The 165509-nt window shown below is 65.8% G+C and carries 178 protein-coding genes, 5 tRNA genes and 2 pseudogenes; 95 read left to right on the top strand and 90 right to left on the bottom strand.

The window, feature by feature from the left end:
- The first annotated feature begins 156 nt into the window (after positions 1-156).
- The 10 genes and pseudogenes from GR702_RS13460 to GR702_RS13415 form a co-directional block, all read left to right on the top strand.
- Complete coding sequence (locus GR702_RS13460; protein WP_160986399.1) at positions 157-528, top strand: hypothetical protein; 372 nt, start codon at positions 157-159, stop codon at positions 526-528.
- 166 nt (positions 529-694) lie between these two features.
- On the top strand, positions 695-2146 hold the full coding sequence (leuC, locus tag GR702_RS13455) for a 3-isopropylmalate dehydratase large subunit (RefSeq protein ID WP_160986398.1): 1452 nt from the start codon (positions 695-697) through the stop codon (positions 2144-2146).
- 11 nt (positions 2147-2157) lie between these two features.
- Positions 2158-2340 (top strand): hypothetical protein, encoded by a 183-nt coding sequence (locus GR702_RS13450; protein WP_160986397.1) that lies wholly within the window; start codon positions 2158-2160, stop codon positions 2338-2340.
- A complete protein-coding gene (leuD, locus tag GR702_RS13445; protein WP_160986396.1) occupies positions 2340-2942 on the top strand; it encodes a 3-isopropylmalate dehydratase small subunit in 603 nt (200 codons plus the stop codon). The genes GR702_RS13450 and leuD overlap by 1 nt, the downstream gene beginning before the upstream one ends.
- A 47-nt stretch (positions 2943-2989) precedes the next feature.
- A complete protein-coding gene (locus tag GR702_RS13440; protein WP_160986395.1) occupies positions 2990-3319 on the top strand; it encodes a DMT family transporter in 330 nt (109 codons plus the stop codon).
- A gap of 111 nt (positions 3320-3430) precedes the next feature.
- The gene (locus GR702_RS13435; protein WP_160986394.1) at positions 3431-3748 is read left to right on the top strand and encodes a DUF1476 domain-containing protein; all 318 of its coding nucleotides are present in this window, start codon (positions 3431-3433) and stop codon (positions 3746-3748) included.
- Between the two features lie 12 nt (positions 3749-3760).
- Positions 3761-3994, top strand: coding sequence for a BolA family protein (locus GR702_RS13430; protein ID WP_160986393.1), 234 nt, complete (start codon positions 3761-3763; stop codon positions 3992-3994).
- 30 nt (positions 3995-4024) lie between these two features.
- Positions 4025-4354 (top strand): Grx4 family monothiol glutaredoxin, encoded by a 330-nt coding sequence (grxD, locus tag GR702_RS13425; protein ID WP_160986392.1) that lies wholly within the window; start codon positions 4025-4027, stop codon positions 4352-4354.
- Between the two features lie 393 nt (positions 4355-4747).
- A complete protein-coding gene (locus tag GR702_RS13420; RefSeq protein ID WP_160986391.1) occupies positions 4748-5542 on the top strand; it encodes an NUDIX hydrolase in 795 nt (264 codons plus the stop codon).
- Positions 5543-5712: 170 nt separating this feature from the next.
- Positions 5713-7011 (top strand): annotated as a pseudogene (locus GR702_RS13415) (MFS transporter); the annotation flags it as partial.
- Between the two features lie 77 nt (positions 7012-7088).
- On the opposite strand, the gene GR702_RS22335 reads toward GR702_RS13415, so the two are convergent.
- The 3 genes from GR702_RS22335 to GR702_RS13405 are packed head-to-tail and all read right to left on the bottom strand — an operon-like array spanning position 7089 to position 11838.
- A complete protein-coding gene (locus GR702_RS22335) occupies positions 7089-8078 on the bottom strand; it encodes a phospholipase C/P1 nuclease family protein (protein ID WP_237449700.1) in 990 nt (329 codons plus the stop codon).
- A gap of 56 nt (positions 8079-8134) precedes the next feature.
- A complete protein-coding gene (locus GR702_RS13410) occupies positions 8135-9316 on the bottom strand; it encodes a YdcF family protein (protein ID WP_202408249.1) in 1182 nt (393 codons plus the stop codon).
- A 14-nt stretch (positions 9317-9330) separates the two neighbouring features.
- A complete protein-coding gene (locus GR702_RS13405) occupies positions 9331-11838 on the bottom strand; it encodes a TonB-dependent receptor (RefSeq protein ID WP_160986389.1) in 2508 nt (835 codons plus the stop codon).
- Between the two features lie 115 nt (positions 11839-11953).
- On the opposite strand from GR702_RS13405, the gene GR702_RS13400 reads away from it, so the two are divergent.
- A complete protein-coding gene (locus GR702_RS13400; protein ID WP_160986388.1) occupies positions 11954-13066 on the top strand; it encodes an ROK family transcriptional regulator in 1113 nt (370 codons plus the stop codon).
- Between the two features lie 111 nt (positions 13067-13177).
- Here GR702_RS13400 and GR702_RS13395 read toward each other — a convergent pair.
- A tRNA-Arg gene (locus tag GR702_RS13395) sits at positions 13178-13254 on the bottom strand.
- Between the two features lie 96 nt (positions 13255-13350).
- Between GR702_RS13395 and GR702_RS13390 the strand changes: the two genes are divergently transcribed.
- Positions 13351-14109, top strand: a complete 759-nt coding sequence (locus tag GR702_RS13390) for a queuosine precursor transporter (RefSeq protein ID WP_160986387.1) — start codon at positions 13351-13353, stop codon at positions 14107-14109.
- 31 nt (positions 14110-14140) lie between these two features.
- A complete protein-coding gene (gene recF / locus GR702_RS13385) occupies positions 14141-15226 on the top strand; it encodes a DNA replication/repair protein RecF (protein WP_160986386.1) in 1086 nt (361 codons plus the stop codon).
- Positions 15227-15232: 6 nt separating this feature from the next.
- Here recF and GR702_RS13380 read toward each other — a convergent pair whose 3' ends face one another.
- A complete protein-coding gene (locus GR702_RS13380; RefSeq protein WP_160986385.1) occupies positions 15233-15949 on the bottom strand; it encodes an arylesterase in 717 nt (238 codons plus the stop codon).
- A gap of 50 nt (positions 15950-15999) precedes the next feature.
- On the opposite strand from GR702_RS13380, the gene GR702_RS13375 reads away from it, so the two are divergent.
- Both GR702_RS13375 and GR702_RS13370 read left to right on the top strand, forming a co-directional pair.
- Positions 16000-16734 (top strand): ABC transporter ATP-binding protein, encoded by a 735-nt coding sequence (locus GR702_RS13375; protein WP_160986419.1) that lies wholly within the window; start codon positions 16000-16002, stop codon positions 16732-16734.
- Between the two features lie 45 nt (positions 16735-16779).
- Entirely contained in the window at positions 16780-19305 is a 2526-nt protein-coding gene (locus GR702_RS13370) for an ABC transporter permease (RefSeq protein ID WP_160986384.1), read from the top strand.
- An 85-nt stretch (positions 19306-19390) separates the two neighbouring features.
- On the opposite strand, the gene GR702_RS13365 is transcribed toward GR702_RS13370, so the two are convergent.
- Positions 19391-19855 (bottom strand): DUF805 domain-containing protein, encoded by a 465-nt coding sequence (locus GR702_RS13365; RefSeq protein WP_160986383.1) that lies wholly within the window; start codon positions 19853-19855, stop codon positions 19391-19393.
- A 301-nt stretch (positions 19856-20156) separates the two neighbouring features.
- Here GR702_RS13365 and typA point away from each other — a divergent pair, with 301 nt between their 5' ends.
- Positions 20157-21989: a translational GTPase TypA gene (gene typA, locus GR702_RS13360; RefSeq protein ID WP_160986382.1), complete on the top strand. Its 1833-nt coding sequence runs from the start codon at positions 20157-20159 to the stop codon at positions 21987-21989.
- 628 nt (positions 21990-22617) lie between these two features.
- On the opposite strand, the gene GR702_RS13355 is transcribed toward typA, so the two are convergent.
- The 5 genes from GR702_RS13355 to GR702_RS13335 form a co-directional block, all read right to left on the bottom strand.
- Positions 22618-23469: a TorF family putative porin gene (locus GR702_RS13355; protein WP_160986381.1), complete on the bottom strand. Its 852-nt coding sequence runs from the start codon at positions 23467-23469 to the stop codon at positions 22618-22620.
- 326 nt (positions 23470-23795) lie between these two features.
- A complete protein-coding gene (locus tag GR702_RS13350) occupies positions 23796-25337 on the bottom strand; it encodes a SulP family inorganic anion transporter (protein ID WP_160986380.1) in 1542 nt (513 codons plus the stop codon).
- A complete protein-coding gene (locus GR702_RS13345; protein WP_160986379.1) occupies positions 25334-26023 on the bottom strand; it encodes a carbonic anhydrase in 690 nt (229 codons plus the stop codon). Before GR702_RS13345 ends, GR702_RS13350 begins: the two co-directional genes overlap by 4 nt.
- 126 nt (positions 26024-26149) lie before the next feature.
- Positions 26150-27475, bottom strand: a complete 1326-nt coding sequence (locus GR702_RS13340; protein ID WP_160986378.1) for an ATP-binding protein — start codon at positions 27473-27475, stop codon at positions 26150-26152.
- Positions 27476-27494: 19 nt separating this feature from the next.
- Entirely contained in the window at positions 27495-28223 is a 729-nt protein-coding gene (locus GR702_RS13335) for a response regulator transcription factor (RefSeq protein WP_160986377.1), read from the bottom strand.
- A 515-nt stretch (positions 28224-28738) separates the two neighbouring features.
- Here GR702_RS13335 and GR702_RS22330 point away from each other — a divergent pair.
- Complete coding sequence (locus GR702_RS22330) at positions 28739-28948, top strand: hypothetical protein (RefSeq protein WP_237449699.1); 210 nt, start codon at positions 28739-28741, stop codon at positions 28946-28948.
- A 423-nt stretch (positions 28949-29371) separates the two neighbouring features.
- Complete coding sequence (locus GR702_RS13325; RefSeq protein WP_160986418.1) at positions 29372-30523, top strand: glycosyltransferase family 4 protein; 1152 nt, start codon at positions 29372-29374, stop codon at positions 30521-30523.
- 26 nt (positions 30524-30549) lie between these two features.
- Here the strand turns inward: GR702_RS13325 and GR702_RS13320 are convergent, their stop codons facing one another.
- Positions 30550-30990: a hypothetical protein gene (locus tag GR702_RS13320; RefSeq protein ID WP_237449698.1), complete on the bottom strand. Its 441-nt coding sequence runs from the start codon at positions 30988-30990 to the stop codon at positions 30550-30552.
- 99 nt (positions 30991-31089) lie between these two features.
- Between GR702_RS13320 and GR702_RS13315 the strand changes: the two genes are divergently transcribed.
- The 3 genes from GR702_RS13315 to GR702_RS13305 all read left to right on the top strand — a co-directional run bounded on the left by GR702_RS13315 (position 31090) and on the right by GR702_RS13305 (position 33588).
- On the top strand, positions 31090-32460 hold the full coding sequence (locus GR702_RS13315; RefSeq protein ID WP_160986375.1) for a replication-associated recombination protein A: 1371 nt from the start codon (positions 31090-31092) through the stop codon (positions 32458-32460).
- A gap of 45 nt (positions 32461-32505) precedes the next feature.
- Positions 32506-33390: a hypothetical protein gene (locus tag GR702_RS13310; RefSeq protein WP_160986374.1), complete on the top strand. Its 885-nt coding sequence runs from the start codon at positions 32506-32508 to the stop codon at positions 33388-33390.
- A gap of 141 nt (positions 33391-33531) precedes the next feature.
- Positions 33532-33588, top strand: a tRNA-Thr gene (locus GR702_RS13305).
- A gap of 19 nt (positions 33589-33607) precedes the next feature.
- Here GR702_RS13305 and GR702_RS13300 read toward each other — a convergent pair.
- From GR702_RS13300 to GR702_RS13255, 12 genes are all read right to left on the bottom strand, one after another.
- Entirely contained in the window at positions 33608-34651 is a 1044-nt protein-coding gene (locus tag GR702_RS13300) for a tyrosine-type recombinase/integrase (protein ID WP_160986373.1), read from the bottom strand.
- Complete coding sequence (locus GR702_RS22780; RefSeq protein WP_419880303.1) at positions 34534-34803, bottom strand: helix-turn-helix domain-containing protein; 270 nt, start codon at positions 34801-34803, stop codon at positions 34534-34536. The genes GR702_RS13300 and GR702_RS22780 overlap by 118 nt, the downstream gene beginning before the upstream one ends.
- Positions 34804-34941: 138 nt before the next feature.
- Complete coding sequence (locus GR702_RS13295) at positions 34942-35514, bottom strand: MT-A70 family methyltransferase (protein WP_160986372.1); 573 nt, start codon at positions 35512-35514, stop codon at positions 34942-34944.
- Complete coding sequence (locus GR702_RS13290) at positions 35511-35810, bottom strand: hypothetical protein (RefSeq protein ID WP_160986371.1); 300 nt, start codon at positions 35808-35810, stop codon at positions 35511-35513. The genes GR702_RS13295 and GR702_RS13290 overlap by 4 nt, the downstream gene beginning before the upstream one ends.
- Entirely contained in the window at positions 35807-37246 is a 1440-nt protein-coding gene (locus GR702_RS13285) for a ParB/RepB/Spo0J family partition protein (protein WP_160986370.1), read from the bottom strand. The genes GR702_RS13290 and GR702_RS13285 overlap by 4 nt, the downstream gene beginning before the upstream one ends.
- 3 nt (positions 37247-37249) lie before the next feature.
- Positions 37250-37429, bottom strand: a complete 180-nt coding sequence (locus GR702_RS13280; protein WP_160986369.1) for a hypothetical protein — start codon at positions 37427-37429, stop codon at positions 37250-37252.
- On the bottom strand, positions 37429-37749 hold the full coding sequence (locus GR702_RS13275; protein ID WP_160986368.1) for a hypothetical protein: 321 nt from the start codon (positions 37747-37749) through the stop codon (positions 37429-37431). Before GR702_RS13275 ends, GR702_RS13280 begins: the two co-directional genes overlap by 1 nt.
- 210 nt (positions 37750-37959) lie before the next feature.
- Positions 37960-38094, bottom strand: coding sequence for a hypothetical protein (locus GR702_RS22565; protein WP_272916677.1), 135 nt, complete (start codon positions 38092-38094; stop codon positions 37960-37962).
- On the bottom strand, positions 38091-38306 hold the full coding sequence (locus GR702_RS13270) for a hypothetical protein (protein ID WP_160986367.1): 216 nt from the start codon (positions 38304-38306) through the stop codon (positions 38091-38093). Before GR702_RS13270 ends, GR702_RS22565 begins: the two co-directional genes overlap by 4 nt.
- On the bottom strand, positions 38303-38773 hold the full coding sequence (locus GR702_RS13265) for a hypothetical protein (RefSeq protein WP_160986366.1): 471 nt from the start codon (positions 38771-38773) through the stop codon (positions 38303-38305). The genes GR702_RS13270 and GR702_RS13265 overlap by 4 nt, the downstream gene beginning before the upstream one ends.
- Positions 38766-39263: a hypothetical protein gene (locus GR702_RS13260; protein ID WP_160986365.1), complete on the bottom strand. Its 498-nt coding sequence runs from the start codon at positions 39261-39263 to the stop codon at positions 38766-38768. Before GR702_RS13260 ends, GR702_RS13265 begins: the two co-directional genes overlap by 8 nt.
- Positions 39260-39571, bottom strand: a complete 312-nt coding sequence (locus GR702_RS13255) for a hypothetical protein (RefSeq protein WP_160986364.1) — start codon at positions 39569-39571, stop codon at positions 39260-39262. Before GR702_RS13255 ends, GR702_RS13260 begins: the two co-directional genes overlap by 4 nt.
- A gap of 230 nt (positions 39572-39801) precedes the next feature.
- Here GR702_RS13255 and GR702_RS13250 point away from each other — a divergent pair, with 230 nt between their 5' ends.
- Positions 39802-39987 (top strand): hypothetical protein, encoded by a 186-nt coding sequence (locus GR702_RS13250; protein WP_160986363.1) that lies wholly within the window; start codon positions 39802-39804, stop codon positions 39985-39987.
- Here GR702_RS13250 and GR702_RS13245 read toward each other — a convergent pair.
- Positions 39971-40681 carry a LexA family protein gene (locus GR702_RS13245; RefSeq protein ID WP_237449697.1) on the bottom strand — a complete coding sequence of 237 codons (711 nt, stop codon included), beginning with the start codon at positions 40679-40681 and terminating at the stop codon, positions 39971-39973. The genes GR702_RS13250 and GR702_RS13245 overlap by 17 nt on opposite strands.
- On the opposite strand from GR702_RS13245, the gene GR702_RS22775 reads away from it, so the two are divergent.
- From GR702_RS22775 to GR702_RS13155, 20 genes are all read left to right on the top strand, one after another.
- Positions 40649-40933, top strand: a complete 285-nt coding sequence (locus tag GR702_RS22775) for a carph-isopro domain-containing protein (protein ID WP_419880302.1) — start codon at positions 40649-40651, stop codon at positions 40931-40933. The genes GR702_RS13245 and GR702_RS22775 overlap by 33 nt on opposite strands.
- The gene (locus GR702_RS13240; RefSeq protein ID WP_160986362.1) at positions 40930-41394 is read left to right on the top strand and encodes a phage regulatory CII family protein; all 465 of its coding nucleotides are present in this window, start codon (positions 40930-40932) and stop codon (positions 41392-41394) included. Before GR702_RS22775 ends, GR702_RS13240 begins: the two co-directional genes overlap by 4 nt.
- A gap of 2 nt (positions 41395-41396) precedes the next feature.
- A complete protein-coding gene (locus GR702_RS13235; RefSeq protein WP_160986361.1) occupies positions 41397-41924 on the top strand; it encodes a helix-turn-helix transcriptional regulator in 528 nt (175 codons plus the stop codon).
- Entirely contained in the window at positions 41924-42049 is a 126-nt protein-coding gene (locus GR702_RS22560; protein ID WP_272916676.1) for a hypothetical protein, read from the top strand. Before GR702_RS13235 ends, GR702_RS22560 begins: the two co-directional genes overlap by 1 nt.
- A gap of 48 nt (positions 42050-42097) precedes the next feature.
- Positions 42098-42457 (top strand): hypothetical protein, encoded by a 360-nt coding sequence (locus GR702_RS13230; RefSeq protein ID WP_160986360.1) that lies wholly within the window; start codon positions 42098-42100, stop codon positions 42455-42457.
- 158 nt (positions 42458-42615) lie between these two features.
- Positions 42616-43089, top strand: a complete 474-nt coding sequence (locus GR702_RS13225) for a hypothetical protein (RefSeq protein WP_160986359.1) — start codon at positions 42616-42618, stop codon at positions 43087-43089.
- A 220-nt stretch (positions 43090-43309) separates the two neighbouring features.
- The gene (locus GR702_RS13220) at positions 43310-43609 is read left to right on the top strand and encodes an HNH endonuclease signature motif containing protein (RefSeq protein ID WP_160986358.1); all 300 of its coding nucleotides are present in this window, start codon (positions 43310-43312) and stop codon (positions 43607-43609) included.
- Positions 43610-43734: 125 nt separating this feature from the next.
- Entirely contained in the window at positions 43735-44223 is a 489-nt protein-coding gene (locus tag GR702_RS13215; protein ID WP_160986357.1) for a hypothetical protein, read from the top strand.
- 151 nt (positions 44224-44374) lie between these two features.
- Positions 44375-45022, top strand: a complete 648-nt coding sequence (locus GR702_RS13210) for a terminase large subunit domain-containing protein (protein WP_237449696.1) — start codon at positions 44375-44377, stop codon at positions 45020-45022.
- Between the two features lie 8 nt (positions 45023-45030).
- Positions 45031-45600: a hypothetical protein gene (locus GR702_RS13205; protein ID WP_160986355.1), complete on the top strand. Its 570-nt coding sequence runs from the start codon at positions 45031-45033 to the stop codon at positions 45598-45600.
- A gap of 69 nt (positions 45601-45669) precedes the next feature.
- On the top strand, positions 45670-46056 hold the full coding sequence (locus GR702_RS13200) for a hypothetical protein (protein WP_160986354.1): 387 nt from the start codon (positions 45670-45672) through the stop codon (positions 46054-46056).
- Positions 46049-47713 (top strand): arabinofuranosidase catalytic domain-containing protein, encoded by a 1665-nt coding sequence (locus GR702_RS13195; RefSeq protein WP_160986353.1) that lies wholly within the window; start codon positions 46049-46051, stop codon positions 47711-47713. Before GR702_RS13200 ends, GR702_RS13195 begins: the two co-directional genes overlap by 8 nt.
- A gap of 718 nt (positions 47714-48431) precedes the next feature.
- On the top strand, positions 48432-48827 hold the full coding sequence (locus GR702_RS13190) for a hypothetical protein (protein WP_160986352.1): 396 nt from the start codon (positions 48432-48434) through the stop codon (positions 48825-48827).
- Between the two features lie 83 nt (positions 48828-48910).
- The gene (locus GR702_RS13185; RefSeq protein WP_202408248.1) at positions 48911-49510 is read left to right on the top strand and encodes a lysozyme; all 600 of its coding nucleotides are present in this window, start codon (positions 48911-48913) and stop codon (positions 49508-49510) included.
- Positions 49507-49803 (top strand): hypothetical protein, encoded by a 297-nt coding sequence (locus GR702_RS13180; protein ID WP_160986351.1) that lies wholly within the window; start codon positions 49507-49509, stop codon positions 49801-49803. The genes GR702_RS13185 and GR702_RS13180 overlap by 4 nt, the downstream gene beginning before the upstream one ends.
- Before the next feature lie 5 nt (positions 49804-49808).
- Positions 49809-50207 carry a hypothetical protein gene (locus GR702_RS13175; RefSeq protein WP_160986350.1) on the top strand — a complete coding sequence of 133 codons (399 nt, stop codon included), beginning with the start codon at positions 49809-49811 and terminating at the stop codon, positions 50205-50207.
- A gap of 185 nt (positions 50208-50392) precedes the next feature.
- A complete protein-coding gene (locus GR702_RS13170; protein ID WP_160986349.1) occupies positions 50393-50575 on the top strand; it encodes a hypothetical protein in 183 nt (60 codons plus the stop codon).
- A 244-nt stretch (positions 50576-50819) separates the two neighbouring features.
- Complete coding sequence (locus tag GR702_RS13165; protein ID WP_160986348.1) at positions 50820-51689, top strand: glycosyltransferase family 32 protein; 870 nt, start codon at positions 50820-50822, stop codon at positions 51687-51689.
- 105 nt (positions 51690-51794) lie between these two features.
- On the top strand, positions 51795-52619 hold the full coding sequence (locus GR702_RS13160; protein WP_160986347.1) for an acyltransferase family protein: 825 nt from the start codon (positions 51795-51797) through the stop codon (positions 52617-52619).
- Positions 52620-53333: 714 nt separating this feature from the next.
- Positions 53334-54128 carry a hypothetical protein gene (locus tag GR702_RS13155; RefSeq protein ID WP_160986346.1) on the top strand — a complete coding sequence of 265 codons (795 nt, stop codon included), beginning with the start codon at positions 53334-53336 and terminating at the stop codon, positions 54126-54128.
- A 352-nt stretch (positions 54129-54480) separates the two neighbouring features.
- Here the strand turns inward: GR702_RS13155 and GR702_RS13150 are convergent, their stop codons facing one another.
- The 3 genes from GR702_RS13150 to GR702_RS22325 all read right to left on the bottom strand — a co-directional run bounded on the left by GR702_RS13150 (position 54481) and on the right by GR702_RS22325 (position 57839).
- Complete coding sequence (locus GR702_RS13150) at positions 54481-55659, bottom strand: putative nucleotide-diphospho-sugar transferase (RefSeq protein WP_160986345.1); 1179 nt, start codon at positions 55657-55659, stop codon at positions 54481-54483.
- A gap of 81 nt (positions 55660-55740) precedes the next feature.
- Positions 55741-57087 (bottom strand): O-antigen ligase family protein, encoded by a 1347-nt coding sequence (locus tag GR702_RS13145; RefSeq protein WP_160986344.1) that lies wholly within the window; start codon positions 57085-57087, stop codon positions 55741-55743.
- Positions 57088-57248: 161 nt separating this feature from the next.
- The gene (locus GR702_RS22325; RefSeq protein ID WP_237449705.1) at positions 57249-57839 is read right to left on the bottom strand and encodes a hypothetical protein; all 591 of its coding nucleotides are present in this window, start codon (positions 57837-57839) and stop codon (positions 57249-57251) included.
- 389 nt (positions 57840-58228) lie between these two features.
- On the opposite strand from GR702_RS22325, the gene GR702_RS13135 reads away from it, so the two are divergent.
- A tRNA-Thr gene (locus tag GR702_RS13135) sits at positions 58229-58304 on the top strand.
- A 19-nt stretch (positions 58305-58323) separates the two neighbouring features.
- On the opposite strand, the gene GR702_RS13130 is transcribed toward GR702_RS13135, so the two are convergent.
- The 4 genes from GR702_RS13130 to GR702_RS13115 all read right to left on the bottom strand — a co-directional run bounded on the left by GR702_RS13130 (position 58324) and on the right by GR702_RS13115 (position 63308).
- On the bottom strand, positions 58324-58527 hold the full coding sequence (locus tag GR702_RS13130) for a hypothetical protein (RefSeq protein ID WP_160986343.1): 204 nt from the start codon (positions 58525-58527) through the stop codon (positions 58324-58326).
- 105 nt (positions 58528-58632) lie between these two features.
- Positions 58633-59844, bottom strand: coding sequence for a spinster family MFS transporter (locus tag GR702_RS13125; RefSeq protein WP_160986414.1), 1212 nt, complete (start codon positions 59842-59844; stop codon positions 58633-58635).
- A gap of 144 nt (positions 59845-59988) precedes the next feature.
- Complete coding sequence (locus tag GR702_RS13120; protein ID WP_160986342.1) at positions 59989-60858, bottom strand: alpha/beta fold hydrolase; 870 nt, start codon at positions 60856-60858, stop codon at positions 59989-59991.
- Positions 60859-60896: 38 nt separating this feature from the next.
- A complete protein-coding gene (locus GR702_RS13115) occupies positions 60897-63308 on the bottom strand; it encodes a TonB-dependent receptor (RefSeq protein ID WP_160986341.1) in 2412 nt (803 codons plus the stop codon).
- A gap of 128 nt (positions 63309-63436) precedes the next feature.
- On the opposite strand from GR702_RS13115, the gene GR702_RS13110 reads away from it, so the two are divergent.
- Positions 63437-64051 (top strand): TetR/AcrR family transcriptional regulator, encoded by a 615-nt coding sequence (locus GR702_RS13110; RefSeq protein ID WP_160986340.1) that lies wholly within the window; start codon positions 63437-63439, stop codon positions 64049-64051.
- Between the two features lie 133 nt (positions 64052-64184).
- On the top strand, positions 64185-64838 hold the full coding sequence (locus tag GR702_RS13105) for a L,D-transpeptidase family protein (RefSeq protein WP_160986339.1): 654 nt from the start codon (positions 64185-64187) through the stop codon (positions 64836-64838).
- Between the two features lie 3 nt (positions 64839-64841).
- Here GR702_RS13105 and tilS read toward each other — a convergent pair whose 3' ends face one another.
- The 5 genes from tilS to GR702_RS13080 all read right to left on the bottom strand — a co-directional run bounded on the left by tilS (position 64842) and on the right by GR702_RS13080 (position 70661).
- The gene (gene tilS / locus GR702_RS13100; protein WP_160986338.1) at positions 64842-65831 is read right to left on the bottom strand and encodes a tRNA lysidine(34) synthetase TilS; all 990 of its coding nucleotides are present in this window, start codon (positions 65829-65831) and stop codon (positions 64842-64844) included.
- Entirely contained in the window at positions 65812-66828 is a 1017-nt protein-coding gene (locus GR702_RS13095) for a tetratricopeptide repeat protein (protein ID WP_237449695.1), read from the bottom strand. The genes tilS and GR702_RS13095 overlap by 20 nt, the downstream gene beginning before the upstream one ends.
- 126 nt (positions 66829-66954) lie before the next feature.
- Positions 66955-67905: a helix-turn-helix domain-containing protein gene (locus tag GR702_RS13090; protein WP_160986337.1), complete on the bottom strand. Its 951-nt coding sequence runs from the start codon at positions 67903-67905 to the stop codon at positions 66955-66957.
- A 160-nt stretch (positions 67906-68065) separates the two neighbouring features.
- Positions 68066-70342: a phosphoenolpyruvate--protein phosphotransferase gene (gene ptsP, locus GR702_RS13085; protein WP_160986336.1), complete on the bottom strand. Its 2277-nt coding sequence runs from the start codon at positions 70340-70342 to the stop codon at positions 68066-68068.
- Between the two features lie 163 nt (positions 70343-70505).
- Positions 70506-70661, bottom strand: coding sequence for a YdcH family protein (locus tag GR702_RS13080; protein ID WP_160986335.1), 156 nt, complete (start codon positions 70659-70661; stop codon positions 70506-70508).
- Positions 70662-70914: 253 nt separating this feature from the next.
- Here GR702_RS13080 and GR702_RS13075 point away from each other — a divergent pair, with 253 nt between their 5' ends.
- From GR702_RS13075 to nadA, 5 genes are all read left to right on the top strand, one after another.
- Positions 70915-71112, top strand: a complete 198-nt coding sequence (locus GR702_RS13075) for a YdcH family protein (protein ID WP_160986334.1) — start codon at positions 70915-70917, stop codon at positions 71110-71112.
- Between the two features lie 187 nt (positions 71113-71299).
- Positions 71300-71764 (top strand): DUF1465 family protein, encoded by a 465-nt coding sequence (locus GR702_RS13070; RefSeq protein ID WP_160986333.1) that lies wholly within the window; start codon positions 71300-71302, stop codon positions 71762-71764.
- A 37-nt stretch (positions 71765-71801) separates the two neighbouring features.
- Positions 71802-72686 carry an MBL fold metallo-hydrolase gene (locus GR702_RS13065; protein ID WP_160986332.1) on the top strand — a complete coding sequence of 295 codons (885 nt, stop codon included), beginning with the start codon at positions 71802-71804 and terminating at the stop codon, positions 72684-72686.
- A gap of 79 nt (positions 72687-72765) precedes the next feature.
- Positions 72766-73479: a hypothetical protein gene (locus GR702_RS13060; RefSeq protein WP_160986331.1), complete on the top strand. Its 714-nt coding sequence runs from the start codon at positions 72766-72768 to the stop codon at positions 73477-73479.
- A gap of 87 nt (positions 73480-73566) precedes the next feature.
- Positions 73567-74553: a quinolinate synthase NadA gene (gene nadA / locus GR702_RS13055; protein WP_160986330.1), complete on the top strand. Its 987-nt coding sequence runs from the start codon at positions 73567-73569 to the stop codon at positions 74551-74553.
- A gap of 63 nt (positions 74554-74616) precedes the next feature.
- On the opposite strand, the gene trxC is transcribed toward nadA, so the two are convergent.
- The 5 genes from trxC to GR702_RS13030 form a co-directional block, all read right to left on the bottom strand.
- The gene (gene trxC, locus GR702_RS13050; RefSeq protein WP_160986329.1) at positions 74617-75063 is read right to left on the bottom strand and encodes a thioredoxin TrxC; all 447 of its coding nucleotides are present in this window, start codon (positions 75061-75063) and stop codon (positions 74617-74619) included.
- 51 nt (positions 75064-75114) lie between these two features.
- Positions 75115-75663 (bottom strand): pseudouridine synthase, encoded by a 549-nt coding sequence (locus GR702_RS13045; RefSeq protein WP_160986328.1) that lies wholly within the window; start codon positions 75661-75663, stop codon positions 75115-75117.
- Positions 75664-75666: 3 nt separating this feature from the next.
- Positions 75667-76584 carry a DMT family transporter gene (locus tag GR702_RS13040; protein ID WP_160986327.1) on the bottom strand — a complete coding sequence of 306 codons (918 nt, stop codon included), beginning with the start codon at positions 76582-76584 and terminating at the stop codon, positions 75667-75669.
- Between the two features lie 83 nt (positions 76585-76667).
- Complete coding sequence (locus GR702_RS13035; protein ID WP_160986326.1) at positions 76668-77663, bottom strand: TerC family protein; 996 nt, start codon at positions 77661-77663, stop codon at positions 76668-76670.
- Positions 77664-77738: 75 nt separating this feature from the next.
- Positions 77739-77933: a DUF465 domain-containing protein gene (locus tag GR702_RS13030; protein WP_160986325.1), complete on the bottom strand. Its 195-nt coding sequence runs from the start codon at positions 77931-77933 to the stop codon at positions 77739-77741.
- A gap of 264 nt (positions 77934-78197) precedes the next feature.
- Here GR702_RS13030 and GR702_RS22680 point away from each other — a divergent pair, with 264 nt between their 5' ends.
- The 3 genes from GR702_RS22680 to GR702_RS13010 all read left to right on the top strand — a co-directional run bounded on the left by GR702_RS22680 (position 78198) and on the right by GR702_RS13010 (position 81075).
- Complete coding sequence (locus tag GR702_RS22680) at positions 78198-78620, top strand: hypothetical protein (protein WP_337192605.1); 423 nt, start codon at positions 78198-78200, stop codon at positions 78618-78620.
- Positions 78621-78695: 75 nt separating this feature from the next.
- A complete protein-coding gene (locus GR702_RS13015) occupies positions 78696-79652 on the top strand; it encodes a right-handed parallel beta-helix repeat-containing protein (protein ID WP_160986324.1) in 957 nt (318 codons plus the stop codon).
- A 115-nt stretch (positions 79653-79767) separates the two neighbouring features.
- Positions 79768-81075, top strand: coding sequence for an Nramp family divalent metal transporter (locus GR702_RS13010; protein WP_337192604.1), 1308 nt, complete (start codon positions 79768-79770; stop codon positions 81073-81075).
- Between the two features lie 72 nt (positions 81076-81147).
- Here GR702_RS13010 and ribA read toward each other — a convergent pair whose 3' ends face one another.
- The 8 genes from ribA to GR702_RS12970 form a co-directional block, all read right to left on the bottom strand.
- On the bottom strand, positions 81148-82206 hold the full coding sequence (ribA, locus tag GR702_RS13005) for a GTP cyclohydrolase II (protein ID WP_337192603.1): 1059 nt from the start codon (positions 82204-82206) through the stop codon (positions 81148-81150).
- A gap of 23 nt (positions 82207-82229) precedes the next feature.
- Positions 82230-83018 carry an exodeoxyribonuclease III gene (gene xth / locus GR702_RS13000; RefSeq protein ID WP_160986323.1) on the bottom strand — a complete coding sequence of 263 codons (789 nt, stop codon included), beginning with the start codon at positions 83016-83018 and terminating at the stop codon, positions 82230-82232.
- Between the two features lie 410 nt (positions 83019-83428).
- Complete coding sequence (locus tag GR702_RS12995; protein ID WP_160986322.1) at positions 83429-84085, bottom strand: LolA family protein; 657 nt, start codon at positions 84083-84085, stop codon at positions 83429-83431.
- Between the two features lie 42 nt (positions 84086-84127).
- Positions 84128-84295 carry a 50S ribosomal protein L33 gene (rpmG, locus tag GR702_RS12990; RefSeq protein WP_160986321.1) on the bottom strand — a complete coding sequence of 56 codons (168 nt, stop codon included), beginning with the start codon at positions 84293-84295 and terminating at the stop codon, positions 84128-84130.
- A gap of 144 nt (positions 84296-84439) precedes the next feature.
- Positions 84440-85231 (bottom strand): polyphosphate kinase 2, encoded by a 792-nt coding sequence (ppk2, locus tag GR702_RS12985; protein ID WP_160986320.1) that lies wholly within the window; start codon positions 85229-85231, stop codon positions 84440-84442.
- Between the two features lie 3 nt (positions 85232-85234).
- Positions 85235-86050: an undecaprenyl-diphosphate phosphatase gene (locus GR702_RS12980; RefSeq protein ID WP_160986409.1), complete on the bottom strand. Its 816-nt coding sequence runs from the start codon at positions 86048-86050 to the stop codon at positions 85235-85237.
- Positions 86051-86164: 114 nt separating this feature from the next.
- Positions 86165-88315 (bottom strand): M13 family metallopeptidase, encoded by a 2151-nt coding sequence (locus tag GR702_RS12975; RefSeq protein WP_160986319.1) that lies wholly within the window; start codon positions 88313-88315, stop codon positions 86165-86167.
- Between the two features lie 177 nt (positions 88316-88492).
- Positions 88493-90361, bottom strand: a complete 1869-nt coding sequence (locus GR702_RS12970; protein ID WP_272916675.1) for an ABC transporter transmembrane domain-containing protein — start codon at positions 90359-90361, stop codon at positions 88493-88495.
- 206 nt (positions 90362-90567) lie between these two features.
- On the opposite strand from GR702_RS12970, the gene GR702_RS12965 reads away from it, so the two are divergent.
- From GR702_RS12965 to GR702_RS12945, 5 genes are all read left to right on the top strand, one after another.
- On the top strand, positions 90568-91812 hold the full coding sequence (locus GR702_RS12965; RefSeq protein WP_202408247.1) for a polyhydroxyalkanoate depolymerase: 1245 nt from the start codon (positions 90568-90570) through the stop codon (positions 91810-91812).
- Between the two features lie 258 nt (positions 91813-92070).
- A complete protein-coding gene (locus GR702_RS12960; RefSeq protein ID WP_419880301.1) occupies positions 92071-92784 on the top strand; it encodes a murein L,D-transpeptidase catalytic domain-containing protein in 714 nt (237 codons plus the stop codon).
- Positions 92785-92888: 104 nt separating this feature from the next.
- Complete coding sequence (locus GR702_RS12955; RefSeq protein WP_160986318.1) at positions 92889-93506, top strand: TetR/AcrR family transcriptional regulator; 618 nt, start codon at positions 92889-92891, stop codon at positions 93504-93506.
- Positions 93506-94552, top strand: coding sequence for an XdhC family protein (locus GR702_RS12950; protein ID WP_160986317.1), 1047 nt, complete (start codon positions 93506-93508; stop codon positions 94550-94552). Before GR702_RS12955 ends, GR702_RS12950 begins: the two co-directional genes overlap by 1 nt.
- A 10-nt stretch (positions 94553-94562) precedes the next feature.
- A complete protein-coding gene (locus tag GR702_RS12945) occupies positions 94563-95126 on the top strand; it encodes an NTP transferase domain-containing protein (RefSeq protein ID WP_160986316.1) in 564 nt (187 codons plus the stop codon).
- A gap of 530 nt (positions 95127-95656) precedes the next feature.
- On the opposite strand, the gene GR702_RS12940 is transcribed toward GR702_RS12945, so the two are convergent.
- The gene (locus GR702_RS12940; protein WP_160986315.1) at positions 95657-96217 is read right to left on the bottom strand and encodes a YqgE/AlgH family protein; all 561 of its coding nucleotides are present in this window, start codon (positions 96215-96217) and stop codon (positions 95657-95659) included.
- Positions 96218-96329: 112 nt separating this feature from the next.
- Between GR702_RS12940 and GR702_RS12935 the strand changes: the two genes are divergently transcribed.
- From GR702_RS12935 to GR702_RS12915, 5 genes are all read left to right on the top strand, one after another.
- Positions 96330-97025, top strand: coding sequence for a fumarylacetoacetate hydrolase family protein (locus GR702_RS12935; protein WP_160986314.1), 696 nt, complete (start codon positions 96330-96332; stop codon positions 97023-97025).
- Positions 97026-97083: 58 nt separating this feature from the next.
- A complete protein-coding gene (locus GR702_RS12930) occupies positions 97084-99123 on the top strand; it encodes a TonB-dependent receptor (protein ID WP_160986313.1) in 2040 nt (679 codons plus the stop codon).
- A gap of 46 nt (positions 99124-99169) precedes the next feature.
- Positions 99170-99736 carry a (2Fe-2S)-binding protein gene (locus GR702_RS12925; protein ID WP_160986312.1) on the top strand — a complete coding sequence of 189 codons (567 nt, stop codon included), beginning with the start codon at positions 99170-99172 and terminating at the stop codon, positions 99734-99736.
- The gene (arsC, locus tag GR702_RS12920; protein ID WP_160986311.1) at positions 99733-100077 is read left to right on the top strand and encodes an arsenate reductase (glutaredoxin); all 345 of its coding nucleotides are present in this window, start codon (positions 99733-99735) and stop codon (positions 100075-100077) included. The genes GR702_RS12925 and arsC overlap by 4 nt, the downstream gene beginning before the upstream one ends.
- A gap of 134 nt (positions 100078-100211) precedes the next feature.
- Positions 100212-100850 carry a class I SAM-dependent methyltransferase gene (locus GR702_RS12915; protein WP_160986310.1) on the top strand — a complete coding sequence of 213 codons (639 nt, stop codon included), beginning with the start codon at positions 100212-100214 and terminating at the stop codon, positions 100848-100850.
- 43 nt (positions 100851-100893) lie between these two features.
- Here the strand turns inward: GR702_RS12915 and GR702_RS12910 are convergent, their stop codons facing one another.
- Positions 100894-101742: a lipoyltransferase gene (locus GR702_RS12910; protein ID WP_160986309.1), complete on the bottom strand. Its 849-nt coding sequence runs from the start codon at positions 101740-101742 to the stop codon at positions 100894-100896.
- 110 nt (positions 101743-101852) lie between these two features.
- Between GR702_RS12910 and lipB the strand changes: the two genes are divergently transcribed.
- A complete protein-coding gene (gene lipB / locus GR702_RS12905) occupies positions 101853-102536 on the top strand; it encodes a lipoyl(octanoyl) transferase LipB (RefSeq protein ID WP_160986308.1) in 684 nt (227 codons plus the stop codon).
- Positions 102533-102850 (top strand): hypothetical protein, encoded by a 318-nt coding sequence (locus tag GR702_RS22080; protein ID WP_202408260.1) that lies wholly within the window; start codon positions 102533-102535, stop codon positions 102848-102850. The genes lipB and GR702_RS22080 overlap by 4 nt, the downstream gene beginning before the upstream one ends.
- A gap of 7 nt (positions 102851-102857) precedes the next feature.
- Here the strand turns inward: GR702_RS22080 and GR702_RS12900 are convergent, their stop codons facing one another.
- Positions 102858-104018 carry an N-acetyltransferase gene (locus GR702_RS12900; RefSeq protein ID WP_160986307.1) on the bottom strand — a complete coding sequence of 387 codons (1161 nt, stop codon included), beginning with the start codon at positions 104016-104018 and terminating at the stop codon, positions 102858-102860.
- Between the two features lie 165 nt (positions 104019-104183).
- On the opposite strand from GR702_RS12900, the gene GR702_RS12895 reads away from it, so the two are divergent.
- Entirely contained in the window at positions 104184-105284 is a 1101-nt protein-coding gene (locus GR702_RS12895) for a fatty acid desaturase family protein (RefSeq protein ID WP_160986405.1), read from the top strand.
- Between the two features lie 160 nt (positions 105285-105444).
- Here GR702_RS12895 and lptG read toward each other — a convergent pair whose 3' ends face one another.
- From lptG to GR702_RS12870, 5 genes are all read right to left on the bottom strand, one after another.
- On the bottom strand, positions 105445-106542 hold the full coding sequence (gene lptG / locus GR702_RS12890) for an LPS export ABC transporter permease LptG (protein WP_160986404.1): 1098 nt from the start codon (positions 106540-106542) through the stop codon (positions 105445-105447).
- A gap of 1 nt (position 106543) precedes the next feature.
- Positions 106544-107770: an LPS export ABC transporter permease LptF gene (gene lptF, locus GR702_RS12885; RefSeq protein WP_160986306.1), complete on the bottom strand. Its 1227-nt coding sequence runs from the start codon at positions 107768-107770 to the stop codon at positions 106544-106546.
- Between the two features lie 235 nt (positions 107771-108005).
- Positions 108006-108416 (bottom strand): ATP-dependent Clp protease adapter ClpS, encoded by a 411-nt coding sequence (gene clpS, locus GR702_RS12880; protein ID WP_202408245.1) that lies wholly within the window; start codon positions 108414-108416, stop codon positions 108006-108008.
- Between the two features lie 121 nt (positions 108417-108537).
- Complete coding sequence (locus tag GR702_RS12875) at positions 108538-109536, bottom strand: phasin family protein (protein WP_160986305.1); 999 nt, start codon at positions 109534-109536, stop codon at positions 108538-108540.
- Positions 109537-109824: 288 nt separating this feature from the next.
- Entirely contained in the window at positions 109825-111720 is a 1896-nt protein-coding gene (locus GR702_RS12870) for a PHA/PHB synthase family protein (protein ID WP_160986304.1), read from the bottom strand.
- Positions 111721-111915: 195 nt separating this feature from the next.
- Here GR702_RS12870 and GR702_RS12865 point away from each other — a divergent pair, with 195 nt between their 5' ends.
- Positions 111916-113115, top strand: coding sequence for an LL-diaminopimelate aminotransferase (locus tag GR702_RS12865; RefSeq protein WP_160986303.1), 1200 nt, complete (start codon positions 111916-111918; stop codon positions 113113-113115).
- Between the two features lie 160 nt (positions 113116-113275).
- Positions 113276-114010: a winged helix-turn-helix transcriptional regulator gene (locus GR702_RS12860; RefSeq protein ID WP_160986302.1), complete on the top strand. Its 735-nt coding sequence runs from the start codon at positions 113276-113278 to the stop codon at positions 114008-114010.
- Between the two features lie 40 nt (positions 114011-114050).
- On the opposite strand, the gene GR702_RS12855 is transcribed toward GR702_RS12860, so the two are convergent.
- Positions 114051-114581 (bottom strand): molybdenum cofactor guanylyltransferase, encoded by a 531-nt coding sequence (locus tag GR702_RS12855; RefSeq protein ID WP_160986301.1) that lies wholly within the window; start codon positions 114579-114581, stop codon positions 114051-114053.
- Positions 114582-114797: 216 nt separating this feature from the next.
- Between GR702_RS12855 and GR702_RS12850 the strand changes: the two genes are divergently transcribed.
- The 4 genes from GR702_RS12850 to GR702_RS12835 all read left to right on the top strand — a co-directional run bounded on the left by GR702_RS12850 (position 114798) and on the right by GR702_RS12835 (position 117953).
- Positions 114798-114871, top strand: a tRNA-Cys gene (locus tag GR702_RS12850).
- A gap of 166 nt (positions 114872-115037) precedes the next feature.
- A complete protein-coding gene (locus GR702_RS12845) occupies positions 115038-116285 on the top strand; it encodes a tyrosine-type recombinase/integrase (protein WP_237449694.1) in 1248 nt (415 codons plus the stop codon).
- Between the two features lie 505 nt (positions 116286-116790).
- Positions 116791-117672, top strand: coding sequence for an ArdC family protein (locus GR702_RS12840; RefSeq protein WP_160986299.1), 882 nt, complete (start codon positions 116791-116793; stop codon positions 117670-117672).
- The gene (locus GR702_RS12835) at positions 117669-117953 is read left to right on the top strand and encodes an RNA polymerase sigma factor (protein WP_160986298.1); all 285 of its coding nucleotides are present in this window, start codon (positions 117669-117671) and stop codon (positions 117951-117953) included. The genes GR702_RS12840 and GR702_RS12835 overlap by 4 nt, the downstream gene beginning before the upstream one ends.
- Positions 117954-117996: 43 nt before the next feature.
- Here GR702_RS12835 and GR702_RS12830 read toward each other — a convergent pair whose 3' ends face one another.
- Positions 117997-118206, bottom strand: coding sequence for a helix-turn-helix transcriptional regulator (locus tag GR702_RS12830; protein WP_160986297.1), 210 nt, complete (start codon positions 118204-118206; stop codon positions 117997-117999).
- Positions 118207-118494: 288 nt separating this feature from the next.
- Positions 118495-119064: a hypothetical protein gene (locus GR702_RS22075; protein WP_202408244.1), complete on the bottom strand. Its 570-nt coding sequence runs from the start codon at positions 119062-119064 to the stop codon at positions 118495-118497.
- Here GR702_RS22075 and GR702_RS22070 point away from each other — a divergent pair.
- Positions 119029-119529 carry a type I restriction enzyme endonuclease domain-containing protein gene (locus GR702_RS22070; RefSeq protein WP_202408243.1) on the top strand — a complete coding sequence of 167 codons (501 nt, stop codon included), beginning with the start codon at positions 119029-119031 and terminating at the stop codon, positions 119527-119529. The genes GR702_RS22075 and GR702_RS22070 overlap by 36 nt on opposite strands.
- A gap of 613 nt (positions 119530-120142) precedes the next feature.
- On the opposite strand, the gene GR702_RS12820 is transcribed toward GR702_RS22070, so the two are convergent.
- From GR702_RS12820 to GR702_RS12810, 3 genes are all read right to left on the bottom strand, one after another.
- Complete coding sequence (locus GR702_RS12820; RefSeq protein ID WP_160986295.1) at positions 120143-121984, bottom strand: DUF885 domain-containing protein; 1842 nt, start codon at positions 121982-121984, stop codon at positions 120143-120145.
- Between the two features lie 162 nt (positions 121985-122146).
- On the bottom strand, positions 122147-123457 hold the full coding sequence (locus tag GR702_RS12815; protein WP_419880300.1) for an MFS transporter: 1311 nt from the start codon (positions 123455-123457) through the stop codon (positions 122147-122149).
- A 51-nt stretch (positions 123458-123508) separates the two neighbouring features.
- The gene (locus tag GR702_RS12810; protein WP_160986293.1) at positions 123509-124306 is read right to left on the bottom strand and encodes a 2-keto-4-pentenoate hydratase; all 798 of its coding nucleotides are present in this window, start codon (positions 124304-124306) and stop codon (positions 123509-123511) included.
- Between the two features lie 292 nt (positions 124307-124598).
- Here GR702_RS12810 and GR702_RS12805 point away from each other — a divergent pair, with 292 nt between their 5' ends.
- The 5 genes from GR702_RS12805 to GR702_RS12785 all read left to right on the top strand — a co-directional run bounded on the left by GR702_RS12805 (position 124599) and on the right by GR702_RS12785 (position 130062).
- Positions 124599-125627 carry a LacI family DNA-binding transcriptional regulator gene (locus tag GR702_RS12805; protein WP_160986292.1) on the top strand — a complete coding sequence of 343 codons (1029 nt, stop codon included), beginning with the start codon at positions 124599-124601 and terminating at the stop codon, positions 125625-125627.
- Positions 125628-125697: 70 nt separating this feature from the next.
- Positions 125698-126534, top strand: a complete 837-nt coding sequence (kduI, locus tag GR702_RS12800; protein ID WP_160986291.1) for a 5-dehydro-4-deoxy-D-glucuronate isomerase — start codon at positions 125698-125700, stop codon at positions 126532-126534.
- 110 nt (positions 126535-126644) lie between these two features.
- Positions 126645-127415, top strand: a complete 771-nt coding sequence (kduD, locus tag GR702_RS12795; protein WP_160986290.1) for a 2-dehydro-3-deoxy-D-gluconate 5-dehydrogenase KduD — start codon at positions 126645-126647, stop codon at positions 127413-127415.
- Between the two features lie 20 nt (positions 127416-127435).
- Positions 127436-128446 carry a sugar kinase gene (locus GR702_RS12790; RefSeq protein WP_160986289.1) on the top strand — a complete coding sequence of 337 codons (1011 nt, stop codon included), beginning with the start codon at positions 127436-127438 and terminating at the stop codon, positions 128444-128446.
- A 62-nt stretch (positions 128447-128508) separates the two neighbouring features.
- Entirely contained in the window at positions 128509-130062 is a 1554-nt protein-coding gene (locus GR702_RS12785) for a carboxylesterase/lipase family protein (protein WP_160986288.1), read from the top strand.
- A gap of 51 nt (positions 130063-130113) precedes the next feature.
- Here the strand turns inward: GR702_RS12785 and GR702_RS12780 are convergent, their stop codons facing one another.
- Together GR702_RS12780 and GR702_RS12775 are read right to left on the bottom strand one after the other, a co-directional pair.
- Positions 130114-130479, bottom strand: coding sequence for a cupin domain-containing protein (locus GR702_RS12780; protein ID WP_160986402.1), 366 nt, complete (start codon positions 130477-130479; stop codon positions 130114-130116).
- 71 nt (positions 130480-130550) lie between these two features.
- Entirely contained in the window at positions 130551-131846 is a 1296-nt protein-coding gene (locus GR702_RS12775; RefSeq protein ID WP_202408242.1) for a pectate lyase family protein, read from the bottom strand.
- 292 nt (positions 131847-132138) lie between these two features.
- Here GR702_RS12775 and GR702_RS12770 point away from each other — a divergent pair, with 292 nt between their 5' ends.
- Together GR702_RS12770 and GR702_RS12765 are read left to right on the top strand one after the other, a co-directional pair.
- A complete protein-coding gene (locus GR702_RS12770) occupies positions 132139-135048 on the top strand; it encodes a TonB-dependent receptor (protein ID WP_160986286.1) in 2910 nt (969 codons plus the stop codon).
- A 73-nt stretch (positions 135049-135121) separates the two neighbouring features.
- On the top strand, positions 135122-136120 hold the full coding sequence (locus GR702_RS12765; RefSeq protein ID WP_160986285.1) for an alpha/beta hydrolase: 999 nt from the start codon (positions 135122-135124) through the stop codon (positions 136118-136120).
- Positions 136121-136178: 58 nt separating this feature from the next.
- On the opposite strand, the gene GR702_RS12760 is transcribed toward GR702_RS12765, so the two are convergent.
- Positions 136179-138146, bottom strand: a complete 1968-nt coding sequence (locus GR702_RS12760; protein WP_160986284.1) for an OPT family oligopeptide transporter — start codon at positions 138144-138146, stop codon at positions 136179-136181.
- A 122-nt stretch (positions 138147-138268) separates the two neighbouring features.
- Here GR702_RS12760 and GR702_RS12755 point away from each other — a divergent pair, with 122 nt between their 5' ends.
- Positions 138269-139171, top strand: coding sequence for a nucleotidyltransferase family protein (locus GR702_RS12755; RefSeq protein ID WP_160986283.1), 903 nt, complete (start codon positions 138269-138271; stop codon positions 139169-139171).
- Positions 139172-139280: 109 nt separating this feature from the next.
- Here GR702_RS12755 and GR702_RS12750 read toward each other — a convergent pair whose 3' ends face one another.
- Positions 139281-140645 carry an FAD/NAD(P)-binding protein gene (locus GR702_RS12750; RefSeq protein WP_160986282.1) on the bottom strand — a complete coding sequence of 455 codons (1365 nt, stop codon included), beginning with the start codon at positions 140643-140645 and terminating at the stop codon, positions 139281-139283.
- 176 nt (positions 140646-140821) lie between these two features.
- Positions 140822-140912: transfer RNA gene (locus GR702_RS12745), tRNA-Ser, on the bottom strand.
- A gap of 78 nt (positions 140913-140990) precedes the next feature.
- Here GR702_RS12745 and GR702_RS12740 point away from each other — a divergent pair.
- Both GR702_RS12740 and GR702_RS12735 read left to right on the top strand, forming a co-directional pair.
- On the top strand, positions 140991-142010 hold the full coding sequence (locus GR702_RS12740) for a peptidylprolyl isomerase (RefSeq protein WP_160986281.1): 1020 nt from the start codon (positions 140991-140993) through the stop codon (positions 142008-142010).
- Positions 142007-142336 (top strand): DUF1905 domain-containing protein, encoded by a 330-nt coding sequence (locus tag GR702_RS12735; protein WP_160986280.1) that lies wholly within the window; start codon positions 142007-142009, stop codon positions 142334-142336. The genes GR702_RS12740 and GR702_RS12735 overlap by 4 nt, the downstream gene beginning before the upstream one ends.
- Positions 142337-142522: 186 nt before the next feature.
- Here the strand turns inward: GR702_RS12735 and GR702_RS12730 are convergent, their stop codons facing one another.
- Together GR702_RS12730 and hemF are read right to left on the bottom strand one after the other, a co-directional pair.
- Positions 142523-143788: an MFS transporter gene (locus GR702_RS12730; protein WP_160986279.1), complete on the bottom strand. Its 1266-nt coding sequence runs from the start codon at positions 143786-143788 to the stop codon at positions 142523-142525.
- Positions 143789-143850: 62 nt separating this feature from the next.
- Entirely contained in the window at positions 143851-144714 is an 864-nt protein-coding gene (gene hemF, locus GR702_RS12725; RefSeq protein ID WP_160986278.1) for an oxygen-dependent coproporphyrinogen oxidase, read from the bottom strand.
- Between the two features lie 83 nt (positions 144715-144797).
- Between hemF and pdeM the strand changes: the two genes are divergently transcribed.
- Positions 144798-145523: a ligase-associated DNA damage response endonuclease PdeM gene (gene pdeM, locus GR702_RS12720; RefSeq protein ID WP_160986277.1), complete on the top strand. Its 726-nt coding sequence runs from the start codon at positions 144798-144800 to the stop codon at positions 145521-145523.
- Between the two features lie 226 nt (positions 145524-145749).
- The gene (infC, locus tag GR702_RS12715; RefSeq protein WP_160986276.1) at positions 145750-146271 is read left to right on the top strand and encodes a translation initiation factor IF-3; all 522 of its coding nucleotides are present in this window, start codon (positions 145750-145752) and stop codon (positions 146269-146271) included.
- 84 nt (positions 146272-146355) lie between these two features.
- On the opposite strand, the gene GR702_RS12710 is transcribed toward infC, so the two are convergent.
- Positions 146356-146715 (bottom strand): DUF4440 domain-containing protein, encoded by a 360-nt coding sequence (locus GR702_RS12710; RefSeq protein WP_160986275.1) that lies wholly within the window; start codon positions 146713-146715, stop codon positions 146356-146358.
- A 169-nt stretch (positions 146716-146884) separates the two neighbouring features.
- Here GR702_RS12710 and GR702_RS12705 point away from each other — a divergent pair, with 169 nt between their 5' ends.
- Positions 146885-147094 (top strand): hypervirulence associated TUDOR domain-containing protein, encoded by a 210-nt coding sequence (locus GR702_RS12705; protein WP_160986274.1) that lies wholly within the window; start codon positions 146885-146887, stop codon positions 147092-147094.
- Positions 147095-147144: 50 nt separating this feature from the next.
- Here GR702_RS12705 and GR702_RS12700 read toward each other — a convergent pair whose 3' ends face one another.
- The 16 genes from GR702_RS12700 to hisB form a co-directional block, all read right to left on the bottom strand.
- Complete coding sequence (locus GR702_RS12700; protein WP_160986273.1) at positions 147145-147678, bottom strand: J domain-containing protein; 534 nt, start codon at positions 147676-147678, stop codon at positions 147145-147147.
- Positions 147679-147820: 142 nt separating this feature from the next.
- Positions 147821-148363: a peptidoglycan-associated lipoprotein Pal gene (gene pal / locus GR702_RS12695; RefSeq protein WP_202408241.1), complete on the bottom strand. Its 543-nt coding sequence runs from the start codon at positions 148361-148363 to the stop codon at positions 147821-147823.
- A 136-nt stretch (positions 148364-148499) separates the two neighbouring features.
- Entirely contained in the window at positions 148500-149876 is a 1377-nt protein-coding gene (gene tolB / locus GR702_RS12690) for a Tol-Pal system beta propeller repeat protein TolB (RefSeq protein WP_202408240.1), read from the bottom strand.
- On the bottom strand, positions 149873-150946 hold the full coding sequence (locus GR702_RS12685) for a hypothetical protein (RefSeq protein WP_160986272.1): 1074 nt from the start codon (positions 150944-150946) through the stop codon (positions 149873-149875). The genes tolB and GR702_RS12685 overlap by 4 nt, the downstream gene beginning before the upstream one ends.
- Positions 150947-150970: 24 nt before the next feature.
- Positions 150971-151429 carry an ExbD/TolR family protein gene (locus tag GR702_RS12680; RefSeq protein ID WP_160986271.1) on the bottom strand — a complete coding sequence of 153 codons (459 nt, stop codon included), beginning with the start codon at positions 151427-151429 and terminating at the stop codon, positions 150971-150973.
- The gene (gene tolQ / locus GR702_RS12675; RefSeq protein WP_160986270.1) at positions 151429-152136 is read right to left on the bottom strand and encodes a protein TolQ; all 708 of its coding nucleotides are present in this window, start codon (positions 152134-152136) and stop codon (positions 151429-151431) included. Before tolQ ends, GR702_RS12680 begins: the two co-directional genes overlap by 1 nt.
- Positions 152133-152654, bottom strand: a complete 522-nt coding sequence (locus tag GR702_RS12670; RefSeq protein ID WP_237449693.1) for a YbgC/FadM family acyl-CoA thioesterase — start codon at positions 152652-152654, stop codon at positions 152133-152135. Before GR702_RS12670 ends, tolQ begins: the two co-directional genes overlap by 4 nt.
- A gap of 170 nt (positions 152655-152824) precedes the next feature.
- Positions 152825-153202, bottom strand: a complete 378-nt coding sequence (locus tag GR702_RS12665) for a histidine triad nucleotide-binding protein (protein WP_160986269.1) — start codon at positions 153200-153202, stop codon at positions 152825-152827.
- Positions 153203-153229: 27 nt separating this feature from the next.
- Complete coding sequence (locus tag GR702_RS12660) at positions 153230-153556, bottom strand: phosphoribosyl-ATP diphosphatase (RefSeq protein ID WP_160986268.1); 327 nt, start codon at positions 153554-153556, stop codon at positions 153230-153232.
- Between the two features lie 57 nt (positions 153557-153613).
- The gene (locus GR702_RS22320; RefSeq protein ID WP_160986267.1) at positions 153614-153787 is read right to left on the bottom strand and encodes a PEP-CTERM sorting domain-containing protein; all 174 of its coding nucleotides are present in this window, start codon (positions 153785-153787) and stop codon (positions 153614-153616) included.
- A 122-nt stretch (positions 153788-153909) separates the two neighbouring features.
- Positions 153910-154671, bottom strand: a complete 762-nt coding sequence (gene hisF / locus GR702_RS12650) for an imidazole glycerol phosphate synthase subunit HisF (RefSeq protein WP_160986266.1) — start codon at positions 154669-154671, stop codon at positions 153910-153912.
- Between the two features lie 4 nt (positions 154672-154675).
- The gene (locus GR702_RS12645) at positions 154676-154921 is read right to left on the bottom strand and encodes a hypothetical protein (RefSeq protein ID WP_160986265.1); all 246 of its coding nucleotides are present in this window, start codon (positions 154919-154921) and stop codon (positions 154676-154678) included.
- Positions 154918-155649, bottom strand: a complete 732-nt coding sequence (gene hisA, locus GR702_RS12640; RefSeq protein ID WP_160986264.1) for a 1-(5-phosphoribosyl)-5-[(5-phosphoribosylamino)methylideneamino]imidazole-4-carboxamide isomerase — start codon at positions 155647-155649, stop codon at positions 154918-154920. Before hisA ends, GR702_RS12645 begins: the two co-directional genes overlap by 4 nt.
- A gap of 4 nt (positions 155650-155653) precedes the next feature.
- Positions 155654-156277: an imidazole glycerol phosphate synthase subunit HisH gene (hisH, locus tag GR702_RS12635; RefSeq protein ID WP_160986263.1), complete on the bottom strand. Its 624-nt coding sequence runs from the start codon at positions 156275-156277 to the stop codon at positions 155654-155656.
- Complete coding sequence (locus tag GR702_RS12630; protein WP_160986262.1) at positions 156274-156567, bottom strand: YciI family protein; 294 nt, start codon at positions 156565-156567, stop codon at positions 156274-156276. Before GR702_RS12630 ends, hisH begins: the two co-directional genes overlap by 4 nt.
- Positions 156567-157169 carry an imidazoleglycerol-phosphate dehydratase HisB gene (hisB, locus tag GR702_RS12625; protein WP_160986261.1) on the bottom strand — a complete coding sequence of 201 codons (603 nt, stop codon included), beginning with the start codon at positions 157167-157169 and terminating at the stop codon, positions 156567-156569. The genes GR702_RS12630 and hisB overlap by 1 nt, the downstream gene beginning before the upstream one ends.
- A 170-nt stretch (positions 157170-157339) precedes the next feature.
- Here hisB and GR702_RS12620 point away from each other — a divergent pair, with 170 nt between their 5' ends.
- The 7 genes from GR702_RS12620 (at position 157340) to GR702_RS12590 (ending at position 162914) form a co-directional block, all read left to right on the top strand.
- Positions 157340-157846 carry an SspB family protein gene (locus tag GR702_RS12620; RefSeq protein WP_160986260.1) on the top strand — a complete coding sequence of 169 codons (507 nt, stop codon included), beginning with the start codon at positions 157340-157342 and terminating at the stop codon, positions 157844-157846.
- Positions 157847-157890: 44 nt separating this feature from the next.
- Complete coding sequence (locus tag GR702_RS12615; RefSeq protein WP_160986259.1) at positions 157891-158328, top strand: hypothetical protein; 438 nt, start codon at positions 157891-157893, stop codon at positions 158326-158328.
- 94 nt (positions 158329-158422) lie between these two features.
- Positions 158423-159088: a guanylate kinase gene (gene gmk, locus GR702_RS12610; RefSeq protein WP_160986258.1), complete on the top strand. Its 666-nt coding sequence runs from the start codon at positions 158423-158425 to the stop codon at positions 159086-159088.
- A gap of 131 nt (positions 159089-159219) precedes the next feature.
- On the top strand, positions 159220-160056 hold the full coding sequence (gene dapD / locus GR702_RS12605; RefSeq protein WP_160986257.1) for a 2,3,4,5-tetrahydropyridine-2,6-dicarboxylate N-succinyltransferase: 837 nt from the start codon (positions 159220-159222) through the stop codon (positions 160054-160056).
- Between the two features lie 97 nt (positions 160057-160153).
- Positions 160154-160372: a hypothetical protein gene (locus tag GR702_RS12600; protein ID WP_160986256.1), complete on the top strand. Its 219-nt coding sequence runs from the start codon at positions 160154-160156 to the stop codon at positions 160370-160372.
- Between the two features lie 63 nt (positions 160373-160435).
- A complete protein-coding gene (locus GR702_RS12595; RefSeq protein WP_160986255.1) occupies positions 160436-160909 on the top strand; it encodes a DUF1810 domain-containing protein in 474 nt (157 codons plus the stop codon).
- A gap of 418 nt (positions 160910-161327) precedes the next feature.
- Positions 161328-162914 carry a GMC family oxidoreductase gene (locus GR702_RS12590; protein ID WP_160986254.1) on the top strand — a complete coding sequence of 529 codons (1587 nt, stop codon included), beginning with the start codon at positions 161328-161330 and terminating at the stop codon, positions 162912-162914.
- 15 nt (positions 162915-162929) lie between these two features.
- Here GR702_RS12590 and GR702_RS12585 read toward each other — a convergent pair whose 3' ends face one another.
- Together GR702_RS12585 and GR702_RS22555 are read right to left on the bottom strand one after the other, a co-directional pair.
- Entirely contained in the window at positions 162930-163742 is an 813-nt protein-coding gene (locus GR702_RS12585) for a sugar phosphate isomerase/epimerase family protein (RefSeq protein WP_160986253.1), read from the bottom strand.
- Between the two features lie 287 nt (positions 163743-164029).
- Positions 164030-164152 (bottom strand): hypothetical protein, encoded by a 123-nt coding sequence (locus GR702_RS22555; RefSeq protein ID WP_272916674.1) that lies wholly within the window; start codon positions 164150-164152, stop codon positions 164030-164032.
- Between the two features lie 542 nt (positions 164153-164694).
- On the opposite strand from GR702_RS22555, the gene GR702_RS12580 reads away from it, so the two are divergent.
- Entirely contained in the window at positions 164695-165123 is a 429-nt protein-coding gene (locus GR702_RS12580) for an OsmC family protein (protein WP_160986252.1), read from the top strand.
- A gap of 78 nt (positions 165124-165201) precedes the next feature.
- Positions 165202-165393 (top strand): annotated as a pseudogene (locus GR702_RS12575) (PhnA domain-containing protein); the annotation flags it as partial.
- Positions 165394-165509 lie beyond the last annotated feature (116 nt).

Genomic DNA, 165509 nt, shown 5'->3' with positions numbered 1-165509 from the left:
GAAAACGCGCTGATCTTCGCCCTCGTCGGCCAAGTCGCAGCCGAAGCCGGCGTGCTGCTGATCATCATGTCTGCGGGGCCGGGCTGAGCGCCGTCCCGAAAAATCGACTTCGGCAGCGGGCTGCTAACTCACTGTTCGAGCAAAGGAGCATCATTCATGCGCAAGTTCACCAAGCTGCTCGCCCCGGCTCTCGTCGCCGCCCTCGGCCTGTCGGCAGTCGCACCGGCCATCGCGGAGGCGGCACCCCGCCACGAGGCCGCACGCTACACGCCCCACCGCAATTACGACATCCGCTCGGACATCAGGGGTCTTCGCAGCGACATCGATCGCGCCGCATCGCGCAGGACGATCTCGCAGCGCGAAGCCACCGGCCTGCGCCGCGACGCCTCGGAGATCCAGCGCCTGTATACGAGCTACGCGCGTGGCGGCCTGAGCTCGAACGAGATGCGCACGCTCTCCAACCGCGTCAACCGGGTCTACACGGCCTTGAGGATGGAACGGCACGACTACGACCGTCGTCGCGGCTGATCGGGTGCCTATCGAAGGAGGCGCTTTCCACGAAGCGCCTCCTTCCTACCACATGAAATTTTATGTCGTCGCCCGAGCATCATTCAATGCAAACGATCAAGCATGGTGCGCTCAGCGGCTCTTCGCCCTTGAATTGCGCTCGGTGCAGGCCTAATCGCGCCCCATCATGACAACCGCACCGCGCACTCTCTACCAGAAGATCTGGGACGCCCACGTCGTCGACGCACGCGACGACGGCACCTGCCTCATCTATATCGACCGGCACCTCGTTCATGAAGTGACGAGCCCGCAGGCTTTCGAAAGCCTTCGCGTGTCCGGCCGTCCGGTACGGCGCCCCGACCTCACGCTCGCGGTTCCCGATCACAATCTGCCTACCACCGCTCGCCTCGATGCGAATGGCAATCGCATTCCCATCGCCGACGCGCAGAGCGCGCAGCAGCTCGCCGCATTGCAGAAAAATGCGCCGGAGTTCGGCATCCGCTATATCGGTGACACCGACCGCGAGCAGGGCATCGTCCATGTTGTCGGCCCGGAACAGGGCTTCTCGCTGCCTGGCGCCACGATCGTGTGCGGCGACAGCCACACCGCCTGTCACGGCGGGATCGGCGCGCTCGCCTTCGGGATCGGCACCAGTGAGGTAGAGCACGTCCTCGCCACGCAGACGCTGCTGCTCAAGCGCTCGAAGACCTTCGAGGTACGTGTCGAGGGCAAGCTGGGCGCAGGCGTCACTCCCAAGGACGTGGTGCTCCACATCATCGGCATGGTCGGCACCGCCGGCGGCACCGGCCACGTGATCGAGTTCCGGGGCAACGTGTTCGAGGAGATGACCGTCGAAGGCCGCCTCACCGTCTGCAACATGGCGATCGAGGCGGGCGCGCGCGCGGGTCTGGTGGCGCCGGACGAAACGACCTTCGCCTACGTGAAGGGGCGTCCCTATGCTCCTGCGGGCGAGGACTGGGACAAGGCGGTCGCCTGGTGGAAGAGCCTGGCGACGGATCCGGGCGCGGCCTACGACAAGTCCATCCATATCCGCGCCGAGGATATCCAGCCCACCGTAACCTGGGGCACCAGCCCGGAAGATACCTCTAGCATCGGCGGCGTGGTCCCCGCGCCCGAGGACTTCGCCGACGCGTCCAAGCGGGACGCGGTGAAGGTCAGCCTCGAGTACATGGGCCTCACACCCGGCACCCGTCTCACCGACGTGGAAGTGCAGAACGTCTTCATCGGCAGTTGCACCAACAGCCGCATCGAGGACATTCGTGCAGCGGCCGAGGTGCTGAAGGGCCGCCACAAGGCCGACAACGTCAAGTGGGCGATCGTCGTGCCGGGCTCGGGCCTGGTAAAGCAGCAGGCCGAGGCCGAGGGGCTGGACCGGATCATCATCGACGCAGGGCTTGAATGGCGTGAGCCGGGCTGCTCGGCCTGCCTTGCGATGAACCCCGACAAGGTCCCGGCCGGAGAGCGCTGCGCCTCCACCAGCAACCGCAATTTCACGGGTCGCCAGGGTCCGGGCTCGCGCACGCACCTGATGAGCCCGGCAATGGCCGCCGCCGCCGCGGTTACCGGCAAGCTGACTGACGTGCGCGATCTCGTTCCTGAACTGACCAGCGCCAACTGAGAGGATCTCCCATGTCTGACAACACCGATACCTCGCTGGCCGGCAAGGCCGCTCTCGCAGCCGGTGCCGCCATCGGTTCGGCCGCCGTCGCCGCAGCCCTGCTCTTCGTGAAGCGTCGCAGCGATCGCAAGAAGGCCGAGGCTCAGCCACCGAAGACCGGAACCGCGCCTCACTTCCCCAGTGAAACCGACTGATGCAGCCGATCAATCATGTCGCCGGAAAGGCGATCCCCTTCGGTCGCAAGAACGTCGACACCGACGTCATCATCCCGGCGCACTGGCTCAAGACGATCACGCGCGAGGGTCTGGGCCAGGGTGCGTTCGAAGCGGTGAAGAAGGAGCCCGGCAACGTCTTCACGGACCCCGCCTACGCGGATGCGCCGATCATTATCGCGGGCGACAACTTCGGATGTGGATCTAGCCGCGAACATGCCGCCTGGGCGCTGCTCGACATGGGCGTGACCTGCGTGATCGCGCCGAGCTTCTCCGACATCTTCTCGGGCAATGCCTTCAAGAACGGCATCCTCACCGTCGCGCTGCCGCAGGAGGCGATCGACCGCCTCATGGAGGTGGCGCAGGAGCAGCCCATCGACATCGACCTCGACACCCAGACGGTCACCACGCCGTTCCAGGATCGGTTCCCGTTCGACATCGATCCTTTCCGCAAGCACTGCCTGCTGAACGGCCTTGACGAAGTGGGACTGACGATGGCCCAGGGCGACGCCATCGCCACTTATGAGGACAAGGCCCGTTCGACGCTTCCGTTCCTCGCGAAGACACCCGCAAGCGTGGATTGAGGGGGAGAGTGTTGCGCAAGGGCGCAGCGCCTCCTACCCCTTGCGCAATGAGCTACGTCCATCTCGCGATCGCGATTGCCAGCGAAGTCGTCGCGACCTCGTTCCTCGCAAAATCGGAAGGCTTCACCCGGCCCGTCCCGACGCTGGTCATGGCGGTCGGCTATCTCATCGCGTTCTACTTCCTCTCGCTGACCCTGCGCCACATGCCGACCGGTGTCGTCTATGCGATCTGGTCGGGCGCCGGGATAGTGCTCATCGCTGCGATTGCCTGGGCGTTCCAGGGCCAGAAACTTGACGGCGCGGCAATTGCCGGGATCGCGATGATCCTTGGCGGCGTGCTCGTCATCAACCTGTTCTCATCCACGGCCGGGCACTGATCGCGAAGGACGAGGTGTCGAATCGGGATTGAACCACGGGGTTCCTCAACGTATCGGCAGAGCGAGATCTGCGCGCCGTGCCTGCGGAGCGCCACCAGTCGAGGGTGCCTGATGACGAGTTTTGAAGATCGCGAGCACGCGGGAGGCCCCGGGTTCGCGCACGACGCGGACACGCTGTTTCGCATCCAGGCCCGTCGCAATCGTCTCGTGGGGGAATGGGCAGCGGAGCGGATGAAGCTTTCGCAGGCCGAGACCGACGCCTACGCCAAGGCCGTGGTGCAGGCCGACTTCGAGGAAGCCGGCGACGAGGACGTCATTCGCAAGCTGCTCGGCGACCTGACCGCGGCCGGCGTCGACACCAGCGAGAGCGAGATCCGCGCCGCGCTCGAAGCCAAGCAGGTCGAGGCGCGCCGCGCCTTCCTGGGCTAAGGAGATACCGAAATGGGCATGACCGCCTCCGAAATCGAAACCCTCATCCGCGCCGCCCTTCCGGACGCCGAAGTCACCATCACCGACCTTGCCGGCGACGGGGACCACTATTCCGCGCACGTCGTTTCCTCCGCATTCGCCGGGAAGCCCCGGGTTGCCCAGCACAAGCTGGTCTACGAAGCGCTCGGCGGACGGATGGGCGGCGTGCTCCACGCCTTGCAACTCACCACCGCCGTCCCCAACTGACGTCGCATACTATCTAAGGGTTCAACTGAAATGTCCGACGTCAACGCCCGTATCGGCGACATCGTAAACAGCAACGACATCGTCCTTTTCATGAAGGGCACGCCGCTGTTTCCTCAGTGTGGCTTTTCAAGCCGCGCCATTGCCATTCTCGACCACCTCGGCGCTCCTTACGAGACTGTCGACGTGCTGCAGGACATGGAGATCCGTCAGGGTATCAAGGCCTACTCGGAGTGGCCCACGATCCCGCAGCTCTACGTCAAGGGCGAGTTCGTCGGCGGCAGCGACATCATGATGGAGATGTACGAGGCGGGCGAACTGCACCAGCTCATCGCCGACAGCGGGATTGCCGTGCAGGGCTAACCCCTCCTCAAGGTACAAGATTGAAAAAGGCCCGGGGGGGAAACCTCCGGGCCTTTTCTGATTCGTGGCCCGCAGGAGCGGATCGGCGCCAGTCCTCATGCCGGAACATGCTGAGGCGTGCTCGGCCAAGATCAGAGGGTATTGGGAGTACCGGGGAGGCAGGGCCGGGAGACAATCCGGCCCCGCCTCTATCGAGACTGCTCTCGGGGTACAAATACGTATAAGCATGACCCGTGCCAGTTTCAGATAATTGCCGAAAATTGGGCACTCTGGCCGGTCTTGCAAAACCCTCGGGCCGGTACTTGTAAATTTGTCCGACACTTTAAGTTCTGATTTCGCCGGTGCGGCGGAGTTTCTCCTTGCCGCATCCGGCGAGTCCGGCATCATCCGCCAATGATAGCCACCGCTCCGTCCGACCAGCCCATGCCCATGACCGGGCCCAAGGTAATCCCCGCAGCCACGGTGGTGATCTTTCGGCATTCTGCATTCGGCGGCGCGCCTGAGGTGCTGATGGTCCAGCGCGCGAAGGAGATGCGCTTTGCAGGCGGTGCGGCGGTGTTCCCGGGGGGCCGGGTCGATCCGGCGGATCGCGAACTCGCACGCCGGTTGCTCCCGGACGAGCCGGAGGAAATCGCCGCGGCCCGTATCGCGGCCATTCGCGAGACGCTGGAGGAAACGGGCCTCCTGATCGCCGCGCGCCACCCCGTCGCTGCGCAGGAAGCGGCTGCCGCGCGGGCACTCCTCCTGCAGACGGGCAGGCTCGATACCGTGCTCGATCGCTTCGGATGGGAGCTTGATCCCAATGCCCTCACGTTCTTCGCACATTGGTGCCCCTTGTGGGACAAGGCCTTCGATACGCGCTTTTTCGTGACCGATCTCGGCACAGGCGCGGTTGATATCGCCGTGGACGAGACGGAGAATACCCGCCTGTTCTGGGCAACCGCCGGCGATGCGCTGGAGATGGCGGACCATGGGGAGATTTCGGTGATCTTCCCGACGCGCCGCAATCTCGAGCGGCTTGCACAATACGGCTGTCACGACGATGCGCTTGCCGACATCGCCGCCCACCCCGTTGCGCGCATCCATCCGAGCCTGGAGGAGCGGGACGACTGCCAGTGGCTCGTCATCGCCGAAGGGCATGGCTACCCCGTGCTCGGCCAGCCTAGAGAGACCGCCCAACGCGGCTGAGAACGCAAAAGGCGCGGCGGCTCCGCACGCAATCCTGTTAGAGTGCTTGCCGGGTTGCGGCGTTGCTTTCCCGCCGGATCGACGCATGAGCGTCGCAATCGTGAAACAATCGGTTCCTAGGCGCCCCATAGGGAACCGCTGTCCTTGGCGCTCCCGGGGACAAGCTGCCGATGACCGCGAACAGAACTGATGATGGCAGAGCGATCTCTGCGCTCGGTCGCGAAGGGCGATTTCTCGCCTACTCCTCCGGCAATTTCGGGAAGGCGCTGGTCTTTGCAGGAGCGGACCTGACCATCATGTTCCTGCTGACCGACCTCGTCGGCCTGTCGCCGGCGATGGCCGGTACGATGATGCTGCTCGCCATGGCCGGCGATCTCGTGTTCGATCTCGTGGCTGCCCGTCTCGTCATCAGGCTCCGCGCGGCGGGGCGCGGCTATCGCTGGCTGGTGGTTGCCGGTGCCCTGCCCTGCGCGATCGCGTTCGCGCTTCTCTATGCGATGCCCGCCAGCGGTCTTGGCAGCGGCTGGATGCTGGCGCTTGCCCTTCTCGTGTTCCGCGGGGCCTATGCCGTGATCGACGTGCCCCACAACGCGCTGATGGCCCAAATGACGGTCGACAGCCGCGCAAGAGGGCGTGTCTCGGGCTACAGGCTGCTTTTCAGTACGTTGAGTTCGCTGGCGGTCGCACTTGTCCTTGCCCCTATGGTGCAACACGCCGGACGCGCGCGCGCGTTTGATCTGCTGGCTGCCGCCGGTGCGCTGGCGGCGGCCCTTTTCGCCCTGACCATGATCGTGTGCGCCGCTGCATCGGGTGGCAGCGACGACCGCACCCCGGCAGCAAGCGCAGCGAGGGACGGCATCAGCGTGCCTTTGGGCAATAGGCTGGTGCTTGGCATGGGGCTGCTGGCTGTGGTCACCGGTTTCGCAGTGCCAACGTTCGGGCGAATGATCCTATACGTCTGCACATATGTCGTGGGGCAGGAGGATCTGGCCAGCACCCTGCTCCTCGCGGTGACGATCGGGCAGTTCGTGGGCGTGCTGGCGTGGACAGCGCTGACCGCGTCTGTCGACAAGAGCCGCCTTCTTGCGATGGGCCACATCGTCAGTGCCGTCGGCATGGCGCTTTTCGCGCTGTGCCTGGGCGTTCCCGCTGCGCTGCCCGCCTGCGCGGCGTTGGCAGGGTTCGGCTTCGCAAGCGTCTACATGCTTCCATGGGGCCTGCTGGCCGACACGGTCGACTTCGTCGCCTGGCGCCATGGACGAAGGTTGGAGACCGGACTTTTCGCCTTCTATCTTGTTGCGGTCAAGGCCAGTGGCGCCGCGTCGACCGTCACCATCGGATGGATGCTCGGCTGGCTCGGCTACATACCCGGTCAGGAACAGAGCGCGCAGGTGGAAAACGCTATGGTGGCGCTGGGACTTGGCGTCCCTGTCGCAGGATGCCTGGCCGCGGTGGCGCTTCTCCGCCGCTTCGACATCGGCCACAGGCGTCATGACCGCGTGCTCGCAGCGCTGGAGCGCCGGAACACGCGATCACGGCGACCCGATCAGTCCGGCGCGGAGCCGGTCTCGGGATTGAAGTTCGGATTGGTGAAGTCGATCGGAGAAGGCTCGACCCTGGCCGGTGCCACGGCACTTTCCGCCCAGGCCCGGCAGAGCATGTCGCGCAGCATCGCGGCCCCCGCAGCCGTGCGCTCGTAGACCATCTCACGCACGTCCTCGTCTGCAAAATCTGCAAAGCGAGCCCGCTTTTCCAGTTCGAAGACCCGCCCCACTTTGTCGCCGGATTCGTTAAGGTAGGCCAGCACGGCCTCGAACATGTCGCCCGAAGTCCGTCCCGGCTTGCCGATGCGGGGCGCGATGTCGGCCACGGTGAGCTTCATGCCGTCAACGAATGCGCTTTCGAAACGCCCATGGACGCTGCGGTCCGTGGTGTAGCCATGCGGGTTTGGCCCGCGCCAACCATCGCTGCTCACGGAATCGTGCATCGGGTTGGCTCCGTCGCCGATGTAGTGGCCAAGCCGGATGACATCGAACGCGCAATGCTGCTCATGCAAGGCGGCGTCGCGGCCTTCCGCCCGTGCCTTGCGGACCTGCCGCATGCACACCACGATCCTGTCGTACGCCTCGATCGCGGCATAGGGCAGCGTTCCGGTCCAACGCACGTTGGTGCGCGCCGCCGTTGCCGGGTCACTGTCCTTGATCGTCTCGTAGTGCTTGTAGAGAGCGATGACGAATTCGTAGCGCGAGCGGGGAATGGGCTTCAGGAACGTGAACTGTTCCCGAAACCACCCATGGTTGGGGTCCTCCTCGATCTTCGAGAAATTCTCCGAGTCACCGCGCCAGCTATCGGGCAGGAGCGAGGAGGCGCCGATATAATCCTCATACTTGCGCAGGAAGATCGGGCCATCCTCGGGGATCGCCTCGATAGCCGCGCGATCGATCACGGTGTGCGCGGTGCCTCCCCAGGCATGGGCCGTGCCCGGGATCGTCGCCATGGTCACGGCTGCAGCCGCTGCAAGAAGGAAAGTGCGCATGGAGGGCCTCCGGTTGGCAGGACTTGCGTACCTCTCGTCCGCCGTGGGCAAGAGCGTCATGGATCTAGCGGATCTCGCGGATCGATGCGGGCTGACAGGGCAGAGGGGCGAAATTCCAGTTCAGTGGGCGACATCCTGCGGCCGATCTTCCCCGGTTCGTAGCCCAGTTCCTTGAGGTTGCGCTGAACGAACTGCGGGCTTTCAATCGAGGCGCTCTGGCCAGGGTTGCACACGATGATCGCGTCACGCTCGAGCGGGGCGCCCATCGCGATCAGCAGCCGCGTCGCGTTGCGCAGGTTGGTGGTCGTGTGGCGGGCGTAAGGCTCGATCACGATGGCGTCTGCGGGAACGCCGTAGCGCTCGATCAGGGCCGCACGCATCTGTTCGGCCTCGGCGAACCGCGTGGCGCGAGGGTGGGCCCGGCCGCCGGTGACGATGATGAAAGGCACGTCGCCCGCGGCGAAGCGCTGGGCGGCAAGGCGCAGGTGGTACTTGCCGAAGGGGCTGAGCGCCATCCCATCCACTTCCGGGCCGACGCCGGTGACGATCATCGCGCTGTAGCGGAAGCGCGCCCAGTCGATCCCGCGCGCGCGTTTCATGGCCGGAGCGTTGAGGCCGCCCGGCAGCGGTTCGTAGCCGATCGCATCGGTCCGGTCGCTGCCGTCCAGCAGCGCGAGCGCGAATTCCACGCTTGGGTCGAGCGCCTGGACCGAGCCAGCACGAACCGTCTGCGAAAGCCACGAGGCCGCCTGCAGGCGCGAGCGGGTCTCTTGCGGGTCGATCGTGCCAGCACCATCGATTTCCGGATAGGGCGGAACCTGTCCCAGGCCAAAAGTACGCACGATCGCGTTCACGCCCGCGATTTCCCGCTGCGCCTGCGCCGCCGCACCGTCGTCCGCCTGTCCATCCGGAAGGGTTGCGGGCAGGGCCGCGGCGAGCACGTGCGTTTCGCCATCGGTCCACACCATGGCCTGCGCGACGCATCCAAGGTCTGCTCCGCACGCCTGCCGCCGGTCGTAGCGCGCCCGCAGCATGGCGCCCACCTCTTCCCGGGACTGCAGGGCGCTCATCGCCTGCGGATTGCGTCCCAGTGCGTCGAGCAGCGGAAACAGGCGTTTGGAAAGGCTCTCCGCCACGGTGTCCCTGGCAGGTCCGGCAGCGGCCCCGACGTTGATCGGGGCCGCCAGGGACAACGCTGCAGCAGCAATGGCGACCATGCGTGCCTGGCTGCTCCTCATCGCTCCCCCTTGCCTCACCAGGACTTGCCGACGACGAGGCGGAAGTTGCGTCCGAAGATCGGGCGGCCGTAGATCGCCTCGGCGCTGCCCTGACCGGCAAGGGAGTCCGTACGGGTATTGCCTTCGGTGAGGCCGTGGGCATTGAACAGGTTGTCGCCCACGACCTGCAGGTTCCACGAACCGTGGCGCAGCGTCACGCCCGCGCCCACCGTGCCGTAGGCGGGCAGCGCCGTGTTGTTGTAGAGATCGACGAAGCGCTTACCCATGTAGGTGTAGCGCCCGTAGATCGACACGTCGGTATCGCCGGTCGTGAAGTCGAAGCTGGGGCGGATGTTGCCGTAGACCTTGGGCTGGCGGACGATCTGGTTGCCCTCGGCCTGCTCCGGGTCGGCGCCGGTCGCGCTTTCGAAGTTCTTGTACTTGGGGTCGCTGATCGTCAGCGCACCGTTCAGGGTGAACCAGGGCGTGACGCTCCACGCGCCGTCGAACTCGATGCCCTTGACCTGCGCCTCGCCGATGAAGGGCACGTTCACGTCATTGCGGCCGGTAGTGGGATCGTAGGCGAGGAACGAGGCGTTGAGCGGATCGAAGTTGGTGTAGAAGCCGGTCACGTAGAGGTACGAGCGGCCCGACGCCAGCTTCAGGCCCACTTCGAACTGGTCGGCCACCGTGGTGATGATCGTGGGGTTGATGCTCATCACCGTCTGGACGTTCGGCGGTGTCTCGAGGTGCGAGGCACGTCCATAAAGTCCGACATTGTCCGAGAAGTCGTAGTTGGCGCCGATAGTCCAGTTCGTCACGTTCGGCTTCAGCTTCTGGTTCAGGATGACGCCGGTGAAGGCGCGCGTGGCATCGTCTGCCAGAGTGGTCGCATCGCCAAGGTTCGCCTGGGTGGTGAGTGCCGCCCATCCCTCGTAGTCGTAGCGCTCGTGGCGGATGCCGCCATCGATGCGCAGACCCGGGATGATCTCCCAGGTGTCGTTGGCGTAGAGCGCGAACATCTTCGCGTCGGAATCGCCCTGGTTTAGGGTGGCGGCATAGTTGAGCACGCCGTTGTCGGTGACGCGGCCGATCACGCCGCCAGCGGCGTTATAGGCCACTAGGTCAAGCGTTCGCGGCTGGCCGGCCACTTCGATCAGGTAGTTCTGATAAAGCGTGCGGCTGTCCTCGCCGTAGAAGCTGCCATAGGCGCCCACCTTGATGTCATGGCTGCCGAAGCCGGTCTCGAACTTGCGGGCGACCGAAAGGTTTGCCTGGGCCGAGTAGAACTTCGAGTGAATGTCGCGGTACTGGCCCTGCATGATGAGGCCGGAGGCTGCGTCCGGGTCATAGGGCGTGGTCGTTCCGGCAAGCACCAGGCCGAAGCTGTCGGCGGTACCGAAGGCGGCGTTGGCGCGGTTGCGGATCGAGGTGGCGCCGCCCGCATCGAGGAACGAGGCAAGCGTCGTAGGGTTCGTGGTCGAGTAGAAGGCCGAGAAGTCGAGCTTGCCCTGCGTGTACCCCGCCTTGGCCGAGACCAGCCAGCCATCGAAGTCGCCTTCGTACTGCGCGCCGAAATTCAGCATCTGCATGTGGCGCCCGTCGGACAGGTCGCCGTTGCGGCTCTGGATGACACCGTTGCCGTCGCGGTACTTGAGGTTGACGTTACGGAAGGCAGGCGAGTTCATCGTGCCTTCGAAGTAGTCGATGTACTGGTTGAGCGACTTGCTCGGGTCGCGCGGGTCGGCAGTCGGGATGGGCAGGTAGAAGGTATTGTGGTCGTTGACGTAGTTGACGTTCAGCTTGATGAAGCCGTTGTCCGTCTCATGCTTGATGTTCGCGCGGATCTGGCCGCCCTTGTCGTTGGGGAAGCCGTTGTCGCGGTAGCCGTCGTGATGGCGGATGAAGCCGCCCACGGCATAGTAGGTGTTGGAGGCAAGCTTGCCGGCCTGGTAGGCGTCGAGCCGGTAGAGACCGGTGTCGCCCAGGGTTACCTGTGCCTTGCCCCGCGTCTCTTCGCTGCCGGTCACGGTGATGGCGTTGATGATCGCCCCTGAATAGCTGGCATAGACCGGAGCCGGGCCGCCGCGCACCACTTCGACGCGCTCGGTCATGAGATCGGGCTTGAGGATCGCGTCGCCGCGGAAGAACACGCCGTCGTTCTCGTGGAACAGCGGCAGGCCGTCCTGCTGGAAGCTGACGAAGCCGCCATCGTTGGGCAGGCCGCGAATGCGATAGATGTTCTGCACCTCGCCGCCGGTGATCTCGGTCTGGAAGCCGGGAAGCTGGCCGATGAGATCCGCGAAGTTGACGGGCGCGATCTTCTCGAAGTCCTCCTGCGAGACTGTGTTGATCGCATAGGAAACATCGAAGCGGCGCTGCGCGCGCGTGGAGCCGGTGACGATGATGTCATCACCTTGCGCAGCTGCGTCTTCTGCTGTGGCAGCAGGCCCCGCATTTGCGGCTTGGGCCTGGGCAGGCGCGACGGAGACGGTGCAGATCGCGGCAAGCGCGGTTCCGGTGGCGAGAACGGTCTTCAGCATGGGGACCCTCATGAATTCGTAGGCCGCCGGTCCGGCGACGGGCCGCCATTGACCGCTCAATGTGACGTTTTTAATTATTGTTGTGAAAATAAATAAACCGGATATCCGTCCCTGGATGATGATTCCCGCCCTGGACAAGGAACAGCGCCGCATCGTTCACGAGTTGCGCAAGACGGGGCCGCTGTCACGCTCGGCGCTGGCGGTGCGCCTTGAGATGAGCGGGGCGGCGCTCACCCGTATCTCACGCGAATTGCTGACGCTCGGAGTGCTCGAGGAAGTGCCCGAAGGGGAGGCATCGGGCCGGGGGCGCCCTGCGATCCCGCTGCGACTGGCATCGCAGGGCGGCTATGCGGTGGGCGCCACCGCGCACAAGGGCATGCTCGATATCGCACTTGTCGACTTTGCCGGCACCACGGTCGCGACCCACCGCGAAGCGATACCACCGATAGATCCGCGCGAATTCGCCTGCATGGTGCGCCGCCTGACCCACGAGCTGGTAGACCGGCATCACCTGCTCGGCAGGCGAATGCTGGGGCTGGGTGTCGCTGTGCCCGGCCCCTCGCTTGGCCCGGACAACGAGCGGTGGTCGGTCGTTGACGAGATGCCGGGTTGGCGCGGTGCGCCCTTGCGTGAAATCCTGACCGCCGAACTCGGCTGGCCCCTGTGGATCGAGAACGACGCCAATGTCGCAGCGATAGCCGAGTTCTACCTCGGCGGCCTGATGCGCGAGTTCGGCACTGTCGTCGTCCTGCTGCTCGGCTATGGCATCGGCGCCGGCGTCATGGTCGACGGGCGGCTTGTGAGGGGCCAGTTCGGTGTGGCGGGCGAAATCGGATGCCTGTATCCGGGAGATCGCCCGCGCCCCAGCCCCCTCGACCTTCTTGCCTGCCTGCGCGCCAGAGGATGCCCGGTCTCCTCGGTGGGCGAGATCGATCCCAAGTCTGCCGAGCAGGCGCCCGTCATCGCGGACTGGATGGACCGCGCGGCGTGCCAGCTGGAAGTCGTCTGCAACACGGCTTTCACCTGGCTGGACCCGGGCGCCATCGTGATCGCGGGCACGCTTCCCGTTCCCATCCTGGAAGGGCTTGCCGACAGGCTCCATGCCGCTCCCCTTGTCTCGACCGTGAATGACAGGCGCCCGCCCGTGCAGGTTTCGGGACTGCGAGGCTCTCCCATCGTCCTTGGGGCTGCGCTTCTGCCCATCCACGCATTCGCCGCCGACAGGTAGCAGGATTGCATGCCTGCTCATGCCGTGCCGTGAGCCGATACGCGGGGCGTATGGCTCCGCATGCTGCTCTCCTCCAAGGAAGCATCAAAAGCAGGGAGACGGCAGAAACACTGGCGCGCCCGACAGGGTTCGAACCTGTGACCCCAAGCTTAGAAGGCTCGTGCTCTATCCAGCTGAGCTACGGGCGCGCGCTGGTTTCCCATAGCGTGGTTGCGCTGCTTGGCAAACCGGACATACGCAAACTTGTGCTTTGCGGCTCCGGATTGGCAGGTTACGCAACCGGCATGAACGGCAGCACCCACGCATCCTCTTCATCATCCCCGCGCCTCGCTCGTATCGATGGTGCGGAAGGCGGGCGACGGCACTTCCGGTACTTCGACTATGTGATGGTGGCCTTCGTCGCCATCCTGCTGCTTTCCAACCTCATTGGAGCTTCCAAGCTGGCATCGCTGGGGGGCGTGACGTTCGGCGCGGGCATCCTGTTCTTCCCGGTCAGCTACGTCATCGGCGACGTGCTGACCGAAGTCTATGGCTATGCCAACGCCCGGCGCTGCGTCTGGGCCGGTTTCTTCGCGCTGGTGTTCATGGCCTTCATGAGCTTCGTCGTCGTGGCTCTTCCTCCATCCCAAGGGTGGGGCGGGCAGGCGTCCTATGAAGCCGTGTTCGGCTCGACCTGGCGGATCGTGATCGCCTCAATCACGGCTTTCTGGGCGGGCGAGTTCGTCAACTCGTTCGTGCTGGCCAAGATGAAGCTGCTGACCGGCGGCAAGCACCTGTGGACGCGCACCATCGGATCGACGGTGTTCGGGCAGGCGATAGACAGCCTGCTGTTCTATCCCATCGCCTTCCTCGGCACCTGGACCACCGGGCAGGTGCTGACGGTAATGGTCACCAACTGGGCGATGAAAGTCGCTTGGGAGGTGATCCTTACGCCTGCAACCTATGCTGTCGTCGGCTGGCTCAAGCGCCGCGAAGGCGTGGAGGTGTTCGACGAGAAGACGAATTTCTCCCCCTTCGCCACGGCCCGGCCGCTCCGAGATTGAGCACCGGGCGCTGAGCGGCTAGGCCGCCCCGATGCTGGATCGCATCCTCCTGTCCCGTTTTCGCAACCACGCCGAGACCGTGGTCGAGGGAACGGCGCAGTTCAACCTGCTGGTCGGCGAGAACGGGGCGGGCAAGACCAACGTGCTTGAAGCCATAAGCCTGCTGGCGCCCGGCCGCGGCCTGCGCCGCGCGCAGCTTTCAGAGGTGCCATCGCATCAGGGTGATGGCGGCTTTGCGGTGAGCGCCGACCTCATGCTGGCCGATCCGGTCCGGCTCGGCACGGGCGTTTCGGCGGAGCGACCCGGCCGCCGGCTGGTGCAGGTGAACGGCGCTGCCGGCACGGCGATCGGCCTTGCCGAATGGCTGTCGATCGGATGGCTGACCCCTGCGATGGACCGTCTTTTCGTGGAGGGTGCGGGCGCGCGGCGGCGCTTCCTCGATCGCCTGGTGCTTGCGATCGACCCTGCACATGCAGGCAACGCAGCGCGCCTCGAGGCTTCGCTGCGCGAACGCAATCGCCTTCTCTCCGACGAGCGCGGGCCCGATCCGCGGTGGCTCGATGCCGTCGAAATGCAGGTCGCCGAAGCCGGCGCACTCGTCGCCGCCGCCCGCGCCAGTCTCGTAGCACGGCTGGAAAGTGCATTGGTCGCCCTTCCCGACGCGCCCTTTGCCCGCCCATCGCTTTCTTACTTGCCCGGCGGTCCGCTGGAGGCGGATGCTCTCGTCGCCGCTCTGCGCGAGGGACGCCCGCGCGAACGCGCCGCCCAGCGCACTCTCACCGGCCCCCACCGCGACGAACTCGCCGTGACCATGGCCGGCAAGGGCCAGCCCGCGTCCGAATGCTCAACCGGCGAACAGAAGGCGATGCTTATCTCCGTTACGCTCGCCCATTCGCAGCTTCTGGAAAACACCGGCGAAGCCCGGCCCCGTCTCCTGCTGCTGGACGAAGTCGCCGCCCATCTCGATCCGGTGCGGCGAGAAGCCCTTTTCGACAGACTGCGCGCGGGTTCCTCGCAAGTGTGGCTGACGGGCACCGAACTCGCTCCGTTCGAAGCCATCGCGGCCGAAGCCGCAGTCTGGGACGTGCGCGGCGGCACCGTGGCCAGAGTTAGCTAGGGTGAGCTAGCGGGCGCCCTGCCTCACAGGCTCTTTCGGCAGGGCATCCTCGACATCGTCCACGGTCGCGGCAACGATGGCGTCGATGCCGATCGCGGTCGGGTGGACGTGATCGTCCTGCATAAGGTCGGGCTTGTCGAACACCGGCTGGAGAAAGAACGGGACAAGCACGGCGTCGTACTTCTCGGCAAGCTGCGGATAGATGGGGTTAAAGCCCTGCGCATAATCCCGTCCAAGGTTTGGCGCGGCGAGCATGCCAAGCAGAACGACGCGGATGCCCTGCCCGTGCAGCTTCTTGAGGATCGCTTCCAGATTGTCCCGCGTCTGTGCAGGCGGGAGCGAGCGCAGCATGTCGTTCCCGCCAAGGCTGACGATCGCCAGCTCCGGCTTTTGCGACTGGCTCTCCAGCGTGTAGTTCAGTCGCTGGAGCCCGGCGGCCGTGGTATCGCCCGAAACGCCCGCGTTCGCGATCCGCGCGTTCACGCCGCGCGCGCGCAGCGCCTGCTCGAGCCGGTCGGGATAGCTCTCGCCATCTTCCAGTCCATACCCCGCAAGAAGCGAATCCCCGAAAGCCAAGATGCGCCGCTCCGGCCCCACAACCGGTATGCGCGGCGGCGCATCGAGAGCGCTTTCGCTCGATTCCGGGGGCGGCGGAGCGGAGCGGTCGCAGGCGGCAACGGCGAGCACGGAAGCGGCAAGGAGGACGAGGGAAACGCGGCGCAAGGCAAACTCCTTTCGGGTCCGACTTGTCGGACGGCGTGGTGCTAGCCCATATGGGAGCCGTGACAAGTCCTGCCCACCCGCCCGCCGCTGCCTCCACTCCCACCATCCTCGCCTCGAACCTGCGGCTCACGCTGGGTTCCGGGCCGAGTGCGGTTGAAATCCTGAAAGGCATCGACCTTGCCGTGCCGCAGGGTCAGACACTTGCCCTCCTGGGGCCGTCGGGCTCCGGCAAGTCCTCGCTCATGGCGGTGCTCTGCGGGCTGGAGCGAGCGACATCGGGAGAGCTGCGCGTCGCCGGCCACGACTTCGCGGGAATGAGCGAAGACGATCTCGCCCGCGCGCGGCGTGGACGGATCGGAGTAGTGCTGCAGGCATTCCATCTCCTGCCGACGATGACGGCGCTGGAGAACGTCGCCACGCCGATGGAACTGGCAGGCATGCCCGACGCGCGCGGCAGGGCGGAAGCTGAACTCGCCGCCGTGGGGCTCGGTCATCGCCTGTCGCACTATCCGGCCCAGCTTTCGGGCGGCGAGCAGCAGCGGGTCGCCATCGCGCGGGCACTGGCTCCGCGCCCTGCCCTGGTCTTCGCCGACGAGCCCACGGGCAACCTGGACGGCCGGACGGGAGCTGCCATCGTCGACCTCCTTTTCGCCCGCCGGGCCGAGGCCGGCGCGACACTGCTGATCATCACCCATGACGAGGCGCTTGCCCGGCAGTGCGAACGGGTGGTCACGCTGGCGGACGGGCGGATTGCGACCGACACGACAGGTGCGCAGCGTGGCTGAGAATCGGACCTTGCGAACTGCCCTCACCGGCATGAGATCTTGCCCATGACCGCGCTCCCCTGGCGGACTGCCTGGACGATCGCGCGGCGCGACTTGTCAGCGCGCTTCAAGGGCCTTCGACTGTTGCTGGTCTGCCTGTTCCTCGGCGTGGGCGCGATCGCGGCCATCGGAACACTGACGGGCTCCATCGAGAAGGAACTGGGCTCACGCGGGCGCGAGATCCTGGGCGGCGACATCGAGCTGCGGGTCTGGCAGCGCCGCTTGAGCGCCGAGGAGAACGCCGCGGTTCGCCGGTTCGGCACTGTTTCGCAAGGGCTCAGGCTGCAGGCCATCGCGACCCGCGGCGACCAGTCGGCGCCGGTAGCGCTGAAAGCGGTGGACCAGCGCTGGCCGCTATACGGCAGGCTTGCGCTCGCCGATGGCCGCCACGTCGCCGCCCCGCCGCCCGGCACCGCGTGGATCGCCAAGGGCACCGCCGCCCGCCTCGGCGTGCGCACAGGCAACTTCATCGACATCGGCGGGGTGCCCGTCAAGGTCGGCGGTATCATCGCTTCCGACCCCGAGCAGATGAGCGAGGGCTTTGCCCTTGGCGACAGCGTGATCGCCCCGCTCACACTTCCCGAAAGTGCCGGCCTCACCAGCCCCGGCGCCATGTACCGCAGCGTGGTGCGGGTACGCTTCTCCGATCCCGCACGCGCTCCCGACCCGGTCATCGATGCCCTGAAGGCGCGGTTCGGCGATACCGCTTTCGAGACGCGCACCCGCCTCGCCGCCTCGCCCTCGACCAAACGGTTCGTCACCCGCATGGGCGAGTTCCTGGTGCTGGTGGGACTGGCCGCGCTGGTGATCGCCGGCATCGGAATCGGCGGCGGCGTATCATCCTATCTCGAGGCGCGGCGCACATCGATCGCGACGCTCAAGGTGCTGGGCGCGGCAAGCGGCGACATCGCGCGGATCTATCTCCTGCAGGTGGGCGCCGCGGCGCTGGCGGGAAGCGTTGCGGGCCTTGCCGCAGGGGTGATGGTGACGCCCCTGCTCGCCGCAGCGCTCAAAAGCCTGCTTCCGGTCGAAACCGGCTTCATCGTATCTCCCGCCGCGTTGGCCACGGCTGCCGCCTATGGCCTCCTCGTCGCGCTCGTCTTCGCCGCGCCGCCGCTGGTCCGGGCGCGAGGATGGCCAGCAATGGCGCTGATGCGCTCGCGCGTGGTCCCGCTGGCCGCCGACCGTAGGGCGCTGGCATTGCCAGTGGGCCTTGGCCTTGCGGCTATCGCGGCGCTGGCTCTCGTCAATGCCGCGCAGCCGCTGGTGACGCTGGGCTTCCTGGGTGGCTCGGCAGCGATGCTGGCCGTCCTCGCGCTGATCGGCGTCGGGATTCGCAAGCTGGCGGCAAGCCTGCCGAGGCCGAAAAGCCCGATGCTGCGCGCCGGCCTTGCAAACCTTCATCGTCCCGGCGCCCAGACCGGCGCGCTGGTGACGGCGCTTGGCTTCGGGCTTTCGGCTTTCGTACTGATCGCGGCGGTGCAGACCAGCCTTGAAGCCAACATTCGCCGCACCGTTCCGGAGCGCGCGCCCGACTTCTTCGTCATCGACCTTCCGCGAGATGGCGCCGCGAATTTCCGCTCCACCGTTCAGCGGCTCGTCCCGGGCGCCAGGCTCAGGCTGGTCCCGAACCTGCGCGGGCGCATCATCGCCTATGGTCCCCGAGACCAGATGACCAAGGTCGCCTCACTCGGCAAGGATCTCCCCGAAGGCGCGTGGGCCTTGAGGGGCGAGCGGGGCGTGACCTACTCGGTCGGCATCCCGGAAGGCAGCACCGTAACTTCGGGCGAGTGGTGGCCGGAAATCCCGGCGGGCGAGCCGCTCGTCTCGGTCGACCAGGATCTTGCCAGGGCGATCGGCCTGAAGGTGGGAGACTATATCACGGTGGGCGTCCTTGGCGTGGAGCATACCGCCAGGGTCGCTGCACTGCGCCGGATCGACTGGGACTCGCTCGGCTTCAACTTCGTGCTGGTGTTCTCGCCGGGCGCTCTCGGCGACACGCCTCACAACCTCGCCGCCACGATCGAGGTTCCGCCCGGTGCCTCCACCACGCAGTTGCTGCCCTCGCTCGTACGGGCTTTCCCTTCAAGCTCGGTGGTGGAGACAGGCGGCGTGCTCCAGACCGCCCGTACCCTGCTCGACCAGATGTCGGCGGCCATCCTTGCCGCAGCCTCGGTCACGGTGCTGGCGGGCCTTGCCGTGCTGCTGGGAGCCATAGCCGCCGCGCGTGCAAGCAGGACCTACGACACTGTGATCCTGCGCGTCCTCGGCGCGAGCCGGCATCAGCTGCTGGCCTTGCAAATGACCGAATACGGACTGATCGTCGCGATCCTGGGAGCCGTCGCACTGATCGCGGGAAGCGCGCTGGCCTGGCTGGTCGTGGTCAAGCTGTTCCTGTTCAGCTGGATGCCCGACTGGCCTCGCGTGCTTGCCGCGCTTGGCGTCGGTCTCGTGCTGATCCTCGCCTTCGCTCTGGGTGGGTCCCTGCCGCTTCTGCGGGCAAAACCCGCCGCTGCCCTGCGCGACCTCTGACCCCGCCCGCCAGACCCGAATACGACGACGCCGCCCTCGCTTTCACGAGAGCGGCGCCCATGCCGTGGCGGCCTGTCGGTATGCCTTAGGCAAACACCTCGGCACCCGCCGGATCCTTGGGGTCTGCGCCGAACCGGTTATGCCCCGGCGTGCCCGGCAGGCACAGGATCACCAGGAAGGCGATGCTGGCGATCCATCCTACGAAGGGGACGATGCCCATCACCGCGAAGCCCAGGTACCACCAACCGCTCATATCACGGTCGTGCAGCCGACGGATCGCAACCGCGAGGCTGGGGATGAAGGATGCAAGGAAGTAGAGGCCGCCCACGCCCGTCAGAACCATCAACCCACCTCCCATCGCAGCGGAGGAGGCGTTGCCGCTTTCCAGTTCGGTCAGCGTGGTCAGCGAGAATCCCATCACCATGGCGAGGATCACGATCACGGCGTAGACAATCACGTTGAGCAGGGTGAAGGCCCAGTATTCCATCCGCCGCGAACGGCCGCTGAATTCGGCATAGCGGCGAAACGGCATCAGCATGTATTCGAGCATGATTTTCCCCTTGTTAGGCGCGAATATCCTTTCGCCCCCGGCGACACGCCATTTTTCTTGCCTTGCAGGCGTGGACTATAGGCACAAAGTTTCGGCGAGCAACGGCGGACTGGGAAGCCGGTTCCCGCAAGCCGCGCAGACAAGCCGGTATGCTCATGCGTTGCCCGCAGCCCCTGCCAGCCCCTGCCCCGAGCTATCGCAGCACCCTTGCCGAAATGGCTCTCATCCGCTAATGGCGCGCAAATTTTGCAGTGCAGCACGCATCTGCACGAAGCCGCCCTCTTTCGAAAGAAGACCCTGAATGTCCGCCCCGCTTCCCTTGCGCAACATCGCGATCATCGCGCACGTCGACCACGGCAAAACCACGCTTGTCGACCAGCTCTTCCGCCAGTCCGGCACCTTCCGTGACAACCAGCGCGTGGAAGAGCGCGCGATGGACTCGAACGACCTCGAGAAGGAGCGCGGGATCACGATTCTCGCCAAGCCCACCTCGATCGAGTGGAACGGCTACCGCATCAACATCGTCGATACGCCCGGCCACGCCGACTTCGGCGCCGAGGTTGAACGCATTCTCTCGATGGTCGACGGCGTGGTCCTGCTGGTGGACAGCTCGGAAGGCGCGATGCCGCAGACCAAGTTCGTCACCGGCAAGGCGCTCGGCCTTGGCCTCAAGCCGATCGTCGTCGTCAACAAGATCGACCGCCCCGACGGCCGCCACGCCGAAGTCCTCGACGAAGTGTTCGACCTCTTCGTCAGCCTCGACGCCAACGACGAGCAGCTCGATTTCCCGACCCTCTATGCATCGGGCCGCAACGGCTACGCCAGCTACGATCCGGATGCGCGTGAAGGCACGCTGACCCCGCTGTTCGAGAAGATCGTCGAGCACGTCCCCGCGCCTAACCTCGACGTGGACGCGCCCTTCACCTTCCTCGCCACCCTGCTCGACCGCGACAACTTCATGGGCCGTGTCCTTACCGGCCGCGTCCAGTCGGGCACGCTGAAGGTCAACGATCCGATCCGCGCCATCGACATGGACGGCAAGGTGATCGAAGTGGGCCGCGCCACCAAGGTCCTCTCGTTCCGTGGCCTTGAGCGCGTTCCCGTGGAAGAAGCCCGCGCCGGCGACATCATCGCCCTTGCCGGTCTTGAGAGGGCGACCGTCGCCAACACCATCGCCGACCCGCAGGTCAGCGTGCCGATCAAGGCGCAGCCAATCGACCCGCCGACGCTCGCGATGCGCTTCGCCGTGAACGACTCGCCGCTCGCCGGCCGCGAGGGTGACAAGGTGACGAGCCGCATGATCCGCGACCGCCTGATGCGCGAAGCGGAAACCAACGTCGCCATTCGCGTCACCGAATCGGCCGACAAGGACAGCTTCGAAGTCGCCGGTCGCGGCGAACTCCAGCTCGGCGTCGTCATCGAGACGATGCGCCGCGAAGGGTTCGAACTGGGCATCAGCCGCCCGCGCGTGCTCTTCGGCACTGACGAGAACGGCAACCGCACCGAGCCTTACGAAACCGTCGTGATCGACGTGGACGACGAGCACTCGGGCACGGTCGTCGAGAAGATGCAGCGCCGCAAGGCCGAGCTGACCGACATGCGTCCCTCGGGCTCGGGCAAGACCCGCATCACTTTCTCGGCGCCTTCGCGCGGCCTGATCGGCTACCACGGCGAGTTCCTCTCGGACACGCGCGGCACCGGCATCATGAACCGCCTGTTCGAGAAGTACGACCTCCACAAGGGTCCGATCGAGGGCCGTCAGAACGGCGTGCTTATCTCGAACTGCACCGGTGAAGCCGTGGGCTACGCGCTCAACAGCCTCGAGGATCGCGGCGTGCTGTTCATCAAGCCGCAGGAAAAGATCTACGAAGGCATGTTGATCGGCGAGAACGCGAAGACCGACGATCTCGAAGTGAACCCGATGAAGTCGAAGCAGCTGACGAACTTCCGTTCGACCGGCAAGGACGACGCCATCCGCCTCACTCCGCCGCGCGTCATGACGCTCGAGCAGGCGATCGCCTACATCGACGACGACGAGATGGTGGAGGTCACGCCGCAGTCGATCCGCCTGCGCAAGGCGATCCTCGACCCGAACGAGCGCAAGAAGCAGAGCCGCAAGAAGGAAAACGCCTGAGGCGTTTCCTTCCGGATCTGCCGGAGCAATGAAAAGGGGCGCAGCGGTCATGCCGCTGCGCCCCTTTCCTGTTCAGGGATTCGATTCCGGAAGAGCACCGCCGGCGCGGCAAGGTGCGCAGGCACAGACGTCCGTTATCCCTCCCGCGGTCCAGTGGGACGAGCCGTTGGCCCGTCAGATCCGCACGCCGTATTCGGCGCCCTTGGGATCTTGCGTGCAACCGGCAGCGGGCCTCCCGCGGGCCAGACCGCCACGAACCCCGGTGAGAGGGCATCGACGCCCCTCGCACGTAGTAGGCCGTCGCCGTCCCTCTCTAACCGCAACGTGTCGCCGTCGTGCCTGTTCTGGGCGGAGTAGCCTCGCAAAGCGACCATGTCGGGCGATCAAATGGCTCTCAACGCGAATGCTGCGCACTGGATGCAGGCGACATCTTCCTGAGCGGCGGGCATTGAACGCCTTGTGCTTGGATCAAGTGCGCGAGCATCAGGAAATTTGCGCCGCTGACGCACGACGATCGGGTCACAAGTACTTACGATTGCGCAGCATGGACGCCCCGGTCGATCGCCGAACCGGCCGAACGCTCCGCCCCGCCCGGTCCTGAAGAACCGGACGGGAACGGGCCGTTACGTCAGAACGCCGCCGAGAGCGAGAACACGACGGTCGATCCGGCGATCGACGATCCGTTCTTGGTGGAGGCGAAGTTGGGCGTCAGGTAGGCGGATTCCGACTTGGAGATGTCGGTATCGACATATGCGACGCCGAGCGTGACCGGTCCTACTGCAAGGTCAGCGCCGAGCATCCAGTCCAGGTAGCTGCCGGTGGGCGCGACGCTGGTGCCGTTGGGGCCGAGGCCCGAGTTGCCGTCGGAGTAGCCGAGGTGCGCCTTGAGCGACACGGGGGTATCCGGGATACCGCCGCTGACATCGCCCCAGACGTAGAAGTTGTCGGACTTCGCGCCGGGGTTGTCCGGGATGCCGGATGCATAGGCATCGGCATCGTTGTACCAGCGGCCAAGCGCCTGCTGCTTGGGGGCGTAGGCGACGCCCAAAAGCGCCTTGGCCGGACCGACAGTGGTCGAGAGCTTCACGTAAGGCTCGGCGAAATCGGTTTCGGATGCGCCGCCCGGATACATGTACCAGGTGAGGCCGACATCAAGCGTGACGCCGCTGGAGACTTCGGTCGCGAAGCCGCCCACAAGGTCGAGTTCCATGTTCGATCCGCCGAAGGTGCCCCATCCGGAGAGGTTCGACGCCCAGGTGCCGACATAGAAGCCACTGGCGTGGGTGGCGGTGATGCCGCCCTGGATCGCCATTTCCTTGTCGGTCTGCGAAACGCCGCGGAAGCGATAGTCGGTGACGAGACCGACGCTTCCCGTCACGGTGATTTCGCTGGGAGCTTCTTCCTGCGCTGTCGCGGGCGTTGCCGCCACGAGGAATGCGGCTGCTAGTCCGGCAACGCCGGCGAAAAGACGAGACTTCATACGGAACACCCTCATGTTCGAGATTATGACAGGTTCCGTCCTGCGTCCGGCGTGCGGGCCATGCTGCGTGGCTGGCCCGTTTCACTCCGGCCCTGCAGCAGTCGCGCAGCCCTGCGCCCCCGTCAATGGCAATTCGGGATCGGGCGTCGTGGAGATCGCATCTGCGCCGGGATCGTGCTCTGGACGCAACACGCGTCCGAGAGGGCGTCATGCAAGAAAACCGGGCGGATGCGCCTGTGCGCTCCGCCCGGGAGGTTCGGGGACCGAGTGTGAGGGTTTCCGGCCCGCCGGGTACCCGGCCGGATGACCGGCCGGGCACGTGTTCGTCAGCTGGCCAATGGCAGCGGGCGCAGGATCGCGGCCGGACCGGTCACACGATCGCGCTGGCCACCCTGGCGGCGGCGGCTGATCCACTCCGAGAGCGTCTCGGCAGTGGTGTGGTCCATCGCCCTGACATGGCCAAGGTCGAGATGGACCGGTCGATCGGCCGGTTGCTTTTCCAGCACCGCATTGAGGCGGGTCAATCCGACGAACGTGGCCGCGCCATTGAGCTCGACGCGTGTGGCTTCGCCCTCGTCATGCTCGTGCACCTTCAGGCGCAGGTGCTTGTAGTGGGGAAGAAGCTCGACGACCGAAAGCGCGAGCCCGACGAGCACCCCCGTCAGCAGGTCTGTGGTCACCACCAGAACGAAGGTGGCCGCCCAGATTGCGGCAGGCAGGGGACCATGCGCCTTGAACAGGTGAGTGACGTGCTTCAGGCTGACCAGCTTCCAGCCGGTCACCACCAGCACGCCGCCGAGCGCCGCCATCGGCACTTCGCGCAGCAGCCAGGGAAGCAGCGCCACGAAGCTGAGGATCCACACGCCGTGCAATACCGTCGAGAGCCGGGTGCGGGCACCCGCCTGCACGTTGGCGGAAGACCGCACGATCACGCCCGTCATCGGAAGGGCTCCGAAGACGCCGCAAAGGAAGTTGCCGATCCCCTGGGCACGCAGTTCCTTGTCGTAGTGCGTGCGCACGCCGTCATGCATGCGATCGACTGCAGCTGCGGAAAGCAGCGTCTCTGCACTGGCGATGAAGGCGATGGCCACGGCCGCCACGATTAGCGCCGGCTGTGCGAGCGGTGCGAACCATTCGGCATTGGTCGGCAGGCTGAAGGCCGCAGCAATCGAGGTGGGAACTTCGATGCGAGCAACGTCAAGGGCGAGCGTCCAAGCCACGAGCGTTGCCGCCATCACCCCCAGGAGAGCGCCGGGAACGAGCGTCATCGACTTGGGACGGAGCTTCTCCCACGCAACCATGACCGTGATCGTGAGCAGGCCCAGCAGGAGGGCCATCTCTGTCGCGGCGGCGTTCGAGAAGTCGAGCCCGAGCACGCGCGAAGGCATCGCCGCAAGGTTCTGCAGGCCACTCGACAGCGGCTTGGCGTCGAAGAGGATGTGGAACTGGCCGATGACGATCAGGGCACCGATGCCGGCAAGCATGCCGTGGACCACCGCAGGGCTGATCGCACGAAAAAGGCCGCCGAGCTTGAGCGCACCGGCGACCAACTGAAGAATGCCGGCCAGGAGCAGGACCGGACCGAGCGCCTCGAGCCCGTTCTCGCGAACGAACTCGAAGACGATCACCGCAAGGCCGGCGGCCGGGCCGCTGACCTGCAGTGGCGAGCCCGCCAGCAAGCCCACCACCACGCCGCCGATAATGCCTGTGACCAGACCCTTTTCAGGGGGTACGCCCGAGGCAATGGCGATGCCCATGCAGAGCGGCATGGCGACCAGGAACACGACGATGGACGCCGTGAAATCCCGGCCGAAGTGGGAGAAGAGGCCTTGGCGGCCATCTCCCACGCTGGCGGACGCGGCGGTCATTCTGCTGCTTCTGCGTATTCGGTGGCGAAGCGGCTGCGTGCCGCAAGCGCGACCGGAAGATCGGTGCCTTCACGCAGCGGCACGAACTCGCCCGTGTCGCCGTTGAGGCCCAGCACCTGGCCGGCGTGGATGTCCACCATCCAGCCGTGGAGCGTCATCTCGCCCTTGGCGATCGCGGCCGCCACCGAGGGATGGGTGCGCAGGTGGCTGATCTGGGCGATGATGTTCTCGAGCGTGATGGCACGGATGCGCGCCTTGGCATCGAGGTCCGAATGGCAGCTGCTGACGATGTTCTCGGCCGCCGCGCCGTGCTTCAGCCATGCGGCGACGTTCGGCATCTTCTCGAGACCGGTGGGGTCGGACAGCGCCTTCATCGCGCCGCAGTCCGAGTGACCGCACACGATGATGTCGCGCACGCCAAGAGCCATGACGGCGTATTCGACCGTCGAGGTTACGCCGCCGTTCTGCGTGGCGTAGGGCGGAACGATATTGCCGGCGTTGCGGCACACGAACAGGTCGCCAGGCTGGGCCTGCATGATCTGCTCGGGCACGATGCGCGAATCGGCGCAGGAGATCATGAGCGCCTTGGGCGACTGGCCATGCGTGGTGAGCTGGCCGAAAAGCTCGCTGGCAGCGGGGAAGAGGGTCTTTTCGAAGTCGAAGACGCGACCGATGAGCTCGTTCACTGGAACACCTTTCTGAGTATCCTGTTGCCGCCGACGCACAGCCGGCGACTTACCGTGAAGCTAGGTGAGGAGCTTGTCGGCGATTGTTCGGGAACGTAACGAAACCTTGCCGCGGTGCAGCAGGCCTCAGGCGGTTCTCAGAGGAAGGCGAACCGTTGCCCGCAGTCCTCCGCTGGCACGGTTCTCCAGATCCAGTGTCCCGTCTTCCATGCCAACCGCCTTGGCGACGATGGGCAGTCCCAGCCCCATTCCCGCGGTATCGCGCGCCCGTGCACTGTCGAGCCGGACAAAGGGCTGCAAGGCATCGCAGATGCGGTGTTCGGGAATTCCCGGCCCAGTATCCTCCACGACGACCACGGCGAAGTCGCCGTCGCGCTGCACCGTGACGCGGGCACTGCCGCCGTAGTGCACCGCGTTTTCTATGAGGTTCGAAAGCGCGCGCCGGATCGGAACCGGCCGGACGCGAACCTCGAGGCTGGGTACACCCGCGTAGGTCGCGTCGGCGCCGTGGTCGGCCGCGGTATCGACCAGCGTTTCGGCCATGACGGCAATGTCTATGAGTTCGACCGGGATCGTACGCCCGTCGCTGTCGACATAAGCCTGAAGCGAATCGAGCAGCATCCGCATTTCGTCGATGTCATGGGTCAGCCCTTCCCGCACTTCGGGATTCACGCTCTCGTCGTCGAGGCGCAGCCGCATGCGGGAGAGCGGCGTCTTCAGATCATGACCGATCGCCAGCATGGTCTGCGTACGATCCACCAGCGACTGGTGGATACGCTGCTGCATTTCGTTGAGCGCCCGGATCAGGTCCCGCAGCTCATCGGGCCCTTGCTCTGGAACTGGTCTTGGCTGCCCGGACCCAAGATGCCGGGTGGCCTCGATGAGATTACGCAGCGGGCGCAGCGTCGTGCGCAGGAGAACCCACGCCAGCGCGATCAGCAACAGCGTGGGAAGGACAAGGCTCGCGATCCGCCCGGCAGTCAGCTTCCATGCGGCATTGGCATGGGTGTGAAAGCGGACCACCGTCTGATCCGAGAGCCTGAACGAGCCGCCGATGTTGCCCTGACCGGGCAGTTCCTCCAGGTGCAGTTCAAGATCGGCAAGCGCCATTTCTGGCTCGATCCCGACCACCTGCGCACGCAGGTTGGAGAGCCCGAGGGAACCTCTCCTGCGTCCGTCCGGCGCGGTCCACACCAGCCTGAAGCGATCGGTGCTGAGAACCTGCGCCACGGCGCTCCGCTCCGCCGCGCTCGACCGCTCCATGGTCCGCCGCGCAAGCACCAGGTTCTCGGCGATACGCTCGGCATCGTCGCGGCGCAGTTCGAAGGAATTGACGCGGTCGAACAGGAAGCAGTTGGCGGCGAATTCGACAAGCAGCACGAGCACCAGGACCGCCAGCAGCCGCTCGGGCAGGCCCATCCGCCGGAACAGGGCCACGCATCTGCGCAGCATCAGACTGCCATGCCGAGCATCAGGCGCGGGTCACTTCGGCCTTGAACATGTAGCCCACGCCCCGGACGGTGACGATCGGGGACTCGCTTCCTTCGGCCTGAAGCTTGCGCCGCAGGCGGCTGACGAGCACGTCGATGCTGCGATCCGAGCTGTCGCCGATGCGCGAACGCGAGAGTTCCATCAGGCGCTCCCGGCCGAGGACGCGCTGGGGGTAGCCGAGGAATGTCGAGAGCAGATCGAACTCCGCCCCGGTCAGGTCGACGATCGCACCGCTGGGCGAGCGCAGTTCGCGCCTTGCCATCGAGACCTGCCAGCCATCGAAGTGGACGGTGTCCTGCGAGCGCGTGTCGGCGACCGGTTCGCTCGACGAATCTAGACCGCCGCCCCGCCGCAGCACCGCACTGACCCGCGCCGCCAGTTCGCGTGTGCTGAAAGGCTTGGCGAGATAGTCGTCCGCGCCGAGTTCAAGCCCGAGCACGCGGTCCTCCTCACTTCCGCGGGCGCTGACGAAGATGATCGGCACGTCGCTCTCACGGCGAAGGCGACGAAACAGATCGAAACCACTTGTCCCGGGAAGCATAATGTCCAGCACAACCAGACTGACCGTGGTTTCGCGCAAAGTTACCCACATCTCGGCGCCCGTAGCGGCGGTCAGGACATTGAAGCCGCTCTGCCGCAATGCCCGTGCAGTGAGGGTACGGAGTGCTCCGTCATCCTCTACCAGCAGGATCGTGGGTGGTGTCGTCATGGTTTCCTGGGGGAGCCTGTAGCGTGGAGCGACCGTCATGCGATGTGCTTTGCCCTGTTCTCAATAAGGGAACCGGCGCGGTGAGGGAAGCCGCGCCGGTCGGAAAATGTCCTGCTGCGCTCCGGCAGAAAAAAGTCTGCCGCAGGCGAGGAGCGGTTCAAGCTTGTGGAAGCAGCCTGCCTTCGACCCTGTCCTAACGAGGCGATGAAAAAGCGGGCAGGATCAACGATGTTCTCCGATGCGGCAACATGATGATGCCAGACTGGCTGCATGACATGTCGATTTTTGGGCCTTCGCGTGACGAAAGGTTGCCCGTTCGCATCAACTTCAGGCGCTTGCCGGTCGCGGTACGAGACCGTCCAGGACGAACTACGCACCGGGCCAGACGTTCCACCGCAAGCAGCGTGCGTCCGGCAGCGAAGTTCACTTGCCGTTCAGTGCAGGCAGGTCAGCGTTCAGGCACGTGCCCACCGCAACCGCCGTTACCCGGTTGGCCGGAAAGGGAGTCTGACGACATGCACATGACTTTGATAACCATCGGAAAGAAACTGGCGATCGGCGCCGCCTTGTCGGCATCCATCCTCGCCGCCGCTGCGCCCGCGCAGGCGCGGGACCGGTACTATGACCGCGGCGGGAACGATGCCGCCATAGCCATCGGAGCCGGCGTGCTGGGCCTGGCGCTCGGCGCCGCGCTCGCCGACCGGGACGACGGCCGGTACTTATGATCGCGGCTATTACTCATCGCGCCGCTATGTCACGGTCCGCGACCGGCCGGGGTACTATTACTATTATGCGGGTAATCCCAACCGGTACTACCGCGATCGCTACTACGATCGGTACTATGCGCCCTATTACCGGGACCGCTACAGCCGCAACGACCGCTGGGACCGGCGGGACCGGTGGGAGCGGAACCGGGATCGCAGGTGGGACCGGCGCTGGGATCGCCGCAGCGACAGGCGTGATCGCTGGCGCGACGATCGCCGCGAAAGGGACTGGCGCCGCCGCTGATCTGGCGGGCACCGGCCGTGCCCTGTCCTTGCGCACGGCCGGCACCCGTTACCCGCGAGCCGCACTTCGCAGCCGCTCCGCATGCGGTCCCCGAACGACCCTCGCCAAGCGCGGCGGGGGTCGCTATGGGCCAGCGCACCATGGAAACCGCAGACCTGCGCATCGCCCTGTTCTCGGGCAACTACAATTATGTTCGTGACGGCGCCAACCAGGCGCTGAACCGCCTCGTCGGCTACCTCCTGCGACAGGGCGCGCAGGTTCGCGTCTATGCCCCCACCGTCGCCGTCCCCGCGTTCGAACCCACGGGGGATCTCGTGAGCGTGCACTCGGTGGCCATTCCCGGCCGGCCCGAGTATCGCGTGCCTCTTTCCTTCAGGGGAAAGGCGGGGCGCGACCTTGCCGCATTCGCGCCAAACGTCGTGCACGTCTCATCGCCCGATCCGGTCGGCCATCAGGCGGTGGCCTGGGCCAGGCGTCGCAACCTTCCGGTGCTCGCATCGGTCCACACCCGCTTCGAGACTTATCTCCGCTATTACAACATGGCGTGGGGAGAGCCGTTGATGGAGGCGCTGCTGCGCCGCTTCTACCGCCGCTGCAGCGCGCTCGTGGCCCCGTCCGAAAGCATGGCGCAGCTCCTGCGCCAGCAGCGCATGAACTATGACGTCTCGATCTGGTCGCGAGGCGTGGATCACGAAGTGTTCAACCCGGGTCGCCGCGATCTGGCATGGCGCCGCAGCCACGGCATCGAAGACCATGAGGTGGCGGTAGGCTTCCTGGGCCGGCTCGTCATGGAGAAGGGTCTCGACGTCTTTTCCGATACGCTGGATGAACTGCGCCGGCGCGGCCTTGCCTACAAGGTGCTCGTCATCGGCGAAGGGCCTGCGCGGGAGTGGTTCGAAGATCGCCTTCCCGGCGCTGCCTTCGTCGGCTTTCAGCAGGGTTCCGACCTTGGCCGCGCGGTCGCGTCGATGGACGTGCTGTTCAATCCGTCCGTCACCGAGACTTTCGGCAACGTGACACTGGAGGCCATGGCCTGCGGGCTCCCCGTGGTCGCCGCCGCGGCCACCGGCAGCCAGAGCCTGGTCGACGACCGTGTCTCGGGCCGGCTCATCCCGCCCGGCGCCGTTCACCAGTTCGCCGAGGCGCTGAAGGGCTATATCGAGGATCCCGAGCTTCGCCGCGCACACGGAGAGGCGGGCATCGCGCGGGCGAGCGAGTTTAGCTGGGACCGCATCAACCAGGCCGTCGCCGACACTTACCTGCGCCTCATCCGCCAGAAGGCGCGGGGCTGAGCGTCGTCCCGCTGCAGGGCGCAGGATCAGCGCAGGACCCCGCCCCGCTTCCTCTGGATCGCATGCCATAGCAGACCGAGCACCAGCGCCCACACCGCCAGGTCAAAGGCGAGCACACGCGGGGAGGCCAGCCCGGGCGGCACGTCGTCGGCTCCAAACTGCAAGGCCTGCGTCAGCATCAGGCCGAGCAGCGATGCGGCGAAAGCCGGCACTGCCCTGCGCGAGCGGGCTAGCAGCAGCAGCGCGCCCGCAAGCCCGCTCCATGTGCAAAGAGCTGAGCTCAGGATCGACCATGTGGGCAAGCCGTCCAGCCAGTCCACGACCTCGGGCGACACCTGGGAGAGCCACGCGTCCTCGCGCGTGACAGTCAGGCCCCAGGCGAGGCACGCGAAGGTGCTCCACGCCAGCAGGAGCACGGCCATGAACCAGTATGCTCGCCCGGCCGCGCTTCGCCTTCGCTTATCCATCATCCCTCGCTTTCGAAGCGGGGCTACTCTTCCGCGCAGGCTCGTGCAATCCACCCGTCGGAGGATGACGTCCGGGGCTTTCGCGCCTAGATAGATCCCATGGCCGACCTTTTCGCCGACGACCTTCCGCCTGCACACCCGCCTGTAGACGAGCTGCGCGAGGATGCTCCCCTTGCCGACCGGCTTCGTCCGCGTACCCTTGCCGAGGTCGTGGGGCAGGAGCACCTGACCGGACCGGAAGGCGCCATCGGCCGGATGGTCGCCGCCGGGCGGCTTTCCTCGATGATCCTCTGGGGGCCGCCGGGCACCGGAAAGACAAGCACAGCAAGGCTTCTCGCCGATGCCGTCGGCATGCGCTTCCATGCCGTGTCCGCGGTATTCTCGGGCGTGGCAGACCTCAAGAAGGCCTTCGCCGAAGCAGACCTTGCGGCAAAGGCAGGCCAGCGAACGTTGCTTTTCGTGGACGAGATCCACCGTTTCAACCGGGCTCAACAGGACGGTTTCCTGCCGTTCGTGGAGCGCGGCACCGTCACGCTCGTGGGCGCGACCACGGAAAACCCCAGCTTCGCGCTCAATGCGGCGCTTCTCAGCCGGGCACAGGTGCTCATCCTGCATCGGCTGGATGCCGCGGCCCTGCGCGCCCTCCTCACAAAGGCCGAGGAGATCGAAGGGCCCCTGCCCCTGACGCCCGACGCCCGCGACGCGCTGATCGCCTCGGCCGATGGAGACGGGCGCTTCCTGCTGAACCAGGCCGAGACTCTCTATGGCGCCCGGATCGTCGAACCACTCGACCCGGCAGGGCTGGGCCAGTTCCTGCAACGCCGTGTCGCAGTGTACGACAAGGACCGTGACGGGCACTACAACCTCATCAGCGCCCTGCACAAATCGGTACGCGGATCGGACCCGCAGGCCGCGCTTTACTATCTCGCACGCATGCTGACCGCCGGCGAGGAACCGCTGTTCGTGCTGCGCCGGCTGGTTCGCATGGCCAGCGAGGACATCGGCCTCGCCGATCCGCAGGCGCTGGTGCAATGCCTGGCGGCAAAGGACGCCTATGAGTTCCTCGGCTCGCCGGAGGGGGAACTCGCGATCGTGCAGGCATGCCTCTACGTCGCCACCGCGCCCAAGTCGAACGCCGCCTACATGGCGTTCAAGTCCTCGTTCAAGACAGCGCGAGAGACCGGTTCGCTCAGCCCGCCCTCGAACATCCTCAATGCGCCTACCAAGCTGATGAAGGAGATCGGCTACGGCAAGGTCACCCGGGAAGTGGATGGCCGCACGGTGGAAGTGCCATACGGGTATGACCATGACATGCCGGAGGGCTTTTCCGGTCATGATTACTGGCCCGAGGAGATGGCGCCAGAGACGTTCTATGAGCCGGTGGAGCGGGGCTTCGAACGCGAGGTCAGGAAGCGGCTGGATTACTGGCAGCGCCTGCGCGAACAAAGGCGCGAAGAGCGCGGCTGGTAAGAGCCTGCAACTACGACTGGCATGCGCGAAGGAAACACAGGGCGAATGCGCTTCCGCAGCTTCATGGCAATCGACTGGTCCGGCGCGGTGGGAGAGCGGCAGAAAGGCATCGCGGTTGCCTTGTGCACGATCGGCGATGCGGCTCCGCGCCTTTTGCGGCCCACCGGCCATCGCCACTGGTCCCGGCAGGCGGTCCTTGAGCTGCTCCTTCATCACCTGCCCGCCGACACTCTCGTCGGCATCGACCTCGGTATCTCGTTGCCGTTCGAGGATGCGGGCGCATTCTTTCCGGCATGGCCGGCGAGCCCGCCTGACGCGCGAGGCCTCTGGGCTCTCATCGACGCGATTTGCGCGCACGATCCGCACCTTGCCGCCTCCAGCTTCGTCGACCACCCGGAACTGAGCGCCTATTTTCGTCGCCATGGCGGGCGCGAAGGTTCGCATTTCCATCTTTCCGGCGCCCTTCATCGCCGCGGCCGGATGCGCGTGACCGAAGCCGCGCAGGCGCGCATGGGCTGCAAGCCCTACTCCAACTTCAATCTCGTGGGCGCGGCGCAGGTTGGCAAGTCGAGCCTGACGGGCATGCGCCTGCTGCACCGGCTTGCAGGGCGGCTGCCGGTCTGGCCGATCGATCCGCTGCCGGACCGCGGCTCGGTGCTAGTGGAGATCTACACAGCTCTCGCCGCGATAGAAGCGGGCCGAACCGCAGGCAGGGCCAAGATGACCGACCATGCCGCGCTCGACGCCGCATTGTCGCAGCTGGGCTCGCAGGGGACGGGAGGCGAAGGTCCCATCGACGACCACAGCGCCGATGCAATCGTCACCGCCGCCTGGCTGCGCATCGCCGCCGGGCGCGAGGCGCTCTGGCATCCCACGGAACTGACGGCGGAACTTGCCCTCACGGAAGGCTGGACCTTCGGCGCGCTCTGACCGCGAGGACTTTTGGCCACGGGTCCCGGACGGAGCCCGCACGAACAGACGGCGGGTTCGTCCGACGGCGAGAGTTTGGACTTTACCGGCGCCCCCCGCTCGCGGTAAGGGCGCTCAACCGCCACGAAGGCGCGCCGGCTTAGCTCAGTTGGTAGAGCACCTGATTTGTAATCGGTCAGGTTTTGGCGGAAATCCGCCGTTTTTTAGATCATTGTGCCTAGGATTGTGACACGCGCCTGTTTCTGTGGGGCTGCAGCATCGTGCCTACCCTGTCGAAAGCAGTGTCCTTCGCATCCGGCTTGATATGGGCATAGCGCATTGTGACAGCCACCGTGCTGTGCCCGAGTGCATCGCAGATGTCGGCAAGATCGGCGCCGTTCATACGGGCCCAGCTGGCGAACGTGTGGCGCAGATCGTGGAAATGGAAGTCGACCAGGCCTGCGGCCTTGATCGCGCCCGCGAAACGCTTTCGGAAGTTGGTCGTGTCGAAGACCTTGCCGACGCGCTCGGCCGGCGGCGTTCGCCCGAGCACGGCCGCCAGTGGAGGCGATATTCGAACCGCCAGCGGCTTGCGACCCTTCGTGCGCGGAATGGTGATGGTGCTGCGGCCAAGGTCGATCTGATGCCAGTCTAGGCTCAGGATGTTGTCCTTACGCAGGCCCGTGGTCACCGCAGCGACAATGATGGCCTGGACGCTGGCGTGCGCCCCCTGCAGCAGCCGCGAATACTCATCTGCGCCAGCGAAGCGGACCCGGTGCTCGGGCTCAGCCATGCGCAGGCGTTTCCACGCAAGCGCCGGTATCTGCTGACCGTGCATTTCGTTCGCCCAGGTCAGCGCTGCCTTGAGGTAGGCCAGATCGCGGTTAACGGTGGAGGCGCTCACCGTGCCGAACTCCCGATCGCCAACCTTGATGAGGCCACCGCGACGCCGAGCCCGAAAATCCATCACATGCGAGTTGGTGATTCCGGCGATCTCGGTATCCGCGCCGAAGTGCGCGCTCAGGATCTCGAGGGAGCGGAAGATGTCGTCCTCGGTCGCCTGGTGCTGCCCGTGGTCTTCCCAGTAGGCGGCAAAGCACTCCCGAATCCTCCACGCGGCGGGCTTGTTCAGTCCGGCCCGGAGCTTCTGCTCTGTCTCCGCCTCTACGAGCCGCGCCTTCCTCTCGTTCGTCTCGCCCGTACTGCCTCGAAATCGAGGACGCCCGGGGATGGAGATCGACATCCAGAAGTGCGGGGAACCTTTGCGGCGGTAGATCGGCATGTACGCTGGCTTTCGACAAAGGCTTGCAGATCGTCGAGCGTGTACCTGATTCCCGACTTCATCTGAACGTAGGTAACTTTTCCCTCTTGCCGCAAGGTGCGCAGCGTCCGGGGACAAATGGCCAGCCACTTCGCGGCCTCTACCTCTGTCATGAGCGGGGGCGGCATCTGGATGCGCTCTGCGGTCACCCCGAAACCTCCGCATCGATGTTGCCGCGGTGCACATCGAAGCTGACAGCTACGACCCAAGGGTTGTCCTGCCAGCGCTCGCCCTCGGCCGTGTGCCCGGGATCACGCATCCGCGGCCTCCGCGAACTTGCCTGCCTCGTCTCCCCAGCAGTCCCAGCCATGTCGGCTGTTGCGGCTGAAGATCTCGGCGTAAGGGCCGGCGTAGAGGGCTTCGACCATGGTGTACTGGTCGTCGGGCTTGCGGCTGTGCTCGCGCACGGGCGCGACGATCAGGTTGCGCACCGACCGCGACTGGACCTTGGGCTTGCCGATCGTGCCCACCAGGACGAACTCGGCGGCCGAACGAAACACGTATCCCGTGCCGAAGTGCCATGCCTGTCCAGTGCTTGACTGCTTCGCCCAGGCTGCGGCCGACTTGAAGGTGAACCCCCACGCCCGCAGCAGCTCCACCGCCTCGGGCAGGAGCGGCGCTGTCGCCCACATGAACAGGGCGCAGTCAGGCGCGGCAAGGTGGGCGACCGGCAGAGCGGCAATGTCTTCCAGCGACATGCACTTGTAGTGGGCGGACGGGTTCTTCATCTCGCCGCCTTCCGAGTAGTTGGCGAAGTGCCAGGGCGGATCGACCAGCAGCGCGCCATAGGAGAACGGGCGCATGGCGCCGAAAGGCCACGTCATTGCAGTGATCCCTTTTCTCGACGAGCAAGCGGACGTTTCCCGGCATTCAGGCGGTCGGCATCATCCAAGGCATTCTGCAGAAGAGCGATCATGGCTTCGGTTTCTGCACGGTCCATCAGGACGGCGGCGCCGCAAGGGTGCTGCGGCGCGTTGATCACGAGCGCCGCGAACGATGCGCCCGATGGGAGGGTCGCGGTGTGAACGGCAGTGCTGGTCATGACCAAGCATCGCTTCAGGCCCTCTTCGTGCGTGGGGAAATGCATCAGGGGCGGAACGACCCGATCGTTCTTCGTCATGCGCCCTGCTCCTGCGCTGCCGCCTGTTCTTCATCGACCAGGCGCTCGGCCTCGGCGAGGTTCGATTCGATCTCGGCAACCGGGACGCGCACGTGCACGACCACGAACTTGAAATTGTCGTCGGTGTCGTCGGGCTCGATGCCGCTGTGCCACTCGCTGTTCGGCCAGAAAGCTCGTCCCTCCAGCGGCGTCCCGGCAAAGGGCGGCAGCGCCATTCGTCCGGCGCGAGTTTCGATCAGCTCCTTTCGCTGCTCGGCGGCGTGCTCTGCGGCCCAGTCGCGCCTGGGCGCTGGCGCTGCCTTCTTCTCGATCGGGCGGAAGGTGCCGATGTGCTCGAGCCCTTTGCCTTCGTCATCGATCGCGTAGACGCCGATACACTTCTTCTTTTGAGCCTTGGTCGGCTGATCGCCCCAGCTAGGAATCCGCTCCATCTCCTTTGGCTCCTTGGGCCACGTGGCATTGTATTTGCCGACACCTGCGGCGAGCACGCCTGACGCGAAGCCGTCCTTCTTCGCCGCTGGGGCAACCAGTTCATCCGCTTTCGTGGCGGCGAGCTTCTTCACCAGCTTGACGTCGACAAGCCGTTCCTCCCCTTCCGTGCCCATGAACATTTCGACTTCGGTGCGTCCGCCAGCAGCGAGGTAGGCATCGAGGCCGACGAACTTCACAAGGGCATTCGACAGCGGCAAGGTTTCCCCCCGCAGCGCCTGACGGACCTGCTGTGCGTCATGGGGCTTCCAGGTGGATTTCTTCTGGCCAGCGAAAACCTTCAGCTGCAGCGCGTGGTCTTCGGTGCCGGCGTAGGCCTTCGCGCTGTCCACCCCGATTTCGTTGGCGCGCAGAGCGTCGAGGATCTCTTGCGCGAGGGTGGCGAGGCGCAGGCGGCCGTTGACGTGCTTGACGGTGACACCGAAGCGCTTGGCGCAGTAGGCCACCGGATCGGGATCAAGGCCCTGCTTCGTCGCGCGATCGACGATGACGCGATAGGCTTCGAACTCGTCGGCCGGGTTCATGGCGACGCGATGCAGGTTCTCCGACAGGGATGTCTCGGCCGCTTCGTCGCGGAATTCGATCATGCACGGGACGGGGTAGGTAGGCGACAGCCGTTCCTGCTGAACCAGCAACTGCATCGCCTGAAAACGCCTGCCGCCAGCGATCACCTCGAAGCGCCCTTCCCACACGTTCTTCCCGCCCGAGGCCAGCGGCTCACCGTTCATCTGCTCGGGCAGAGCCTCGCCGCTGGTGAAGTGGGCAGGGACAACAACCAGGTTTTGCTTCAGGCCACGCGCGGCGATGTCCTCGGCGAGGGAGTCGACGTCGGCCGCGCGCTCGGTCTGGCGGACGTTGAGACTGGACAGCATCAGGCGGTTCAGCGGGATCGGGGAGATCAGGCCTTCAACCAGGTCGGAGAAGTCGGGTTCGGCGGTGGCGGACATGCGTCAGTCCTTTCGGGGGTGATAGAGGGTGGGTTGCTCGGGAAAGGGGATGCCGCTGGAGAAGACCCAGTGTTCGCCGGCGAACCGGACCAAAGCGCAGCGACCATCGGCAAAGACGAGCTGGAAGCGCCCATCGCGGGCGGCGTCGTCGATCGGCACCGCCTTGATCGAGGCGGGCGGCATCACCCATCGCCCCGGTACGGCAGGAAGTGGTCGCATCCGATCGTGGTGCGCACGCCGCAGCGGTGGCATTCGCCGTCGGAAAGCGCGCGGCGCGTCGGAGCCTTCTTCGGTTCAGGGCCGAGGGGCTTTGCGCGGTGTGCGGCGGCAACGGCCGGGCCGTTTAGCTTCGGCTCCGACTGCATCGTCGCGGACTTCGCGCGGCGTGCACGGATGGCCTTCAGCTTCGCCTCGAACTCGGCAACGGCCGCGTCCTCCTCGCCGGGCTGGGGCAGTTCTGCCGGTGGAACGAAGACCGGGGCCGGCCGGGACCTGCGCGCCATCGGTCGTGTCGGCGGCAGCTCCCGGGCTGCAGGTGCAACCTGTTCCAGCGCCGAACCCGGTGAACGCGGCTTCAACCGAACAGTCACGATCGCGACGGTGCGCGCGCCCGGCAAGGCTGCTGCGTGCAGGCGGCCGTGCAGATCGAGATAATACCGTCCCGGGCGGAGTGCATGCGAAGGATGCAAGGGCAGCGGACGTGTCATGCGGATTCAGCCATGATCGACGATCCAGCGCAGGAAGGTGAGGATCGCCGCCGCCGTCATGGCGGCGCCGGCGACGACGATCCTCGTGCGGCCCGAGCGGGGGTACGTCTTGCCCGGGCCAGCGGGGGGCTGGATGGTCACGAAAAGAACCTGACGATGGCCAGGAGGGCGATGCAGGGCAGGCCGATCGACAGCAGGGTTGCCAGCAACACCCACAGCACGTTGGCGTAGAGGAACCACGCCTCAAGGCGCGCCGTCATGCCCTGATCGTCGACAAGATCAGATGGCTCGAAGTGCGGATTCGTCTCGCCGGGCGCCGCGCCGGGGGTGCAGAGATCGAGGGGGTGGATCACGCCGCTTTCCTTTCGGACTGGACGGGCCGGGCGCACGAAGCCGCAGTCAGCGGCACGTCCAGTGCGCGGGCGAGAATGCACAGGTTGCGCGCGCGCTGGACGCGCTCCGGCGTGGTCGCCTTGCCCAGCGCCGCGTCCCGCGCTTTCGCGAGAGCGGCGCGCCAGACGGAAGGCGGGCACAGATCGCAGGCGAGATCCCACCGGGCATCCTGCTCCGACAGCAGGTGTCCATAGACCGCAGGCCCGCCATTGCCGGGATAGTGCACGATGGTGCGCCGGTAGTCGGTGACCTCCGCGTGCAGAACGCCGGGTGCACCACAGATGACGGCAATGGCCTGCCATGGGCCAAGCTCGCGCTGGGCGACATGACCGGGCAGCCGACCTGCATCGACCTGGCGCCTGGCGCTGGCGGAGCGGCGTTCGTGCTCGTCGAGCGCGATGGCCGCCAGCTTCGTGGGATCAAGCACAGCCCGACTCCCCGCGCAGCCGAATGCTGACCCGCAGTGCGTTGCCGCTGCGATCTTTCGAACGGGTATAACCCCTGTCTGCAAGCTCGCGTCCGAAGCGCGTCGATGTCCAGCGGGATGGATCGCATTGGGGCAGCCCGGTGCTCACAGCCCACTCGATGAAATCACGGTAGAGATACGATGATCGTGTCGCGGCGAAGCGGTCGGACGTATCGCAGCGTGCCGTCAGCCACGCCTCGACCGGGTGCAGGCTAGACGTCGGCGCAGGAATACCGAACGCCACGGGGCAGGCCTCGCGAAAGCGGGCCTCCGTCGCGTCGACCGAGGCGATGGCGTTGCGCAGGCGCTCCTGCGCCGCGATCAGCTCTTCGCCGGCCCGGCGGCGGTGTTCCTGCGCGGCCTTCCACTCTTCGGCGAGAAGGCCAAGGCGCGCGAGATCGGGGGAGACGGCGGCGCCGATGGCCTCGTCATGAGCGAGTGCGAGGCTCACCGGCGGCGCTCCCCTGCCTTCGCTCCTGTCGAGCGAGGGCCCCTGGTGCGACCCGAGGGCTGGGAAAGATGTTCGGACTGATGCTGCTCGGGCCGTTCGGTCTCGCGCAGCGAGGAGAGCGGAACCGTCCGGTTGCCGCTGGCGGCCTCACGCGGAGCAAGGCGATCGCGGATGCCGATCAGCACCAGGTCTTCGGGCTTGTGCGCGATGATGCGCACCTTGCGGACGATGTCGTTCCCGAGGCAGTCGATGTCGTCGATGTAGGCGGTGGACCCGGCGTGCGGGTACGGGGCGCTGACGTTCAGCATGGCGTTCTCCAGCAGGCGGGGTGCCTGTTGGAGTTAATATGCGATCATCGCAAACTTAGCGTCAAGGTAAATTTTGCTATGTTCGCAAATCGGGGTTTCGGTATGCGATTTTCGATAGGCGCCGAGCTACCCCTTTGGCCTCAGATCCCGAACCCGCTCACAAACTCTGTTCAACTTTTGTTCTCTTTATGGCAGTACCCTTAGGGCGTTGATTCGAAAGGAGGTCGCGGATGCTATACTACCGAGTGCGTATGTTCGGCGAAGCCAAGGGGCCCTGGCGCCCGCTCAAGCGACAGGCAGAGCACGATGCGCTCGAGCTTGGCTTAGGTGATTACGACGAGTGGGGAAACTTCTTCGTATCAGTGCCAGGCGAGATCGAAGAGGTTCATGAGCGCTTCGTCAGGAAATGCGCCTAGGCAAATCCACATCCCGCAAGGTGTACGAGTAAACCCGTCCGACCACCGTAATGGGTTCTCCCCCGAGCGGGATCTCCTTATGATCGGGATTGCTCGAGCAGGGGACAAGCCGGGCGGGATCTGCTTGAAATTCCTTAAAGGTGGTCTGGCCGTCGTCCGTCTGGATGATGTACCGTCGGCCCGGCCACAAAGCCTTGTCATCCGGGTCGATGATGATCGTCGTACCGTGAGGCACGATCAAGTCCATCGAGTCGCCATCCACCTCAAGGGCATAAGCATTCGGCGGAGTGCTCGGATCTGAAACGGCAATGCGCCGCCCTCCCCGTTGCTCCTCGGGGCGGAACTTTCCTGCTGGAACAGCGCCAAGCAAAGGTATCGTTCGCAGGGTTTGATGATCCGGCGCAGGTGCGAGCTCTAAGCGGATCGCATCCATCTCCACCAAGCGAAATTGTCGCTTTCCCGCCAGCGATTTCGAGAGGTGGTTTTCACTCATACCTACCGCCTCAGCCAAGTCGCGCTGGCTCATGTTCCTGCGTCGGAGCTCGGCTTTGATGTCTTCCGGGTTCATGGAAGCATCAACCAACACCCTGCGATTATCGCAATCGCTAATATCGCAAAATCGTTCTTGCAGATAGTTTGCGATCATCGCATAACTCTGGGCATGAACATCTCTGCCAATCTGGTGATCGATCATCTAGGCGGCACCTCGGCCGTCGCGCGGATGATAGAAGCGCCCACGTCGACGGTGCATAGCTGGCGGCGTATCGGAATTCCTGCATCGCGGATGGCGCACTTGCGGCTTGCGGCTAGCGCTGCCGGGCGTGAGCTGCCTGAAGATTTGGGAGATCTGTCGCATAGCGCTGCTGATGCCGCAGCGCAGCAGGCCCCGTCGACCGGACAGTGTGCAGAGTTGTCCGGTTCGCAGGCAATCCGAGGTGCCGCATGATCGCCGCTCTCGCCCGCATCAAGCGCGCGGTGCGCGAAGCAGTCTCGGGCTGCGGCGGTGTCGATGGCGCGGGGATCACGGCCGGGCGCAAGCGCTCGGTCGCCGGGGACTGGAACAACCTGAACCACGACGCCTTTCCGCCGCTGGACTGCGCACTGGCGCTGGATGAAGTGTGCGTGGCCCAGGGCCAGCGCCCGCCGATCCTTTCGGCGTTCGCGGCAGAGCTGGGCCATGTGTGCATCCGCCTGCCGGACGTGGCCGTGGGCGAAGACGACCTGACCGACGCGCTGATCGATGCGAGCGCCGAGTTCGGCGATATCTCCACCGAAATCCGCGATGCGACCCGCGACGGCAAGGTCTGCGCCGCCGACCGCGAGCGGATCATCCTGCAGGTGGATGAAGCGGTTGCCGCGCTGCACCGCCTTCGCGCCGTGGCGGACGCGATCGGGAAGGCCGAATAGAGATGTCCGGCCGGCTCAACCGCGACAGCGCGCACTACAAGATCGGACCGCTGACGACGTACGTCGATGCGAGCGAGCTGGAGCGCATGTTCCGCAAGGCGCGGGCCGGCGAGCGCGTGACCTATGCCATCGGCCCGGCCGTCAGCCTTTCGGCCGCGACCGCATCGCTGGTGCGCGCGTGGCACGATGAGGGCCTGTGCCATCTGCTGCGCGAGCGGGAGGAAAGCGGCCGAGGCTTCCGGTATTTCCTGCAGAAGCGGCACGGCGCGACGACGCGGGCGAACTCCGCATCGTCGGCCTGCCCGATCGAGGGCCGCCCCGAGGCGAAGCTGCTGCACGTGCTGGCCGATATCGCGCAGGCCGGGGGCATGCTGCCCAGCCTGGACCTGCTTGCCGAGCGGGCCGACCTGCCGACGCGCAACGCCGCGGATTACCGCCTGCGCCTGTTGGTGGAAGGCGGTTTCGTGCGCGTGCGGCGCGACGGCGTGAACCGATTTGTCGAAATCCTGAGGCAGGAGGAAAGCCTGTGATGGACGAGGATAACGAACACCCCTGCCCTGCCCTTGCTCTCTACGCGGTCGCGCTTGCGATCACGCTGGGCGGGGCGGTGCTGGGGTTCGCCTGGGGTCTGGCCCGGCTGCTGGTCCGATCCTGATCCCGGCGCCCGCCGGTCCCGATTGCAGCTGAAAACGATGAGGTGAAAATGGCTACCAAGCGTAGTCCGAAGACGCGCGTCCAGGCTTCAGTCCTGCACGGCGCGCTGAAGGACGTTCTGGAAATCGTCGAGGCGCGCAGCACGATCCCGGTGCTGGCCCATGTGCTGATCGAGATTGCCGACCAGCAATTGACCGTGATGGCCAGTGACCTGGACCATTGGGCGACCCGCAGCTGCGCGACGGCGGACCGCGACGGGCCGGACAACCGTCCGTCACTTGCGGGCGCGCGGCGGCTTGGTAGGGTGCGGCGAGCGGCCTTTTCGCCTTCGAAGCCCTCGCGCCGGACGGTGCGACGGTGGGTTGAACGGATGGAACAAAGCGAAACCATCCTTCGCCTAAGCGGCTGAACCGGAACGCATTTTCCGCGCTGACGGACGGTGACGGACGGTTCAATAGCCCCCCATCACCTTCATGCGCGCCTATGCGCATCATGCGAGGGGTCTTTTGCGCATGAACCGTCCGTCCCTCCGTCATTGATGTTTTGTTGTTTGAGAAGGGGAAGAAAATGTCGGTGGTAACGTGGCAAGAGGCTGAGGATACGCTCACCGCTGCTGTCGAGTACCTGGGCGCGATGCCCGACCGCGAGCGTGCCTTCCTGGCTGCGGGGCAGCGCACGGCATGGCCGGCCATCGTGCGGGATCTGCAGTCCGACTATGCCGACGTGGAGGCCAGCCCCTCGCCCCAGCTGACCAGGCGCTGCGCGAACCTGGTGGAACGCATGCTGACGGGCGAACGGCCGCTGGCCAACGCGATCCCGGAAGGGCACCGGCCGCTGGTCGGCAGGGTGATCGTGATGAAGCGCTGGCCCGGGCCGGATGGGTTCGGGTGGGATCATGTGTTCCGCTCGCAGCGCGGCGAGCTGTACAACCTCGCGCGCGGAGCGGTGCTGCCCACCACCAGCGACGGCATGCGCAAGGCGTACGAGCGCGCGATCGGGCGCCTTGCCGTGGCGCTGGACCGGGTTGCGGTGGGAAATTGAACAAGGGCCATGGTCTGCGACTCGTGGTTGATCCTGTGTTCAATGCGTCAAGAGTCTCAGATTTTGAACACGAAAATAATGGGTGTCCGTTTGAACAGGTTTCGGGGGTATGCCTTGGGCACGCTGATCGACGTGTGCCGGACGGCGGTTGGCTCTCTCCCCCTGAGTGGCGGGCGGCAGTGGCTTCGGCCGCTGTCGCCCGTTGTCGTTTGGAACCGTGATGGGTCGCCTCAAGTCCATGCCTGCGCGTCTCGGCGCCCTGCCCTCGCGAGTGAAGGCGATGCCGAAGGTGGCCGACAGGTTCTACCATTCGGCGGAATGGGCGGAGGCGCGCAGGCGTCAGCCCAACAAGTGGTGCGCGGTGTGCGGATCGACCAAACGCCTGATCCTCGATCACAAGGTCGAGCGGAAGGATGGCGGCGCGGACCTGGACCCGGCGAACCTCGAGTGGCTCTGCCAGCCCCACCACAACACGAAGACGGCCGAGGCGCGGGCGAAGCGGGCGCGCGGCGGTCGGTGATCTGGGCTGGCCCCCGCCGCCATTCAGGCAACGGCCCTCAAGGCTGAACGGAGGGGGGTGGTTGAAAATTCGGAGGCTCGGCGGCCCCATCACCGCCGCCCCTCTCATTCGGAGATTTTTTTTGCGTGGATCAGAATTCTGACGACCCGAAAATGGTTGATGGGCTGTTCGGCCCTCAGCCTGCAGAGCGTGTGCGGGGGCGAGGTCGCCCTGCGCACGTCTGGGATCGGCAGTTTTCCGTGCGTATTTGCAACCTGTTCGCATGTGGGCACACGGTCGAGATGGTAGCCAAGGTGATTGGGCTGTCTCAGCCCACCCTGCGCAAGGTTTACTTTTCAGAGGTTGCTGCTCGCGATGTCATGGCCCTCAAGGTCAAGTCCGAGCAGCTGGCCCGACTAACCGAGGCGGCCATCGCCGGAAACGTGCCGGCCGAGAAGGCGCTGGCGGGGATGATCCAGGCGGAGCAGGTCAAGGTGTTGGGCGATAACGTCAAGCATCGCAGGGCGGAGTCTGCTCCGACACGCCTGGGGAAGAAAGAGGAGCGGCAGGCCGCCGCTGCCGGTGTAAAAGGCAGGTTTGCGCCCCGCGAGGCACCGCCGTTGCTGCTGAACTGACTGCCCGATGAGCGCGTGGACAACTGCCTGCCCCGACTGGGCAGAACGGATCGTCGCGCGAGAAAGCCTGCTGGCATGCCCCCCGCTCTTTCCGGACAAGGCAGAGGAGGCGCTGGGGGTCTTCAAGTCGCTGCAGATGACGGACCTGCCCATGCGGCGGGACGGCACGTGGCCCACAATGGGCGAGGTTTGCGAGCCTTTCGTGTTTGACCTGGTTGCGGCCCTGTTCGGTTCGCAGGATCCGAATACCGGCGAGAGCCGCATCAAGGAAGCGATGCTGCTTATCAGCAAGAAGAACGGCAAGTCGACGATCGCGGCCGGGATCATGCTGACCGCATTGATCTTGAACTGGCGGCACGGCTCGGAACTGCTTGTGCTGGCACCGACGATCGAGATTGCAAACAACAGTTTCGGCCCTGCAGCCAAGATGGTTCGTGCCGACCCGGAGCTTACCGACCTGCTGCATGTCATCGACAACCAGCGGATCATCAAGCACCGGGTCAATGGAGCAGAGCTGAAGATCGTCGCGGCAGATAGCGGCGTCGTGGGTGGCAAGAAAGCGGGCTTTGTGCTCGTCGACGAGTTGTGGATCTTCGGCAAGAAGGCTGGCGCCGAGGGCATGCTGGAAGAAGCAACCGGCGGCCAGGCGGCTAGACCGGAAGGGTGGACCCTCTACCTTTCCACCCATTCTGACGAGCCACCCGCTGGCGTGTTCAAGACAAAGCTGTCGTACTTTCGCGATGTTCGTGACGGTGTGATCGAAGACATACCGCGCCCGATCCTGCTTCGTGGGTGCTGAGCGCGAGCATGCTGACGTCCAGCTCGTCGAGCGTGCCGGCGCTGGTCATCTCCGGCAGCGTGGAGGACGGCAACACGCAAGCGGTGATCTTCGATTTTCGGGTCTATTCCGCAGAGGCCGATGAGGACGAGAACTGGATCGGGGCGGGCCTGGAGGCGAACACGATCACGCGCAAGGAGATCACCGGTATCACGGCCGGAACACCGTACGAGGCATCGATCCGCTATCGGGCACAGAGCGGCGACGGCGATCGCCTGATCCTGGGGCCGGTTACAGTTCCAGCGGCCGTGCCGATGGCCGAAAACGTGACCGCCGATCTCTCAAGCAATCCGCCGAAAGTGCTTTGGCAGATGCCCCAGATCACAGGTTGGTCATACGCCGTGGTGTTCCGGGGCACGACAAGCAATCCTTCGGCCAGCGTTGCCGTGTCGGATCACGAGACCGGCGGCCTGTACGAGCCCAAGGTGTTCGAGGACGACGTGCTGACGCCCGGAACCTACTGGTGGTGGGTGCGCATCTACGACGCCGCCGACAACCTGCTCTCCATCTCTCCTGCAGCATCCGGGACGATCATCTGATGGGCCGGTTCATCAGGCCCCACGGCGCTGCGGCAGTTGTCATCGCGATCGAGGAATAGGATTCATCACATGGAAGCTCAGAGTTTGGCGCTCGCCGGGATCCTCGGCGACGACATCAAGCACGTCGTCTCGGCAGTGGGATATGACCTTACGGGAGTGACCATCACCTTCGAACTGTCGGCGGGAGCCGAGCAGCCGGCGCTCGTGACGGCAGGCGTGGATCTGCTGGACGTGATCGAGGACGATGATGGCGTTGTGACTTCCATCGTCGAGGTGTTCGCGCCTGCGGCCAGCGTGCGCACCGCCGTCGCCGGTCTGGGCGGTTTGCCAGGCAACGAGCCGCTGACGCTCTTCTACCAGCTCAAGTTCAACAGGCTTCCGGGCGATCCGGGGACCGATGCGGTCACGACCATCCTGTTTGGCGACTACGTGATGAAAGGCGAAGTGAATGGCTGACATCAAGCTCGATTTCGTTGGCCCGGGCGCGCGCCTGGCGTTGGCTGCGGCGAAGCGCATCGAAGGCATCGCCGACGGAGCCGTGCCGGCGATCGACTCTGCGCGCGACGAAGCGGTTGAGGCTGTCCAGACCGAGGGTGCTGCGCAGATCGCGCAGGCAACCACGCAGCGTGAGCTCGCGGAGACGGCTGCAGAGACCTCAGCGGCCAACGCCGAAGCTGCGAAAAACGGCCTTACTCCCGGCCCCCGCCCACTGGAAGTGGTCGCTGGCATTTACGGCATCGTCGGCACGGTTCGCTTCGTATCGACCTACCTCGGCCCTCTGGTTCGCCTGCGCCGCTCGAGCGACAACGTGGAGCGGGACTTCTATCCCCTTGCTGGCTCCGATTGGGTAGACACGGCCGAAATCACGACGTGGCTCGCGGGCAGCACCGCCAGCATCAAGACCTTCTACGATCAGCGAGGCTCAAAGAACTGGACGCAGACGAGCAATGCTACGCAGCCGACGCTGACAATCAGCGGCACGTTCGCGTGGGCTACCTTCACGGTCCAGCAGAACTTTCAGCCCACGGCGGCGTGGGGGCCGTACACCCGCTACAAGGATGCCGTGTCCTATAGCGTCCTGGCGAAAGTCGATGCCGCGATAACGACCGGGCGCCCGCTATTCTGGTTCTCGCAGGGCACCTCAGGCACTTCGCGGCGTGTCGCACTCGAGATCGACAGCGACCTGACAGTCAGGGGCAACTCCACCACCCACGACAATTTCACCGGCGGATACCTGACGCCGAAGTCCGATCCGCTCACGCTCAACACTTGGTTCCGGGCGCTGCATCGAACGAACTTCCGGGGTGGCTCGAATGCCGTCATGACCAACGGTGCCGACAAGAGCATCGTCATGAACGAGGTAGTGAAGACGCCGGACACGAGCAGCTTGTCGGTTCGCATCAACAACACCAATCCATCCGGCCTCCCGATCAGCCTTGTCGGCTTCGTCGCGTGGGATCGCCAGCTCACCAATGACGAGGCGGCCTATGTGGATCGCGAGATGGCGAAGTACGCGCCGGGATACGTGGCACCGACGGTCCCTTCGCTGATCCGGTTGTTCGGTGACAGCCGCTTTCAGGAGCCGCAAATCGCGGACCCGAATCAGCGGATCCAGAAGGTGTTGGCCGATAGCTTCGATCCCTATCGCCGTGTCCGAAACCATGCGGTAGCAGGGACGACGACGGCCGCCGCCCTCGCCGCGCTCAAGGCCCAGACGATCGACCCGACCGACGTTGTTCTCGTTCAGACCACCATCAACGATGACGTCGAGGACACGACAGCGAACCACGCACTCTACATCAGCCAGTATCAAGAAATGTACGACTACATGCCGACCGGCAAAAGGATCGGCTTCAACACCGTGATTCCTCAGCAGTCGGCCGTGACCGGCACGTCGAAAAACGACAACATCACCGCCTTCAACAACCTTCTGCGAGCAACCTTTCCGAACAATGTGATCGAACTCGCGCAGGCCATGTCGACGTATGGCGGCAACACGACCGGGGCTCCCCCTGCGGCCATTTCGCACGACGACCTTCACCCCAATGCACTCGGTGTGTCGGCCGTCGTCGCCCCCATGCAGAAGGCGTTTATCGTAGGAAAGGGCTGGTGAGCCGCGACTTACCAGAAGGTGGCGTCGTGGTCCGCCTCGCAACCCTGGCAGCAGTTCTCGAGGGTGCAGCGCGCTACGCCATGCGGACAGGTCCACGGCTTGGAAAAAAGGGCGGAAACTGCATTATACAGCGTGATGAAGATAGCCACGGCGAGCCCTCGGTAACGAAGAGCCGCGCAGCAACGTCCACCCCGCTCCCACACAAGCGCCACCCCCACGCCTGAAACCGGCAACATCGAGCAGAGCCACTAGCTAGGCCGTTGCCACATACTTTTCACCACTGCTCGAACTCAACACACTCTCTGCAACGCTGGTTAGAAGTACAGCGAGCATTGCCATAGTTGCACTTCCAGCGCCAAGAGTAGAAATCAGCGACAATCTCGCGTAGCTTTGAGAAATAAGTCACTAAACCTCCTAAACCTCAAGATCTCGTAGCTACCACATACTGCTCCTGAAGCTCAAATGTGGCTTGAACGCTGATCCCTAAAGATTCATGCGAACGCAGTCCCGGCATCGATGGTCAGGGTCGCATTCAAGGTTGCCGTACGCGCACCTCCACGGCCAGCAGAGAAGGTCTTTGAGCGCTTTGTACAAGGTCGGGAATATAGCCACGGGTAGCCTCTAATTGAGAGGACCTTGGCAGTACCAGCCAGTGCTCTGTTCAACAACATGTAAGGTACGAGATGGACACCATCCAGCAGATCATGCCGGAATTGCTATGAACGGCTTCCTTTCCATGATCCCGCACACGCTGCCTGCATGGCTGGGTGCAGGAGCCGCCGCCGGTGGAGGATTCGGCATCATCAAGTGGGCTTTCGAGTATGTCGGCGGGCGGATGGACAAGCGGGCCGACCGGCTCGACGCCGACACGCGCTTCGTGATCGACCAGTTGCGTGCCGAGCTGGCCCGGGTTTCCGGCCGCCTTGACCGCGCGGAGGGCGAGATCCTCGATCTGCGCGAGCAGCTGGCGGAATGCCAGCACAAGCACGCCGAGGCAGAAGCCAAGGTGATGCAGCTAGAGGCGCGCCAGCAAGGCTATTCCGAGGCTCGGGACCGCGCCCAGACCATCCTCGCTGCCGAGCGCATCGCAGACCGCGCGAAGCGCGAGACCTGAACCGGCGCCCCGCGCCGGACGACACTCACACACCTTCACCCGAACGCCATCCGCAAGCGCAGTGCCTGCGGAAAGGAGGACCTATGCCCCTGAAGAACCCCAAGCCCCTTTTCGATGCCATCCGCCTGATGAACGGCAAGCTGTCCCAGGCGGACGTGGACCTCATCAACAGCGCGCTCGTGCTGGCCGACGGCGGTGGCGAGCTGTCGGTGCCGGCCGACGGCCGCTACGACGTGTCGCCTGCCGGGATCAGGGCGATGAAGCAGGAGGAAGGTTGCAAGCTCGTCGCCTACCCAGACCCGGGCAGCAAGGATGGGAACCCATGGACGATCGGGTTCGGCAGCACGGGCCCCGACATCAAGCGGGGCACGGTATGGACACAGGCGCAGGCGGAAGCGCGCTTCCTTGCCGATCTGCGGCGCTTCGAGGCGGGCGTGGAGGCGAAGCTGGGTGATGCCCCCACCGTGCAGCAGCAGTTCGATGCCCTGGTGTCATTCGCTTACAACGTCGGCCTCAATGCCTTTGCGACCTCGACGCTGCTCGCCAGGCACAAGGCCGGCGATCATTCCGGCGTGCTCGAGCAGTTCGGCCGCTGGATCTACAACGACGGCAAGCCGATGGCGGGGCTGAAGGCCCGCCGCGCGCGCGAGGCGGCGATCTACCAGGCGGGGGACTACGCGTGAGCTGGACTACCGTACTGCGGGGCGCGGGAAACCAGATCGAGCTCAACCGGCTCGTCGGGTTCGTGGGCGGAATGGCCTATGTCGTCTGCGCCAACGTGTTCGTCGGCTGGGAAGTGATCGGCCGCGCGCGCGAATTCGACATCACCGCCTACTGCCTCGCCTTCCCTGGCGGGCTGGCGGTGGTGGCCGGCGGCACTGCGGCGGCAGTGGCTATCAAGGACCGCAACGTGGCGGCCGCGCGCGCGATCGAGGCGACCGGGTCGCCGTCCGCGAAGTCGGAGTTGGCAGGATGAGCGGTTTGGCGATGCTTCTTGGCCGCCTGGACATAGCCAAGCCTTTTCGCCGAGCTGCCATTTGTGGGGCGTTGGCGGCGGGCGCCGTCGCGGTGGTGTGGGTGTGGCTCGTTCATCGCGATGCGAAGGTAATCGAGAGACATGAAGCGGAGGTGAAAGCCGCCGCCGCACCCGCATTGGAGAAGGCGGCCGAGGAGCGTGTGACGGACGCATTCGAGAACCAGCGCCTCCGTGATCAGAGGGACGCGGCAATCGCCAAGGCCGAGGCGATGGAACAGGCCAAGGCCCCTGAAGCACGGTCGACACTGGCGCCGACCGCAGTGGCGTTGAACTGCGTGAGGATGCGGCAGGCCTACAGCGCGGCCGAGCTGGCGAAGATGGCGGCTTATCGGGAGAGATGCTGATGAGTATCAGGCCAGCAAGCGAGTTGGGAGTCGCCGCCGACCTGACACCTGCCCCCGGGAACGCAACGGGAAATCGTTTTCCGTCCCCTCGGGCGCTTTGTAGGGCAAAGCGATCATCGGTCCTAATCTTATTCGCACTTGCAGCATGCAAGACGACCGCGCCGACCTTTCCCCCGGCCGCGGACTTGATCGCAGTTACGGAAGACAAGCCCAAGCCGACCGCCGCGATCCTCACGGACCCGAGCGCGGACGCTCGTTACAACTCGGCGATCGAGGCATGGGGCGACCGGGTACGGGATGCGGGCCTTCGCCTGTGCCGGTTCTATGAGCGGACCGACATGGAAAAGCTGGTATGCCCTACCAGGTAGAAGACCTTTCTACCCTGTAAGAAAATTCAGGCCGCTTGACTGCGTCAAAATGCCAGAGACGCGCCTGCACCCGAGAGATTGCGGCACCCAAAGACATTCGGTGCCTCCGCTATGAGGGCAGCCGACTGATCAAATTATGCCGTATTCCCGGGAGAAATCATCGGAGCGTGCTCTGTGCGTGGACAGAAGAACAAGCTGAGGGTAGACTCGCGTCAGAAGTGATGATCATGAAGGTGCGATTGTCTTGACCCAGTCTAACAAGATTCCCAAGATTATCCATCAGACATATCACAGCAGGGATCTTCCTAAAGAGCTATCAGAATCTGAAACGCAGACAAAGAAGATGAACCCGGACTGGGAATATAGGTTCTACGACGATGTAGATATCGTGAGGTTTCTTACTGACAACTTTGATGTATCTGTTCTGGATAGGTACTTAAGTATCAATCCTGGTTACGGAGCGGCTCGCGCGGACTTCTTTAAATATATGCTCATGTTCCAGGTTGGGGGCGTCTATCTGGATATCAAAAGCTTCTGTACCGCGCCGCTAGACGACGTAATCAAGTCAGATGATGAGTTTGTGTTGGCTAACTGGCGCAACGGCAAGGGCCAAGCTCACGAGTCATACGGCATGCACAAGGCGTTAAGCTCCATCCCTGCTGGAGAGTTTCAGCAGTGGCACATAATCTGCCGACCTCGCCATCCTTTCCTTAGGAAGGTGATAACTGACGTAAGCAAGAACATCGACAAATATGGGCCTTGGCGCGATGGTATCGGGAAGGCTGGGGTTGTGAGGCTGACCGGTCCGGTTGCATTCACCCTGGCGATTGATCCCATACGTCATCTGCACCCACACCGACTGGTTGGAAGCGAGGCGGATCTTGGGCTGAGATACAATGCGTCCACGAAGGCGAAAGACGCTCACTCGGCTCACTATCACCTGTTCAAAGATCATTACACCACCCGACTGGATGGCATCGTGCGGGGTTCCGGAATTCATATCATCAACGAACGGATCCATCGCTTGTATGCCACAGCAAGGCAGGTCGCGATTCTTTCGATTTGGCACCCTTGGAAGAGGAGGCGCAAGGCAATGCGGAAAGCTTCGCAGTAAGCCGTTCGTAGCGCTCTCAGTGGAGGTATGCGCTCAGGTACCATGATTAGGCGCTTTGCTGTACACTACAGCATGAACGCTAACCGCCGAACACGAGACTGGCAGATGTTTGCACTTTTCAACGCATCAGGCGCAGCATCCAACGCTGCAGATCGAACTAATCTACCATTCCGGGTTCATGGTCACCGTTTCGTATTCCTGGATGCATTGCGGGGTGTGGCGGCGATAGCAGTCATATTTTTTCATCGAAAAGATATGCTTCCAGGTAATTTATTTAAGCACGGATATCTGGCTGTAGATTTCTTTTTTATGCTAAGTGGCTTTGTTATCGCTTACGCTTATGAGGATAAACTACGTTCAAAAATGCATCTTGGGGACTTCGTCGTAAAGCGCCTCAAGAGATTGATGCCCCTGGTGGTGCTCGGTGCTACACTTGGTCTTAGCATTGAGACATTGAGGGCATTCTGGAAAAGTGATCCCGCACTTCTTCATGACGCAATAATCACGTTCCCATTCACAGCGGCAACTCTGCCCAGTCCTCGGACACAATCATTTGAGGCCTTCGGTGTTAACCCTGTAGTCTGGTCTCTGTTTTTTGAGCTGATAGCTAATTTTGTTTATGCCGCGATTGTTAGAAAACTAAGCAATACCCTGCTGATCACTATCATTGCCATTTCCGGCTTGGCTATGGTCGCAATTGGCTTCTCGTTCGATAGCGTTGAGGTGGGCAACAAGTACTCAAGCTTACAATTCGGTTTGGCGCGTGTAACCTTTCCATTCTTCTTCGGCGTTCTGCTGTTCAGGCTGCGGAACGTTGATATGCGAGCGCTTGGCGGCGTAAGTGCGACCCTTATAGCAGTGAGCCTGGCGGGAATACTCCTGGCGCCGGTTGCAACGCCTTGGCCTCAACTTCATGTACGACATGGCTAGCGTGGCCTTGGTATTCCCCTGCCTAATATATCTAGGTGCTCAAGTGCAGCCGTTCAGCGGCGGCGCGAGTCATGTGATGGAGATGGCAGGAAACCTGTCATATGCGGTCTATATCTTGCACTTTCCACTGCTTGGGGCGCTACACTTCCCGCTTACAGCAATATCCGCGACTACGCCGGTTAAGTTCTTTGTATACTTGATGGTTATTCTACCATTCTCATATGTGGCAACTGTGTTCTTCGATCGGCCAGTCCAGAAATTACTCAATAGGCCAAAAGCTCTTGCTAGCTAATCCCCGGGAAGCCGCAGAAAAGATCTGCGTGTTGCTCTCATCGGCTGGTTGTTCCGCATCAAAGGTTGCGAAACTCCTGTTTATGCGGCCTGTCCTGAGAACAAACCGATATAAGTTCACATGTGTACGCGACCGTGAGGGCGCTCGCTACGGCCAACAGTGCTAGCCGTGCAACGCGCTCTCGGCGTGAGATATTTTCTCGCATGCAACCCGTCCGTTCTATTGAGGCCTGTTTGGTTACCGACAAAGCCAGAAGGTGCAAGAGCGAAGTTAGTCAGTCCACTATGCGGATGGCTTGCGATTTGGCTTTCTGACCGAGATATCGTTAGGTGCTGTGGAAGCACCAAAAAGGGGGCACTTTGAGTAGTCGAACCATGATCCTCTTTCGAACTCACAGGGACACGCCCTTCGTTCGAGAGCGGTTGAACTTCTTAGCGCAAACCTGCGAAGAACGGGTCGTCGTTCTGTATGACGATACGACCGATCCCGAAGGCTTCCGGGATGTCGAATGTGTACGAGTCAATGCGGCTGTTTATCGTCAACTCGGGCTCTATGTTAGCGACGATTTTGGCTGGCGATGCGGCGACTATGGATTCTATGCGGCGCGGAAGCAATATCCAGAAATCCGCTTCTTCTGGATGGTTGAGTATGATGTCCTGTTCTCTTTCCGGCGGGCTTCTGAGTTCTTTGATCGGTTCAAGGCTCTGGAGGATGCGCCTTGCATCATAGCAGATTTTGGGCCCGCGCCCCCATCATGGTGGTGGTATCGTTCAAAAGTACTTCACGACCGCAAGGTATCACACTTCTTCTTCCCTGTGTCACGGATGTCCTCAGGTGCGATCGACCAACTCGAAGCGGCGCGCCGGCAGCTCGCCTCCACCTTTGATGTTCAACATGATCTCTGGTTAAACGATGAAGCTGTTGTTGCCTATCTGGCGTCAGAACGGCACTTGAAGGCGACTGATCTAAACGCTTTGGGAACTGTGTACCAAAAGTCATCATACAGGTTTGACTGGCCGATCAATAGCGAATTGATTGAAGGAAAAATCCTGAACTTGATCATGCATCCTGTCTTGGATGCCTCGGAGCTTCAAACAAAGGCAAAGCGCGGGCAATATAAGCAGTTTTCCCGCCGACTTAAGCATTGGGCCAGAGGTCTGTGGGCTAATATAGGCTTGTGGCGAGATATACATTTGCGAGCGACGCGCGGTCGCTGAATATACCTCTTCTACCGAGCTTAGGATTGAAGCGCCCTATAATCGATTGAAGTGCCTCGAAATACCCGGTAACGTTTTGGCGCTTGGGTCGGCCACAATTCCTTCAGTAAGCGCCGGGATGTAGCGGCGGATGCGGCCAACGAGGTGAGAAGACGCTATATAGAAGCCATGCATAGTAGAAGAGCAGCGAAAGGGCCGTGAGCGCATAGATGCTTTTTGCTAAACGCCCAGGCTTTCTGTTGTCCGACACTGTTCGTCCTTCCATTTCGTGCTATTGAAAACCATGCCTACAGTGTATCTAGGCAGGCGTAGGCTGATGAGTGGCGCTCACCTCCCCCATCACCATTAAAAATCAAAGTGCGCCACGCGCTTGCAGATACAATCGCCGCACGCCTTCATATAGCCTGGTTGGCCGACTATACCGTCTCAAAGCGATTGCTACGAGTGCAGATCCTGTTGGATGCGGCTTTCGAGCCATATGCCTGATAATCTTATTTAGCTGGGTGTCGGACAGCTTGCTAGATCTTGCTATCTCCCCAAGCGTATTCAGCGCATCCTTCTCCTGACCTCTTCTAATCTGGAGGTCATACAAATCGACCAATGCATCCCCCTCAAGGTGCTGCAATTGGGCAAAATACCCAGCTGCAGCTTCGAAATCCTGCGCGAGGGTCGCCAGGTACCCGGCGTGAGCAAGGCACTCCCTTGGGATCTGAGATCCAAGTTGCTGATAGCAGCAGTATGTCGCCCAGTCCCTCCGTTTCATGCCGGCGAAATTTTCCGTGACCTTGAAGTCGCGCAGAGTTCCATCGACGACGAGCTTGGAGTACAGTGCAACGAAAGCGCTGTGAAAACGCCGCTCCAAAAACGGGTGCGCCACGTAGCTCGACGATGGTACGTCAAAAGCATGTTCGCGAGTGATCAGATTATTGCTGAGGGCGAGAATTCTGAAGGGACCTTTGCCGAAGTCAGCCACGGCTGTGTGACATGTCTGCCCCTCGACCTCGGTTGAACCCCAATTGGTAATCGATTTGTCAATAAGAGTGTTGATAGATATCTGATCATCTGCAGTGCGGCTGCACGCCGCTTGCCATGCGTCAACGAAGGCAGTTGTGGCGTTATTCTTCTGTAGTGAAAAGAAGCCGCAGCATACTACAAAGCCACGGCGCTTGGTTATATGTTTTGGAAGTCCGTGTTCAATTGAAATGACCAGATCGGCCCTCGACGTAAGGTGAAGAGGATTTTTCAGCCAGAAGGCATCCGAATCTGAATGAAGTACGCTCCCTTGAAGATCAAAGGCGGACCGCAGAACTGATAAACGACGGATCCAAAATGCTCGCCGATTGCTCGCGTTGAGGAGTGACGTTGCCGCGAGAGACGCATCTATGTCTGGCTCATCCTTCAACTCATGAAAGGAGCCTTCATCCATGCAAACCACTTGAGCACGGTCATCCACGACGCTTTGGATTTGCCGGCGCCAGACTGCTAGCAAGTCTAGGTAGCTGGCGGAGATGGTGGTCAGAGGAGTTATCACGAAAGCTTCCTTTGCCAGTTTTCAGCTTGCCGACCAGAGATGGTGATGCATAGCCTTCGACTTCAGGGGTGAGAAAGGACCTTATCGCTGCGGCAGCGTGTCAGATCGACATGCTCGCACGAAGCTGGTTCCGGGCTCAGCAGGCAAAAAGAACGTGAGCGAGAAACCCAAGTACATGTAGAAAAAGGGTATCGTTGTGGGGCCGAAAGAGTCGCTCATCTGGTTGGCAAGGATGTACGACATGAGCGCTAGCAGGGAGCCTACGAGCGAGCCCCTCACCTCCGAGACGAATTGCCTGGAGCCTGATTGTCGCTGAAGCGCTCTCGCGGCCTTATATGCACCTAAAGCATAGAACAAAATTGCGAAGATAAAAAGAAGAGTGAGGCCTAATCCTGGGAAGCCTGTCGTGCGAAGAGCGTCTAAGAGAACGTTATGCGAATGCTCCGTGCCATCGAGCATAAGCTGGCCGGAGCCTACGCCGGTCAGCGGGTGAGCCGTTCCTTGTTGCCAAGACTCCTCCCAAAGATGGTCGCGAGAGTTAATCGAATGATATTGTTCGACTTCTTGCTCCCCGGAAAGGAGGGTACTAAGAACATTGAAGGCTCGCTCGCTCGTTAGCGATAGTGCCATGCCCCCAATAAAAAGCATCCCGCCTGCGACGATCAGGTTACGGTACGTTTCATTCAGGGCAGCTCGTATGTTCAAACGTTGAAAAGCGAGGAGGGGGACAGAGCAGACGCAAAGTGCGGCGACGATAAGAAGGTTGGTTTTGGATCCGCTCAACAGCATTGCATACGCGGACAGGACAAGGCCCAAGGCAAGCCAAAGGCGTTGACGGCCGCGAGCAGACATCATCTCACAAAAAAAGTATAGAGTTGCCATGGCTGCGATGAGGCCAAGCTGATTGGGGTGCTTGAAAAAGCCTGGGTAGCGATCGTTGTACGAACGTGGTGCGATCAAGACCGTAGAGCCAAGAGACACCGCCATGATGATCAAACACATCACTCGGGCCTTTTTGGCTCCGTCCATCGAACGTGAAAGCGCCAAAATGGCTATGACGATCGCGAGGCCACTCGCATGTCCGTAGATTGGCCGGAAAACTCGAATGAACTCCTCAGCGCCGAATGCCGTAACAAAGTTCCACCCGCAGATAGCAAGAATCACACCTAGAATGAACGTTAGGACCTGCCTCGCGCCAGGCATTAGGCTGTTGTAAGCTTCGCGCGCTGCTGCCGAGTACCCGTAAAGAACAATTGGAAACATCCCAACTGACATGTTCACAGGGCCGACGCTCGTAAAACCGGGAGTGCATACCAGCGCGAAAAACATTGCTAGCGGCACGAAGTGAGTAACTCTCACCTTTGGCAGCGGCCTGGGTACTCGCCCAGCCGCAGGCGCAGCCGGATGGAGGAAACGCATGCTGGTCATCGTTAAACCTTCGTTGCAACACTCTCCTGTTAGGGGCTTGCCCGATGTGGGGCAAGTTCCAGGGCCCTAGCGGCGCCAAAGCACCTATTGAAAAATCCTAAGCCCAATGGCAGATCGTCAATCTTTGACTCGTTCGTTGGCTCTTGCAGAGAAGGAGAGCCTTAAGCTGCCGCCCTCGCCAACTTCGCTTTTCTGACTAAGTCGACCGGCACCGCGAGGAACCACTCACGCTCGCTCTCGTCCCAAGAGGCCAGATTCAGTTCGATCGCATCCGCCATGGCCTCGTCGATGCTGGCGCGCCATGGCGAACGGGGCTGGCCGAAGACCGCGATCCTGTAGCGCGCGGCCATCGTCAGAAGCTCGCCCATCCGTTCCGCGCCCTGCTCGGCGTCGTCCAGCGCCTCGTGCATGTCGGGGTCAGCACCTAGCGAGTTCAGCCTCTTACGCACCGCTTCAGGGTCGCCACCGACCGGGAAGCCACGGTCGGCTTTTGCGGCCTTGGCAAGATCGCCGATCAAGCCGCCCCGTTCCGTCTGTTCCGTCTGTTCCAGCAGCCATCGACCAAACGATGTGCTGCCGTGAGCAGTCTTCGTGCGCCCATCACTGGCAAGCCAAGAATCCGTTGGAACAGGCTTGAAGGCCCGGTAATCCGTTGGCTGGGGGATGTCTTGCCAGGCACCGCCACCCGCCGCAATTCGGCCGATCTCCCGACGCTGGTCATCGCGATTGGCGGCGTTTTCCGAACCGACCATTGATGATTTCCTTGATGCGAATCGATGACAGGAATTTTATCTGTTCCATATATGTTCTCGAGAGGAGTTGCACGCCAGCACCTTTGGCCAATCCCATGGACCGCTCCGGCAACAAGCGGAGTGACGTCGGCTGAGCCGCCACCGCGCCTCGTTCTATCAGTGTCCCCACTGATCTCGTTGAGCGCGGCCTGAGCCAGGAAGGCGCTGCGCGTGAGACTTCGTTCCGGCGGCCTTGTCGATAGCGGCAAGGATGCCCGCTCCTGTGCCAAAGTTTGTGACACGACTGTGCCCCGGTGTGCCGAACCTTGCCGCTTTGTTCCGCTCACGCTTGACGAGCGACCTTCTCCGACATAGGCGTATTACGCGGAAACGCCCGCCTTTTATGGCGCGCCGGCTTAGCTCAGTTGGTAGAGCACCTGATTTGTAATCAGGGGGCCACGGGTTCGAATCCTGTAGCCGGCACCACCGTTCTGCCCGTCGTGCGTCAATCTGCGGGAGCCTTGCGAGCCTCCTGCGCGCCTGGATCCTGACCTGGGCGCTGAAGGATATCGCTGGCCACCCAGACGATGCCGATAGCGACGATGAACATCACCAGCGCGGCAATCGCCAACTTGGGCAGGTTCTTGGGCGGGGCGGTTTCGTGTCCCCCTGGCGCCTGACGGGCGCGCTGTGGGTTATCGCTGTCCAATGCCTGTGCTCCGCTGAAGGTTTGGGGTAGATGCCTGACCCAACACCCCGGCGGCCGCAGGGTTGCCTCCGGCGGGAAATCGCGCGGGGGACGGATTGTATCTCCTTACTTCTCCGCCACCCACTCCTTGCGCAGAGCCGGCCCGGCAAGCGTCATCAGCGCGGCCGCTACAAGGTACAGCGCCAAGCCCATCAGCATCGAGTAACGCAGCGACTGCGAGCCCCACACCGGCGCCAGCGCTTTCGAGACGGCGCCGAGGGCATATATCCCACCGCCAAGGCCGATGAGATTGTTGATGAGCAGGAACAGCGCCGATGCCGTCGCCCGCGCTGGCGGTTCGACAAGATGCTGCACCGCGCTCGTCACCGGGCCCAGCCAGAAGTAGGCCAGCGCCTGCGGCACGAGGAACAGCATGAAGGCCAGCGGGACGCTCGAGGTCCATATGCCGCCCGCGAAGAGGGGGACGGCACAGACGAAGGCGATCGCCGGAACGCGGCCGTACCATGCGCGGTCCGCCCTCCCCAGCCGATCGGCCAGGATGCCGCCCAGCAGCACGCCCGCGCAGCCGCCGAGCAGCAGCACCGCCCCGATGAACCACGAGGTATGGACCAGATCGAGCCCGAAGCTACGCTGGAGGAGGCTGGGCAGCCAGAACATGAGGCCATACCCCAGCATGGAGCTGGAAGAGGCGCCGAAGCTCAGCAGCCAGAAGGCGCGCTTGCGGGCGAGCGTGCGGGCGACCATGCCGAAGGCGATGGCGGGAACCTCGGCCGGGCGAACCGCCGGTGCCCTGTCGCGCACGACAAGCTTGAAGAGCGGCGCGAGGACGATGCCCGAAAGACCCACAACGAGGAAGGCCGTGCGCCAGTCCACCATCTGCGCGACATAGCCGCCGGCGAGTACGCCCGCGGCCGACCCCAGCGGAATCCCCAGCGAGTAAACGGAGAGGGCAAAGGCGCGGCGGTGGCTTGGAAAGTGCTCTCCGATCACGGCATAGCTTGGCGCCACGCCGCCGGCCTCCCCCACGCCGACGCCGACACGCGCGAGGAAGATGTGCCAGAAGCCCTGTGCCAGCGCGCAGGCAGAGGTGAACAGGCTCCACACGACGAGCGAGCCCGTGATCACCCATGACCGGCTTGTCCGGTCTGCCAGCCAGGCCAGCGGCACTGCCAGCGTCGAGTAGAGGATGGCGAAGGCAAGCCCTCCCAGCAGACCCAGTTGCGCATCGTCCAGCCCAAGGTCCGCCTGGATCGGTGCAGCCAGGATGGAAAGGATCTGGCGATCCACGAAGTTGAAGATGTAGACGAGCAGCAGCATCCCCAGCACCAGGTTGGGAGAGGCGCCTGGCTTCGCCGCACCGGGTGCGATCGCCTGGTCAGTTGCGGTCTGTTGCACGGATTACCCTTTTCCTGCCGGCCATTCCCGGCTTCGACGGCCCTGCCTCGGCAGGTCGTTCCAATCTCACCTGACATGCTCCGCCAGGAAAGCCTCTACCGCCGCGAGGGCGACCGGCTCGTCCAGCATGGGCGCATGGCCGACCCGGGGGACTTCGATGCTGACATAGACCCCGGCATGACGCTGCGCCATCTCTTCGACGGTGGCAGCGCCAAGCAGGTCGGAGAGGCTGCCCCGCACCACCAGCACCGGCACTGCATCGAGCAGGTCCCACAAGGGCCACAGATCGGGCGGAACGGTGGTCGGCGCTTCTCCCGACACGCCTCTCGCAATCGCCGGGTCGTAGGCGAAGGAGACCGTGCCGTCCGCATTCTCGAGCGCGATGCGCCGGGCGAAGGCGCCCCACTCCGCCTCGCCATAGTCCGGGAACGCCGAGGCGTTGATGGACCGGGCACGGGCTGCCGCCTCGGCCCAGTCCGCCATTGCATCCGCCGGCCCGACATAGCCCTGAATCCGGGCGAGCCCTTCGGGTTCGAGCACGGGACCGATGTCGTTGAAGACCATCGCCTGGGCAAGAGCGGGACGCAGGGCGTGCATTACCATGGCCATCAGCCCACCCATCGAGGTCCCCACCAGCCCGGCGCGGGTAACGCCCAGATCGTCAAGCAGAGCCAGCATGTCGTTCGCGTAGACGTCCGGGCGGTACTGCGCCGGGTCGTCGTCCCACTGCGAGAGACCGCGCCCGCGCTGGTCGGGCACGATCATCCTGTATCGCCCCTGCAGGCGCTCTGCTAGCGGTTCGAAATCGGCGCTGTTCCGCGTGAGGCCGTGCATCATCAGCAGCACCGGCGCCCCTGCATCGCGCGCCGGGTAGTCGCGCGCGGCAAGGTCGAGCCGACCGCAGGCGCTGCGGTAACGGTGGACGCGGTAGTCCATGGCTGCTCCTATCCTTTCCTGAACCCCTGGAGCCTTGCTCAGAACTCCAGCGTGGCGGTGGCGAAGACCTGCCTCGGGTTACCGTAGAACGTGGTCAGCGTGCCTTCGGTGCCAAGCGTGGGGATGAACTGGCCGTTGGGCAATGTCGCCAGCTCGCCCGTGACCGGGTCGGCGCGCAGGAACGTGTAGCCGGAGGTCTTGTACCGCTTGTCGAACAGGTTCTTCCCGTGAACGCCCAGGCTCCAGCGCCCGCCGGGCGCGGTGTAGACGAGGCTTGCGTCGAACAGCCCGTAACCGTCCTGGTCGAGGTAGGGGTTGGGGATCTCGAACTGGTAGGTCTTGCCCCGGTAGGAGAAGGTGGTGCTGAAGTTGATGTCGCCTTCGCCGATCGGCGCCGAATAGGCCATCGTGGCGCTGCCGGTCCACTTGGGCGTGTTCTGCACCTTCCTGAAATCGGCCACGTCGGTGGGCTCGGTGACGGTGGGCAGTGCCGGGTTGGGCGCGATGTTGGCGATGTATTCGCGGTACTCGGCATCGATGTAGCCGAGGGAGCCGGAGAGGCTGAGCCGGTCGCCGGCCGCCATCATGTCCTGCGCGAGCCGTGCGCTGGCTTCCAGTTCCACGCCCTTGAAGCGTGCCTTGCCTGCATTCGTGATGATGCCGCAGAACGTCGGCAGCCCGCCCACGGTGCACCCGGCAGAGCCCGGGATCTGCACGTCCTTATAGTCCATGTAGAAGGCTGCCGCCGCGATATAGAGCGCGCCGCCGAACAGGTTGCCCTTGTAGCCGATCTCATAGCTGTCGACCGTCTCCGGCTCGAAGCTGAGGTAATCGGAAATCTCAGTGTCGGTGGGGGCGCCCGGCGTGGCGGCGGGCGCGTTGATGCCAACGCCCCGCGGGTCGAAGCCGCCGCCCTTGAAGCCCTGGCTGTAGCTTGCGTAGATATTGTGGTCCGGCGTCGGCTTGAAGCTGACCGAGGCCCGGGGGGTGAATTTCTCGAACTTGGCCCTGCCGGAGAAATCCGTGCTGGGAGCGCCGAGCGCAAGGCCCGCCCCGCCGAAGACGGGCGAACCGCCGCCCAGATAGTTCTGCCGCAGAATGCGCGCCTTTCGCTCGTCCCAGGTATAGCGGCCGCCCACCGAAAGGCTCCACTGCTCGGTAAAGTCGAAGGTGAAGTCGCCGAAGACGGCGAAAGTCTCGGTATCGACATCGGCCTGCGTGAAAGCCGTCAAACCGTTCACGGCGGTGAAGATGCGGGTGTCGAACTGGGTGTCGGCCTTCGCGCCCAGATAGTAGCCGCCGATCATGCCCTGCACCATGCCGCCATCGTCGTACAGGAGCTGGAATTCCTGGCTGACCTGCTCGTTGCGGTAGTAGGCCGGGACATCGACGTCCACCGCCGGAAGGGCGTCGAAGTCGATGGGCGAGGCGCTGTCGTCCTTGCGCCACGCACTGATGGACCGGAACGTGAGGCGATCGGTCAACTCCGCGCTGGCATTGATCGCAAGCCCATACGCCTCCACCTCCTGCCTCGGATCGCTCAGGCCGCCGCGGGTGTCATAGGGATCGTCAAGGACCGGCGCTCCCGAAGCGTAACCCGGGATCAGTCTATGACCGCCGCGCGCGTTGGACTTGTCCTTGGTGTAGTCGCCCGAGATCCGGATCAGCACCGGCTCGCCGTAGCCGCCGATGTCTAGGCTGGCGCGCCCGGCCCAGATGTCCTTGTTGTAGTTGTCCTCGCCCGTCGTCAGGTTCGTGCCGAAACCCCCGCGCGAAAGCCGGGCGACCGATCCGCCCACCCGGACGAGGTCGCTGAGCGGCGCCGAAGCGGTGACGATCAGGTCAGCCTGGTCGTATGTTCCGTAAGTGCCCTTCACTCTCAGCGAGAAGTCCTGCGGCAACTGCTTCGTCACGTACTTCACCGCGCCGCCGATGGTGTTGCGCCCGTAGAGAGTACCCTGGGGGCCGCGCAACACCTCGATCCGTTCGACGTCGTAGATGTCGAGCACGGCGGCTTGCGGGCGGTTGAGGTAGACATCGTCCAGGTAGATGCCCACGCCCTGCTCGAACCCCGATACCGGGTCCTGCTGGCCCACGCCGCGAATGAAGGCCGAAAGGGTGGAGTTGGTCCCGCGCGAAGGCTCCAGCGTGACGTTGGGCGCGATCTGCGCGATTTCGGTGACGTCGATCGCGCCTGACTTTTCCAGCTGGTCGGCGCTGAAGCTGGTCACCGCGATGGGTACGTCGACAAGGCGCTCCTCGCGGCGGCGGGCGGTGACGATGATGTCACCCCCGCTGGCGTCGGAAGCGGCCATGCCTGTCGCCGTGCCACCCGTCCCCGCCGTTGCGGAGCCGGCCGCCTCCTGCGCCAGCGCGGGTGCCATCAGGCCATGACCGCCGCACAGGGCCAGTACACTCGAGGAAATCGCGAGGAATCGCGCCTTACGCATCGTACACACTCCCATGAACCGTTTTTGTTGGCACCTTCCATATTGATAGTTGAACCATGTTTCAACTTGCAAAGTTGCCAAGGACGCCGAGGGAGTCTAGCTGTGCCCGCGTGACAACAGATCGGCCCATGTCAGATACGCCGTCGGGCGCCCTGCCCCCGAAGGCCCCGCGCACGGAGCGCGGGCGGCGCACGCTGCGCAAGCTGCTCGACGCAGCCGCGCTCGAGTTCGGCGAGAAAGGCTTCCACGAAGCCTCCATAACCGCGATCACGCGGCGAGCGGGCACGGCGCTCGGCAGCTTCTACACCTACTTCGATTCGAAGGACGAGATCTTCCGCGCGCTGGTGGACGATCTCAGCAGCAAGGTGCGCGAGGCCGCGCGCAACGCGCGGCAGCAGGACGTGCCCGCGCTGGAAACCGAACGCGCCTCGCTTGCCGGGTTCCTGCGCTTCGCCAGCGAGCACAAGGAGATTTACCGGATCATCGACGAGGCGGAGTTCGTCGATCCCGAAAGCTTTCGCCTGCACTACCACAACACGGCGCGCCGCATACATGAGCGCCTTGCCGAAGGTATCCGCAAGGGCGAACTGCGCGAGGATCTGGGCGAGGCCCATGCATGGGCGATCATGGGGATGAACGTTTTCCTGGGGCTTCGCTACGCCGTGTGGTCGGAAGATGCGTCGGCCGACGATGTCGCGGAACTCGCCAACTCGATCCTGCGCGAAGGCATCGCCCGGCGCTAGGTCTGCGGAAATGCCTTGGGCGCGTTCGCTCCTTTGGGGCGGTCGCGGGATCCTCTGGCACCCGACCGGATTTTACGCGATCATGCCCCTTCGCCCTCAGCCAACCTTCTCAATCGAACGGAAGTAGACCAACTTGGACGCGCGCCTCCTTCTCGCTTCCGGCTTCGTGGCCCTTGCGGCCATAGCAGGCGTGCTCGTGCTCGCAGCCTCGCCGCAGAAGCCGCAGCCGGCCTCGCTTGCGGAAGCCACGCTGGCAGCACGGCCGGACGGTGCGCAACAGGCGCCGTCGCCGCTCCCGAGCCGCGATCCCCCCAAGGACGAGCCATTCGTCGTCAAGCGAATCCTGCCGATCGACGGCGCCATCAAGTACGGCGACTGGCACTGGGACGACAAGGACGTGCCCGCCGGGCCGATCGTTCTCACGGTCGACCTCGACGCGCGCGTCATCTCCGTCTTCCGGGGCGGATACGAGATCGGCGCGGCGGCGGTCCTTCTGGGCACCGAGGAGAAGCCCACGCCGCTGGGCGTATTCCCGATCACGCAGAAGGACCGGGACCACGTGTCGAACATCTACACCGGCGCGCCCATGCCCTACATGCAGCGCCTGACGAACGACGGGATCACGCTCCACGGCTCGGACGTTGCCCTTGGATATGCGAGCCACGGCTGCGTGGGAATGCCGAACGCCTTCGCGGCCAAGCTTTTCGCGACCACGAAGCTGGGCGACAAGGTCTACATCACGCGTGGCAAGCAGATCGCCATCGGTGACAGCCTGGTCGGCACGTGACGTTCAGCCCTCGCGCCTTGCTGCCCTGACAGGCGCCCTGGCGAAGCTCCAGCCTCCCGAGTTCGGCCGCGCTACCAGGTTCCCGATCGACGCGGGGCGCCCGGCGACCAGCGCCTCCACCACCCGGGCCACCGCGCCGCCGCGGGCCTCCTCGCCGTCAAGTTCGCGAACGATCCGGGCCACCACGCGCAATATCACGGCGCGAGGAGCCTGCGGCCGGTACTTGAGGCCCATTGGCTCCTTGCGAACGCACGATCGCCATTCCAGCGCCGCCATCCACTCCAGCGCGGCGTCGGCCTCGGCGATGTGCGCGGCGCTCTGGGCAAGAGCGGAAACGTCGAGCCAGTCCGCATCGGCAAGCGCCCTGCGGACGCGGACGCGATCGAACCGATCGTTGCCGTTGCTGGGGTCCTGCGCGGCGACCAGCCCTGCCGCCCGCACCACCTCTCCCAGTTCCGCGCGCCGCCAATCCAGCAATGGGCGAAGCACCAGCAGGTCTCCGCCCGGCGCAGAGCCGCGCGGCCGTGCGCCCGCAAGCCCCGCCACGCCGCTTGCCCGGTTGAGGCGCATGACCAGCGTTTCGGCCTGGTCGTCGGCCTGGTGTCCGGTCGCTAGCGCGACAAGTCCGCGCCCCGCGGCCCAGCCGGAAAGCGCGGCATAGCGCGACACCCGCGCCTGCGCCTGCACGTTTCCGGGAGCCACCTGCACACGCAGGGTCGCGTGAGGGACATCCAACATCTCACAGATCCGGCCCACCTCGGCCGCCTCGGCCCCGCTTTCGGGACGCAGGCCATGATCCACCGTCGCGGCTTCCACTCGCCCCGGCAGTGCAGCGCGGGCAAGCAGCAGGAGCGCCAGGCTGTCCGGCCCACCAGACACCGCCAGCCCCAGCCGCGCTTGCTCGTCGTCGATCCCCTCGGGCCAGATCGCCGCCAGATCCGCGCGGAAGCGGGCAGCTATTTGAGGGCCCGGATCAGCTGCAGTTGAGCCCATTGCGGGTGCTGCCATAAAGCCCGCTCAGGCGCCCGGCGGCTTCGGAGGCGTAAGTTTCGCTGAATTCGGCCAGGGCGATGCAGGCGCGCTTGGTATCCTTCAGCTGCTTCATTGAGACCGCAAGGTAGAGCAGGCTGTCAGGCGCTCGGTCGCCCCGCTTGTCGGTCTGGAAGTTCTGCAGGAACCACTTGGCCGCCTCGCTCGGATTGTTGTCATCCAGATAGGCGCGGCCCAGCAGGTTGCGTCCCCAGCTGGCGCGTTCGTGGCGGGGGTACTTCTCGAGGAAGAGCTTCAGTTGCTGCTGCGCCTCTGGATAGAACTTGGCTTCCCAGAGGCGGAAGCCATAGCTGTACTCGTCGTCACCGGCGTCGGCGCTCTGCGGCTTGGCGATGGCCCTCACCGCCTCGACGCGAGACGATGGCGCGGCGACCGGGCGCGTGGGCGCCGGGCTTGCCGGGCGCGGCGCCGCAGTGACGGGAGTGGTGGTGGGCGCGGGAAGCGGCCTCGTCGAGGCACCGCCGCTCATGGCATCAAGATTGCTTTGCGCGGCAGCAGGCGCTGCATCCGCTGGCATCGGGGCCGGGGCAAGAGCCGGGGCCGGAGCCGCTGCGCTCGCCGCGAGCTTGGCTTCCAGCTGGCCGATACGGTTGGTGTTCTGCTCTACCTGCGAGGTGAGACGCGCCATCTGCTGTTCGACCACGTCCATGCGGGTCAGCAGGTCGCTGAGTGGTGTGCTCGCCGGGGCACCGGGCGCGGGGCGCGGTGCCGGGGCAGCCGTGATCTCTGGCTCGAAGTACTTGCCGTCGGCTCCCGGGAAAACCTTGCGCTGCAGCGCGCGCACTTCGCTCTCGACCTTGTTCAACCGGGCGTTGGTGTTCGCATCCTGCGCAAGCGCGGGCGTGCCGACGCCGATCAGGACTGCCGCCACAGCGACGCCCGCCAGCCAACGAGTGGTGTGCGTCGCGCCCGAAAAGCGCATCGCGGGGATACCTGTCATCGTCAAATCAACTCCGTGCCGGAAAGTCCACCGAACCGCACTGGCAGCGTTCGGCAGAACCGGGAATTAACCAGATGGATCGTTCGACGCTGATGCCGGAAACGATGCCCGCCTGTCGAGACGGCGCTAGTCGGAAACCGTGGAAACCTGCGCTTGCGCAAGCCCGACTGCGGCCGGCGCCGCATCCGCCTGGGGGCTTGGGGGCACGGTTGGACCGCCCGGCGCGGACGTTGCGGCCCCCGGAGCCTGGTTAGCGGCCGGGGCAGATGCGCCTGGACGGCCGGCCGCGGGATTGGTCCGCGCGATGAGATCGGCGGCCGCGAGCGAGACCCCGGTCATCAGCTCCGGCTTGTCCGACAGGGGCGGCAGCGCCTTGCCCCCGACCGAGAGCTGCAGCGCATCGGGCCGCCCGGTGCGCAACTGCAGCCCGGCTACGCCGTTCGGCGCGGTCCAGCTTTCGCCCTTGGCCAGCTCCTTCTGAAGAACCTGCGCCCCTGCGCCGTCGGTAACCTTGACCCAGACCTGGTCACCCGTTGCCGTCAGCACGACAGGACCGGCGGGCGCGGCAGCGGGCGGCGGCGAAGCGGCAGCGATGTTCGTGGGGCGGGCGGCAGGCGCCTGCGGCTTCTCCGCGATGAGGTCGGGCAGTTCACCTTCCGGCGAGAGGAAGCTGCTCCAGAACACGAGGAGCACCGCGACGACAGCCACGATGCCTGCAGCCGCCACCCAGGCGATGCGACGCGTGGGCACGCGCGCCGGGTCGCCCGGCTCGAAGCTGGGCGCGACCGCCGGACGCTCCACATGGTCGCTGTCGAGCTGTTCGCGCACTTTGGCGGCGATGACGTTCTCGTTCAGGCCGACCGCGCGGGCATAGGAGCGGGCAAAACCAACGGCATACGTGCGCGCGGCCAGGTCGCCGAGGCGATCCTCCTCGAGAGCGAGGAGATGACGTTCGGCAACCTTGGTCTTGGAGGCGATGTCCGCGCGGCTGAGCCCTGCGGCCTCGCGCGCGGCGCGCAGCTGTCTTCCGGCGCTGTATGGCTCGCCCGGACGACCTTGGGATTCGACGTTTTCCATTCCGCTCCAGAAGCGATGTGTGTTGCGACCTGCCTCGCGGCATAACCAAACCGTCTGACGGGCCAAAGTCAATCTGCGAGCGTGCAAACACCCGAAATTAATGCGTTCATCTTCCGCGTCGGTCTGCCATGGCGAGCAGATTGCGCCCTAATCGCCGCGCCTAGTCGACGTGAATATCGCGCTGCGCCGCCCATGCGCTCATCTCCGCGCGCAGATCGAGCGGCGGCGATGCCAGCCAGCCCTCCATTGCTGTGGTGATCTCGGCGAGGTCCACCTTTCCGACCAGTTCCTTGATCGGTCCGATCGCGGCGGGCGTGATCGACATGCGGCGAATGCCAAGGCCGAGCAACGCCAGCGCCTCCAGCCTGCGGCCGCCCATCTCGCCGCAGACGCTGATGTCCACGCCGGTGCCATCGAGCATACGCACGACGCGGCGCAGGAAGCGCAGGATCGCGGGGCTCAGCCAGTCGTAGCGCTCGGCAAGCTTGGGGTTGGAGCGATCAGCGGCGAACAGGAACTGCGTCAGGTCGTTCGTTCCGATCGAAAGGAACGAAATCTTGGGGGCGAGCAGGTCCAGCTGCTCGGCCAGCGCGGGCACTTCAAGCATGACGCCATAGCGGATCGCATCAGGCAGGACCTTCTTCTGGCCGCGCAGCCACGCAAGCTGGCCTTCGAACACAGCCTTCGCGGCGTCGAACTCCCAGGGCTCCGCCACCATCGGGAACATCACGTTGAGCGGCCGGCCCGCCGCCGCTTCGAGCAGCGCGCGCGCCTGCACCTTGAGCAGGGCATCACGTTCGAGCGCAACGCGCAGGGCGCGCCAGCCCATCGCCGGGTTTTCCTCCCCTTCCCCGTCGTCATGACGCAGGTAGGGCAGTGTCTTGTCGCCGCCGATGTCGACCGTGCGGAAGACGACCGGCCGGTCCCCGGCCGCGTCCATGACGTCCCGATAGAGGCGGGTCTGCTTCTCGCGCTGGGGAAGCGTGGCGGAGACCAGGAACTGGAACTCGGTGCGGAACAGCCCGATGCCATCGGCCCCGGTGAGGTTGAGATTGGCCACGTCGTCGCGCAGGCCCGCATTGATCATGACCTTGATGCGAGTGCCGTCGCGCGTGGTCGGGTGCACGTCGCGCAGGCCCGCATAGACCGCCTGACGCTCCCTGTTGCGGGCGAAGCGGGTGTCGAAAGCCTCGACCACGCCCGGCGAGGGGCGCACCAGCGCCGTGCCCTGGTCGGCGTCGAGCAGCAGTGGGTCACCTTCGCGCACCACGCCGCGCAGCCCGCGCACGCGCCCCAGCACCGGGATGCCCATGGCCCGCGCGACGATGACGACGTGGCTGGTCAGCGAGCCTTCCTCGAGGATGACGCCCTTGAGCCGCCGCTTGTCGTATTCCAGCAGTTCGGCCGGCCCGAGATTGCGCGCGATCAAGATGGCATCGTTACGCAGCCCCATCGACGCCGCCGTGCCTATCTGACCCGAAACGATCCGCAGCAGGCGGTTCGCCAGGTCTTCGAGGTCGTGCATGCGATCTGCGAGCAGCGGGTCGTCGATCTGGCGCATGCGCATGCGGGTGCGCTGCTGCACGCGCTCGATCGCGGCTTCAGCCGTGAGGCCGCTGTCGATCGCCTCGTTGATGCGGCGCGTCCAGCCCTCGTCGTAGGCGAACATGCGATAGGTTTCGAGCACTTCCTCGTGCTCGCCCCCGACGCCGAACTCGGCCTGGTTGGCCATGCGGTCGATCTGTTCGCGCATGCGCTCGAACGCGAGGATGACGCGCTGGCGCTCCGCCTCGGTATCCTCCGCCACGACATGTTCGATGGTGACGCGCGGCTGGTGGTACACGGCCGCACCCGATGCGAGCCCCTTAACCAGAGTGAGGCCGCGCAGCTGCTCGGGACCGATCTGCGCGCTTCCCAGCGCCCCCGCGTTCTCCTCGTCGATGAGGTCGGCGTTGTGGATCAGTTCGGAAAGGACCATCGCCACGGTCTGCAGCGCCTCGATCTCCACTTCCTCGTAGCGGCGTGGCTCCACATGCTGGACGCATAGGACGCCCACCGCGCGCTCGCGCCGGACGATCGGCACGCCCGCGAAGGAGTGGAACTTGTCCTCTCCCGTTTCGGGCCGGTACGAGAAGTCGGGGTGGGCGGCAGCCTCGGCAAGGTTGAGCGTACCCGTCTGGTCCGCGATGGTGCCGACAAGGCCCTCTCCCACGGCCATGCGCGTGACGTGGACGGCTTCCTGCGCCAGTCCGCGTGTGGCGAAGAGTTCGAGCATTCCCTCGCGCAGCAGGTAGATCGAGCAGACCTCGCTATCGAGGCTTTCTCCGATCACTTCCACCACGGTGTTGAGCTTGGCCTGCGCATTGCTGCGCGATGCCATCACCTCGTGGAGGCTGGTGAGGATCGTTCGGGCTGCTTCGACGGCTCCGCTGGTCATTTCCCATGCGTAACGCAAAGCGACGGCTTTGGGAACGCAGCGGATGCCGTCGAATCAGCTTAATGCGGGTAATATCGTAATCTCCGGTGAGACCGGTGGATCGCTGCCATGCCCGGCGCCCGCAGGCTGACCGCCTGCGGACCGGAAGCGCGCAGGACGGCGGTCAGGACCGGCCGATTTCTTCCTTGAGCCTGAGCTTGCGCTTCTTGAGGGCCTGGATCACTACAGCATCAGGAACCGGACGGCTCATTTCCTCGTGGATCTGCCGTTCAAGACCGGCATGCTTGAGCTGAAGGGCGCTGACGTGTGAACTATCCATGGATGGTTCTCCTCTTGGGCCGGAGCCTCGGCTTGGACGAGCTACTTGGCGAGTGACCCGAATTGGCGACTCGACTTCGAAGTCCCGGCGCAAAAGAGATGGAACCACATCCCGCCGACCTTGCGAAGAGCCGTATTGCTTCATATCGGTGAGTGGCGCGAATCCTGCGTCGGGCAGGGTTCGGCCGTGCATCGCTCCTGGGCAAGGCACGGACGGTCGCACCTGCACGCAGGATTGAGCAAGGAATTCCGGGTTGACCGAAGAGGAAATGCGCAAGCGCCTCGAGATGCTGAGGACCGAGCATCGCGATCTCGATGCGGCGATCGAGGCGCTGTTGGCTGCCGGCTCGGGCGACCAGCTCCAGGTGGCGCGCATGAAGAAGCGCAAGCTGCGCCTGAAGGACCAGATGACCCAGATCGAGGACTACCTCATTCCCGACATCATCGCCTGACATAGCGGCGGGCACCTCACCAGCGGGCGCTGGCCGTCGCCCGCTTGGCATCGAGCCGCGTTCCTCCCCCGTCGTTCGCACCCACATCGTCCGGGCCGTGCCGATCGGGGACAGCGGGTGATTTTCCGGTCTGTTTGCGTACCCCGACGGTTGCCGCCGACTCGGCCTTGGGAAATACGGGGGCTGCATGTCGATCCCGGTCACCATCAGCCAGCACATCGTAGAGGCGTTGTATTGCGAAGCTCTCGTCCTTTCGGACGAGGTGCGCCACGCTTTCACGCCGCCCGGCCGGCACCCCGCGCCTGCCGGGAATGCTGATCTCGCGCGCCTTGCCCGCTCCAGCGAAGGCCTGCGCACGACGACACGGATGATGCACGCCATCACGTGGCTGCTGAACCATCGCGCCTATTTCACGGGCCAGATCGACGACAGGGAGATCCGCCGCCGTGGAGGTCTTTCGGCCGACATGTACCTGTGCGAACCTGCGCAGACGGCGCTGCTGGAACCGGAAACGAGCCGGCTGGTGGAGGCGACCTGCCGCTTCTACGAACGGCTGCTGCGGCTCGATCGCGCGTGGCGCCTGTCGGGCACCGCCGCCCCGCGCGCTGTCGAACGGCTGCGCGAGCGCATCGAGGAGCGCCTCGCGAGCTAACTCGACAGCGGCCCTGCCGCGCCCCATATCCGCGTCCATGGATGGACCTGCCGAAATCAACCGCCCCTATGCCCTCGCCGAGCGCATCGGACCGCTCGTGCGCCGCGTGCTGGCGCGCAACCCTTCGCCATTCACCTACACCGGCACGCAGACCTACATCGTCGGTGAGGCCGGCGAAGTGGCCGTCATCGATCCCGGCCCGGACGAGACAGAGCATATCGCCGCGCTGGTGGAAGCGATCGGCGGCGACCGCGTCGTCGCGATCGCCTGCACCCATACCCACCGCGACCACTCCCCAGCCGCCGCGCCGCTGAGCGCGATCACGGGTGCGCCCATCGTCGGCTGTGCGCCCCTGGTGCTCGACGATGCGGGGCCCCGGTCCGACGCCTCGTTCGACGCCGACTACCGGCCCGACCGCGTGCTGGCGGACGGAGAAGCGATCAGCGGCAAAGGCTGGACCTTGCGCGCAGTAGCGACGCCTGGACACACCTCCAACCACCTGTGCTTCGCGCTCGAGGAAACCGGTGCTCTCTTCACGGGCGACCATGTCATGGGTTGGTCGACCAGCGTCGTCTCGCCCCCGGACGGTGACATGACCGCTTACCTGGCGAGCCTCGCGCTGCTCTACGCACGCGAACAGGACACGGTGTACTATCCCGCACATGGCCCCGAAGTGACGAAGCCGCGCCAGCTCGTGCGCGGCATGATCGGCCACCGCCGCCAGCGCGAGCGGCAGATCCTGCGGCAGATCGAATCGGGCCATACCCGCATCGCCGAGATGGTGCCTCTGATGTACAAGGGCACGGACGAGAGGCTGTGGCCGGCCGCCGGGCGATCCGTCTTGTCTCACCTGATCGACCTGGAAAGGCGAGGCATTACAATGCGCCATGAAGACCAATGGATACTTGCTTCCACGAAATAGCCATTGGCTTTCGTGCAGTTCCCATCGAGTACTGATTGAACTATTATCTCAACCCACACCGGGTGGAGGATAATAATCCATGGCAAGCGTAGCCGGCGTGCAAGTGGGGCGCCTCTCGTTCTGGGCGAGGATGACGATCGGCATCAGTGCCTTCATCGTCTTCGGCTTTGCGCAGTTCGCTCTGCGCGGGTTCGTTCCTGTTGCCAGGGTCCCGCTCGTCTTCCATCTTCACGCCCTGGCGATGCTCGGCTGGCTGGCGCTGCTGTGCACCCAGTCGGTGCTGGCGGGACGCGGCGCAGGTCTTGCCTTCCACCGCAGGCTCGGCTGGGCAAGTGTGGCGATGCTGCCGCTCATCGTCGTACTGGCAAGCCTCACTTGCCTTGCAGGCCTTCGAACCGGCATCTTCCCGCCGTTCTTCACGCCCGCGCACTTCCTTGCGCTTGTCCATGTGCGAACCGCGATCTTCGCGGGCCTTGTGGCGGTCGCCATCGCCCGTCGCAGGGAGGCGGACTGGCACAAGCGGCTCATGATCGGCTCGACAATCCTCATCATGGAGCCTGCCCTTGGCCGGGTGCTGCCTATGCCTTTCATCATGCCATGGGGCGAGTGGCTGGTGGTGGCGATCCAGCTTGGCGTCGCAATGCTCGTGGTCGGCCATGACCGCCGCACGCTGGGCCGCGTCCATCCGGCAACGACGGCCGCGATCCTTTCCATCGTCCTGTCCCATGTCCTCATCGAGCTGCTGGCGCTCGCGCCGTGGTGGATCGACTTCGCCGCACGGTTCACGGCCTGACATTTTCCCCTTGGGTCCAGGCTCCCGGCCTCCTAGATAAGCGGCGCCGCGGTGCAAGGACCGTGAGACCACGACAGAGGGAATGCCATGACCGTAATGCCCGCCGATCTTTCCGGCATCGACGTGCGCGCCGAGATCGAACGGCTGCGCAAGGAACGCAACGCGGTCATCCTTGCCCATTACTACCAGAAGCCCGAGTTGCAGGATCTGGCCGACTTCGTGGGCGACAGCCTCGAACTGAGCCGCAAGGCCGCGGAAACCGACGCGGACGTGATCGCCTTCTGCGGCGTGAAGTTCATGGCGGACACGGCCAAGATCCTCTCGCCGGACAAGATCGTCGTGCTGCCCGACCTCGATGCCGGGTGCAGCCTGGAGGATTCCTGCCCGCCCGAGAAGTTCCGGGCGTTCCGCGAGGCGCATCCCGATCACATCGCGCTGACCTACATCAACTGCTCGACCGAGGTGAAGGCGCTCTCCGACGTGATCGTCACCAGTTCCAGCGCCGAGACGATCCTGCAGCAGATCCCGCTGGACCAGAAGATCATCTTCGGTCCCGACCGTCATCTGGGCGGCTACCTGTCGCGCAAGTTCAACCGCGAGATGCTGCTCTGGCCGGGCGTGTGCATCGTGCACGAAGCCTTCAGCGAGACCGAACTGCTGAAGCTGCGCGCCCAGCATCCGAACGCGCCGATTGCCGCGCATCCGGAATGCCCGCCGCACATCGTCGACCATGCCGACTACGTGGGCTCGACCAGCGGCATTCTGCAATATGCCAAGACGATGGCGGGAGACACCCTGATCGTCGCCACCGAACCGCACATCATCCACCAGATGCAGCTGGCGATCCCCGACAAGACCTTCATCGGCGCGCCCGGTGCGGACGGTAACTGCAACTGCAACATCTGCCCTTACATGGCGCTCAACAACCTCGAGAAGCTCTATCTCGCGCTGCGCGACCTGACGCCCCGCGTCGAGATCGAGGAAGGCCTGCGCCTCGCCGCCAAGAAGAGCCTGGACCGCATGCTCGACATGGCAAGCGGAACCATCGGCCAGGGCGACCTCGGCAGCCGCTGACGGGAAATCGGCGCGCGGTCCGCTCTGGCGGGCTGCGCCTACCCCGCCGTCGCCATCGAAGCCTCAGCCCTGCCCCGCCGCCTGGCGCGCCCATGCGACAATGCTTCCCGCCGGCATCGCGCCGGACTGGCGGGCGATCTCCCGGCCTTTGTGCAGGAGGATCAACGTCGGGATCGAACGGATGGCATAACGCGCCGCGATTGCGCTCTGTGCTTCGGTGTCGAGCTTGCCGAGGCGCATCGCCGGTTCGAGCTGCGCGGCGGCAGCGGCAAACGCGGGAGCCATCTGGCGGCACGGCCCGCACCACGATGCCCAGAAATCCACCAGCAGCGGCAGGTCGCTCCTGCCGGCATGAGCATCGAAGTTGGCGTCGGTCAGCGTGACGGGTGCTCCGGCAAACAGGGCATTGCCGCATTTGCCGCACTTCCCTCCTGCGCCCAGCCGGGCGGCGGGGACTCGGTTCGAAGTCGTGCACGCGGGGCACACGACAATGGCGCTGGCCTCTGTCATGATCGGATCTCCTTTGCCGCTATCTGGGTATGCGGGGCGATGCGGGGAAGATCAGGCCGGCACTTCGCGCCATTCTCCGGGAGCGAGGCCGCCAAGCGACCATTCGCCCACGCGCCAGCGCACCAGCCGCAGCGTCGGGTGCCCGACAGCAGCGGTCATGCGCCGGACCTGACGGTTGCGGCCCTCGTGAATGGTAAGCTCGATCCAGCAGTCGGGCACGCTCTTGCGAAAGCGGACCGGAGGGGTGCGCGGCCACAGTCCCGGATCCTCGATGCGCCGGGCCGTGGCTGGGCGCGTCATGCCATCGTTCAGCACGACACCGTGCCGCAGCGCCTCGAGCGCGGCTTCGTCGGGCTCGCCCTCCACCTGCGCGAGGTAGGTCTTGGCCGTCTTGAAGCGCGGATCGGCGATGCGCGACTGAAGCCGCCCGTCGTCGGTCAACAGCATCAGCCCCTCGCTGTCGCGATCGAGGCGCCCGGCCGGATAGACGCCCGGCACCGCGATGAAGTCCGACAGTGTTGCGCGCGGGCTGGGAGATTTCGCGTCGGTGAACTGCGAGAGAACGTCGAACGGCTTGTTGAAAAGGATAAGGCGCGCCATGGATCAGGCCTTCGCCGGCCGGTCGCCCGCCTTGGCGAGAGCGAGCGCGGCGGCGAGCAGCACCATCCCGACCACGTCGGTCGCGCTCAGCGTTTCCCCGAAGGCGAACCAGCCCACCGTCGCCGTCAGTGCGGGCTGCGTCATGAGCGCGAGGCCGATGACGAGCGGCGTGAAGTGGCGCAGCGAATAGATCAGGAACCCCTGCCCGATGAGCTGGCTGGAAATGGCCAGCGCGATCAGCGGCGTCCAGTTGTGGGGCCAGATCGCCTCGCCCATCGCAACCGCCACGAGCAGCATGACGGGCGCGCTCGCGGTGGTGGAAACCGCAAGCATCGAATACTGGCCCAGCTTCTCGCGCGCGCCGTTCAGCATGATGATGTAGACCGCATAGAAGACGCCGCCCAGCACGCAGAACAGGTCTCCTACAAGGTTGGCGTGACCGATCTCCAGCGAACCGCCCATGAGCAGGGCCGCGCCGCCAAGCGCTGCCCCGATCGCGGCGATCTCCAGGACGCGCGGCGCCCTTCGGGCCACGAAGAGGCCCCATACCATGACGATGAGGCTGCCCGAATTGCCGAAGAGCGAAGCGTTGCCGAGCTTGGTGCGCACAAGGCCGAAGTGCCATGCCGCAAGGTCCAGCGCGAAGAAAACGCCTGCCCCGATCACCAGTGCGAGCAGGCCTGGACCCATGCGCCGCTGGCTTGCCGGCTCGCGCGTGGCGAGCAGGTAGAGCACCGGCAGCGCCAGCGTCAGACGCCAGAACCCCGCGGCGATCGGCCCCGTGTCCGAAAGGCGCACGAACCAAGCACCCAGCGCCAGCGCGGCGTTCGCCGCCAGCAGCGCCAGCAGGTGCCGCGGTGTCCAGTCGGGCGCGGACGAAGAAGCGGCGGTCGGCGGGATCGTGGCGGGCGTCGTGCTCATCGCCGCCTCGTAGCGGCATGGCCGGGGCGACGCACCTGTTTGTTGCGCCCCGGCCGATCACTTGCCCGTTGGGGACGCGCCCCTCAGTGGGGCACGTTCTCCTCCTTCACCATCTCCTGCCCGCGGGTCTTCCACAGCGACCACACCACGCCGCCCGCTATCAGCGCCAGCGTTACCGCGAGGCTGATGAGCGGCGGGAACTTGGCACCGCCCAGCACGAAGTCGGCGATCAGGATCTTGCCTCCGATGAACACCAGCACCAGCGCCAGCGCATACTTGAGGTAGTGGAAGCGGTGGACCATCGCTGCCAGCGCGAAGTAGAGCGCGCGCAGGCCCAGGATCGCCATGATGTTCGACGTATAGACGATGAAGGTGTCGGTCGTGATCGAGAAGATCGCCGGCACCGAATCGACCGCGAAGACCAGATCGGCGAGGTTGATGACCACCAGCGCCAGGAACAGCGGGGTGGCGGCCCAGACCAGCCGGCCTTGCGCGTCGGGTTCGCGCACGAAGAAGTGTTCGCCGTGGTGGACCTTGGTCACGCGCATGTGCCGCGAGATCCAGCGGACCACCGCGTTGTTGCCGATGTCGGGATCGTGGTCGCTGGCGAAAAGCATCTTCACGCCGGTGAAGATCAGGAACCCGGCGAAGAGGTACATGACCCAGTAGGCATTGGCGACAAGAGCCGCGCCGCCTGCGATCATCAGGCCACGCAGCACGATCACCGCCAGGATGCCCCAGAGCAGCGCGCGATACTGGTACTTCGGCGCAACCGCGAAGAAGCCGAAGATCATCGAGATCACGAAGACGTTGTCGATCGATAGCGCCTTCTCGATGAAGTAGCCGGTGTAGTAGTCGATCGCGGGTGCGGAGCCCTTCGCCCACCAGATCCACGCGCCGAAGACGAGTGCGATGGTGATGTAGAACGCGGAAAGCTTCAGCGATTCGGCGATGCCCATCTCGCGGTCGTCCTTGTGCAGGACGCCGAGATCGAATGCGGTGAGCACGAGCACGACGGCCGCGAAGGCCAGCCAGAACCATGCCGGGGTGCCGAGCCAGTCGGCAAAAAGGAATTCCATGATGTCGTCGCCTTCTCAGGTAACCGAAAGAGGAAGCCCGCCGCGCCCGCAGTTCGGGGCGGCGGCATGGGCGCGTCAGGCGAGGGACGTTCCGGCGCGGGTCCACTGCTGCGACGGCAGCAGCATGGCCAGACGCGCTCTCGCGGCAAGCTTGCGCTTCCTCAGCCAGGCGACCTCGAGAGGATCGACCCGGGTCCGGTTCTTGGCACGCTGGAACAGGGCGTCGAGCTTCTGGTGGCGCTCGAGCAGGCGGAACATGCGTTCGGTCATTTCAAATCCCTATCGAACTTGCGTTGGTTCGATCGGATGAGCCCGGAGGGAGGTTGCGTGACGAAACAATTCCGATAAGCGTCACGACTGGAACCTGCACCGGTATCACCCGATGCGGTCCGACATCACGAGGTGCAGGTATCGACCATGCACCGCGCCAGAGGGGCCCGGCCCGCCTGCTCCTTATACGGGCGGCACGACCGAATTTCAACCCAGCGCTGCGCGATGGCGGGATTTGACGATCCTCGAAGCGATGATATCAAAGTGATGCTACCTTCGGCCGACTTCCGCTCGGTCAACGCTGAGGTCGAGGTGCTCCTGCGCGACGCGCTCGCCCGGCGCGGGATCAAGGTCGATGCGGCGGAACCGGCCCGCGGCGGCAGGCCTGCCCGCTCCGCAGGATCAGGAGAAGGCGCGATGCTGCACACGACGTTCGACAAGCGCGCCTGGTTCGCGCCAAGGCGCTACGGCTACGGCGCCGGGCTTCCCATCGCCTGGCAGGGCTGGATGCTCATCGCCTCCTACCTTGCCGCACTGGCGGGGATCGGGATGCTCGACCGCACCGGGCACGGCGCCGCACGCACGACAGCCTTCGTGCTGTTCGTGATCGTCACGACGGTCTTCGTCACCGTGGCCGCACGCCGGACGCGCGGCGGCTGGAAGTGGCGCTGGGGAGAGAAGGACTAGCAGGCCGACTGTCCCTTAGCGGGACGGCGCGCACTCCGCCCTCCCATCATCGCCAACCCCGGCTAGCGTGCGACGATGATCCGCCTGGCCCGACTCGCATTCGCCCCGGCAGCGCTCCTCGCTGCCCTTCCCGCCGCGTCCACGCTCGCGCAGGGCGCGCCTTCGGAAGCGCCCTATACCGTGGTGGAGAGCGGCCGCAGCTTCGCCCGGCTGCAGGATGCGGTGGACGCCATCGGAGAGGGACGCGGCACCATCCGCTTCGGCTCCATGCGCTTTGCCGACTGCGCCATTCAGGCCGCTGGCGACGTGACGTACCAGGCCGCCGTGCCCGGACAGTCCGTGTTCGACGGCGTGGCGTGCGAGGGCAAGGGCGCGCTGGTACTGCGCGGGCGGTCCGCGCGGATCGAGGGACTGGTCTTCGCCAACATCCGCGTCTCCGACAAGAACGGCGCCGGCGTTCGCCTCGAACGCGGCAACCTCGAGGTCAGCCAGAGCTGGTTTCGCGACAGCGAGCAGGGGATACTCTCGGGCGACGATCCCGCCAGCACCATTACCATCGACAAGTCCACGTTCACCCGCCTGGGTACGTGCGAAGGGTCGGGCTGCGCGCACTCGATCTACATCGGCAACTACGGCGCGCTCACCGTCACGCGCAGCCGCTTCGAGGCGGGCACCGGCGGCCACTACGCCAAGTCCCGCGCGGGCCGGATCACGATCCGGGACTGCAGCTTCGATGATTCGCGAGGGCGGGGAACCAATTACATGATCGACCTTGCCGATGGTGCCACGGGAGAGATCAGGGGCAACTGGTTCGTGCAGGGACGGGACAAGGAAAACTACTCCGCCTTCATCGCGGTCGCCGCCGAGCACCGCAATCACGCCTCGGGCGGCCTTGTGGTCGAAGGCAACAACGCGCGCTTCGGACCCGGGATCGACCGTCGCAGCGCCTTCGTCGCGGACTGGTCGGGCGACGCGGTCAAGCTGGGCGCGAATACGCTGGGCACCGGGATGGTACGCTACGAAAAGCGCTGATCCGGCCTTTTCGGAAAACGCTTTCCCGACGGTAATCCCGGGCACGACAGCGCTTTTTGGGTGAACCGCGGGGTTGCTGGAGGGTTACGCCTCCAGCAACCCACGCGAGATCCCCGTGCCAGATTCCATCCGCGAGCCTCTGGAAGCCGATACGCAGGTTCACGCGCCCCCGCCCCCGGCGGGGCTGATGAAGCTCGTCGGCGCGGGGGTGGTCACCGGAGCGGCCGACGACGACCCCTCCGCGATCGGCACTTACGCGAGCGCGGGCGCGCGCTTCGGGCTGGGCTTCCTCTGGCTCGCGCCGGTCCTGCTGCCGATGATGTATGTCGTCACCTACCTGTCGGCGAAAATCGGGCAGGTCTACGGCAAGGGGCTGTTCGCCTGCATCCGCGACCGGTTCCCCCGCTGGGTCCTGTACCCGATGGTGACGCTGGCGTTCCTGGGCAACATCATCGAGGCCGCCGCCGATCTTGGCGGCATCGGCGCCGCGCTGAACCTGCTGGTGCCCATCCCGGTTCCCCTGATCGTGACGGGCGCTGCGGCCGTGATCTTCGCGGTCCAGTACTTCGGCTCCTACACGCTGATCCGCCGGGTGTTCCGCTGGCTTGCGCTGATCCTGTTCGCCTATGTCGCCGCCGCCGTCATGGCACGGCCCGACCCGGTGCAGGTGCTGCGCGCCACGTTCTTCCCCAAGATCGAGTTCAGCGCCGAGTTCATCGCGCTGGTGGTGGCCTGCATCGGCACCTCGCTCTCGGCCTATGTCTATACCTGGCAGTCGAACCAGGAGGTGGAGGAGCAGATCGCCATCGGCCGGCGACGGCTGTGGCAACGAAAGGGCGCGACCCGCCGCGAGATGAAGCGCACCAGCCGCGACGTGCTGGTCGGCATGGTCTTCTCGAACATCATCCTCTACTTCATCATCCTTTCCACCGGACTGACGCTGCATCCTGCGGGCCAGACCGAGATCGACAGCGCCGCGCAGGCTGCCGCCGCGCTTGAACCGCTGGCAGGCGAAGGTGCGAAGTATCTCTTCGCCGCAGGGGTGGTTGGGGTCGGCTTCCTGGCGGTGCCGATCATGACGACGGGCGCCGCCTACGACGTGGTGCAGGGCATCGGCCGCGAAGGCAGCCTGCACGACGAGCCAAGCCATAACCGCCTGTTCTACGCCATCATCGCCATAGTGACGGCGATGGCGGTGGCGATGAACTTCCTTGGCCTCAACCCGATGAAGATGCTGGTCTGGTCGGGCATCGTCCAGGGCTTCTCGGTGCCACCGCTCCTGCTGCTGATGATGCTGCTCACCAACAGTCGCTCGGTAGTGGGCGCAAGGACCAACGGGCGCTGGACCAACCTGCTCGGCTGGGCGACGACCTTGGTCACGTTCCTGTGCACGGTGACGCTCGTGGCGACCTGGTTCCTCTGACCGCTTGCGCTGCGGATCAGGGAAAGAGCGCCCCATACAGAGACGAGGCGGCCCGGCGGGGAGGCGTGCAGCCTATAGCAGGTGCCCGGTGCGATCGCGCTTCGTATCAAGATAGCGGGCGTTGTGCGGATTGGGCGGCAACCGGTGCGGCACGCGCTCCACCACGTCGACGCCAACGTCGCGCAGGGCCGCCACTTTGCCAGGGTTGTTCGTCATCAGCCGGATGCGCGAGACGCCCAGCAGTTCGAGCATCCGTGCCGCCACCGGGAAGTCGCGCGCCTCGCTGGGAAGACCGAGCCGGTTATTGGCATCGACCGTATCGAAGCCGAGGTCCTGAAGCGCATAGGCGCGCAGTTTGTTGACAAGGCCGATGCCGCGTCCCTCCTGCCGCAGGTAGAGCAGCACGCCCCAGCCCCCTGCCCGCGCTTCGTCCGCCATGGCGCGCAACGCCGCATCGAGCTGCGGGCCGCAATCGCATTTCAGGCTGCCGAGGATGTCGCCGGTCAGGCACTCGGAGTGCAAGCGCACGAGCGGGGGACGGCCGCCGTCCTGCGTGCCAATCACGAGGGCGACATGTTCGCGCATGTCGTCGAGCGCACGGAATGCCACGATCTCGGCGTTCTCGGTCGCCGCGACCGGCAAGTGCGCGCGGGAGGCGATGGTCAGGTGCCGTGTGTCCTTCCACTCGGCAAGGTCCGCGCTCGATACGTCCTGCGCCTCGGAGCCCAGTTCCATCCCGGTCCCGGCCCCGGATCTGCCATGGACTAGGAAGGCGGGGAGGATGCCGGCAAGCCGCGCCAGTTCCATCGCCGTCTGCGCGGCGGCGGGGTCGTCGATGTGCTCGGCCGCGAACGGACCTTTCATCGGATAGGCAAGGTCGAGCGCCGGATCGGCGACCGCGCGCGCCGTTTCAAGGTCGAAAGGCTCGGCTGCGCGGATCAGCACAGGAGCTTCGGGCACGGCGGCTTCGCGCTGGTTCGCCAGCTTGAGCGTCGCGGCACGGGCGGCCGAAATCAGCATCAGCGGTGCTGCGGCCTCGCCGCCCAGCCCTGTCTCGGCCGGAAGGAGCACGTCGCCGCCATCCACCCGGATCGACCAGCCGTGACGCAGCGCATCGAGAGCCAGCGCCACGCGCCGAGGCGCAGGCGCCCGGCTCAGAGTTCGAACTCCGTCACCAGCGGGATATGGTCGCTCGGCTGCTCCCAGCGGCGCGTCTCCTCGACGAAGTGGTGCCCGCGCGCCTGCGGGGCAAGCTCGGGCGAGGCCCACATGTGGTCGAGCCGCCGCCCCTGGTCCTTCTGGCGCCAGTAGCTGCGATAGGACCACCACGAGTAATTGCGTTCGGGCGCGGGGATGAAGCGGCGGCCCATGTCCTCCCACCCGTGCGCGTCCTGGAAGCGCTTCAGCGTCTCCACCTCGACGGGCGTGTGGCTGACCACCTTGAGCAGTGCCTTGTGATCGTAGACGTCGCATTCGAGCGGCGCGATGTTGAAGTCGCCCACGATCAGCGTGGGGCGATCGATCGCATCGGCCCAGCGGGTCATCCGCTCGAGGAAGTCCAGCTTCTGGCCGAACTTTGGATTCACCTCGCGATCGGCCACGTCGCCGCCCGCGGGGATGTATACGTTCTCCAGGATCATGCCCTGCCCCGGCCCCAGCAGTTCCACGCCGATGTGCCGCGCCTCGCCGTTGTCCTGCCAGTCATGCTTCGAGAAGTCACGGAAGGGCACTTTCGATACGGTGGCGACGCCGTGATAGCCCTTCTGCCCATGGATCGCACGGTGGGTGTAGCCCAGCCGCTCGAACATTTCGTGCGGGAACAGGTGCTCGGCGACCTTGATCTCCTGCAGGCACAGTACGTCGGGAGCCTGCTCGGTCAGCAGGCGTTCGACCTGGTCGATGCGCAAGCGAACGGAGTTGATGTTCCAGGTGGCGATCTTCATGGCGCGCAGCTTTAGGCATCGCTCAAGAGAATTGCCACCCCTCGCCAAGCGCGGGATGAGCGGGTCGGCAGACGGTAGAACCTTCCGTTTCCAGGGAAACCGCGCGACGTCTTGGATGGCCTGATTTGCCTCAGCCAGGATGGGACGAAAGCCGGCCATCCAAACAGAAAACCCTCGAGCCGGGGGCAGAGGCTCGAGGGTTCCTGTAAGCGTTCGTCACGCTAGTATCAGAGCGACCACTCAGGAGGCGCGGGCAACAGGGGGGAAAACCCGCCTCAAAGCCGCTCTGACAAACTCAATGTAGGCTTGATCGCCTTGCTGGCAAGTGAACGGCTGCTAGAAAACTGTAGCGGTTTGTCGCTAGGCAGGCACGCTGGTCGACGAATCGTTCCGATCCGTCGATAACCCCCTCAGCGGCGATTGCGGGGACGCGGATCGACCCACCGGAAATCGTTGTCGGTGACCGGAACGCCGTAGCGCTGGTTGGATAAGGCGATGGTGGTGCGCTTGTTCTGCGAATCGAGTGCGACCCAGTACGTCAGCTCGAGCCCGCCCGGAGCCGACGCCTTGCGCTGGAAGATCAGCGTGATGACGCCGTATTCGGGATGCGAGCGATCGCGCACCTCGATGCTGACGACGTTGGGGTTGCCGGTGCTCAGCACCTTGCCGTACTTGGCGACGTCCCGCTTGGGATCGAGCAGCGCGCCGAGAGGGCTGTTGCTGATCGGCCAGCGCTGCACCTGGCGCACGTCGTAATCGATAAGCGTCAGCGCCTTGCCGTCTCCGACGATGAGCATGTTGGCGCTCTTCTCGTACTGGAAGCGGATCCTGCCGGGGCGCTTGAGCGTCAGGGCACCCCGAACGGACTGGCCGGACCGGTCGGTCTGGACGAAGTCCGCCTTCAACGTGTCGATGGCGCGAAGCGCTTCCACGGCCTGCGACAAGTGCCGCGCATCCTCGGGGGAGGCGGCAAGCGCAGTGCTCGCAGGGACGAGGGCAGGAACGGAAAGCGCGGCCAAAGCGGCCGCGCCCACGCAGGATCGAAAGGTCTTTATGGTTCGGTTCATGGCTTTCCCGTTGGGCTCACAGCCTTGAACCGACCGTGAACCTTACTTGATCTTGGCTTCCTTGAACTCGACGTGCTTGCGCACGACGGGATCGTACTTCTTGAAGTTCATCTTTTCGGTCGTGTTCCGGGGATTCTTCTTCGTGACGTAGAAAAAGCCGGTGTCGGCGGTCGAGACCAGACGGATCTTGACGGTTGCGGGCTTCGCCATGGCGGTTTCCTGTACTCTCTAAGTTTCAGCCGCCCTGGCAGGCCGGCGTTTCGACAATACCACGAGGGCGACACCGAGGCGCCGCCCTTCAAGGTTGCGGCCCTTGCTGGATCGGGGCCGCAAAGTCAAGCCATCGACGCCGATTCAGGGCACCGGAAAGGGCGGGATCGGCTCAAGAACGCCGAATTCCTCGTGCGAGGGCTGTCCGGGCAGCGGCAGGAGGCGCAGTTCGGGCGCCGCGACGGCGGTATCGGGCAGCCGGTCGAGGAAGTCGCGAATCAGGGTGAGGCGACCGCGCTTCTGGTCGTTGAAGTCCACCAGCGTCCAGGGCGCGTGGGCGGTATGAGTGGCCTCCAGCATCGCCTCGCGCGCGCGGGTGTATTCGTCGTACTTCTCGCGCGCGGCGATATCGACGGGCGAGAGCTTCCAGCGCTTGAGCGGATCCTGCGCCCGTTCGGCCAAGCGCTCTTCCTGCTTCTCCTGGTCGCAGGAGAGCCAGTACTTGAAGAGCAGGATGCCATCGTCGACCAGCAGCTTCTCGAACACGGGCGCGTGGCGCAGGAAGGCGGCCACCTCGTCCTCGTCGGCATAGCCCATGACGCGCTCCACCCCGGCGCGGTTGTACCAGGAACGGTCGAACAGCACGATCTCGCCCCTGGCGGGGAGATGGGGAACGTAGCGTTGGAAGTACCACTGGCCCTGCTCGCGCTCGCTCGGCGCGGCCAGCGCCACGACATGGCACTGGCGCGGATTGAGCTGGCCCGACAGCGCCTTGATCGCGCCGCCTTTGCCGGCCGTGTCGCGCCCCTCGAACAGGACGACGATGCGCGCCCCGCTCGCCTGCGCCCAGCGCGACATGCCGACCAGCTCTTCCTCGAGCGGCTCCAGCAGCTTCTGGTAGTCCTTGCGGCCCAGCTTGTCCGAAGCGTTCCCCATGGCTCAGGCCGCCTGCGAGAGAAGCACGAGCGCCACGACGCCCGCGACGATGCGATACCACGCGAAAGGTGCGAAGCCCGACTTGCTGACGAAGGCCATGAACGCCTTGATAACGACAAGCGCCACCACGAACGAGACGAAGAAGCCGATGGCGATCTCGGTCCAGCCCACCGGGCCGGTGCCGGCCATCAGGGCTTCGTGATGCTTGACCAGTTCCAGCGTGGTGGCGCCCATCATCGTGGGTACGGCGAGAAAGAAGCTGAATTCGGCCGCCGTGCGCCGCTCGATCCCCATGAGCAGTGCGCCCATGATCGTCGCGCCCGAGCGGCTGACGCCCGGCACCATGGCAAGGCACTGCGCCAGCCCTACGCCCAGGCACTGGCGGGCGGGAAGTTCCGCCACGCCGGTGAGCGGTCCGGGGCGGGCCACCTTCTCGATCCCGAGGATCGCGATGCCGCCGATGATGAGCGCCCAGGCGACCACCGCGGGCTCACCCAGCAGGCCTTCGATCCAGTCGTTGAGCAGCAGGCCCAGGATCGCCGAGGGGATGAACGCCAGCAGCACGTTGCGCACGAAGCGGATGGACGTGGGATTGAGCTTCAGCAGGCCGGTGCCCACGGCGAGGAAGGTGCGCCAGAACTGCACGATCACGGCCAGGATGGCGCCAAGCTGGATGACGATGTTGAACGTCGCCCATATGCTGGAATCATAGCCGAACAGGCGCGTTGCAAGGATGAGATGGCCGGTCGAGGAGACCGGCAGGAACTCGGTGAGGCCCTCGACAATGCCGAGGAGGATCGCGGTGAATGTAAGGTCCATCACCGCGATGGTCATGCCGCATGGGGCGGGCAAGTCAACCGCGCACATGCCGCGCTGCGGTATTTTGCGCCTCCCCCCGTCCGGACCGCGCCGGAAGGGGAGAGGCGGCAGGGCTTACCAGATGCGCAGGCGGTCCTTCGGCGCGAGATAGAGCTTGTCGCCGGGCTTGACGTTGAACGCCTTGTACCACTCGTCGAAATTGCGAACGATGCCGTTGATGCGGTACTGCGGCGGCGCGTGGGGATCGGTGATCAGGAATTGGCGCGCCTGCTCCTCACGGACCTTGGACCGCCAGACCTGCGCCCAGCCCATGAAGAAGCGCTGGTCGCCGGTGAAGCCGTCGATCACGGGCGCTTCCTTGCCGTTCAGCGAGAGCTTGTAGGCGCGGTAGGCCAGGCTCAGGCCGCCCAGGTCGCCGATGTTCTCGCCCATGGTAAGGCGTCCGTTGACGCAAGTCTTGCCTTCATCGAACGGGCAGAGCGCATCGTACTGCGCGGCCAGCTTGTCCTGCATCTTCTCGAACGCGGCCTTGTCGGCCGGGGTCCACCAGTCGCGCAGGTTGCCGGTGCCGTCGGACTTGGCGCCCTGATCGTCGAAGCCGTGGCCCATCTCGTGGCCGATCACCGCGCCGATGCCGCCATAGTTCACCGCCGGGTCGGCCGAGAGGTTGAAGAACGGCGGCTGCAGGATCGCAGCGGGGAAGACAATCTCGTTGTAGGTCGGGTTGTAGTAGGCGTTCACCGTCTCGGGCAGCATTCCCCATTCGGCCCGGTCCACGGGTTGGCCGATGCGGGCCATCTGGAAATCGCCTTCCCACTTGCCCGCGGCGATCGCGTTGGCGAGCGGGTCAGTGGCCGAGAAGGTCAGGCCCTCATACGTCTTGAACGTGTCGGGCGCGCCGATCTTGGGCGTGAAGGCATTGAGCTTGGCTTCCGCCTCGACGCGGGTGGCCGGGCTCATCCAGGCCAGGTCCTTGAGGTTGGCCGCCATCGCCTTGCGCAGGTTGCCGACCAGATCGTTCATGGCGGCCTTCTGCTCGGGCCGGAAATACTTCTCGGCGTAGATCTTGCCCACGAGTTCGCCTGCCATGCCCTCGACCGCGGCGATGCCGCGCTTCCAACGGGCGCGCTGCTCGGGCTGTCCGCTCAGCGTGCGGCCATAGAAGTCGAAGGTCGCCTGGTCGATGTCGGACGGCAGGACAGGCGCGTTGGAGCGCAGGAAATGCGCCGCCAGATAGGCCTGCCAGGTGGCGAGAGGCGTGGTCTCGATCAGCTTGACGACGGCAGGCATGCCCGGGCCGAACTGTGCGGCCATCTTCGCGGGATCCAGACGAGCCGCCTTCTGCTCCTCGGCCGTCGGGGGCATCTCGGCGATGAGGACATAGCTTGCCTTCTGTGCGCCCAGCCCTTCGAGGAAGGCGCGCACCACGCCCGGCGAACCCAGCGCTTCGAACTCGGCCACCGGAACCTTGTTGTAGGTGAGGTCCGGGTTGCGCGCGGCGGCGCGGTCCCAGTCGGCACGGGCGATGCTGGTTTCGAGCGCGAGGACCGACTGCGCGGCGGCCTGCGGATCGGCGTAGCCGGCCTTGCCGAGCAGGAAGGCGAGGTAGGCCTTGTACTTGTCGCGCAGGGCCACCGAACGCTCGTCGGTTTTCAGGTAGTAATCGCGATCCGGCAGACCGAGGCCCGAGATGCCGAGGTTGAGGGCGTAGATGTCGCTCTGCTTGTCGTCGGCATTGACGTAGGCGCCGATCGGCGAGGCGAAGCCGGGCTGCCCGAAGAGCCGGGCGATGTCCGCCGGCGTCTTCGCGGCCATGATCCGGCCGAGATACGGCCGTGCGGGCGCGAGGCCGGCGGCGTTGATCGCGTCGGTGTCCATGAACGCCTTCCACGCGGCGGCGATGCGTGCGCCGTCGCTGCCCGGTGCCGGGTTGGAAGCGACAAGTTCATCCATGATGGCGTGGACGCGCTGCTCGGAAAGATCGTTCAGTTCGATGAACGAGCCCCAGCGGGTACGGTCCGCAGGCAGTTCCGCCGTCTTGTTCCACACGCCGTTGACGTAGGCGTCGAAATCGTCGCCCGGCTTCGCGGACTTGTCGACCCACTGCGTCTGCACGCCGAACTTGCCCCAGTCGGACGAGGGCGCGAGCGAGGGCGTGGCGGCGGCAGGAGCGGCGTCCTGCGCGAGCGCGGGAGCGGCGAAGCTCAGCGCGAGAAGGGAAACAGCGACGCTGGATGCAAGCGCCTTGCCGGTGAAGCGAGACATGTCCTGACCTTTTCGATTGGGGGACGACGAGATGGGGGCGGGAACGGACGTCCCCGCTATGGCGCGCAACATAATTGCAACATCAAGCAATGCCAGCCGAAAATGGCGCCGCACCGGATGCGAACGGCAGCGGCGATGTTGCCGGGAACCATATCCCGTGCCGGGAGGTCGCGCGGCTCAGGCCAGCGGCGTCGCCGAAGTGCCTTCGAACTGGAGCGAGGCGAGGCGCGCATAGAGCCCGCCTGCCCTGCTCAGACTATCGTGCGTGCCCTGCTCCACGATCCGGCCACCGTCCATCACGACGATGCGGTCCGCCTGGCGCACGGTGGCGAGGCGATGCGCGATGACCAGCGTCGTGCGGTGGGCCATGAGGCGGTCGAGCGCGTCCTGCACCAGCCGCTCGCTTTCGGCGTCGAGCGCGCTGGTCGCCTCGTCGAGCAGCAGGATCGGAGCATCGCGCAGCAGCGCCCGGGCGATCGCCATGCGCTGGCGCTGCCCGCCCGAAAGCCGCCCGCCGTCCTCGCCCAGGAATGTGTCGAGGCCCTGGGGAAGCGCCTGTAGGAAGCCTTCGGCATTGGCGGCGCGCGCCGCCTCCCAGATCGCCGCATCGTCGGCTTGCCAGTTCCCATAGCGCAAGTTGTCGCGCGCGGTGGCGGCGAACAGGACGCCTTCCTGCGGCACCAGCGCAATCCGGGCGCGAACCTGCGCGGGATCGGCCGAGGCGAGCGGCACCCCATCGATCTTGATGGCGCCACCCTGCGGATCGTAGAACCGCTCGGCAAGCTGGAAGAGCGTGGACTTGCCCGCGCCCGACGGGCCGACGATGGCCACTGTCTCGCCGGGCTCGATGCTCAGCGAGAAGTCGTGCAGCGCGGGAAGCTCGGGACGGGAGGGATAGCGGAAGGTGACCCGCTCGAAGGCGAGCTTGCCGCGCGGCGGCTCGGGCAGTTGCAGCGCACGGGGCGGCGCGGCGATGGAAGGCCGCTCGCCCAGCAGCTCGGCGAGGCGGCTGGCCGCGCCCGCCCCGCGCACGAGATCGCCGTAGACTTCGGTGAGCGAGCCGAACGCTCCCGCGACGATGCCCGCCGTGACGACGAAGGCCGCGATGGTGCCGCCGGTGATCGTCCCTTCCGCAACGCCGATGGCACCGCGCCACATGATGAGCGTGATCGCGCCGAAGATCAGGAACATGATGACCGCCGTCATGATCGCGCGGATCTTGATGCGCTGCCTGCCGGTGTTGAACGTACGCTCCACGGCGGCGGCGAAACGCTCGCGCTCGCGGGTTTCCTGGTTGAACGCCTGCACGACCTTGAGCGCGCCGAGCACTTCGGCGGTCAGCGCGCCGATGTCCGCCACCCGGTCCTGGCTGGATCGCGAGACCGCGCGCAGGCGGCGGCCGAACGCGGCGATGGGCAGGATCACCAGCGGTATCGCCACGATCAGTCCCGCCGTCAGCCCCGGCGCCAGCATGAAGAGGTAGATTACCCCGCCCACCGCCATGATCGCGTTGCGCAGCGCGACGGACACCGTCGTCCCCACGATCTGTTCGATGATCGCGGTGTCCGAAGTCATGCGCGAGGAGATTTCCTTGGGGCTGTTCTCCTCGAAAAAGGCGGGCGCCAGCGTCAGGAGGTGGCGCTGCACGGTGAGGCGGATGTCCGCCACCACGCGCTCGCCCAGCCAGGAAACGGAATAGAAGCGGATCGCGGTGGCGACGGCAAGGATCACCACCACGCCCATCAGCATCGCGAACCACCAGCCGATGGCCCGGGGGTCCGCGCCTTGCGCAAAGCCCTGGTCGATGATCTGGCGAAAGCCGAAGGGGATCGCCAGCGTGGAGACCGCCGTGGTGACCAGCGCCAGTCCAGCCGTCGCCATCCGGCCCGGGTACTTGAGCAGTTCGCGCCAGACCATGAACAGCGGGCCGAGATTCGCGCGCTCGCGCTCGCGCTTTCGCCTGCGACCCCCGCCGGCCGGAGGCACGCCCTCCTCGGCTGGAGAAATGCCTTGCGGCGCTGTCGATCTGCCCTGCGTCCCATCCATCCGCGCGCCCTTACAGCTTAGCGCGCGGGAGGAAAAGGGCCGCGCCGCGCCGCAAGGGTTGCGGAAGCAATTCGCGATGAAGCGGTCTGCGCTTGCGAAGGGGCCATGGCGAAAATCGTGATTGCCGCGTTGCACCATTTAGCCCTAATGCCCAGATGATGGGCTAAAAGCGGCCGTTCCCGCCGCGTCCGGCCAGGAGACTGACCTTGCTCTACAACCTCTATGAACTGCAGCGCACCATGCTCGGCGGTGCGGCCGCGTGGGCTTCGGTCAGCGCGGAAATGCTCAGCAATCCAGCTCTTCCCGTGGGCTACCTGGGTTTTGGCCCGGTCCTAGCCTCGGCACTGGAAGTCTTCGCCCACGCCGCCGCGCCGCGCGGCAAGCCCGCGTTCGACATCGAGACGGTGACCGTGGACGGCAAGGTGCACCCGGTAACCGAATCGATCGTGCTTCACCGCCCCTTCGGCAATCTCCTGCGCTTCAACCATCCGGGCCTTGCCGAGCACGCGCCAAAGCTGCTGATCGTCGCGCCGATGAGCGGCCACTATGCCACCCTGCTGCGCGGCACCGTGGCCCGCATGATCGAACGCTGCGAGGTCTACATCACCGATTGGGCGGACGCGAAGCTGGTGCCCACCAGCGCGGGCGAGTTCGACCTCGATGACTATATCGACTACGTGATCGGCTTCCTGGAGCACATCGGCCCGGGCACGCACATGCTGGCGGTGTGCCAGCCCTCGGTCCCCGCCTATGCTGCGACGGCGGTGATGGGTGCGCGCGAGCATCCCTGCCGCCCCGCGACTCTGACCATGATGGGCGGCCCCATCGACACGCGCGAGGCGCCCACCAGCGTCAACGACGTTGCCATCCAGCAGCCGCTCGCCTGGTTCGAGCACAACGTGATCGCCACGGTGCCGCTCGCCTACCCGGGCGCCGGCCGCAAGGTCTATCCCGGCTTCCTGCAGCTCACGGGCTTCATGGCGATGAACCTCAACGCGCACATGATGAGCCACTATGCGATGTTCAAGCATCTCGTCGAAGGCGACGGCGACAGCGCGGACGCCACCAAGGCCTTCTACGACGAGTATCGCTCGGTGTGCGACATGACCGCAGAGTTCTATCTCCAGACGGTGGAGCACGTGTTCCAGAAACACTCGCTGCCCAAGGGCGAATTCGTCCACCGGGGCGAAGTGATCGACCTTTCCGGCATCCGCGACACGGCGCTGCTGGCCATCGAGGGCGAGCGCGACGACATTTCCGGCATCGGCCAGACGCGTGCCGCGCTGCACCTTGCCAGCCACCTGCCGGACAGCCGCAAGAAGTACTTCCTTGCCGCCGAAGTGGGCCACTACGGCATCTTCAACGGCAGCAAGTGGCGCAAGCGCATCGCGCCGGTTCTGGAAGAATGGATATACACGCACAGCCGCAAGCCGGCGGAAGTTGCGGCCTGAAGCGCGTCGCGGTAACGGCGAAATGGTTTGCAAAAGGCAGAAGGGGACGGACGGTGCGGGCGGCAAGCCTGCCGCTCGTCCCCACGCTGTTCGTTCCCGCCTTCATTACGGCGGGGGCGTCGGCTTCGGTGCGGCCGCCTAACGCCATCGTGCGTCGAAACGCTCCGCCCCTGCGCCGATCCTGCGACGACTCGGTAGAACCCCGGGGCCGGTTGCGTTATATGGGCAACCATGGATCGGTCGCATAGCAGAAGAAAAGTGCTGAAGGGTGGTTTGGTCGCGGGCCTTGGCCTGGCACTGCCATCGCGCGCCTTTGCCGCAGAAGGCATCGGCGATGCAGCGGAAATGGCTGGCACCGTGGCGACCCCACCTCCGGCCTCGTCCAATGCAGCCCTCGCCGGATCGTACCCCGGCGCGATCGCCTCCGCTCCCGCCGCCGCCGATGGGCTCACCCCTTACCAGCGCCGCGTCCTCGACGTCGCCGCAAGGCAGGCGCAGCGCGTTCGCGGCCATCTTTGGCGCTCCGACATCGTGGGCGTGGTGGATTTCGCGCAGCCCTCCTCACAGCCGCGCCTGCACTTCGCCAACCTTGAGAATGGGACCATGCGCTCGTTCCTCGTCGCGCACGGGCGCGGCTCGGACCCGGCCCACAGCGGTTGGTTGCAGAGCTTTTCGAACGTGCCCGGTTCGGAAGCCACGTCGCGCGGAGCCTATCTCACGGCGGAATGGTATAAGGGCAAGTACGGCACCTCGATCCGCCTGCTCGGCCTCGACCACGACAACTCGATGGCGCTGCCGCGCGCCATCGTCATGCACCCGGCCTGGTACGTCGACCCGTCGATGGTGGAAAAATGGGGCAAGCTCGGCCGCAGCGAGGGCTGCTTCGCCATGAGCAACACCGACTTCAACGAGGCGCTCTGGCACCTTTCGGGCGGCCGCCTCCTCTTCGCGGATCGCATCGGCCAGGTCTGACGCGCGTCGGGTGAGCCCCGCTCACCGCTGCACTGAAGGCCCTGCGCACTGCCGCGCCAGAGCTCGGTTAGACACGCGCCCGTGCCAATGATACGGGACGGATCATGGAAACCAGCCTGAACGGCCTTCGCCGCGAAGCCCCCACCGACGCGCGCCAGGTGCGATCGCGCCATGCCCTGACTTCCGCGCTGCTCGCGCTGCTCGAGGAAAAGCCTTTCGACCAGCTCACCATCCGCGAGATCACCGCGCGCGCGGGCACCGGCTATGCCACCTTCTTCCGCCATTACCCCACAAAGGAGGCGCTGCTGGCCGATGTCGCCTCGGCCGAGATCGCAGACCTGCTCGAGCGCACGATCCCGATCCTCTACGAGGCCAACAGCTACGAATCCACGCTGGCGCTTTGCGTCCACGTGTCGGAGCACGCGATGCTGTGGTCCGCGCTGCTCACCGGCGGAGCGGCCGCTCTCGTGCGGGACGAGTTCATCCGGCAGGCGCGCGGCCTGATCGACGGCGCGGTTTCCCGCAACAGCTGGCTGCCTTCGGACCTTGGCGTAGTCCACGGCACCGGCTCCACTTTCGACATCCTGGCCTGGTGGCTCGCGCAGGACGGCGAGGCGCCCGCACCCACCCACTCGCCCGAGGAAGTTGCGACGATCCTGCACCGTCTGGTGATCGCCCCGCTCGTGGGCGACACGCTCGAGCGGCGGCCGGTCCAGGCGTGATGACGACGATCGTCGACCAGGCCCCGCTTCTCTCCGGCGAGATCGAGGAGGCGCAATGGCCCGAATTCGGCTGGGTGGACGATGTTCGCCCCGCCCTGGCTGCGGTGGTCTCCTCCGGCAGGCCGGCAGCCCTCGCGACGCTCTACAAGGTTGCGGGCAGCGCACCGCGCGGCCCCGGCGCGCAGATGCTGTTCGCGCAAGGGAAGCACGGGGGCATCGCCGCCACCGGCTATTTCTCGGGCGACTGCATCGAAGGCGACGTCGCCAACCACGCCGCGCAAGTGCTCGCCGACGGTAAGGCGCGCCGCCTCCACTACGGCGCGGGCAGCCCTTGGATCGACCTTCGCCTGCGTTGCGGCGGGGCGCTCCACGTCCTGCTCGAGCGCGTGGCGCCAGATGCGCCCGCCGTGACCGCGCTGCTGCGTCACTGGACACAGCGCCGCTCGTGCACCTGGGTCAGCGATGGCGACAAGCAGGCCGTCCCCGCGCCCGACACCCCGCCCCACACTGTGCTCGATACCGCGCCGCTGCTCGATCTTCGCGAGGAGCCCTTCCGGCTGGCGCGCCGCTACGATCCGCCGCGTCGCCTGATCGTGTCCGGCGGCGATCCGGGCGCGCTGGCGGTCGCCCGGCTGGGTGCCATGGCACGCTTCGAGACGATCCTCCTGCGCCCCGGCGGCCCGCACGAGCCGCCGCCATTCCCGGTCGCGCGCTACCTGCGCGAAGAACCGGCGCAGGCCCTCTCCCACCTGGGGGTGGACCGCTGGACCGCCTACCTCGGCGCAACGCACGAGGATCACCACGACCTTGGCGGATGCCTTGCCGCGCTGCGCGGCGGCGCGGGTTATGTCGGGATGATCGGCGCCAAATCCCGCGCGGGGCAGCGCCTTGCCGCGCTGGAGGCGGCCGGCGCGAGCGCACAGGAACTCGAACGTCTGCACCTTTCGCCCGGTATCGCGGGGCTCGGCAAGTCGCCGTGGGAAGTGGCGACCGGCATCCTCGCCGAGATCATGCAGGCGCTGAACCCCGCGCGCGAACGGGCCTGAGCGCCGGACGGTGAGAGAAGGGCCTTTCGTTTCCATCGTCCTTGCTGCCGGCCGCGCCACCCGGTTCGGCAGCGACAAGCTGCGGGCGGTTCTGGGCGGCGAGCCGCTGCTGTTCCACGCCATCCGCGCCGCCCGCGCCGCGCCAGTGGCCCGGGTGATCGTCGTCACCCGCCCCGGGCTTGCGGTGGGCGAATGGGACGGCGCGCCTCCTGTCGAGACGGTGTCGCTCGAAAGCGCCGCGCTGTCGGACACGCTGAAGGCGGGCATCGCCGCCGCCGGGGGAGCGAGCGGCGCGTTCGTTTTCCTCGGCGACATGCCCCGCGTGCCCCATGGCGTAGCCGCGCGGCTCGCGGCGTGCCTCGGCCCTGCCTATGCAGCGATGCCGTGCCATGGCGGGCGGCCCGGCCATCCGGTCCTGCTGTCCGCCTGCGCCTTCCAGGATATTGCCGGGCTGACCGGCGACGAGGGGGCGGGCAGGCTGCTGCGCCGCCGGGACGATGTCGTCCTCGACCCTTGCGCGGACCCGGCCATCCACTTCGACGTGGACCGTCCGGAGGATCTGCGACGCGCATGAACCTTGACACATAGAACCATATAGGTTATATGCTCCGGCATCCGCTCCCTGAGGTACACAGGGGCAAGCGGATCATCGGGTCGGCGCCGGGGGCATGAAAGCTCACCTGTGCCCGCACCGGAAGGGTTCACGAGTCGTCCTTCGAGGCGGCAGGGTCCAGGGCAAACGGCGCGGCTCCCGATAAGAGAGCGCTTCCCCCAGGACTTGTGGAGCCGGCACCTTATCGCGAGCCCGCGAGCCGGATCCGAGCCACTTTCGCTGAGGGTCGAGCTGGACTGTTCCTGTGCTTTCCAGCCGTTCGCAAGGCGCACACGCTTCGGCGACCCTCAACCGGGGCCGCCCCCGGACGCCGGCCCGATACCCATCAGGGGTACCAACGCCAAAGCGCTCTCCTCCCCGGCGTAAGGCCCGCACTCGCCAGCGGGCATAGACGCGTGCCTATCGTCCAGCTTCCGGGGCGCGTGTCCTGTGTGCAGCGCCCGGCGCGACGCGCGCCTCGTCACCTCCTGCGCCCTGTAGCGCAACGAGCGTCAGGCGCGGCCGGTCTCGTTCGAGAGCAGCGCCGGATCGATGCCTTCAGCCCGCCATGTCGCCGACCAGCGTCCTTCGGGCGGGGTCTGGAAAAGAACCTCGCGGTGGCCCTCGGCCGCGTACCAGCCGTGGTGGCGCATTTCGCTTTCCAGCTGGCCCGGCCCCCATCCCGCATAGCCAAGCGCCATGATCCAGTGCGTGGGGCCGCGCCCTTCGGCGATGGCGCGCAGCACATCCATCGAGGCGGAAAGCGCGCAGAGCGGCTCGACCGCGATGGTATCGGTGCCGCCCCAGTCCGTGGAGTGCAGGATGAAGCCCCGTCCCGGCTCCACCGGGCCGCCCACCATGACTTCCCGGTTGGGAGAGACGCCCGGATCCACGCCAAGCTCTTCCAGCACGTCGTGGAAGCGCACGCCCTGCCGGACATGGCCGATCCCGATCCCTAGCGCGCCGTTCTCGTCATGGACGCACATCACGTTGACGGAGCGTTCGAATCGGGGATCGAACATGCCGGGCATGGCGAGCAGGATCCGTCCCGAGAGGTACTGTTCGGCTGTCACGCTTCGCAATGTAGGCAAGCCGCGCGCGCTCGCAAGCGGGAACACGCCCGATATCGCAGAGGTTGTCCCTGCCCTCTTCCCCTCGGCGTGTCCTGCCTCTACCACCTGCGCCATGAGCCTGCTGTTCGACGTGCCCGCCGCCCCGCCTGTCCCCGTGCTCGGCACGCAGGACCGCTTCCCCGTCCGCCGCATCTTCTGCGTGGGGCGCAACTATGCCGCGCATGCGCTGGAACTGGGCAATACGGTCGATCGCGAGGCGCCGATCTGGTTCAACAAGGCCCCGGCCGCGCTCTGCCTTTCAGGCGGTTCGATCCCCTATCCGCCGGGCACCGCCAACTGCCACTATGAGATGGAATTCGTCGTCGCCATCGGCGCGCCTGCCTTCCGCGTGGCTCCCGAAGCGGCGATGGAGGCGGTCTATGGCTATGCCTGCGGGCTCGACATGACTCGGCGCGACCTGCAGAACGCCTCCAAGGACAAGGGCTATCCCTGGGATACCGGCAAGGACTTCGAGAACGCCGCGGTGATCGGCGCAATCACGCCTGCCTCCAGCTTCGGCGGGATCGCAGGCCAGCGCATCGCCCTCGTGCAGAACGGCGAGGTGAAGCAGGACGGCACCCTGTCCGACATGATCTGGTCGGTGCCCGAACTCATCGCCGACCTTTCGCGCCTCTACCATCTCGGCGCGGGCGACCTCATCTACACCGGAACGCCGGCAGGCGTCGGCCCTGTCTCGGTGGGCGACGTGCTGGAAGGGGAGGTGGAAGGCCTTGCCCCCCTGCGCCTGGAGATCACCGCCGCCCAATAGCCGCGCGAAGGGGTGTTTTCGGGTCGACCCGGGCGCGACAGGCTCTAAGACGGCGGCCATGACTGCGACATTCCCCCGCGCCGCCCTTCCGCTCCTCGCTCTTGTCCCGATCCTGGCCACCGGCGCCACCCGCGCTGCGGCGCAGGAAGCGGGCGAGAGTCCGCGCGGGCCGATCATCGTCACCGGCCGCGGCCTTGGCGAAGGGCCCGCGACACCCGCCTACGACGTCGAGACCATCGCGCGCGACCGGCTCTCCTCCAGCGCCTCGGGACGGATCGAGGACGTGCTCGCCTCGGTCGCGGGCTTCCAGCAGTTCCGCCGGTCCGACAGCCGCGCCTCCAACCCCTCCAACCAGGGTGTGACGCTCAGGGCGCTGGGCGGCAACGCCTCCAGCCGCGCGCAGGTCCTGCTCGACGGGGTTCCCGTGGCCAACCCTTTCTTCGGCTATATCCCGCTCAGCGCCCTTGCGCCCGAGCGCCTTCGCGCCATCCGGGTGACGCGCGGCGGCGGCATGGGAGCGTTCGGCGCGGGCGCGGTCTCGGGCACGATCGAGCTGGAAAGCGCAGGGCCCGGCGACATCGGACCGCTGCAAGGCTCCGCGCTCGTCAACGATCGCGGCGAGACGCAGACCGGGCTCACTCTGGCGCCAAGGCTGGGCCAGGGCTTCGTGGTGGCGGGCGTCCAGTGGGACCGGGGCCAGGGCTTCCGGACGACGCCCTCGGACCAGCGCGTCGCCGCTTCCGCCCGCGCGAAGTACGAGAGCCTCTCGGGCTCGCTCCGCGCGGTTGCCCCGCTGACCGACACGGTGGAAGTGCAGGCCTCAGCCCTCGTCTACGACGATGCGCGAACGCTGCGCTTCAAGGGCGCCGATTCGACCTCGTCCGGCCAGCAGGGATCGCTGCGCTTCGTGGGCCATGGGGACTGGGAGTTCGACATTCTGGGCTACGTGCAGGCGCAGGATTTCTCGAACGTCGTCATCAGCTCCACAAGCTACCGCAAGACGCTCGACCAAGCGAAGACGCCCACGCTGGCGGTCGGCGGCAAGGCGGAACTGCGGCCTCCGGTCGGCGAGGACCACGTGCTGCGGCTGGGCACCGACGTGCGCCTGTCGCGCGGCAACCTGGTCGAGATGCCGTATAGCGCCCAGACCGGCCTTGCCACGGCATTTCGCAGGGCAGGCGGCAAGCAGTCGGACCTGGGCTTCTACGCCGAGGACGACTGGACGCTGGGCCAGCTGGTGCTGACGGCCAGCCTCAGGGCCGACCGCTGGACCATTCGCGGCGGCTACTACCGCGAGCTTGCCGCCGACGGAACCGTCAACCGCGACACCCGCTTTGCCGACCGCGACGGCTGGGACATCAACGGGCGCGGCGGGGTGGTGTGGAACCTCGCACCCGCGATCTCGCTGCGCGCGGCGGCCTACACGGGCCTGCGCCTGCCGACGCTGAACGAGCTGTACCGCCCCTTCGTGGTGTTTCCCGTGACCACGCAGGCGAACGCCGCGCTCAGCCCCGAGCGCCTGCGCGGCTACGAGGCGGGCATCGACTTTCACCCCGCCGAGGCGCTGTCGCTGTCGCTGACCGCCTTCGACAATCGCCTGAAGGACGCCGTCGCCAACGTCACCATCGACGAAACCACCCGCCAGCGCCAGAACGTCGATGCCATCCGCGCCCGGGGCGTCGAGGCGAGCGGCACTCTCGCGCTTGGCCGGGTCGATGTCTCGGGCTCGCTTTCCTGGACCGACGCCGAAGTGGAGGCGAGCGGCAGCCAGATCGCGCTCGACGGGCTGCGTCCCGCGCAGGTTCCCCGGTTCGCCGCCAGCGGCACGCTCGCCTTCGCGCCGCGCGATGGCTGGCGCCTTGCCGCCACCCTGCGCCACACCGGCGCCCAGTTCGAGGACGACCTGGAAACCGACGTGCTGCCCGCCGCGACCACTCTCGACCTCTTCGCGCAAGTGCCGGTGGCACCGCTCGTCAGCGTGGTGCTGCGCGGAGAGAACCTGTTCGACGAGACCATCGTGACACGCAACCAGGGTGGCTCCATCGACCTCGGCGTTCCGCGCACGCTGTGGGCCGGCATCCGCGTGGGCTTGCGCTGAAGCGCGGCCTCGGGCACCGACCGGGCATGGCAAGGCACGAAGCCCCATGACCCGGCTCACGGTGAACGAGCGCCCGGTGGAGTTCGCGATGGATCCGCGCACTCCGCTGCTCTGGGCGCTGCGCGACGCGGCCAACCTGACCGGCACCAAGTACGGCTGCGGGGTGGGTGACTGCGGGGCCTGCACCGTGCTGGTCGACGGCGCGGCGCTGCGCTCGTGCCTCATCACCCTTGCCGAATGCGAGGGCCGCTTCGTCGTCACCATCGAGGGGCTTTCGCGCGACCGCTCGCACCCGGTGCAGCAGGCAATGGTCGCCGAGCAGGCGATCCAGTGCGGCTTCTGCACCCCCGGCATCGTGATGAGCGCGGCCGCGCTCCTTTCCGCCAACGCCAGCCCGAGCGATGCCGAGATCCGGGCCGCGATACCCAATCTGTGCCGCTGCGGCGTCTATCCGCGCCTGCTGCGCGCCGTCCATCGGGCCGCCGCCCTCACCCGGCGCGAGGACACGATCGACGCCGCGCCCGCGCCCGGCATCGCGCCGCAGGCGGCCGCCCGCGCGGTTCCCGCGCTCACACCGCCCAGCTCACTCACCTCATCAGGAGAAACCCCGTGAAGGCCACCATCTGGCACAACCCCAAGTGCGGCACGTCGCGCAAGACGCTGGCGATCCTTGAGGAAACGCCCGGAGTCGAGGTTGAGATCGTCGAGTACCTCAAGACGCCGCCCACGGCCGACAAGCTGGCGCAGCTCTACCGCGACGCCGGGATCACGCCGCAGCAGGGCCTGCGCACCAGGGGCACCGACGCGATCGAGCGTGGCCTTCCCGACGCCGACGACGCGACCGTCCTTGCCGCGATGGCGGCCGAGCCCGCCCTGATCGAGCGCCCCCTGGTGGAAACCGAAAGAGGTGCCAGGCTTTGTCGTCCGCAGGAGACGGTTCACGAGATCCTCTGAGGCGGATTCGTCCGTCCACCCCGCTTCTTTCGTTTCGCCTCACGCCGAAGCGTCATCGCCTTGCAATGATGCTTCCGATCTGCCACCGCATGGCCTTCAAACGCCATAACAAAACTGCGAGAGCCTTCAGCCGCATGACCAGTACCGAGCTTGCCCGCGAGGCCCTGCCCCAGCGCATCCGACGCAAGATCAAGCAAGGCCTCGGGCCCTGGGGCGTGTTCTTCGAGGGCTTCCTGCGCAACCCGGTGATGGTCGGCTCGATCGTGCCGTCCTCGCGCTTCGTCATCAATCGCATGCTCTCGCGCGTTGACTGGCCGAATTGCAGGCTTTTCGTGGAATATGGCCCGGGCGTCGGCACCTTCTGCCAGCCCGTGCTCGACAAGCTTCCGCGCGACGGCACGCTGATCGTGATCGACACGAACCCGCTGTTCATCGACTATCTGCGCCGCACCATCACCGACAGCCGCTTCATCGCGGTCCATGGTTCGGCCGCCGACGTCGAGGACATTGTGCGCGCCCACGGGCACGAAAAGGCGGACTACGTGCTCTCGGGCCTGCCCTTCTCCACCCTGCCCGACGGCGTCGCCCCGGCAATCGCAGCGGCCACCTACCGCGTCATCCGCAAGGGCGGGGCATTCCTCGTCTACCAGTTCCGCCCCAAGGCGCGCAGCTACATGGCACGCCATTTCAAGCGGATCGAGGATAGCTACGAGCTGATCAACGTGCCGCCCTGCTTCCTGTGGTGGGGCTGGAAGGACGAAGACGAAGGCTGATGCCTTCGGGAGGAGACCGCTGCTCCTCCCCGTCAGCAGGCGACTACTCGAACAGGTCCGCCATTGCCGCGCTGGAAGGTCCGGCCAGCTGCCGATGCGTCTGGCTGAGCACGGCCGCCAGGATCACGCTGGCGACGGCACCGATTGCGCCGGTCACCACGCCCATCACCAGCACCGCCGCCTGCCCCTTGCCCAGTACCAGCATGGCCGGGCCCACGAGGATGAAGGTCGCGACGAGCGCGATCGCGAAATAGGCCAGCGTCAGCAGCGTGTAGAAACCGAAAAGGCGCAGGCTGTTCCGGCGCGTGAGCTTCCACGAGCGCGCCATCGCGGCGATCGGGTTGGCAACGCCTTCGTTGACGATCACCGGCACCACCAGCGAGAACTTCACCGAGGCGTACGTTCCCGCGCACATCACCAGCACTACCGCCAGCACGCCCCCCGCACTTGCCGCGCCTACCAGCGAGAACAGCCCCACCACAACGAGCGAAAGCGCCAGGATGCCCACGGTCAAAGCCAGGAAAGCGATAATCGCCACCGCCAGCAGCGTCGGCACCGCGCGCAGCCCGCGGCTGATCGATTCGCCCACGGTCGGCCGGCCGCGATCGCTGATGAGCGCGGTCACCGCCAGATAGCCGATCATCTGCACCACCGTGCCGCCAAGCCCGAAGCCCAGCAGCAGGCCCATGTTGTCGGCCACCAGCGCGTTCAGCACCTGGGGCTTGTTGGCGCTCATCGCCTCCAGCATCCGGGTCTGCACGCCGTCGAGAAACACGGTCGACAGCAGGGTGGGCAGCAGGAAGAACACGCCGCCCAGCGCCAGCAGCACTTCGCGGTTGGCGCGCACCGCCGTCGTGGCGTCTGTCCACGCGCTGTTGCTGTCGAACTTCATGACTTGGGCTCCAGGATTGCCTTCACGGGGCTGGGTATCGGGCCGGCGGACGACGCGCGCTCGCCTAAAGGCTCTTGATAACCGCAGGGAATGACGCCACGCAACGCGCCATGACGATTCCCGCCATTCTTCCGGGTGATATCGAGCTGCGCGTCTCGGCGCAGCCCGTCCCCTACCGCGAGGCGCTGGAGGAGATGACGGCGCGCAACGCCGCCATCGCCGCCGGCGAGGCGCGCGAGCTCATCTGGCTGCTCGAACATCCCCCCGTCTACACCGCCGGCACCAGCGCGGCCATCGCCGAACTGCTCGATCCCCGCTTCGAGGTGGTGGAGGCGGGGCGCGGTGGGCGCTACACCTATCATGGCCCGGGCCAGCGCATCGGCTACGTCCTGCTCGATCTGAGGAAGCGCGCCCGCGACGCGCGCGGCTTCGTCCACGCTCTGGAAGGCTGGGTGATCGACACTCTGGCGGACTTCGGGGTGGAGGCGTTTCGCGCCGACGGCCGCATCGGCATGTGGACGCAGGACATCGACGGGCGCGAAGCCAAGATCGGCGCCATCGGCGTGCGCATCCGCAAATGGGTGACGATGCACGGCTTCGCGGTCAACATCCGCCCGGACCTTGCCCATTTTACCGGCATCGTACCCTGCGGGATCGAGGAGTTCGGCGTCACCAGCCTTGCGAGGCTGGGCAAGGCGGTGGACCTTGCACAATGGGACGCGGCGCTGGTCGGGCGGGCACCCACGTTCCTCGCCGCGCTCGAAAGCCCCTGCCCTCCGGAGACCACCGCATGAAGTTCCCGCGCCTGATGGTCCTGGCCGCGACCGGAGCCGTCCTCACCCTTGCCGCTTGCGACCGCGGGAAGCCGCAACCCAAGGCGGCGGCGGGGGGAGAGCTCCTTCCCCGCTCGGCCAGCGACGACATGCTCCCTTACGACACGGTGCGCTCGCAAGCCTCGCTCTCCCCGCCTGCGGATGCCGGGCTCTACGACGAACCCTCGCGCAGCCGGGGGAGCGTGACGGCCACGGCAGCGGCGGAGGACGACGTGGTGAGCGGCCCCGAAGGCCCCGCAGTCGCCGAACCGGCGCCGCCGGCTCCTACGCCTTAAGAGCGCCTCACAGAGCCTTGTCGTAAACCGCGTACTCGCGGTTGACCTTGCTGCCGATGGCGTCGGCGATGGCGACCATGCCCTGGTTGTCCTCCAGCACCCATCCGATCTCCGCCCGCTTGGCCGCGAATGTCTCCAGCGCCTCGCGGCGGATGTACTCGATCATCATGAAAGCCAGCTGGCTGGCAAGGCGCGAGGACTGCAGCTTCTTGCGCACGCCCATCAGCGGCACGCGCATCTCGGCCGGGCGAGGCTTGCGCAGCCACAGCAGCAGCCGGATCAGCCCGAGGAGCGAAGGCTTGCCGTTGCGCTTGTTCACCCGCATCTGGACGCCGTTGAGGTCCGGCAGCGTCATCATGAAGGCGACGGGCTCGCCCTCGTACTCGGCGATGCGGATGAGGCCGGGGTGAACCAGCGGCTTGAGCGCCTTGCCCGTGTACTCGATCTCGCGCGGGGTGAAGGGTACGAAGCCCCAGTTGTCCGACCAGGCATCGTTGAGGATGTCGCAGATGATCGCGGCGTCGCGGCCGAAGTGCTTGAGCTCGACCTCGCGGATGCGGATCTTCGCGTTCTTCTCGCCCGAGGCGACGATGCGCCGGATCAGCGGCGGGAAGTCCTGGCGGATGTCCAGATCGAACGTGCGCAGCGTCTTGACGCGCCCATATCCGGCGCGCTCGATCCAGCCCTGGTAGGCGGCGTTGTGATGCGCCATCATCACCATCGGGGGATGATCGTGGCCCAGCACCTGGATGCCGGGTTCCTCCCAGACGGACAGGTTCATCGGCGCCACAACGCGCGTCATGCCCTGTTCGCGCAGCCAGCCCTCGGCCGCCGCGATCAGCGCGCCCGCCGTCTCCTCGTCCTCCGCCTCGATCGCGCCCCAGTTACCGGTGCCAGGCCCCATGCCCTGCTCCACCGGCTGTTTCAGCGCCAGTTCATCGATGTGCGCCGATATGCGTCCCACCACCCGGCCACCGCGCCGGGCAAGGAAGAGCTGGACCTTGGCGTGGTCGAAATAGGGGTTCTTGCCCGGCGTGAACTTGGAGATCTCCTCCGAGCGCAGGTTCGGCACCCAGTTTTGATCTGCCGCATTGAGCCGGTAGGCAAGGTCTACGAAGGCAGCACGATCGGCCTTGCTGGAAATGGGAGTGATCACTAGTTCAGCCATGGCCACGATGCTGCCTTTGTTTCGGCTTAGGAAAAGATGTGAGCGCGACCTGCTGCCGACAGTGGCCGGTTGTCAAGTCCAGTCCCCTGCCCCGCCGCGCGGCGAAGTGCGGCCAACCCCGTCCGGCGCGCGGTTATGCCCGGATGCCTGTGGAATACGCGTATGATGAATGCCCGCAATGCGATCGACATGACTGCCCCCGTGCAGGCGCCGCGCGATGCCGCGCCCGCTTCGACGTGGCATTCCCAGATGCCCGACGACAAGGCGATGCTGCGCGCTGCAGCGGAGCTGACGCGCGACATCGCCGTCGCCCGGCCCGGCATCTACTGGCCCGACATGCTGGCCAGCGCCTTCGTCGGCTACGCGGCGCTGGCGGGCGCGATCCTGGTGAGCCATCCCGTCGCCGCGGTGCTGCTGGGACTGCTCTCGGCGCTCGCGCTGTACCGGGCGCTGCTGTTCATCCACGAGCTGACGCACATCCACAAGGACGCGCTGCCCGGCTTTCGCATGGGCTGGAACCTGCTTGTCGGCATTCCGATGCTCATCCCCTCGTTCATGTATGAGGGCGTGCATACCCAGCACCACGCCCGCACCCGCTACGGCACTGTCGAGGATCCCGAATACCTGCCGCTCGCGCTGATGAAGCCGTGGAGCCTGCCGGTCTTCGCGCTGACCGCGATCCTGCTGCCGGTGGCGCTGCTGGTCCGTTCGGCCGTGCTCGTGCCGCTGGGCGCCGTGATCCCGCCGCTTCGCACCCTGGTGTGGGAGCGCGCCTCCGCGCTCGCCATCAACCCGCAGTACCGCCGCCGCCGGCCTGAAGGCGACTTCGCGCGCATGGTGTTCTGGCAGGAAGTCGGCTGCTCGGTCTGGGCGATCGCGGTTCTCGCGGCGAGCTTCGCCTGGGGCTGGTGCCCGCTTCTGATCGCCCTTTGCGTGGTTTCGCTAACCGCGTTCCTCAACCAGGTGCGCACCCTGGTCGCGCACCTGTGGGAGAACGACGGCGAGGCGATGACCGTCACCGCGCAGTACCTCGATTCGGTGAACGTGCCGCCTCCGGCGCGCTTTTCCGGCCTGTGGGCGCCGGTGGGCCTGCGCTATCACGCCCTGCACCACCTGCTGCCCTCGCTGCCGTACCATTCGCTTTCGGAAGCCCATCGCCGCATCAGCCAGCACCTTGGAGAAGCTTCGACCTACCGCAAGGCCAGCTACCCGGGCCTCGCTCCACTGCTGATGCGCCTTGCACGCAGCACGATGACGGCCCGGTAAGGAAAGGCTGGGGGCGGGCTGAAAAGCCCGTGTCGGAAGACTGTCCCTCTATCAGCGAAGAAGCTTCCGGCGGGAGGCGGATCGCCCAACAGCGCTCACGGACCATCGCCCTCACCTGACTTCGGACGCACAGGCTGGAGGCCTGCCGCCCTGCCTCAGCTCATTCTTCGGTGCGGATCAGCACCGTTTCGCCGATAAGGGCGAACAGCAGGAACGGTGCCCAGGCCGCAATGAAAGGCGGGTATCCGCCGAAATTGCCCATGGCCAGAGCCGCGTTGTCGAACACGAAGTAGGCGAAACCCAAGGCCATGCCGATCACGGCGCGGATCAGCAGCGCGCCCGAACGGGCCAGTCCGAAGGCGGCGACCGCTCCCAGCAAAGGCATCAGCGCCGATGAGAGCGGCCCGGAAAGCTTGTGCCACCATGCCGCGTCCAGCTCGCTCGTCCGTTGCCCGGCCTCGCGCACGGCCGCGATCGAGCGCGACAGGGTAAAGATGTCCTCGGCGTCGGCATCCACCTTGGAGAGGTAGATCTTGGCCGGCGTGATCCCCGGCGCGATCGTCGCGGAGGCAAGCTGCGTGGTCCGCGCCGCGGCGACGTCGAACTTGACCGGCCGGTCCATCTTCCAGCCCGGGTTCAGGTAGGTGGCGCGGTCGGCGCGCAGCTGCTCTACGATCATGTCGTTGGCATCGCGGCGATAGAAGGTGACGCCGTTCAGCACCATTCGGTCGCCCTCGCCCGTCAGCGACTGCGCGAGCAGCAGGTCGCGCCCGTCGGCAAGGTAGAGGTTGGCCTTCGCCGCAGTCGCCTCGGGTACGGGGCCATAGTCCACCGCCTCCCACGCTGCCAGCGTCGAGGTCGCGCGGGTCACCACGCGCTCGTTGAAGGCAAGGCTCAGGCCCGAGATGACGAGCGCGGTCATGATCAGCGGCGCCAGCACCTGGTGCGCCGAAAGCCCGGCCGCCTTCATCGATATGACTTCGCTGTTCTGGTTGAGCGTCGCCAGCGTGATGATCGTGGCCAGCAGCACCGAATAGGGCAGGAAGCGGGCGACAAGCTGCGGCACGCGCAGGCTCACATAGTAGAGGAGCTGCATCTGGCCGTTGCCCGGGTGGGCCAGGATGTCGCCGCTCTCTCCCAGCAGGTCGAGGACCTGCAGCACCAGCACCAGCATGATGAGCACGGCGAGGATGCGGGTGACGAAAAGCCGCGCAAGGTACAGTGTCAGCGTGCGGGAGGGGAAGAATTCCATCTGTATGTCAGCCCTGTTCCGCCGGCACGGGCAGGATCGGGCCGCGCCTGTTCCGGCGCAGCAGCGACTTCACGCGCTTCATGATCTTGCTCGAAGCCGTCTCCAGCCAGCCCAGCGGCTGCCCGCCCGGCACGTAGGCGACTTTCCAGTACATCCACACGATCAGCGCCGCGAATACGAAGAAGGGGCCCCACAGACCCAGGATCGGGCTGATCTTGCCAAGCGAGGCGACGTCGTTCGCGTACTGGTTGACCTTGTGATAGGCCACCACCATCACGATCGAAACGAACAGGCCCAGCGCCGAGGTCGACCGCTTGGGAGGAATGGCGAGCGCAACCGCCAGCAGCGGCAGGAGCAGCATCATGACCACTTCCACCATGCGGTAGTTGAAGTTCGCCTGGCTCGACACCCGATCCTCGCGCGGGATTTCCTTGTTCCAGCCCAGCTTCATGAGCTCGGGCAGGAGGTATTCGCGCTCCTGCCCACCGCGCTGGCGGAATTTCTCGATCGCTGGGAGCTCGATGGGAAGGTCGTGCCTGGTGAAGGACAGGACGCGCGGCATCTGGCCGGGCATGTCCTGGATGATCTGGCCCTGCTCGAGGCGGAAGATGATCGTGTCCGGATGGTCCTTAAGCGCGAGGAACCGGCCTTCCCGCGCCGAGATCGAAAGGACCTGACCCTTGTCGTTTGAGAGACGCGCGAAAATACCCATCAGCCGCTGACCGTTGTCGCGGCTCTCGTCGATGCGCAGGGCGATGCGGTCCTTGAGCGCGGTGAACTCGCCCACTTTGATGGAAGCGCCCAGCGCACCGGACTTGAGCTCGTAGTTCAGCTCTTCGTAGTAGTAGCGCGCAAGCGGCTGCAGGTAACCGACGATGGCGAAGTTGCACACCACCAGCACGACGGTGATCATGTAGGGTACCCGAAGCATGCGGGTGTAGCTGAGGCCCACCGCGCGCATCACGTCGAGTTCGCTACTGGTCGCCAGCTTGCGGAAGGCGAGCAGGATGCCGAGCATCAGGCCAAGCGGGATGGCGAGACTGGCATATTCGGGCAGCATGTTCGCCAGCATCTTGAAGACGACGCCGATCGGTCCGCCTTCGGTGGCGACGAAATCGAACAGGCGCAGCATCTTGTCCATGACGAGAAGCGACGCGGCAAGCAGGAAGATGCCGAACATCGGCATCAGCACGAGGCGAAGGATATACCGGTCGATGTCGTTGATGAACTTCAACTAGAGCACTTTCCGACCGGCGTCGTCACTGAACCGTTCCCCCGGCCCTTAACGGCTGGGACCGCGCGGGCAAAGCAATTTGTCGTCATGCGGCGGCACGAGCCTGCATGGCACGTCCGGATAGGCGGCCAATGGCCTGTGCTCTAACGTTGGCGGAGAGGCAAGGTTGCCGCCCGTGGGGACGGCAAAAGCAGCTTTTGCGCTAGCGCTTCCCGGCGGCTCGGCCGTCCTTGGCTCAGGCCTTCTCCAGCGTGCACTGGAGCGGATGCTGGTTCTGCCGGGCAAAATCCATCACCTGGTTCACCTTTGTTTCCGCAATTTCGTAGGGGAAGATTCCGCAGACCCCCACGCCCTTCTGGTGGACGTGGAGCATCACCCGCGTGGCCTGCTCGAGGTCCATGTTGAAGAACCGCTTGAGGACCATCACCACGAATTCCATCGGGGTATAGTCGTCGTTGAGCATCAGCACCTTAAACTGGCTCGGCTTCTTGGGCTTGGCGCGGGTCTTGGTCGCGATGCCGACTTCCTGGTCGCCATCCGTGCCGCGGTCACCGCCGCCATCTTCCCCCTCGCCGCCCACGGGCGCAATCCAGGCGGACGCGCTGGGACGAAGGACAGGTTCGGAATCGGCGATCAGGGAAGTCATGGTGCCCAGAATATCGTACCGGGGCACCTGATAACAAGATGCCCCGGACCACATTCTTGGATTTGGCGCCCCACCGGTCCGATGAACGGGTTCATTCGGACGGCGGGAGCAGCCCGGCCGCTCAGACCGAGACCGAGCGCGCCTTTTCCATGGCGACGCTCATCCGGCCCGAGATGGGAGCGAACGAGTCGCTGAACAGCTTGAGCATGGCTTCGCTGTTCTTCGAGCTGTAGGCGACGGCGCTGTCGAAGTTCTTGCGCACCATGTCACCCTGGATCTTGAAGAAGTCGGTGGGCGACTTGGCGGCAGCGAGTTCCTTGATGTCGCCGGTCATGGTCTCGAAAGCGGTACGGCCCTCTGCGACGAGCTCCGAGCCGAAGCCCTGCATGCCCTCGACCATGATCTTGCCCGATTCGACGACGGCCTCGACGTTGCCCTTGGCGAACTCGCTCACTTCGCCCAGCACACTGGTGCTCTTGTCGAAGGCAGCCTTCGCCTTTGCCTGTGCTTCGGTCATGGCGTCCTGGATGCCGGCGAAGTTATTGCTCATGTCCATGTTGTGTTCCTCGAGCATGAAATTGGTGAAAAGGCCTGCAAAGGCGGGCTTTGTACCGGTGGTGGGCTGGGTATCGATAGCGGGGCTTGGTTCGGCGTAGCTGGCCGCAGCCGGGGCCGGGTTAGGCAGCGCCGCAGCCTTCACGTCCTCAGCATCGTCCTTCGCGGGCTCAGCAGGGGAGGAAGACGGGCTGGCCACCTGCCCGGCAGGCGCGCTGGACTTTACCTGTGGCACGGCAGCCGCCTCCGAAGCTTTGGGCTCGGCGACGGCAGGCTTGGCGATACCGGGCGCTGCCCTCGGCTTGATCAGCTTCTGCTTGCCACCACCGATTTCCGGAGCGGCAGAGGCGCCCTTGGCAGCCGATCCTGCAACGGCCTTGGCGGCTTCGACGACTTGCGCCGGAACCGACGGAGGGGCACCTGCAGTAGCTTTGAACGCCCCCGGCTTGGGAGTTTCTGGCGCCTTCGCGGCCGACTGAGTGGGAATGCCCGGCAGGACCGCGGGCTTTGTAGCCGCGGCAGCGGCCCTGTTCTTGGTATCCTTGGTATCTTCGTTATCGGCCATGTGGGAAAATCCAGCCTTGGTGAGAACGTGAACCTCGGGCCCGGAAGACCCTTGCGGAAGATAACTTACGATTCGTTCGAACGGTTGCTGCGACGCAAAATAGATTTTTGCACAAGCGAAGTCAACTGACGAATGCTGCACTGCAAAACGATGCTGCAGCGCACAATGCCAGAGGTGTGCAGGCCTCAAGCAAGGTACAGCCGATTGGATTGCTGCAGTGTGTCACAGCTATCAATCTAGCGCATCTTTTACCCGGACCGGCGTGCCGCTAAGCCGAATTGGGGCGGTTCAGCGCGCCGCGACGTAGCGGCCGGGGGCGTCCTCGATCACCGTGTCTCCGCGACCGCCAGGCCGCCGCTTGCCGCGTGCCGGCACTTCCGCGTCGTCGCGGGCGCGCAGCCATGCCGCCCAGTGCGGCCACCAGCTTCCCGGATGCTCGGTTGCACCTGCGATGAAGTCCTCCAGCGTCTCTGGCCCGCCTTCGTTCGTCCAGTACTGGTACTTGCCCGAGGATGGCGGGTTCACCACGCCAGCGATGTGGCCCGATCCCGCAAGCACGAAGGTCTGTGGCCCCGAAAGATAGCGAGTGAGCTTCCACACGCTGGACGCCGGCGCGATGTGGTCCTCGCGCCCGGCCTGGATATAGGTCGGTGTCGAAATGCGCCGCAAGTCGATGGCGGTGCCGCCCGCCTGAAGCGAATCGGCCACGACGAGCCGATTGTCGCGATAGAGGTCGCGCAGGTAGTCGCGATGCCAGCGCGCGGGCAGATTGGTGACGTCGCCGTTCCAGTGGAGCAGGTCGAAGGCGGGGTATTCCTCGCCTTTCAGGTAATTGTTTTCGACGTAGCTCCAGATGAGATCGTTGCCGCGCAGGATGTTGAACGTTGCGGCCAGATAGCGCCCATCGAGGTAGCCTTCGGGCGAGAGGTGACCCACCGTCTCGATCTGGGTATCGTCGATGAAGTGCTTGAGGTCGCCGGCTTCCTCGAAGTCGACCTGCGCGGTGAAGAAGGTGGCGCTCGCGACCTTGGCCTCTTCGCCGTGCCGGGCGAGCACCGCAAGCGTCGCCGCCAGGGTCGTGCCCGCCACGCAGTAGCCGATGGTGTGAACCGCCGGGACATCGAGCCGCGCGCGCACGGCATCGATCGCCTCGATCTGCGCGGCGATGTAGTCGTCCCAGACCAGTTCCGCCATCGACGCGTCGGCCGACTTCCACGAGACCATGAACACCGTGATGCCCTGCTCCACCGCCCAGCGCACGAAGCTCTTCTTCGCGTTCAGGTCGAGGATGTAGAAGCGGTTGATCCAGGGGGGGAAGATCAGCAGCGGGGTGCCGAGCACGCGGTCGGTCGTCGGCGTGTACTGGATCAGCTGGTACAGCGGCGTCTCGAACACCACCTTGCCCGGCGTCACCGCGATGTTCTCGCCCAGAACGAAAGCACCGGGTCGGGTGTGGGTGAGCTGGCCCTTGCGCATGTCGTCGAGCATGTTCTCGAAGCCGCGCACCAGGCTCTCGCCCTTGGTTTCGGCCGCCCGGCCAAGCGCCACCGGGTTGGTGAGCGGGAAATTCGCCGGGCTCAGTGCGTCCACCATGGCGCGGGTGGCAAAGACCAGCTGTGCCTTGCGCGCAGGCTCCAGCCCCTCGACCGCATCGGCCATCGAAAGCATCTGCTCGCCCATCATCAGATAGGCCTGGTGCAGGAAGGCGAAGAAGGGCTGGCGCCGCCATTCCGGGTCCGCGAAGCGCCGGTCGCTGCGTGGAAGCTGCAGTTCGTCCGCTGGGCCGACCGGCGCACCCTCCTGCCCCCTGGGACCCAGCCCGAACTGGCCGAACACCGAGTTGGCGAGGGCAAGCCCGTCGTTCCAGAGCTTGTGCTGAACTTCGGGATTGGTGAAGGGCAACTGGCGCAAGACGCTTTCGGCCGTCGCGATCCACTTCATCGGATCGGCGAATTGCGGCGCCTTTTCGGTGGCCTTGCCTAGCTGCTCGACCTGGAAATCCGTCCACATCGAATGCAGCCGCCCGGCGATCTCGGCCCAGTGTACCGCAGCCTCCGCCTCGGGCGTGCCGCCGGCCGGAACCATCTGCCCCAACAACGCGGACAATCCCGGCGCCTGAGCCTTGGTCTCGGCCACGGGCGGGACATGCGTGACGTCGCTGGTCAGGTCGGCGTCGGTGGCCATCGGCAATCGCTCTCCATTCACTTGGCTCTCCCCGGTTTGACGCCGCGCGCCGGCACTGTCGAGTCCCCTTGTCGCGCTTTCCGGGCAGTGAAACGCGCAACGATCTTTCGCCAGACCCCATTTGCGCGAACGACGTAATCCCCTACAGGAACCGGGCGGCCATTTTGCCGCGGCGTATATGGAAACATCAAGGTCATGGAAGACGAGTTCTACCGCATCAAGCGACTGCCGCCCTATGTCATCGCCGAAGTGAACGCGATGAGGCACGCAGCGCGGCAGGCGGGCAAGGACATCATCGACCTCGGCATGGGCAATCCCGACCTGCCGCCCCCCCAGCACGTGCTCGACAAGCTGTGCGAGGTGACCCAGAAGCCGGACGCCCACGGCTATTCGCAGTCTAAGGGCATCCCCGGATTGCGCCGCGCCCAGGCGAACTACTACGCCAATCGCTTCAACGTCGAGCTCGACCCCGAACGCGAAGTCGTGGTCACCATGGGCTCGAAGGAGGGCCTCGCCAGTCTCGCCACCGCGATCACCGCGCCCGGTGACGTGGTACTGGCGCCGAACCCCAGCTATCCGATCCACACCTTCGGCTTCATCATCGCCGGCGCCACGATCCGTTCGGTGCCGACCACTCCGGACGAGAACTACTGGCGCTCGCTCGACCGCGCGATGGCCTTCACCGTGCCGCGCCCCTCGATCCTGATCGTCAACTATCCGTCCAACCCCACGGCCGAGACGGTGGACCTTGCCTTCTACGAGCGCCTCGTCGCCTGGGCCAAGGAGAACAAGGTCTGGATCCTGTCCGACCTCGCCTATTCCGAGCTCTACTTCGACGGGAACCCGACCCGCTCGATCCTCGAGGTGCCGGGCGCGAAGGACGTCGCCGTCGAATTCACCTCGATGAGCAAGACCTACTCCATGGCAGGCTGGCGCATCGGCTTTGCGGTGGGCAACCAGAAGCTGATCGCGGCGCTGACGCGGGTGAAGTCCTACCTCGACTACGGCGCCTTCACGCCGATCCAGGCGGCGGCCTGCGCTGCCCTGAACGGCCCGCAGGACATCGTCGCGCGCAACCGCGAGCTTTACCAGAAGCGCCGCGACGTCATGGTCGAGGCATTCGGCCGGGCCGGATGGGACATCCCTCCGCCCAAGGCCTCGATGTTCGCCTGGGCGCCGCTGCCTCCCGCCCTGAAGGAGATGGGCAGCCTGGAATTCTCCAAGCAGCTGCTGACCCATGCCGAAGTCGCGGTGGCGCCGGGCGTCGGCTACGGTGAGGACGGCGAGGGCTTCGTCCGAATCGCCATGGTCGAGAACGAGCAGCGCCTGCGCCAGGCGGCGCGCAACGTGAAGCGCTACCTCGCGTCCAAGGGCGTGAATACGCCGGCCACCTGATCGCATGCACGCGCCGCACAGCTTCCGCCAAAAAGCGCGGATTTGTGCGGCGCTTCACCCCAGCGAACCGGTTGGTACTGTAAGATTTTAGGTGTTGTTCCGAGGTACTGAAGAACGACAGTTTCGCCCCCGACACAGGCTCAAGGACGCCGGGGGGCACATGGCAAGCTATCACGTGCGGGGAAGCGCACTTCATCGATTTCGTTGGCTGGGACCGGGGGCGATTCCACAAGGGTGCGACCTGCGCCAATCGGGGTGGATCCTCGAGGAGGCGGGAGAGCCTTCCACCGAATGCATCATCCTTGCCCAGGCAAGCGAGCCGGACGGCCACGCCTGGGGCGACGTACTGGCCCTGCCGCAAGAGGTGCGGCGCTTCATCCTCGTGGTGGGCGCGGCCGATGCGCATGAGCGCGCGGCCTTGCTCAAGGAGGGCTTCGGCGAAGCGGTGAGCTGCACGATCGAGCCCGGCGAATTCGAGGCAAGGGCATCGCGCCTTGCCGAACTCACCCGCTGGCTGCCTCGCCACCGCCGGCTCGGCGATCTCGAGCTCGACCTTCTGGCGCGCAAGGCCTACGGGTTCGGCAAGCCGATGAACCTCAATCCGCGGGAGTTCGCCCTCCTCTGGCGCCTGTCCGACACGCCGGGCGAAACGGTCACCAAGCAGGACCTCCTCCATGACGTGTGGCGCCTCGGCTTCATGCCCGAGACCAACAGCATCGCGGTCCATATGTCGCGGCTGCGGCGCAAGCTGGAATTTGTGGGACTGACCGGCGCAATCGCGACCGCAAGCGCCGGGGGATACTGCCTCGCCCTTTCAGACAGCACGATGGCGGCTGCGGCGCACTTTCCGCAGTGCGGAGCACCCCGGCGCCACACCGTGCTTGCCGCGCTCTGAGTGCTCGCCTGCACCCCGTGGAACCGCGAGCGTCGCGAGGTCAGGCTTTCGTCGACCGTGACAGCGCTATGAGGTCGGCCGGCGTGTTGATGTTGGGAACAGGCTGCGGCGTTTCCACCGCGCGCGCCCCGATGCTCCCGGCGAACCGGTACAGCGAGTGGGGGCCCTCCCCGTGCAGCAGCTCTTCCAGTACGGGCACGCACGAGAGCGGCCAAAGGCCGATCACCGGCTGTTCGGCAAGGAACGAGGGGCCCGGCGACAAGAGGCGGGGAAGGTCCTCGGGCAGCACCGCCGCGTCGACGCCGCAACTGAGCACCGCCTCGTAGCCTTCGTCCTGCGCGAAGCGAAGCGCTGCCGCCAGCCCGGCCAGTGGCCCCATGCCCGCGCGCGGCCAGTCGGGCAGCGTGGGAGCTGGAGCGGTCTCCCGTCCCGCGACGACGACGTGCTCGCACCATCCCGAAAGCGTATCCACGGCGCGGGCGATCAGAGTGTGACCGCCGAGTTCCGCCAGCGCCTTGTCGCTCCCGAACCGCCGCGACAGCCCTCCGGCAAGAACAACTCCTAGAATCATGCGATGCGCCTTCTGCCAGAGGGATGCGGCAGGCTAGCGCGTCCACGGCACTGCAGCCACCCGACAGGAAGCGCCGGGAACCGCCGCTGTTCCACCAGGGGCCCGCCAACCCGCGACCCCTTCCCTGGGGATCGACCGCGCTATTTGCGATAAGCTGCGCAAAACCCATTGCGCTCCCCGCGATCGGTTGCTAGGCGCGCACTCCTCCACACGGATGGCCCGATGGCGGAGTGGTGACGCAGAGGACTGCAAATCCTTGCACGCCGGTTCGATTCCGGCTCGGGCCTCCATTTTTGCTTCTCAGAGGGTCTGAGAGCATCGCATAAGTGGCTGTTTTCCGACATTTTTACGTGGTAAAATGTCTCCGACAGGTTCGGGCCATTTCACCAAATCTCACCCCAATCATGGAAGATTTGATGGTACGCCCCGCCATAGCGATGGGGAGATACCATCATGTTGGAAGGAAAGCGGCAGAAGTCCGGGCTCACCGCAGCCTGGGTGTCGCGTGCTAAGCCAAAAGACAAGGCCTACAAGCTCAGCGACCGCGATGGGCTGTACCTCCAGATCGAACCCAGCGGCTTACGCGTCTGGCGAATGAATTACCGCTTTCTAGGCAAGCAGAGAACCATAACCTTCGGGCGTTGGCCAGAGCTGCTGCTGGGGGAGGCGCGAGAACGACTGCTCGATGCACGGCGGCTTCTCGTCAAGGGGGTCGATCCCGTCGAGCATGCCAAGCTTGAAAAGATCCAAAAAATGCTCGCGGCGGCGCACACTTTCGAAGCTGTGGCGAACGAGTGGCTCGAAAAGATAGCTGCGGAAGGTGCCGCAGCCATGACGCTCAAGAAGGCACGCTGGCTGCTCGCGAAGCTCTATCCCGCGATCGGAAAGCGTCCCATCCGCGAAATCTCCGCGCATGAGTTGCTTCTGGCCTTGAAGAAGATCGAGGCCACGAAACGCTACGACACCGCCAATCGGGCACGGACCGCATCCAGCCAGGTCTTTCGATATGCGATTGCCACGGCTCGAGCCGAGCGCGATATCGCCTCGGATCTTCGCGGCGCCCTCGTCACCCCTCGAACGACTCATCGGGCCGCAATCACCACGCCGATCGAAGCCGGGGCTTTGCTGCGGACTATCGATGAATATGACGGCTATCCGCTTACGCGGACCGCGCTGCGTCTGCTGGCGCATGTTTTCGTGCGGCCCGGCGAACTGCGCTGGGCGGAATGGAGCGAGTTTGACCTCAACAAGCGCGTCTGGACGATCCCCGGTCACAAGATGAAGATGCGCCGGCCCCACGCTGTCCCCCTCACCCGGCAGGTTGTCGCCATACTCGGCGAGATCGAGCACGATGCGGGCTACAGCCCTTTTCTTTTCCCCTCCCTTCGTTCGGTAGACCGGCCGATGTCGGACAACACGATCAATGCCGCACTCCGGCGGCTCGGCTACGGCAAGGACGAAATGACAGGCCACGGATTTCGGGCGCTGGCCGCAACGCTGCTTAACGAAATGGGCTGCTGGAACCCCGATGCGATCGAACGGCAGCTCGCTCATGCGGACGGCAACTCCATCCGCCGAGCTTATGCACGCGGTCAATACTGGGACGAGCGTGTTCGCATGATGCAGCACTGGTCGGATCATCTTGATCAGCTGCGCGGCGGCGCCACCATCCTGCGGCCCAAGTTTGGTCATAGCGGGTCATAAATTTCAGTGGCTGCGTCCGTGCTTTTGGAGCCCGACACGCATTTAACAGTAGTGATGTTAAACAGGCCTCTCGATGTAAGAATGGCCCCTTGACCCAAGGCGGTTGCGGCGTCCCAGCCCTAACGGACTGACCGCGCTCTACTTCCGCTCACGCTCCAGCCGAGCCGCCGTGCGGCGTCTCGTAGGCATGGCCGTTACGATCGCTGACGCGTTCCGTCCCGCCTTGGGCGGTTCGGTCGGGCTGCTCCTGGCATCCCTTCAGCAGTCGCCGCGCAGGCGCGCGGCGGCGTTGAGCCTTGACGGCTCCAAGGTGGCGGGGGGCGTCGCTGCCCTGTAGCCCCGCCTCGACGGGCCGCAACCCGTCCGCTGCGCTGCCGGGTCCTCCATTTCATTTCAGCCCTTCGGGTGCGCCCCGCCTTCAGCCGGCGGGGCTCTCAGTCCGCTCCTGCCGCCCCCCGCCACCCTGGCGCCGGTCAATGGCGGTTGAGGAAAGGAGTGAGAAGTCATGGCTGACCGTCAGAGCCTTTATGGCGAGGTTACCGCACGTGTGATCGCAGAGCTGGAAGAAGGACGTCTGCCGTGGGTGCAGCCTTGGGACAGTGCCCGGTGCCCTTGCACGATGCCGCAGAACGCCGTGTCCGGACGGGTCTATTCCGGGATCAACATCCTGATCCTGTGGTGCGAGGCGGTGGAACGCCAGTTTTCCTCGCAGCGCTGGCTTACCTACAAGCAGGCCGAGCAGGCAGGCGGGCATGTGCGGCGCGGCGAGAAAGGCACGGTGATCTGCTATGCCGACCGCTTCACCCCGAAGGACGAGGCAGCGAAGGCAGCGTGCGAGGACCGCGAGGCGCGAACGATTGCTTTCCTGAAGCGCTTTACCGTGTTCAATCTCGACCAGATCGATGGGCTGCCCGAGCAGTATGCGGCCGAGCCGGCCGTGCCCGATCCCGTCATGGCGATTGCCGAGGTGGACAGGCTGATTGCCGCGAGCGGTGCGGACTTTCGGATCGATGGTAGCGAGGCGTTCTATTCGCCGGGGCAGGACTATGTGCAGGTGCCGCCACAGGCTGCGTTTCATGAGCCCATAAACTGGTTTCGCACGGCGCTGCACGAAATGGGTCATTGGGTCGGCGGTAAAGGTCGGCTGGAGCGTGATCAGTCCGGGCAGTTCGGCTCGACGGCGTACGCAAAAGAGGAACTTGTCGCCGAGATGACGGCGGCGTTCACCTGCGCAACACTTGGCATCCAGCCGACCGTGCGGCACTCGGATTACATCGGTGCGTGGCTTGAAGCAATGCGAGCCGACGAGAAGGCGATCTTCCGGGCGGCGAGCGCAGCCAGCAAGGGTGCCGACTATCTCCTCGTATTCGGGGAGGAACGGTCATGATCGGGCCCCTCTATCGACTGGAGCAGTATGTGCGCGAAGCGTTGCTGCGCGATGCCTTTCCCGAGTACGAAGACCCGCAAACACGCAGGGTTGCGAGAGCGGTGCATTCGCTGCCACCCTTCCACCGCCAGCTGTTCTGCCTCGTGCGCTACGATGGCTGGTCTTACGAGGAGATCGCGGCGCGCCTGGATATCAGCGTGCGGCGGGTGGAGGTCGAGATGGGCCGCACAATCTTGCTGCTGAGCCGGTCGCTGCGGCGGCAGGAGCGCAAGGGCTGGTGAACGATCGGCCGCGCCCGCTGCGGCGGGCGCGGCTGCTGATTGCTCAGGCGTAGTCCTCGACCGAATAGAACATGGGATTCTGCAGCCACTGGTCGATCGCAGCGCGACGCCAGCCGACGCATCGCTGCGCGATGCGGACTTGTTTGGGAAAGGTCCCGTCCTGGACCTTGCGATAGAGCGTCGCGCGCGACAGCCCCGTTTCCTTGAGCACTTGAGGCAGACGCACGAACGCATTGGGAGAGGCGGTATTCATGTGGCGCATCCTTCCTTTTCCGAGGGTTGGATTGGCCGGCCACGAGTAGAATTGGGGCATCCCTGGAAAAGCGCAACTGCATGAGAACCCGCCCATGTCCGATCCTGCCCCGTCTGGCACCCTAAGTGTACCCTGGTGCACTCTGGTGCACCCTACCGGACGATCAAATTTTTTTGTCTCATGACCGTGCGATGAGCGATGAAAGGCTCGCATCCCGGTTGCGGCGGCAGCTTTTCCCTAATTACGGGCGTCTGGCGGGCCGAATCCGCTCGCCGCCACATCGCCCGATCAGGATCGCGCGGCGCGGCGTGTCGGGCGGGCATGCCCTGTCACCTCCGCGACGTGGTCGACGAGCCGGACGATGATCTCGCAAACTTCGTCGCTGGCGAAACCACCGTCGTCAGGCTCTATCCCCTGCGCCCGGCTGAGGCTGTTCCATTTCCAGTAGGGCGACAGCACGGCCATCAGCCGGTCAGTAGCAGCATCCTCATAGCCGAACGCCGTGGCGTTGGCGTACGCCAGCGAGCGGTCGACATGAAGGCCGATGTACTTCGCACACCACATGTCGGGAAAGCCGACGTCGAGCAGATGCGAGGACATCGCCAGCTGCGCGACGATCCCCGCCGAGTAGAAGAAGTAGGCCGTGTCGTCGGCCGTGCCAAACGTCAGCGATCCCATGAACTCGCCGGCACGCAGATAGCGCTCCAGGCTGAGCGCCCGCCCTTCGCGGGTACGCAGCAGCCGCACAGGCCGCGCATCGTAACGGCGCCAGAGCGCGCCGAGCTCGGAATTCTCGCCCGGCAGGCTGATGATGGCAGCGCCATGCGTAGCAGCGCCAAGGGTATGATGCTGCGCCAAAATCCGCTGCGCACCGATTTCCAGAAACATTATGAGCAACTGGTCTCGGACTATAACAGCGAGAAGGATGCCGTGAACATCGAGCGGACCTTCGCGGCGCTCCTGGTGCTGGCGGAGGAACTGGATGGCGAACAGCGCCGTGCAGTGCGCGAAGGATTGGACGAAGAAACCCTGGCCCTGTTCGATTTGCTGATGAAGCCTGACCTCGAAAAAAGCGACATCGTCAAGCTGAAGAAGGTCGCCGTTGGGCTATATGAAATCTTGAAGCAGCAATTGGACACCATGCAGGATTTTGCCGGGAAGCAGGCGACACGCGATGCGGTTCGCGTGGCGATAACGAACTTCCTCTACGATGATAGAACCGGCCTCCCCCAAAGCTATGAACCGAACGAAGTGGACGTGAAGGCGCAAGCGGTCTTTGCCCACCTTTTGACAAGGCGCAGTCTAGATCTTCATGCCGCGTGACTCTTTGACGTTCGAGGAAATCTGAAGAGGCAGGAGGGCTAGGTCTGAATGGATCTACCGGTTCCGGTGAGCCCTGACATTCGCAGCCCCTCATCGGCACGACTCATATTGGTCGATACCGACGGCGGCTGAATATGGGACGGGGAAGCCAATTCAGCTAAGAAATACAACAAGGATGATTAGCCGCGACTCGCGCCCGCAACCGTTTCGATTCCGGCACTGGGAATAGAACCCGGATAAAAATAAATCTCGATGGTATGCTCGATGGATGAGCAATCTCATGTCGAAAAAAACTGTTATTCTTTAGATACTTAAACGATCAATTCGATTCCGGCTCGGTCCATTTTCTTCTGAACAGCCGTGTGTTTGCCGCCACTTGGGCGGATCTGGTGTCTGCCCGGATCGCCAGCAGACATTTCCAATTGCACAATCTTGTATGGTCAGGCGCTTCTGCTTAGCAGCGGCGGCCTCGTCATTCTTGGTGTGGCAACTCACCGGTTCCTGAAGCGGTTACGCGTCTCTCGGTCATGCCGCACCGGCGGAAAGCCCAGCTGTCCGGCCGCCGGACATCGTCCCGCTGTGGGAACCGACATCCGGCGGCAGCCAGTCCCCCTCAGGCGGCGGAGGGCCTTTGCCCCGCGACCCAGTTGTCGACGACGCGTTCGAGGACCGTCAACGGCATGCCGCCGCCCGCCAGCGCCGTATCGTGGAAGGCGCGGATGTCGAAGCGCTGGCCGAGAGCCTTGCGCGCCTTTTCGCGCAGGCGCAGCCACTCGTTGTGGCCGACCTTGTAGGCACAGGCCTGCCCCGGCCAGGAACAGTAACGCTCGACCTCGGACGTCGCACCGCCTTCCGCGCGGCCGGTGTTCTCGATGAAGTAGCGGATCGCCTGCTCGCGGCTCCACCCCTTGGAATGCAGGCCGGTGTCGACCACGAGCCGCACCGCGCGAAACAGCAGGCTCTGGTAGAAGCCGATCCGGCCAAGCGGGTCGTTGTCGTAAGCGCCCAGTTCGTCCGCCAGCTGCTCGGCATAGAGGCCCCAGCCCTCAGTGTAGCTGGAGAAGCCCATCAGGTTCATCAGCTTGGGCGCGGCGGCGCTTTCCTGCTGGAGCGCGATCTGCAGGTGGTGGCCCGGGATCGCCTCGTGATAGGTCAGCGTCGGCAGGCCATACTTGGGCCAGTTCGCGGTGTCGGTCAGGTTGATCCAGTAGATGCCCGGGCGCGTGCCATCGAGGCTGGGCGAGTTGTAGTAACCCTGCGCCGCGCCCTCCTGGATCTCGGGAGGTACGCGCTTGATCTCGACGGTCGATTTTGGAAGGCGGCCGAATGCCTTGGGCAGCAGCTTCTGCATCGCCGCCATCTGCCCGTTCAGGTGCGCGACCAGCTCGGCCTTGGCGGCGTCAGTGTTGGGATAGACGTTGCGGGGGTCGGCGTTCATCGCGATCATGCGCTCGCCTACGGTGCCTTTGGTGAAGCCCTGCTTCCTGAGCATCTCGTCCGAAAGCGCGGTCAGCTCGGCCACCTGCCGCAGGCCGACGCGATGGATCTCATCCGCGCTCATCCGCGTGGTGGTGATGTAGTTCAGGCTGTTGGCATAGTACTGCTCGCCCTGCGGCAGGCGCGACACCGAAGCCTCGTGACCCGCCTTGGGGAGCGCGGCTTTCAGGGCATCGTTCTGGCGCTGCAGCGCCGGATAGACCCGCTCGGCGACCAGCTTCTCGACCCGTGTGCCCCACTCGCCCGCGATCGACTTCTCGCCCGTGCGCCGCACGATCGACTGCACGAGGGTGGACTGGCCGGCGGGCGTGCCCAGCATCCCGGCCTGAAGGCCGATGGTCTTCTTCAGGATGAAGTCGGGCGGAATGACGCCGATGCCGAAGTCTTCAAGCATCCGGTCGGTCTCGGCCGCGAGCACGTCCGCGAAGTCGTTCACGCGCGAGACATAGGCTTCCGCGTCCGCCGCGGTCTTGATCGTGTGCTGGTTGTCGAGGAAGTCGCCCGTGTTGAGGTAGGCGCCCCCGCCCTGGCTGACGCGGTAGACCTGCGGCCATCCGCCCTGCCCATAGGGAATGGCGTAAGTGCGGATGACGGCATCGAGGTTCGCCTCGATCGTGTCGTGGTAGATGGCATCCTGTGCGTTGAGCGACGCCCGGTCGATCTTGCCGAGTTCGGCACGGGCCGCGCGCACCCGGGCCCTGTCCTCCTCCTCGCGTTCACGGGTGGGTACGGTCAAATGGGCCTTCAGCGCGGCGCGGGCACCGGTGTCCAGCCCAAGGGAGGTCGCGGTTTCCGGCAAGGCGTCGACCTGGGCTTCGAAGTACTTGTCCATGAAGGCGGCAAGCGCAGGATTGCCCGTCGCCGTCCCGGGCGCGGAGACACGCGCGAATACAGGACCGGACGCGAGGATGGCAGCGCCTGCGGATGCGGAGGCGAGAAAACGGCGACGGTCGATCATGGAGGCTCCAGCGATGTTGATGGAGGAAGCCTAGGCCATCCGGCAGGACAAAAGCAATCGAGCAGCGGCGACGAGCAAGTCCGCCTTCAGTGCTGATGTGAAAGGGGCAGCGGCACGCGGCCGCTGCCCCCTTGACGCTGGCTGAGTGCGAAGGCCCTTCCGTCAGCCGACCGAAGCGCTCGACATCCGCACCGGCGCAAGCCTGGGGCTGAGGACATGGACCACCAGCAGCGCCAGCAGATAGGCGCTGGCGCAGATCGCGAAGAGCACTTCATAGCTGTGCGTGGCGTCGAGGATGTATCCGGCGAAGAGCGCCATTCCCATGCCTCCGAACGCGCCGACGGTGCCGCCGATCCCCACCACCGAGCCCACCGCTCCGCGCGGGAACACGTCTGAGGGCAGCGTGTAGAGGTTGGCGGAAAAGGCCTGGTGCGCCGCCGTGGCAAGGCCGATCACCAGCACCGCGATCCAGACGTTGTCGACCGACTGCACGAACCAGATCGGCAGCACGCAGACCGCGCAGATCAGCATCGTCACCTTGCGGGCGAAGTTGGGCGTGCGCCCGCCCTTTATGAGCCTGGACGAAAGCCACCCGCCCGCCACGCTGCCAAGGTCCGAGATCAGGTAGATCGCGGCGAGCGGCAGGCCGAAGGTCTTGAGATCGAGGTCGTAGCGCTCGAACAGGTAGCCGGGCAGCCAGAACAGGAAGAACCACCAGATCGGGTCGATCAGGAACTTGCCGAGCGCATAGGCCCATGTCTCCTTCACGCCGAGCAGCCGCGCCCAGCCGATCTTCTCGACCGGGTCTGCCGGGTCCTGCCGGATCCAGGCGAGTTCGGCCGCGCCGACGCGGGGGTGCTCGTTCGGGTGGCGGTAGACCATCCACCAGACCGCCAGCCACACAATGCCGAACAGGCCGGTCACGAAGAAGGCCATGCGCCAGTCGAACCACAGCACCAGCAGCGGCACGAGCAGCGGCGTGATGATGGCGCCCACATTGGCGCCGGCATTGAACAGGCCGATCGCAAAGGCGCGTTCCTTCTGGGGGAACCAGTCGGTCACGGCGCGAATGCCGGCGGGGAAGTTGCCGGACTCGCCCACGCCAAGACCGAAGCGCGCCACCGCGAACGAGACAACGCCGGTGGCGAAGCCGTGCGCCATGTGGCTCACCGTCCAGATGACAATGGCGACGATGTAACCCAGCCGCGCGCCGAACATGTCGACGACCTTGCCGAAAGAGAGATAGCCGATGGCGTAGGCGACCTGGAACCAGAAGACGATCCCGGCAAAGTCCGACTCGCTCCAGTTGAACTCCGCCGCCAGCGTGGGCTTGAGCACGCCGATCATCTGGCGGTCGATGTAGTTGATGGCGGTGGCCGCGAACAGCAGCGCCACCACGACCCAGCGGTAGCGACCAACCCTGACCTCGCCCTGGCCCGCTTTGGGCTTCATCCCGCCCAGTCCTGCATCCATTGACCCTGCTCCCATCCCGGCGGGCGTTTCACCCTGCCGGCTTCCTGTTCCTCAGACCGGCCGTGCCGCCACGATGCCGCAGGCGACGGTGCCCTGCCCCGCGAACGTGGCGACGACATTCTGTCCCGGCGCCACCGGGTGCACCCCCGTCACTGCCCCCGTCGAGACCCATGTCCCACTGCTGCAGTCGATCCCGCGCGCTGCCAGGTTGCCGAGCAGGAAGCGCACCGCCCCCAGCGGTCCGTCGAGCATGGTGGCCGTCGTCGCCTCGCCCGCGACTTCGCCGTCGATCTCGAGGCGAACCTCGATGCCGGCGAAATCGATGGCTTCCCAACCTTTCAGCACAGGACCGACGATCATGCCATAGTTGTTCCCGTAGTCCGACACCGTGACCGGCGGCCCGTCGGCATTGATGCCGGGGTAAGGAGAGCTTGCGACCTCTATGCCCAGGTGCACCGCATCGAGCAGGTCGCGGGTCGCGGCATCGTCCTTGGGCACGGTGCCGTCCCAACCCGCCGCCACGTGCAGCAGGAACTCGGCCTCGGCCGCCGCGAAGCCATCGGCAAACACCGGCATCTGCGGCGCCTCGCCAGAGGCCGCATGCACGACACTGTCGGCGAAGATCGGTCCTGCCAGCCGGTTGCTTGCAAGCCGTTCGTCGTCAGGTGGGTTAATCTTGCCCACCTTCCATCCCGCGATCTCGCGGCCATCGATCTCGATGGCGAGGTCCTGGATCCGGTAAGCCCCGCCCATTTCGGTCGGCGCCTCACCGGGATAGGTGACGAGGGCGCGCTTCTCGCGCCGCGCCGCCACAAACGCTTCGGCCACTGCCTTTGCCTTATCCGTCAAGCCAATCCCCACACTTCGCTAAAGTTCATCCCGGCTTCCATGTCCGGGGGCCGTGACCGAGAAACCGGTGTCACCAAGAAGTCGGGGCCACCATGCCGCCACGGCGATCATTCGCATCCGCCGACATGATGACGTCCATCCGTATTGCACGGAAAATCGGGATGGAGACAGCGCGCCGCCCCGCTGGTATCACTCGGCTCCCCGGAATGGTAACCGGTGTCATCTTGCCTTTTGCCTTGGCCAAGCGCAAGTCGGAAAATCGTACAGGACGCGAGGTCATCAAGAGCGCCACATGGCAAATGGGCAAAAACCTACCATCAACGATGTCGCGCGGCTGTCCGGCGTCTCGAAGAAGACCGTCAGCCGGGTCATCAACAAGTCGCCCCTGCTGAACGATGCGACGCGGGGAAAAGTGGAGGCGGTGATCGCGCAGCTGGGCTATGTGCCCAACCTGCAGGCCCGCGCGCTGGCGCTGCGCCGCAACTTTCTGCTCGGCCTCATCCATGACAATCCGAACGCGCAGATGGTGCTCGGCGTGCAGGAAGGCATCCTCGACACGATCCGCGCCACCGAGTTCGCGCTGGTCGTGCGCCCCGTCGACCGGCACTCCCCCACTCTGCTCGATGACATCCGCGGCTTCATCGAGCAGCAGCGCCTCTATGGCGTCATGCTGCTGCCGCCGATTTCTGAGAACGACAACCTTGCCCGGATGTGCCTGGACCTTGGCTGCACAGTTGTGCGCATGGGCTCGGCGCGCCTTGACGAGGACGCGCGCCTGGTGGCTTCCAACGACCGGCAGGCGGTCAGCGAGGCGGTGGCCTGGTTGGCGGAACTCGGCCACACGCGGATCGGCTTCATCGCGGGGCCGGAGGGCTTCCGTTCCGCCCGCGAGCGGCAGGACGGCTTCGTCGAGGGCATGGCACGCGCGGGGCTCAAGCCCGATCCGGCGATCATGGCGCGCGGAACCTATCGGTTCGAATCGGGGCGCGCTGCGGGCGAGCAGCTGCTGTCCGCGAAGGAGCCGCCCACGGCTGTCTTCTCCAGCAACGACGAGATGGCCGCCGGCCTGCTGCACGCCGCGCGGGAACGAGGGCTGGACGTGCCGCAGGACCTTTCCATCATCGGCTTCGACGATACCGCCACCGCCGCGCACATCTGGCCGCCGCTGACGACCGTGCGTTGGCCGATCCGCACGATGGCGAGCACCGCGGCTCGCAAGCTGATCGAACCCGGCTCGGCAGCCGCTGCTCCTTCGCTGTTTCCCTCCGACCTGATCCGCCGCGCCTCCGCCGTGCCGAGGCCCGGCAAAGATGCACAATGACCTCTGGTTGACACCGGTTACCCAAACCGGATACGCATGACGCCAATAGACTTGAACGGGAGAGTTCGACGTGTTCTGCAAGACCTACCACGCCACCCATCCGGACATGATGGAGTGCGTCTCCAACGAGGAACTGCGCGACCGCTACCTCGTCACCGGTATGTTCAAGGACGGTGAGGTCAACCTCAACTACTCGCACAACGAGCGCTTCGTGATCGGCGGCGCGGTTCCGGGCGCGACGCCGCTGGCTATGCCGCTCCAGACCGCGCCGAAGAGCGCAGAGGGCAAGTCCTTCTTCGAGCGCCGCGAAGCGGGCATCACCAACATCGGCGGCCCGGGCGCGATCACCGTCGACGGCCAGCGTTTCGAGATGAAGAACAAGGAATGCCTCTACGTGCCGATGGGCTCGCAGGAGGTAACGTTCGAGGACCAGGGCGCGCGCTTCTACATCGCGTCGGTTCCCGCCCACAAGGCGCTGCCCATCAAGCACATCACGCTCGACCAGGCCAACCCGCTGGCGCGCGGAGACCTCGCCAACTCCAACCAGCGCACGATCTACCAGCTGGTGATCCCCGGCGTATGCGAGAGCGCGCAGCTGCTGCTCGGCCTCACGGTGCTGGAGGAAGGCTCGGTCTGGAACACGATGCCTCCGCACCTTCACGACCGTCGCTCGGAGATCTACCTCTACTTCGAGCTGCCCGAAGAGAACGACCGCATCTTCCACTACATGGGCGAGCCGGACCAGATGCGCCACATTGTGATCGCCAACGAGGAGGCCGTCATCAGCCCGCCGTGGTCGATCCACATGGGCTCGGGCACCAAGAAGTACGCGTTCATCTGGGCCATGGGCGGGGAAAACCTCGACTATACCGACATGAACGTGCTCGATATCTGCCAGCTTCAGTAAGGCATTCCTCATTCGCCGCTGCGGAAGGCGCAGCGGCGAACCGTCCATCAAGACGGCGCTGGGCCGGGTATCGGCCGCTTCGCCGCGTTCGCAATGACGAGAGAGGACACATGGCTATTTCCTTTGACCTGACGGGCAAGTGCGCGCTCGTCACCGGCGCCAACACGGGCATCGGCCAGGCGATCGCGGTCGCCCTTGCGGAAGCAGGCGCGGACGTCGCCGTGGCGGGACGCTCGGAGCCGACCGAAACGCTCGGGAAAATCGCCGCCACCGGTCGCCGGGCGGTCAACATCAGGGCCGACCTTTCCTCGATCGAGCCGGTGGGACGCGTTATCGACGAAGCCGTCGAGGGGCTCGGCAAGGTAGACATCCTCGTCAACAACGCCGGCATCATCCGCCGTGACGACCTGCTGCAGTTTTCGGAAGAGGACTGGGACGCGGTTATGGACACCAATCTCAAGACGCTGTTCTTCCTCAGCCAGGCGGCGGCAAAGGGTATGATCGAGCGTGCGCAGGATGGGCAAAGCTGCGGCAAGATCGTCAACATCGCCTCGCTGCTCACCTTCCAGGGCGGCATTCGCGTGCCCAGCTATGCTGCCGCGAAGTCAGGCGTCGGGGGCGTGACCAAGGCCATGGCGAACGAGCTGGCGCCGAGCGGCGTGCAGGTCAATGCGATAGCGCCGGGCTACATCACCACCAACAACACCGCCGCGCTCCAGGGCGACGAGACGCGCAACCGCCAGATCCTCGAGCGCATCCCGACCGGGCGCTGGGGCCGTCCCGAGGACATCGCGGGCGCCGCCGTGTTCCTTGCTTCTCCTGCATCCGATTACGTGACCGGCCATATCCTGGCCGTTGACGGCGGATGGCTGGCGCGCTGAAGATATCCAAGGGAACGGCCATGAGCGGACACGTCGTCACCTTCGGGGAAGTGCTGCTGCGGTTCGCGACCCCCGGCCACCGGCTGACCGTCCAGTGCGATGCGCTGGACATGGTGGTGGGCGGGGCGGAGGCGAACGTCGCCGCCGGACTCGCTTCGCTCGGCCATGCGGTGCGGATGCTCACCCGCCTGCCCTTCAGTCCACTGGGCGACAAGGCCCGCGCCGCGCTCGGCTCCGCGGGGGTGGACACAAGCCATATCGGCCGCGCACCCGGGCGGATGGGCCTCTATTTCCTCGAGAGCGGGGCGGGCCTGAGGCCTTCCTCGATCACCTACGATCGCGCGGGTAGTCTGTTCGCCGGGTCCTCCTCCGGCGACTTCGACTTCGCTTCCGCCCTCGAGGGAGCCCGACTGCTCCACCTGTCGGGCATCACGCCGGCGCTGGGCCCCGGGGGCGTCGCGCTTGCGCAAGCCGCCGTTGCCGCGGCCGACAGCGCCGGCGTGCCCATCTGCTTCGACGGTAACTACCGCGCGCTTCTGTGGGATGCGTGGGACAGCGATCCGCGCGCGATCCTGACCACCCTCATGCAGTCGGCGACGATCATGATCGGCAACCATCGCGACATCTCGCTGCTGCTGGGCCGTGCGTTCTCGGGCGATGGCTCCGACCGCCGCCGCGAAGCCGCCATGGCCGCGTTCGAGGCCTTCCCCCGGCTGCAACTGATCGCCTCCACCGCGCGCCACGTTGTGAACGCAGGCCATCACCGCATCGCTGCACGCATCGACGCGCGCGAGGGTGCGCACCAGACCGGCGAAGTCGACGTCACCGGCATCGTCGACCGCATCGGCACCGGCGATGCCTTCGCGGCAGGCGTCCTTCACAAGTGGCTCGAAGGCGCAGACCTCGTCGCCACCGCGCAGGCAGGCCTCGCCTATACCGTCCTCAAGCACACGGTGCCCGGGGACATGGGCCTGGTCGGGCGCGATGAACTGGAGGCTTTCTCCGCCAGCGGCGGGGACGTGCGGCGATAGGCACGAGCCGCCGGAGCAGGCCCCTCCCCACGCGCGGATCACGCAAGCAGGAAGCGCAGCCCATGACAGCACCGATCACCCGCCGCGTTCTCGTCTCCTCTGCCGCAGTGCTGGCTGCCCTGCCCCGCCCCTCTCCAGCTCGCCCCCGCAGCGCCGCGACGCCGCAAGTCGGGCGCTATGCAGGCGTGGTCGACAACGGCGTCACGGCCTTCAAAGGCATTCGCTACGGCCGCGCCGCGCGGTTCGAGCGCCCGGTCGCCGAGCCTTTCGACGGACCTGCCTTCCCGGCCACGACATTCGGGCCGATTTGCCCGCAGCGGGCCATGGGCGGAGAGGCGCAGTCGGAAGACTGCCTGTTCCTCAACGTCTGGACACCCGAAGCCGACCCTCGGGCCGGGCGGGCGGTCATGGTCTACTTTCACGGCGGCGCTTATACCACCGGCTCCGTCACCGATCCGCTGACCCACGGAAGTGCGCTGGCCGCAGGCGGCGACGTGGTTGTAGTGACCGTCAACCACCGGCTCAACGCGCTCGGCTACGCATGGCTCAAGCCTTTCGGCGCCCGCTATGCCGACAGCGGCAATCTTGGCCAGCTCGATCTCATCCTTGCCCTGCAATGGGTGCGCGCGCACATCCGCAGGTTCGGCGGCGACCCGGCGCGGGTCATGGTGTTCGGCCAGTCGGGGGGCGGCGCCAAGATCGCGACGCTGATGGCCATGCCGGCCGCGAAAGGCCTGTTCCACGCCGCCGCCACCATGAGCGGACAGCAGGTGCAGGCGAGCGGTCCTGCCCACGCCTGGGCCCGCACACAAGCCTTCATGCGCGCCCTGAAGCTTGCGCCTGATGAGGTGGAGACCCTGCGCACCATGCCTGTCGCACGCCTCGTCGAGAGGCTGGACGCGGCCGATCCGGTGATGGGCGGCGGGGTCTATTTCGGTCCGGTGCTCGACATGACGAACCTGCCGCGCCACCCCTTCTGGCCCGATGCGGCGCCGCAGTCACTCTCCATCCCTATGATCCTGGGCAATACGCGGGAAGAAACCCGTGCGTTCCTCGACCCACGCGGCCCCAAGCTGAAGGGGCTTGGCTGGGACAACCTCGCGGCGCGCATCCTGCCCGAGATCAAGATCGACCTCGATCCCGTCTGGGTGGTCGAGCAGTACCGTGCCCGCGAACCTCGCTGGACGCCCGAGGAGGTGTTCTACGCGGCGACCACCGCAGGACGCTCATGGCCCGGGCAGGTGATCGAGGCCGATGCGCGCGCTGCCGCAGGAGCCGAAGCGACCTGGGTCTACCAGCTCGACCGCCGCTCACCGACAGACCCGTTGCGCGGCGCGGCGCATACGGACGACATTCCCTACGTCTTCGGCACCCAGGCCGCGCCCGGCAGCTACTCGGGCACCGATGCGGGGGCGATCGCGCTTGGCGAGACGATGATGCGCGCCTTCACCGGCTTGGCCAGGACCGGACGTCCGGGTCTGCCGGAATGGACGCCCTACCGTCTGCCCGGGCGCGCAACGATGGTGTTCGATGACGCGCCGCGTATGGTGGACGATCCGCGTGGCTGGCAGCGCGAACTCTGGGCGAAAGCGCCCTACGTGCAGCCGGGCAGCTAACCCGCTGCCCGAAGCCCGAGCAGGCCGGATCGCCCCGGTCGGCCTAGTCCCTTACCTGCCTTTCGCCAGAGCGCCGGGCGGGTTCGGGTAGGCGATGATGAGCGACAGCGGCTCCTTCCCCTTCTGCCGGATGCCCACCACGGCACCGCGGTAGAGGTAGGCGGCCATGCCGGGCCTCAGCCGTGCGCGCCGTCCATCGGACACGACCTCCCCTTCGCCGGAGGTGACGTAGTAGACTTCGTCGTGGTCGATCGGATGTTCGCCGATGGCCGCATCCACATGGAGAACCCGGCGGCGAAACTCCATGGCCCGGGGCGCCGGGGCGGCATCGGAGATGCGGTAGGCGGTGCTCATCCCTATCGCGCCATGGGGCGGGGCTTCCTCCCGAACGGTGTCGCGCTCGTCGATGACCGCCATCGGCGGAGCGGCCGTCGCGGGAGCCGGCAAGCCCGGAGCCGCTGCCGCTGCGAGCACAAGCGCGACGGCGATCACTTCGCCTTCCCGTCGCGCATCTGGCGGTCGCGGCCGGACAGCTTCTCCTGCGCCTCCTCCTGCTGGCCGGGATAGCGCCCGGACCTCGGCGTCATAGTGGCGATGTTCCAGTCCTTCTCCACGAAGGGCGCGCGTGTTTCCACCGAATGCGGGTATCCGCCGACGACCTTTTCGTCGTCGATGATCTCGCCGCGCCCTTCGGCGACGAAGAAGAGGACGCGAATGTCGTCGGGCGCCCGGTCCCAGGGACGCGCCCCCACTGAGGCGAGCAGGCTGGTCTCGAGTTCGGCCGAGGGCATGACCTTGAGCCCGTCCAGCGAGGCGAGCGGCGCGGACTTCTCGATGAGCTTGGCCTTGGTCTCGCCGTAGCGACCGAACATCGGCGCCGGCTTGCCCCACCGGTCGACGTTCACGTTGTCCTTGCCGAAGTAGGCAAGATCGCCGTCACCGCCAAGCATGAGGAACGGCAGGCCCTTCGAGGTGGAGTTTCCGCCCCGCATGACGTTGCCCACGGCAGTGATCTCGCCGGTCACATACTCGTGCCCTTTCCACTCCAGGTTCATGAGGTTGTAGTGCACCGCCTTGCGGCCCGGATCGTAGATCATGTTGTTGACCATCAGCACCTGCGCCCCGCCTTTCACCAGCGGCGAGCGCTCCATGTTGTGGGCATAGACGTTGCGGTAGAGCGTGATGCCGGTCGCGTTGTCGTGGATCAGCGTGCCCTTGGAATGCTCTCCCTTCGGATGGCTCGCGTCGGCGAGGCCCTCGGCGGCGAGGTTCTCGCGGAAGACGATGTCGTGGCTCGTCCCCGCGCGCCAGTCCGCAAGGGTCTGGCCCTTAAAGCGGGGCCCGGAGGTCGACATGTTCTCGTCGATCGCCCACAGGAAGCTGCAGTGCTCCACCACAACGTTGTGCGCCGCGACCGTTGAGAAGGCGTCGGCCTCCCAGCCGGAGCGCTTGGCCTGGCCGTCCACGCCGGTCATGACCCGGATGTGGCTAATCTTCACGTCATGGCCCTTGAGATCGATGCCGCCCCGGATGATGGTGATCCCCGGAGAGGGCGCCGTCTGGCCGGCGATGGTGAGGTAGGGCTCCTCGATGTCGAGAATCGAGCGCTCGAGGTCGATGACCCCGCCGACCTCAAAGACGACGACGCGCTTGCCCTTTGCCTCGATGGCCGCCTTCAGCGATCCGGGGCCATCCTTCGCCAGCGTGGTGACACGGATGATACGGCCGCCGTCACCCCCTGCCGTGGGATCCTTGTAGGCCGCCCATGCGGCGTCCGGCACCATGGCAAACGCAAGAAACGTAAGAACAAAACGGCTTCCAAGCCCACCGATCTTCACTGATCATCTCCCAATGGCAGAGGTTCTTGACAGGGCGACCCGCCTGCGTCATCAATTGATGACACCGGTTACCGCTGCTCGCAAGGACGAACTTCGGAACAGGTGGGATGGTCGGGGCGACTGTCCGGAGTGCTCCCTTTTGGGAGCGGGAGTGAGGTGCCGGAACGGAGCGCGCGTTGACACGCCCTTTCCTGACACCGGTATCAATAGGCCGAAGCGGCCGTGAGGGGATGTTGCCATGCGCCAGCATGTTACGGGAATTTCGCTTTTGAAAGCCGCTCTTTTCGCCGGCAGCGCCTTGGCCATGCCACACGTGGCTCTGGCCCAGGACGCGACGGGAACGACCGGCACCGCCACCGACGCCGCGGCCCAGGCCAATGCGCAGGCTGCGGCCCTTGACCAGGCGACCGCCGAGGAGATCGTGGTCACCGGCTTCCGCCAATCGCTGCAGGCCGCGCTCAACGTGAAGCGCGAGGCGATCTCGGCCGTCGACGCCGTGGTTGCCGAGGACATGGCCAAGTTCCCCGACCAGAACCTTGCCGAATCGCTTCAGCGCATCCCCGGCATCTCGATCCAGCGCGACGGCGGCGAAGGCCGCGCGATCACCGTTCGCGGACTCGGCGCGCAGTTCACCCGCGTGCGCGTCAATGGCCTCGAGACAATCGCAACCAGCTCCGACGGCGCCTCGGCAAACCGCGACCGCGCGTTCGACTTCAACGTCTTCGCCTCGGAACTGTTCAGCAGCCTCGTCGTCCACAAGACCGCCGAGGCAAGCCTTGACGAGGGTTCGCTGGGCGCGGTGGTCGACCTCAACACCGGCAACCCGCTGGCGGGCAAGGCGGGCTTCACCGGCGTGCTCAACGTGCAGGGTTCGTACAACGACCTGTCGGACAACGTCGGGCCGCGCGTCGCCGGTCTCCTCTCGTGGCGGAACGATGCCGGCACTTTCGGCGTCAACCTTTCGGCCGCCTACTCCCACACCGACACGCTGGAGACCGGCAACAACACGGTGCGCTGGGCGCAGGCCTACTTCAACTCGGTGAACGGCACGCCCTGCTTCTACTCGGATGTTGGCCCGACCGGCGGCAGCCCGGTCAACTCGGGCGGCGGCTACCGTCCTTCCGAGGCTTGCGACGCGGCAGCGCTCTCGTTCCACGCACGCATCCCGCGCTACGGCAAGGTGGAGCATGATCGCCGTCGCCTCGGCCTGACGGGCTCGATCCAGTTCGAGCCGACCGACCGCACCAAGCTTTCGATCGACGGGCTCTATTCCTCGTTCAAGGAAGACCGCAAGGAGCAGTGGCTAGAAGTTCTCGCCCGTTCCAACGAACGCCGCTTCAACCTCGTGAACCCGGTCTACGACGATAGCGGGTCCATGATCGCCGGCACATACAACAACGCCTGGGTCCGCACCGAAAGCTATCTGCGCAAGTCGGAAACCGAGTTCTACCAGGTGGGCGCGACCTGGGACCAGGAGATCACCGACACTTTCCGGTTCACCGCGCTCGGCGGCTTCTCGCAGTCGAACGCCGACATCCCCGTCGAGACGACGTTCGCCTACGACAACCGCAACGCCAACGGCTTCAGCTTCGATTATTCCGACATGAAGTCGCCGGTCCTCAGCTACGACCTCGACGTGACGAACCCGGCCAGCTTCCAGCTTGCCGAAATCCGTGACCGTCCCTCCTACGTCAAGAACCGGTTCAAGACCGCGCAGCTGCGCACCGAATGGGACATGACGGAAGGCTTCACCGTGAAGGCAGGCGCCGTGTGGCGCCGCTACGACTTCCGCACCCAGTTGTTCATGCGTGACACGGCGGCCTGCGCCGCCAACGGCCAGCCGGACCTGATCCTGGGCCAGGTGACCTGCTCGTCGAGCGTCTACGGCCTGCCCGTACTCGCAGACTTCTCGCGCCTGATCGAGCTTGGCGATGCAGGCCAGCCCGGCGGTACCACCAGTTCGTGGCTGGTGGCCGACATCGACAAGGCGGCCGACTACACCAACCTCTATGGGCGCACCGCCATGGAGGACCTGGGCAACAGCCGCCGCGTGCGCGAGGAGACTTCGGGCGGCTATGTCCAGTTCGACGTGAAGGGCGAGATCTTCGGTCTGGAGTTCGCAGGCAACGCAGGCGTGCGCTATGCGCATACCAAGCAGACTTCGACGGGTTATACCGCCGGGGTGGCGGCCACTGTCGAGCGGACCTACGACGACTGGCTGCCGTCGATGAACCTTGCGTTCTACCCGCACTCCGACGTGATCGTGCGAGGCGCGATCGCCAAGGTCATCACCCGTCCGTCGCTCGGCAACCTCAATCCGGGCGGCTCGGTGGACGGCTTCAACTACCGCGTGACGTTCGGCAACCCGTTCCTCGATCCGTTCCGCGCCACCAACTTCGACGCCTCTGTGGAATGGTACTTCGCGCCGCAGTCGCTGATCTCGGTCGCGGGCTTCATCAAGAAGATCGAGAGCTTCCCGGTTGCCGGCACCTATACGGCGACGCTGCCGCAGCTCGGCCTCGGGCGCGATGTGCTGGGTACCAGCACGCCCGCCTACCTCAACTACGACCCCAACCAGGAGTACGTAGTCTCCTCGCAGGTCAATGGCGAGGGTGCCACGCTCAAGGGCGTCGAGGTTGCCCTGCAGCTGCCGTTCACGTTCCTGCCGGGCCTCCTGAGGCACACCGGCTTCCAGGGCAACGCCACCTTCATCGACAGCAGCGCCGACTACCAGATCACCGGCCCGGCGGTCACGGCCTGCACCCGCAATCCCACGACGGGCGCCTGCGGTCTCACCGGCGTCTCGGCGATCTACAACAACACGCTCCTCGGCGTGTCGGAGAAGGCCTGGAACGCGACGCTCTACTACGACGACGGCAAGTTCTCGATCCGCGGCTCGGTCAGCTATCGCGGGCCCTTCAGCGATGCCACCAGCGCCACGGGCAACATCTTCGAAGGGTACGGCTCGTACACCAGCGTGGATGCGGCAATCCGCTACAAGGCCACCGAATGGCTGGAACTCTCGATCGACGGCAACAACCTGACCGACGAGTACCGCTACCGCACCAACGACATCTACGCGCAGCGCAACTACGAGAACAACCACTTCGGCCGCACGATCCTGTTCGGCGCGCGCGCCAAGATCTGATCCCTCCGACTGGAGCGCGACCCGCAAGGGCCGCGCTCCTTTTCACTTCACCGACACGCACGGGACTACGGCCTTGGAGCTTGACCGCAGGACGCTGATCGCCGGATCGCTGGCCGCTGCCGGACTTTCCCCGCGAGCCGGAGCGCAGACGCCGCCACCCGCAGCCTCCACGGCCCTGCCCCCCGGCCTGCCGCAGCCAACCGAGACGATCGACCTCTGGCCCAAGGGGCCGCCCGCCCGGCTCGCTGCTCCCCTTGCCGAGACGGTCGACGAGCGCTCGACCGATGCCCTCGTCACCGACCGCTCGGTCAGGGGCATCACATCTCCCCGCATGGCGGTATTCCGCCCCGACCGCCCGAACGGCGCCGCCGTCATGATCACGCCCGGCGGCGGCTACAAGTGGATCGTCGTAGACAAGGAAGGCTACGAGATCGCCCGCTGGCTGACCGCCCGGGGCTTCACCGCCTTCGTGCTCTTCTACCGCCTTCCGGGCGAAGGATGGTCGAGCGGTCCCGACACGCCGCTGGTCGATGCCCAGCGTGCCATGCGTCTCATCCGCCACCGTGCCCGCGACTTCGCCATCGATCCGGAGCGCGTGGCGGCCATGGGCTTTTCGGCGGGCGGGCACCTCTGCGCCGATCTGGCGGCCCGGTTCGCGGCCACAGTCCATGACCCGGTGGACGCGGCCGACAGGCTGTCGGCAAGGCCTTTCTGCGCGGCGCCGATCTATCCCGTCGTCAGCATGGACCCAGGCATCGCCCATCCCGGCTCGCGCAGCCTGCTGCTGGGGGCGGCGCCGTCCTCTTCACTCGAGGCCATGCACTCGCCCGACAGGAACGTACCCGTTGACGCTCCGCCGCACTTCCTGCTCCACGCCGAAGACGACGATGTCGTGCCGGCCGAGAACACGGTGCGCATGCGTGCCGCGCTGAAGGCACGCCAGGTGCCGGTCGAAACGCACCTCTTCGCGCATGGCGGCCACGGCTTTGGCCTTCGCCGCGCGATCGGCAAGCCGGTGGAGGCCTGGCCGGACCTCTGGCGCGCATGGGCCCGCACGGTCGGTTTCGCCTGATCCGTTCGAAGCGCGCTGCCGCTCTCGGCAGCGCCTTCGTCTCCCCGGAACTCCCGGCTCAGCCCACCAGCTTGCGCGTGCGGCGGTAAAGGAGGGCGGTCAGCGCCAGGAACAGGATCGTCCCGCCCACCAGCGCAGGCGTGGCGAAGCCATCCCCCACGAGTGCCATGGGCGCGTCGCTGCCCGAAGCCGCGACGATGCCCGCGAAGGCGACGCCCCAGAGGCTTTCTCCCACGATGAGGCCTGTCGCCGTGAGCACGCCCATCCTCCGGGCGAATTCGGCATCGTGGCGCCGGTCTGCCCACGCCTCGTAGAAATGGCCGATTACCGAGCCGATCACGACCGGCAGGATCGCGCTCATCGGCAGGTAGATGCCGATGCCCACGCCGAGCGGCGGCAGACGCAGCTTGCCCAGCCGCCCCAGCACCTCGTCAAGGACGATGAAGCACACTCCCGCAGCCGCGCCCCAGCCGATCATCGTCCAGTTGAGATCGCCGCCGAGCACGCCCTTCGCCAGTGCCGAGATCAGCGCGGCCTGCGGGGCGGGAAGGGCATTGGGCCCAGCGCCAGGCGCCCCTGCGAACCCGAAGGCGGTGTTGAGCAGGTCCAGCACGGGAGGAATGACGAGGGAGCCGAACACCACCCCGATCACCAGCGCGACCTGCTGCTTCCACGGCGTCGCGCCCACGAGCTGGCCGGTCTTGAGATCCTGCAGGTTGTCGTTCGAGATCGTCGCCACGCCGAAGACCACCCCGGTCACGATGAGCGCATAGGCGACCAGCGCCTCGGTGGTGCCCGCGTCCTGGTCCCGTCCGAAAAGACCCACCAGCATGAGCGACGCGGCCACTACCGACAGGATCCCGATGCCCGAGACCGGCGAGTTGGACGCGCCGATGAGGCCGGCCATGTAACCGCAGACGGCCGCGATCAGCAGGCCGAAGACCACCACGAAGACGACTGCGCCTGCGATCAGCACTGCCTCGCTGCCGGCCAGCGGTCCACCGGCGATGACGCTCCACAACAGGATCGCGATCGGCACCAGCATGGCGAGAGAGCCGAGCAGGACGCCCGAAATCGGCAGGTCGCGTTCTTCGAGCGCGAGGGCGTGGCCTGCGTTGCGGGCCCTGCTCGCGGCGATGGCGGAACGCACGCCGCCCACCACGGGACCGGCGATCCGCAGCAGCGTCCACACGGCAGCGACACCGATGACGCCGGCACCGAAGAAGCGCACCTCCGAGGAGAATATGCCGCCTGCCCACGCGGCGAGATCGCCCGCCTGCGGCGCCTGTGCGGTAAGGAGGGGAAGCAGCACCCACCAGCCGACGGCAAGGCCCAGGAACATCGCCATGCCCACCGAGAGCCCGACGAGGTGGCCGACACCCAGCAGCGCAAACGAGAGCCCGCCCGAAATGCCCGTGGCGCCCGCGCCGGTGCGGAACCACACGGCCGCCTCGCCGGCGACGAGGCGGGTCTGCGTCAGCACTGCGAAGCCTACCGATGCCAGCGCGTTCCACACCAGCACCGACAGGCCCTTGGCGCTTTCCTCCGCCCCTTCGCGCGATCCTGAACCGACGCGCAGCACTTCGGCTGCTGCATGGCCCTCGGGATAGGGAAGCGGCGTGTCCACCACGAGCGCACGGCGCAGCGGGACCGAGAACAGGACGCCCAGGATGCCGCCAGTTCCGGTGATCGCGGCTGTCGTCCAGTAAGGAAAGCCCTGCCACCACCCGATCATGACCAGCCCCGGCAGCACGAAGATGATCGCCGCCAGGGTTCCCGCAGCGCTCGCCACGGTCTGGACTATGTTGTTCTCCCAGATCGTCGAGTCGCGAAACACGCGCAGGATCGCCATCGAAATGACCGCCGCTGGGATCGATGTCGCGAACGTCAGGCCGACCTTGAGGCCGAGATAGACGTTGGCGGCAGTGAACAGCAGGGTGATGGCCCCGCCGAGCGCGATGCCGCGAAAGGTCAGTTCCCTGGCGGTGGCCGCCCCTCCTGCAGCCTTGCCCACCGCTTCCGTCATTCGCATTTTCCGCCCGCTACCAGTTTGTGGCGGCCCTCTTCGCACGGGCCGGGGCGGTGCGACAATGCAAATTGCCTTTCGTTTCATGGGGCCGTCACATCGGTTCTGCAAAAGGGACGGCCATGGAGAAAATCACGCAGAGCAATGCCGGCGGCAATCCGACGGGCGGAGTGCACATCGGATCGCCGCTGCGGGTGATCGTGCTTGCCGGCCGCGATGCGCGCGAAGCCGATCCGCTGGCCCGCGCCTTCGGCATGTCGCATCGGTGCCTGGTCCCGTTGGCCGGGCGCCCGCTGGTGGCTCACGTTCTGCAGATCGCCGCGCTTCATCCCGCTGTCGAGAGCCTGGCCATCTCGGTCGAGCGCGAGGCTTTCGACGGATTGTTCGACGTGCTCTCGCAGCTGCCGGGGCGCGGCATCGTCAAGCTCGTGGAGGCGCGGCCCAACATCGTCGACAGTGTCATGGCCGCGGCAGAGGGATGGGACGGCCCCCTTCTCATCACCACCGCCGACCACGCGCTTCTCACTCCCGCCTCGATCGACGCCATGATCGCTGCGCTTGACGCCGATGCCTATCGCCCCGCCGACGTGGCATTCGCGATGGCTCCGCGCAGCGCGGTCCATGCGGTCAATCCGGACCGGGCACTTCGCTTCCACGAGTTTTCCGACGATGCCTACGCCAGCTGCAACATCTACGTGGTTTCGGGCCCCGAGGCCCTTCGGGCGGCCGAAGTGTTCCGCGGCGGCGGGCGGTTCGCTGGAAACGCCTGGCGGGTGCTGCGCGCCTTCGGCATCGTCAATCTCGTGATGCTGCGCCTGCGCGCCGTCAGCCTTGTCGAGGCGATGGCGCGTGTCTCGGCCCGGCTTGGCCTTCGCGTGGTGCCGGTCGTGCTGCAGGACGGCTCGCAGGCCATCGACGTCGACGACGAACGCAGCCATGCCGTGGTTGAGGCACTGCTGCGCGAACGTACGTCCACGGCTCCCCTACCGGCCAGCGGCCAGGCGCTGACCGTAGGCCGGATCTGACAGGCCGGCAGCTCGCGCCCGGCGTTCACTCTATCGCATGCTCCGGAGCATCGTCTCCGCCCCCAACTGCTGAGCCGTGTGTCCCGAAGCTGCGCGCCGGGAAACGGGCTCAGAGCCCCTCGCCGCCAACCCAGTGCGCATCGGCAAGCAGGCGGGCAAGGCCCCAGACCTGCCGCCGGATGTCCGGCACGGCGACGATCTCCCACGCCTCGCCACGCGTGACCGGGCCGACCGCGAGCAATCGCTCCTGAACCGTGCCATCGGCGCCCAGCACGCGGCCGAGGTGGTCCACGTCGAGGCCGAGTGCGTGGACGTCTCCCCGTATGCGTCCCTGATCGAAGAGATCGCGCACGATCGGCGCATCAACGCGGCTGAGATCGCACTCGGGCCCCGCGCAGTTATAGATACGATCGACCAGGATCTCCTCGGCGCGCTGCTGGCCGCGCGGTCGATACGACACCGCCGCCCGGCTCCCCTGCACTTGGGCATCTATCAACCGGCCTGCCGCATATCGCAGCCGCCCACTCGCCTCCAGAGCCTCCAGGCGGCGGGCCACTTGCGGAGCAAGCCGGTGGCGGTGGATGTCCCAGTAAGGGCGCAGGTGGCGCAGGAAGCTCGCCTGCGCCTGCGCGGAGTGGCGGCGCCAGATGTTCTGCGTGTGCGGCCGCAACGCATCGACCGCGGCGCGCCAGTCCACCTGCCCGGCACGCTGGCGCACATCCCGCACGAGCTTCGATCCGCGCCGGTCCGGGTCGGGTATCGGGATCACGACAGGTCCCACCTCGGCATGGCTGTGCGGCTTCAGGCCCCGGCGCGAGAGTACCGTGACCTGCCCGGCAAACCCTCCGCTCTCAAGCGAGAGCACGACATCGGCCGCCGTCAGGCCGCTGCCCACGACAAGCACGTGGTCGATCCCCTCCAACCCCTCGGCCGCGCCGGGAGCCCAGGGGTCGGGGCGGTAGAGGACGTCGGGCAGCCCAGCAAAGACAGGATGCGGCACCGGCGGGAAGTTGCCGAGGGCGAGCACGACCGAACGGCATTCGACCTCTCCGCCATCGGCAAGGCGAACCCGCGCCCGATCGTCGTCGAAACCGACCGACACCGCCTCGCCATCGATGATCTGCCCGGCCGCGTTCGCCTTGCCCAGAGCGTCCACCAGCAGTTCGCGCAAGTAGACGCCGTAGGTCAGCCGCGGCACGAAGCGGTTCGCCTCCTCGGCGTCGGAGAAGGCCATCCAGCGCAGGAAGTGCCCCGGATCGTCCGGGAAGGCGCTCATGTTGGCCGCGCGCACGTTCAACAGATGCTCTGGCCGACGCGTCCCGAACGCGACGCCTTTCGCCAGTTGAGTGGAGTTCCTCTCGATCAGCGCGACCTTCACGCCATAGCGCAGCAGATTGATCGCCAGGAGCGTCCCGCTGAAACCCCCGCCAATGATGGCGATCGGCAGGTCCTGTGCGGCATTCCGGCTTGTCATGGAGGCGTGCATTCCCTTGAGGCTTGCCGCCTCGTTAGCAGCAAACGCCTGTCGGACCCTATTGATATTGCTTATAAAGCCGCGCACGGCGCACCAGCGCTGCCCTTGACCTGCGCCGATGCCATTTACCGGGGAAAACCGAGCCTGGGCACTATGGGGTTCAGGCCAAGGCCCGATGGCGGAGCGGGAGGGATTCGAACCCTCGATACGCTTTTGACGTATACTCACTTTCCAGGCGAGCGCCTTCGACCACTCGGCCACCGCTCCGCATGCACTGGTAAGGCGCTGGCCCCTAGCGTGCCGCGCGGGGTTTCGCAAGCGGCGAGGTGATGGCATGACGCATCCATGCGCACATTTATCGCCGGCCTTGCCGCACTCGCCCTTTCCGCGCCGATGGCAGCGCCTGCGAACGAGCAGACCGCACGCACGCCCGGCGACGTCGTCGATGCCGCCCCTGCCTCGGAATGGCGGCGGATCCCGGCCTCCGACCTCCTGGTCATGGACCTCGCCGCCGACCCTCGGGGGCAGGAACGCAGGGTTGTGATCCAGCTCATCGCGGCGCCATTCTCGCAAGGATGGGTCTCGAACATCCGCAAGCTCGTCGCCGCCCGGTGGTTCGACGGGACTGCGGTCGTCCGCGTCCAGGACAACTACGTCGCCCAGTGGGGAGATCCCGACGGGGAGATACCCGGCAAGGCCAGGGCGCTGCCAAGAGGCCTCTCCACCATGGCGCCGAGCGACTATACTGCGGCCATTTCCAAAAGCACGCCGCCTTTCACCGCCCTGCTCCGGGGCGAGGATCCGTACCTGACGCATGCCGGTACGGACGACCGGCGGGTCCTCGGGGCCGTGGCCGGCTTCTCGCAAGGGTGGCCCGTCGCCATGGCACCGCCCACGCCCCGCAGCGCAGCTTCGACGACCGGAGCCGATGCCCAAGGCGTGGCGGGAGCCGCCTGGCCGCTTCACTGCTACGGCATGGTCGGCGTCGGGCGGAACCTTTCGCCGGACACCGGGACCGGCGCCGAGCTCTACGCCGTGATCGGCCACGCTCCGCGCCAGCTGGACCGCAACGTGGCGCTTGTCGGGCGCGTCATCTCGGGCATCGAGCACCTCTCCTCGCTGCCGCGCGGCACCGGTGAGATCGGGTTCTACAAAACAGCCGGCGAGCGGACGCCGATCGTCTCGGTCAGGACAGGCGACGAAGTGCCCGGCCTTGCATCCTACGAATACCTGTCGACCGACAGCGCCAGCTTCGCCGCGTACGTGGACAAGCGCGCCAACCGCCTGGACGACTTCTACATCCAGCCCGCCGGCGGGGTCGACGTGTGCAATGTGCCCGTGCCGATCCGCGAGGCGAAGCGATGAGCGCGGGCTTTCGCGAACACCTGACGCATACCGGCCGGTTGTGGCGCTGGACGGGCGGGGTCACGAACGGCTCATGGCACTTCCTGACGATCGACGGCGCGGCGGCCGAGGCCCTGTCGGGAACGGCGGTGATGCGGCGGCTGGAAGGCACGGCGCGGGGCTTCGGCGCGATCAAGGTGGAAGCGCGGATCGGGAGCAGCACGTTTTCCACCTCGGTTTTCCCCAGCAAGGCGGACGGCGGCTGGCTGCTGCCGGTGAAAGCCGCCGTGCGCCGGGCGGAAGACCTTGGAGAAGGCGACGAGGTGGAAGTTTCGCTGCAGTTCTGAAATGCCGAGAAGCCAGTCGGCCGGGCAGCATTACCGGTCGATGCGCCCGGCTTGTTGATGAAGTGCATGCGCGGGCGCCCTCGTTGATGGCGGAAAGAGGCCGCTGGCGCTGCGGTGTGAAAGAACCTGCGCGAAAGTAGCAGCGCCGGGCGGTGTAGGAAAACCACGAGCCCATCGTTTTGCCCCTCAGGCGCGGCGCTTGGGGCGGGTTTCCGGGAGAGCGAGGAGCACGGGCAGCACGCAAACGGCGACAAGCGCGATCATCACGCCGGGCGCGCTCGGCGCTCCGGTGCGTTCGGTGAGGACCTGCGCCAGCAACGGGGTGAGGCCGCCGAACAGCGCGGTCGCGGTGGTGGCGCCAAGGGCCAGGCCGCTCAGGCGCCCTTCCGCCGGCATCTGCTCGGCCGTGGCGACGGCTCCGACCGCGCTGACCCCGCCCGCCAGCATCGCCAGCACGACCGCGCCGAGGAGTGCGGCGGTGCCCGAGGCTCCGGCAAGCAGGTGGAACAGCACGTAGGGCAGCCCGGCGCAGAGCAGCGCGAGGCCGACCAGCACGGGCCGCCGCCCCACCCGATCAGACAGCAGACCGATAAAGGGTGTCACCACGATCACCGCCAGCGCTGCCCAGGTCGCCATCCGCAGTGCTTGCGCTTCGGTCAGGCTGCCGGACGAGGTCAGGAATACCGGCACATAAGTGATGCCGACGTAGTAGGTGATCGATCCCAAGGCGGAAATCGCGAAGCCGCGCAGGATGCCCGCACGGTGCCGCGCCAGGGCATTGCCCAGTGGATTGCGCGCCAGCGTTCCTGCCGCCCGGCGTGCCTCGAACTCAGGCGATTCCTTCATCGCCGCGCGGGCGACGAGGATCGATGCCGCAAGCAGGGCGCCGAACAGGAACGGAAGCCGCCAGCCCCAGCTATCGAGCACGGCGGGCGGCAGGAGACTTACGGTGAGCGCTGAAACTCCGGCCGCCAGCAGTCCGCCCACTTCGCTCGTCGCCGCCGCCAGCGAGGTGACGAGCCCCCGCCGCTGCGGTCCCGCTCCTTCGAGAAGATAGGCGACGACCCCGGTGTACTCGCCCCCCACGGCAAAGCCCATCACGCAGCGCAGCAGGAGCAGCATCACTCCTGCGGCGGGCCCCGCCTGCGCGGCGGTGGGCAGCATGGCCGTCAGCAGCATGGCCACGCTCATCAGGGCCATGGATGCCAGCAGGGTCGCCCGCCTGCCGTGCCGGTCGCCGAAATGACCGAGGGCCATCGCGCCCACCGGCCGCATCAGATAAGCGACGGCAAAGCCCGCCAGTGTCGTCAGCACGCCCCCGTGGCCGGCGAAGAACACGCGGGAAAGCACAGTCGCGAGATAGAGGAAAAGCGTGAAGTCATACCACTCGACCACGGTCGACAGGGCCGCAAGGGCAAGCGAGCGGCGGTCGAGCGGTTCGTGCGAGTTCATGGGGCGAGCCTACCGGCACTCCCGGGCAGGGGCAATCGCGCCGACGGGGTGTCGGCGCGCGCTCAGCTCCAGGTCGCTTCGGGCGGCAGGCTCATGAGGATGGCGTCGATGTTGCCTCCGGTCTTGAGGCCGAAGAGCGTGCCCCGGTCGTAGACGAGGTTGAATTCGGCGTAGCGGCCCCGCCACTCCAGCTGCGTCGCCTTGTCGGCGGGCGTGAACGCCATCCCCATGCGCCGCCGGACAAGGCGCGGGAAGATGGCCAGGAACGTCTCGCCCACGGCCCGCGTGAAGGCGAAGTTGGCTTCCCACGCAGCCTCGTCGTCGCACTCCAGGTGGTCGTAGAAGATGCCGCCCACGCCCCTGTGCACCTTGCGATGGGGGATGTAGAAGTATTCGTCGGCCCAGGCCTTGTAGCGCTCGTAGTATCCCTCGCCATGGGCATCGCAGGCCTGCCGGAAGGCGGCGTGGAAGTCTGCGGTGTCCTCCTCGTAGGGGATGGGGGGGTTGAGGTCTGCCCCGCCGCCGAACCACGCCTTCGTGGTCGTGAGGAACCGCGTGTTCATGTGGACGGCGGGCACGTGCGGGTTGGCCATGTGCGCGACAAGGCTGATGCCGGTGGCGGAAAAGGCATTCTGCTCCGCCGAAGCCCCGTTGATGGTCGCCGCGAAGTCCCTGGCGAGCCCGCCCGACACGGCCGAGATGTTGACCCCCACTTTCTCGAACACGCGCCCCTTCATGAGCCCGCGGGTGCCGCCGCCGGTCTCCTGCTGCTCGTCTTCCACCGCCGCACGGGTCCAGGGCGTGTATTCGAAGGCGGCATCGGACCCGGCCTCGCGCTCGATCGCCTCGAACTCGGCGCAGATCGCGTCGCGCAGCTGGCGGAACCAGTCGGTGGCGCGGGCGGTGTAGGGGGTCCAGTCGGTCATCCGTGCTCCTTGCCGGAGCGCAGTCGACGCGCCCCGTCGCAAGGGCGCTTGCCAAATCGAGGGGGCTGCGGCAAGGGAAAGCCATGGTTCCCTTTTCGTTCCGGAATGAGGAGATGGTCCTCCTCGATGCAGGCGCCAACACGGCTGCCGGCACAGGCGCCAGCACGGGCGCGCGCGCCTCTGCGCTATACTGGCCGCGCGAGCGCGCGCTGCTGGTGGCGGACCTCCATCTGGAGAAGGCGAGCTTCTTTGCGCGCACCGGCCAGATGCTTCCCCCCTACGACAGCCGCGAGACGCTGGAGCGGCTTGCGCTGGCGGTGCGGCGCACGGGCGCGCGCCGCGTGTTCGCGCTGGGCGACAACTTCCACGACAGCGCCGGCCCCGACCGGCTGGAGCCACACGCGGCGGGCATGTTGGCCGCGCTCACCCGCGCGCTCGACTGGGTGTGGATCACCGGCAACCACGATCCTCACCTTGGCGCGGAAGCGGGGGGCACCCGGATGGAAGAACTTGTCACGGGCGGCATTGCCTTGCGCCACCAGGCGCTTCCCGGCACCGCCGAGGGCGAGGTTTCCGGACACTTCCACCCTCGCCTGGTGGTGCAGGCGCGCGGGCGGCGGATCGCGCGACCCTGCGCGGTGAACAGCGGCAACCGGCTGATCCTTCCCGCCTTCGGAGCGCTGACGGGGGGAATGGACGCTGCCGACCCGGCGATCCTTTCGGCGCTGCAACCGGCCGATGCGATCGAGGCACTGGTGCCCGCGCAAGGCCGCCTGGTGCGCTTTCCCCTCTGGCGCAAGGCCGCCTGACCCGCCCGCGCACGCGCCGCGCTCCAGCCCACGCGATTGCAAAAGCCGTGTCCCGCGCCCATATGGGACGATGGCCGCGCCGATCCCTTGCGCGGGCGCCGGGCATTCATGTTGCGTTCGACAATTCCTGCTTTCGTGGGCGGGCGAATCGCATTAATGACGCCCGAATCCGAACACGCGACGAAAACCATTCAGGAGAACGCTTATAGCACCCCCACCCCGGCGTATGATGGCGCCACCGGTCAAGAGCGGACCGCGTTTCAATCACATGATCCAGTCCGACAAGGTGCGGGTCATCGACCAGGACGGCGAGAACCTCGGCGTCATGTACACGCGCCAGGCGATCGAGCAGGCTGCTGACGTCGGCCTCGACCTCGTCGAAGTGTCGCCCAACGCCGATCCGCCGGTGTGCAAGTTCCTCGACGTGGGCAAGTACCGCTACGAGGCGCAGAAGAAGGCCAACGCCGCGCGCAAGACGCAGAAGACGCAGGAGATCAAGGAGATCAAGATGCGTCCGAACATCGACGACCACGACTATGACGTGAAGATGCGCAACATCCATCGCTTCATCGAGGATGGGGACAAGGTGAAGGTCACTCTGCGTTTCCGCGGTCGCGAGTTGTCGCACCAGCAGCTTGGCATGGACCTGCTGCGCCGCGTCCAGGTCGATTGCGAGGAAATCGCGAAGATCGAGGCCTATCCACGCATGGAAGGCCGCCAGATGCTGATGGTGCTTTCGCCCAAGTAAGAGCGAAAGCATCGTCTCTGGACGATAATCGAAGGGCGTGGCCGCCGGCCGCGCCCTTCGTCGTTTCGGCGCTCTCGCTTCGGCCTAGGCCGCTACGGGCGTGGGCGTCTGCTGATGCTGCACCACGCGCCATTCCTCGTGGGAAAGGCGCCTCAGGGTGCTGGTGCAATGCGCTTCGTAGTCATCGCCTCCCTCGCGGGTGGCACGGGCCGTATAGCCGATGACGATCAGTCCTTCCTGCGGGCGGCTGACGGTCTGGTCAGAGAACGTCACGTCGTCCCAGCGCGGCGTGTCGCTCACCCGCCCCGCGGCTTCTTCACCCGAGATGACGAAAGGGGGCTGCGGCAGTACCATGACGCATTCCTCGTCGACGAGGGTGCGGTACTGGGCTTCGTCGCCGAGCCATAGACTGCGCTCGAACTCCCAAATGCGGTTGTCTTCCATCTGACCTCCTGTGACTTCTCGTCTCACAGTCCCGGCGCAGGCAGGCTGTTCCGGACGAGGCCCGGCAACGTGGTGAAGCGAGCCTGTCGCAAGCCGGGTGGGCGACGCCATGCAACACCGCCTGCACCTTCACCGTTTCTCCGGGCGAGCCGTCATCGAAGGAGCGATCATGACCAAGGAACTGAAGAAGGGCGACAAGGTCGAGTGGAACACGAGCCAGGGCAAGACCCATGGCACCGTCGAGAAGAAGCAGACTTCCGAAACGCACATCAAGGGACACAAGGTCGCCGCGTCCAAAAGCGACCCGCAGTTCATCGTCAAGAGCGACAAATCGGGCAAGAAGGCCGCGCACAAGCCGGACCAACTGAAGAAGCGCTAGGCCCTGGAAGCCCTCGCGCGCTTACCGGGCGAAATCGGCGCGCGCCCGGGTCAGCCGCGCCATTCGCGGCGTTCTTCCGCCGCTCGCAGGACCTCGTAGGCGACCTGATAGGTCTGGAACGCCTTGGCGGCTTCCTCGTCGTTGGGGCGCACGTCTGGGTGCACTTCCTTTGCGCGCGAACGCCAGGCCTTCCTCACCGCGTCGAAATCGGCGTCGGGGTCCAGTCCGAGAGCTTCGAGCGCGCGCAGTTCATCGCGGCTGCGACTGCCATCGCCCGATCCGGCCCAGCCGTAATGGGCCGATTCCTTGAAGCCTGAAAAGTCGGAGCGCTCCTGCGCCTCGCGCCGGGCCGCCTCTTCGGCGTCGAGGCCGGCGAAGTAGTCCCACCCCGCGTTGTATTCGGCGGCGTGCTTCTGGCAGAAGTACCAGCGATCGGGACTGTTCGGGCTCTTGGGCGCGGGACAGTTGCCGGGATCGTTGCAGCCGTGCCGGTCGCACAGGCGCACCTGCGCAGCCTCGCGCGAACTGCCGTAGCCGCGCCAGCGCGGAAAACCCCAGTCGGTGGATCGGCGTGCGCGGTTCATTCGGACCGCGATAAGCCGCGACTCGCAGACGATGCAACCCCCGGTTCGTCGTTCGTCGCGAAATAGGCAGGGCAAGGCCGGGAAGCGAGCGGCCCCCGCATGCGCGCGAAGGCACATGCGGGGGCCGAGGCGGTCAACGCCGTCAGTCGATCGTCACGGTCACGGCGCGGCGGTTCTGCGCCCAGGACGCCTCGTCCGAACCGAGCGCGATGGGGCGTTCCTTGCCGTAGCTGACGGTGTTCAGGCGCGAGGCTTCGACGCCGAGGCTGATGAGGTAATTGCGCGCGGCATTGGCCCGGCGCTCGCCAAGGGCGAGGTTGTACTCGCGCGTGCCCCGCTCGTCGGCATGGCCCTCGATCGTGGCGCGCTTCGAGGGATACTGCATCAGCCACTGCGCCTGACGGCCAAGCGCCTGCTGGTCCTCGGCATCCACGTCGTACTTGTCGAGCGCGAAGTAGATTGTGTCAGCGCCCATCATCTTGGCGACGAAATCCGCCTGGCTGCCCGCGACGGGGCCCATGCCCATGTCGCCACCGCCGCTGCTAGAGCTGGTGGCCGGGCCGGGCTCTGGCGGAAGCTGCGCCGGAGCCTTCTTGCCGCAAGCCGAGATCGCAAGCGCGCCCGCTACCACGAGCATCGTGGCGCCGACGCGGGTGCTGCGCGAGAAGGAACGAGAGGTGTGCATCGGGCAATCTCCTATGCTGCTCGGCCTGCGGGTGGGGCCGGCATGTTCTGGAATTTACGTTCAATACTAAACACAGGTAACCTGAACGATCGCCAACGAAACGCAATGCACGACGCTGGCGATCGTTCCGGCGCGATCAGGGGCGCACGGGTCCCCAGGCAGGATCGGAAGCGCCCACCGGGGTAGGCAGCTTGCGCTCGTTGCGCCCGGTCAGATCCACCTGCCAGATCGAGGCGGTGCCGCTGCCCTTGCTGGTGCGGAAGAACTGGACGATGCGGCCGTTGGGCGACCAGGTGGGCGCCTCGTCCTGCCAGCTGTCGGTCAGGTGGCGCATACCCCCTCCGCTGGGCGTCATGACCGCCACCCGCAGGTTCCCGGCGATGTGCGTGAAGGCGATCTGGTCGCCGCGCGGGCTCCACTCGGGCGTGGCGGCACGGCCGCCGAAGAAGCTGATGCGCCGCTGGTTCGATCCATCGGCGTTCATCACGTAGATCTGCTGGCTTCCCGAACGATCGCTCTCGAAGACGATCTGGCGGCCGTCCGGCGAGTACGAGCCGCCGATGTTGATGCCGGGCCCGTTCGTCAGGCGCTGCGGCGTGCCGCCTCCCGCTGCCGAAACGCGGTAGATATCGGTCGTGCCGCTCCGCGCCATCGAGTAGAGCACCCATTTCCCGTCGGGCGACCAGCGCGGCGCGAGCGTGGGGTTGCCGGTACGCGCGATCAGCGTCTGGCGGTCGGTTGCGAGGTCGTAGGAGTAGATGCTCGGCTGTCCGTTGAGATAGGACAGGTAGAGGATCTTCGAATAGTCCGGCGAATAGCGCGGCGTCAGCGCCATCGCCTGTCCGCTGGTGAGATAGCGGTGGTTGGCCCCGTCCGAATCCATGATCGCCAAGCGCTTCATCCGGCGGCCCTTGGGCCCGGTTTCGGCGATGTAGGCGATCTTGGAATCGAAGAACGGGCTTTCGCCCGAAAGGCGCGAGTAGACCATGTCGGCGCACTTGTGCGCGGCGCGGCGCCAGTCGGACGGCGGAACCTGCCAGCCACCCTTCACGAGCTGCTGCTTGAGTGCGACGTCATACAGGTAGCAGCCCACGGTGATTGTCCCGTCGCCGCCCGCGCGAACATAGCCCTGCACCAGCATGTCGGCACTGCGCGAGGCCCAGGTGCCGTAATCCGGCGCCTGTACCTGGCCATAGGCGGGCTGCGGCAGACCGTCCGGGCCGGAAGGCTTGAACAGGCCGTTGTTCTTGAGGTCGGCGGCGACAACCTGCGATAGCGCGCGGCCGAGCGCGCCGGTGGTGCCTGCGTTGGTGCGCGTGGGCACGTCCGCGTCGGTCGCGAACGTGGTGATCGCGATGCCGAGGTCCTGCCATTCGCTGTCGTCCGAAACCGTGACCTCGAGCCCGCCGCCATCGGCTTCGGTCGGGGCAGGCGCAGGAACGGGCGTCTGGGCATGGGCGAGACCCGAAGCCGAGAGCATGAGGCCGAGGGCAAGGATATGGTTTATCTTCATTGCGATAGCCTTCTGTCAAAGTTGGTCGTGATGACCTTCCAGCCTTCGTAGAGATCGTCGGGCAGATTGAACGGCGCGGCAAGCTTCACCGCGCGGATCGCCTGCTCCTGGTGGCGCGAAACCTGTGCGCGGTTTGCATCGGTCTGGCCCGTGGTGGAGACGACCTGCGGTTCCCCCGCCAGACTTCCGTCACGGTTCAGGCGGAAACGGACGCGGGTGACCAGCAGTTCCGCGTCCGCCCCCTCGGGAGCCTTGCCGCGCCAGTGCGGCTTCAGCTGCCGCCCGATCGCCGCGTTGAGTGCGGACACCTGCGCTGGCCCCACTTTCGCCGCGGGCGCGCCGCTGCCGCTCTCCGACCTGGCGCCGGGCGTGCCGCTCTTGAAGGCATCGTCGAAAGCGCTCGAGCCCGCCTTCTTCGGAGGCGTGCTCGACTTCGACGTCCCCGCCGACTTGCCGGGAGGCGCGGCCTTGGGCTTCGACTTCACGATGGTGTCGATCGCGCTGGACTTGCGCGCATCCGTCGTGGCGGGCTTCTTCGGCTCAGCCTTCTGCGCTGGCCGGGGCTTGGCGGAAGCCTTGGGCTGAGGTTTGGGCTTGGGCTGAGCTTGCGGCTGAGGTTTGGGCTGCGGTTTCTCGACCGGCTTGGCGGGTGCCTTGGGAGCAGGCTTGGGCGCCGGCCGGGGCGGCTGTGGCTTGGGTTGGGGTTTCGGCTCGGGCCTGGGTTGAGGCTTCGGCTGCGGCCGCTCCACGGCGCGCGGAGCGGGCTCGGGCACGGGGCGCGGCTCGGGCTGCGGCGCGGGAGCCGGCTCCACCGGCTGCACGGGCGCGGCCTCGGGCGCCGGATCGCCGAGTTCGGGGCTCTTGTCGGGTGCCGCCTTCGCATCGGGGTTCGGCGAGGTGGAGGTCATCCCAACTTCCTCGCTGATCGTCACTTCGATGCGCTGCGGCGGCTTCACCACCTCGCTCTCACCGGGCTTGAGATACAGGATAGCCCAGAGCACGGCGGCGTGCAGCGCGATCGCCACGCCCAGCCCGATGCCTTCGTCCTTGCGCAGTCCCCTGGATCCCATCACGCCGACCCTAGCGCGAGCGCATTAACCGCCGCTGACATCGGTCACCAGCGAGATCGAAGTGAAGCCCGCGCGGTTGAGCTCGCCCATGATCTCCATCACCCGCCCGTAATCGAGCGCCTTGTCGGCGCGCAGCGTGACGAGCGGGGGCTTGCCGTCGGCTCCTGCCGGGGTCGCGGCAAGACGCTCGGCCAGTTCGCCCGGTGCCAGCTCGTCCGCCTCGTAGAAGACCGTGCCGTCGCGGCGGATCGTGATCTGCAGCTGGCCCTGCTCCTCGCTCATCGCCTTCGCGCGGCTTTCGGGCAATTCGATTGGCACGGCGGCCTTGAGAAGCGGCGCGGTGACCATGAAGATGATGAGCAGCACCAGCATCACGTCGACCAGCGGCGTCACGTTGATCTCGGCCATCGGCCCGCGTCCGCCCCGCCGTCGGCCACGTCCCCGGCCGCCGCCCAAGGCGCCCCCCGAGACACCCATCGCCATCAGTGCTGCTCCAGCTGGCGGGTGAGCGCCGCGTGGAGATGGTCGGCGAAGCGCTGCAGGCGCGCCTCGAAGCCGTTAACGCGGTGCGAGAAACGGTTGTAGGCGATGACCGCCGGGATCGCCGCGAAAAGGCCGATGGCGGTCGCGAACAGCGCTTCCGAAATGCCCGGCGCGACGACGGCGAGCGAGGAATTCTGCTGTGCGCCGATGTCGAAGAAGCTTTTCATGATGCCCCAGACCGTGCCGAACAGGCCGACGAAGGGGGCAACCGAACCCACCGTGGCCAGAAAGTTCAGGCGCTCCGAGAGCTTGTCCGCCTCTTCGCCTACGGCCGAGTTCATGATGAGCGCGATGCGCTGGCGCGCGCCTTCTGGATCGACGCGGCCGGTGGCGTTGCGGCGGAACTCGCCAAGGCCCGCACCCGCGACCTTGCCCATCGGCACGTCGCCGCGCTTGCGCTCCTTCTGGTAGGTCTCGAAGTTCTGGGCCTCCCAGAAGCCTTCCTCGTACTCGTCGCAGCGCCGCTGGACCGAACCCATCCGCAGCATGAAAGTGACGATGATCGTCCACACCCACACGCTGGCGAGAAGCAGGCCGGCCATGATCGCCTGCACCACGATGTCCGCGTCGAGAAACAGCTTGACCGGATCGAGCCCCCCGGTCTCTCCGGCGAAGTTGATGGTCGAGGCAAGCAGGTCGAGCGTCATTCTTGTCCTTCCCGTCCGGCGGCGCCTGCTTTCGTTGCAGGCTCGGCAGTGCCGGATGTCGTTATCGGTTCGAGCGAGGCGAAGGCGGCCTGCCATGCCTCGGGCTGTCGGCGCGGTCGTCCTTCAGGACTGATGAACCCCACCTTTACCGTCGCCTCGCAGAGCCGCGTGGCCCCGCAGCGGGCGGTCTGGCGCAAGGTGGCGGAGACGCGGCCGACGGTCTCGGCCCAGGTCTCGATCACCACCACGTCGCCCAGCCTTGCCGGAGCAAGGTAGCGAAGGTTTACCTCCGCCACGGTGTAGAGGCCAAGGCCTTCCTGCAGGGCGGCGCGCTGGTCGATGCCCAGCATGTCCAGCAGGTCGGATCGCGCACGCTCGAACCAGCGCAGGTAATTGGCGTGATAGACCACCCCGCCAGCGTCCGTGTCCTCGTAGAACACGCGAAGCGCGTAAGCATGGACCTGGCCTTCGATCACGCCGGACTGGGCGGTGAGTGAATGTTGAGGTGTGTCCGTCATGCCGGGCGGTTGTGTAACGGGAGAGGTCGTGACTTCAAGCCCGGAGCGCGCGCAAACCGCCTTCCCGGCTGAATTGCACGGTGAAAAAAGAATGAAGGGGCGTTTGCCGCGCCCGGGTCGCGGCACGCCGGGGCCGGGACCGCCGCCCGGGATCAGACGCTATGCCGGTCTCAGTCCGCGATCATCTGGAAGAACTGGCGACCGCCGAAGATGTGGACGTGCAGGTGCGGCACTTCCTGGTGCCCCGCCCCGCCCATGTTGACCATCAGGCGATAGCCCGGCCCGTCCAGCTCCAGCTGGCGAGTGACGTTTCCGACCGCGCGCATGAACCCGGCGATCTCGCCGTCATCGGCCTTGGCGGTGAAATCGTCCCACGAGACATAGGCCCCTTTGGGGATCACCAGGACGTGGACGGGTGCCTGCGGACGGATGTCGTTGAAGGCCAGCGCGTGCTCGTCCTCGTAGACCTTCGAGCACGGCAGCTCGCCGCGCAGGATCTTCGCGAAGATGTTGTTCGCGTCGTAGGGCAGCTTGGGGTCGATCGGCATCGGGTCTCTCTCGGATGATGGCGGGGTTCAGACCTTGGGACGGGAGGCCTTCTCGGCGATGCCCGACACGCCTTCGCGGCGGTCAAGTTCGGCCATCACCTCGGAAAGCGGCACGCCCTTGGCGGAGAGGAGGACCACCAGGTGGAAGATCAGGTCCGCGGCTTCGCCCACGAGCGCCTCGCGCCCTTCGGTCAGCGCGGCGATCACCGTCTCGGTCGCTTCCTCGCCCAGTTTCTGAGCGATCTTGCCGAGCCCCCTGGCATTCAGCTTTGCGACGTAGCTGGATTGCGGATCAGCGGAGCGGCGCTCGGCGATCGTGGCCTCGAGGCGTGCGAGAGTGTCGGGGCTGGTCATGCCATGGCCATGCGGCGGTCAGCGCCGCGGGTCAAGACGGGTCTGCCCGGCGGCGGCTCAGTCCTCGCGCCGCTTGGAAGAGAGCCTGCGGCCCACGGCGACGCCGACGACGCCCATCGCCAGCAGGAGCAGGCTGCTGGGCTCGGGAAGCGGAATGCCGCCCGCCGCATGGGCGGGAGTGGCCGCCAGGAGAGGCAGCGCGAGCGCTGGCAGGCTGCTGAGGAGTTTCACGGATCTTTCCTGCTGGTCGGGAAGGCCAGGAACGCCAGATCGTCGCTCCATCACCGCGAGGCAAGTGCACAGACGCGCCTGTCCCGTATCGGGGCGGTGGAGAAGCGGGTCCTTTCGCGCGGTCACCCGCGCGCCGGAAGCCCGGCGGCACGAAGGGCGGCATGGGCCTCGGCCACGGAGTGCCTGCCGAAGTGGAAGATCGACGCTGCCAGCACCGCGCTTGCATGGCCTTGCGTCACACCCGCGACGAGATGGTCGAGATTGCCGACACCGCCGCTGGCGATCACCGGCACCGACACCGCATCGGCGATGGCGCGGGTGAGCTCGAGGTCATAGCCGTTCTGCGTCCCGTCGCCATCCATGGACGTGACGAGAAGTTCCCCCGCGCCATGCCCGGCAAGCGTAACGGCATGCTCCAGAGCGTCAATCCCCGTCGCCTTGCGGCCGCCATGCGTGAAGATCTCCCAACGCCCCGGCGCGACCCTGCGCGCATCCACCGAGGCGACGATGCACTGCGAGCCGAACCTCGCCGCGATGTCCGCCACGACTTCCGGGCGCGAGACGGCGGCGGAGTTGACCGCCACCTTGTCCGCGCCGGCCAGCAGCAGCGCCCGCGCATCCTCAGCCGTGCGCACTCCGCCGCCGACCGTCAGCGGCATGAAGCACACCTCCGCCGTGCGCTGCACCACGTCGAGCAGGGTGCCGCGCCCTTCGTGGCTGGCCGAGATGTCGAGGAAGCACAACTCGTCGGCTCCGGCCGCATCGTAGGCGCGGGCCTGCTCGACCGGATCGCCGGCGTCCTTCAGATCGACGAAGTTGACGCCCTTGACCACGCGTCCGTCACGCACGTCGAGGCAGGGGATCACACGGACACGCACGGTCATGAGGTCACTCCACCGGCTTGAAGAACAGCAGCACGGCGAAGACCGCCACCACCGCGCACAGAAGGGCGTTGAAAGCGGTGTAGATCGCGAACTTGCGCGGGTTACCGGCGCGCGTCGTCTCCACTTTCACCCGCGCGCGGCTGAACAGCATCAGGCGGGCCCGCCCCTCGCGCCAGTCGCGGTAGGCCCAGAGCGCACCGGGCACGAAGATGGCGAGCGCGAGGACCGCCATGAGACGGTTCTCGTTCACCCTTCGCGCTCCGCCATCCGGATCGCGGCGGCAAGGTCGAGGCGGCCATCGTAGAGGGCGCGGCCGGTGATGACGCCTTCGATCCCGTCGCGCGCGTGGAGGGCGAGAAGGCGGATGTCGTCGAGGCCCTTGACCCCGCCGCTGGCGATCACCGGCAGATCGGTGCGGCGCGCAAGTTCGACCGTCGCGTCGATGTTGCAGCCCTTGAGCAGACCGTCGCGGCCGATGTCCGTGAAGAGAAGGCTGGCAACGCCCGCATCCTCGAAGCGGCGGGCCATGTCGACGATGGAAACGTCGGAAACCTCCGCCCATCCCTCCGTCGCGACCATGCCGTCGCGCGCGTCCACCGCCACTACGATGCCGCCCGGGTACTCCTTCGCCATGTCCCTGACGAACTGCGGGTCCTTGAGCGCTGCGGTGCCCATGACCACGCGGCTGACGCCCAGATCGAACCAGCCCGCCACCGCCTCGGCCGTGCGGATGCCGCCGCCAAGCTGGACGTGGCCGGGAAAGGCCTCGAGAATCGCTTCCACGGCCTCGCGGTTTTCCGCCCTGCCCGCGAACGAGCCGTCGAGATCGACGACGTGCAGGAACTGCGAGCCCGCCTCTGCAAAGAGCATGGCCTGTGCCGCGGGATCGTCGCCGTAGACGGTGGCGCGCGCCATGTCGCCTTCGGCGAGGCGAACGACCTGTCCCTGCTTGAGGTCGATTGCGGGGAATACGATCATGGTCTCAAGGCTTCCATTCGAGGAAACGGGACAGCAGCGAAAGGCCGAACTGCTGGCTTTTCTCGGGGTGGAACTGCACGCCCACCACATTGTCCTTCGCTACCGCCGCCACGAGTCCGCCGCCGTGGTCGGTCATCGCCGCCACGTTCGAGCCGTCTTCGGGTGCGAAGTGATAGGAGTGCAGGAAGTAGGCCTCGCCCGCTTCCACCAGCCCGCCGGAAGGATCGTGGAGGCCGGGCGCCACGTCGTTCCAGCCCATGTGCGGGATCTTGATCGCGGGATCGGTCCGCTCGATCGGGCGCACCTCGCCAGCGATCCAGTCCAGCCCCGGCGTGACGCCGTGCTCCAGACCACGCGTTGCGAGCAGTTGCATGCCGACGCAGATCCCGAGGAAAGGCGTACCGCCCTGGTGGACCCGCTCGCCCATCGCCTCGACCATGCCGGGGATCGCGTGCAGGCCCTTTGCGCAGGCCTTGAACGAGCCCACTCCGGGGAGGACGATGCGGTCTGCCGCTCGCACCGCGTCAGGACTGTCGGTGATCGCCAGGTTCTCGCACCCCGCCGCCCGCAGCGCGTTCGCGACCGAGTGCAGGTTCCCGGCGCCGTAGTCGACGAGCGCGAGCGTCATCCGGCGATGCCCGCCACGCTATCGTCCAGGAAAGAAGGCGCCCATTCGATCACCTCCACGCTGGCGACGCCGCCCGTGACGAAGGGATCCTGCGCGGCAAGGGCGGCGATCGCTTCGCGGCTCTCGCCCACGGCAAGGACGATCCCGCCTTCGCGCGGGACCTTGCGGCCCCAGCCCACGAAATGGCCAGCCTCGCGATTGGTCTTCAGCCAAGCGACATGGTCGGCCAGCAGCGCATCCACGGCCTCGAGCGAGCCGGTGTAGGTCAGCGAGACGATGAAGCTGGCCATCAAAGCGTGTCCTGTCCCAGAATGCCCTTGGTCGAAGGGATCGCGCCGCCCTTGCGCGGGTCGAGTTCCACCGCCGAGCGCATGGCCCGCGCGAAGCCCTTGAAAATGCCTTCGCAGATGTGATGGTTGTTGGTGCCGTAGAGCAGCTCGATGTGCAGCGTGATGCCTACCGCCTGCGCGATCGAGTGAAACCAGTGCTCCACCATCTCGGTGTCGAACTCGCCCAGCTTCTCCTGCGTGAAAGCGGCTTTCCACACGAGGTAGGGGCGCCCGGAGATATCGAGCGACACGCGACTGAGCGCCTCGTCCATGGGGGAATTCACATCCCCATAACGGCCGATCCCGGCGCGATCGCCCAGCGCCTTGGAGATGGCCTGGCCGATGGCGATGGCGCTGTCCTCGGTGGTGTGGTGCTGGTCGACGTGAAGATCGCCCTGGATGCGGCAGGTGATGTCGATCAGCGAATGGCGGCTGAACTGCTCGATCATATGGTCGAGGAAGCCGATCCCGGTGGACACCTTATAGGCGCCCGTCCCATCGAGGTTCACCTCGACTTCGATGTCGGTCTCGTGCGTCTTGCGGATGATCGAAGCTGTGCGCATGGCCGTGCCTATAGACCGGTATGCGACAGAATCAATCGCGCAGCAGTGCTCCGGCGCTGCAATCTTGCCCGCTTCATCGGGGCATTTTCCTTGGATAAATGCAGCCGCAGGGCACTTTTCACGTGCCTTACGGGTTGACCGCAGGAAGAACCATGAGCACGTAGGGCGCGATGAACGATACTCCGCCAGACAGCATGATCCCTTACGACGAAATCGTGCAGGAGGCCCTGCGCGCCGTCGTTGGCCGCGTGCTCGGCCAGGTAGAGGCTGCCGGCGGCGTCCTGCCGGGCGGCCATCACTTCTACATTACCTTCAAGACCGGGGCTCCGGGCGTCAGCATCCCGTCGGACCTGCGCGCGCGCTTCCCCGATGAAATGACGATCGTGCTGCAGAACAAGTTCTGGGACCTGGGCGTGGGCGAACAGGGCTTCACCGTCAGCCTGAGCTTCAACCAGCGCCCGGCCAAGCTGGACATCCCCTTCTCCGCGATCACCGCCTTCGTCGATCCCGCCGTGGACTTCGGCCTGCAGTTCCAGGCGATGGCCGACGACGAGGATGAGGACGATCTCACCGGCGCTGCGGGCAACGACGAATCGGAACGCGACGTCGCTTCGCGCATTACTCCCAGTGAAGACGGCTCCAACGTCGTCTCGGTGGATTTCGGCAAGAAGAAGTGAGCGGGCCCCTCGCCCGCGCCACACAGCGCTAGGGTGCAAGGGCGATGGCAACCAGGTTCAAGCAACAGGCGAGCAAGGCGGTCCGCGTCGTCAAGGTTGCGCCCACAAGCATCAAGAAGCTGGCCGACAACGGCGGCGAACTGCACGGGCCAAGCCCCAACCCCGCCACGAACCTTGTCATCGCCGACATCGTGCTGCGTACCGGAACGACGCTGGCCCGCCGCGCGGTGGAGCGCAGCGTGCTGGGCGCCAGCTACTCGCCCCGCAAGGCCAAGTCGATCCTCAAGGGCCGAACGATCAGCGAGACGCTGCTGCATGGCGCACTCGCCCGCGTGGCGATCGGCTCGGTCCCGGGCGCCATCCTTGTGGGCGGAGCGCTCGTCGCCAAGACCCTCTACGATCGCAGCCGGGCCGGTCAGGCCCGCGCGGAAGGTGCCGCGGACCTGCACGAGCAGGCGAAGGACGGCGTCGAAAAGGCCTGAGGCGCAGGCGGTGCAGCGCGCGGCCCGGCCGATTTCCCCCGAAGCGAACTCTGTCCCCGCTTGATTTGCCGGCCGTCCGCCGCCATCGGGAGCCATGGTTCAGATCGACCCTTCGCCGGAATCGACCGGCACGCTCGCCCGGCGCGGCCTCATGTTCATCATGTCCTCCCCCTCGGGAGCGGGCAAGACGACCATCTCGCGCATGCTGCTCGAGCACGATCCGCACATCTGCAATTCGGTTTCGTGCACCACGCGCCCGCCCCGGCCCGGTGAGGTCGACGGCAAGGACTACCATTTCGTCAGCCAGGAAGAGTTCGACCGCATGGCGGCCGACGGCGACTTCCTGGAGTGGGCGACGGTGTTCGGGCATAGCTACGCCACGCCCAAGGCGCAGGTGAAAGCTGGCCTGAAAGACGGGCAGGACTATCTCTTCGACATCGACTGGCAGGGAACGCAGCAGCTCTACCAGAAGCTGGAGCGCGACGTCGTCCGCGTCTTCCTGCTGCCGCCCAGCATCGGCGAACTGCGCCGCCGGCTGACCGGCCGGGGAACGGACAGCCCCGAGGTGATCCACGGCCGCATGGAGCGCGCGCGCTCGGAGATCAGCCACTGGGACGGCTACGATTACGTCGTCGTCAACGACGACATCGCAAGCTGCTTCGAGCAGGTGAAGAAGATCCTCCAGGCCGAGCGGCTGCGCCGTGCCCGCCAGACCGGTCTGATCGGCTTCGTGCGCGAACTGATGCAGCCCGAGGACTGAGGGCGCAGGAAGCAGCGGACAGGCATGGCGGCAACGCGCCTGGCAGGCGCGAGCGTCACGCCTCTTGTCCCTGCCCGCATCTGTCTCTAGGCCGCGCCGCGACAGATCCAGACTTATTCGGAGACCAAGCCATGTCCGACCTCGCCGCCCAGATCGAAGCCGCGTTCGATGCGCGCGACACCGTCACGCCCGCCAGCGACGATGTCCGCCGGATCGTCGAGGAGGCGCTGGAACTGCTCGATTCGGGCGCGGCACGCGTGGCCGAGCCCGACGGCCAGGGCGGCTGGAAGGTCAACCAGTGGCTCAAGAAGGCGGTCCTCCTGAGCTTCCGTCTCTCCGACAACGCCGTGGTCGAGTACGGCGCGGCCGGCGCGCCTGCGTACGACAAGGTGCCGCTCAAGTTCGCCGGTTGGGACGATGCCCGCTTCAAGGCCGCGGGCGTGCGAGTTGTGCCCGGCGCCGTGGTGCGCCGCAGCGCCTACATCGCCAAGGGCGTGGTGCTGATGCCCAGCTTCGTCAACCTCGGCGCCTATATCGGTGAAGGCACCATGGTGGACACCTGGGCCACCGTGGGCTCCTGCGCCCAGATCGGCCGCAACGTCCACATCTCCGGCGGCGCCGGCATCGGCGGCGTGCTCGAGCCCCTGCAGGCCGGGCCCGTGGTGATCGAGGACAACTGCTTCATCGGCGCCCGCTCGGAAGTGGCCGAGGGCGTCGTCGTCGGCGAAGGCGCGGTGCTCTCCATGGGCGTGTTCATCGGCGCCTCGACCAAGATCGTCGACCGCGCCACGGGCGATGTCCACATCGGCCGCGTACCGCCCTATTCCGTCGTGGTTCCGGGCTCGATGCCCGGCAAGCCGCTGCCCGATGGCACCCCCGGCCCGTCGCTCTACTGCGCCGTGATCGTCAAGACCGTCGATGCGCAGACCCGCTCGAAGACGGGCATCAACGAACTCCTGCGCGACTGAGCCATGCCTGCGGGCGGGGTAGCGCAACCCTGCCCGTCCTGGCGTGTTGTTCGACGCAAAGGGTCCGTCCGCAGGCCCTGAGCAACGGAGACACGCCATGGAACCCCACGGCAAGGAAGTCCACATCGACAAGGTAGAGGCCCGCAGCGGTTCGACGCCCGGCGTCGTGCGCTACGTCCTCCTGATCAGCCTCGTGCTGGTCGTCATCGCGTTCGCCATCATCGTGATGACCGGGGCCCTCAGTTCGCCTGACAACACCGGCGGGCACGCCGATACCCAGCAGGCCGTCACCGAACAGACCGACCAGACGCCCTGATCCGGCGGGCCAGATGCGCGGGCCTGATAACGAGGGATCGTGGGCACGGGTGGAGCGCCTGACATGCCGCAAGATCTGGAGCGTTTCGTGGCCGCGCAGAACGTCGTGCTCGACGATGTGCGCAAGGAACTGGCCCGGGGCGAGAAGCGCAGCCACTGGATGTGGTTCGTCTTTCCGCAAGTGGCGGGGCTTGGGCTAAGCTCCACTGCGCAGTTCTACGCCATACAGGACCTCGCCGAAGCCGGTCGGTACCTTGCCCATCCCGTGCTCGGGCGAAGGCTGGCCGAGTGCACGCAGCTGATGCTGGACTGGGCGCCGCGTCGCAGCGCCTCTGCCATCCTCGGCACCGTCGACGCGCTCAAGTTCTGCAGTTCGATGACCCTGTTCAAAGTCGCCGCGCAAGACACGGGCGGGGACAGCGAGGTTTTTGGACGGGCACTCGAAGCGTTCTGTCAAGGCCCCCGAGACGAGCGGACCCTGCAGTTGCTGCGAACAGATGGTGTCGGAAACCAGCACTCCCGCCCGCGCGAGATCTAGGCGCCATCGGTTCAAAGGGATGCCGGAGAAACCGGAAATTGGCAGGAGCCGCCGACTGCGATGGCACGCAGAGTGACGACTGCGTTCCACCTGATCCGAACCCGTCCGCGAACGAACAGGTGCGGGCCGTCGACGGCTCCTGTCAAATCTGACGACGTAGTCGCCATCTCCTGTGGGATGAGGGCCTAGCTGCAAAGCATTGCCAAGTCGTTAACGATCCTGCCGATGCGGCATCTTGCGTCGTTTTGGGACTGTGTAGAAGTTTGTAAGGTTCTCCGACAGCTTCTGCCTTGGGAAATTACGCCCGGCCTCTCTTAGGAGGCTCACTCGCATCGCCCCGGCGACCAGATCATCTGCCAGCGCCACCCGGCCAAAGGCGCAGTTGATCGGGGTGCGCCCGCACCCTAGCCCTCGGAAAATGGGAGAGTTCGACTACATCATCGTGGGCGGCGGCAGCGCCGGCTGCGTGCTCGCCAACCGCCTCAGCGCGGATCCTCGCAAGCGGGTCCTGCTGCTGGAGGCCGGGGGCAGGGACAATTACATCTGGATCCGCGTGCCGGTGGGGTACCTGCACTGCATCGGCAATCCCCGGACCGACTGGTGCATGTCCACGCAAGCGGAAGAGGGGCTGGGCGGACGAGCGCTCAAGTATCCCCGCGGCCGGGTGCTGGGCGGCTGCTCGTCTATCAACGGCATGATCTACATGCGCGGCCAGGCGGCCGATTATGACGGCTGGAAACAGGCGGGGAACGCGGAGTGGGGATGGGACGACATCCTGCCCTACTTCACCCGCGCCGAGGATCACTACGAAGGCGCCGGTCCCTTTCACGGCCGGGGCGGAGAGATCCGGGTGGAACGCCAGCGCCTGCGCTGGGACATCCTCGAGGCATTCCGCGATGCCTGCGGGGAACATGGCATCCCTCATTCGCGTGACTTCAACACCGGAGACAACGAGGGCGCGGGCTTCTTCCAGGTAACCCAGCGAGGCGGGTGGCGCTGGAGCGCGTCCGACGCCTTCCTCAAGCCGGTGCGCAGCCGCGCCAACCTGAAAGTGGAGACCGGGGCACTGGTGGACCGGGTGATCGTGGAGGAAGGCCGCGCCGTCGGCATCCGTTATGCAGTGGCCGGCTCTCCGCGCGAGGCACGAACCGAGGGCGAGGTGATTCTCGCCGCCGGCGCGATCGGCTCACCCGCGATCCTGGAGCGCTCGGGCATCGGCGATGCCGCACACCTCTCGACGCTTGGCGTAGTCCCTTTGCTGGACCGCCCGGAGGTGGGCGCGAACCTGCAGGACCATCTGCAGCTGCGCTGTGCCTTCCGGGTGTCCGGCGTAGCGACGCTCAATGCTCGGGCAGCCAACATCTTCGGCAAGGCCCTGATCGGGTTGGAGTACATCCTGCGCCGCAGCGGCCCCATGGCCATGGCCCCCAGCCAGCTTGGCGTCTTCACCCGAAGCCACCCGCGCTATGCGACGCCCAATCTGGAATTCCATGTGCAGCCCCTGAGCCTGGCAGCCTTCGGCGGCGCGCTCGACCCGTTTCCCGCTTTCACCGCCAGCGTCTGCAACCTGAGACCGGAGAGCCGCGGCACCACCCGGATCGTGACCACAGACCCGGGCACCGCGCCCGCCATCCGGCCGAACTATCTGTCCGCTCAGGAGGACAGGCGCGTTGCCGCAGACGCGATCCGCCTCACCCGCGCCATCGTGGCGCAGCCCGCCCTCGCCCGATACCATCCCGAGGAAGTGCGCCCCGGCCTTTCCTTCCAGAGCGAGGAGGAGCTTCGCCGCGCGGCGGGCGAGATCGGCACGACCATCTTTCATCCCGTAGGCACAGCGGCGATGGGCACGGTCGTGGATGCGCATCTGCGGGTCAGGGGCATGGGAAGCCTGCGCGTTATCGATGCTTCCGTCATGCCCACGATCGTCTCCGGCAACACGAACGCTCCGACGATGATGATCGCCGAGAAAGGCGCGGAGATGGTGCTGGCGGCATGCAGGCGATGACGCTGGCGCGAGGCGTCACACCAGCAGTTCGCGCGTCCGCTTCACGATCTCGCCAACGTAGTCGCGCGCGGATCTTCCGCTTGCCGCCGCGGCCATCAACGGCACTTTGAGGCCCAGCACCTGCCCGCGCGGCAAGGCCTCGACGAATTCGCGCATCGGCAGTTCGCCCTGCCCAGGGATCATCCGACCGGAAACCGCTTCGCTCATGTAGTCGCCTTCGCCGCGCCGGGGCGCATCGCTCAGCTGCACATGTCCGATCAGCGCGGGATCAAGCTCCGCGATCTGGCGCACGCTGCCGCCGGAGCGGAAGAGATGCATGGAATCGATCAGGACCGTCGCTTTCCCCTCCCCCACGTGGCGCACTGCGTCCAGCGCCTCGTCGAGCGTGCGGATGGTTAAGGCCGGAGAGAACTCGATCGAGAATTCCAATCCCCGCTGCGCCGCCATTTCCGCGAGCACGGCCAGCTGATCGAGCGCGCGCGAGCGTTCCGTTCCCGGGTCGACCGCCCTGACGCGAAGGGCGCCCAGTTCGGCGAACATGTCCAGGTCTGGCGCGCACTCGCCCGGATCGACGCTTGAGGAAACCTCCAGCCCCTCGGCGATGGAGATCGCCACCCCCCGGTCCGTCAGGGCCGCCTTCACCTCCCGAAGCAGGCCCGCGTCCTCGCGCAGGGACCAGGCCGGATAGCCATGGGGATTGAAGCGTTCTGGCAACTGCGACAGGCCCATCGACACGGCCTTGCACCCAAGGTCTGCCGCCAGCGTCACATGCTGCACCGGGTCCATCCCCAGTACCGTCAGCAGTTCAAGGCCGAGCGGATGCCCCATAGACGCGATCTCCTCTCCCGTTCGGGCGCGGTATACAGGCTCGTGCGCGGGCTGGAACGGGCAAATCGTGCAGGGCGCGGCTCCGAGACAAAATACCGGGCGCCGAACGACGATCCGAACGACAAGGCGCGGCGGTCAGTGACGTCCCGCCGCGCCTTGCGCTCCTCCCCTTCCCCGGCTCTTGCCGCACAAGGATCCAGCCGATCCCATGTGCGTCGTTCTCCCTGCGATGTTCTTGTTCTTGGTCCTTGTAAGACGAGACGGGCCCGGCTTTGCGCCGCGTTCCCTCAGACGAGCATGCGCTGCAGGCGTGCCAGAGCGCGGTCGATCTCTGCGCGAGCGGCGTCATCCACCTCACCATGCACTACGGAGTAGACGATGCGCCCGCCCTGCAGCGAGGCACCTGTCATGGCACCGTCCTCGACATGCGTGCCAGCCGCCTGCGCCAGCCAACCGACGCCACAAAGGGCAACGGTGCGGCGGAAAGCACCAGCCCGACGTGCAAAGCTGTCAGGAATCGCTTCATGACACCATCCTCTTCCCCGCGGCGGTGTCGTGATGCCCGCCATCTGGTAGGGCAATTCGTATCATCCACGAAGGTCGTTTCAAAGCGAACAATGCTCAGGATCCTTTGATGCGTTCGCTTTCCGCAGCGCAGTAGACCCAGCGCTGACAGGGGGCCGACCATTCGCCGCCCGCCAAGATGAACATCGTTCCCGTTCCTTCGGCCTGCAGAGCCGGTTTGATCAAAGGCAGCCCATGCGAGCGGGGGAGAGTGCCAGGCCCCGGCAACCGCGATGACGCCCCACAGCCTGCCATCGATGCTGCATATGCACATGCCACCTTCAGGCGAGGAAGGCGGCGAATCGCCCTTCTTCCGTGCGGCGGCAACCCTCCCCGGATGGCCTGCGTTGCACGGGCGGCACCGAATCACTCACCAGAAAGGCCTCGAATGACCACCAATTCCGCTTCCGCCCGCTACGAAGGTCTGGGCAAGGCCGGCAAGGGCTCGATCACGACACGCTCGGGCGTACTGAGCGACCAGCCCTATGGTTTCGGCACTCGATTTGAGGGCCAGCCGGGCACCAACCCCGAGGAACTGATCGCCGCCGCGCATGCTGCCTGCTTCACCATGGCGACGAGCTTCGCACTGGCCGCAGCCGGCCACGCGGACGGCACGCTCGACACCCAGTGCACCGTCACTCTCGAGAAGGATGGCGACGGGTTTGCCGTCACCCGCTCGGCGCTGACGCTGAACGCCTCGATCCCCGGCATCGCGCCCGAAGACTTCGCCCGGATCGCCGACGAGGCCAAGGCGAACTGCCCCATCTCCAAGCTGCTGAACTGCGAAGTCACCTTGGAGAAGTCGCTGGAGGGTTGAACCCGCCGGCTGGCGTTTGCCGATCCGATCGGGCAATGCACGCGGGCGCGGCGACCATCGCCGCGCCCGTTTCTGTGAATGAGGAAGATCGTGGCCGGCGAAGACGAAGACTACCTCTATGACGAGGAAAGCGGAGAGTGGCTGCCGGCGGGCGAGCTTGCCGCGCGGCGCGCTGCCGCAGACCGCGTCGAAGTGCGCGACGCCGTGGGTAACATCCTGGCGGACGGCGATCAGGTGACGCTCATCAAGGATCTCGAGGTTAACAGCGCGTTGACGAAGTCGGTGTGATCTGATTCAGCCTGGATACGGAAAGAAGGCGGTCAGCGACGATGGCGATGCGACGTGATGGTGATGTGCAGGCGGATCTGATCGTGTCGTGGTCAGAT

Source organism: Novosphingobium silvae, assembly GCF_009856825.1.
In the GTDB taxonomy this organism is placed as follows: Bacteria; Pseudomonadota; Alphaproteobacteria; order Sphingomonadales; family Sphingomonadaceae; genus Novosphingobium; species Novosphingobium silvae.
The sequence above is the reverse complement of the archived record's forward strand: the minus strand, read 5'-3'. Positions and strand labels throughout refer to the sequence as shown.

What these genes read in the sequence shown, in the direction of transcription:
- GR702_RS13460 (WP_160986399.1), top strand. Translation starts at nt 157, where the DNA reads ATGCGCAAGTTCACCAAGCTGCTCGCCCCGGCTCTCGTCGCCGCCCTC.
- leuC (WP_160986398.1), top strand. Translation starts at nt 695, where the DNA reads ATGACAACCGCACCGCGCACTCTCTACCAGAAGATCTGGGACGCCCAC.
- GR702_RS13450 (WP_160986397.1), top strand. Translation starts at nt 2,158, where the DNA reads ATGTCTGACAACACCGATACCTCGCTGGCCGGCAAGGCCGCTCTCGCA.
- leuD (WP_160986396.1), top strand. Translation starts at nt 2,340, where the DNA reads ATGCAGCCGATCAATCATGTCGCCGGAAAGGCGATCCCCTTCGGTCGC.
- GR702_RS13440 (WP_160986395.1), top strand. Translation starts at nt 2,990, where the DNA reads ATGAGCTACGTCCATCTCGCGATCGCGATTGCCAGCGAAGTCGTCGCG.
- GR702_RS13435 (WP_160986394.1), top strand. Translation starts at nt 3,431, where the DNA reads ATGACGAGTTTTGAAGATCGCGAGCACGCGGGAGGCCCCGGGTTCGCG.
- GR702_RS13430 (WP_160986393.1), top strand. Translation starts at nt 3,761, where the DNA reads ATGGGCATGACCGCCTCCGAAATCGAAACCCTCATCCGCGCCGCCCTT.
- grxD (WP_160986392.1), top strand. Translation starts at nt 4,025, where the DNA reads ATGTCCGACGTCAACGCCCGTATCGGCGACATCGTAAACAGCAACGAC.
- GR702_RS13420 (WP_160986391.1), top strand. Translation starts at nt 4,748, where the DNA reads ATGATAGCCACCGCTCCGTCCGACCAGCCCATGCCCATGACCGGGCCC.
- GR702_RS22335 (WP_237449700.1), bottom strand. Translation starts at nt 8,078, where the DNA reads ATGCGCACTTTCCTTCTTGCAGCGGCTGCAGCCGTGACCATGGCGACG.
- GR702_RS13410 (WP_202408249.1), bottom strand. Translation starts at nt 9,316, where the DNA reads ATGAGGAGCAGCCAGGCACGCATGGTCGCCATTGCTGCTGCAGCGTTG.
- GR702_RS13405 (WP_160986389.1), bottom strand. Translation starts at nt 11,838, where the DNA reads ATGCTGAAGACCGTTCTCGCCACCGGAACCGCGCTTGCCGCGATCTGC.
- GR702_RS13400 (WP_160986388.1), top strand. Translation starts at nt 11,954, where the DNA reads ATGATGATTCCCGCCCTGGACAAGGAACAGCGCCGCATCGTTCACGAG.
- GR702_RS13390 (WP_160986387.1), top strand. Translation starts at nt 13,351, where the DNA reads ATGAACGGCAGCACCCACGCATCCTCTTCATCATCCCCGCGCCTCGCT.
- recF (WP_160986386.1), top strand. Translation starts at nt 14,141, where the DNA reads ATGCTGGATCGCATCCTCCTGTCCCGTTTTCGCAACCACGCCGAGACC.
- GR702_RS13375 (WP_160986419.1), top strand. Translation starts at nt 16,000, where the DNA reads ATGGGAGCCGTGACAAGTCCTGCCCACCCGCCCGCCGCTGCCTCCACT.
- GR702_RS13370 (WP_160986384.1), top strand. Translation starts at nt 16,780, where the DNA reads ATGACCGCGCTCCCCTGGCGGACTGCCTGGACGATCGCGCGGCGCGAC.
- GR702_RS13365 (WP_160986383.1), bottom strand. Translation starts at nt 19,855, where the DNA reads ATGCTCGAATACATGCTGATGCCGTTTCGCCGCTATGCCGAATTCAGC.
- typA (WP_160986382.1), top strand. Translation starts at nt 20,157, where the DNA reads ATGTCCGCCCCGCTTCCCTTGCGCAACATCGCGATCATCGCGCACGTC.
- GR702_RS13355 (WP_160986381.1), bottom strand. Translation starts at nt 23,469, where the DNA reads ATGAAGTCTCGTCTTTTCGCCGGCGTTGCCGGACTAGCAGCCGCATTC.
- GR702_RS13350 (WP_160986380.1), bottom strand. Translation starts at nt 25,337, where the DNA reads ATGACCGCCGCGTCCGCCAGCGTGGGAGATGGCCGCCAAGGCCTCTTC.
- GR702_RS13340 (WP_160986378.1), bottom strand. Translation starts at nt 27,475, where the DNA reads ATGCTGCGCAGATGCGTGGCCCTGTTCCGGCGGATGGGCCTGCCCGAG.
- GR702_RS13335 (WP_160986377.1), bottom strand. Translation starts at nt 28,223, where the DNA reads ATGACGACACCACCCACGATCCTGCTGGTAGAGGATGACGGAGCACTC.
- GR702_RS22330 (WP_237449699.1), top strand. Translation starts at nt 28,739, where the DNA reads ATGCACATGACTTTGATAACCATCGGAAAGAAACTGGCGATCGGCGCC.
- GR702_RS13325 (WP_160986418.1), top strand. Translation starts at nt 29,372, where the DNA reads ATGGAAACCGCAGACCTGCGCATCGCCCTGTTCTCGGGCAACTACAAT.
- GR702_RS13320 (WP_237449698.1), bottom strand. Translation starts at nt 30,990, where the DNA reads ATGGATAAGCGAAGGCGAAGCGCGGCCGGGCGAGCATACTGGTTCATG.
- GR702_RS13315 (WP_160986375.1), top strand. Translation starts at nt 31,090, where the DNA reads ATGGCCGACCTTTTCGCCGACGACCTTCCGCCTGCACACCCGCCTGTA.
- GR702_RS13310 (WP_160986374.1), top strand. Translation starts at nt 32,506, where the DNA reads ATGCGCTTCCGCAGCTTCATGGCAATCGACTGGTCCGGCGCGGTGGGA.
- GR702_RS13300 (WP_160986373.1), bottom strand. Translation starts at nt 34,651, where the DNA reads ATGCCGATCTACCGCCGCAAAGGTTCCCCGCACTTCTGGATGTCGATC.
- GR702_RS22780 (WP_419880303.1), bottom strand. Translation starts at nt 34,803, where the DNA reads ATGACAGAGGTAGAGGCCGCGAAGTGGCTGGCCATTTGTCCCCGGACG.
- GR702_RS13295 (WP_160986372.1), bottom strand. Translation starts at nt 35,514, where the DNA reads ATGACGTGGCCTTTCGGCGCCATGCGCCCGTTCTCCTATGGCGCGCTG.
- GR702_RS13290 (WP_160986371.1), bottom strand. Translation starts at nt 35,810, where the DNA reads ATGACGAAGAACGATCGGGTCGTTCCGCCCCTGATGCATTTCCCCACG.
- GR702_RS13285 (WP_160986370.1), bottom strand. Translation starts at nt 37,246, where the DNA reads ATGTCCGCCACCGCCGAACCCGACTTCTCCGACCTGGTTGAAGGCCTG.
- GR702_RS13280 (WP_160986369.1), bottom strand. Translation starts at nt 37,429, where the DNA reads ATGCCGCCCGCCTCGATCAAGGCGGTGCCGATCGACGACGCCGCCCGC.
- GR702_RS13275 (WP_160986368.1), bottom strand. Translation starts at nt 37,749, where the DNA reads ATGGCGCGCAGGTCCCGGCCGGCCCCGGTCTTCGTTCCACCGGCAGAA.
- GR702_RS13255 (WP_160986364.1), bottom strand. Translation starts at nt 39,571, where the DNA reads ATGCTGAACGTCAGCGCCCCGTACCCGCACGCCGGGTCCACCGCCTAC.
- GR702_RS13250 (WP_160986363.1), top strand. Translation starts at nt 39,802, where the DNA reads ATGCTATACTACCGAGTGCGTATGTTCGGCGAAGCCAAGGGGCCCTGG.
- GR702_RS22775 (WP_419880302.1), top strand. Translation starts at nt 40,649, where the DNA reads ATGAACATCTCTGCCAATCTGGTGATCGATCATCTAGGCGGCACCTCG.
- GR702_RS13245 (WP_237449697.1), bottom strand. Translation starts at nt 40,681, where the DNA reads ATGATCGATCACCAGATTGGCAGAGATGTTCATGCCCAGAGTTATGCG.
- GR702_RS13240 (WP_160986362.1), top strand. Translation starts at nt 40,930, where the DNA reads ATGATCGCCGCTCTCGCCCGCATCAAGCGCGCGGTGCGCGAAGCAGTC.
- GR702_RS13235 (WP_160986361.1), top strand. Translation starts at nt 41,397, where the DNA reads ATGTCCGGCCGGCTCAACCGCGACAGCGCGCACTACAAGATCGGACCG.
- GR702_RS22560 (WP_272916676.1), top strand. Translation starts at nt 41,924, where the DNA reads ATGGACGAGGATAACGAACACCCCTGCCCTGCCCTTGCTCTCTACGCG.
- GR702_RS13230 (WP_160986360.1), top strand. Translation starts at nt 42,098, where the DNA reads ATGGCTACCAAGCGTAGTCCGAAGACGCGCGTCCAGGCTTCAGTCCTG.
- GR702_RS13225 (WP_160986359.1), top strand. Translation starts at nt 42,616, where the DNA reads ATGTCGGTGGTAACGTGGCAAGAGGCTGAGGATACGCTCACCGCTGCT.
- GR702_RS13220 (WP_160986358.1), top strand. Translation starts at nt 43,310, where the DNA reads ATGGGTCGCCTCAAGTCCATGCCTGCGCGTCTCGGCGCCCTGCCCTCG.
- GR702_RS13210 (WP_237449696.1), top strand. Translation starts at nt 44,375, where the DNA reads ATGCGGCGGGACGGCACGTGGCCCACAATGGGCGAGGTTTGCGAGCCT.
- GR702_RS13205 (WP_160986355.1), top strand. Translation starts at nt 45,031, where the DNA reads ATGCTGACGTCCAGCTCGTCGAGCGTGCCGGCGCTGGTCATCTCCGGC.
- GR702_RS13200 (WP_160986354.1), top strand. Translation starts at nt 45,670, where the DNA reads ATGGAAGCTCAGAGTTTGGCGCTCGCCGGGATCCTCGGCGACGACATC.
- GR702_RS13195 (WP_160986353.1), top strand. Translation starts at nt 46,049, where the DNA reads ATGGCTGACATCAAGCTCGATTTCGTTGGCCCGGGCGCGCGCCTGGCG.
- GR702_RS13190 (WP_160986352.1), top strand. Translation starts at nt 48,432, where the DNA reads ATGAACGGCTTCCTTTCCATGATCCCGCACACGCTGCCTGCATGGCTG.
- GR702_RS13185 (WP_202408248.1), top strand. Translation starts at nt 48,911, where the DNA reads ATGCCCCTGAAGAACCCCAAGCCCCTTTTCGATGCCATCCGCCTGATG.
- GR702_RS13160 (WP_160986347.1), top strand. Translation starts at nt 51,795, where the DNA reads ATGTTTGCACTTTTCAACGCATCAGGCGCAGCATCCAACGCTGCAGAT.
- GR702_RS13145 (WP_160986344.1), bottom strand. Translation starts at nt 57,087, where the DNA reads ATGACCAGCATGCGTTTCCTCCATCCGGCTGCGCCTGCGGCTGGGCGA.
- GR702_RS22325 (WP_237449705.1), bottom strand. Translation starts at nt 57,839, where the DNA reads ATGGTCGGTTCGGAAAACGCCGCCAATCGCGATGACCAGCGTCGGGAG.
- GR702_RS13125 (WP_160986414.1), bottom strand. Translation starts at nt 59,844, where the DNA reads ATGCTGCTGCTCGTCTACATCTTCAACTTCGTGGATCGCCAGATCCTT.
- GR702_RS13120 (WP_160986342.1), bottom strand. Translation starts at nt 60,858, where the DNA reads ATGGACTACCGCGTCCACCGTTACCGCAGCGCCTGCGGTCGGCTCGAC.
- GR702_RS13115 (WP_160986341.1), bottom strand. Translation starts at nt 63,308, where the DNA reads ATGCGTAAGGCGCGATTCCTCGCGATTTCCTCGAGTGTACTGGCCCTG.
- GR702_RS13110 (WP_160986340.1), top strand. Translation starts at nt 63,437, where the DNA reads ATGTCAGATACGCCGTCGGGCGCCCTGCCCCCGAAGGCCCCGCGCACG.
- tilS (WP_160986338.1), bottom strand. Translation starts at nt 65,831, where the DNA reads ATGGGCTCAACTGCAGCTGATCCGGGCCCTCAAATAGCTGCCCGCTTC.
- GR702_RS13095 (WP_237449695.1), bottom strand. Translation starts at nt 66,828, where the DNA reads ATGACAGGTATCCCCGCGATGCGCTTTTCGGGCGCGACGCACACCACT.
- GR702_RS13090 (WP_160986337.1), bottom strand. Translation starts at nt 67,905, where the DNA reads ATGGAAAACGTCGAATCCCAAGGTCGTCCGGGCGAGCCATACAGCGCC.
- ptsP (WP_160986336.1), bottom strand. Translation starts at nt 70,342, where the DNA reads ATGACCAGCGGAGCCGTCGAAGCAGCCCGAACGATCCTCACCAGCCTC.
- GR702_RS13080 (WP_160986335.1), bottom strand. Translation starts at nt 70,661, where the DNA reads ATGGATAGTTCACACGTCAGCGCCCTTCAGCTCAAGCATGCCGGTCTT.
- GR702_RS13070 (WP_160986333.1), top strand. Translation starts at nt 71,300, where the DNA reads ATGTCGATCCCGGTCACCATCAGCCAGCACATCGTAGAGGCGTTGTAT.
- GR702_RS13065 (WP_160986332.1), top strand. Translation starts at nt 71,802, where the DNA reads ATGGATGGACCTGCCGAAATCAACCGCCCCTATGCCCTCGCCGAGCGC.
- GR702_RS13060 (WP_160986331.1), top strand. Translation starts at nt 72,766, where the DNA reads ATGGCAAGCGTAGCCGGCGTGCAAGTGGGGCGCCTCTCGTTCTGGGCG.
- nadA (WP_160986330.1), top strand. Translation starts at nt 73,567, where the DNA reads ATGACCGTAATGCCCGCCGATCTTTCCGGCATCGACGTGCGCGCCGAG.
- trxC (WP_160986329.1), bottom strand. Translation starts at nt 75,063, where the DNA reads ATGACAGAGGCCAGCGCCATTGTCGTGTGCCCCGCGTGCACGACTTCG.
- GR702_RS13045 (WP_160986328.1), bottom strand. Translation starts at nt 75,663, where the DNA reads ATGGCGCGCCTTATCCTTTTCAACAAGCCGTTCGACGTTCTCTCGCAG.
- GR702_RS13040 (WP_160986327.1), bottom strand. Translation starts at nt 76,584, where the DNA reads ATGAGCACGACGCCCGCCACGATCCCGCCGACCGCCGCTTCTTCGTCC.
- GR702_RS13035 (WP_160986326.1), bottom strand. Translation starts at nt 77,663, where the DNA reads ATGGAATTCCTTTTTGCCGACTGGCTCGGCACCCCGGCATGGTTCTGG.
- GR702_RS13030 (WP_160986325.1), bottom strand. Translation starts at nt 77,933, where the DNA reads ATGACCGAACGCATGTTCCGCCTGCTCGAGCGCCACCAGAAGCTCGAC.
- GR702_RS13015 (WP_160986324.1), top strand. Translation starts at nt 78,696, where the DNA reads ATGATCCGCCTGGCCCGACTCGCATTCGCCCCGGCAGCGCTCCTCGCT.
- xth (WP_160986323.1), bottom strand. Translation starts at nt 83,018, where the DNA reads ATGAAGATCGCCACCTGGAACATCAACTCCGTTCGCTTGCGCATCGAC.
- GR702_RS12995 (WP_160986322.1), bottom strand. Translation starts at nt 84,085, where the DNA reads ATGAACCGAACCATAAAGACCTTTCGATCCTGCGTGGGCGCGGCCGCT.
- rpmG (WP_160986321.1), bottom strand. Translation starts at nt 84,295, where the DNA reads ATGGCGAAGCCCGCAACCGTCAAGATCCGTCTGGTCTCGACCGCCGAC.
- ppk2 (WP_160986320.1), bottom strand. Translation starts at nt 85,231, where the DNA reads ATGGGGAACGCTTCGGACAAGCTGGGCCGCAAGGACTACCAGAAGCTG.
- GR702_RS12980 (WP_160986409.1), bottom strand. Translation starts at nt 86,050, where the DNA reads ATGGACCTTACATTCACCGCGATCCTCCTCGGCATTGTCGAGGGCCTC.
- GR702_RS12975 (WP_160986319.1), bottom strand. Translation starts at nt 88,315, where the DNA reads ATGTCTCGCTTCACCGGCAAGGCGCTTGCATCCAGCGTCGCTGTTTCC.
- GR702_RS12970 (WP_272916675.1), bottom strand. Translation starts at nt 90,361, where the DNA reads ATGGATGGGACGCAGGGCAGATCGACAGCGCCGCAAGGCATTTCTCCA.
- GR702_RS12955 (WP_160986318.1), top strand. Translation starts at nt 92,889, where the DNA reads ATGGAAACCAGCCTGAACGGCCTTCGCCGCGAAGCCCCCACCGACGCG.
- GR702_RS12950 (WP_160986317.1), top strand. Translation starts at nt 93,506, where the DNA reads ATGACGACGATCGTCGACCAGGCCCCGCTTCTCTCCGGCGAGATCGAG.
- GR702_RS12935 (WP_160986314.1), top strand. Translation starts at nt 96,330, where the DNA reads ATGAGCCTGCTGTTCGACGTGCCCGCCGCCCCGCCTGTCCCCGTGCTC.
- GR702_RS12930 (WP_160986313.1), top strand. Translation starts at nt 97,084, where the DNA reads ATGACTGCGACATTCCCCCGCGCCGCCCTTCCGCTCCTCGCTCTTGTC.
- GR702_RS12925 (WP_160986312.1), top strand. Translation starts at nt 99,170, where the DNA reads ATGACCCGGCTCACGGTGAACGAGCGCCCGGTGGAGTTCGCGATGGAT.
- GR702_RS12915 (WP_160986310.1), top strand. Translation starts at nt 100,212, where the DNA reads ATGACCAGTACCGAGCTTGCCCGCGAGGCCCTGCCCCAGCGCATCCGA.
- GR702_RS12910 (WP_160986309.1), bottom strand. Translation starts at nt 101,742, where the DNA reads ATGAAGTTCGACAGCAACAGCGCGTGGACAGACGCCACGACGGCGGTG.
- lipB (WP_160986308.1), top strand. Translation starts at nt 101,853, where the DNA reads ATGACGATTCCCGCCATTCTTCCGGGTGATATCGAGCTGCGCGTCTCG.
- GR702_RS22080 (WP_202408260.1), top strand. Translation starts at nt 102,533, where the DNA reads ATGAAGTTCCCGCGCCTGATGGTCCTGGCCGCGACCGGAGCCGTCCTC.
- GR702_RS12900 (WP_160986307.1), bottom strand. Translation starts at nt 104,018, where the DNA reads ATGGCTGAACTAGTGATCACTCCCATTTCCAGCAAGGCCGATCGTGCT.
- GR702_RS12895 (WP_160986405.1), top strand. Translation starts at nt 104,184, where the DNA reads ATGAATGCCCGCAATGCGATCGACATGACTGCCCCCGTGCAGGCGCCG.
- clpS (WP_202408245.1), bottom strand. Translation starts at nt 108,416, where the DNA reads ATGACTTCCCTGATCGCCGATTCCGAACCTGTCCTTCGTCCCAGCGCG.
- GR702_RS12875 (WP_160986305.1), bottom strand. Translation starts at nt 109,536, where the DNA reads ATGGCCGATAACGAAGATACCAAGGATACCAAGAACAGGGCCGCTGCC.
- GR702_RS12870 (WP_160986304.1), bottom strand. Translation starts at nt 111,720, where the DNA reads ATGGCCACCGACGCCGACCTGACCAGCGACGTCACGCATGTCCCGCCC.
- GR702_RS12865 (WP_160986303.1), top strand. Translation starts at nt 111,916, where the DNA reads ATGGAAGACGAGTTCTACCGCATCAAGCGACTGCCGCCCTATGTCATC.
- GR702_RS12860 (WP_160986302.1), top strand. Translation starts at nt 113,276, where the DNA reads ATGGCAAGCTATCACGTGCGGGGAAGCGCACTTCATCGATTTCGTTGG.
- GR702_RS12855 (WP_160986301.1), bottom strand. Translation starts at nt 114,581, where the DNA reads ATGATTCTAGGAGTTGTTCTTGCCGGAGGGCTGTCGCGGCGGTTCGGG.
- GR702_RS12840 (WP_160986299.1), top strand. Translation starts at nt 116,791, where the DNA reads ATGGCTGACCGTCAGAGCCTTTATGGCGAGGTTACCGCACGTGTGATC.
- GR702_RS12835 (WP_160986298.1), top strand. Translation starts at nt 117,669, where the DNA reads ATGATCGGGCCCCTCTATCGACTGGAGCAGTATGTGCGCGAAGCGTTG.
- GR702_RS12830 (WP_160986297.1), bottom strand. Translation starts at nt 118,206, where the DNA reads ATGAATACCGCCTCTCCCAATGCGTTCGTGCGTCTGCCTCAAGTGCTC.
- GR702_RS22070 (WP_202408243.1), top strand. Translation starts at nt 119,029, where the DNA reads ATGCGTAGCAGCGCCAAGGGTATGATGCTGCGCCAAAATCCGCTGCGC.
- GR702_RS12820 (WP_160986295.1), bottom strand. Translation starts at nt 121,984, where the DNA reads ATGATCGACCGTCGCCGTTTTCTCGCCTCCGCATCCGCAGGCGCTGCC.
- GR702_RS12815 (WP_419880300.1), bottom strand. Translation starts at nt 123,457, where the DNA reads ATGGATGCAGGACTGGGCGGGATGAAGCCCAAAGCGGGCCAGGGCGAG.
- GR702_RS12805 (WP_160986292.1), top strand. Translation starts at nt 124,599, where the DNA reads ATGGCAAATGGGCAAAAACCTACCATCAACGATGTCGCGCGGCTGTCC.
- kduD (WP_160986290.1), top strand. Translation starts at nt 126,645, where the DNA reads ATGGCTATTTCCTTTGACCTGACGGGCAAGTGCGCGCTCGTCACCGGC.
- GR702_RS12790 (WP_160986289.1), top strand. Translation starts at nt 127,436, where the DNA reads ATGAGCGGACACGTCGTCACCTTCGGGGAAGTGCTGCTGCGGTTCGCG.
- GR702_RS12785 (WP_160986288.1), top strand. Translation starts at nt 128,509, where the DNA reads ATGACAGCACCGATCACCCGCCGCGTTCTCGTCTCCTCTGCCGCAGTG.
- GR702_RS12780 (WP_160986402.1), bottom strand. Translation starts at nt 130,479, where the DNA reads ATGGCGGTCATCGACGAGCGCGACACCGTTCGGGAGGAAGCCCCGCCC.
- GR702_RS12775 (WP_202408242.1), bottom strand. Translation starts at nt 131,846, where the DNA reads ATGGTGCCGGACGCCGCATGGGCGGCCTACAAGGATCCCACGGCAGGG.
- GR702_RS12770 (WP_160986286.1), top strand. Translation starts at nt 132,139, where the DNA reads ATGCGCCAGCATGTTACGGGAATTTCGCTTTTGAAAGCCGCTCTTTTC.
- GR702_RS12760 (WP_160986284.1), bottom strand. Translation starts at nt 138,146, where the DNA reads ATGACGGAAGCGGTGGGCAAGGCTGCAGGAGGGGCGGCCACCGCCAGG.
- GR702_RS12755 (WP_160986283.1), top strand. Translation starts at nt 138,269, where the DNA reads ATGGAGAAAATCACGCAGAGCAATGCCGGCGGCAATCCGACGGGCGGA.
- GR702_RS12750 (WP_160986282.1), bottom strand. Translation starts at nt 140,645, where the DNA reads ATGACAAGCCGGAATGCCGCACAGGACCTGCCGATCGCCATCATTGGC.
- GR702_RS12740 (WP_160986281.1), top strand. Translation starts at nt 140,991, where the DNA reads ATGCGCACATTTATCGCCGGCCTTGCCGCACTCGCCCTTTCCGCGCCG.
- GR702_RS12735 (WP_160986280.1), top strand. Translation starts at nt 142,007, where the DNA reads ATGAGCGCGGGCTTTCGCGAACACCTGACGCATACCGGCCGGTTGTGG.
- GR702_RS12730 (WP_160986279.1), bottom strand. Translation starts at nt 143,788, where the DNA reads ATGAACTCGCACGAACCGCTCGACCGCCGCTCGCTTGCCCTTGCGGCC.
- hemF (WP_160986278.1), bottom strand. Translation starts at nt 144,714, where the DNA reads ATGACCGACTGGACCCCCTACACCGCCCGCGCCACCGACTGGTTCCGC.
- pdeM (WP_160986277.1), top strand. Translation starts at nt 144,798, where the DNA reads ATGGTTCCCTTTTCGTTCCGGAATGAGGAGATGGTCCTCCTCGATGCA.
- infC (WP_160986276.1), top strand. Translation starts at nt 145,750, where the DNA reads ATGATGGCGCCACCGGTCAAGAGCGGACCGCGTTTCAATCACATGATC.
- GR702_RS12710 (WP_160986275.1), bottom strand. Translation starts at nt 146,715, where the DNA reads ATGGAAGACAACCGCATTTGGGAGTTCGAGCGCAGTCTATGGCTCGGC.
- GR702_RS12705 (WP_160986274.1), top strand. Translation starts at nt 146,885, where the DNA reads ATGACCAAGGAACTGAAGAAGGGCGACAAGGTCGAGTGGAACACGAGC.
- GR702_RS12700 (WP_160986273.1), bottom strand. Translation starts at nt 147,678, where the DNA reads ATGAACCGCGCACGCCGATCCACCGACTGGGGTTTTCCGCGCTGGCGC.
- pal (WP_202408241.1), bottom strand. Translation starts at nt 148,363, where the DNA reads ATGCACACCTCTCGTTCCTTCTCGCGCAGCACCCGCGTCGGCGCCACG.
- tolB (WP_202408240.1), bottom strand. Translation starts at nt 149,876, where the DNA reads ATGAAGATAAACCATATCCTTGCCCTCGGCCTCATGCTCTCGGCTTCG.
- GR702_RS12685 (WP_160986272.1), bottom strand. Translation starts at nt 150,946, where the DNA reads ATGGGATCCAGGGGACTGCGCAAGGACGAAGGCATCGGGCTGGGCGTG.
- GR702_RS12680 (WP_160986271.1), bottom strand. Translation starts at nt 151,429, where the DNA reads ATGGCGATGGGTGTCTCGGGGGGCGCCTTGGGCGGCGGCCGGGGACGT.
- tolQ (WP_160986270.1), bottom strand. Translation starts at nt 152,136, where the DNA reads ATGACGCTCGACCTGCTTGCCTCGACCATCAACTTCGCCGGAGAGACC.
- GR702_RS12670 (WP_237449693.1), bottom strand. Translation starts at nt 152,654, where the DNA reads ATGACGGACACACCTCAACATTCACTCACCGCCCAGTCCGGCGTGATC.
- GR702_RS12665 (WP_160986269.1), bottom strand. Translation starts at nt 153,202, where the DNA reads ATGCCGATCGACCCCAAGCTGCCCTACGACGCGAACAACATCTTCGCG.
- GR702_RS12660 (WP_160986268.1), bottom strand. Translation starts at nt 153,556, where the DNA reads ATGACCAGCCCCGACACTCTCGCACGCCTCGAGGCCACGATCGCCGAG.
- hisF (WP_160986266.1), bottom strand. Translation starts at nt 154,671, where the DNA reads ATGACCGTGCGTGTCCGTGTGATCCCCTGCCTCGACGTGCGTGACGGA.
- hisA (WP_160986264.1), bottom strand. Translation starts at nt 155,649, where the DNA reads ATGATCGTATTCCCCGCAATCGACCTCAAGCAGGGACAGGTCGTTCGC.
- hisH (WP_160986263.1), bottom strand. Translation starts at nt 156,277, where the DNA reads ATGACGCTCGCGCTCGTCGACTACGGCGCCGGGAACCTGCACTCGGTC.
- GR702_RS12630 (WP_160986262.1), bottom strand. Translation starts at nt 156,567, where the DNA reads ATGGCCAGCTTCATCGTCTCGCTGACCTACACCGGCTCGCTCGAGGCC.
- hisB (WP_160986261.1), bottom strand. Translation starts at nt 157,169, where the DNA reads ATGCGCACAGCTTCGATCATCCGCAAGACGCACGAGACCGACATCGAA.
- GR702_RS12620 (WP_160986260.1), top strand. Translation starts at nt 157,340, where the DNA reads ATGAACGATACTCCGCCAGACAGCATGATCCCTTACGACGAAATCGTG.
- GR702_RS12615 (WP_160986259.1), top strand. Translation starts at nt 157,891, where the DNA reads ATGGCAACCAGGTTCAAGCAACAGGCGAGCAAGGCGGTCCGCGTCGTC.
- gmk (WP_160986258.1), top strand. Translation starts at nt 158,423, where the DNA reads ATGGTTCAGATCGACCCTTCGCCGGAATCGACCGGCACGCTCGCCCGG.
- dapD (WP_160986257.1), top strand. Translation starts at nt 159,220, where the DNA reads ATGTCCGACCTCGCCGCCCAGATCGAAGCCGCGTTCGATGCGCGCGAC.
- GR702_RS12600 (WP_160986256.1), top strand. Translation starts at nt 160,154, where the DNA reads ATGGAACCCCACGGCAAGGAAGTCCACATCGACAAGGTAGAGGCCCGC.
- GR702_RS12595 (WP_160986255.1), top strand. Translation starts at nt 160,436, where the DNA reads ATGCCGCAAGATCTGGAGCGTTTCGTGGCCGCGCAGAACGTCGTGCTC.
- GR702_RS12590 (WP_160986254.1), top strand. Translation starts at nt 161,328, where the DNA reads ATGGGAGAGTTCGACTACATCATCGTGGGCGGCGGCAGCGCCGGCTGC.
- GR702_RS12585 (WP_160986253.1), bottom strand. Translation starts at nt 163,742, where the DNA reads ATGGGGCATCCGCTCGGCCTTGAACTGCTGACGGTACTGGGGATGGAC.
- GR702_RS22555 (WP_272916674.1), bottom strand. Translation starts at nt 164,152, where the DNA reads ATGACAGGTGCCTCGCTGCAGGGCGGGCGCATCGTCTACTCCGTAGTG.
- GR702_RS12580 (WP_160986252.1), top strand. Translation starts at nt 164,695, where the DNA reads ATGACCACCAATTCCGCTTCCGCCCGCTACGAAGGTCTGGGCAAGGCC.